At 65.3% G+C, this 227854-nt stretch carries 218 protein-coding genes and 8 pseudogenes (1 of these 226 cut by a window edge); 122 read left to right on the top strand and 104 right to left on the bottom strand.

Annotated features, from left to right (window positions below; all coding sequences use genetic code 11):
• Positions 1-1321, top strand: partial view of an ATP-binding protein gene (locus AB4Y67_RS01130; protein WP_441403981.1) — the 3' portion only. 143 nt of this gene lie to the left of the window's left edge; only the last 1321 of its 1464 coding nucleotides appear in the window; the start codon falls outside the window, past its left edge; it ends in the stop codon at positions 1319-1321.
• Here AB4Y67_RS01130 and AB4Y67_RS01125 read toward each other — a convergent pair.
• Both AB4Y67_RS01125 and AB4Y67_RS01120 read right to left on the bottom strand, forming a co-directional pair.
• Positions 1242-1979 (bottom strand): response regulator transcription factor, encoded by a 738-nt coding sequence (locus AB4Y67_RS01125; protein ID WP_441403980.1) that lies wholly within the window; start codon positions 1977-1979, stop codon positions 1242-1244. The genes AB4Y67_RS01130 and AB4Y67_RS01125 overlap by 80 nt on opposite strands.
• Before the next feature lie 81 nt (positions 1980-2060).
• On the bottom strand, positions 2061-2327 hold the full coding sequence (locus AB4Y67_RS01120; protein ID WP_441403979.1) for a hypothetical protein: 267 nt from the start codon (positions 2325-2327) through the stop codon (positions 2061-2063).
• 249 nt (positions 2328-2576) lie between these two features.
• Between AB4Y67_RS01120 and AB4Y67_RS01115 the strand changes: the two genes are divergently transcribed.
• Positions 2577-2879 (top strand): DUF4193 domain-containing protein, encoded by a 303-nt coding sequence (locus tag AB4Y67_RS01115; RefSeq protein WP_346926970.1) that lies wholly within the window; start codon positions 2577-2579, stop codon positions 2877-2879.
• A 19-nt stretch (positions 2880-2898) separates the two neighbouring features.
• Here AB4Y67_RS01115 and AB4Y67_RS01110 read toward each other — a convergent pair whose 3' ends face one another.
• The 3 genes from AB4Y67_RS01110 to AB4Y67_RS01100 all read right to left on the bottom strand — a co-directional run bounded on the left by AB4Y67_RS01110 (position 2899) and on the right by AB4Y67_RS01100 (position 4527).
• Positions 2899-3030 (bottom strand): hypothetical protein, encoded by a 132-nt coding sequence (locus AB4Y67_RS01110; protein WP_441403978.1) that lies wholly within the window; start codon positions 3028-3030, stop codon positions 2899-2901.
• Between the two features lie 128 nt (positions 3031-3158).
• Positions 3159-3506, bottom strand: a complete 348-nt coding sequence (locus AB4Y67_RS01105) for a GNAT family N-acetyltransferase (RefSeq protein ID WP_441403977.1) — start codon at positions 3504-3506, stop codon at positions 3159-3161.
• Between the two features lie 25 nt (positions 3507-3531).
• Positions 3532-4527 (bottom strand): pirin family protein, encoded by a 996-nt coding sequence (locus AB4Y67_RS01100; RefSeq protein WP_441403976.1) that lies wholly within the window; start codon positions 4525-4527, stop codon positions 3532-3534.
• A gap of 85 nt (positions 4528-4612) precedes the next feature.
• Here AB4Y67_RS01100 and AB4Y67_RS01095 point away from each other — a divergent pair, with 85 nt between their 5' ends.
• Complete coding sequence (locus AB4Y67_RS01095; RefSeq protein WP_441403975.1) at positions 4613-5284, top strand: alpha/beta hydrolase family protein; 672 nt, start codon at positions 4613-4615, stop codon at positions 5282-5284.
• A gap of 30 nt (positions 5285-5314) precedes the next feature.
• Here AB4Y67_RS01095 and AB4Y67_RS01090 read toward each other — a convergent pair whose 3' ends face one another.
• The gene (locus AB4Y67_RS01090; protein WP_441403974.1) at positions 5315-6598 is read right to left on the bottom strand and encodes a class I SAM-dependent methyltransferase; all 1284 of its coding nucleotides are present in this window, start codon (positions 6596-6598) and stop codon (positions 5315-5317) included.
• Between the two features lie 165 nt (positions 6599-6763).
• Here AB4Y67_RS01090 and AB4Y67_RS01085 point away from each other — a divergent pair, with 165 nt between their 5' ends.
• Both AB4Y67_RS01085 and AB4Y67_RS01080 read left to right on the top strand, forming a co-directional pair.
• The gene (locus AB4Y67_RS01085) at positions 6764-7120 is read left to right on the top strand and encodes a hypothetical protein (RefSeq protein ID WP_441403973.1); all 357 of its coding nucleotides are present in this window, start codon (positions 6764-6766) and stop codon (positions 7118-7120) included.
• Between the two features lie 41 nt (positions 7121-7161).
• Positions 7162-8049: an amidohydrolase family protein gene (locus AB4Y67_RS01080; RefSeq protein WP_441404312.1), complete on the top strand. Its 888-nt coding sequence runs from the start codon at positions 7162-7164 to the stop codon at positions 8047-8049.
• 10 nt (positions 8050-8059) lie between these two features.
• Here the strand turns inward: AB4Y67_RS01080 and ligD (AB4Y67_RS01075) are convergent, their stop codons facing one another.
• A complete protein-coding gene (gene ligD / locus AB4Y67_RS01075; protein ID WP_441403972.1) occupies positions 8060-9082 on the bottom strand; it encodes a non-homologous end-joining DNA ligase in 1023 nt (340 codons plus the stop codon).
• A 90-nt stretch (positions 9083-9172) separates the two neighbouring features.
• On the opposite strand from ligD (AB4Y67_RS01075), the gene AB4Y67_RS01070 reads away from it, so the two are divergent.
• On the top strand, positions 9173-10495 hold the full coding sequence (locus AB4Y67_RS01070; protein WP_441403971.1) for a nicotinate phosphoribosyltransferase: 1323 nt from the start codon (positions 9173-9175) through the stop codon (positions 10493-10495).
• Here AB4Y67_RS01070 and AB4Y67_RS01065 read toward each other — a convergent pair.
• From AB4Y67_RS01065 to hrpB, 3 genes are all read right to left on the bottom strand, one after another.
• Positions 10486-10782 carry a hypothetical protein gene (locus AB4Y67_RS01065; protein ID WP_441403970.1) on the bottom strand — a complete coding sequence of 99 codons (297 nt, stop codon included), beginning with the start codon at positions 10780-10782 and terminating at the stop codon, positions 10486-10488. The genes AB4Y67_RS01070 and AB4Y67_RS01065 overlap by 10 nt on opposite strands.
• Complete coding sequence (locus AB4Y67_RS01060) at positions 10779-11051, bottom strand: hypothetical protein (protein ID WP_441403969.1); 273 nt, start codon at positions 11049-11051, stop codon at positions 10779-10781. The genes AB4Y67_RS01065 and AB4Y67_RS01060 overlap by 4 nt, the downstream gene beginning before the upstream one ends.
• Positions 11052-11155: 104 nt before the next feature.
• On the bottom strand, positions 11156-13828 hold the full coding sequence (gene hrpB / locus AB4Y67_RS01055) for an ATP-dependent helicase HrpB (protein WP_441403968.1): 2673 nt from the start codon (positions 13826-13828) through the stop codon (positions 11156-11158).
• Between the two features lie 101 nt (positions 13829-13929).
• Here hrpB and AB4Y67_RS01050 point away from each other — a divergent pair, with 101 nt between their 5' ends.
• Positions 13930-15444: a CYTH and CHAD domain-containing protein gene (locus AB4Y67_RS01050; RefSeq protein ID WP_441403967.1), complete on the top strand. Its 1515-nt coding sequence runs from the start codon at positions 13930-13932 to the stop codon at positions 15442-15444.
• A 67-nt stretch (positions 15445-15511) separates the two neighbouring features.
• On the opposite strand, the gene AB4Y67_RS01045 is transcribed toward AB4Y67_RS01050, so the two are convergent.
• Positions 15512-15991, bottom strand: a complete 480-nt coding sequence (locus tag AB4Y67_RS01045) for a universal stress protein (protein ID WP_441403966.1) — start codon at positions 15989-15991, stop codon at positions 15512-15514.
• Positions 15992-16188: 197 nt separating this feature from the next.
• Here AB4Y67_RS01045 and AB4Y67_RS01040 point away from each other — a divergent pair, with 197 nt between their 5' ends.
• From AB4Y67_RS01040 to AB4Y67_RS01030, 3 genes are all read left to right on the top strand, one after another.
• On the top strand, positions 16189-16575 hold the full coding sequence (locus tag AB4Y67_RS01040; RefSeq protein ID WP_441403965.1) for a hypothetical protein: 387 nt from the start codon (positions 16189-16191) through the stop codon (positions 16573-16575).
• 49 nt (positions 16576-16624) lie between these two features.
• Positions 16625-17131, top strand: a complete 507-nt coding sequence (locus AB4Y67_RS01035; protein ID WP_441403964.1) for a hypothetical protein — start codon at positions 16625-16627, stop codon at positions 17129-17131.
• A gap of 160 nt (positions 17132-17291) precedes the next feature.
• Complete coding sequence (locus AB4Y67_RS01030; protein WP_441403963.1) at positions 17292-17639, top strand: hypothetical protein; 348 nt, start codon at positions 17292-17294, stop codon at positions 17637-17639.
• A 97-nt stretch (positions 17640-17736) separates the two neighbouring features.
• Here the strand turns inward: AB4Y67_RS01030 and AB4Y67_RS01025 are convergent, their stop codons facing one another.
• The 4 genes from AB4Y67_RS01025 to AB4Y67_RS01010 form a co-directional block, all read right to left on the bottom strand.
• Positions 17737-19134 (bottom strand): DUF222 domain-containing protein, encoded by a 1398-nt coding sequence (locus tag AB4Y67_RS01025; protein ID WP_441403962.1) that lies wholly within the window; start codon positions 19132-19134, stop codon positions 17737-17739.
• A gap of 130 nt (positions 19135-19264) precedes the next feature.
• Positions 19265-19519, bottom strand: coding sequence for a hypothetical protein (locus AB4Y67_RS01020; protein WP_441403961.1), 255 nt, complete (start codon positions 19517-19519; stop codon positions 19265-19267).
• A 122-nt stretch (positions 19520-19641) separates the two neighbouring features.
• The gene (locus tag AB4Y67_RS01015; protein ID WP_441403960.1) at positions 19642-20655 is read right to left on the bottom strand and encodes an isopenicillin N synthase family dioxygenase; all 1014 of its coding nucleotides are present in this window, start codon (positions 20653-20655) and stop codon (positions 19642-19644) included.
• A 117-nt stretch (positions 20656-20772) separates the two neighbouring features.
• The gene (locus tag AB4Y67_RS01010) at positions 20773-21483 is read right to left on the bottom strand and encodes a DUF2306 domain-containing protein (protein WP_441403959.1); all 711 of its coding nucleotides are present in this window, start codon (positions 21481-21483) and stop codon (positions 20773-20775) included.
• A gap of 105 nt (positions 21484-21588) precedes the next feature.
• Here AB4Y67_RS01010 and AB4Y67_RS01005 point away from each other — a divergent pair, with 105 nt between their 5' ends.
• Both AB4Y67_RS01005 and AB4Y67_RS01000 read left to right on the top strand, forming a co-directional pair.
• Entirely contained in the window at positions 21589-22356 is a 768-nt protein-coding gene (locus AB4Y67_RS01005; RefSeq protein ID WP_441403958.1) for a TetR/AcrR family transcriptional regulator, read from the top strand.
• A gap of 42 nt (positions 22357-22398) precedes the next feature.
• Complete coding sequence (locus AB4Y67_RS01000; protein ID WP_441403957.1) at positions 22399-23376, top strand: dienelactone hydrolase family protein; 978 nt, start codon at positions 22399-22401, stop codon at positions 23374-23376.
• A gap of 84 nt (positions 23377-23460) precedes the next feature.
• Here AB4Y67_RS01000 and AB4Y67_RS00995 read toward each other — a convergent pair whose 3' ends face one another.
• Together AB4Y67_RS00995 and AB4Y67_RS00990 are read right to left on the bottom strand one after the other, a co-directional pair.
• Complete coding sequence (locus AB4Y67_RS00995; RefSeq protein WP_441403956.1) at positions 23461-24477, bottom strand: hypothetical protein; 1017 nt, start codon at positions 24475-24477, stop codon at positions 23461-23463.
• A 61-nt stretch (positions 24478-24538) separates the two neighbouring features.
• The gene (locus AB4Y67_RS00990) at positions 24539-24841 is read right to left on the bottom strand and encodes a DUF4193 domain-containing protein (RefSeq protein WP_441403955.1); all 303 of its coding nucleotides are present in this window, start codon (positions 24839-24841) and stop codon (positions 24539-24541) included.
• Between the two features lie 460 nt (positions 24842-25301).
• Between AB4Y67_RS00990 and AB4Y67_RS00985 the strand changes: the two genes are divergently transcribed.
• Genes AB4Y67_RS00985 through AB4Y67_RS00975 form a run of 3 tightly spaced genes read left to right on the top strand, consistent with a single transcriptional unit; the run spans position 25302 to position 27072 of the window.
• On the top strand, positions 25302-25628 hold the full coding sequence (locus AB4Y67_RS00985) for an ArsR/SmtB family transcription factor (RefSeq protein ID WP_441403954.1): 327 nt from the start codon (positions 25302-25304) through the stop codon (positions 25626-25628).
• Positions 25625-26380, top strand: coding sequence for a cation transporter (locus AB4Y67_RS00980; protein ID WP_441403953.1), 756 nt, complete (start codon positions 25625-25627; stop codon positions 26378-26380). The genes AB4Y67_RS00985 and AB4Y67_RS00980 overlap by 4 nt, the downstream gene beginning before the upstream one ends.
• A complete protein-coding gene (locus AB4Y67_RS00975) occupies positions 26377-27072 on the top strand; it encodes a DsbA family protein (RefSeq protein WP_441403952.1) in 696 nt (231 codons plus the stop codon). The genes AB4Y67_RS00980 and AB4Y67_RS00975 overlap by 4 nt, the downstream gene beginning before the upstream one ends.
• A 6-nt stretch (positions 27073-27078) precedes the next feature.
• On the opposite strand, the gene ribA is transcribed toward AB4Y67_RS00975, so the two are convergent.
• The 4 genes from ribA to AB4Y67_RS00955 form a co-directional block, all read right to left on the bottom strand.
• A complete protein-coding gene (gene ribA, locus AB4Y67_RS00970) occupies positions 27079-28986 on the bottom strand; it encodes a GTP cyclohydrolase II RibA (protein WP_441403951.1) in 1908 nt (635 codons plus the stop codon).
• 187 nt (positions 28987-29173) lie between these two features.
• Positions 29174-30640 (bottom strand): cardiolipin synthase, encoded by a 1467-nt coding sequence (cls, locus tag AB4Y67_RS00965; RefSeq protein ID WP_441403950.1) that lies wholly within the window; start codon positions 30638-30640, stop codon positions 29174-29176.
• Between the two features lie 31 nt (positions 30641-30671).
• On the bottom strand, positions 30672-31058 hold the full coding sequence (locus AB4Y67_RS00960; RefSeq protein ID WP_441403949.1) for an SHOCT domain-containing protein: 387 nt from the start codon (positions 31056-31058) through the stop codon (positions 30672-30674).
• A gap of 136 nt (positions 31059-31194) precedes the next feature.
• Positions 31195-33723 carry a LuxR C-terminal-related transcriptional regulator gene (locus tag AB4Y67_RS00955; protein ID WP_441403948.1) on the bottom strand — a complete coding sequence of 843 codons (2529 nt, stop codon included), beginning with the start codon at positions 33721-33723 and terminating at the stop codon, positions 31195-31197.
• Between the two features lie 248 nt (positions 33724-33971).
• Between AB4Y67_RS00955 and AB4Y67_RS00950 the strand changes: the two genes are divergently transcribed.
• The 4 genes from AB4Y67_RS00950 (at position 33972) to AB4Y67_RS00935 (ending at position 37098) form a co-directional block, all read left to right on the top strand.
• Positions 33972-34535, top strand: coding sequence for a potassium channel family protein (locus AB4Y67_RS00950; protein ID WP_441403947.1), 564 nt, complete (start codon positions 33972-33974; stop codon positions 34533-34535).
• Between the two features lie 344 nt (positions 34536-34879).
• Positions 34880-35308, top strand: a complete 429-nt coding sequence (locus AB4Y67_RS00945; RefSeq protein ID WP_441403946.1) for a DUF6325 family protein — start codon at positions 34880-34882, stop codon at positions 35306-35308.
• Between the two features lie 29 nt (positions 35309-35337).
• On the top strand, positions 35338-35559 hold the full coding sequence (locus tag AB4Y67_RS00940) for an SHOCT domain-containing protein (protein ID WP_441403945.1): 222 nt from the start codon (positions 35338-35340) through the stop codon (positions 35557-35559).
• A 111-nt stretch (positions 35560-35670) separates the two neighbouring features.
• Positions 35671-37098: a hypothetical protein gene (locus AB4Y67_RS00935; protein WP_441403944.1), complete on the top strand. Its 1428-nt coding sequence runs from the start codon at positions 35671-35673 to the stop codon at positions 37096-37098.
• 252 nt (positions 37099-37350) lie between these two features.
• Here AB4Y67_RS00935 and AB4Y67_RS00930 read toward each other — a convergent pair whose 3' ends face one another.
• From AB4Y67_RS00930 to AB4Y67_RS00920, 3 genes are all read right to left on the bottom strand, one after another.
• Positions 37351-37830 (bottom strand): DUF6325 family protein, encoded by a 480-nt coding sequence (locus tag AB4Y67_RS00930; RefSeq protein WP_441403943.1) that lies wholly within the window; start codon positions 37828-37830, stop codon positions 37351-37353.
• A 197-nt stretch (positions 37831-38027) separates the two neighbouring features.
• On the bottom strand, positions 38028-38858 hold the full coding sequence (locus tag AB4Y67_RS00925) for a class II glutamine amidotransferase (RefSeq protein ID WP_441403942.1): 831 nt from the start codon (positions 38856-38858) through the stop codon (positions 38028-38030).
• Between the two features lie 99 nt (positions 38859-38957).
• Positions 38958-39335, bottom strand: coding sequence for a PLDc N-terminal domain-containing protein (locus AB4Y67_RS00920; RefSeq protein ID WP_441403941.1), 378 nt, complete (start codon positions 39333-39335; stop codon positions 38958-38960).
• A 528-nt stretch (positions 39336-39863) separates the two neighbouring features.
• Between AB4Y67_RS00920 and AB4Y67_RS00915 the strand changes: the two genes are divergently transcribed.
• The 4 genes from AB4Y67_RS00915 to AB4Y67_RS00900 all read left to right on the top strand — a co-directional run bounded on the left by AB4Y67_RS00915 (position 39864) and on the right by AB4Y67_RS00900 (position 42602).
• Positions 39864-40178 (top strand): hypothetical protein, encoded by a 315-nt coding sequence (locus tag AB4Y67_RS00915; protein WP_441403940.1) that lies wholly within the window; start codon positions 39864-39866, stop codon positions 40176-40178.
• A 93-nt stretch (positions 40179-40271) separates the two neighbouring features.
• Positions 40272-40658 carry an SHOCT domain-containing protein gene (locus tag AB4Y67_RS00910; RefSeq protein WP_441403939.1) on the top strand — a complete coding sequence of 129 codons (387 nt, stop codon included), beginning with the start codon at positions 40272-40274 and terminating at the stop codon, positions 40656-40658.
• Positions 40659-40742: 84 nt separating this feature from the next.
• The gene (locus AB4Y67_RS00905; protein WP_441403938.1) at positions 40743-41897 is read left to right on the top strand and encodes an AI-2E family transporter; all 1155 of its coding nucleotides are present in this window, start codon (positions 40743-40745) and stop codon (positions 41895-41897) included.
• A gap of 39 nt (positions 41898-41936) precedes the next feature.
• Entirely contained in the window at positions 41937-42602 is a 666-nt protein-coding gene (locus AB4Y67_RS00900) for a GAP family protein (protein ID WP_441403937.1), read from the top strand.
• 54 nt (positions 42603-42656) lie between these two features.
• Here the strand turns inward: AB4Y67_RS00900 and AB4Y67_RS00895 are convergent, their stop codons facing one another.
• From AB4Y67_RS00895 to AB4Y67_RS00875, 5 genes are all read right to left on the bottom strand, one after another.
• Positions 42657-43043, bottom strand: coding sequence for an SHOCT domain-containing protein (locus tag AB4Y67_RS00895; RefSeq protein WP_441403936.1), 387 nt, complete (start codon positions 43041-43043; stop codon positions 42657-42659).
• Between the two features lie 170 nt (positions 43044-43213).
• Positions 43214-44809 carry an MFS transporter gene (locus tag AB4Y67_RS00890; RefSeq protein ID WP_441403935.1) on the bottom strand — a complete coding sequence of 532 codons (1596 nt, stop codon included), beginning with the start codon at positions 44807-44809 and terminating at the stop codon, positions 43214-43216.
• 100 nt (positions 44810-44909) lie between these two features.
• Positions 44910-46631 carry a SulP family inorganic anion transporter gene (locus AB4Y67_RS00885; RefSeq protein WP_441403934.1) on the bottom strand — a complete coding sequence of 574 codons (1722 nt, stop codon included), beginning with the start codon at positions 46629-46631 and terminating at the stop codon, positions 44910-44912.
• A 23-nt stretch (positions 46632-46654) separates the two neighbouring features.
• Complete coding sequence (locus tag AB4Y67_RS00880) at positions 46655-47788, bottom strand: hypothetical protein (RefSeq protein WP_441403933.1); 1134 nt, start codon at positions 47786-47788, stop codon at positions 46655-46657.
• Positions 47789-48235: 447 nt separating this feature from the next.
• The gene (locus AB4Y67_RS00875; RefSeq protein WP_441403932.1) at positions 48236-49186 is read right to left on the bottom strand and encodes a LysR substrate-binding domain-containing protein; all 951 of its coding nucleotides are present in this window, start codon (positions 49184-49186) and stop codon (positions 48236-48238) included.
• Positions 49187-49346: 160 nt separating this feature from the next.
• On the opposite strand from AB4Y67_RS00875, the gene AB4Y67_RS00870 reads away from it, so the two are divergent.
• Complete coding sequence (locus AB4Y67_RS00870) at positions 49347-50648, top strand: glucarate dehydratase family protein (protein WP_441403931.1); 1302 nt, start codon at positions 49347-49349, stop codon at positions 50646-50648.
• The gene (locus AB4Y67_RS00865) at positions 50645-51652 is read left to right on the top strand and encodes a 2-hydroxyacid dehydrogenase (protein ID WP_441403930.1); all 1008 of its coding nucleotides are present in this window, start codon (positions 50645-50647) and stop codon (positions 51650-51652) included. Before AB4Y67_RS00870 ends, AB4Y67_RS00865 begins: the two co-directional genes overlap by 4 nt.
• Positions 51653-51703: 51 nt before the next feature.
• Here the strand turns inward: AB4Y67_RS00865 and AB4Y67_RS00860 are convergent, their stop codons facing one another.
• From AB4Y67_RS00860 to AB4Y67_RS00835, 6 genes are read right to left on the bottom strand one after another with little or no spacing between them, the layout of a single operon-like run.
• Positions 51704-52435 carry a sulfite exporter TauE/SafE family protein gene (locus AB4Y67_RS00860; RefSeq protein WP_441403929.1) on the bottom strand — a complete coding sequence of 244 codons (732 nt, stop codon included), beginning with the start codon at positions 52433-52435 and terminating at the stop codon, positions 51704-51706.
• Positions 52432-53457: an ABC transporter ATP-binding protein gene (locus AB4Y67_RS00855; RefSeq protein ID WP_441403928.1), complete on the bottom strand. Its 1026-nt coding sequence runs from the start codon at positions 53455-53457 to the stop codon at positions 52432-52434. The genes AB4Y67_RS00860 and AB4Y67_RS00855 overlap by 4 nt, the downstream gene beginning before the upstream one ends.
• Positions 53450-54577 carry an ABC transporter ATP-binding protein gene (locus AB4Y67_RS00850; protein ID WP_441403927.1) on the bottom strand — a complete coding sequence of 376 codons (1128 nt, stop codon included), beginning with the start codon at positions 54575-54577 and terminating at the stop codon, positions 53450-53452. Before AB4Y67_RS00850 ends, AB4Y67_RS00855 begins: the two co-directional genes overlap by 8 nt.
• Entirely contained in the window at positions 54574-55572 is a 999-nt protein-coding gene (locus AB4Y67_RS00845; protein WP_441403926.1) for an ABC transporter permease, read from the bottom strand. Before AB4Y67_RS00845 ends, AB4Y67_RS00850 begins: the two co-directional genes overlap by 4 nt.
• 8 nt (positions 55573-55580) lie before the next feature.
• Positions 55581-56510 (bottom strand): ABC transporter permease, encoded by a 930-nt coding sequence (locus AB4Y67_RS00840; RefSeq protein ID WP_441403925.1) that lies wholly within the window; start codon positions 56508-56510, stop codon positions 55581-55583.
• Between the two features lie 28 nt (positions 56511-56538).
• Positions 56539-58101, bottom strand: coding sequence for an ABC transporter substrate-binding protein (locus AB4Y67_RS00835; RefSeq protein WP_441403924.1), 1563 nt, complete (start codon positions 58099-58101; stop codon positions 56539-56541).
• A gap of 298 nt (positions 58102-58399) precedes the next feature.
• Between AB4Y67_RS00835 and AB4Y67_RS00830 the strand changes: the two genes are divergently transcribed.
• The 3 genes from AB4Y67_RS00830 to AB4Y67_RS00820 all read left to right on the top strand — a co-directional run bounded on the left by AB4Y67_RS00830 (position 58400) and on the right by AB4Y67_RS00820 (position 60746).
• On the top strand, positions 58400-59347 hold the full coding sequence (locus tag AB4Y67_RS00830) for a 2-hydroxyacid dehydrogenase (protein WP_441403923.1): 948 nt from the start codon (positions 58400-58402) through the stop codon (positions 59345-59347).
• A gap of 88 nt (positions 59348-59435) precedes the next feature.
• Positions 59436-59831, top strand: a complete 396-nt coding sequence (locus AB4Y67_RS00825; protein WP_441403922.1) for a universal stress protein — start codon at positions 59436-59438, stop codon at positions 59829-59831.
• Positions 59832-59906: 75 nt separating this feature from the next.
• Complete coding sequence (locus tag AB4Y67_RS00820; RefSeq protein WP_441403921.1) at positions 59907-60746, top strand: IclR family transcriptional regulator; 840 nt, start codon at positions 59907-59909, stop codon at positions 60744-60746.
• A 72-nt stretch (positions 60747-60818) separates the two neighbouring features.
• Here AB4Y67_RS00820 and AB4Y67_RS00815 read toward each other — a convergent pair whose 3' ends face one another.
• Genes AB4Y67_RS00815 through AB4Y67_RS00800 form a run of 4 tightly spaced genes read right to left on the bottom strand, consistent with a single transcriptional unit; the run spans position 60819 to position 64354 of the window.
• Positions 60819-61223, bottom strand: coding sequence for a universal stress protein (locus tag AB4Y67_RS00815; protein ID WP_441403920.1), 405 nt, complete (start codon positions 61221-61223; stop codon positions 60819-60821).
• A complete protein-coding gene (locus AB4Y67_RS00810; protein ID WP_441403919.1) occupies positions 61220-62752 on the bottom strand; it encodes a tripartite tricarboxylate transporter permease in 1533 nt (510 codons plus the stop codon). The genes AB4Y67_RS00815 and AB4Y67_RS00810 overlap by 4 nt, the downstream gene beginning before the upstream one ends.
• Before the next feature lie 10 nt (positions 62753-62762).
• Positions 62763-63347 (bottom strand): tripartite tricarboxylate transporter TctB family protein, encoded by a 585-nt coding sequence (locus AB4Y67_RS00805; RefSeq protein ID WP_441403918.1) that lies wholly within the window; start codon positions 63345-63347, stop codon positions 62763-62765.
• A gap of 5 nt (positions 63348-63352) precedes the next feature.
• Complete coding sequence (locus AB4Y67_RS00800; protein ID WP_441403917.1) at positions 63353-64354, bottom strand: Bug family tripartite tricarboxylate transporter substrate binding protein; 1002 nt, start codon at positions 64352-64354, stop codon at positions 63353-63355.
• Positions 64355-64494: 140 nt separating this feature from the next.
• On the opposite strand from AB4Y67_RS00800, the gene AB4Y67_RS00795 reads away from it, so the two are divergent.
• The 8 genes from AB4Y67_RS00795 to AB4Y67_RS00760 all read left to right on the top strand — a co-directional run bounded on the left by AB4Y67_RS00795 (position 64495) and on the right by AB4Y67_RS00760 (position 73745).
• Positions 64495-65379, top strand: coding sequence for a LysR family transcriptional regulator (locus tag AB4Y67_RS00795; RefSeq protein ID WP_441403916.1), 885 nt, complete (start codon positions 64495-64497; stop codon positions 65377-65379).
• A 131-nt stretch (positions 65380-65510) separates the two neighbouring features.
• The gene (gene kdgD, locus AB4Y67_RS00790; protein WP_441403915.1) at positions 65511-66425 is read left to right on the top strand and encodes a 5-dehydro-4-deoxyglucarate dehydratase; all 915 of its coding nucleotides are present in this window, start codon (positions 65511-65513) and stop codon (positions 66423-66425) included.
• 9 nt (positions 66426-66434) lie between these two features.
• Positions 66435-68054, top strand: a complete 1620-nt coding sequence (locus AB4Y67_RS00785; protein WP_441403914.1) for an aldehyde dehydrogenase (NADP(+)) — start codon at positions 66435-66437, stop codon at positions 68052-68054.
• Complete coding sequence (locus tag AB4Y67_RS00780; protein ID WP_441403913.1) at positions 68051-69379, top strand: enolase C-terminal domain-like protein; 1329 nt, start codon at positions 68051-68053, stop codon at positions 69377-69379. The genes AB4Y67_RS00785 and AB4Y67_RS00780 overlap by 4 nt, the downstream gene beginning before the upstream one ends.
• Before the next feature lie 132 nt (positions 69380-69511).
• Positions 69512-70432, top strand: a complete 921-nt coding sequence (locus tag AB4Y67_RS00775) for an AEC family transporter (protein WP_441404311.1) — start codon at positions 69512-69514, stop codon at positions 70430-70432.
• 97 nt (positions 70433-70529) lie between these two features.
• Positions 70530-71657: an L-talarate/galactarate dehydratase gene (locus AB4Y67_RS00770; protein ID WP_441403912.1), complete on the top strand. Its 1128-nt coding sequence runs from the start codon at positions 70530-70532 to the stop codon at positions 71655-71657.
• Positions 71658-71666: 9 nt separating this feature from the next.
• A complete protein-coding gene (locus tag AB4Y67_RS00765; RefSeq protein WP_441403911.1) occupies positions 71667-72380 on the top strand; it encodes a FadR/GntR family transcriptional regulator in 714 nt (237 codons plus the stop codon).
• 12 nt (positions 72381-72392) lie between these two features.
• Positions 72393-73745 carry an MFS transporter gene (locus tag AB4Y67_RS00760; protein WP_441403910.1) on the top strand — a complete coding sequence of 451 codons (1353 nt, stop codon included), beginning with the start codon at positions 72393-72395 and terminating at the stop codon, positions 73743-73745.
• Here AB4Y67_RS00760 and AB4Y67_RS00755 read toward each other — a convergent pair.
• Entirely contained in the window at positions 73732-74592 is an 861-nt protein-coding gene (locus AB4Y67_RS00755; protein ID WP_441403909.1) for an SDR family oxidoreductase, read from the bottom strand. The genes AB4Y67_RS00760 and AB4Y67_RS00755 overlap by 14 nt on opposite strands.
• Positions 74593-74695: 103 nt before the next feature.
• Between AB4Y67_RS00755 and AB4Y67_RS00750 the strand changes: the two genes are divergently transcribed.
• A complete protein-coding gene (locus AB4Y67_RS00750) occupies positions 74696-75106 on the top strand; it encodes a winged helix-turn-helix transcriptional regulator (protein WP_441403908.1) in 411 nt (136 codons plus the stop codon).
• A complete protein-coding gene (locus tag AB4Y67_RS00745) occupies positions 75103-76017 on the top strand; it encodes an MBL fold metallo-hydrolase (protein ID WP_441403907.1) in 915 nt (304 codons plus the stop codon). The genes AB4Y67_RS00750 and AB4Y67_RS00745 overlap by 4 nt, the downstream gene beginning before the upstream one ends.
• On the opposite strand, the gene AB4Y67_RS00740 is transcribed toward AB4Y67_RS00745, so the two are convergent.
• Positions 75998-77218 (bottom strand): alanine racemase, encoded by a 1221-nt coding sequence (locus AB4Y67_RS00740; protein WP_441403906.1) that lies wholly within the window; start codon positions 77216-77218, stop codon positions 75998-76000. The two genes, AB4Y67_RS00745 and AB4Y67_RS00740, sit on opposite strands and share 20 nt — an antisense overlap.
• Positions 77219-77464: 246 nt before the next feature.
• On the opposite strand from AB4Y67_RS00740, the gene AB4Y67_RS00735 reads away from it, so the two are divergent.
• The 5 genes from AB4Y67_RS00735 to AB4Y67_RS00715 all read left to right on the top strand — a co-directional run bounded on the left by AB4Y67_RS00735 (position 77465) and on the right by AB4Y67_RS00715 (position 80456).
• Positions 77465-78106: a hypothetical protein gene (locus AB4Y67_RS00735; protein ID WP_441403905.1), complete on the top strand. Its 642-nt coding sequence runs from the start codon at positions 77465-77467 to the stop codon at positions 78104-78106.
• Positions 78103-78582, top strand: coding sequence for an NUDIX domain-containing protein (locus tag AB4Y67_RS00730; RefSeq protein ID WP_441403904.1), 480 nt, complete (start codon positions 78103-78105; stop codon positions 78580-78582). Before AB4Y67_RS00735 ends, AB4Y67_RS00730 begins: the two co-directional genes overlap by 4 nt.
• 113 nt (positions 78583-78695) lie before the next feature.
• Entirely contained in the window at positions 78696-79022 is a 327-nt protein-coding gene (locus tag AB4Y67_RS00725) for a GYD domain-containing protein (protein WP_441403903.1), read from the top strand.
• Between the two features lie 29 nt (positions 79023-79051).
• Positions 79052-79576, top strand: coding sequence for a hypothetical protein (locus tag AB4Y67_RS00720; RefSeq protein WP_441403902.1), 525 nt, complete (start codon positions 79052-79054; stop codon positions 79574-79576).
• A gap of 25 nt (positions 79577-79601) precedes the next feature.
• Positions 79602-80456, top strand: coding sequence for a dTMP kinase (locus AB4Y67_RS00715; RefSeq protein ID WP_441403901.1), 855 nt, complete (start codon positions 79602-79604; stop codon positions 80454-80456).
• Here the strand turns inward: AB4Y67_RS00715 and AB4Y67_RS00710 are convergent.
• From AB4Y67_RS00710 to AB4Y67_RS00700, 3 genes are all read right to left on the bottom strand, one after another.
• Positions 80350-81537 carry a TerC family protein gene (locus tag AB4Y67_RS00710; protein WP_441403900.1) on the bottom strand — a complete coding sequence of 396 codons (1188 nt, stop codon included), beginning with the start codon at positions 81535-81537 and terminating at the stop codon, positions 80350-80352. The genes AB4Y67_RS00715 and AB4Y67_RS00710 overlap by 107 nt on opposite strands.
• A gap of 72 nt (positions 81538-81609) precedes the next feature.
• Positions 81610-82650, bottom strand: a complete 1041-nt coding sequence (locus tag AB4Y67_RS00705; RefSeq protein ID WP_441403899.1) for a hemolysin family protein — start codon at positions 82648-82650, stop codon at positions 81610-81612.
• The gene (locus AB4Y67_RS00700) at positions 82643-84004 is read right to left on the bottom strand and encodes a hemolysin family protein (RefSeq protein ID WP_441403898.1); all 1362 of its coding nucleotides are present in this window, start codon (positions 84002-84004) and stop codon (positions 82643-82645) included. The genes AB4Y67_RS00705 and AB4Y67_RS00700 overlap by 8 nt, the downstream gene beginning before the upstream one ends.
• A 451-nt stretch (positions 84005-84455) precedes the next feature.
• On the opposite strand from AB4Y67_RS00700, the gene AB4Y67_RS00695 reads away from it, so the two are divergent.
• The 4 genes from AB4Y67_RS00695 (at position 84456) to AB4Y67_RS00680 (ending at position 88864) form a co-directional block, all read left to right on the top strand.
• A complete protein-coding gene (locus AB4Y67_RS00695) occupies positions 84456-85451 on the top strand; it encodes a M20/M25/M40 family metallo-hydrolase (protein ID WP_441403897.1) in 996 nt (331 codons plus the stop codon).
• A gap of 81 nt (positions 85452-85532) precedes the next feature.
• Positions 85533-85826: a hypothetical protein gene (locus AB4Y67_RS00690; RefSeq protein WP_441403896.1), complete on the top strand. Its 294-nt coding sequence runs from the start codon at positions 85533-85535 to the stop codon at positions 85824-85826.
• 64 nt (positions 85827-85890) lie between these two features.
• Positions 85891-87573 (top strand): alkaline phosphatase D family protein, encoded by a 1683-nt coding sequence (locus tag AB4Y67_RS00685; protein WP_441403895.1) that lies wholly within the window; start codon positions 85891-85893, stop codon positions 87571-87573.
• A 13-nt stretch (positions 87574-87586) separates the two neighbouring features.
• Entirely contained in the window at positions 87587-88864 is a 1278-nt protein-coding gene (locus AB4Y67_RS00680) for an LssY C-terminal domain-containing protein (RefSeq protein WP_441403894.1), read from the top strand.
• A gap of 20 nt (positions 88865-88884) precedes the next feature.
• Here the strand turns inward: AB4Y67_RS00680 and AB4Y67_RS00675 are convergent, their stop codons facing one another.
• From AB4Y67_RS00675 to AB4Y67_RS00635, 9 genes are all read right to left on the bottom strand, one after another.
• Positions 88885-90420, bottom strand: a complete 1536-nt coding sequence (locus AB4Y67_RS00675) for a rhamnulokinase (RefSeq protein WP_441403893.1) — start codon at positions 90418-90420, stop codon at positions 88885-88887.
• Positions 90417-92453 (bottom strand): bifunctional aldolase/short-chain dehydrogenase, encoded by a 2037-nt coding sequence (locus tag AB4Y67_RS00670; protein ID WP_441403892.1) that lies wholly within the window; start codon positions 92451-92453, stop codon positions 90417-90419. The genes AB4Y67_RS00675 and AB4Y67_RS00670 overlap by 4 nt, the downstream gene beginning before the upstream one ends.
• A 4-nt stretch (positions 92454-92457) precedes the next feature.
• Complete coding sequence (gene rhaI, locus AB4Y67_RS00665; protein WP_441403891.1) at positions 92458-93624, bottom strand: L-rhamnose isomerase; 1167 nt, start codon at positions 93622-93624, stop codon at positions 92458-92460.
• 1 nt (position 93625) lies between these two features.
• Positions 93626-94003 (bottom strand): L-rhamnose mutarotase, encoded by a 378-nt coding sequence (locus tag AB4Y67_RS00660; protein ID WP_441403890.1) that lies wholly within the window; start codon positions 94001-94003, stop codon positions 93626-93628.
• The gene (locus AB4Y67_RS00655; RefSeq protein WP_441403889.1) at positions 94000-95448 is read right to left on the bottom strand and encodes an arabinose isomerase; all 1449 of its coding nucleotides are present in this window, start codon (positions 95446-95448) and stop codon (positions 94000-94002) included. Before AB4Y67_RS00655 ends, AB4Y67_RS00660 begins: the two co-directional genes overlap by 4 nt.
• A gap of 152 nt (positions 95449-95600) precedes the next feature.
• Positions 95601-96662: a rhamnose ABC transporter substrate-binding protein gene (rhaS, locus tag AB4Y67_RS00650; RefSeq protein ID WP_441403888.1), complete on the bottom strand. Its 1062-nt coding sequence runs from the start codon at positions 96660-96662 to the stop codon at positions 95601-95603.
• 77 nt (positions 96663-96739) lie between these two features.
• Complete coding sequence (locus AB4Y67_RS00645) at positions 96740-97822, bottom strand: ABC transporter permease (protein WP_441403887.1); 1083 nt, start codon at positions 97820-97822, stop codon at positions 96740-96742.
• Positions 97815-98861: an ABC transporter permease gene (locus AB4Y67_RS00640; protein WP_441403886.1), complete on the bottom strand. Its 1047-nt coding sequence runs from the start codon at positions 98859-98861 to the stop codon at positions 97815-97817. Before AB4Y67_RS00640 ends, AB4Y67_RS00645 begins: the two co-directional genes overlap by 8 nt.
• On the bottom strand, positions 98858-100402 hold the full coding sequence (locus AB4Y67_RS00635) for a sugar ABC transporter ATP-binding protein (RefSeq protein WP_441403885.1): 1545 nt from the start codon (positions 100400-100402) through the stop codon (positions 98858-98860). Before AB4Y67_RS00635 ends, AB4Y67_RS00640 begins: the two co-directional genes overlap by 4 nt.
• A gap of 244 nt (positions 100403-100646) precedes the next feature.
• Between AB4Y67_RS00635 and AB4Y67_RS00630 the strand changes: the two genes are divergently transcribed.
• Complete coding sequence (locus AB4Y67_RS00630) at positions 100647-101657, top strand: LacI family DNA-binding transcriptional regulator (RefSeq protein WP_441403884.1); 1011 nt, start codon at positions 100647-100649, stop codon at positions 101655-101657.
• A 63-nt stretch (positions 101658-101720) separates the two neighbouring features.
• Here the strand turns inward: AB4Y67_RS00630 and AB4Y67_RS00625 are convergent, their stop codons facing one another.
• The 4 genes from AB4Y67_RS00625 to ggt form a co-directional block, all read right to left on the bottom strand.
• On the bottom strand, positions 101721-102458 hold the full coding sequence (locus AB4Y67_RS00625) for a VOC family protein (RefSeq protein ID WP_441403883.1): 738 nt from the start codon (positions 102456-102458) through the stop codon (positions 101721-101723).
• A gap of 95 nt (positions 102459-102553) precedes the next feature.
• Complete coding sequence (locus AB4Y67_RS00620) at positions 102554-104017, bottom strand: protein adenylyltransferase SelO (RefSeq protein ID WP_441403882.1); 1464 nt, start codon at positions 104015-104017, stop codon at positions 102554-102556.
• Positions 104018-104051: 34 nt separating this feature from the next.
• The gene (locus AB4Y67_RS00615) at positions 104052-104354 is read right to left on the bottom strand and encodes a hypothetical protein (protein ID WP_441403881.1); all 303 of its coding nucleotides are present in this window, start codon (positions 104352-104354) and stop codon (positions 104052-104054) included.
• 102 nt (positions 104355-104456) lie between these two features.
• Positions 104457-106298 (bottom strand): gamma-glutamyltransferase, encoded by a 1842-nt coding sequence (gene ggt, locus AB4Y67_RS00610; RefSeq protein WP_441403880.1) that lies wholly within the window; start codon positions 106296-106298, stop codon positions 104457-104459.
• Between the two features lie 206 nt (positions 106299-106504).
• On the opposite strand from ggt, the gene AB4Y67_RS00605 reads away from it, so the two are divergent.
• Positions 106505-106852, top strand: coding sequence for a carboxymuconolactone decarboxylase (locus tag AB4Y67_RS00605; RefSeq protein WP_441403879.1), 348 nt, complete (start codon positions 106505-106507; stop codon positions 106850-106852).
• A gap of 90 nt (positions 106853-106942) precedes the next feature.
• On the opposite strand, the gene AB4Y67_RS00600 is transcribed toward AB4Y67_RS00605, so the two are convergent.
• The 5 genes from AB4Y67_RS00600 to AB4Y67_RS00580 form a co-directional block, all read right to left on the bottom strand.
• Positions 106943-107335, bottom strand: a complete 393-nt coding sequence (locus AB4Y67_RS00600; protein ID WP_441403878.1) for a hypothetical protein — start codon at positions 107333-107335, stop codon at positions 106943-106945.
• 47 nt (positions 107336-107382) lie between these two features.
• Complete coding sequence (locus AB4Y67_RS00595) at positions 107383-107790, bottom strand: cupredoxin domain-containing protein (RefSeq protein WP_441403877.1); 408 nt, start codon at positions 107788-107790, stop codon at positions 107383-107385.
• A 359-nt stretch (positions 107791-108149) separates the two neighbouring features.
• Positions 108150-108530: a VOC family protein gene (locus AB4Y67_RS00590; RefSeq protein WP_441403876.1), complete on the bottom strand. Its 381-nt coding sequence runs from the start codon at positions 108528-108530 to the stop codon at positions 108150-108152.
• Between the two features lie 92 nt (positions 108531-108622).
• On the bottom strand, positions 108623-109888 hold the full coding sequence (locus AB4Y67_RS00585; RefSeq protein WP_441404310.1) for an MFS transporter: 1266 nt from the start codon (positions 109886-109888) through the stop codon (positions 108623-108625).
• Positions 109889-109994: 106 nt separating this feature from the next.
• Positions 109995-110585: a ferritin gene (locus tag AB4Y67_RS00580; RefSeq protein WP_441403875.1), complete on the bottom strand. Its 591-nt coding sequence runs from the start codon at positions 110583-110585 to the stop codon at positions 109995-109997.
• A 425-nt stretch (positions 110586-111010) separates the two neighbouring features.
• On the opposite strand from AB4Y67_RS00580, the gene AB4Y67_RS00575 reads away from it, so the two are divergent.
• The 7 genes from AB4Y67_RS00575 to AB4Y67_RS00545 all read left to right on the top strand — a co-directional run bounded on the left by AB4Y67_RS00575 (position 111011) and on the right by AB4Y67_RS00545 (position 118940).
• Positions 111011-112180: a serine hydrolase domain-containing protein gene (locus tag AB4Y67_RS00575; RefSeq protein WP_441403874.1), complete on the top strand. Its 1170-nt coding sequence runs from the start codon at positions 111011-111013 to the stop codon at positions 112178-112180.
• Between the two features lie 36 nt (positions 112181-112216).
• Positions 112217-112639: a nuclear transport factor 2 family protein gene (locus AB4Y67_RS00570; protein WP_441403873.1), complete on the top strand. Its 423-nt coding sequence runs from the start codon at positions 112217-112219 to the stop codon at positions 112637-112639.
• A gap of 12 nt (positions 112640-112651) precedes the next feature.
• Entirely contained in the window at positions 112652-113782 is a 1131-nt protein-coding gene (locus AB4Y67_RS00565; RefSeq protein ID WP_441403872.1) for a serine hydrolase domain-containing protein, read from the top strand.
• Positions 113783-113940: 158 nt separating this feature from the next.
• Positions 113941-114825, top strand: a complete 885-nt coding sequence (locus AB4Y67_RS00560) for a LysR family transcriptional regulator (RefSeq protein WP_441403871.1) — start codon at positions 113941-113943, stop codon at positions 114823-114825.
• A 199-nt stretch (positions 114826-115024) separates the two neighbouring features.
• Positions 115025-116122 (top strand): tartrate dehydrogenase, encoded by a 1098-nt coding sequence (locus AB4Y67_RS00555; RefSeq protein ID WP_441403870.1) that lies wholly within the window; start codon positions 115025-115027, stop codon positions 116120-116122.
• 147 nt (positions 116123-116269) lie between these two features.
• Positions 116270-117778 carry a C4-dicarboxylate transporter DctA gene (gene dctA / locus AB4Y67_RS00550; protein WP_441403869.1) on the top strand — a complete coding sequence of 503 codons (1509 nt, stop codon included), beginning with the start codon at positions 116270-116272 and terminating at the stop codon, positions 117776-117778.
• A 1-nt stretch (position 117779) separates the two neighbouring features.
• Positions 117780-118940 carry a glycerate kinase gene (locus AB4Y67_RS00545; protein ID WP_441403868.1) on the top strand — a complete coding sequence of 387 codons (1161 nt, stop codon included), beginning with the start codon at positions 117780-117782 and terminating at the stop codon, positions 118938-118940.
• Positions 118941-119015: 75 nt separating this feature from the next.
• Here AB4Y67_RS00545 and AB4Y67_RS00540 read toward each other — a convergent pair whose 3' ends face one another.
• Together AB4Y67_RS00540 and AB4Y67_RS00535 are read right to left on the bottom strand one after the other, a co-directional pair.
• The gene (locus AB4Y67_RS00540; RefSeq protein WP_441403867.1) at positions 119016-119954 is read right to left on the bottom strand and encodes a 5'-3' exonuclease; all 939 of its coding nucleotides are present in this window, start codon (positions 119952-119954) and stop codon (positions 119016-119018) included.
• A 98-nt stretch (positions 119955-120052) separates the two neighbouring features.
• A complete protein-coding gene (locus tag AB4Y67_RS00535) occupies positions 120053-120919 on the bottom strand; it encodes an MIP/aquaporin family protein (RefSeq protein WP_441403866.1) in 867 nt (288 codons plus the stop codon).
• Positions 120920-121126: 207 nt separating this feature from the next.
• Here AB4Y67_RS00535 and AB4Y67_RS00530 point away from each other — a divergent pair, with 207 nt between their 5' ends.
• The gene (locus AB4Y67_RS00530) at positions 121127-121897 is read left to right on the top strand and encodes a potassium channel family protein (RefSeq protein ID WP_441403865.1); all 771 of its coding nucleotides are present in this window, start codon (positions 121127-121129) and stop codon (positions 121895-121897) included.
• 237 nt (positions 121898-122134) lie between these two features.
• A complete protein-coding gene (locus AB4Y67_RS00525) occupies positions 122135-123571 on the top strand; it encodes a DUF2252 domain-containing protein (protein WP_441403864.1) in 1437 nt (478 codons plus the stop codon).
• A 12-nt stretch (positions 123572-123583) separates the two neighbouring features.
• Here AB4Y67_RS00525 and AB4Y67_RS00520 read toward each other — a convergent pair whose 3' ends face one another.
• Entirely contained in the window at positions 123584-123718 is a 135-nt protein-coding gene (locus AB4Y67_RS00520; RefSeq protein WP_441403863.1) for a hypothetical protein, read from the bottom strand.
• A 61-nt stretch (positions 123719-123779) separates the two neighbouring features.
• Here AB4Y67_RS00520 and AB4Y67_RS00515 point away from each other — a divergent pair, with 61 nt between their 5' ends.
• Complete coding sequence (locus AB4Y67_RS00515) at positions 123780-123923, top strand: hypothetical protein (protein ID WP_441403862.1); 144 nt, start codon at positions 123780-123782, stop codon at positions 123921-123923.
• 174 nt (positions 123924-124097) lie between these two features.
• Here AB4Y67_RS00515 and AB4Y67_RS00510 read toward each other — a convergent pair whose 3' ends face one another.
• Positions 124098-124754, bottom strand: coding sequence for a TetR/AcrR family transcriptional regulator (locus AB4Y67_RS00510; protein ID WP_441403861.1), 657 nt, complete (start codon positions 124752-124754; stop codon positions 124098-124100).
• Between the two features lie 113 nt (positions 124755-124867).
• On the opposite strand from AB4Y67_RS00510, the gene AB4Y67_RS00505 reads away from it, so the two are divergent.
• From AB4Y67_RS00505 to AB4Y67_RS00460, 10 genes are all read left to right on the top strand, one after another.
• The gene (locus tag AB4Y67_RS00505) at positions 124868-125281 is read left to right on the top strand and encodes a carboxymuconolactone decarboxylase family protein (protein ID WP_441403860.1); all 414 of its coding nucleotides are present in this window, start codon (positions 124868-124870) and stop codon (positions 125279-125281) included.
• A gap of 105 nt (positions 125282-125386) precedes the next feature.
• The gene (locus AB4Y67_RS00500) at positions 125387-126178 is read left to right on the top strand and encodes an NAD(P)-binding domain-containing protein (RefSeq protein ID WP_441403859.1); all 792 of its coding nucleotides are present in this window, start codon (positions 125387-125389) and stop codon (positions 126176-126178) included.
• Positions 126179-126352: 174 nt separating this feature from the next.
• Entirely contained in the window at positions 126353-127045 is a 693-nt protein-coding gene (locus AB4Y67_RS00495; RefSeq protein ID WP_441403858.1) for an alpha/beta hydrolase, read from the top strand.
• A 163-nt stretch (positions 127046-127208) separates the two neighbouring features.
• Positions 127209-127850, top strand: a complete 642-nt coding sequence (locus AB4Y67_RS00490) for an NADPH-dependent F420 reductase (protein WP_441403857.1) — start codon at positions 127209-127211, stop codon at positions 127848-127850.
• Positions 127851-128107: 257 nt separating this feature from the next.
• Positions 128108-129274: a cytochrome P450 gene (locus AB4Y67_RS00485; RefSeq protein WP_441403856.1), complete on the top strand. Its 1167-nt coding sequence runs from the start codon at positions 128108-128110 to the stop codon at positions 129272-129274.
• Positions 129275-130519, top strand: a complete 1245-nt coding sequence (gene ligD, locus AB4Y67_RS00480; protein ID WP_441403855.1) for a non-homologous end-joining DNA ligase — start codon at positions 129275-129277, stop codon at positions 130517-130519.
• Positions 130520-130546: 27 nt separating this feature from the next.
• On the top strand, positions 130547-131095 hold the full coding sequence (locus tag AB4Y67_RS00475) for a TOPRIM nucleotidyl transferase/hydrolase domain-containing protein (protein ID WP_441403854.1): 549 nt from the start codon (positions 130547-130549) through the stop codon (positions 131093-131095).
• Positions 131096-131217: 122 nt separating this feature from the next.
• Positions 131218-131544, top strand: coding sequence for a DUF1905 domain-containing protein (locus AB4Y67_RS00470; RefSeq protein ID WP_441403853.1), 327 nt, complete (start codon positions 131218-131220; stop codon positions 131542-131544).
• Positions 131545-131685: 141 nt separating this feature from the next.
• Complete coding sequence (locus AB4Y67_RS00465; RefSeq protein ID WP_441403852.1) at positions 131686-132564, top strand: glycerophosphodiester phosphodiesterase family protein; 879 nt, start codon at positions 131686-131688, stop codon at positions 132562-132564.
• A gap of 140 nt (positions 132565-132704) precedes the next feature.
• A complete protein-coding gene (locus tag AB4Y67_RS00460) occupies positions 132705-133232 on the top strand; it encodes a DUF427 domain-containing protein (RefSeq protein ID WP_441403851.1) in 528 nt (175 codons plus the stop codon).
• Positions 133233-133320: 88 nt separating this feature from the next.
• On the opposite strand, the gene AB4Y67_RS00455 is transcribed toward AB4Y67_RS00460, so the two are convergent.
• The 3 genes from AB4Y67_RS00455 to AB4Y67_RS00445 form a co-directional block, all read right to left on the bottom strand.
• Positions 133321-134097: a type 1 glutamine amidotransferase domain-containing protein gene (locus tag AB4Y67_RS00455; RefSeq protein ID WP_441403850.1), complete on the bottom strand. Its 777-nt coding sequence runs from the start codon at positions 134095-134097 to the stop codon at positions 133321-133323.
• A 282-nt stretch (positions 134098-134379) separates the two neighbouring features.
• A complete protein-coding gene (locus tag AB4Y67_RS00450; protein WP_441403849.1) occupies positions 134380-134859 on the bottom strand; it encodes a GNAT family N-acetyltransferase in 480 nt (159 codons plus the stop codon).
• Between the two features lie 121 nt (positions 134860-134980).
• Complete coding sequence (locus AB4Y67_RS00445; RefSeq protein ID WP_441403848.1) at positions 134981-135409, bottom strand: DUF7144 family membrane protein; 429 nt, start codon at positions 135407-135409, stop codon at positions 134981-134983.
• A 402-nt stretch (positions 135410-135811) separates the two neighbouring features.
• Between AB4Y67_RS00445 and AB4Y67_RS00440 the strand changes: the two are divergent.
• Together AB4Y67_RS00440 and AB4Y67_RS00435 are read left to right on the top strand one after the other, a co-directional pair.
• Positions 135812-136189, top strand: a pseudogene (locus tag AB4Y67_RS00440) (DUF427 domain-containing protein).
• Positions 136190-136401: 212 nt separating this feature from the next.
• Entirely contained in the window at positions 136402-137085 is a 684-nt protein-coding gene (locus AB4Y67_RS00435; RefSeq protein ID WP_441403847.1) for a DedA family protein, read from the top strand.
• Positions 137086-137137: 52 nt separating this feature from the next.
• Here the strand turns inward: AB4Y67_RS00435 and AB4Y67_RS00430 are convergent, their stop codons facing one another.
• Together AB4Y67_RS00430 and AB4Y67_RS00425 are read right to left on the bottom strand one after the other, a co-directional pair.
• On the bottom strand, positions 137138-137926 hold the full coding sequence (locus tag AB4Y67_RS00430) for an SDR family oxidoreductase (RefSeq protein WP_441403846.1): 789 nt from the start codon (positions 137924-137926) through the stop codon (positions 137138-137140).
• Entirely contained in the window at positions 137923-138804 is an 882-nt protein-coding gene (locus tag AB4Y67_RS00425; RefSeq protein WP_441403845.1) for a helix-turn-helix transcriptional regulator, read from the bottom strand. Before AB4Y67_RS00425 ends, AB4Y67_RS00430 begins: the two co-directional genes overlap by 4 nt.
• Positions 138805-138906: 102 nt before the next feature.
• Between AB4Y67_RS00425 and AB4Y67_RS00420 the strand changes: the two genes are divergently transcribed.
• The 6 genes and pseudogenes from AB4Y67_RS00420 (at position 138907) to AB4Y67_RS00395 (ending at position 143445) form a co-directional block, all read left to right on the top strand.
• Positions 138907-140358 (top strand): MFS transporter, encoded by a 1452-nt coding sequence (locus AB4Y67_RS00420; protein ID WP_441403844.1) that lies wholly within the window; start codon positions 138907-138909, stop codon positions 140356-140358.
• Between the two features lie 243 nt (positions 140359-140601).
• Positions 140602-141485 (top strand): annotated as a pseudogene (locus AB4Y67_RS00415) (aldo/keto reductase).
• 20 nt (positions 141486-141505) lie between these two features.
• Positions 141506-142522, top strand: coding sequence for an aldo/keto reductase (locus AB4Y67_RS00410; RefSeq protein ID WP_441403843.1), 1017 nt, complete (start codon positions 141506-141508; stop codon positions 142520-142522).
• Positions 142519-142665 carry a hypothetical protein gene (locus tag AB4Y67_RS00405; protein WP_441403842.1) on the top strand — a complete coding sequence of 49 codons (147 nt, stop codon included), beginning with the start codon at positions 142519-142521 and terminating at the stop codon, positions 142663-142665. Before AB4Y67_RS00410 ends, AB4Y67_RS00405 begins: the two co-directional genes overlap by 4 nt.
• A 37-nt stretch (positions 142666-142702) precedes the next feature.
• Positions 142703-143035: a carboxymuconolactone decarboxylase family protein gene (locus AB4Y67_RS00400; RefSeq protein WP_441403841.1), complete on the top strand. Its 333-nt coding sequence runs from the start codon at positions 142703-142705 to the stop codon at positions 143033-143035.
• Between the two features lie 8 nt (positions 143036-143043).
• Positions 143044-143445: a (R)-mandelonitrile lyase gene (locus AB4Y67_RS00395; RefSeq protein WP_441403840.1), complete on the top strand. Its 402-nt coding sequence runs from the start codon at positions 143044-143046 to the stop codon at positions 143443-143445.
• A 221-nt stretch (positions 143446-143666) separates the two neighbouring features.
• Here AB4Y67_RS00395 and AB4Y67_RS00390 read toward each other — a convergent pair whose 3' ends face one another.
• The 4 genes from AB4Y67_RS00390 to AB4Y67_RS00375 all read right to left on the bottom strand — a co-directional run bounded on the left by AB4Y67_RS00390 (position 143667) and on the right by AB4Y67_RS00375 (position 148484).
• Positions 143667-144746 (bottom strand): tartrate dehydrogenase, encoded by a 1080-nt coding sequence (locus AB4Y67_RS00390; protein WP_441403839.1) that lies wholly within the window; start codon positions 144744-144746, stop codon positions 143667-143669.
• A 34-nt stretch (positions 144747-144780) separates the two neighbouring features.
• The gene (locus tag AB4Y67_RS00385; protein WP_441403838.1) at positions 144781-145728 is read right to left on the bottom strand and encodes a phosphoglycerate dehydrogenase; all 948 of its coding nucleotides are present in this window, start codon (positions 145726-145728) and stop codon (positions 144781-144783) included.
• A 119-nt stretch (positions 145729-145847) separates the two neighbouring features.
• Positions 145848-147224: a cation:dicarboxylate symporter family transporter gene (locus tag AB4Y67_RS00380; protein WP_441403837.1), complete on the bottom strand. Its 1377-nt coding sequence runs from the start codon at positions 147222-147224 to the stop codon at positions 145848-145850.
• Between the two features lie 93 nt (positions 147225-147317).
• Positions 147318-148484 (bottom strand): mandelate racemase/muconate lactonizing enzyme family protein, encoded by a 1167-nt coding sequence (locus tag AB4Y67_RS00375; protein ID WP_441403836.1) that lies wholly within the window; start codon positions 148482-148484, stop codon positions 147318-147320.
• Positions 148485-148719: 235 nt separating this feature from the next.
• Here AB4Y67_RS00375 and AB4Y67_RS00370 point away from each other — a divergent pair, with 235 nt between their 5' ends.
• Together AB4Y67_RS00370 and AB4Y67_RS00365 are read left to right on the top strand one after the other, a co-directional pair.
• Positions 148720-149421 carry a GntR family transcriptional regulator gene (locus AB4Y67_RS00370; protein ID WP_441403835.1) on the top strand — a complete coding sequence of 234 codons (702 nt, stop codon included), beginning with the start codon at positions 148720-148722 and terminating at the stop codon, positions 149419-149421.
• A 769-nt stretch (positions 149422-150190) separates the two neighbouring features.
• Complete coding sequence (locus tag AB4Y67_RS00365) at positions 150191-150769, top strand: GNAT family N-acetyltransferase (RefSeq protein WP_441403834.1); 579 nt, start codon at positions 150191-150193, stop codon at positions 150767-150769.
• Between the two features lie 603 nt (positions 150770-151372).
• Here the strand turns inward: AB4Y67_RS00365 and AB4Y67_RS00360 are convergent.
• Positions 151373-151624, bottom strand: coding sequence for a DNA gyrase subunit A (locus tag AB4Y67_RS00360; RefSeq protein WP_441403833.1), 252 nt, complete (start codon positions 151622-151624; stop codon positions 151373-151375).
• Positions 151625-152000: 376 nt separating this feature from the next.
• Here AB4Y67_RS00360 and AB4Y67_RS00355 point away from each other — a divergent pair, with 376 nt between their 5' ends.
• From AB4Y67_RS00355 to AB4Y67_RS00330, 6 genes are all read left to right on the top strand, one after another.
• Entirely contained in the window at positions 152001-152849 is an 849-nt protein-coding gene (locus AB4Y67_RS00355; RefSeq protein WP_441403832.1) for an alkene reductase, read from the top strand.
• A 9-nt stretch (positions 152850-152858) separates the two neighbouring features.
• A complete protein-coding gene (locus tag AB4Y67_RS00350) occupies positions 152859-153077 on the top strand; it encodes a hypothetical protein (RefSeq protein WP_441403831.1) in 219 nt (72 codons plus the stop codon).
• A gap of 58 nt (positions 153078-153135) precedes the next feature.
• The gene (locus AB4Y67_RS00345) at positions 153136-153849 is read left to right on the top strand and encodes an SDR family oxidoreductase (RefSeq protein ID WP_441403830.1); all 714 of its coding nucleotides are present in this window, start codon (positions 153136-153138) and stop codon (positions 153847-153849) included.
• 177 nt (positions 153850-154026) lie between these two features.
• Positions 154027-155025, top strand: a complete 999-nt coding sequence (locus AB4Y67_RS00340; RefSeq protein ID WP_441403829.1) for an NADP-dependent oxidoreductase — start codon at positions 154027-154029, stop codon at positions 155023-155025.
• Between the two features lie 48 nt (positions 155026-155073).
• Positions 155074-155940, top strand: a complete 867-nt coding sequence (locus tag AB4Y67_RS00335; protein ID WP_441403828.1) for an alpha/beta fold hydrolase — start codon at positions 155074-155076, stop codon at positions 155938-155940.
• A gap of 702 nt (positions 155941-156642) precedes the next feature.
• Positions 156643-157245: a TetR/AcrR family transcriptional regulator gene (locus tag AB4Y67_RS00330; protein ID WP_441403827.1), complete on the top strand. Its 603-nt coding sequence runs from the start codon at positions 156643-156645 to the stop codon at positions 157243-157245.
• Between the two features lie 358 nt (positions 157246-157603).
• On the opposite strand, the gene AB4Y67_RS00325 is transcribed toward AB4Y67_RS00330, so the two are convergent.
• The 7 genes and pseudogenes from AB4Y67_RS00325 to AB4Y67_RS00295 form a co-directional block, all read right to left on the bottom strand.
• On the bottom strand, positions 157604-158335 hold the full coding sequence (locus AB4Y67_RS00325; protein WP_441403826.1) for a lytic transglycosylase domain-containing protein: 732 nt from the start codon (positions 158333-158335) through the stop codon (positions 157604-157606).
• Between the two features lie 476 nt (positions 158336-158811).
• Positions 158812-160158, bottom strand: coding sequence for a dipeptidase (locus AB4Y67_RS00320; protein ID WP_441403825.1), 1347 nt, complete (start codon positions 160156-160158; stop codon positions 158812-158814).
• 3 nt (positions 160159-160161) lie between these two features.
• Positions 160162-160608, bottom strand: coding sequence for a hypothetical protein (locus AB4Y67_RS00315; RefSeq protein WP_441403824.1), 447 nt, complete (start codon positions 160606-160608; stop codon positions 160162-160164).
• Positions 160605-162047, bottom strand: coding sequence for an APC family permease (locus AB4Y67_RS00310; protein ID WP_441403823.1), 1443 nt, complete (start codon positions 162045-162047; stop codon positions 160605-160607). The genes AB4Y67_RS00315 and AB4Y67_RS00310 overlap by 4 nt, the downstream gene beginning before the upstream one ends.
• A 255-nt stretch (positions 162048-162302) precedes the next feature.
• Complete coding sequence (locus AB4Y67_RS00305; protein WP_441403822.1) at positions 162303-163442, bottom strand: M24 family metallopeptidase; 1140 nt, start codon at positions 163440-163442, stop codon at positions 162303-162305.
• A gap of 139 nt (positions 163443-163581) precedes the next feature.
• Positions 163582-163761 (bottom strand): annotated as a pseudogene (locus AB4Y67_RS00300) (4a-hydroxytetrahydrobiopterin dehydratase); the annotation flags it as partial.
• A 312-nt stretch (positions 163762-164073) separates the two neighbouring features.
• Positions 164074-164412, bottom strand: coding sequence for a YnfA family protein (locus tag AB4Y67_RS00295; protein ID WP_441403821.1), 339 nt, complete (start codon positions 164410-164412; stop codon positions 164074-164076).
• A 378-nt stretch (positions 164413-164790) separates the two neighbouring features.
• Here AB4Y67_RS00295 and AB4Y67_RS00290 point away from each other — a divergent pair, with 378 nt between their 5' ends.
• A complete protein-coding gene (locus AB4Y67_RS00290; RefSeq protein WP_441403820.1) occupies positions 164791-165123 on the top strand; it encodes a DUF7793 family protein in 333 nt (110 codons plus the stop codon).
• A gap of 269 nt (positions 165124-165392) precedes the next feature.
• Here AB4Y67_RS00290 and AB4Y67_RS00285 read toward each other — a convergent pair whose 3' ends face one another.
• Positions 165393-165644 carry a DUF1272 domain-containing protein gene (locus tag AB4Y67_RS00285; RefSeq protein WP_441403819.1) on the bottom strand — a complete coding sequence of 84 codons (252 nt, stop codon included), beginning with the start codon at positions 165642-165644 and terminating at the stop codon, positions 165393-165395.
• A gap of 289 nt (positions 165645-165933) precedes the next feature.
• On the opposite strand from AB4Y67_RS00285, the gene AB4Y67_RS00280 reads away from it, so the two are divergent.
• The 8 genes and pseudogenes from AB4Y67_RS00280 to AB4Y67_RS00245 all read left to right on the top strand — a co-directional run bounded on the left by AB4Y67_RS00280 (position 165934) and on the right by AB4Y67_RS00245 (position 172747).
• On the top strand, positions 165934-166497 hold the full coding sequence (locus tag AB4Y67_RS00280; protein ID WP_441403818.1) for a dihydrofolate reductase family protein: 564 nt from the start codon (positions 165934-165936) through the stop codon (positions 166495-166497).
• A 218-nt stretch (positions 166498-166715) separates the two neighbouring features.
• Positions 166716-167408: an MSMEG_4193 family putative phosphomutase gene (locus tag AB4Y67_RS00275; protein WP_441403817.1), complete on the top strand. Its 693-nt coding sequence runs from the start codon at positions 166716-166718 to the stop codon at positions 167406-167408.
• A gap of 24 nt (positions 167409-167432) precedes the next feature.
• Positions 167433-167987, top strand: coding sequence for a DUF3090 domain-containing protein (locus tag AB4Y67_RS00270; RefSeq protein ID WP_441403816.1), 555 nt, complete (start codon positions 167433-167435; stop codon positions 167985-167987).
• On the top strand, positions 167987-168754 hold the full coding sequence (locus tag AB4Y67_RS00265; RefSeq protein ID WP_441403815.1) for an SCO1664 family protein: 768 nt from the start codon (positions 167987-167989) through the stop codon (positions 168752-168754). The genes AB4Y67_RS00270 and AB4Y67_RS00265 overlap by 1 nt, the downstream gene beginning before the upstream one ends.
• A 159-nt stretch (positions 168755-168913) precedes the next feature.
• A complete protein-coding gene (locus tag AB4Y67_RS00260) occupies positions 168914-170725 on the top strand; it encodes a putative bifunctional diguanylate cyclase/phosphodiesterase (RefSeq protein WP_441403814.1) in 1812 nt (603 codons plus the stop codon).
• A gap of 395 nt (positions 170726-171120) precedes the next feature.
• Positions 171121-171339, top strand: coding sequence for a three-helix bundle dimerization domain-containing protein (locus tag AB4Y67_RS00255; RefSeq protein ID WP_441403813.1), 219 nt, complete (start codon positions 171121-171123; stop codon positions 171337-171339).
• 335 nt (positions 171340-171674) lie between these two features.
• A complete protein-coding gene (locus AB4Y67_RS00250) occupies positions 171675-171992 on the top strand; it encodes a hypothetical protein (protein ID WP_441403812.1) in 318 nt (105 codons plus the stop codon).
• 99 nt (positions 171993-172091) lie between these two features.
• Positions 172092-172747: pseudogene (locus tag AB4Y67_RS00245) on the top strand (Type 1 glutamine amidotransferase-like domain-containing protein).
• Positions 172748-172844: 97 nt separating this feature from the next.
• Here the strand turns inward: AB4Y67_RS00245 and AB4Y67_RS00240 are convergent.
• Positions 172845-173876: an NADPH:quinone reductase gene (locus tag AB4Y67_RS00240; protein ID WP_441403811.1), complete on the bottom strand. Its 1032-nt coding sequence runs from the start codon at positions 173874-173876 to the stop codon at positions 172845-172847.
• A 63-nt stretch (positions 173877-173939) separates the two neighbouring features.
• On the opposite strand from AB4Y67_RS00240, the gene AB4Y67_RS00235 reads away from it, so the two are divergent.
• From AB4Y67_RS00235 to AB4Y67_RS00215, 5 genes are all read left to right on the top strand, one after another.
• Complete coding sequence (locus tag AB4Y67_RS00235; RefSeq protein WP_441403810.1) at positions 173940-174758, top strand: hypothetical protein; 819 nt, start codon at positions 173940-173942, stop codon at positions 174756-174758.
• Positions 174759-174782: 24 nt separating this feature from the next.
• Positions 174783-175169: a VOC family protein gene (locus AB4Y67_RS00230; protein ID WP_441403809.1), complete on the top strand. Its 387-nt coding sequence runs from the start codon at positions 174783-174785 to the stop codon at positions 175167-175169.
• A 244-nt stretch (positions 175170-175413) separates the two neighbouring features.
• Positions 175414-176013 (top strand): M20/M25/M40 family metallo-hydrolase, encoded by a 600-nt coding sequence (locus tag AB4Y67_RS00225; RefSeq protein ID WP_441404309.1) that lies wholly within the window; start codon positions 175414-175416, stop codon positions 176011-176013.
• Positions 176014-176318: 305 nt separating this feature from the next.
• On the top strand, positions 176319-177569 hold the full coding sequence (locus AB4Y67_RS00220; protein ID WP_441403808.1) for an alkaline phosphatase family protein: 1251 nt from the start codon (positions 176319-176321) through the stop codon (positions 177567-177569).
• 391 nt (positions 177570-177960) lie between these two features.
• Positions 177961-178089, top strand: coding sequence for a helix-turn-helix domain-containing protein (locus tag AB4Y67_RS00215; protein ID WP_441403807.1), 129 nt, complete (start codon positions 177961-177963; stop codon positions 178087-178089).
• Positions 178090-178550: 461 nt separating this feature from the next.
• On the opposite strand, the pseudogene AB4Y67_RS00210 reads toward AB4Y67_RS00215, so the two are convergent.
• The 5 genes and pseudogenes from AB4Y67_RS00210 to AB4Y67_RS00190 form a co-directional block, all read right to left on the bottom strand.
• Positions 178551-178736, bottom strand: a pseudogene (locus tag AB4Y67_RS00210) (IS3 family transposase); the annotation flags it as partial.
• A gap of 168 nt (positions 178737-178904) precedes the next feature.
• Positions 178905-179714: pseudogene (locus tag AB4Y67_RS00205) on the bottom strand (AAA family ATPase); the annotation flags it as partial.
• Positions 179714-181099: a Mu transposase C-terminal domain-containing protein gene (locus AB4Y67_RS00200; RefSeq protein WP_441403806.1), complete on the bottom strand. Its 1386-nt coding sequence runs from the start codon at positions 181097-181099 to the stop codon at positions 179714-179716. The gene AB4Y67_RS00200 and the pseudogene AB4Y67_RS00205, both read right to left, overlap by 1 nt.
• A gap of 7 nt (positions 181100-181106) precedes the next feature.
• Positions 181107-181742: a recombinase family protein gene (locus AB4Y67_RS00195; protein WP_441403805.1), complete on the bottom strand. Its 636-nt coding sequence runs from the start codon at positions 181740-181742 to the stop codon at positions 181107-181109.
• 228 nt (positions 181743-181970) lie between these two features.
• A complete protein-coding gene (locus AB4Y67_RS00190; protein ID WP_441403804.1) occupies positions 181971-182360 on the bottom strand; it encodes a winged helix-turn-helix transcriptional regulator in 390 nt (129 codons plus the stop codon).
• A 101-nt stretch (positions 182361-182461) separates the two neighbouring features.
• Here AB4Y67_RS00190 and AB4Y67_RS00185 point away from each other — a divergent pair, with 101 nt between their 5' ends.
• Together AB4Y67_RS00185 and AB4Y67_RS00180 are read left to right on the top strand one after the other, a co-directional pair.
• The gene (locus AB4Y67_RS00185; RefSeq protein WP_441403803.1) at positions 182462-183328 is read left to right on the top strand and encodes an SDR family oxidoreductase; all 867 of its coding nucleotides are present in this window, start codon (positions 182462-182464) and stop codon (positions 183326-183328) included.
• Position 183329: 1 nt separating this feature from the next.
• Complete coding sequence (locus AB4Y67_RS00180) at positions 183330-183956, top strand: NAD(P)-dependent oxidoreductase (RefSeq protein ID WP_441403802.1); 627 nt, start codon at positions 183330-183332, stop codon at positions 183954-183956.
• Positions 183957-184261: 305 nt separating this feature from the next.
• Here the strand turns inward: AB4Y67_RS00180 and AB4Y67_RS00175 are convergent, their stop codons facing one another.
• Both AB4Y67_RS00175 and AB4Y67_RS00170 read right to left on the bottom strand, forming a co-directional pair.
• On the bottom strand, positions 184262-185251 hold the full coding sequence (locus tag AB4Y67_RS00175; RefSeq protein WP_441403801.1) for a zinc-binding dehydrogenase: 990 nt from the start codon (positions 185249-185251) through the stop codon (positions 184262-184264).
• Entirely contained in the window at positions 185244-185837 is a 594-nt protein-coding gene (locus AB4Y67_RS00170) for a TetR/AcrR family transcriptional regulator (protein ID WP_441403800.1), read from the bottom strand. The genes AB4Y67_RS00175 and AB4Y67_RS00170 overlap by 8 nt, the downstream gene beginning before the upstream one ends.
• Before the next feature lie 104 nt (positions 185838-185941).
• On the opposite strand from AB4Y67_RS00170, the gene AB4Y67_RS00165 reads away from it, so the two are divergent.
• The 9 genes and pseudogenes from AB4Y67_RS00165 (at position 185942) to AB4Y67_RS00125 (ending at position 194944) form a co-directional block, all read left to right on the top strand.
• The gene (locus AB4Y67_RS00165) at positions 185942-186331 is read left to right on the top strand and encodes an MmcQ/YjbR family DNA-binding protein (RefSeq protein WP_441403799.1); all 390 of its coding nucleotides are present in this window, start codon (positions 185942-185944) and stop codon (positions 186329-186331) included.
• Positions 186328-186687, top strand: a complete 360-nt coding sequence (locus AB4Y67_RS00160; RefSeq protein ID WP_441403798.1) for an MmcQ/YjbR family DNA-binding protein — start codon at positions 186328-186330, stop codon at positions 186685-186687. The genes AB4Y67_RS00165 and AB4Y67_RS00160 overlap by 4 nt, the downstream gene beginning before the upstream one ends.
• The gene (locus AB4Y67_RS00155) at positions 186684-188006 is read left to right on the top strand and encodes a replication-associated recombination protein A (protein WP_441403797.1); all 1323 of its coding nucleotides are present in this window, start codon (positions 186684-186686) and stop codon (positions 188004-188006) included. Before AB4Y67_RS00160 ends, AB4Y67_RS00155 begins: the two co-directional genes overlap by 4 nt.
• Positions 187975-189456, top strand: a pseudogene (locus AB4Y67_RS00150) (carboxylesterase family protein). Before AB4Y67_RS00155 ends, AB4Y67_RS00150 begins: the two are co-directional and overlap by 32 nt.
• 173 nt (positions 189457-189629) lie before the next feature.
• Positions 189630-190286, top strand: coding sequence for an EAL domain-containing protein (locus AB4Y67_RS00145; protein WP_441403796.1), 657 nt, complete (start codon positions 189630-189632; stop codon positions 190284-190286).
• A gap of 264 nt (positions 190287-190550) precedes the next feature.
• Positions 190551-190925, top strand: a complete 375-nt coding sequence (locus tag AB4Y67_RS00140) for a DUF7793 family protein (RefSeq protein ID WP_441403795.1) — start codon at positions 190551-190553, stop codon at positions 190923-190925.
• On the top strand, positions 190918-192510 hold the full coding sequence (locus AB4Y67_RS00135) for a putative bifunctional diguanylate cyclase/phosphodiesterase (RefSeq protein WP_441403794.1): 1593 nt from the start codon (positions 190918-190920) through the stop codon (positions 192508-192510). The genes AB4Y67_RS00140 and AB4Y67_RS00135 overlap by 8 nt, the downstream gene beginning before the upstream one ends.
• Positions 192511-192519: 9 nt before the next feature.
• Complete coding sequence (locus AB4Y67_RS00130) at positions 192520-193326, top strand: class I SAM-dependent methyltransferase (RefSeq protein ID WP_441403793.1); 807 nt, start codon at positions 192520-192522, stop codon at positions 193324-193326.
• Positions 193327-193987: 661 nt separating this feature from the next.
• Positions 193988-194944, top strand: a complete 957-nt coding sequence (locus tag AB4Y67_RS00125; protein ID WP_441403792.1) for an aminoglycoside phosphotransferase family protein — start codon at positions 193988-193990, stop codon at positions 194942-194944.
• Positions 194945-194963: 19 nt separating this feature from the next.
• Here AB4Y67_RS00125 and AB4Y67_RS00120 read toward each other — a convergent pair whose 3' ends face one another.
• Positions 194964-195983, bottom strand: coding sequence for a hypothetical protein (locus AB4Y67_RS00120; RefSeq protein WP_441403791.1), 1020 nt, complete (start codon positions 195981-195983; stop codon positions 194964-194966).
• Positions 195984-196431: 448 nt separating this feature from the next.
• Between AB4Y67_RS00120 and AB4Y67_RS00115 the strand changes: the two genes are divergently transcribed.
• The 4 genes from AB4Y67_RS00115 to AB4Y67_RS00100 all read left to right on the top strand — a co-directional run bounded on the left by AB4Y67_RS00115 (position 196432) and on the right by AB4Y67_RS00100 (position 199354).
• Complete coding sequence (locus AB4Y67_RS00115; RefSeq protein WP_441403790.1) at positions 196432-196761, top strand: hypothetical protein; 330 nt, start codon at positions 196432-196434, stop codon at positions 196759-196761.
• 422 nt (positions 196762-197183) lie between these two features.
• Positions 197184-197960, top strand: a complete 777-nt coding sequence (locus tag AB4Y67_RS00110; protein ID WP_441403789.1) for a hypothetical protein — start codon at positions 197184-197186, stop codon at positions 197958-197960.
• 24 nt (positions 197961-197984) lie between these two features.
• A complete protein-coding gene (locus tag AB4Y67_RS00105; RefSeq protein ID WP_441403788.1) occupies positions 197985-198668 on the top strand; it encodes a sortase domain-containing protein in 684 nt (227 codons plus the stop codon).
• Positions 198669-198961: 293 nt separating this feature from the next.
• Entirely contained in the window at positions 198962-199354 is a 393-nt protein-coding gene (locus tag AB4Y67_RS00100) for a hypothetical protein (RefSeq protein ID WP_441403787.1), read from the top strand.
• Positions 199355-199428: 74 nt separating this feature from the next.
• Here the strand turns inward: AB4Y67_RS00100 and AB4Y67_RS00095 are convergent, their stop codons facing one another.
• From AB4Y67_RS00095 to AB4Y67_RS00080, 4 genes are read right to left on the bottom strand one after another with little or no spacing between them, the layout of a single operon-like run.
• Positions 199429-201351 (bottom strand): DUF2264 domain-containing protein, encoded by a 1923-nt coding sequence (locus AB4Y67_RS00095; RefSeq protein ID WP_441403786.1) that lies wholly within the window; start codon positions 201349-201351, stop codon positions 199429-199431.
• Positions 201352-201357: 6 nt separating this feature from the next.
• Entirely contained in the window at positions 201358-202089 is a 732-nt protein-coding gene (locus AB4Y67_RS00090; protein ID WP_441403785.1) for a ThuA domain-containing protein, read from the bottom strand.
• Complete coding sequence (locus AB4Y67_RS00085) at positions 202086-203237, bottom strand: substrate-binding domain-containing protein (protein WP_441403784.1); 1152 nt, start codon at positions 203235-203237, stop codon at positions 202086-202088. The genes AB4Y67_RS00090 and AB4Y67_RS00085 overlap by 4 nt, the downstream gene beginning before the upstream one ends.
• On the bottom strand, positions 203234-205270 hold the full coding sequence (locus tag AB4Y67_RS00080) for a heparinase (protein WP_441403783.1): 2037 nt from the start codon (positions 205268-205270) through the stop codon (positions 203234-203236). Before AB4Y67_RS00080 ends, AB4Y67_RS00085 begins: the two co-directional genes overlap by 4 nt.
• Before the next feature lie 162 nt (positions 205271-205432).
• On the opposite strand from AB4Y67_RS00080, the gene AB4Y67_RS00075 reads away from it, so the two are divergent.
• The 6 genes from AB4Y67_RS00075 to AB4Y67_RS00050 all read left to right on the top strand — a co-directional run bounded on the left by AB4Y67_RS00075 (position 205433) and on the right by AB4Y67_RS00050 (position 212271).
• Entirely contained in the window at positions 205433-206446 is a 1014-nt protein-coding gene (locus tag AB4Y67_RS00075; protein ID WP_441403782.1) for a hydroxyacid dehydrogenase, read from the top strand.
• A 56-nt stretch (positions 206447-206502) separates the two neighbouring features.
• Positions 206503-207783 carry an ABC transporter substrate-binding protein gene (locus tag AB4Y67_RS00070; RefSeq protein WP_441403781.1) on the top strand — a complete coding sequence of 427 codons (1281 nt, stop codon included), beginning with the start codon at positions 206503-206505 and terminating at the stop codon, positions 207781-207783.
• A gap of 129 nt (positions 207784-207912) precedes the next feature.
• Positions 207913-208839: a carbohydrate ABC transporter permease gene (locus AB4Y67_RS00065; protein WP_441403780.1), complete on the top strand. Its 927-nt coding sequence runs from the start codon at positions 207913-207915 to the stop codon at positions 208837-208839.
• A complete protein-coding gene (locus tag AB4Y67_RS00060; protein WP_441403779.1) occupies positions 208839-209768 on the top strand; it encodes a carbohydrate ABC transporter permease in 930 nt (309 codons plus the stop codon). Before AB4Y67_RS00065 ends, AB4Y67_RS00060 begins: the two co-directional genes overlap by 1 nt.
• Complete coding sequence (locus AB4Y67_RS00055) at positions 209765-210463, top strand: hypothetical protein (protein WP_441403778.1); 699 nt, start codon at positions 209765-209767, stop codon at positions 210461-210463. Before AB4Y67_RS00060 ends, AB4Y67_RS00055 begins: the two co-directional genes overlap by 4 nt.
• A gap of 56 nt (positions 210464-210519) precedes the next feature.
• Positions 210520-212271, top strand: a complete 1752-nt coding sequence (locus AB4Y67_RS00050; protein WP_441403777.1) for a glycoside hydrolase family 35 protein — start codon at positions 210520-210522, stop codon at positions 212269-212271.
• A 1151-nt stretch (positions 212272-213422) separates the two neighbouring features.
• On the opposite strand, the gene AB4Y67_RS00045 is transcribed toward AB4Y67_RS00050, so the two are convergent.
• Positions 213423-215402: an Ig-like domain-containing protein gene (locus tag AB4Y67_RS00045; protein ID WP_441403776.1), complete on the bottom strand. Its 1980-nt coding sequence runs from the start codon at positions 215400-215402 to the stop codon at positions 213423-213425.
• A 1677-nt stretch (positions 215403-217079) separates the two neighbouring features.
• Between AB4Y67_RS00045 and AB4Y67_RS00040 the strand changes: the two are divergent.
• Positions 217080-217354: pseudogene (locus AB4Y67_RS00040) on the top strand (copper chaperone).
• 324 nt (positions 217355-217678) lie between these two features.
• The gene (locus tag AB4Y67_RS00035) at positions 217679-218911 is read left to right on the top strand and encodes an amidohydrolase (protein WP_441403775.1); all 1233 of its coding nucleotides are present in this window, start codon (positions 217679-217681) and stop codon (positions 218909-218911) included.
• Positions 218912-219234: 323 nt separating this feature from the next.
• On the opposite strand, the gene AB4Y67_RS00030 is transcribed toward AB4Y67_RS00035, so the two are convergent.
• The 6 genes from AB4Y67_RS00030 to AB4Y67_RS00005 all read right to left on the bottom strand — a co-directional run bounded on the left by AB4Y67_RS00030 (position 219235) and on the right by AB4Y67_RS00005 (position 227566).
• A complete protein-coding gene (locus AB4Y67_RS00030) occupies positions 219235-220137 on the bottom strand; it encodes a metallophosphoesterase family protein (protein WP_441403774.1) in 903 nt (300 codons plus the stop codon).
• 3235 nt (positions 220138-223372) lie between these two features.
• Positions 223373-224161, bottom strand: a complete 789-nt coding sequence (locus AB4Y67_RS00025) for a TM2 domain-containing protein (RefSeq protein WP_441403773.1) — start codon at positions 224159-224161, stop codon at positions 223373-223375.
• A gap of 80 nt (positions 224162-224241) precedes the next feature.
• The gene (locus tag AB4Y67_RS00020; RefSeq protein ID WP_441404308.1) at positions 224242-224841 is read right to left on the bottom strand and encodes an SRPBCC family protein; all 600 of its coding nucleotides are present in this window, start codon (positions 224839-224841) and stop codon (positions 224242-224244) included.
• 7 nt (positions 224842-224848) lie between these two features.
• A complete protein-coding gene (locus AB4Y67_RS00015) occupies positions 224849-225235 on the bottom strand; it encodes a hypothetical protein (RefSeq protein ID WP_441403772.1) in 387 nt (128 codons plus the stop codon).
• A gap of 94 nt (positions 225236-225329) precedes the next feature.
• Entirely contained in the window at positions 225330-225776 is a 447-nt protein-coding gene (locus AB4Y67_RS00010) for a hypothetical protein (protein ID WP_441403771.1), read from the bottom strand.
• Positions 225777-226732: 956 nt separating this feature from the next.
• Complete coding sequence (locus AB4Y67_RS00005) at positions 226733-227566, bottom strand: response regulator (protein WP_441403770.1); 834 nt, start codon at positions 227564-227566, stop codon at positions 226733-226735.
• Positions 227567-227854 lie beyond the last annotated feature (288 nt).

Below are 227854 nucleotides of genomic sequence, written 5' to 3'. Positions count from 1 at the left end.
GCAGAGCACCCTTACGGCCGCGATCGACACGTCTTCCCTTCGGAGGGCACAAAACGTGATCGTTGAGCTGGCTGACCATGAACTGGACGATGCGGCCGAATATATCCGGCTGACGGGCTACGCCGGCCAGTACGTCCAAATCATCGACTCTTCCGGGCAGGTGGCTGCCGCCTCCGATCCCAAGGCCGCCCAAGTGCCCCTGACCGGGCTGCGTCCCCCGCCGGGGCAGACCCAGGCACAGGATGTCTCCAGCCTTCCGAACATCGGCAACAACGATGACTTCCATGTGGTCGCAGCCGGTGTAGTGGTCGCTAAAGCGCCCTATACAGTGGTGGTGGCCTCCTCGGTGCAGGTCCAGTCCGACACTGTGGTCACCGTGGCCTGGTTTTTGCTGGCGGCTACGCCTCTCTTGCTGGCCATCGTTGCCGTATCCGTGTGGCTGCTGGTGGGCCGTTCGCTGAAGCAGGTCGAAAGGATCCGGGGCCAGGTTGCCCGGATCAACGCCGACCACCTCGACGGCCGCGTCGACGTTCCGCGCACCGACGACGAACTCGAGGCACTGGCCCTGACCATGAACATGATGCTGGAGAGGCTGCAGGCATCGGACCGCGAACAGCGCCGCTTCGTCTCTGACGCCAGCCACGAGCTGCGCAGCCCGCTGGCCACCTTGAGTGCCGGCGTCGAGATCGCCGCAGCGGATCCGTCCGGCGCGATGTGGACCGAAATGAAGGACGTTCTTGCCGGCGAGACCGACCGCATGCGCTATCTGGTGGAAGACCTGCTCACCCTCGCCAAGGCGAACGACGGGGGGCTGGCGATAGAGGATGCCGAGGTGGACCTGGATGACGTTGTTGACCAGGAAATCCGGAGGCTGCGCGCGGAGAGCCGGCATCAGGTTTCCGCCGACCTCACCCCGGTCCGGATCCGGGGCGACGCCCGGCGCATCGGCCAGGTCCTGCGGAACGTCCTCGACAACGCCGAGCGGCACGCGCTGTCCCGGATCCGCGTCGTCCTGCGCACCACGGACGCCGGCGCCGTCATCACGGTCGACAACGACGGCGTCCCCGTACCCGAGGCGGAGCGCACCCGGATTTTTGAGCGCTTCGTCCGGCTCGACGAGAGCAGGTCCCGTGAAGGCGGTGGAAGCGGCCTGGGCCTGGCGATCGCTGCCGGGATCATGACCGCCCACCAGGGCACCATCCGGGCAGCCGAAGGCCCCGACGGTGAATGCCGTTTCGAAATTACTTTTTCCGTGCTCGAGCGGGAGGCTCCGGAGGCGGGGGCGGAGCTTGCACCGGCTCAGGAAGCTGGTCGGAGCTGAGCTGGTAACCCATCCCCCGCACGGTAGACAGGCTGCGGACACCGAAGGGGGCGTCGATTTTGCGCCGCAGGTAACCGATGTAGACCTCAACGACGTTGTCCCCGCCCTCGAAGGCCGAATCCCAGACGTTGTCGAGGATCTCCGCCTTCGACACAACCTCGTCGTGCCGGCGCATCAGATAGTGGAGCAGTCCGAACTCCCGGGCAGTCAGCGGGATATCCGATGCGCCGCGCCGGACGCGCCGGGTGACCGGGTCGATCGACAGGGTCCCCAGAGTCAGCACCACGGGCCGCTCCGGGGCCCCGCGTCGGATCAGGGCGCGGATCCGGGCCACGAGCACCAGGAAACTGAAGGGTTTGGTCAGGTAGTCGTCGGCACCCAGGTCAAAGGCGTCCGTCTGGTCGTATTCGCCGTCCTTCGCCGTGAGCATCAGCACCGGGGTCCAGATTCCGCGGCGGCGGAGCTCCTTGAGCACGTCGTAACCGTTCATGAGCGGCAACATCAGGTCCAGCAGGATGGCATCGTAGGCGGATTCGCTGGCGGACGACAGGCCGGTGACGCCGTCGTGGGCCACGTCCACCACGAACCCTTCATTCACGAGTCCGCGGCGGACGGTGTCGGCGAGGTGCCGTTCATCCTCCACCATCAAAATCCTCATCGCAGGACTCCTCTCCTCAGACACAGTATGCGCCTCCGGCGCCTCGGTGGGGCGCCGGCAGGAGAGTGCGCCGGGAGGGGCCTAAACGTTCCCGGTGTTCCGCGAAACCTGGGCAGGAGGACCGAACAACCAGCCGGAGACGTCGCTGCGCAGGACAAAGTGTGGTCCCCCGGTGGAACTAACGCTGCCGGTGGGAACGTAGTACCCGCGTCCCGCCCCCGGGCCTCCGGCTGCACGGTCCAGGGCCTCCGTCAGGTGTCTGGGCAGATGCCCCGCGGGGCCGAGGGCCCGCAGGCCGTCCATTTCTTCCGGCGTGAGCCGTCCGAGTACTGCAGCGATATCGGCCATGATGGATCCCTTCCGGCGGACGGTGACTAAGGGTCCAGCTTAGGATCACGCCGTGAACGGCACATTAACTCCGCGCGACGATTATCGAACGGGTGCCGGGGCGGGGCCCGGCCGCTGCTTTTCTCTCCAACCGCGCCGGTGTCATGAGGGTCACTTCCCACAGTCCCCTTACACCCAGCAAATTAACGGGTGGATGCTGTACCGTTCAATCCCGGGAAACCCAGACCAACGGAATCGAGAATCAACCAGGTGGCAACCGACTATGACGAAGTCCGATCCGACGTTGCGGAATCACGCAACGCCTCGCTAGAGGCCCTTCGCTCCGCGAACGCGCCGGACGCCCGCAGCGTCACCCGTGAGCTTGACGAGGCTGACACGTCCGAAGGCGTGGAACTGCCGGGCGCCGACCTGTCCGGCGAGGAACTGACGGTCACCGTCATTCCGCAGAAGGAAGACGAGTTCACGTGCTACTCGTGCTTCCTGGTCCGGCACCGCTCGCAGCTGGCGCGTGAGAAGGCCGGCCACGCGTACTGCGCCGACTGCATGAGCTAGCAGCCGGCCGGCTGAACATTTACAACTCCTCATCGACGGCCCCGGTACCGGCAGGACCGGTGCCGGGGCCGTCGGCGTCGTGGGACGAACCCGGCAGCGCCCGCCACACCGTGAGCGCCGACGACGGCTCGGCCTTCAACGTGGACGTCAAGGGAAACGGCGGTTCAGCTACTTTTACCGCACCAACGCAGCCCGCAGCATAAACCTTCCACGGCATTTACCACCCGCAAATCCACGGCACACTGACGGTGAAATAAGCGTCAGAGTCCTACTGCAGGCTCAGCGCCGGGCGCGTTGCGCCAACGCGCTGTTGAGGACACCGAGCAATGCCGGTGTGACGGCCCGGACACTGGCCGCGTACTGCGTGTGGCTTTCAAGGTACTTCTTGATGTAGGGGCACACGGGGACAATCTTCAGGCCGGCGGCGGCTGTGTCCTCGAGTGCGTGCGCCGCGAGCCGGCCGGCGAACCCTTGGCCGCCGAACGCCTCCTCAATGACCGTGTGGTAGAAAATCCGGTGGGTTCCGCCGTCGTCGATGTAGGCCGCCTGGCCGATGACCGTGTCGCCGTCAAGAACCTCGTAGCGCAGCCGGTCGGGGTTGTTGCGGATCGTGATGGTGGTTAACACATTTCTCGTTTCTTAGTGGGAGGGATCATTCGCGGGGGCGAAGCCGGGCGTTCGGGAGCGCAGGCGCCGGCAGCGGCGCCGGTTCCCCAGGCGGGAACTCACCGAAGCGCGGCCGCGCGTCGTCCGTCCCGGCGGCTGGCACATCCTCGGCGCCGATTTCCGCCTGCCATTGGGTCCGGTAGTCGACGATTTCCTCATGGCTGCGTCCCACGAAGTTCCACCACATGACGATCTTCTCGCCCAAGGGTTCGCCTCCGATCAGGAGTAGGCGCACGGGCTCGACGCCGGCTGCCAGGGCCACTGACGTGCGCCCCGGCGGCAGATAGGCCAGGTGGTCCCGCGCCACCGGGCGGCCATCGACTTCGAGGGTTCCTGTGTCAACCAGCAGTCCGTGCTCAAAGGTCGGATCCGTGACGAGGTCCAGCGTGGCGCCCGCTTCGAGCAGGACCTCGGCGCCGAGCAGCGGCGTGTGGGTGGCGACCGGCGAGGAGGCGCCGGCCAGGGATCCCAGGAAAACGCGCAGGGTCCAGCCCGGCCCCGTCCGCGGCTCGGGGCGGAAGTGCTCAAAGGTCGGCTCCATGTGGCGTGCCCGGTCCGGCAGCGCCACCCATAACTGCGCACCGTGCAGCACGTCGGTCTCCGGCGTGGAAAATTCGGAGTGGCTGATGCCGCGCCCGGCGGTCATCAGGTTCACTTCGCCGGGCCGCACGGCCGCGTGGAAGCCGGCCGAGTCCCGGTGCTCGATCTCCCCGGTGAAGAGCCAGCTGACCGTCTGCAGTCCGGTGTGCGGGTGCCTCGGCACGTGCATGCCACCGGACTCACCGATCCGGTCCGGGCCATAGTGGTCCAGGAAACACCAGGCGCCGATGAGGCTCCGCTGGCGCTGTGGCAGGGTCCTTCTGACGTCCATCGCCCGCGGCCCGCCCAGCGGGACCTGGCGGGGAACCAGGATTTCGACGCCGGAGCCGTCGTCCTCCGTTTCGCAAAGGATCTCCTGAGGGGCCACCTCGGTATTGCTCATGGTACCAGCCTAGCTGTATCGCCCGCGGCCGCGCGTGACCGTTTCCCGCAGCATCCGCACGCACTGCAGGCGTCATGATGGACTCATGAGCATCCCCGAGTCGCCCGTCACGATCGCCGTCGGCGAATCCACCGTATCGGGCGTCTATGCCCGCCCCGAGAAGCCGTCCGCCACGCTGGTGGTCGCCCACGGTGCCGGAGCCGGTATGGAACACCCGTTCCTGGCCGGATTCACCCGCGCCGTCAACGAATTGGGCGTCGCAACGCTCCGCTTCAACTTCCCCTACCGGGAGGCGGGCCGGAAATTCCCCGACAGGCCCCCCGCCGCCATAGCGGCGTGGCGCGCGGCCATGGCGGAGGCCACGGCCCGGTCCGGGGGCGAGCCGCTGTGGGCCGCGGGAAAATCCTTTGGCGGACGCATGGCCTCCATGGCGGTCGTCGAGGGGATGCCCGCGGCAGGACTCATCTACCTCGGCTACCCGCTCCATCCCCCGGGCAAACCGGAGAAGCTCCGCGACGAACACCTCTACGGGCTGACGCTGCCCATGCTCTTCCTGCAGGGCACCCGCGATCCGTTCGCGACGCCCGAGCTGCTGGAGTCCGTGGTGGCCCGGATCGGCCCCACGGCAACGCTGGAGTGGCGCGACGGCGGCGGTCACACTTTCGACGTCGCCGGAACCAAGCGCACCGCGGACGAAGTTGGCGCCTCGCTGGCCGGGTCAGCGGCCGCCTTCATCGCAGCGCACGGTCCCGGCTGAGGCCTCCGCGGAGTCAGTCCCCGCACCGCGTCAGGTCCAGCTGGTCCGGCGCAGCGGCGGTTCGGCCCCGCCGCGCCGCTGCACCAGGATCTGGTTGACACCGGTCATGCCGGATTCGAAGCCCAGGGCGCTGGCGGCCATGTAGAGCCGCCAGACCCGGGCCCGCCCTTCCCCGGCCAGTTCCACGGCTTCGCTCCAGTGTTCCTCGAGGTTCCGCACCCAGGCCCGGAGGGTGAGTGCGTAGTGCCGGCGCAGGGCCTCGACGTCGAGCACTTCCAGCCCGCCGGCCTCGAGCGCACCGACCATCTCCGCGAGGCCGAGCATCTCGCCGTCGGGGAACACATAGCGCGGAATGAACGAGTCCGGATCCGGCGCGGTGGGTCCCGCGTTCCAGGAAATGGCGTGGTTGAGCAGCCGGCCGCCTGGCCGGAGCAGCCCGTACAGCTTGGCAACGTAGGCGGGCATCTGTTCCCGGCCCACATGCTCGGACATGCCGATGGAACTGATCGCATCGAACGGCCCGTCGTCGACGTCGCGGTAGTCCTGGACGCGGATGGACACCCGATCCGTCAGGCCCGCGTCTGCCACCCGCTTTCCCGCCAGGGCCGCCTGTTCACCGGAGAGCGTTACGCCCACGACCTCGACCCCATAGTTGTGGGCCGCGTGCAGGGCGAGGCTCCCCCAGCCGCATCCGACGTCTAGCACCCGCATGCCCGGCTGAAGGCCCAGCTTCCGGCAGACCAGATCGATTTTGGCGTCCTGCGCCGCTTCCAGCCCGGTCTGTTCGTCCTCCCACACAGCACAGGAGTAGACCATGGACGGGCCAAGCACCAGTGCGTAGAAGTCGTTGCCGACGTCGTAGTGGTGGGAGATGGCCGCGGCGTCCCGCTTCCGCGTGTGCCGCCGGCCTGTGCGGACGAGCTTTGCCTCCTCCGGCGGCGGTGCCGGGTTGGGTCCCAGGGCGCCCAGCAGGGCGGCGTTCCTGAGGATTGTGGCGAGTTCACGCGCGGTGGGCCGGCGGAACGGTCCAGGTTCGGCGAACTTTCCGGCGGAACTGAGGGCGGCGAAGCTGGCGAAGACATCGCCCGGAGCATCGATGTCCCCGGCAACGTAGGCGCGGCTGAGGCCCAGCTGGCCAGGCGACCACAACATCCGGCGTAATGCCCGACGCGACCGGAACTCGATCACCGGCGCGTCTGCAGGACCGGCCTCCGTGCCGTCCCAGGCCCTAATCCGCAGCGGGACGCCATCGGTGCCCAGCACGATGGCGAGCACTTCAGCCAGCCGCGGCGCCGCCCCGGTCTGTTTCGTCATGATCATGGCCTCTCTTCCGGTGCGATAGTCCGGTTCCCAATCTATTTCGACGTCCGGCAGGAAAATAGGGGCCGTATGGCCCTGACGTAGCTCCGTTCCCGGTTCCGGGGGTCCGGGGCCTAGGACTCTGGCGCTGCCCCGGACCGGACGCCTATCGTCGTAGCCATGACTGAAACACTTTCGTCTCTCGCGGAGACGTTCAAAAACGTGGGTGTATCCCGGGCCTATGGACCGGCCGTCACAGTGGACGGGGAGGAACTGATTCCGGTGGCCCTGGTGTCCTTTGGGTTTGGCGGAGGTGGAAACTCCGACGCCGGAAGCGCCGCTCTCGGCGACGGCCAGGACACCGCGGCCGGCGGCGGGGGCGGGGGCTTCGTGCTCCCGCTGGGTGTCTACTGCCGCAACCCCGGCGGGCACGTGACGTTCCGGCCCAACACCATCGCGCTGCTGGCAGGACTGGCACCACTGGTTTGCGCCGTCGGGTACACCGTGCGGGGAATCCTCCGCGCCCGGCGGCGGTAGGATTCTCTGACGACGACGTCGAAGGAGGCCAGGTGGAAACGATGCGGGACACTGACGTACCGCAGTGGTGGGCAGGGCTTGGGCTTCCAGGGCTGATCGACATCCACACTCATTTCCTTCCGGAACGGATGCTGCAGCGGGTGTGGGCGCACTTCGATGAGTCCGGTCCGCTGATCGGCCGGCCGTGGCCGATCACCTACCGCTCGGACGAGGCCAGCCGGCTGGCCCAGCTGCGCCGGCTGGGGTTGCGGCATTTCACGGCACTGACCTACGCGCACCGCCCGGGCATGGCGGCGGACCTCACCGACTTCGCCCTCGGTCTGGCTGCCGCAGAACCGGACTGTGTCCCGAGCGCGACGTTCTACCCCGAAGAGGGTGTCCTGGACCAGGTGCGGTCGGCGTTGGACCGCGGCGCGCGGGTGTTCAAGATCCACGCGCAGGTGGGCGGATTCGATCTGCGCGAGCCGATCCTCGACCCGGTGTGGGGGCTGCTGGCCGAAACCGGCGTTCCCGTTGTGGTCCATGTCGGCAGCGGGCCGGTGCCGCGGCCTGGCTTCACCGGCCCGGACAAACTCGAAGGCGTGATGCGCCGCCATCCTCAGCTGACCGCCGTCGTCGCCCACCTGGGGGCACCCGAGTACGCCGAGTTCCTGGACCTGGCGGACCGGTACCCCCGCGTCCACCTGGATACCACGATGGTCTTCACGGACTTCTTCGAGGCCGCCGCGCCCTTCCCCCCTGAGCTTCTGGCACGGCTGGCCGGGATGCCGGAACGGATTGTGCTCGGCAGCGACTTCCCGAACATTCCCTACCCCTACGCCCACCAACTGGAGGCCCTGGAACGCCTGAGGGACAAGGAGCCACGCCTCGACGACGACTGGCTGCGCACGGTCTGCTGGTTCAACGGCCAGCGACTCCTGGACGTTTAGTCCCGGGGAGCTAGTCCTTGTTCTTTGCCCGGCTGGGCTGCACGCGCATCGGTTCGCCCGGCATCTTCGGGAAGTCCGGCGGGAAGGGCATTTCTCCCAGCCCGGCTGCCTGATCCCGCTCCCACCACCCGAGCAGGACGTCGATCGTGCCCGGAGTGGCATGCATGGCGGCCCACGGGTCGCCCGTGTCCCGGAGCCGCTTGGGCACCGAGACGATCGTGAAGTCCTTTGGGGTGACGTGCTCCAGTTCCTCCCAGCCGATCGGGCAGGAGACAGTGGCACCGGGCAGGGCGCGCGGGCTGTAGGCCCCGGCTATGGTGCGGTCGCGGTTCGCCTGGTTGAAGTCGACGAAGATCCTGGCACCCCGTTCCTCCTTCCACCAGGCGGTGGTGACTTTCTCCGGCATCCGCCGCTCGAGTTCGCGGGCGGCGGCGATCACGGCATGCCGCACGTCGAGGAACTCGCGGGTGGGTTCGATCGGCGAGTACACATGCAGCCCCCGGTTGCCGGAGGTCTTGATGAAGGACTCCAGTCCGGCCTCGGACAGCACGGACCGCAGTTCCTGCGCCGCCGGGATCGCGTCCTCGAACCCGGTGCCGGGCTGCGGGTCCAGGTCGATCCGGAGCTGGTCGGGGTTGTCCGGGTTGCCGGCCCGCGACGCCCAGGGATGGAAGACCACAGTGTTCATCTGCACCGCCCAGACCGCCGCGGCGACGTCGTCGATCACAAGCTGGGGATGTGAGCGGCCGCTGGGGTAAACCACCATGACCGAGCGCACAAAGTCCGGGGCGCCCTTGGGCGGGTTTTTCGAGAAGAACTGCTCGCCGTCGACGTCGCCGCCGAACCGCTGGAGCGTCACGGGACGGTCGCCGTTTGCCGCCAGGAAAGCATCCCCGACGTCGACGAGGTACCGGGCAAGGTCCAGCTTGGTGAGCCCGAGCTGCGGCCACAGGACCCTGCCGGGGCTGGAGATCCTCATTTCCCGGTCTCCGCTGGGGCTGCTGACAGTGACAGTCGCTTCTTCCTTGGCCATGGGGACAAGGTACTCCCAGTCCCGAGGCAAACTGAATAGGCAGGCGGGCGGCGTCGCGCCCACCGGCCGCCATGGAGCCTAGGGTTAATCATGGACACCACGCCGCTCTGGGACGGCCCCGTTACGTCCCTCTACACCGACCACTACGAACTGACCATGCTGCAGGCGGCCCTGCATTCCGGGGCTTCCGGGCGGAAAACAGTGTTCGAGGCGTTCGCCCGCGGACTGCCGGAAGGACGGCGGTACGGGATCGTGGCCGGAACCGGCCGGCTGCTGGAAGGCATTGCCTCGTTCCGCTTCGGAGCGCCGGAGCTCGAGTTCCTGGACCGGACCGGCGTCGTAAATGGCGAGACGCTGGCCCGCCTCGCGGACTTCCGGTTCTCCGGCGACGTCTGGGGCTATCCGGAGGGTGAGGCATACTTCCCCTACTCCCCCGTCCTGATCGTGGAATCCACCTTCGCCGAAGCCTGCATCCTGGAGACCTTTGTGCTGTCCGTCCTCAACCACGACAGTGCCATCGCCTCGGCAGCGTCCCGGATGGTCAGCGCGGCCGGCGGCCGGCCGTGCATTGAAATGGGTTCACGCCGGGCCCAGGAGGAGGCTGCCGCGGCGGCCGCCCGGGCCGCCGTCATTGCCGGCTTCGAAGCAACCTCGAACCTGGAAGCCGGCCGGCGTTTCGGACTCCGGACGGTCGGCACGGCGGCGCATTCCTTCACGCTCCTGCACGACACCGAACGCGAGGCGTTCCGGGCGCAGCTGGACTCGCTGGGTCCCGGGACCACGTTGCTGGTGGACACGTACGACGTCGAGGCGGCGGTCCGGACCGCCGTCGGACTCGCCGGGGACAAGCTGGGCGCGGTGCGGCTCGATTCCGGTGACCTGGTGGCACAGGCCCGGCGGGTCCGCGAGCTGCTGGACAGTCTGGGCAATGTCCACACCAAGATCGTCGTCACGTCCGATCTCGACGAATACTCCGTCGCTGCCCTCCGGGCCGCCCCGGCCGACGCATACGGAATCGGCACGGCGCTGGTCACGGGCTCCGGCGCCCCCACTGCAGGCATGGTCTACAAACTGGTCAGCCGCACCAACGACGCCGGCGAGTTCATTGCGGTGGCCAAGAGCTCCAAGGACAAGATCAACATCGGCGGCCGGAAGTATGCGGGGCGCAGGCTCGACGGATCGGGCACAGCCACGCATGAAGTCCTGGGCGTTGGCCACCCGCCGGCGGAGGAACCCAACGGCAGGCCGCTGCTGCGGCAGTTCATCCGGGACGGAGAACTCCTGCCGGGCTGGACCGGGCCGGCGGCCGTGGCGAGGGCCAGTCGCCGGCACGCTGAGACCATGGCCGAGCTGCCCTCCGTTGTGAACCGGCTGCAGCGGGGCGGCCCCGCCATCCCGACCGTCTATGCGTGAGGCAGCCGCCGCGCCCGCCGAAACCCCGCCGGCAGGACTGCAGGGCCCGGGGTGTCATTGCGGCGTTCCAGTTCGTCGGTGACGAGCTGCAACAGCCTTCCAGCCGACTCCGACAAGTCCCTGCCTTTGTCCGGTGAGGCCAGCTCGACGCACTGCAGCAGCGCCGAGCGGAGCCGCACCAGCTGCGAGGAGGGCACCAGGGGCCACCGGCGGAAGGAATCGAAAATCAGCTCCGCCCCGTGGCCATGTGCGAGGGAACCGTACCCGACAGCCACCTCGGGCCTCATGCGGCACGCACCCGGCCGGCCTTGCCGGCTCCGAGCAGATGGCTCCCCTGCCAGCCCGAAGCGCGAATTATGGCCACGGCTTCAGGGTCAGCGGCGGTCAGCTTCCGCAGATCCACCACTGTGTCGAGGCCGTACCCGAAGGAGCCGGCCCGGCGGGCGACGGCGATCAGGCTTGTGACGTTGCGAACGGTGAGTTTGCCTTGCGGTGACACGAGTGCAGATTCGGAACTGAGATCGACAGCGACGGTGATGTCGAGTTTGCTGGTCATAATAAATATCCCCTGTGAAGCATGAACGGCCGACTTCCTGACCGCCTCTAGGATACCCAAAACGCCGTGAGCCACGTCACAATCACGTAACAGCGGCCCATGCCTCAGCCCCTGCTCTTGGTACGGGCGGTCGCCGGCGCCGTCCAGGGATCCTCCGGCCAAGGATGCCGCGGATACCGGCCCCGCATCTCGGCGCGGACCTGGGAGTAGGGTCCGGACCAGAATGAAGCCAGGTCATCCGTCACGGCCAGGGGCCGCCTGGCGGGCGAGAGCAGGTGGAACAGCACCGGCACCCGGCCGCCCACCAGCCGCGGCGTCCGGTCCCAGCCGAAGCATTCCTGCAGCTTGACGGCCACTACCGGGCGCCCGCCGTCGTCGCCCACCCCGGGGTAGTCGATTTTCACCCAGGAGCCGCTCGGCACTTCAAGCCGTTCCGGCACCAGGTCCCCGAGCCGGGCGGCGTCGGGCCACGGCAGGAGGCGCCGCAGAGGCTCGCCCAGGTCGATGCCGCTCGTGGCAGCGCCGCCGGCCAGCGCCTGAAGTTCAGGCTCCAGCCACTCGTCGAGCCGGGCCAGCAGCGCCGGCTCGGACACATCCGGCCATGGGTCCCCGAGCTCCCGGCGCACCAGCGCAAGACGGCGGCGCAAGGCGTCCGCCGCCGTCGACCATCCAATGCTCTCCAGCCCCTCCTTCGCCAGGGCCCGGGCTACCGCCGCACGGCCCTCCGCGGATGAGGGGCGCACCGGAGTGGAGGAAAGTACGATCGCGCCCAGCCGGCGTTCGTTCCGGGCAGTGACCCGGCCCTGGCTGAATTGGGCTTCCATGGTGTCGCCCAGGAGATGCCGCGCGGCGGCCTCGGCCGTGTCCGCCGTCAGCGGCGCGGCGGAACGAATGACGGCGCCGGTACCGGCCGCATCGCGCCCCTGGGCCCGGGTGACTTCGGCGACGGCAAGCCATTCGTACCCGGACAACGAACTTCCGGCAGGCAGCCCGGCCCGCGTCCCGGAGGTGAGCAGGTACCGTTCCGGCCCGTCGCCGGGGACCCTGCGCGCGACGCGGTCCGGGAAAGCGAGGGCGACGACGTAACCGACCGCTTCCGCGGCGCTCACGGCAGTCGCGGGAGGGGGCGCGACGCCGGACCGCTCCTGGCGCGAGATCGCCTCCATCCGCCGGACGTCCTCCGTCCAGCGCCGGGACGCCGGAACCTTGCCCGTGCGCAGGGCGGCCAGGAGGCGCGGAAGGTCGGCGCCGGGGGCTCGCTGGTCCCCGGCGACCAGGGCGACGGCTTCCGCGGCAGCGCGGTTCCCCACGGCGGCGGCTCCGTCCAGAAGTGCCCGGGCCAGCCGGGGATCGGCGGGAACCCCGGCCAGCGCCTTGCCGAGATGCGTGGCGGTACCGTCCRCACCTACCGCGCCGAGTTCCCGCAGCACTTCCACGGCCTCGTCCATCGCGGCCCGCGGCGGGGCGTCAGGCAGCGACAGCCCCCGGCCGCCGGGCGACCCCCAGCAGGCCAGGACCAGGGCGGCGCCGGTGAGGTCCGCGACGACGATCTCCGGGGTCTGGTGGGCCGGTGCGGCACCGTAGGTCTTCTGGTCGTAGCAGCGGACCACCCGGCCTGGCCCCTGGCGGGCAGCCCGCCCGGCGCGCTGCTCTGCGGACGCCCGGGAGCAGGACACGTTCACTAACCCTGACATTCCGCGGCTCGCGTCCCGCCGGGGCTCGCGGGACAGTCCGGAGTCGATGACCAGCCGTACTCCCGGGACGGTCAGGGAGGATTCGGCCAGCGACGTCGCCACGATGATCCGCGGGTTCCCGCCGGGCTCCCGCCCGGAGACGGCGCGGTCCTGCTCTGCGGGGCCAACCTGCCCGTGCAGCTCCAGGATCTCAGCGCGCGACCGGCCGCGGAGGCGGCCAGCGACATAGGACACTTCCCACGCCCCCGGGACGAACACCAGGGCATCCACGTCCCGGCCGGTCGCCAGCGCTTCGGCGTGCGAAGCAGCGGCCGTGTCCGCCACGTGGTCGAGGAAGGCACGCGTCACTCCGCGTTCATCCAGCCGGGGCACTGCCGCGGGCAGCCATTCGACCTCAAGCGGGTACAGCGCGGACGGACAGTCGACGACGGGCGCCGGCCCGCCGCCGTCGTCTCCCGCTGCGTCGCCGGGTTCCCCGGCGTCGCCAATCAGGGCGGCGAAGCGCGGCGCGTCCAGCGTGGCAGACATGGCGACGAGGGTGAGATCGCCGCGCAGCTGGCGGACCTCGGTGAGCATGCCTAGCAGCAGGTCGGTCTCGAGGCCGCGTTCGTGCACCTCGTCGAGGATGACGGCGGTGGCTGTTTCCAGCCCCGGATCCGCGAGCAGGCGGTTCAGCAGGATGCCGGGGGTGACAAATTCGATCAGGGTGCCCGGCCCGGCCTGGCGTTCGCCGCGGACCGTGTACCCCACGCGGTCCCCCAGCCGGCTGCCGTCCAGCGCCGCGAGACGCCGGGCGGCCGACCGCGCGGCAACCCGTCGCGGCTGGGTGACAATGATGCGCGGTGCGCCCGTCCGCCCCGGCTGCGGGGCCGCGCCCAGGGCGAGGTTGGCGAGCACCGGCGGAACGAGAGTTGTCTTGCCCGTGCCCGGCGGCGCCTGGACCACGGCGGTTGCGGATGGTGCGCCGGCCCGGAGCGCGTCGGCCAGCTCGCCGAGCGAGTGCGCGAACGCCAGGCCGGCCCCGATGACCGCCAGATCGAAGGGCGCTGGAGCAGGGGGCAACGGAACGGCCGGAGAAGTCACGCTTCCATTGTCCCTACAAAGCCGGGGCCTCGGACCCTTCCGCGGCTGATGCGGGACTTTCGGCTCATGCGGCCCCAGCTCCAGGGGGCCTACGCTTGGCCATGACCGACTCCGAGATGCTCGAAGTGGAGCGAAAATACGACGTCGGCGAGGACGACAAGCTGCCGGTCCTGGAGTCGTTGCCGGGGGTGGACCGGGTGGGCTCGCCCGAGGAAGAGGCGCTCGACGCCTTCTACTTCGATACCGCCGGCCTGGCCCTGGCTACCCGCGGGATCACGTTGCGCCGGCGGACAGGTGGCCACGACGCCGGATGGCACCTGAAACTCCCCGTGGCGGTTGGGGAACGCCAGGAGTTCACGGGGCGGTTGGGCAAAGACCCGGACTCCGTGCCCCGGAGGCTGCGGCAACTAGTCCAGGTCCATACGAGGGATCAGGACGTGATTCCGGTTGCGCGGCTGAAGACCCGGCGGACCACCCAGCGACTCTTTGCGTCCGATGGAACGGCTCTGGCCGACTTCTGCGACGACCGGGTGGATTCCCAGACCCTGCTGGAGCCGGAGGCACGCACCGCCTGGCGGGAATGGGAAATAGAACTCATCGACGGCCCCAGGAAGTTGCTCAAAGGCGCCGATACACTGCTCGCTGAAACTGGACACCATCCGTCGGCACTGCCGTCCAAACTCGCCCGAGGCTTGGGCGGACAGTATCCTCCGGGCGACAAAGCGGCACCCGGGCCGGAGCCGGAGGGGCCGGCGTCGGCGGTGCTGCTTTCCTACCTGAACCAGCAGGTCGCAGCGCTGAAGAGGCATGACCCCGGGGTCCGGGAGGCTGCGCCGGACTCCGTCCATCAGCTCCGGGTGTCAGCGCGGAGGATCCGGTCCGCACTGGCCACCTTCCGGAAACTTGCCGACCCCGAGGTCACTCGGTCGCTGCGCTCGGAACTTCGATGGCTGGCCGGCGCCGTGGGTGAAGCCCGGGACAACGAGGTGATGCGGGCCCGGCTGCTGGACCTGATCGGCGCCGAACCGCCGGACCTGTTGATGGGTCCGGTAGTGCAGCAGATCGAGGAGCACTTCGAGGCCGCAGCCCACGGCGCCCGCGCAAAGGGCCTTGCTGCACTCAGGAGTGCCCGCTACTTCCGCCTTCTCGATGCGCTGGATGCCTTCCTCAGGGAACCGCCCCTGACCGACATTGCCGGGAAGGACGCGCTGCAGACGGTGGGCCGGCTCCTGGCGAAGGAGCGCAAAAGCCTGAAACGGGAAGTACATACCCTCGACGCCGCTTTCGCGAGTCCGGCCACGGATGCCGCACTCCATGAGGTCCGAAAGAGCGCCAAGCGGCTGCGTTATGCGGCCGAAGCCGCGGTCCCGATTTTCGGGAAGCGGGCAACCACGCTCGCACGGTCCGCGGAAGAGATCCAGGAGAGCCTGGGCGATCACCATGACAGCGTGGTCACCCGGGACCGGCTGCGCGAGCTGGCGGCCAATCATCGCGGAAAGGCTGCTTTCACCTACGGCCGGCTGCATGCCCTGGAGCAAGTRGCCGGCGAGGAATCCCGCGAGCAATTCTTCCGGACATGGAGTACGTCACCGCCCGAGCCGTTCCACTGGAAATAGGCGGCCGCCGGGCGCCCGGATTTCGTCCACGACGCCGGACGGCGGCGCGCCCGCCTCGGCCTGGCCGTCACGGGTCCAGGGCGGGAATGACCAGGACTGGCCTGGACTGCAGGCTGGCCAGCTCCGCGCTGACCGATCCCTCCAGCATCCGCTCCATGGCAGCGAGCCGGCCAGGGCGGTCTCCGCCGACGATCAGCACTGACGCGTCGGTGCTCTCCGCCAGCCGGCCCAGCGCCGGGGCAACCGCGCCGTTCAGCACCCTGAACGACCAGTCCTCCCCCGGCGGTCCCAGGATGGCTTGGAGTCCTTCGCGGACACGGCCGGAGGGGAAGTCCGTTTCGCTGCTGACGGCCGGATCGAGGGAGGAACTTGTCCTGGAGTCCGCGGGTTCCCATTCAGTGAGATAGCTGGCAGGGTCCACGAACGCACAAATCAGGTGTGCGCCCAGCCGGGCAGCCAAACTGGTGCCCGCGCGGATCACGTGTCCGGACGGTTCCCACGCAACGCCCAGCACCACCGGGCCGGCCGGCCACTCGCCGCCGGCCACGGGCCGGCGATTGTAGCGGGAGGAACCCATCAGAGGAGGCCTGCGCCCCTGGTTGCCAGCACGTCCATGGGGTCAGGATAGCCAGCGACCGGAGTCGGCCGCATCAGGTTCCCCGAAATTCGCGGGTGGTACTGCTATTTTTGCGGCAACGGCTGCGCCGCAGCAGCCCCGGCAGTTCCATGGAAGATGAGTTCCTGATGGCCTTAGACCAACTTTCCGCACTACTGGCATGCGTCATCCTGGCCGGCTTGGCGATTTTCCAGGCCGCCCTCGCGGCAGGGGCACCGCTGGGGAGGTTGGCCTGGGGCGGAGGACACACAGTCCTTCCGAAGAAGCTGAGGGTTGCCAGCGCTGTGTCCATCGCCCTGTACGCTCTTTTCGCCTACACAGCACTGGCCAAGGCCGTGTTGGCGCCACCGCTCATCAACGGCACCGTCACCGGCGTCGCCGCGTGGGTCCTCACGGCATACTTCGGACTCGGCATCGTCATGAACGGGATCTCCCGCAGCAAACCGGAGCGACTCGTTATGACGCCTACTGTCCTGGTACTTACGGCCCTTTATCTCATCCTCTCGCTCAATTGACGGCGCTTTCCCTCCGGCCAAGCTGCCCGGTGGTGGTAGTTTTTTGCGCGTGGATCATGGGGGAAATCTTCCGAAGCGACGCGCGGTCCTTGCCGCGGGTGTCGGCTCTGCGGTGCTGACCGCGTATTCGCTAGCCGGCGCCTGCCAGAGCCTTGTGTGGAATCCGCTGGCGGCAGTCCCCGGCGCCACTCTTGGCGAAATCTATGCAGCCATGGACGCCGCCGGCGAGACCCTGGGCGCGCCGCGTGTGATCGCCTGGAGTGCGGTCGGGGTGGCCTTGGCAGTTGTCGGCCTGATCGGCACGATCCTTGAACGAGCCCCGCGCGCGCGTCACGTGGTCGCCGGTTATCTGGCATTGCTGGTCCTCGCGGCCCCGTCCCACATGTTCGTGGCGTTTACGGGCGGGATGGGAATTGCTGATGCGTTTGCCACGTCGGGCGGCGATCATGCCCCGTGGGGCGGAATGCTGTATCTGGCAAGCGGACTCGCGTTGTTGGCCCTCCTGGCGCTGGCACTCTTGCGACCTGCCGGGTGGCGGGAGAAGCTCCGTGCCTGAGGCTCTGGCGGCCGGTCCCGGGCACCCCGCCCGCCGCCGTCGCCTCCGGTTCCGGGAGCTCCTGCCGGTGTGCGGCATCCTGTTGGCTTCCGGGGTGTCGGGTTGCGCATCCAGCACCTCCGGGGGCGGGGCGCCGCCTTGTTTCCCGCCGGCATTTTCCGTGGCACCGTCGAGCGCGAAACCGGGCGACCGGGTCACGGTGACGGCGCCGGACGCCGCCTGCAACCCGCGCTATGGCCAGGACGCCCGGATCCAGGTGACCATGACCGACGCCACAGGCGTGGAAGTGTTGACCGCGACCGCCCCGATGAACGACGCCGGCAGCTTCAGCTACGGTTTTGACGTACCGGCCGGGACCGCCGCCGGCGAGGCAGCCATAACAGCGATGCCCTTCAACATCGATTGGTGCGATGACACCGGCAGGAACAACCGGGTTGCCGGTGCGGCCGTCACCCTTGAAAGGGTGTCCTGCGTGCTACCCACGAAGCCGTTGACCATCACGCGGTAGGTTCAGTCGGTCGGGGTGCGTGGAACTGACACCTGCCATCGCCGGGACGCTCGGGAGTGCCGCCCAGACGCAAGCTGGAAAGTATCACCCGACGTCTCTACGCGGCCACGGGATGTCGCTTGGCGGCAAGTTTACGGGTCTTGGCTTGGTGTCTCAGTGTGCGGCGGTGGTTGCTGGTTTCGGCGATCGGACCAACTGCCTGCCCGGCAGACGGAGCAGTTCTGGTGCGGGGTGGACCGGTGCGCCGTGGAGGGGCCAGTTTTGTCTCCGGTAACGGTGGCGCAGCGGACTGATAGGTGTGGCCGGTGGGCGTCTGGATCTCGAGTGTGTGCCGGGGTCCCGGCCGGTGTCGGACCTTCCAGCCGGAGGCTTCCTTGGTGTGGTTGCAGGCTTCGCAGAGCCCGGCGCCGTTGGCGCCGGGAGCAGTGTAGAGCCGGCGAAGCCAGACGCTAAGGTCACGGTCGTCGTCGGCGGTGTCCGTGGCCTTGTCCGTTCCCTCTGCTCGTGCCCGGCCGGCGCCTATTCCTGCCACGCCGCCGCCTGGTCCGGTTCCGTGCTTTGGGTCCTGGCGGGCGCCGGCCGATTTTCCTCCACGTTTGAGTAGTTCCCGGGCCCAGCCGGCGGGGACGATCCCGTAGCCCGGGAGGCGGGCGGGTTCGATGTCGCCCTGGAACAGGGTGCGGTCGGTCACGACGAGCTGGATCTCGATCCCGGTGATCCCGCCGGGAGTGCCGGTGGTTCGCTCAACAAGGGAGTCCGCCATGAGCTGGCCGCGGGTCCGGGGGTCCCCGGCGGAACGCAGGGAGTCGGCGTGCCGGGTCAGGGCCGCGTGCATCGCGACACCGGCCGAGACGGGGAGCAGGGCGGTGAAGTAGCACATGGTGTCCGGGGCCGGGCGGATGCTGACGTGCCGTTCGGTGGCGGCGTGGCTGGAACGCTGGGTGACCGTGCGTGGGTCCCGCCGGTAGGCTGCCGCCCTGGCCGCGGCGATGATGGCCCGGTCCCCGGCGCCGTCGAACGTCCCGGCGTCGGCGACCAGCTCCTCGTCCACCCCGGCACGGTCGGCGCCGGACAGGCAGGCAGTCTCGCGCACCAGAATCGTCGCGCGCCATTCGTTGAGCTTTCCTTTATCCAGCGCGGCAAGAGTGCGAGGCATCTCCGTAACAAGCGCCTTGGCCAACCCCAGGAGCCTGCTGCCCTTGGCCGGGGATTCCCGCCGGGCCAGGGCGACCTGCGCGCCCACCCCGGCCCCGAGCTCGGCCGCGGGCATCCCGGCGTCGGACTGTTCACGACGCTGGAGCAGATCGAAGGCGACGGACAGGCGGGCCTGCGACGCGGCCGCGGCGGACTTCGCGTCCTCGAGTTCCCGGATTTGGTTGATCAGCCCGACACTGTCTCGTGCGGGCCGGACAGCGGCCAGCGCCCGGACCACATCCGCGACCGTCGCCGTGCCAGCTGCTGCCGAAGCCTCGTCGGGCCCAAGATTGCCGTCCATGGAATCAGGCTATCGGTCACCTGCGACAATTTTCGGCCGTCCGCACGCCCTCAAATTTCCTGCTGGTCGCTGGCTGTTGGGACCCTTGGGGCGCCGCTCCATGCGTCTTGAATCACTCACCTGAACGGGACTATGTGGGAGGCCGGGAGCGAAGCCGCCAAGCAAGGATCAGCAGCACCAGGCCAGCCGGGACAAGGCCCAACGACACGTAGACGAACGTCCGTTCAACGAGTGTTGGGGCCACGATCTGGCTGAACAGTTCCGAACCCACGGCAGGATCCACATCCAGGCCAAGGTCTTCGAGGTGCATGTACCGGGCAAAGGACACTGCACGCACGGCAAAGGCGACCGCTATGCCGATGGCAATCAGGACGATTCCCAGCATGAACCTTATCTGGCTGCGGTTGAACAAGCTTTCCCCCAGAGGACCTCGACCAGCGCTGACACCCGGAGTCTAACTGCCCTCGCCGCCTGATCCCCCGCGCAGCGTACCCGCGGCCGGGCGGCTCAGCTGTTCTGCAGGTCCGAGTGGTGTTCTGCGACCACATTGGGGTGGGCCCGGAGCCGGTAGCGGAGGGCATTGTCTCCATAGGTTTCAAGGATCGGGCTGTTCGTCGGATCGACGGACAGCCCGCGGGCCTTGGCCTGGAACTCCGGGCTCACGGCAAGCTGCGGCATGGTCGCATCCAGCGCCGGGTTGAAGAAGAACGGAAGGGAAACCCGGTCAGTGCCGCGCAAAGGCGAGATCACCCGGTGCAGCGTCGCTTTGAGGTAGCCGTTCGTTGCCAGTTCGAGCATTTCGCCGATATTGACCACGAAAGTTCCCGGCACCTGGGGGGCGTCGATCCATTGCCCCTGGTACTCAACCTGGAGTCCACCCTTCCCCGGCTCCACGAGCAGCAGTGTCAGGACCCCGCCGTCGCGGTGAGAACCAACGCCCTGTTTGGGCTCCGGGTTGGACTCCCCCGGATACCGAACAATCTTGAGCAGCGGGAAGGCCCGTGCGGCGAAGGCCGCATCAAAGGTGTCTTCCGGCGCGCCCAGGGAGACCGCCAGTGCCCGCAGGAGCGTCAGCGAGATGGTACTCAGCCGTTCGGTCCATTCGGAGACAATCTCCCGCATTTCGGGCAGGGCGTCCGGCCACAGATTGGGTCCTTCCAGACGCCAGTAGTCAGCGACGCCGGGACCCGGCTCCACGGCCGAACGTTCGACGCCGATGTCGATCTGTTCGCGCCAGTCAACTGCACCGTCCGTGAGCTCGCCGCCGACCCTGGTGTAACCACGGAACTGCGGGCTGTGCACGTTCTCCACCGCGAGCTTTTGCTTTTCGGGCAGCTCAAAGAAGCGTCGGGACACATCGAGCATGGAATCCGTCAGCTCCTGCGGGATCCCGTGACCGGACAGGTAGAGGAACCCCACCTCGTGCATGGCGTCGCGCAGGTCGTTCCGGAACCGCGTGGCTTCCTCCGGGCCGGCACTCAGGCGGGAGAAGTCCAGGACGGGCAATGATTCGAGTGGCAATCTATTAGTCCTTTTCAATGAACTTGGCAAGTCGGGGACCGTAATAGCTTCAATGTTACGGACCTGGCCGCGCCGGACGGCATTCTTATGTCGAATTAAGACATTCCACCCCTGTGTTCACCGCGCGATCCCGGCAACAGTCCAGACGGACCTGCCGGCCGGACGGTGCGTCCGGGCCGAGCGCCGGGAGCGTCGACGAATGACATACTCGGCCACCGCGAGGTTGATCACCCAGGACGCTGCCATCAGCAGGGCCCGGACCACCTCGCCCGGCACGCCCACGAGGAGCAACCAGCCGGAGATAACAAGGGCCTGGGTTCCGGCGCCGACGCCAATGGCATAGCCGCGCGTCATCCACTCGCCGTGCCGGACGAGATCCCGGCGCCGGATCGCGACGATCCCGAGGATGAGGCTGACGAGCATTGCCGAGCCAAAGAACAGCCGGATGGGGACGTCGGTGGTTCCATCCGGGAGCGCGTAGAACGCCGACATCCAAAGGCCGGAGAGCGCTGCGAGCAGGCCGGCGGGGATGAGGACACTTCCGGCGATGCGGTGCCAGCTGTTCCTGCCCCTCAGGCCGGGCAGGAACTGGAATGCGCCAAGCAGGCTGTAGATGGTGACGCTGACAATGTGGACCACCACGGGGACAGGCGAGGCAAAGAACCGTGCGTTCTGCGGCGTGATGGCAGCCCCCCCGGTCAACTCCGTCAGCCGCGCCGCCCCGGCAATCACTGGAATGAGGCTCAGGAGAATCAAGGCTGCCGGCACTGGCCACTGCGGCCCGGGACGCCTGATGGCCTGGAGGGCGACACTGGGTTTTGTTGTCATGGCCGGGTCCTCAATTCTGTGGGTGTACGGCGTACACTAATGGGAATCACGGTAGGTGTACGGGGTACACTTGTCAAGAGCGGACCGCTAGGGAAAGGTTGTCGGATGACTCAGCAGCTGGAGGCCACCCGCCGCACTCCCCTGAACCGGGACCGGGTGCTGCGGGCCGCCGTTGCACTCGCTGATGAAGTGGGCTTTGAGTCGCTCAGCATGCGCAGGCTCGCCGAAGAGCTGGGCGTGGTGCCAATGGCGCTCTACAAGCACGTAGCAAACAAAGAAGAACTTCTTGACGGGATGGTCGCCACCCTCATCGGCGAGATCGATCCCCCGGTGCCCGATGCGGATTGGAAGAGCGCCGTCCGGTTGCGGGTACTCTCGGCGAGGCGGGCGCTGCAGCGGCACCCGTGGGCCCGTCAGGCAGTTGAATCCCGCACCAACAAGACGCCTGCCGTCCTTGACTACATGGAATCATTCACGGGCATGTTCCTGGCCGGCGGCTTCTCGGCTGACCTTACGCACCATGTGATGCATGCCATCGGCGGCCGCATGTGGGGCTTCACCCAGGAACTGTTCGACGACCCGGCGGGAACGACGGCGGAGTCCCCGGCAGAGGTGTCGCCGGAAGCCCAGGCGGCGATGTTCCAGCAGATGGCCGCGCGGTATCCGAACATCGTGGCGATCGCCACCTCGACGCCCCACGACGAGGGTTCGGTCGTCGGGCACGGCTGCGACGACCAGTTTGAGTTCGAATTTGCCCTTGATCTGCTCCTGGACGGCTTTGAGCGGCTGCACGTGCAGGGCTGGTCCTCGATGCGGGCGAAGCGTGACCGCGTCAAGGCCGCAGACCAGCAAGGCGCGCCCTTGCCTGAATAGGGACTTCGGAGGAGGATGTGCGCACACTCCAGGAGGCCCCTCATGAACACGCTTGGCAAGTTCGAGAAGTACCTGATCGAGGAATTCTTCGACGATTTCCGCGCCGGTGCCATGAGCCAGCGCACCTTCACGCGCCGGGTGGCCTTTATCACCGGCAGCATGGCCGGGGCGTCGGCCGCGATGTTGCTGGTGGGCTGCACACCCGAGGAAGTCCCGCGCAGCACCGATCCCATGCCCACACCTGGCACCCCGTCGTCGGCCGCGGGAAACGGCGCCGCTTCCGCCGGCCCGGTGGCGGGGGCCAAGAGCCCCCTCTCTGTTCCTGAGGGCACCCCGGGCATCGCGACGGAAACGGTGAGATTCCCGGCCGGCGGAACAGACGTCAGTGCCTACCTCGCCCGGCCGGAATCGGGCGCACCCGGCCCGGCAGTCCTGATCTGCCACGAGAACCGCGGGCTGACCCCGCACATCGAGGATGTGGCACGCCGCTTTGCCAAGGCCGGCTACGCGGCCCTGGCGCTGGACCTGCTGAGCAGGGAAGGTGGCACGGCCACGATGGACCGCGACGCCGTCCCCGGAGCACTGACGGCAGCCGGCGCCCAACGCCATGTCGCGGACTTCTCCACTGCTTTCGACTACCTGCAGTCCAAGGACTACGTCGACAGCGACCGGATCGCCATGACCGGATACTGCTTCGGCGGGGGCATCACCTGGCAGGCCGCGACGGAGCTTACCGGCCTGAAGGCGACCGCGGCGTTTTACGGGCCCTCCCCCGATCTGGAAAAGGTTCCAGCGATCAAGCCGGCGGTCTTCGGCGTCTACGCCGAACTGGATCAACGGATCACCGGTGCCCTGCCCGCGCTGCGGGATGCCTTGGCCGCCACGGACGTCCGCCACCAGCTCACGGTCTATCCCGGCGTCGACCATGCGTTCCACAACGACACCGGACCGCGTTACGTCGAGGCCCAGGCCACCGCGGCCTGGAACGACACGCTGGCCTGGTTCGCCCGGTACGTCTGAGCATGCTCTGGCGGCACGCTGACGTCGACGGGGAGCCGAAGCGGCGGTTCCGGCTCACGGCACCGGACGCAGCGGGCGTACTGGCTAAGGGTGCGCTCCGTTTCCGTACCACTGCAGGACCCGCAGCGCCCTCAGGGTGTTCCAGCGGCTCGGCCGGCCGTCACCGTCTTCCAGCTCGAAGTGGATTTTCCCGGGATGCGTGTTTTCCAGCGGCCAGGCGCCGTTCGGCAGTCGCTTGGACCGGAGCAGCTCGATTGCCTCGGCCAACCGCGGGTCGGGCGGACCACCTGCGGACCGGAAGTATTCCAGGGCGCGGAGCACGTCGTAGTGCCAGCGGGTGGGAAAGGTGAACTCCAGCCAGGCCGGGTCAATTACTTCACCCGTGCTCTTGCGCCGAAACAGCCCGCGTTCGAGCAGATACTCCTCGCCCCGCCGCCGGGCAGCGATGGATTCCGCGGAGCCGCCGGTTGCCTGCTCGTGCGCCAGCAGCCCCTCCAGCACGTTGATCGTCGTCGCGACCGATGAAACCACTGCGCCATACTCTGCCCAGCAGTTCCACCCGCCGTCGTTGAGCTGCTCACTGACAAGCCGGGCAACCACGCCGTCGACCTCCTGGCCGAAGTAGGCTCCCAGCCCAACGGTCATGCCGTTGATGCAAGGCTCGACTTCGCCGCTGAAATAGGGCTGCCCGCCCTCCTCCCAACGACAGTTGTCGCGCACCAGCGCCACGGTCCGGCGCATCTGGTCGCTCGCCGGGTCGACGCCGAAGTCACGCAACTGCAGGAGGCTGTACGTGGTGGCCGTCCAGGGCTGGCTCCCGTCGTCGGGCGCGTCGTGCCCACCGGCTTCCGCCTGGCCGTCCGGGACGCCGGCCTCCGCTGAAGGTCCGGCGTCTGGATCGCCGCCTCGCCCGGGGAAATACGCGCCCTGCGCCCACTGACCGTCCTCACCGCGCAACGCCAGCAGGCGGGCGCCCCAGCCTTCGGTGGCCACCCTCGCTCGCTCGGCGGTAACGACGTCGGCCGGGGCGCCGGCGAGGTCCCGCAGCACCTGCCATCGAACGGAAGGATCAGAATCCAGCAGCCAGTCCAGTACGGTCATGCCGCGATTGTAGTGCCCGCGGCCAGTCGGTCACAGACCCAGTCCGGCCTGCGGGAACGAACTAGCCTTCGCAGTCAATACAGTAGGCGTGACCGTTCTTCTCGCGCGCTATCTGCGAGCGGTGCCGGACCAGGAAACAGGAGTAACAGGTAAATTCGTCGTTCGCTTGCGGGATGACCTGGACGGTCAGCTCCTCGGCAACAATTTCCCCGCCCGGGACCATCGCACCGTCCAGCGAATCCGCCTCATCCAACTCACGCACCACACTGCGGGCGTCGGGGGCGTTCGCAGACTGCAGGGCCTCGAGGGACCTCTCCTGCGATTCCTTGACGTCGGAACGAACTTCATCGTAATCGGTTGCCACGGGGGTGATTCTCTCTTCTTCGGATTGCTCGGATAGGTATTCAACAGACAGGACTGCTCCAGTATTCCCTCCCCGCGATGAACTTCCGGTCAGGACCCTGCGTGGGACCGCCCTCCGGTCCACCGTGACACCCCATTTATTTGTACAATCGATAGAGTTAAGCTTCGATTGGCAGAGTTTCTTGGGGGAAATTATGAACAAAGCGCAAAGGCGCGCGCATGTGGAGCCGCCTTGCCGGGAGTGCGGCTCGAGGGTCATTCCGATCTGGAAGGACGAACGCCCAATTGCTTCCAGCCAGCCCGACTGGCGGGTGACTGCCCGGCAATGCAGCCGCCAGGCGTGCCGCTTCAACAATTCCGGGAATTGGCCCGGACCCTGACACGCCGGCGGGCAGCGTCACCGCAAGCTCAACGCTCGGCGCACAATTGCCTGAATACATCCACGGCTGTACTTTTGGTGCATGGAATCCCTCACGCACGCGCCGGTGCTGGCGCGGTTCGGCTACGCCGTGTCCGACCCGACCCGGGCACGGATTCTGCTCGCCCTAGCCCAGGGCCCGGCCTATCCTTCAGACCTCGCCGATTCCCTCGAAGTCTCCCGGCAGAGCATGTCCAACCATCTGACCTGCCTGCGGGGCTGCGGCCTGGTGGTTGCGGTTCCGGATGGCCGGCGGAACCGGTACGAGCTGGCCGACGCGCGGCTGGGCCACGCCATCGGCGACCTGCTCGGCGTCGTCCTCGCCGTTGACCCCGCCTGCTGCGCACCCGACGGGACGTGCCTGGCATGACGGCGCTTCGGCTGGAGCCGAAGCCGGCCCGGCACGCCGTCCTGAGCCGGCGCATCCGGCTGTTCGCCGCTGCGACCATCAGCTACAACGTCATTGAAGCCGCCGCCGCCCTCTGGGCCGGCGGAATCGCCGACTCCTCCGCACTCATCGGCTTCGGCCTGGATTCGGTGATCGAGGTGGCGTCCGCCGTTGCCCTGTCGTGGCAGTTCTCCGCCAAGGATCCGGAACACCGCGAACACCTCACCCTCCGGATCATCGCGATCTCCTTCTTCGCCCTCGCCGCCTTTGTCACCGTCGACTCTGTTACCTCACTGGTCGGCGGCGGTGAGGCCAGGCATTCGACGCCGGGCATCATCATTGCGGCGGTCAGCCTCGCCATTATGCCCGTGCTGTCCTGGCTGCAGCGGCGGGCCGGCCGGGAGCTCGGCTCACGGACGGCCGTGGCCGACTCCAAACAGACCCTGCTCTGCACTTACCTCTCCGGGGTGCTGCTGCTCGGCCTCGTGCTGAACAGCACGCTGGGCTGGTGGTGGGCGGACGCCGGCGCGGCGCTGGTCATTGCCGCGATCGCAGTCCGCGAAGGCATCAACGCATGGAAGGGCGATGCCTGCTGTGCCGTGCCCCATCCGTTGGATGCAGCGGAGCCGGACGACGACGGCGACTGCTGCGGCGACTGCGCTCCCCCTGCCGCACCCTCACTTCCGAACGAACCCGACACCCACCGCGACCACGAAAGCAGTCCGCACAGATGACACAGACCACGCTAGAACCCAACCCGGCCCCGAGTGACCCAGCGAAAAAGGTGCGCCTGGTTCTCTGGATCCTGATGGGGGTAGTCGTCGCGGCCGGCCTTCTCTGGTACGCGGTCTTCTCCTTGAACAAGCCTGCCCCGGCGGCCCCGCAGCCGGCGGCCAATGCTCAGCTGGTCCGCGAGGACAGCCACCGGCTGACCTCACCCGCCGTCGAGAAGGCCCAGTTGGTCGAGTTCCTGGACTTCGAATGCGAATCCTGCCGCGCTGCCCATCCGCTCGTCGAGGAACTGAAGGAGGAGTACGGCGACCGCATCACCTTCGTGAACCGCTACTTCCCCCTCCCCGGCCACCGGAACTCGGGGACTGCCGCTTTGGCCGTTGAAGCGTCCGCGCAGCAGGGCAAGTACCGGGAGATGACAGCGAAGCTGTTCGAAACCCAGACCGAGTGGGGCGGAAAGCAGGATTCCCAGGCACCCGTGGTCCGCGGCTACGCGGAGGAACTGGGACTGGACCTGGCCAGGTATGACGCCGCAGTGGCAGATGAAAAGACCAGGGAACGTATCCGGAAGGATGTCGTGGACGGGACAGCACTGGGGGTCAAGGGCACGCCCACGTTCTTCCTGAACGGTAAGAAGCTGGTGCTGAACACGGAGGCTGAGTTCCGCCAGATGCTCACCGACGCCGCCCGGTAGGCGCTGTTAGAACGCGGGAACCGTGAACCCGACACCGAGCAGGCCGCGGCCCGCCTGTTCCAGGATCGGATCCCTGCTCAGGGTGGGATGGCTGAGCAAAACGTTCACGTCGCGCTGGATCCGCTGAAGGGGATGCGAAAGCCGCTGGGCACTCCCTCCTGATCCCGTCATCACAAGACGGACCGCCTCCGCGGACGCTTCCCCGCTGAGCGCGAGGGACAGCCGATACTGGGCGCGCTGCTCGTCCATCAGCATTGAAGGCCGACGTTTGTGCGAGGCAGAGACAACCCGGACAGCTTCTTCCCAGTGCAGCCTCGCGGTGACCACCAGCCCGTAAGCCTGCGCGAAGCGGGCCTGCGCGAGCGGCGAATCCGCCTGGCGGCCCTCCAACGTGTTCTTTACCTTGCGCACCCGCATCTGCTGCCGGAACAGATCGACGGCGTGTTCGGCAGCACCCAGGGCGGCGGAGGGTGCCACCAGGTTCAGCAGCGCGGCCATGGGGGTATGGATGATGGGATCACGGTGGATAAGGCTCCCGGGGTTGTCCGCCGCGCCGAGAAGAGCCCAGTCCAGCGTTCGGCGCTCCGGGACAAACAACTTCTCCGCCCGGATGTCATTACTGCCCGTCCCCCTCAGTCCGGCGGTGTGCCAGACGTCCAGCGCTTCGACGTCGGAAATCGGGACAAGGCACTGCAATCGCGTTTCGTTGTGCTGCGCAGCCAGCAGGGCCCACCCGGAATGCATCACGCCTGAGGCGAAGCTCCACGTACCCGAAATGGCGTAACCGCCCGGGATTTTCTCCGCCACCCCCACCGGGGCCCCGGTGGCAGCCGCCAGGGGAATTGGCCCGTCCGCGAAGACTTCATCCTGGACCTCCTGCGGCCAACGTGCCAGCATCCAGACGTGCTCGATCAGGTGCCCAACGGTCCAGGCGGTGGAGGCGCAGCCCCGGGCAAGCCGGCGGACGACCTCCGCGTACGTTTCCACACCCATGCCATATCCGCCGACAGCCTTCGGAGAAAGCAGGTGGAAGGCCCCGGCGTCCCTCAGCTCCGCCATGGTGGATTCGGGAATTCGGCGAATGTGCTCCGTTTCCTCGGCCCGCCCCCTCAGCCGGGCCGTGAGCGCGTCAATCCGGCCGAGCATGTCGTCATGGGTGGGGACGGCGGCGGCGGGCGCCGCACTGCCCATGGCCGGTGCGGCGGCCAGGGGCTCGCCGGTGCCGGCTTCGGGCCGGGACCCGACGGCGTCCGGGAGGTCGAGGGTGTGGGCGGTATGGTCGCGTTTCGCAGTCAGGTAACGGTGATTGGCCTGGGACAAGTGCACTCCGGTGGGGAGCTGCACAGTGACGTCGATGCCGAGGCCCGTGAGCTGGGCCGCCTTGTCCGGATTGTTGCTGAGCAGGCGGACACTCGTGACGCCGAGGGCGCCAAGCATTTGTGCTGCGGCGGCGTATTCCCGCTCGTCCTCGCCATGGCCGAGGGCAAGGTTCGCCTCGTACGTGTCCAGTCCGGCGTCCTGGAGGGCATAGGCGTCGAGTTTGGCGTAGAGGCCGATGCCGCGGCCCTCCTGGCGGAGGTAGAGCAGGAACCCTCCGGCGGCGGCTATCTGCTCAACGGCCTCCCGCAACTGTGGTCCGCAATCGCAGCGCTCGCTGCCGAACACGTCGCCGGTGAGGCATTCGCTGTGGAGGCGGACCAGTGGCGCCTGCCCCTCCGTGGCATGATGCAACAGCGTTTGCTCCCATTCGCCCAATGCGAGCAATAGGTGCTCCTTGCCGTCGGCCAGGCCGCGGAACGTCAATACTTCGGCGGTGGCGGCATAGCCGTCCGGAAAGCGGAGCGGAACAGTCACCTGGCTGCGCACTGTTGCCGGGGCGGCGCCAAGCGCCGGCGCGACGGTCCATACGGTCACGACAGGTCCAGCAGGGGCAAGGGCATGTTCATCCAATCGCACAAGTACTTGAAGATTCAAGTTAAAAGTTAGTGGCAGGATGTGTGCGTTGCAAGTGATGTGACGCGGTCAAAGCGTATGTGCCGCGCGGCGGGTTGGCGGCATGGCAGGCGGCTTGCATGGCCTCGCCGTCGGGCTTGCCAATACCCTATTGCAGGGATGCAGTCAGGCGTGCCAGGTTGTCGAACACTTTTTGGGACACTGGCCGGCGGAGCCAGTCCTCGAGTTGCAGCTCCAGGCTGTTGGCCCGGTACTGGTCTTCGACCTCACGAATCGAGTCCACAAAACCGCGCCCATGCACCAGTACGGAGACTTCCATGTTGAGGCTGAAGGACCGGACATCCATGTTGCTGGACCCAATCACCGCCACCTCCTCATCGATGGTGAAGTGCTTCGAGTGCAGTACCTGCGGGGCCCGGTACAAGTAGATCCTGACGCCGGCGCGGAGCAGCGCCTCGTAGTAGGAACGCTGCGCGTGGTACACCAAGCTCTGGTCACCGACCTCGGACACAAAGAGATCGACGCGGAGGCCCCGCGCTGCGGCCGTGACAATAGCCATCAGGATGGATTCGTCCGGCACAAAGTAGGGACTCGTGATGCTGACACGGCGTTCGGCTTTGTGGATGAGCGTGGTGTAAAGCTTCAGGTTGTTGTCGTTGTCAAAGCTGGGACCGCTGGGCAGGACCTGCGCATCTACGAGCACAGAACCCTGGCTGTGGACGATCGAACCGTACTCCAGCGGCAGGATGATGTCCGTTTCGCTGTACCAGTCCGTCGCGAACACCGCATCCAGCTCGCGGACAGCTGGCCCTTCGAGGCGCATCATCAGCTCGTGCCACCTGAGCCCGCGTTTCAGGTTGCTCTTCTTGTTGTAGCTGGCGTCGATCAGGTTCTGGGATCCGGTGAATCCAACGCGGCCATCGACGACGACGATCTTCCGGTGATTGCGCAGGTCCGGCCGCTGCCACTCGCCCCGCCACGGCCGCACGGGCAGCATCGGGTGGTATTCCGCCCCCACGTCCTGAAGGTACTTGATGGTTTCCTTCCGGGCCGGGAACATGAGGCCCGCCAAGTGATCAGAGAGCACCCGCACGTCAACGCCGCGTTCCCGGGCCCGGGCCAGCGCCTGTAAAAACGGTTCCGTGGTCGGATCGAGGGCAAGAATGTAGAACTCAACGTGTACATAGCTGACCGCCTCGTCGATCTCCGCGATCATGGCATCGAAGGTGCCGTTGTAGTCGGGCAGGAGCTCTGCGCTGTTGCCCGAAACCATGGGCAGCGCCCCCAGGTTGCTGTTCAACGTCACTGCCGAATGCAACCACGCCGGCCAGTCATGTCCGTTGCTGATGAGCGGGCTCCCCTTCGTCCGCGCCAGGACCAGTTCATTGACCTCACGTTGCTTGTCGCGGCGGACTTTGGGCAGTTTCGCGTACCCCACAAAGAAAAATGCGATGGCACCGAGTAACGGTATGAAAATAATGGCGAGCACCCAGGCGATTGCCGAGGAAGGGCGTCGATTCACCGACACAAGGACAGCCGCGACGGCCACGAGGAAGATATGGACCGCCAGCAGGAGTGCAGCGACAGCCTCGGGATCCTGGAAGAATCCGCGCACGGTTACCTAAGGCCCTTCGACGCTGCACACGTCAGACCAGCACCCGGCTCTTGATTCTTTCAAACTCGTCTGCGTTGATGGTTCCTGCGTCCAGGAGCGCCTTGGCCCGGGAAATCTCCTCGCTGGGGCTCGCGGCGGCCAGGGTGCGGATGTAGGGATCGGCGTCGTCCTGGTCCCGCCGGGCCCGCTTCACGGAACGCTCGGCCATCCCGTCACCGCGGGCAGCCAGATACACGAGCAGTGTCACGAAGGGCAGGAAGCAGAGGAACAAGATCCAGACGGCCTTCCACCAGCCGCTCAGGCCGTGATCGCGAAAGAGGTCGCCGATGATCGCGAATATCCCAAACAGGTAGGCAACGAAGACACTCGCGGTGAAGAACCACCAGAAGATGTCCCAAAAGTTCTCCCAGAAACTCATCTGGCTGCCCTGCTTTCCACTATTGCGGCGCCGCTAGCGGACGCGGCTGCGGGTACGACCATTGTTGGCGTCAAACCAGGCCTGGTCCTCATCCGCTGCGGGTGAAATCCTGACGGTCCTCCCCGACCGGTCAAGTTCAGACGATTCCGCGTTCGGCGGCCGTCTTGAGGGCATCGCGCCGACCGGCTGCGCCGAGTTTGCGGTAGATGGACCGCTCATGCGTCTTGACGGTATTGACGGAAATGTACAAGGCATCGGCGATCTCGGCCGCGGTCATCACTGAGCGCATGTAGGCCAGGACTTCACGCTCGCGGTCTGTAAGGGTCCAATAGGAGCGGGTGCGCAGGTGCGGCTGACCTTCAGCGTGGCGTGCCATCCGGGCCGCGATGAACGATTCATGGCTGGTACCCCATACCGCGTGCCGAATCAGCAGGTCCGCCAGTTCGTCCCTCCTCTCGGTGAAGGGGCGCAGGACTGACTGGGGTTCGGCCCGAAAAACCGCGTGTTCTATCCGCTCATGGACTTGGGCCTCATCCCCGGCCTCTTGCGCCAGCAGGGCCTCGGTCAGACTCATACTGGTGTCCAGGTAACGGTTTCGGTGCCGATCAGTCAGCGCCTTAGCGCAGAGCTCGGCGACGCCGGCTTCCCCTCCACGACGCAGGAGTTCTGCCAGGAGCACGTCCACCAAGGGGGCATGCCCGCCCGCCCCCAAAGGGGCGACCATCGTCAACGCGCCATCCAGGTCCCCGTTGGCTTCAGCAATCTTTGCCCTGGCGATGGTGTGGAAATCCGCCCAGGACATTCCATAAAGTCCTTGGTCGTGGACCGCCTCCAAGGCCGCGCTGGATTCGGCAAGATGGGTTTGATCGCCAGTGGCGCAGTCGACCAGGACCTTGTAGACGATGCTGAGGGGGCCGATGGGGAATAACTTGCTGCCAAGGCGCTGGGCCTTTGCGAGATGGGCCCTGGCACCGTTCAACTCGTCTCTCCAGTAGCAGGCGATTCCCCATGCCAGCCAGGCTGCCGCCATTTGATCCTGCGCACCCGGCCCCAACCCGTCAGCCCGCTCAAACGCCTGCGTCGCCAAATCGACCGCCGTCTCAAGGTCGCCGCCTACCGCGAATGCCAGCGCGAGGTCTGCTGTGGAGCCAACTTCCAACACCCCCCACTGGTTGGCCGCGCCTTCGGCCAGCTGGAGAAGTACTCCCGCTTGGTCCCCGATGCGGTGCATCCTGAACTCGGCTTGGGCCAGAAGGAACAGGCCTGACGAGGTGGCGGGACGCACCTCCACGGCCTCGTCGGCACGCGACCGGCCGTCGGCGGCCGGGGTGTGCACATCAGGCCTTGCGCTCGCAGGAAACGGCTGCAAGAGGGCCCGGCACTTGTCGAACTTCCGTCGGCGCACATCATCCAGGACCGAGGTGCGCGACAGCGCACGCTGGGCGAGTTCGGTGGCAGCACCCCCATCACCGTCAAGGGCCCGGCAGACGGAAAGGACAATGAGGATCTCGGGATCTTCGTTCCACGGGGCCGGCATGTCCCGGCACACTTGCTCGAGGGCGTGGGCGCCGCTGCACAGCAAGAACTGGAGCCAGTGCTCTCCGAGAGAAGCGACAGCCTGCTTTGGCGCATTGCCCTGCAGGGCATGGGTCACGCACTCACACACGTCGCTGTCCTGGAAATAGCGCGCCGCTGTCCGGTGGAGGCGTTCGGCGAGAAGCGGGTCCCTCCGCTCCAATATTCGACGGCACTGGGCTGCGAACAGGGGGTGCCAACGGTATGTGGATTCCCCGGCGTGGAGTTCGTACTCTTCAATAAAGAGCCCATCGCGCAGGCATGCCTCGAGCAACATGCCGCCGTCGGGCAGGCCATGAAGCTCGACGGCGAGCCGGCGGCCAAGCCAGTCGCAGGTGGTGGCGCGAAGGACGAAGTCCGCCAGTGGCGAATCCAGCTGGTCAAGGACTTCCTCCGCGATGTAATCAGAGAGTGGTACGTGCACGGGCACGATATCCGCCATCACGCCGGGCACATTGCCCCCTTGAGAGGGCGTGCTGAGACCGGCGTGGACAGCAACCGGCCATCCGCCAGTCAGTTGCCAGAGCGGCCCGGCGTCGAAGTCCGCCTCGTGTCCGAGCAGGGTGGCGAGATCGGCGATTTCGCCCCGTGTGAACGCGAGTTCGGCGGCACCTATCTCGCCAAGGCCTTCGCCGTACCGTAGCCGCTCCAACTGGATCGAGGGATGCCCCCGCCCGGCAAGGACAAGCCGCAGGGCGGGCGGGGCCGAGGAAGCGAGCACACCGACCACTCCGCTGGCCAGTTCCGGCCCGGCCAGATGGAGGTCGTCAATGACTAGGACAATCGGCTCCGTGAGTTGCTCCAGAGCCGTCAGCAGCAGGTCATAGGAAGCAGCGCGGTCCGGGGCGAGGCCCTGGTCAAGCGCCATCAGGACATCATTGCCGGGCAGGGAAACCTGTCCGGCAGCAGCCTGAACCGCCCCGACCACACCGTGAAAGAGCCGTGCCGGCTGGGTATCGAAACGGTCCAGAGACAGCCAGGCGCACTGGAGATCGCTTTTCCGGACCCAATCGCCCAAGAGGGTCGATTTGCCGTAGCCGGCCGGGGCTGCGACCAGCGTCAGCCGGTGAGCATCAGTTGCCGCCGTCAAAGCGTTTTCAAGACGCGGGCGCTCTAGTGGGCCCAAGCCGCGCAGAGGAGGCCGGAATTTGAATTGGGGACCAGAAGCCCACTCGGAATTTTGCGGCTCTCCCACGTAATTGATGGTAGGCAAGTGCAAGGGCGTGCAATAGGGTCCTATGGTCCTAGTCCTTGCACTCCTGCGCAAAACACTTTGGCCATTAAATACCGTTCCCGCAGCCCCCCGCCCGGGAATTTCTGCGCGGGGTAACATCAGTCATGGCCACTAGGAAGGGCAGCCGCAAGCCTCCGGTTTTTGTCCGTCAACTGGACCGGACCACGAGGTGGCACGTCTTTTTGGTCGCAGCGCTCCGGCTCGCTGCGTTCCTCGCACTGCTCGTCCTCCTCTACACCACTGTCCCCATCGGTGGTTTCGACGAGGACAATCCTTCGGCGGCATGGATCCGCCTGCTGGCAATTCTGCTCGTATTCTTAAGCGCTTTGGCGCTGCAATTGCGAATGATCATTGCGGCAGAGGTACCCCAGGTCCGTGCGGCCGAAGCCGTCGTCGAGACGGTCCTGATGTTCCTGTTTCTCTTTGCATTCCTTTACACCTCGATGTCCACCACGGACCCTTTGGCGTTTACCGAGCCCCTGAGCAGGATGGACGCCCTCTACTTCACCACCGTCACGTTCGCCACCGTCGGATTTGGGGACATCACCCCCGTGAGCCAGCTCGCGCGGGCAGTCGTCACAGTACAGATGATTGCCGGCCTGGGTGCACTCGTCCTGGTCGCCAAGGTTGCCTTCTTCGCGGCGGGCCGGCGGCTGAGCCATCCCTGAACCGTGGCCTTGGCCGCGCGGCCCACAATGCACGCTCCCCCGTCTGCGCGGTCCTGCACTTTGGCCACGCGCGGACGCTCACCCGAAAGGGGTGATTATGCTTCGCCGGAACCCTCGGCGCGGACAACTTCCGTGGAAAGGCCCGGGGATGGACGTGCAGGCGCCCGCCACTCCCTCCAAAAACGTGCCTGCGGGGAGGCGCGCAGATCAATGCGCCGACCACCTGTAGTTCCTCCGCCGGACAACAGATCACCCCGGGCGGGTGGGGCCGGGCGGATGGGGCCAGAGAACAATAGGGATTGTCACGACTGAAGGACTGCACGACGCGCGGACAGGAGTTCCAGATGAAAATCGGCCCCTTGGAAGTGATCATCTGTGCGTTTCCGAAACCGGCCATCGACGCAAGCGTGGTCAAGGCGTTCAGCGAAACGGTCAAATCGGGAGCTATTGCACTCGCGGATCTGGTCCTGGTCAGCAGAGATCGGGCAGGCGTTGTGCACGTCCGCGACCTGCACGACGGTCTGCCCGCAGCCTGGTCCGGAATGATCCTTGATTCACGGCCCATGACGCTTCTTAGCGACGCCGACATCTCAATCGCGGCGGAGACAATCGGAAACAGCCAGATGGCGCTGGTCGCCGTCGTGGAACACCGCTGGGCGCACCGATTGTCAGAGGAAGTGCGGCGCTCGGGCGGTGTAACGGCCCTGCAGGCCAGGATCCCCGACGAAGAAGCAGTCCTGGCGCTTGAAGCCGACGGTGTGACAACAATTTGACCGGGACCCACCCACAGAAGGAACCTCTCATGCCATTTGCCAGAGCCGGGAGGCCAGGGCTGCTCGGAACCGTTGCCCGGGCGGCCGCGCGCCAAGGCACTCCGGCCAGGGATGCTCCACCACCGGCTGCTCCCACACCGGGAAGCGGAAGAGAACTCGCGGACCAGCTGTCGCGCCTCGCCGAGTTGCGCAGCGCCGGAATGCTCACCGAGGCCGAATTCACCGCGGCGAAATCCCGGCTACTGATGTGACGCCAGCCCTGCGGCGCCAGGCACCCTAAACCGAACCCAGACGTTGGAGGTGGTTACCGTGAAGCGATCGAGCAATCCAGCCGCTGTTCACACACTGAAGGCCGGACTGCCATGACACTCCACGATGGCGCCAACAGCGCCGGCAGCCCGGAGCAGGCAGAAATCCTCAGGCTGCGCGCCGAAGTTGCCCGCCTTCAGCTCGAAAAGGACCGTGCAAGCGAGGCTGCCCTGAAGCCGCCGGGCCGCGGATCGGGGTTAGCCCGCCGGATTATCGCCGTCGTCCTGGTGGTCCTGACCGCCATTCTGGCCTTCGCCACCGTGCCGGCCCTGTACCTGCGCAGCGAAGTGCTCGACACTGACCGCTACGTGGCCACCGTCGCGCCATTGGCCTCGGATCCTGCCATTCAGGCGGAGATCTCCAACAAGGTCACCACCCAGATCACCGAAGCAGTCGACATCGAAGGCATCACCCGCGACGCGATGACCGAACTGAGCAAAGTCGCACCCCGCGTCGCCGCCGTAATCTCCGGGCTGGCACCAGCCATTGCTGAGCAGACCAAGTCGCTGATCCACACTGCCGTGTCCAGATTCGTCGCCAGTCCGCAGTTCCAGGATCTCTGGACCCAGGTCAACCGGGTAGCGCATCAGGGAATCGTTAACTTGGCTACCGGAAACACGGGCGGAACCGTGACGATCGACGAGAGCGGCACAGTCTCAATCTCCACGAAGGAAATCATCGCCCGGGTGAAGACACTCCTTGTCGAGCAAGGCGTGGACATCGCGGCGAGAATTCCGGAAGTCAACGCACAGATCACGCTGCTCCAGTCCCCCGAACTCGTCAGGGCAACGGATGCCATCAGAACCCTGGACCGGACCGCCCCCATCCTGGCGTGGATGACGGTGCTGAGCGCCATCGGAGCCATCGCGGTGGCGCCACGCGGCTGGAGGCGGCGTACGACGAGCCGTGTCGGGTTGGGGATAGCGATAGCCATGGCTCTCCTGGCCCTCGCGCTCACCATCGGCCTGGACATCTTCCTCGGCTCAATCCCGTCTGCCACCGTCTCCCCCGCGGCGGCCCAAAGCCTCGTGGATACCCTCCTGGTGCCGCTCCGGACCGGCGTGCGGTTTGTCTTCGTTGTAGGTTTGCTGATGGCCATCGCCGCTTTCCTGACCGGCCATTCGCGCCCGGCCGAGTCCGTCCGGCAAGGACTGGCACGGGCCGGCGACTACGTGACCGGCAAGGTGGGGGCCGGGCAGCCCAGGCCTTGGCAGCACTGGTTGGCCCGTTACCGCCGGATCCTGGAGGCCGCCGTCATCGGCGTCGCCATTCTCGTTCTCATCCTCTGGCAGTATCCGACGGCGGCCGTCGCCATCTGGACGGCCGTCCTAGCCGGACTGGCGATCCTCGTGATCGAGTTGCTGTGCCGGCCTGCCGTCGCCGCTGAACATGCCGGAGCGCCTGTGCCGGGCAGCCCGTCCAGTGTGCCTGTGACGGCCGCGCCCCCTGAGGTATCGAATCCGACGCTCCCCCTGCCCTAAGCCGGAAATCACAAGGCACAGGTGCGCATGACCCCATCAGGTCATGCGCACCTGTGCGTGCCGTTAGCCGGCTCGGTTGGTTTCAATCGGATGCGTCAGTCGCGGCGATCGCGGCGGTCGTCGCGGCGGTCACCGCGGTCGTCCCTTCGGTCTTCACGGCGGTCGCCGCGTCGGTTAATCCCGTGGGCGACCACAATGGCCCCGCCTACGGCGGCGGCGGTCCTGCGCCTGCGTCGTGCTGCCAGTGGCATGTCAGGCTCCTTCCCTTATTCCTTCGGGCGTTTGGGCTTCGGCGTCGGCGTCGGCCTGGAAGGCGGCGATGACGGCCTGGGTCGGGATCCGGCCGCTGGCCACGAGTTGGCCGCCGGCCTTGCGGACGGCCGCGCCGAACGGGGCAGCCCACTGGTTCTCCCAGACGAGGACGGCGGCGGAGTGGCCGGGCGCGATCGTCTCGGCCAGGTCCATGACGTCCTGTTCAGAGAGCACCATGGCCAGTTCGGCCTCGGCCATGCGCACCTCGCCGAGCTGGCTCTCGTCGAGGTCGGAGATCTCCGCCGTTTCGAGTGTGCCGTCCTCGGTCTTCCTCAGGAAAACCATGTCGAGGACCCTGATGAGCTCACGCTTGACCAAGTCGTCCAGGAACGGGGCGATCTGGCCTTCACCGAAGTTGGGCCCGGGAAACTCCACGACGAGCCAGTCAACCGGCCCCAGTTCATCCAATGAATCAGCCATGCTGATAACCTCCGTTTTCTGATTGGGTTCAGCGCGGCCCGACGGACCGCCGCATTCCCATCCTGTGCTCCCGGTGCGGCGTGGCGCCTCATCCGCACCGAGTGACCTCATGCACGGGTCTGGTGCTCCACTTCTCCGGCAACGGAAGGCGTTCTGCGGGGGGCCGCCCTCAGGTGATGTCTTTTGCTGCCGCTGCGTTAGGGAGCTGTGGGCGCAAACGGGTACAGTTCCTGACCTCCGCCGTGCACAACGACGCACGTGGCTTCCGGTATCTCCTGCCATGCCCCGCGGAGATCCCCCAGCGGTTCGGACACCACCAACCGCGCATCGTCCGCGAGCTCGTGGAGTATGGGGTTGTCCGGGTACTGGGCGCGGAGCGTTGCGATGTCGGCGCTGTGGAAAAGTGACCGGGAGTTGCGCTCGCTGGAGTAGCGGAACGCCCAGGTGGTGTCGCCGTCGGTAGTTGCTACGGTCATCTGGATCGGATGCTCGATGCCGTGGCGCCGACCGGCGTCTTCGATGAATCCCACCGCCTCAGCGACTGCCGCGCGGGGGTCCCGTTCCAGGCCGAAGGTCAGGGCGAGGTAGAAGAACATTTCCGAGTCGGTTGATCCTTCGATCTCCGGGTAGAGGCTGGGCTCGACGGCCATGGCCAAATCACGCTTCACTTTAGGAAATTCCGCGAGGACCCCGTTGTGCATCCAGAGCCACTGCCCGTGGCGGAACGGGTGGCAGTTCGTCTGCTGAACGGCTGTGCCGGTCGTGGCACGGATATGTGCGAACACGCGGCCGGACGAGGCATGCCCTGCGAGCTCGCGCAGGTTGCGGTCGTGCCAGGCAGGCTCCGTGCTGTGGAACACCCCGGGAACCGGCGCGGCACCGTACCAGCCGACGCCGAACCCGTCACCATTGGTGGTCTCGACTCCCATCTTTGCGTGTTTGCTCTGCATGACGAGGGAGTTGGCGGGTTTGTAGAGGAGGTCATCCAATCGCACGGGCGACCCTGAATACGCTAGCCAACGGCACATGTCGTCTCCTTCAGATCGGGGGCGGATTTCCAGCACGATTCCACCACCGGCAAGAAGCTGGCGCATCACCTCCCGCGGGTGAATCGTCCGCGGCAGCTCCTACTGGCCAAGCACGCGTTGTTTCAGCGCGGCGAACTCCTGGGCCGTCAAGGCGCCGTCGTCCATCAAGGTCTTGGCCTGGGCGATCTGCTCGGCCGGGTTGGTTCCGGCCGTTCGACGGACATAATCGTCAAAATCCTCCTTCGACACATCGTTCCGCGCGGCCTGCCGTAGCGACATGGACTGCCCGAAGGCAATCAAATACGCAAGGCCGCCGAGGACCGGGAGGATTAAGAGGACAAGCACCCAGACTGCCTTGCTCCACCCGGGGCGCGTGGAGTCAGAGAAAATGTCTTTGACGATGAGAAATAGCACCACCAAGTACGAAACATAAAGCAGAAACGAAATCATCAGCCAAAAGAATTCCCAGAATGTCATGCCAGTTCCTTTCAGCCGGAGTGGTTCACGGCCGACCCGCATCGTTATCGAGCGGACGTGGACACGCTATGAGTTTCGGGAATGCCACCGGTTTCAGCAGCTCCTTGGCGCGCATGCCCGCATCTTCCCACAAATGGCCGTGCTCCGGACAGCCCCTGCGACGCGCTAAAGCCGGTCGCCGCGGCCTGCGCTGCGTCCCTCGCATAACGCCGTATCACCCCCGGCGGGTGAGGCGCACCCCCGGATCCGGGCCAACGATGGTCTTATCTGGCGGTGATTGGGCTGCCAGCCGAATGCCCATCCCGGAGGGGGCCTCCCATGTCGATGCCACGACGAGTCCTGGCTTGGTTGTTACCGCTCGGCGCAACCCTCGTGCTGCTGGCAGGCTGCACCACGGCCACGCCGCCGGCGAACACATCCAGTCCAACAGCCAGCACATCAAGCCCAACCGCCAGCACACCAAGCCCAACCGCCAGCACACCAAGCCCGACCGCCAGCACACCAAGCCCGAAGCCAAGCGTCTCGCCCGTGTGCGCAGCCGCCGACGCCTTTGCGGAGGCGCTGACAGGTTTCAAGAACACCCTCAAGCCTGGTGCCACGTTGGAGCAGATCAACTCGGCACTGGATCAGGTGGAGAAGACCTACGACGATCTCCTCAGCACGGCAGGGTCCGCGGCCCAAGCACGGGTGGACGCCGTCAGGTCGGCTGAAGAACAGCTCGCTTCCGCCGTCAACGATATTCCCGACGACGCCACGCTCACCTCAGCCATCGACTCCCTGCGGGACGAGGTGGCAACCGTCCAGGCCGCTTTGAGTGACCTCGCCAGCGAGGTTCGGTGCTAGGTTGCACAATGCTCCAGACCGGCAGTTGACCTCAATCTGAACCGAGGCTGCGTTCACGGACAATGCCACATCAATGGAAAGTAGGGAAACCAAATGAGTTTCTGGGAGAACTTCTGGGACATCTTCTGGTGGTTTTTCGTCGTGTACGCATTCTTCGCCTTCCTGTATGCGTTGTTCATCGTCATTGCCGACCTCTTTCGCGACAAGGATTTGAGCGGCTGGTGGAAGGCCGTCTGGATCGTCCTCCTGGCGTTCCTGCCCTTCCTGACGCTGCTGGTCTACATGGTGGCCCGCGGCAAGGGCCTGGCCCAGCGGTCCATGGAACGGTCCCGCCGGGACCAGGAGGAAGCCGATTCCTATATCCGCAGCGTCGCCAGCGCGAGCCCCACCGAGGAAATCGCCAAAGCCAAGGCCCTCATGGACGCGGGAACCATCACTCCTGAGGAGTTCCAAAGGATCAAAGCCAGGGTCACAAGCTGACCCGGACCGGGGGTGCCACCCGGCCCCTACTCAGCGGGCCGCGGCGTCCCTAGACTGATTCCAAGGCGAACGAAGGAGGGCTCAATGGGCCCGGATCCAGCGGATTCATCTCCACGCCCTGTCCTCCCCCGCTCAGCGATCATCCTGCTCACTTTGGCATGTGCGGCTGTCGTGGCTTTCGGTCTGGCAGCCACGCGAGGGATTTTCACCCCCGTGTTCTTTGCATTCGTTCTTACCCTCTGCGTGCATCCCCTGCGGCGCTGGATGCAGGCAAGAGGAATTTCCCGGGGCATAGCCACAGGAACGACCATTGCAGCGGTCTTCGGTTTGCTGGCCGCATTCGCTGGAGTGCTGGTTGCCTCACTCGCCCAGTTTTCCGCGCTGCTGCCGCAATATGCTCCCCAGATGGCCCAGCTCGGCGCTTACATCGCGGGAATGCTGGAATCTTTAGGTTTCGGCCCCGAGCAAGCCCAGGCGGTTTTGGACGGGTTCACTCCCGGCCGCATCCTCGGCTTCCTCGGCGGCCTCCTGGGCAACGTCGCGGGCTTGGTGGGCAGCCTCGTGATCATCCTGACGATGCTCATCCTCATGGCCGTGGATGGCTCGCGCATACCGGCGCTCCTGACGCAGCTGAACTTCCACCGGCCGGCGCTGGTCTCCGCGTTCAATGGTTTCGGAACCGGCGTGCGCCGTTATATGGTCGCCACTACTATCCTCGGAATCGCCCAGGGGATGTTCAACTGGCTGGTCCTGGTCATCCTGCAGGTTCCCGGCGCCCTGCTCTGGGGGTTGTTGTCCTTCATCTGCAGCTTTATCCCCAACATTGGATACTTCATTGCGATTATCCCGCCACTGTTCCTTGGATTCCTCACCGGTGGCTGGCCGACCGTCTGGGCGATCATCATCATCTACGGCGGGATCAACAGCGTCGTTCAGTCCATCATCCAACCCAAGTATGTGGGCAACGCGGTGTCGCTCAGCGAGACTCTGACATTTGTATCCGTCCTCTTCTGGGCCGTAGTCCTTGGACCTGTTGGCGCCGTCCTCGCCGTCCCCCTGACGCTCTTTGTCCGCGCCCTACTGCTCGATTCAGACCCGTCCATCTCATGGTGGCGGCCGTTGACGGGCGACAAGAAGGACCTCGAACAGCTCCTCAAGGAAGAAGACGCCGCGATCCGCGCCCGCCGCGGACGTCAGCGACCAGGCCGCCCAGACCCCGGCAGCACCCCGAAGGCGTGACATGCCCTCGGGTTCTTGCACTGGCCAGGTGACTTCCAAGTGCTGAGCGTGGTCACCAGCCTGGCACTGTTTGCCCTCGCGGGGGCGATCAGCACCGTGCCCGTGAGCATCACCATCATGATCCTGCTCTCCCCCGCTCCGCGGCGTGGTGCTCTGCCCTTCCTCATCGGCAGTGTTGCCGGATCGATCGTGGTTGTCGGCCTGTCGGCTGTCGGGCTGCAATTCCTGCCCGGCCGGCCGACACTGAGACAGGACGAATTGCTGGCACAGATTGGCCTGGTGGTCGGCGTCTTGCTCATCGGCTACGCCATCTACCTTTTCTGGCACAGAAGCCAGACGGACAGTGCCGTCGTCGGAAAACTCCAAACGAAGTTCCAATCCGCGCGCCCGTGGGAATTCGTGGTCCTGGGCCTTGGCCTGAACCTGCGCCCCAAGGCGATCCTGCTGGCCGTCGCGGCCGGTGCGGTGATCAGCGTGCGGGAACCGACGTTGTTCGTGGGAGCCGTACTGGTCCTCGCCTACGCCGTCGTCACCCAGTCAGCTGTCGTTGTGCCTATCGCCGTATGGCTGCGCTCCCCGGAGCGGGCCGAAGTGCCCCTGACGGCCATCTACGCCTGGATGGAGCGGAACGGACGCATGCTTGCGGCGATCGCAACCCTGGCTATCGGGGTATTCATTGTCGGCTACACGCTCCTGCAGCTTTGAACACGCCAAAAGCGCCCCTGCGATCACAGTCGCCGGGGCGCTCCTGGTCACGTGTCAGACCAGCACGCTGCTCTTGATCTTCTCGAACTCGTCGGGGCTGATGGTGCCGGAGTCCAAGAGAGCCTTGGCTTTGGCAATCTCCTCGGTTGGACTCGCGGTGGCGACTTGGCGGATGTACGCGTCCGAGGCCTCCTGGTCTTTCCGGGCCCGTTCCCCGGCCCGTTCTACCATGCCCTTGCCGCGGGCAATCAGGTACACCAGCACGCTCAAGAAGGGCACAAACGCCAGAAATACGATCCAGATGGCTTTCAACCATCCGTTCAGCTCGTGGTCCCGAAAAATGTCACCGATGATGACGAATAGTGCGTAGAGGAAGGCAATGAATGCGTACACACAAAGGAACCACCAGAATATGTTCCAAAAGTTTTCCCAGAAACTCATGTGGCTCCCTGCTTTCAGTTGATGCGGCTCGAATTGAAACTAAGTGCAGGTCCGGATAATCGCCTGGCTGCCTGACCAGTGGCAGGTAAGAACATCTTCGGCTTCGGGACCGGGTCATTTCCTCATCCGCTGCGGGTGAAATCCCGGATGGGAAATGACCGCTGCACCGTTCAACCCAGGATCGCCCCTTCGCCGGTCCCGGAGGGTTTGGGGTCGGGAAGCCTCTTCATCCGGAAGGACGTGAACAGCCCGGCCAGGCCGGCCAGAAGCGGAACCGCCAAGGCGATCTGGAGGGCCAGTGGCCGCGCTTCCGTGTTGATCCGGATGATTTCGTTCTGGATGTCCTCCGGCTGGCCGGCGAGCTGTTCCTGAAGTTGCGCGTCGCTCATCACCTGGGCGTCTTCTTCCAGTACCGTCGCGACCTGCTGCTGTTGGTCGGGTGCGAGGACCGTGCTGGAATTGGACATGCCGATGAAGATGGTCGAGAGCGATGCGAGCATGATCCCGCCGGCGAACGCGAGCCCGAAGGACAGGCCGAACGATCCTGCGGCCGAGTTCACGCTGGCAGCCTCGCTGACCCGCTCATCCGAGATCGGAGACAAGGTGTAGTTGTTGAGCTGGGACACCAGCAGCCCCAGACCGCATCCTGCAATAACGAGCGGCACCAGAAGCCACCAACCGGAGTCCGCACGCGGCACGATCGGAACCAGAACGAGCAGGCCCACAATCAAGAGCAGGAAGCCCCAAAGGATCAGATTTGCCGGCCTGCGCGCCCCTGCCCGCTTTCCGGCGATCATTGCGACGGCGAACATGGTCAGCGAGAGGGGCGCGATCGACAACCCTGCCTGCATGGCGTTGTATCCGAGCACCATCTGCAGGTAGATGGGAAGCACGATCATGGTTCCGCCGAGGGCGATCTGCTGAAGCATCTGTCCTGTGGCGCCGAAGCGGAAGGCTTTCGACTGGAACAGGTCCGGGTCCACCAGGGTGGCTTTGTCGAGGCGCTTGCGCCTGAGGAGCCAGTAGATCAGGCCCCCCAGTCCGACCGCACCCACCGCCAGAAGGGCGCCCACCGCTTCGCCGCCTTCCTGCCACACCAGGATGCCAAGCACAATGCCGCCCATCCCCACAATGGAGAGGACCGAACCGACCAGGTCCAAGGACCGTGATCCCACAAACGGAACATCGTGAACCAGTTTGATGCCGAACAGCACCACCGCAATGATGACGGCCTCAAGCATAAAGGCGACGCGCCACGACAGGAACGTGGTGATGAACCCGCCGAGCAGGGGCCCCACGGCCGCAGCAATCGCAGCCGAGGCGCCCACCAGGGCATAGACCCGTTTCTGCGCCGCCCCCTCGAAATTTCCGTGGATGAGGGACTGCATGGCGGGCAGCAGGAGCGAGGCTCCGAGACCGCCGATCACCGCCCAGAAAATGATGATGGGGAGGAGGCTCTGAGCCAACGTCATGGCGATGGCACCAATGGCGTAGCAGACAAGGCCAATCACGTACGCGCGTTTGCGCCCGATCAGATCCCCAATTTTGCCGCCGATCAGGATGAAGGCGGCAGAGACCAGCGCCTCAAGGGCGATCGCTGACTGGAGGCCGCTGACTGTCGACCCGATGTCCCTCACCACAGCGGAGATGGAGACGTTCATAATCGATGTGTCGACGACGAGCACGAACATTGCCATCGCCAGCAGCAGTGCGAGCCTGCCGTTGAATGGCTCCGCCTGGGTGCCGCCGCCCTTGGGCGGGTTCATACGTGATCGCCTCCGGGTTTCGTAGGACGTGCTAGCCCAAAGCTAGCCGTCCGTCGGGGCGGGGCAATCATTCCCCGCGGGTGAGCTTCCGGCCAGGCCGCTAACCCGGCTCATCGCCAAGGCCCTTCCCGGCGGCGGCTTGTTCGGCCTGAACGGCCCGGAAGATGTTTCCGTGGATGTTGTCTTCCCCGAGGCGCTCGATCACGCCGTCCCTGGCCAGAGTGGCCCGGACCGTGGGTTTCAGCCGGGCCAAGCGCAGGGTGACGCCGGCCTCCCGGGCGAGGTCCACGATGTCTGCCATCTTCGCGGCGCCCTGGGAGTCGACAAAGTTGATTCCCGCGCAGTCCAGCACAATGCCTGTCAGGTCCGGTGTCGAGTGGATCGTCTCGCGCAGACGGTCCTCCAGCGCGTCCGCGGTGGCGAAGAAGAGGCCGCCGTCGAACCGGATCACAGCCACTCCGGGGATCACTTCGTCGCCGGGGTTCTCATCCACCTCGCGGAAGACCTGTGTGCCCCGTTCCCGTCCCAAGGACGGCATCTCCGGGTGGGTGGCTACACCGACGAGCCAGATGAGCGAGAGCCCGATCCCGATGATGACGCCCGCGAGGACACCGAAAATCAGGGTGCCAACAATGGCCGCGACAGCAATCCAGAAATCAAACCTTTGGACGCGGGCCAGCCGCCGCATCTCCGGCAAGTTCATCATGCCCATCACAACGGCTTCGATGATCAGCGCCGCCAGCACCGGTTTGGGCAGGATCGAGAACAGCGGCGCCAGGAACAGCAGTGTCAGCAGGACAGTGGCACCGGATGTGAGGGAGGCCAGGCCCGTCTTCGCCCCGGAGTGGTCGTTGAGCGAGCTCGCCGAGAGGCTCGTAGAGACCGGCATCCCCTTGAACAATCCCGCGGCCATGTTGGCGAATGACTGGGCAACGGACTCCTGGTTGATGTCGATCTGGTAGCGGTGCTTGGCGGCGAACGCCCGCGCGTCGCCCGCAGTCTGGGAAAAGCCGATCAGGACCAGCGCCACCGCCGCGACCGCAACGGTTCCTGCGTTGTCCCACATCAGCTGCCCGTCCGGGATCTCTGGCGAAGGCAACCCGCTCGGCACGTCACCCACCAACGCCACGCCCTTGGCCCCGAGATCGAACACGGCCGCCGCCAGCAGCCCGCCCACCACCAGGACCAGGGCGCCGGGGACTCTGGGAGCGACCGCCTTCAGCCCGAAGACGACGGCCAGCGCGATGACACCCACCAGCACGGTGGTCTGGTGCGCCTCGCCCAGGGTCCCGAGCCACGACCGGAGTTCCTGGATCGGGTTGGAGCCGGTGACCTCGGTCCCGGTCAGTTTCGGGAGCTCCCCGATGACGACGTCGATCGCCGCGCCGAAGAGGAACCCGGTGACCACGGCCCGCGAGAGGAACTGGGCGATCCAGCCCATCTTCGCGACGGCCAGTAGCAGGAACAGGATGCCGGAGGCCAGGGTGATCCCCGCAACGAACGAGGCCACGTCCTGCTCGCTGGTAATGCCGGCAGCGAGCACGGCGCTCGCGGCCACCGCCGCCAGGCCGGAGCTGGGTCCCATCGAGATCTGCCGGCAGGAGCCGAGGACTCCGTACACGATCGCGCCCGCCGCGGCCGCGTAGAGGCCGTTCTGCAGCGGGATCCCCGCGATACCGGCATAGCCCAGGTTCTTCGGAACGATCAGGGCCGCGACAGTCACCCCGGCGATCAGGTCGCCCCGCAACCAGGCACGGTCGTAGGAACGGAGCTGGCCCACGATAGGCACCACTGCGCGGCGGCTCCGCTGCGATTTCTTCATGCCCAGTCCTACTCGTCGGTTCATCAGGCTTCGCTAGACTGCCCGTCCACTCCGGTGACAGCCGGCTGGCTTGCGCTGTCGGTGCGCTGGACAGGCGGGCGGCCCGGCGGGCTCCCGGCGAGCTGGTCGGCGTCGACGGCGGCCAGGTTTCGGATCAGGACGATCAGCCAGGCAAAGACCAGCGAGGCGGCAATGAGCTCCACCGCGGTGAGGTTGTAATAGGCGAACGGGAAGTACATCAGGACGGCGAAGGCGATGACCGCCAGGAACACCAGCCCCAGCACGTTGAAAGTTGCCGGGATCGAGGGAACCAGCGTGCGCATGCGGACAATCAGGGTTCCGAATACCACCACCATGCCGGACGCTGCCGCCGTGTGCAGCCAGAACTGCTCATCGACCGGGAACAGCCCCACGCAAGCGAGGAGCACTCCGATGAGGATGATGCCGCCTTCCAGCTGGCGCACCCGGCGTCGCGCGGACGCGGTGCCCGCCGTCGCGTCGAGGGTCCTCGTGGCATATCCGGCCAGGGTTGTCACCACGACGCCGGCGACGATCAGCGTGACGTTGAACGCCACCCCGGAGGCGTCCGAGCTCATGCCAAGGGCACTAAGGTTTTCCTGCCACCACTGCGGGTCTTCCGCGGTGAGCATGCTCGTCAGAACCCCGGTGACGAGGAAAACGGCGAGGAGCGCGGCGAGCCGGTAGGCGTTCATAGTGACTGCCGAGAGGTACGCGATGTATGCACTGACCGCTCCGGTGACCCCGACGAGGATCGCTGCTGCCAGCGGGTACAGGACTGCGCCCACGAAGGCCCGCTGGAAGATCGAGAACAGCGCCAGCCAGCCGAGCAGGAAGATGCAGGCATGCGCCAGTGCAAGTGCGGCGACGTCGATGATGTCGCGTGTCCGGCCGCCGCCGATGGCGTGCGGCGCTTCGGGCCCCCGGCCTTGCCGGGATCCGATCACCACCGCTGCAGCACCGAGGACCGCTGTCCCGAGCGCAGCGATGTCCCCCACGGAACCCCGTCCGGACAACGCAACAGGCTCGCGCCCCACCAGCAGGAACGCGATCGCTCCGAGGACGAGAAAGCCTGCACTGCCGATGACGAGCGCCCGCGATTCGGAGGTGACTGCAGCGCGTTTCTTCAGGGCCAACATCGCTCACTCGCTTCCCCGGGGCCGTCACGGCCATGGACTGCCGCCGGCACCGGCAACCTGCCTGCCAGCCACCCAGCGGCACAACAGCCGAGCATTTTCTCCGGTTCCGGCGTAACCCCACGCTATGACTTCCCTGTCCCTGTGCCGTCACCCGGAAAGGATGAACCCTCTGGATTAAACCGTCAGATATCTCTCCCCGTTCGTGCCTGAAAGGTGTTGAATAGTAGAAGGCTCGCGCCCCTGCCGAACGCTGCGAGGCGGTGGGCCGAACACGTTCACTTACCGGGCTTCTGGCCCGGTGTTAGACGGGGCCGGCGACGCTTGAGAGCCCTCTGAGACCGGGGTTCTCTCCCCCAGTCGTCGTCGGCCCCTTGGCCTTCCAGTTTCAGGCCACGGCCGGGCCAGGTATGGGACGTCGCCGAGGCGGCCAGGCCTACGTGGAGGCGTTCAGACCCGCTGGGCACTCACATGCGCGGCCGGGGCGTCCAGTCCTGTGGAGTCAATGAGTTCCAGCATCCGCCTTACTGCAGGATTCGCTGTTTGTTCGTTCCAGGCGAGTTCCAGGTCGACCCGGTTGAGCTCCCGTATCCCGTGGCTTCCACTGATCTCGTGAAACTCCACACCGGGGGGCGACGACGCCATAGCTGAGGCGGGGACGAGGGTCACACCCAGGCCCGCTTGAACGAACGCGAGAAGGGCCGGAATCTGGCTTGCATACTGCGTGATGTTGGCGTGGGCGCCCGCGCTGGCAAACAGCCGCAGCACCAGGTCATGAAAGTACCGGGCCTCCTTCGTCGAGTACATCAGCAGCGGCAGCCGGTCCAGCATGACCAGGGGCAGCGGCGCGTTCATGTCCGGCAGGCTCCCCAGAATCGAACTGCCCGACGGGATCGCGACAACCAGCCGGTCTGTCATGATGGGCCGGGAAACGATCCCTGGCCGGGCGACCACGGGACGGAGCAGCCCGACGTCGACGTTTCCCTTGACCAGCCCGTCCATCTGATCGGTCGATACGAGTTCCCTCAAAACGAACGAGACTCCGGGCATGATCTCCGCGGCTCGCTTGAGCAGTTGGGGCAGGGCGCTCTGGCCGGCGATGGCGGTGTACGCGACCGTTATGGAGCCGGCGTCGCCGGAGGAGACGCGCCGGACATCCAGATCAGTTTTGATGCACAGGTCAAGGATTTGCCTCGCCCTGGGCAGCAGCATCACGCCGGCAGGGGTCAGTTCAACCTTTCTGCTGGTGCGGCCGAAGAGTTGAGTGCCCAACTGCTTCTCCAGCATCTGGATCTGCCGGCTCAAGGGAGGCTGTGTCATGTTCAGTCGGACTGCGGCCGCACCGAAGTGCAGCTCTTCGGCGACGGCCACAAACGCTTCAAGCTGGGGCAAGGAAAACATCAATACCTTTCGTGGATTATTGAGTGCATTCTATGGCTTGGACTTGTATCGGTTGGAACTATTATGTTCGTTCCAGCAGCGGAAGCGGAAGCCACTAGTGGCGGTGACATCGCACGGCACCGGATCGGTCCGCTGACCTACGCCAAAGGAGCACACCGCAGTGAACCCCGTGAATGAGCAGGCAGAACACTTGGACCAGGTCACCATCACGAGCGCCACCATCACGCCCGTGGCCTTCAAGGACCCGCCGTTGCTGAACACCGTGGGGGTACACGAGCCCTACGCCCTCCGGGCCATCGTGGAGGTCCACACGGACTCCGGCATCAGCGGGATCGGCGAGACCTATGGCGACGCCGGCCATCTGGCACGCCTTGGAGCCGCGGCTGCCGCCCTGCCCGGCACGGACGTGTTCAATATCAACGAACTTCGAAGCCGCATCGCCGCGGCACTGCAGCACGACAGTGTGCAGGGCGGGCACGGCATGAGTGGCATGGTGACCGGGTCCAGCACTACCGACCGCGTCCTGTCAGCCTTCGACGTGGCTGCCCTTGACATCCAGGGCAAGCTTTTGGGCCGCCCCATCAGCGATCTTCTCGGCGGCGCTGTCCGCGACGCCGTGCAGTTCAGCGGATACCTGTTCTACAAGTGGGCCGGACACCCCGGCCAGGACGACGACCGCTGGGGTCCCGCGGTAGACCCCGCAGGAATCGTGCGGCAGGCCCGCAAGATGGTGGACGAGTACGGGTTCTCGGCCTTGAAGCTTAAAGGCGGCGTCTTCCCGCCCGAAGAAGAAGTGGCCGCCGTCAAGGCGCTGCGCGCCGAGTTCCCCGGAATGCCGCTCAGGATTGATCCCAACGGGGCCTGGACCGTGGAGACGTCCATCCGGGTGGGCAAAGAACTGAATGGCATCCTGGAGTACCTGGAAGATCCCACCCCGGGCATCGAAGGGATGGCCGCGGTCCGTCGCGAAGTCGGGATGCCGCTGGCGACCAACATGTGTGTGGTGAGTTTCGCTGACGTGGCCCCCGCCGTCGCTGCGGGCGCGGTGGATGTCATCCTCTCGGACCACCATTTCTGGGGAGGCCTCCGGCGGTCACAGTCCCTGGCCGGCATCACCGGGACCTTCGGCCTGGGCCTGTCCATGCACTCGAACTCCCACCTCGGCATCAGCCTCGCCGCGATGGTCCACCTGGCCGCGGCAACGCCCAACCTGGACTATGCCTGCGACACCCACTGGCCGTGGAAGGACCCGGAAGAGGACGTCATCGCTGCCGGGACCTTCGCCTTCAGCAACGGGGCCGTCCAGGTCCCCACGGGACCCGGCTTGGGAATCGAGCTGGACCGTGACGCGTTGGAGCGCCTCCACCGGCAGTATCTGGAATGCGGGCTCACGAGCAGGGACGACACCGGATACATGAAGCGTCTGCACCCGTCCTACGAGCTGCAGAGTCCACGGTGGTGAGCGCACCCGAGTCTTCACGCAAGAGCCTGAGAATCGTGGTCACCGATCCCATCATCAGCCGTTTCGAGGAGCAGCTGCGTCACGACGGCGCGGCGCACCACTGGGACATGGCGGCGGTGTGGCCGGCCGACCGCCAGCTGCAGGCACTGGCGAGTGCCGACGTCGTGGTCTGTTCGTCGTTGAGTCCGGATCAGGCGGCCGCCGCCGGCCGCGTGAAACTCGTGCACGTCACCGGCGCCGGCTACGACAAGATCCCGTTGCGGGACCTCGCACGGGAAGCCGTGGTGGCCAACACGTTCCACCACGCGCGGCCCATTGCCGAACACGTCCTGATGGTCACCTTGATGCTGTCCCGCAACGTCCTGGCCGCTGACCGTGCGGTCCGCGAAGGCAGCTGGCGGACCATCGCCACCGACCCCGCCGTGCCGTTCCATCCGACCCTGGGGGGCATGACCATGGGCCTGGTGGGCATGGGCTCCATCGGCTCCGAGGTGGCGCGGATCGCCGGCCTGCTGGGCATGGACGTGCGGGCTGTCCGCAAGAATCCTGAGGCGCGCGTCGCGGATGGGGTCGCCCTGAGTTGGGTGGGGGGCATCCACCAGCTCCAGGAGCTGCTGGCGGCCTCCGACGTCGTGGTGGTCACCGTGCCACTGGACGCTTCGACGGAGGGAATGATCGGGGCACCGGAACTCGCGGCGATGAAGTCATCTGCCCTCCTTATCAACGTTGCGCGGGGAGCAGTCGTCAATCAACAGGCACTGTTCGATGCCCTGCAGTCACGGAGCATCGCCGGCGCAGGAATCGACGTGTGGTGGGGCACCCCCGCCGACGGTGTGGTGCCCCCGGCGAAACTCCCGTTTGCCGCCTTGGACAACACCGTCCTTACCCCGCACCACTCCGGTCATGCGCGGGTCACGTTCGAACGCCGGGCGGCGGACATCGCTGCCAACATCGGACGGCTGGCGGACGGCCGGCAGCTGCTGAATGCCGTGCCACGGACGTAAGTACCGTCCGGCCCGTCCGCCCTGTAGACGTCGGGGGCAGACGGGCGACGGTCAGCGCTGCAAGGCAGCCAGGGCCAGCTGGCAGATCAACAGGAGGCTGCCCAGCGCAGAGGCGCCCAGCGCCAGCATCTTCAGCCTTGCGGAGTCCAGGAAGCGGTTGACGAAGCGCGAAGCAACGTAGCCGCCGACCACGGCCGGCACCATCCACAGCGCGAACGTGAGAATCTCGGCTGTCACGGCGCCGGCCACTCCCAGTGAGGCCAGGGAGATTGCTGAACCCACCATAAAGAACGCGCTCATCGTCCCCCGCAAGCGGGGTCCCTGATGGCCCTGCCAAACCAAGGCCATGGGCGGTCCCCCGATGGACGTTGCCGTGCCCATGACGCCCGAGGCTGCGCCGGCTGCAACAAGGTTCCGTCGGGCCGGCCCGGGTGACCACCCCCTGACGGCCAGCACCAGGCCGCTGAGCACCACGACGACCACCGCCCACGCCAGTCCTTCCTTGGACAGCGTGGCCACGAGCCAGGCCCCCAGGAGACTTCCGGGGATCCTGCCCACCAGGGCCCACCCGGCACCCCGGAGATCCAGGTGGTGGCGCTCGCGGATCGTCACGAGGATCGTCACGAGCAGGGCCAGCAGAATGAGTGTGGCGGGCAACAGTGCAGGATCCACCATGGCCACCACCGGCGCCGCAAGCATGCCCATGCCAAAGCCCGTCGACGCCTGCAGGCAGGCGGCCAGGAAGATCACCGCGGCGATGACTGCATACTCCGTGCCTGTCACCCGGCGATGGCTGCCGCGCCTGTGAGGCCTCTGAGGGATTCCAGCGGAAAGTGGCATTCAGCGACGTGCAGCGCGCCGCCGGGGGCAGTCGTAAGCTGCGGCTCCGGTGCCACTTCGGCGCAGACGTCCTGGGCTTTCCAGCACCGGGTCCGGAAACGGCAGCCCGACGGCGGGTCCAGCGGAGACGGCAGCTCACCCTTGAGCACGATGCGGTCCCGCTTCGCCCCCGTGACATCGAGTTTCGGTGACGCCGACATCAACGCCGCCGTATACGGGTGCTGCGGATGGTCGAAGACTTCATCGGTGTTACCTGTCTCGATGATTCTTCCCAGGTACATGACGGCGACGCGGTCGGCCACGTGCCGCACGACGGACAGGTCATGGGAAATGAAGATGTACGAGACTCCGAGTTCCTTCTGGAGGTCATTGAGCAGGTTGAGGACCTGCGCCTGGACGGAAAGATCCAGCGCGGAGACCGGCTCATCCAGGATGATGACGTCCGGGTTGAGGGCCAGCGCGCGGGCGATGCCGATCCGTTGCCGCTGGCCGCCGGAAAACTCCTGCGGGGATTTGCGGGCGTCCGATGGCCGCAGGCCCACAAGGTGCAGCAGCTCGCGTACGCGGGCTTCACGCTCCCGCGACGACGGGTAGAGGGTCCGGTGGGTGGCCCAAGGCTCCGAAATGATGTCCCCGGCACTCATCCGCGCGTTCAAGGAGGCAAACGGGTCTTGGAAGACCATCTGGACCCGCCGCCGCCAGCTCAACAGCTCCTTCCCGCGGAGTCCAAACGGGTTCGTTCCTTCGAACGTCACAGTCCCCTCATCCGGGGTTTCCAGCATCATGAGGGTTCGTGCCAGGGTGGATTTTCCGCAGCCAGACTCCCCCACCAGGCCCAGTGTCTCCCCCCGGCCGACCGTGAGGCTGATGCCGTCGAGGGCCTTGAGACGGGTGTTGCCGCTGGCACTCTTGGCGACGTGGAACGTTTTGCACAAGCCATCGATCTTCAGAAGCGGCTCAGACATTGTTGATCTCCTTGCTGAAGTGGCATGCTGCAACCCGGCCCGGCCTCCGCGGCTGGGTCCCGGCGTCGGCGGCGGCTGCATCGGTGTCAGTGTCGTTGTCGGCGTTCGGGCCGACGGCGGGGCCGTTCAGCGGGCCGGCGGTGTCGCCATGCACCGGCAGCAGCCGGGGACGCTCGGACCGGCAGACGTCCTGCACAAGGGGACACCGCGACTGGTAGACGCAGCCGGACGGTATGTCATGTAGTTCAGGGGGGCTTCCGGGGATGGAGCTCAAGTGGGCGCCGCGTTCGACGTGTACCGGCACTGATTCGAGCAGCCCCTTGGTGTAAGGGTGCCGCGGGTCGCTGAAGACCTCGGACACCGGCCCGCTCTCCACCACGTTGCCCGCATACATCACGGCCACAGTGTCCGCTTCCTCCGCAACAACGGCCAGGTCGTGGGTGATCAGCACGACGGCCATCTGACCCTCCACCCGGAGCTTGCGCAGGAGCTGCATGATCTGGGCCTGGACGGTGACGTCCAGGGCCGTGGTGGGCTCGTCCGCAATCAGCAGCCGCGGATTGAGGGCTACGGCCATAGCGATCAGGATGCGCTGCCGCATGCCACCGGAGAACTGGTGCGGGTAGGAGTTGACCCGGGACTCGGGTTCGGGAATTCCCACCCGCTTCATCAGCTCGATCGCCTGGACTTTGGCCTCTTTGGCGCTGAGTCCCTGATGGATCCTGAAAGCCTCGCCGAGCTGTGTTCCCACGGTGTAGACAGGGTTGAGGGCGGTCAGCGCGTCCTGGAACACGATCCCCAGCTCGGGGCCGGCGAACTTGAGCCGTTCCTTCGGCGTCAGGGCCGCCAGGTCTGTGCCGTTGAGGACGATCTCTCCGCCTGCCAGGTCACAGACCGGGTCCATGATTCCTGCCAGGGCCTTTGCCGTCATGGACTTTCCGCAGCCGGATTCTCCCAGCAGGGCGAGGGTTTCGCCGGCCCGGGCCTCGAATCCGACGCCGTTGACGGCCCGGACGGTTCCGCGGTGCGTCCGGATGTCCACCGCGAGGTCCCGGACATTGAGGACAACATCGTGCGCCCGGGACTGTCCGGCGGGCACAGTTTGGGTAGCGGTCTTCACGGCGTTGCCTCCTTGACGGGAATGCGGACAATCAGGCGCTTGCGGGGAAGGGCCAGGCGCCAGCGCTGGGCCGGGTCGGTCGCGATCCGCAGCCACGCTGCCAGGATGTTGGCGGCGATGGTGGTGATCACAATCGCGACGCCGGGAAAGATCGAAAGCCACCATGCGGTCTGCAGGTACTGCCTGCCCTGGGACACCATGAGGCCCCAGCTGACGTCCGGCGGCTGGATCCCGATGCCGAGGAAGCTCAGGGACGACTCGGCCAGCATCACGTAGCAGAATTCGAGCGTGGCCAGCGTGAGGAGCGTCGGCAGCACGACCGGGATGACGTGGCGTCCGATGATGGCGTTCGGCCTGGCCCCAAACGTCCGCGCGGCGTCGACAAACGTCCTGCTCTGCAGTTCGGCCGATTCGGCCCGTGCCGTGCGCAGGTAGATGGGAATGCGGGTCAGTGCCAGGATCAGCACGATGTTTCCGGCGCTGGGGCTGAACACGTAAAGCACCACGACGGCCAGCAGCAGCGACGGGAAGCTCATGATGACGTCGGCTATCCGCATCGAGATGTTTTCACGCCTGCCGCGGTGATAGCCGGCCCAGACGCCCCACAGGGAGCCGATCACCAGCGCCACGGCCACCGCGGGCAGTGCTACGGAGAGTGTGGTGCGGCTGGCCACGACGAGCCGCGCCAGCATGCTTCGGCCCAGCGAATCGCTGCCCAGGAAATACTCCCAGCCGTGGGCCAGGGAAAAAGGTGCCTTGTTGGCGAAGAGGAGGTTCTGCTTGGTCGCCAGGTCACCCATCAGCGCAGGGCCGATGAGGGCGGTCAGGCCAACGACGACCAGGACCAGCGCTGACACTGTGGCAAACCGGTCCTTCAACAGCAGCCGGAACAGGCTGAGGCTTCTGTCCTGCTTTCCGTCCTGTTTTCCGTCCTGCGGTGAATCCGCCGCCGGCAGCTGATCAGATGCCGCGGGCTCAGTCAATGAACTGTTCATGGCTACTCCTAGGCCTTAGCCGTCACTGGACGGACGCGTGCATCCAGCAGCGCGTAGCCCATGTCAATCAGGATGTTCAACGCAAAGATCGCCACAGCGGTCAGCAGCACTGCCGCCTGCAGCACCGCGAAGTCGCGTTGCAGGATGGAATCGATCATGAGCTTCCCGATGCCGGGCCAACCGAAGATGGTTTCGACCACCACCGCTCCGTTGACCAGGCCGACGGCCAGGTCGCCCGCCACCGTCAATGCCGGTGCCGCCGCGTTGCGCAGCGCGTGATGCGTGACCACCCTCAGCTCGCCGGCACCACGGCTGCGTGCCAGCTTGATGTACGGCTCCGACAGTGCCGAGACCATGGATCCCCGGACAATCTGGACCAGCACACCGAATGGCCTGAGCAGCAGCGTCGCGATGGGCAGGACCCAGGCGCCGGCCCCCGACACGCCGGATGTCGGGAGCCAGCCCAGGGTGATGGCGAAGATCCAGATACCCACGATGGCGAGCCAGAAGTCGGGTATCGAGGCGGCAGCCATGGAGACAAAACTTGAGATGCGGTCGGCCAGGCCGTTCGGCTTCAGGGCTGCCCAGCAACCCACCACCAGCGCCAGCAGAACAGCCAGCACCATGGTGGTGGCCGCCAGCTGCAGGGTGGCCGGGAATGCACGCAGCGCCATGGCGGCAGCGTCCTGGCCGGTCCTCAGGGACTGGCCGAAGTCCAGCTGGAGCACACCGCCGAAGTAGTCCGCCATCTGCACCAACAGGGGCTGGTCAAGGCCGTTGCGCGCCGTGAAGTCGTCCCTCATCTGCTGTGTTGCATTGAGCGGCAGATACAGGGCGGCCGGGTTGCCGGTCATTCTGGCGAGTGCGAAGACACCGACGATAACCACCACCAGCGGCAGCGCACTGGAGACTATCCTCTTTCTCAAGTAGATCAGCATGGCTGTCCTTCTTTCCTGGCGTGCCGGGCTACTTTGCCGGGGTCATTTCCGCGACCCGGAGCTCATCGCCGCTGGAAGAGTTGGGCGTGTAGTTCACGGACTTGGCCTTGCCGATGATGCCGGTCTGGTGCGAGATGTGGGCGAACTGCACCACCTTGTCGTTCTGGTAGCCAAAGATCTGTTCGAAGTCCTTCTTGCGCTCGTCGCCCGACGCCGCGTCCGCCTTCTTGATCATGGCGTCGAACTCGGGAGTGCCGAAGTAGCTTTGCGCGCCGTTGGAGAGCATGTACTGGTCAACGGTGAAGGCTGCGTCCCCTGCCTGGTTGCCGTGCTGCACCATGACGGCGGGCGCGCCTTCGTCGTTGGCGAACGGGCGGGTCTGGTAGGTCAGCTGCTGGCTGGTTTCAAGCATTTTCAGCTTCACGTTCAGGCCTGCCTGGCTCAGCTGCTCCTGCAGGACCTGGGCCAGTTCGGTGATCTTCGGGAACTGCGCGTTGCGCACGATGAGGGAGACCTGCGCGCCGGTGTCGACGCCGGCAGCCTTGGCCTCCGCAACCAGGGACTTGGCCTTGTCGAGGTCGAAGGGCCAGGCCTTGAGTGCAGAATCGTGCCCAACGATGCCTTCCGGAACCAACTGGGCCGCGACCTTGTGCTTGCCCTGGTAGAGGGAGTTCACGATTCCCTCCTTGTCGATGGCAAAGTTCACGGCCTGACGGACACGGATATCGTTCAGCGGCGCTTTGGTGCCGTCGAGCCGGAGGGCGACAGTTTCATTGTTCGGGTAGTCGACTGCCAGGTCCCCGATACTGTCATCGGGGCCCAAGCCCATCGCCAGGTCGGCTTCGCCGCTGGTGATCATCGCGGCGCGCACCGAGCTCTCGGAACGCCACTGGTATTCGGCTTTGGCGTAGGCGGGCTTCTTGCCCCAGTAGCCGTCCCAACTGCTCAGCGTGATCTTCTGGCCGGCGTCCCACTTCTCGATCTTGTAGGGGCCGGTACCAATGGGTTCCCGGACTTTCGCGGTGGTGCTCGTGGTGGTCGGGATGACTTCCAGGAACGAAAGGCGCAGGGGCAGAATCGGGTCAGGTTCGGCGGTGGTCACCGTCAGCGTCGTTGCGTCGACTGCCTGGACCTTCAGGTCGGCATCACCAAAAACGTAGCCTTCGACGTTGCAGCCGAGCTTCGAGTTGACGGCCCGGTCGATCGTGAAGGCCGCCGCTTCCGCGTTGAAGGGAGTTCCGTCCTGGAATTTCACGCCTTCGCGGAGCTTGATCGTCCACTCCGTATCGGAGGTCGCTTTCCATTCCGTGGCCAGCAGCGGTTCCAGTTCGCCCGTTGTGGGATTCCGCTCGATGAGCGGCTCGGTGACATTCGAGCGCACCACGACGCCTGTGGAGGTGAGGTTGGATTCGCAGGCTTCCAAGGTGGGCGGCTCCTGGGCCAGGACCACCCGGAGGTTTCCGCCGGCCGCAGAAGAGCCGGAGTCAGAGTTGGCAACAGAGCAACCACTCAGCAGCAGCAAAGCGCCGGTGGCGACGGCCGGCCATTTCAGGGCCGCCGTCCGGGACTGGGGCATTGAAGAAGACATCATTGGATTCCTCGGGGTTCGGGGCGGATGGGCCTCAGGACATTCGATACGCGTCTACGTATGGAGCTCGGGTCTGTGGCTGAACTCAAAGTAATGGGCCGACCGGAAGGGAACAAGGGATGTGAACCCGGCCGGATCCACCCGCAACCGGGAAATGCCCAACCCTGACGGTGTGAGCGGCGCCACCGGCGGGTGTGATCCGCGTCATTCCGGCCCAAAAGGCGGATCAATGCTTCGAGGGCATTGATCGATACAACTTCGAAGTTGGACGCGTATTGATAGGGAAACCTATGGTGCAGGTATGAACAACGTAGCCGTCCTCCAGGTAGGACCCCTGATGCCCTCTGTACAGGACGCGGTCGTCGTCGATTACGGCGCAGTCCGGCTCCCGGACGACCCGGCGGAGCAGACAGCCTTTCTCCGGCGCCGCGGTGGTGACTTCGACGTCGCGGTTACCTCTGGAAAAGTCGGCGTTGGCACGGAACTTATGCGGGCGCTGCCCGCACTGCGGGCTGTTGTGAACTTCGGCGTGGGGTATGACGCCACCGACGTCAACCAGGCGCGGGAACGCGGCATCGCCGTGAGCAACACTCCGGAGGTTCTCAACGACTGYGTAGCCGACACTGCCCTGGCTTTGTACCTAGACGTGCTGCGGCGCACCAGCGCCGCAGACCGTTACGTGCGCCGGGGGCAGTGGGCGGCAGCCGGAAACTTCCCGCTGGCCACAAAGGCCAGCGGAAAACGGGTCGGCATCCTCGGACTGGGCCGGATCGGCACGGTCATCGCCCGCCGGCTGGAGGGCTTTGACTGCACGATCAGCTATCACAACAGGCGGCCGGTGCCGGGGAGCCCCTATGAATACCGCGCCTCRCCGGCAGATCTGGCACTCCATTCGGATGTCCTGATCATTGCGGCTGCCGGCGGTCCCGAGTCGGTCAAGCTTGTGGGACCGGAGGTCATCGAAGCACTCGGGCCGTCCGGCTATCTCATCAACGTCGCCCGGGGGTCCGTAGTGGACCAGGACGCTCTGGTAGCTGCCCTTCTGACCGGACGGTTGGCGGGCGCGGGCCTGGACGTCTTCACGGACGAACCCAAGGTACCGCAGGACTTGTTGGGCCTGGACAACGTTGTTCTCCTCCCCCACTTGGGCAGCGGAACGCACGAGACCCGCGCCGCAATGGCCGAGCTGACGCTGGCGAACCTGCTGCAGTTTGCCGAGTCCGGCACGCTGGTGACACCTGTATGCTGAGCGCCCCGCAGCACGCGGCACCCTTAAAAGCAGCCGCCATTGACCTATTCGCGAGCACGACATCCGAACTTTGGAAGGGGACCGGACAATGAGCATTGCGGTCGGCTATGTTTCGACGAAAGAGGGCCAAGCGGCGCTGGAGGAGGCAATCGCGGAGGCGGCACGCCGGCAGACCACCCTGGAGATCCTGTGGCCGGCGGCTGCCCATGAGAGCGAGACGTACCCCGCTGAGGTGTCCGCAGCCCTGGCCCTCGCCTCAGGCGAGGGTGTCTCAGCGCGCGTGCGGACCACGGGAAGTGAGGACGACCCTGCCGACGTCCTGATCGACGCCTCTTTCGAGGACGAGGTCGACCTGGTGGTCATCGGCGTCCGACGTCGTTCACCCTTGGGAAAATTGTTCCTGGGGAGCACGGCACAGAGGGTCATCCTCGAAGCCGGCTGTCCCGTGACGGCCGTCAAACCCGAGGTCGGGGCCCGCTCCTGATCCGCGCCGCCGGTTGACAGACTGCGGTATGCACTGCCCGCTGCCGTGGCAGCGGGCAGTGCATACTAGGACGAATTGGACACTTCGACATCGGAGGCGTTGCGCGTGGACCCGGACCTTGTCATTCCACTTGCCCAGGGCGGCGGGGTCCGGGAAGTGAAGTCAGCGGCCCGCACGCTGGATGTGCTGGAGGCCCTGGCTTCCCGCGGCAACGCACCGGTCACCATCCGGGAACTCTGTGAGGCACTGAACGCCCCGCGCAGCAGCATGTACGCCCTGTTGCGAACCCTTACGGACATGGGGTGGGTTCGTACTGACGCCACCCGGTCGCAGTACAGCATCGGCATCCGCGCCCTGTTGGCAGGGACTACATATCTGGACACCGATCCCCTCCTGCGGGTCGTCCAACCCCATGTCGAGGAACTCAGCAGACGGATCGGAGAAACGGTCCATTACGGCCGACTGGACGGGGCAGACATCGTGTACCTCGCCACGCACGAATCCACGACCCACGACAGGAAATACAGCCGCGTCGACCGACGCCTGCCTGCGTACGCGACGTCCCTGGGCAAAGCGGTGCTGATGCACTGCCGGCCCGAGGACCTGGGCGGCCACGTGCCTGCCGTGTTGACTCCCCTGACTCCGACGACGATCGTCAGCCTTCAGGCGCTCCACGCCGATCTTGAGGCCAGCCGAAGGCGGGGTTTTTCCATTGACGATGAAGAAAACACGCCGGGCCTGCGCTGCTTCGGCATCGGCATCGAGTCGGGCCGGCCCGTGACTGATGCGATGAGCATTTCAGTTCCCCTGGACCGCCTGGACCCCGGCCGTGAAAACGAGTTGCTGGGGGCACTGCGAGCGACAGCCTCGCTGACATCCAAGGTCATTCAAGGACTCGGCGGGCTGCTGGACTAAGCGGGGCCGGGGCAAGCGGGGCGGAGGCTTTGCCTCCGCCCGGCTGCCCCGACGCCCGCCTGCCCGTGCCTGTTAGAAGTGTGCTCCGTCCGGCTTCACAGCGAGCACGGGCCTGTCCGCCTGCATCAGGATGCGCTGCGCGTGGCTTCCGAGAATGAACTTGCCCACCTGCGAGCGGTGGCGCAGGCCGATCACGATCAGGGAGGCGTTGACTTCGCGGGCAAAATCGAGGAATTCGTCCGCCAAATCATTGTGGTAGGGAGGTTGCTTGATGGTGGCTGTGACGCCGGCGTTCGCGGCACGGCGGGCGGCCGCTTCGAGAGTGTCTTGCGGCGCCACCGACTTGTCCACCAGGGCACCTTCACGAGCGGAGTTGACGATCACCAGGTCCTCGTTCCGGAGCTGCGCCTCCGCTATGCCCGCGGTCAGGGCAGCCTCCCCCGCCGGCGTGGGGACGAAACCGACAATGATGCTCATACCTTCTCCTTGATGTTTTCAGGTGCGGGCGCTCCGGAGATGGAGTGCTTGCGCTTGGCCAGGATCGTGCGGATGCCCGGAAGGACGGCCACCAGAACGAAAGCGATGAGAAGCGTTGCCGAGATCGGGCGGCTGAAGAACCCTGTCGGGTCCCCGCCGAAGACCAGCAGCGAACGGCGCAGGGAGCTTTCCAGCAGGGAGCCGAGGACGAAGGCCAGGACCAGTGGTCCCGGTTCGAACCCGAATTTCTTCATCAGGTAGCCGACGATGCCGAAGACCACGACCAGGGTGACGTCGAACATGCTGTTATTGATGGTGTACGCACCGAGCAGGGTGATCAGGGCGGTGACGGGTGCCAGGATCGCAGCGCGGACGCGGAGGATCTTCACGAAGAGCCCGACGAGCGGCAGGCTCATGATCAGCAGCAGGATGTTGCCGATGTACATGGAGTTCACCACGCCCCAGAACAGGTCCGGGTGCTCTTCGACGAGCTGTGGGCCCGGTGTCACGCCCTGGATCAGGAGTGCACCGAACATGAGCGCCATGGTGGCGTTTGCCGGGATCCCGAGCGTGAGCAGCGGGATGAACGACGACGTCGCCGCAGCGTTGTTGGCCGTTTCCGGCCCGGCGACGCCCTCGGGCGCACCCTTGCCGAACCGCTCCGGCTGCTTGGCCCGCTTCTTCTCCATGGCGTAGGAAGCCATCGAGGCGATCGTCGCCCCGCCGCCGGGGAGGATTCCGAGGAAGAAGCCAAGGACCGAGCCCCGGCCGATCGAACCGGAGGCCTGTTTCAGGTCCGTGCGGGAGGGCCAGACGTTGGTCACCTTGGACGGCGCCTTAGCGGCGCGGTGGCGTTCCTCGAGGTTGTACAGGATTTCGCCGAGGCCGAAGACGCCCATGGCGATCGGCACGAAGTCGATCCCGTCGGCCAGCTCCAGGCTGCCGAAGGTGAAGCGGCTCTCCCCGGTGAAAATGTCGCGGCCCACCGTGGCGAGCAACAGGCCGAGCGCCGCGGCGATCAAAGCCTTGGTCTTGGACCCGCTGCTAATGGTTGCCACGAGGAGGATCCCGAGCAGCGCCAGGGCCGAGTATTCGGCCGGGCCGAAGTCGAGTGCGAAGCTGGCCACGACCGGCGCAAGGAAGGTGAGGCCGATGATGGAAGCGGTTCCGCCGATGAACGATCCGATGGAGGCCAGGCCGAGCGCGGTGCCGGCCTTGCCTTGTTTGGCCATTTGGTAGCCGTCAAAGACGGTGACCACCGACGATGCCTCGCCGGGCAGTTTCAGCAGCACGGACGTGATGGTGCCGCCGTACTGTGCCCCGTAGAAGATGCCGGCCAGCATGATGATGGCGGTGACGGGTTCCACGTTGTAGGTAAGTGGGAGCAGGATGGCGATGGTTGCCGCGGGCCCCAGTCCGGGCAGCACACCGATCAACATGCCGATGACGACGCCGATCAGGCAGTACAGGAGGTTGGTCGGCTCCAGGACAACGGCGAATCCGTTGATCACGGGATTCAGAAAATCCACGGGGGTTCTCCTAGAAGAGGTGGGGAATGGAGGTGTTGAGCGCCAGCACGAAGATGCCGTAGAACGCCGCCACCACGAGGGTGCTGACCAGCAGCGTCGAGCGCCAGGTTTCACCGCCGAGGAACCGCATCCAGATGACGCACAGGACGAGGGCGGGCAGCTCGAAGCCGATGACCGGCATCAGCGCGACCATGGCGGCGAGGGTGACGAGACCGGTTACGGGGGCCATGGACAGGCGGGTGAATTTCTCCGCATCCCGGTTGTGGCGCCCGACGACGAGCTGGAAGAGTCCGAGGACCACCATGACGCAGCTGATCATGAAGGGCCACAGCCCGGGCTGCGGTGCTGCCGGAGTGCCCAGACCCATCACCACCGACAGCACGAGCGCGCCGATGCCGACGCCAAGGACCACCAGCGAGGAAGCCGCGTTGGCGAGGGGGCCGGCGGCAGGCGGTTTCTCGTCTTCCCATTGGGCGGCGAGTTGCTCGGGCGTGAAATCCTCCGAAGGGTCAACGGAGAGTACCGGGGCGTCCCCGCCGGAGGAAGCAGCTGATTGGCTGCCCCCTCCGGCGGACACTGGGTGGGTTGATGTCACTGGAATCACTTGGTTCCGTTGAGGCTGATGCTGTACTTCTCCACCAGGGACTTGTACTTCGCAGCGTAGTCCTTCCACTGCGTGACGACTTCCTCGCCGGAGATCTCCTTCGGGGTCAGGAGATTCTGCTCATTGAACGACTTGTAGGCATCGGACTTGAACGTCTCCTGCAACGCGGCGAGCAGCTTGTCCTTGACGTTCTGCGGAGTGCCCTTCGGTGCAGCGACCGCGCGGTACTGGGCCACGGGAACGTCGTAGCCCGATTCCTTGGCGGTGGGCGTGTCCGGCAGGAAGGAGTTGCGCTCCTCGGAGAAGACCAGCAGCGGGGTCACTTTGCCGGCCTTGATCTGCGGCATCGCCTCCCCGAGCTGCACCGTTGCCAGTTCGACCTGGTTTCCCAGGACGGCCGTCAGGGCCGGCTTGCCGCTGTCGAAGGGCACGTCCGTTCCCTGCACGTTTGCCTGCTTGAACAGCACCTTCTGGGCCAGCTGGCTGCCGGTCCCCACGCCGGTGGTGCCGAAAGTGATGTTTCGGCCCGCCCCGGTCACATCCTTGATGGACTTGAACCCGGATTGCCCGCTGGCCACGAGCACGTAGTCGTCCTGCGACAACCCGGCGATAACGTCGAAGTCGTCAATGTTTACGGCCTCGTCCGCTGTTACGGCCAGCGGGGTGATGGTGATCAAGGAGGCGTTGAGCAAGACCAAGTTCTGGCCATCGGCCGGCTTGCCCGCCACTTCCTTGCTGGCCAGCGCACCGTTGGCGCCGGGCTTGTTCACCACGGGCATCGGCGCCCCGAGGGTCTTGGTGGCGCCTTCCGAGATCGCCCGGGCAATGAGGTCGGTGCTGCCACCCGGCGCCTGGCCAACGGTGAAGTTGACGGGCCCATTGGGGTATTTGGTGGAGTCGGTACTGCCGCCTGCGACGTTGCCGCAGGCAGTCATTGCCAGCAGCGCGACGGCGGATGCCGCACCGAGGACGGCACGGCGCGAAGGGAAGTGCATCATTGGAACTCCTCGTTGGTGGTCGGGGCCGGGCCCCGGAAAGCATGTGAACCGCATCACTCAGGTTCGCTGAATCGAGTGTAGGGAGCGCTATGATGCATGTCTAAGCCCAAATATGCATCGAGTGATACCCGGAAGGCATTATGTTTACCTTTGACCAGCTGGCCGGATTCATCGCAGTGGCTGAGGAGCTTCACTTCGGCCGCGCGGCGGAACGCCTGAACATGACCCAGCCGCCGCTGAGCCGGCAGATCCAGAAGCTGGAGCGGAGCGTCGGTGCCGAACTCCTCGAACGCGACAACCGGAAGGTTCAGCTGACCCACGCCGGCGTGGCCTTCCTCGACGAGGCCAGGCGCCTGCTGGCGCTCGCCGAACGTGCCCCTTTGACCGCGCGGCGCATCGCCTCGGGCCGCTCGGGGCTGCTGCGCATCGGGTTCACCGCCGCCAGCGGCCTCAGCATCCTGGGCCCCCTGCTGGAGGAAATCTCCACCAGACTGCCCGACGTCGACATCGACCTCCAGGAACTGGTGTCCGGCGAGCAGGTCCAGGCACTGCAGACCGGGGAACTGGATCTGGGATTGGCTAGGCCACCCTTCGACGGCGAAATCTTCGATTCCCACCTGCTGTACCGCGAGTCCCTTGTGCTCGCCGTCCCGTCCGGCCACCGGCTGGCCGGCCTGGGCCGGGAGATCGACAACGACGAACTCAAAGACGAGCCGCTCATCATGCACTCACCGCAGCAGGCCCGGTACTTCTACGACCTCGTGGTCCGTACTTTTCCCATCCAGCATGGAAACGTCGTCCATACCGTCAGCCAGATCCTCACCATGGTTGCGCTGGTTGCGGCCAAGCGCGGAGTCGCCTTCGTGCCGCACTCCGCCACGGCCTTGGGGATCCAGGCTGTTGAGTTCCTGCCGCTGAGCGGAAGCCAGGGGGAACCCGTGGAACTTCATGCCATCTGGAACCGCAAGGTGACGAACCCCGCCCTGGGTCGCCTGCTCACGGAACTTGAGTATCAAATGGACTAATCGCACAAGCGATGCACGCAGGGTATCAATACATACAAAAATGAACTTAGACAGGCATGGCAGCCGAGCCTACGCTGAAGGGGAACTACACCCACTTGCGCCGATCACGGCGCCCATCCGGAGGAAACATCGTGGCAAAATACACACCCCAGGAACTGGCCAACGCCCTCAAGGAGGGCCTGCTCTCCTTCCCCGTCACGTCGTTCGATGCGCAGTTGCAGTTCGACGAGGAGAACTACCGCAAGCACCTGGCCTGGCAGGCCAGTTTCCCCGTTGCGGGACTGTTCGCTGCAGGCGGTACCGGCGAGGGCTTCTCCCTGACGCCGGCCGAATCCGAGCGCGTGGTCCGCGCCGCCGTCGACGAGGTCGGCGCGCTTGTTCCGGTGCTGGCCTCGGCGGGCGGCTCCACCGCCCAGGCCATCGAGAACGCGCAGGCCGCCGAAGCCGCGGGCGCGGACGGCCTCCTACTCCTCCCGCCCTACCTGACGGAGGCGGACCAGGGCGGACTGATCGAGCACGTCAGCGCCATCTGCAGCGCCACCTCGCTGGGTGTCATCATCTACAACCGTGCCAACGCGATCTACAAGGACACCACGGTCGCCACCCTGGCGGACCGCCACGAAAACCTCATCGGGTTCAAGGACGGCGTGGGCGACCTGGAACACGACGCCCGCGTCTACGCCAAGCTCGGCGACCGCCTGTTCTACCTCGGCGGTCTCCCCACGGCGGAAACGTTCGCCCTCCCGCTCCTGCAGCTGGGCATGAGCACCTACTCCAGCGCGATGTACAACTTCGTCCCGCAGTTCGCCCTGGACTTCTACCAGGACGTCCGCAACAACGACCGGGTTGCCGTGAACAAGAAGCTCAACGACTTCGTCATCCCGTACCTGGACATCCGGGACCGGGTCAAGGGCTACTCCGTCTCCATCGTCAAGGGCGGGCTCGACGCGATTGGCCGCTCCGCCGGCGGCGTCCGGCCCCCGCTGCAGAACCTCGCCCCGCAGGATCTTGCGGACCTCACTGCCCTCATCGCAAAAGTTTCCTAGGAGGAACCTGTGACCCTTACCGGACACTCCCTGATCGCCGGCCGTCCCGTCCCCGGCGACGGCAAAACCACTTTCGGCGTCAACCCCGCGAGCAACCAGCGCCTCGAACCGGAGTACACGCTGCTTACGGAGGAACAACTCGCGACGGCGACCTTGGCCGCCGCGGCCGCCTTTGAATCCTTCAGCACGCTCGATCCCGAGACGCACGCCGGGTTCCTGGATGCCATCGCCAGCAACATCGAGGCAATCGGCGACGAGCTGATCATTCGGGCCGGCCAGGAGACCGGCCTGCCCGCGGCCCGGCTGCAGGGCGAGCGTGCGCGCACCACCGGCCAGTTGCGGCTTTTCGCGAACGTCGTGCGGCACGGAGATTTCCGCGGCGTCCGGATCGACCCGGCGCTGCCGGACCGCGCTCCCCTGCCCCGCGCCGACATCCGCCAGCGCCAGATCCCGCTGGGACCCGTCGCTGTCTTCGGCGCCAGCAACTTCCCGCTCGCCTTCTCGACGGCGGGCGGAGACACCGCCTCCGCGCTTGCCGCAGGCTGTCCCGTGGTCTTCAAGGCCCACAACGCCCACCCGGGCACAGGGGAACTCGTCGGGCAGGCAATCGCCAAGGCAGTGACGGACTTCGGCCTCCACCCCGGCGTGTTCTCGCTGGTCTACGGCCCCGGCAGCAGCATTGGCCAGGCCCTCGTGGCGGATCCTGCGATCAAAGCAGTGGGATTCACGGGCTCGCAGTCCGCCGGCATCGCCCTGATGCGCACCGCGGCCGCACGGCCGGAACCGATTCCGGTGTATGCGGAAATGTCCTCGCTCAACCCGGTGTTCGTCTTCCCCGGCGCCCTCGCCGGCAACGCCGAAGACATCAGCGCACTGGCACAGCAGTATGTTGCCGCCGTCACCGGCAGCTCCGGCCAGTTGTGCACCTCCCCCGGACTCCTCTTCGCCCCCGCTGGCGAGGCCGGAGACAAACTGGCTGCCGCCGTCGGGCGGGCAGTATCCGCCTGTGCCGGCCAGACCATGCTGACCGCAGGCATCGCCGGATCCTGGAACGACGGCGCCGACGCACTCGGCTCTGCCGACAACGTGACCGTCGTCGGACGGGGTTCCGCCGGTGCCACCGAAAACGCGCCGGCACCGACGATTTTCGGCACCGGAATCGCCCACTTCATCAGCAACCACGTGCTGCATGCGGAAATCTTTGGTGCAGCGAGCCTCGTCATCCGGTATTCCACCGCCGAGGAGCTGATCGACGCGGCCCGCAGCATGGAGGGCCAGCTCACCGCGTCCCTGCAGCTGACCGAAGCGGACTATCCAACGGCGGCGCGGCTTCTTCCGGCACTGGAACAGAAAGTCGGCCGCATCATCGTCAACGGCTGGCCCACAGGCGTGGAGGTCGGGCATGCCATGGTCCACGGCGGCCCCTTCCCCGCCACGTCGGACACCCGCACCACCTCCGTCGGCACCCTGGCCATCAACCGCTTCCTGCGGCCCGTCGCGTACCAGAACCTGCCGCAGGAACTGCTCCCTGCGGCCCTTCGGGACGGCAATCCGTGGCGGCTGAACCGCAGGATCGACGGCGTCGTTGAAGATGCCGCGGCAACAGCGAAAGCAGAGGTCAACGCGTGACCACGCAGCCCACCATTGCCCATGTTGAAGTGGTCCCGGTCGCCGGGCACGACAGCATGCTGATGAACCTCAGCGGCGCGCACGGCCCGTTCTTTACCCGCAACATCGTGATCGTGACGGACTCGGACGGCCGCACAGGACTCGGTGAAGTACCCGGCGGGGAAAAGATCCGCAGCACCATCGAGGAAGCCGGCAAGCTGATCAACGGGCAGCCGGTGGCGCGGTACCGCTCCCTGCTGCGCGGGATTTCGGCAGAGTTCGCGGACCGCGACGCCGGCGGCCGGGGCCTCCAGACCTTCGACCTGCGCACCACCGTCCACGCCGTCACCGCCGTCGAATCGGCACTCCTGGACCTGCACGGCCAGTTCCTCGGCGTCCCCGTCGCGGAACTCCTGGGCGACGGGCAGCAGCGGAGTTCGGTGCCGATGCTCGGATACCTCTTCTTCGTTGGCGACCACGAGCGGACGGACCTTCCGTACCTCGTGGAGGCAGCGCCGTCGGACCGGTGGGAAGCGCTGCGCCGCCAGGAGGCCATGACCCCCGACGCCGTTGTGGCCCTGGCCGAAGCCGCGCAGGAGCGCTATGGCTTCAGCGACTTCAAGCTCAAGGGCGGCGTGCTCTCCGGCGACGCCGAAGTTGATGTCGTCACGGCTTTGGCCAAGCGCTTCCCGGAGGCCCGGATCACCCTCGACCCCAACGGCGGCTGGCTCCTGGAGGAGGCCATCCGGCTGGGCAAGCGGATGCAGGGTGTTGTGGCGTACGCCGAGGACCCCTGCGGCGCCGAGGGCCGGTTCTCCGGCCGCGAGGTGATGGCGGAGTTCCGCCGGGCCACCGGGCTCAGGACGGCGACCAACATGATTGCGACGGACTGGCGGGAAATGTCCCATGCGATCCGGAGCAACGCCGTCGACATTCCGCTGGCGGACCCGCATTTCTGGACCATGCACGGCTCCGTCCGCGTGGCGCAGATGTGCCACGAATTCGGCCTGACCTGGGGCTCGCACTCGAACAACCACTTCGATATTTCCCTCGCCATGTTCACCCACACCGGAGCGGCCGCTCCGGGTGAGATCACGGCGCTCGACACGCACTGGATCTGGCAGGACGGCCAGGGACTGACCAAGCAACCGCTGCAGATCCGGGACGGCGCCATCGACGTGCCGGTTGCCCCGGGCCTTGGCATCGAGCTGGACCGCGACGCCCTCGCCAAGGCACACCAGCTGTACCTCGAACACGGGCTCGATGCCCGCGACGACAGCATCGGCATGCAGTACTACGTCGACGGCTGGGCCTTCGACCCGAAGCGGCCCTGCCTCGTCCGCTAGGCAGCGTCCGGTAGGCAGCATCCTTTCCCCATCCTTCCGCACGGCCCGCCCTCCCTCAATCATGGGGAGAGGGCCGTGCGGAATCCCACCCTGGCCGGGTCCCGGCCCGCAGCTACCTTTGAAGGGCCTATTTTGGGCGGCGTTGTCTCCGGAATCCTGATCGTCTCCGCCGTCATCGCCGTCGGCTATTTCGCCGCCCGGCTGCGGGTCCTGGGACCCGAGGTCCAGGGTGCCCTCACCCGCACAGCCTTCTACGTCACCAACCCGGCGCTGCTGTTCACCGTCGTGGCCGGCAGCGACATCCGCGCCGCGCTCGGTACGGACGCCCCGCTGGCGCTGCTTTCCGCGGCGGCCGTGGGGCTTCTCTATTGCCTGCTCAGCTTCCTGTTCTTCCGGCGGCCCGTCGCCGAAACCGCCGTCGGCGCCATGGCCAGCAGCTACGCAAACGCCAACAACATCGGCATCCCCGTGTCGCTCTACGCCGTGGGGACGGCCCAGCACGTGGCCCCGGTGCTGCTGGTGCAGATCCTGGTCATGGCCCCGTTCTACCTCACCGTCCTGGGACTGGCCGGAGGCGCCAGGATCTCATGGAAAAAGCTGCTGATCCAGCCCATCGCGAATCCGATGATCATCGCCTCCGGACTGGGCGCCGCCGTGGCCCTGACCGGGTGGAGCCCTCCGGAGCTCCTGCAGAAACCCATCGACATGCTGGCCGGCGGGGCTGTTCCCATGGTCCTGCTCGCCTTTGGCCTCTCACTGGCCGGCAGGGCGCCGCTGCAAAAGGGGGACGACCGGACTGAGACGCTGGTCGCCACCGCCCTGAAAATTGCCGGAATGCCGCTCATCGTCTGGGCGCTGGGCCGCTTCGTGTTCGGGCTGGAGGGCCAGCACCTGCTCGCCAGCGTCATCATGGCGGCCCTGCCGACCGCCCAGAATGTCTTCCTCTTCGCCTCCCCCTACGGCCGCGGCGTCACGATGGCCCGCGACGTGATCCTCTGCACCACCGTCCTCAGTGTCGGCGCGCTGCTGGTTGTCGCGTGGCTGCTGGACTGACTGTCCGTCAAGAGCCACTTGTTATACAAGCTTACAACTTGTACTATAAGTATCTGTCGGGCGTCGCAGCCCGGCAATCACTTTCCAGGGAGAATCCATGACCAGCGTTGATCTGATCCGCCACGTAAAGCTGTCCACCGCGAGGCTGCCGCTCGCCGTTCCCATCAGCGACGCGAAGGTGTTCACCGGGCGCCAGAAGCCCATGACCGAGGTGGTCTTCCTCTTCGCCGAAATCACCACCGAGCAGGGCCACAGCGGCATCGGCTTCAGCTACTCCAAGCGCGCCGGCGGCCCGGCCCAGTACGCCCATGCGCGGGAAGTCGCCGAAGGCATCATCGGCGAGGACCCGAACGACATCGGCAAGCTTTACACCAAACTGCTCTGGGCGGGCGCCTCCGTGGGCCGCTCCGGCGTCGCCACCCAGGCACTCGCCGCCATCGACATCGCCCTCTACGACCTCAAGTCCAAGCGCGCCGGACTGCCGCTGGCCAAATTCCTCGGCTCCTACCGGGACTCCGTGCAGACCTACAACACCTCCGGCGGTTTCCTGAACGCCTCCCTCGACGAGGTCAAGGCACGCGCCAGCGTCCTCCTGGACGAGGGAATCGGCGGCATCAAGATCAAGGTGGGCCTGCCGGACACGGCCGAGGACCTCCGCCGGGTTGCCGGCATCCGTGAACACATCGGCTGGGACGTCCCGCTTATGGTGGACGCCAACCAGCAGTGGGACCGCGCCACCGCCTTGCGGATGGGCCGCCAGCTGGAGGAATTCAACCTCGTCTGGATCGAAGAGCCCCTCGACGCCTACGACTTTGAAGGCCACGCGCACCTCGCCCAGATCCTCGACACCCCCATCGCCACGGGAGAAATGCTGGCGTCCGTCGCCGAACACAAGGGCCTCATCACTGCCAACGGCTGCGACATCATCCAGCCCGACGCGCCGCGCGTCGGCGGCATCACGCAGTTCCTCCGGCTCGCAGCCCTCGCGGACGAGCGCGGCCTCGGCCTGGCGCCGCACTTTGCCATGGAAATCCACCTCCACCTCGCCGCGGCCTACCCGCGCGAACCATGGGTGGAGCACTTCGACTGGCTGGACCCGCTCTTCAACGAACGCCTCGAAACCAAGAAAGGCCGCATGCTGGTCCCGGACCGCCCCGGCCTGGGCATTACGCTCAGCGACCAGGCGCGGGCCTGGACGACGGAGTCGGTGGCATTCGGCAAGTAACCTAGACCCATGAGCCGGAACCTGACCGCGGACCTCGCCGCCGATCTTCGCATGCGTATTGTTGACGGCGTCATCCAGCCGGGCGACAAACTCCCCAGCGAAAACACCCTGATCGGCGAATTCGGAGTCAGCCGGACAGTGGTCCGTTCCGCGCTCACCCGTCTGCAGGCGGAAGGACTCGTCGAAACTGAACGGGGGCGGGGCAGCTTCGCGCTGACTCCTCCCCCGTCGGACGCGCAGCCGGCCCCCGGGAGCCGGCCTGTGGCCAGTATGGAAGACCGCGAAAAGCTGCTTGAGTTCCGCATCGGCGTCGAATCCGAGGCCGCTGCCCTGGCGGCCCGGAACCACTCGGAACGCCAACTGCAGGCGGTCCGGACGGCGCTGGAAGARTTCACCGCCAGCGGCGCCCACCCGGCGCACGCCATGAAATCGGACTACGAATTCCACCGGGCCATCGCCGCGGCCACCGGCAACCCGTTCTATTCCGACTGCCTGGCCTCGCTGGGACAGACGATGATCGCGATGCCCCGGACCCGCCTCATGACCGGCGGGGAGCACTATGTGCGGGAGCATTTCGAGCAGGTGGTGCTGGAACACGGGTCCATCTACGCCGCCATCGCGGAAGGCGACGGACCGTCGTCGTCGGCCGCCATGCGGAACCACCTGGCAAACTCCCGACGCCGGCTCCGCGCGCCCGCGTCCGGCCGCCGGGACGAAAACTAAGGACCCCTCCGCATGCAGTCTGTCGACACCGCCGTCACGGACGTGGCGACCGCCACGAAGAAGTTCTTTAAACGCGTGCTGCCCATTCTGCTGGTCATGCTCGTCTGCAACCAGCTCAACCGGTCCAACATCGGCTACGCCCAGGCACAGCTGGAAGCCGACGTGGGCATCGGTGCCGCGGCCTACGGCCTCGGTGCCGGACTATTCTTCATCGCCTATGCCATCTTCGAGCTGCCCAGCAACGTCATGATGGAAAAGTACGGTGCAAAGATCTGGTTGTCCCGGATCATGGTCAGCTGGGGCATCGTCGCGTTCCTGATGGCATTCGTGCAGGACGAGGCGATGTTCTACGCACTCCGCTTCCTTCTGGGCGCCGCCGAGGCGGGCTTCTTCCCCGCCGTCATCTTCTACTTCGCCCGCTGGGTCCCGGCCGGCCAGCGCGGCAAGGCTACGGCAATCTTCATCGCCGGGTCCTCCGTCGCCGCGGCCATCTCGGGGCCGATCGCCGGGCTGCTGCTCAGTCTGCACAACGTCCTGGGCCTGCGTGGCTGGCAGTGGCTGTTCGGGTTTGAGGGTTTGCTCTCCGTGGTGGTCGGGGCCGTTGTGTTCTTCCTGCTCGACGCTAAGGTCCAGGACGCCAAGTGGCTCAGTGACGGTGAAAAGTCAGCCCTGGGCGCTGCCATCGCGGAAGAGGACGCCCGGCACGCCGGCGTGGAGCCAGGACGGCTGAACCGCTGGAAGATGCTCCTGAATCCGCAAATCCTGCTGCTGTGCGGCATCTACTTCGCCATCCAGCTCTCCGTCTACGCCAACACCTTCTGGCTCCCCAGCATCATCAGGCGGATCCCGGGAACCACTGACCTCAGTGTGGGATTCCTGTCCGCCGTTCCATGGGTCTGCGCCATAGTCGCCATGTACTTTGCCGCAAGGTGGCAGGACAAAGCGAAATCCAGGCGGCCCCTGCTGGCCGTTGCCCTGCTGGTCGCCGCGGCCGGAACGCTCGCTGCCGCCATCGCCACCCCGGCCCTCGCGTTGGTCTTCCTGTCCGTCGCAGCGATGGGCTTCAAGAGTGCGACTCCCCTGTTTTGGACCATCCCCCAGTCGGGCCTGCATCCTCTGGTCCTCGCGCCGGCCATCGCCATCATCAACTCGCTGGGAAACCTGGGCGGGTTCGTGGCCCCCTTAGGTTTCGGCATCATCAAGGAACAGACAGGAAGCGTGGTGCCCGGGCTCTTCGCCCTCGCGGCGGCGTCCACCCTTGCCGCCGGACTCGTCTGTTTCGTGAAGGAACGCCGGACCGAAAGGGGCCCGGGGGCCCAGCGCGGGGCCGGGCGAATGGCTCAGGAAGCCGTCACCGTCGCGTAGCGGCCAGCACGGCCTCCCGCAGGGACGTTGTGGGCCGGCCGATGAGCCGGCTCAGGTCACCGCTGGTCACCAGCAGCTCGCCGCGGGCGATGCCACGGTCGCTGTCCGCGAGGATGGCCGCGTACGCCTCCGGCAGCCCCACCCCCACGAGCACCTCCGCGTACTGCTCCTCGGGAAGATCCTGGTACGTCACCGGCTGCCCGGCGGCGGAGCTGACTTCCTCAGCCAGCTCGCGCAGGGTGAAGGGAACGTCGCCGCCCAACTCGTACACCGTTCCGGCCTGGCCTTCGAGGAGCAGAACCGACGCGGCGGCGCGGGCGTAGTCGGCGCGGGTGGCGGCACTGACGCGTCCCTCACCGGCGCTCCCGAGCACGGCTCCGTGCTGGACGTAGCTGCCCAGCTGATCGGTGTAGTTCTCCAGGTACCAGCCGTTGCGGAGAAGTGTGAACGGCACGCCGGACTCTTCCAGGGCCAACTCGGTGGCCTCATGCTCAGCCGCCAGCTGCAGGCCGGTGCTGCCGGCATTGGCGATGCTGGTGTAGGCGATCAGCCCAACGCCGGCATCCTTGGCGGCCGCGATGGCGTTCCGGTGCTGCTCCAGCCGCCGGCCGACCTCGCTGCCGGAGATCAGGAGCACCTTTTCGGCGCCGGCAAATGCCTGGCGCAGCGAATCCGGGTCGCTGTAGTCGACCTTCTTGACCTGGACGCCCCGGTCGGCGAGGTCCGCGACTTTGGCTATGTCCCGGCCCGCGGCAACGATGTGCCCCGCAGGAACGTTCTGATCGAGGAGGGCTTCAACAACAAGGCGTCCGAGCTGTCCGGTGGCGCCGGTGATAACAATGGTCATGATGGTCCTTTTCACCAGGGGGAATGGCTGACACCCATAGCAACGGCACCGGATCGGCAAAGCTTCCCGGAAGAGAGTACGCACCTTAAAGTAAGGTACTGGTATGGAAGTAAGTACAGGGCCGGGCACGTCCGCCATCGATGGCGCGGACGGGATCTTTCCCGCCGGTTGTCCCAGCCGGACGGTCCTCGATCATGTCTCCAGCAAATGGGGCGTGCTGATCCTGGTCGCGCTGTGGAACGGCCCTCAGCGCTGGAGCGAACTGCGGCGCCGAGCTGAGGGCATCAGCGAGAAGATGCTCGCCCAAACGCTCAGGACGCTGGAGGGGGACGGCTTTCTCCGCCGCGATGCCCAGGCGGTCATTCCGCCCAGGGTCGACTACAGCCTCACCGACCGCGGCCGCGGGCTTGTTGGCGTCCTGCTCCCCCTGGTGACCTGGATCGCCGATCATGCGGGCGAAATCGTCGACGGCCAAGGCACCGCGGGCGCCGTGAACGGAAAACCGGCGCCGTGACCGGCCTCGATCTCGACGTGCGCTGGTACGCGGGGACGCGGTCCCGCGGAAGCAGTGCGGCGCCGCCGATCCAGGTGCACATGGCCGCGCCCCACACGGTGCTGCTCCGGCAGAGCTTCGCGAGCAATTTCGAGGCACCTTTCCTCTACCTGCTGTTCGGCGAGGATCGCGCCTTCCTCCTTGATTCAGGCGCGACGCCGGAAGCCACCGAATTTCCGCTCCGGGCCACAGTCGACACGCTCATTGAGGACTGGCTGCGCGGCCACCCCAAGGACAGTTACGAACTCGTCGTAGCCCACTCACACGCCCACGGGGACCATGTCGCCGCGGACGGACAGTTCACCGGCAGGCCCCACACGCGGGTCGTGGGACACTCAGCCGGCGAGGTAGCGGCGTTCTTCGGAATCGACAACTGGCCCCACGGCACGGCCCGAATGGACCTTGGCGGACGGGTGCTCGAGGTGATCGCGACGCCGGGGCACCATCCTTCCGCCGTCGCCGTCTACGACGAGGCCACAGGAATGCTGCTCACCGGCGACACGGTCTACCCTGGCCGGCTCTACGTGCAGGACTTTCCGGCGTTCCAGGATTCGCTGCGCAGGCTCTGCGATTTCAGCGCTTCGCACCCGGTCAGTGTGGTGCTCGGCGCCCACATCGAAATGCCGGCCCGGCCGTTCAGGGATTTTCCGCTCGGCTCGACCTGGCACCCCGGGGAAGCGCCGCTCCCCCTGACGGCCGGGGACCTGGAGTCGGTTCGGGATGCGGCCGCCCGGGTCGCCGGCCGCCCCGGGGCGCACCGGTTCGCCAACTTCATCATCTGGAACGGGCCTTGCCGGCGGGAGTCCGCGGTCCAGGCCGTCAGGCTCGTTCTGTTTAGAGCAATTGGCCTGTTCAGGGCCTTTGACCGGTAGCGCTCCCCGAGGCCAGGGACGAACGGTGGAAGTCCGTGTTCCACACATCAATGGGTCGCCCGCTGCCGTCGGTGACGACGTATTCGGGCCAGCGGTCGAAGGCCGAGCAGGGGTGGGAGATCCCGAAGTCGACCATATCCGTGACGTCCAGCCCGCTCGCCCCGGTGAGGACTGCGTGATGGTCGTAAAGATTGCGCACGACGGCGGCCGCCCCGGCCTTGGGGGCGCCGTCCGCGGTGCGGGCTGACAGGAAGAGCGGCAGTCCGGCGTCGTAGGGCAGGTCCCGCTTACCGGCACCGACCACGGCCATTCCCTCCTCCGGGACGGAGAGGACAACGGTCCGGACCGACAGTGCGGGAACGAGGCCCGGTACCGGACTGACGGCCGCGTAGGTGCCGTGATCGTGGGTGACGTAGCAGCCGGACCGGAGGATCCTCCGGGTCCCGGGGACCAGGCGGTCATCGGGAAGGTGTTCCACCATGCGGTCCGGGAACGCGGACCCGCCCATGGAGTAGATCGGGGCGGGAATCTCAAAGTATCGTGCGGCTGCCACGAACACGTCCCGCACCAGCCGGCAGTGCCGGTCGACGGCTTCAATCGTGGACTCCGCCCTGGTGTTGGGCACCACTCCCTCGTACCCGGCAACGCCGGCGAGCCGGAGGCCGGGCGTCCCGTGGACCAGCTCGGCCAGGCGAAGGGCGTCGCCCAGGCTCCGGGCTCCGGTGCGGCCGCCCGGTGTTCCGACGTCGACCAGTACCTCAAGGCTGACGGCAGCTCCAGCGAACACCCGGGCCGCCGCGTCAATGCCGGGAGCCGAATCGACGAAGCAGCGGATTTCCCGTCCGGAATCTTGTTCCAGCCATGAGCGGAGGCGCATCAGGCCGTGCCGATCGACCACTTCATTGGCGATGAGGACGTGCCGGTGTCCCCAGTCCAGTGCCAAACCGGCCTGGTCCACGGTGGCCACGGTGACGCCGACGGCGCCGGACGCCACCTGGCGCGCGATGATCGGTGCGGACATCGTTGTCTTGACGTGCGGGGCAAGGTCCACGCCCCGCTGCCGGCACCAGGACGCCATCACCCGGATGTTGTTGTCGAGGGCATCGATATCGAGCCTCAGCTGCGGGTATGCCGGGGCGGTAAGGCTCCCTGCCGCCGCGTCCCTATCAGGTCCGTTCTGGTGCTGGATCGGGCTGCTCACGAGGCTCCTTTTGTGGTGACGGGACTGGTCCGCCGGCCGAAGGATGCGGCAGCGGGAGTCCGATGCGGGCGTTGCGTTGATTGTGTCATGCGCCTTTCCGCGTCGAACCGGCGGGCACACCGCAGGGCGTCCGGATTCCGCCGCCCGGTGGATGGTTGCCCGGGTGGATAATGGCCCAGGTGGATAATGGCACCGTCGGATAGTGGCACTGGAACCAACGGCCGGCAGGGACGGGAGGGAGACCGGATGCAGTCTGCTCCGCGGATGACGGTGGAGGTGCCGGTGCTCGCCATCGGCTCCGGCTCCTCCGACTACCAGGAACTGGGTGGCCGCGTCGACGGGCTGCGCAGGCAACAGGGCCTCCACTTAACCCTGCTGCACGTCGGCGTCCTGGCAGACTTCGCCCAGGACGTCGCGGACTGGACCAAGGGCATCACGACTGCCGCGGAGGCGGCCAGCGCGACGGTTGCCTGGCTGGAGGGACTGCCGGCGCTGGGAGGTTTCACCGCGAGCTCCGGGAGGCTGGTCCTGCTCGGCGGCGGGCGCGTAAGCGGCCTGGAAGTGGATGTGCCGCAACATGTGCGTGACTACCAGGTCTCCCTGGTGACGGCGCTGCACGAGCTGTTGGACGAGCTGCTGGTGGACAATGTGGACGACTTCATCCTCGGCTCGCGGGCCCTCGGATTTCGGTATCCGCGCTGGACACCGCATATTGCCGTGGGCCGGCCCAAGACACGGGAGCGCGGACCGTGGGAGATTGAGCCGCTGGCTCTCCAGTTCGGGGAGTCTCGGATCAGGAACCGACAGTTCCTCCCGGCCGCCGGTGCCGGAGCCGGCGACGGAGGGGACCATGCCCCCGGGCCGCCCGGAGGCGGTGGCACGCAATGACGGTCAGGAGCGCAGGTATCCTGCTCTACCGCCGGGGCGCCGGAGCGGACGTGGAGGTGTGGATAGCCCATATGGGCGGGCCATTCTGGGCGCGCAAGGATGCCCGCGCCTGGTCGATTCCCAAAGGCGAATACCTCGACGACGAGGACCCCCTGGCCGCGGCGCGGCGCGAGTTCGCCGAAGAAATGGGAACCCCCGCACCGTCCGTCGAGTACCTCCAGCTGGGCGCCTTCCGGCAACCCTCGGGAAAGGTCATCACGGTCTTCACTGCAGAGGCCGGCTTCTATGCTCCCGAGCAGATCGTGAGCAACACCTTTGCCTTGGAGTGGCCGAAGGGATCCGGCGTGGTCCGGAACTACCCAGAGGTGGACGGCGCCAAGTGGGCCGGAGAGCCCGAGGCCCGCACCAAGCTGGTCAAGGGCCAACTGCCGATCCTCGACGCCCTTAAGGACTACTTGGCCGGCGCCGCTCAGTGACCGGCGCTGTTCCCGCCCGGCTCCCGGGTGGGCCCGCCGGGCATTGCTGGCCCGGCGGCTGACTGCCATCCTTGGGTAATCCGCACTCCCGGACGCGAAAGAAGGGAAAGACGATGCCGCTCTACCTGTCGAAGTTCAGCTACACCCCTGAGACCTGGGCCAGGATGATCAGCAACCCGGAGGACCGCGGGAAGGCCGCCCAGGCCTACATCGAATCAGTGGGAGGAAAACTCCACGGCTTCTGGTACGCCTTCGGCAGCCACGACGGCTACAACCTCTGGGAGGCCCCCAACAACGTCTCCATGGCCGCGGTGGCGCTGGCAATCTGCGGTGGCGGTGCCCTGAGCTCAATGGAGACAACGGTGCTGTTGACCGTCGACGAAACGCTCGAAGCCCTGCGTATGGCCGGGGACGTCGGGTACCGGGCTCCCGGCGCCTGACGGCCCCGCCCAGCACAAGGAGGCCTTCGATGGATACGACCGAACCGACCGGGCGCCCGGAGCCGACCGCCAGCCAGCGCGCGGCAAGCCTCAAGGAGCGCGTCTACATCAGCTTCACCAGCCTGGCCGTGGTGCTGGCGCTGCGGAGCCACGCAGACGAGACGACACCCGCCGCGGCAGCCGCCACGCTGACGATCGTCGTCGTCGGTTCCCTGCTGGGCATCTTCGTCGCCGACCTGCTGAGCCACCTGACGGTCCATGCGCAGCTTCCCAGCGGCCCGGAGATGCAGCACATGGTCGCCGTCTGCACGGGGTCACTCACCGTCCTGGTGACTCCGCTCCTGCTCCTCACTGCGGCCGGCCTCGGCCTTTGGTCCACGGCCGTGGCCCTTCAATGGGCCATCGTGGTCCTCGTTGTCACGCTCTTCGTCATCGGCTACCTGGCGATCCGCCGGCTCGAGCTGCCGTTCCACCACAAAGCCGTGATTGTGTGCGCCGAAGTAGTGTTGAGCCTTTTGGTCATCGGTCTCGAGCTGCTGGCCCACAACCTCTGAGGGGATCAACCGGCGTGTTCATTCGTTGGGTCAGGTAGCCCCCACCACGCAACACCTGAAGGAGCCTGCTTTTTTGCTGATCGTACTCACGGGAATTGACGGCTCGGGAAAGACGACGGCGGCCGAGGCGACCGTCGCGGCCGCCCGCCAGGCGGGGACCGAAGCCCGGCTCTTCCGCAACTACGCCGGCCGCCGCAGGATGTCCCTGCTCGGCGCCAGGCTCGGCGTGCAACTGCCACCACGGGCCGCGGATGTCATTGAAAGTGCAGTGCGCACCTTCAATGTCCTGAATTCCCACCGCCGGGCCCGGAAATTCCACACCCTGGTGGTCATGGACCGGCATCTCCACTGCCAGCTTGCGCTCCGCGGGATGCACGGACTTCCGCGGGGACGCTTCATTCCCTGGCTCATCCGGACGCTCCCTGCGCCGGACCTGGTCATCTACCTGGACATTGAACCCCGCGAGGCACACGCAAGAATCCTCGCACGGGCCACCGACGCGGAACGGCTTGAGGACCTGGTGTCGCTGCGCGACGCCTATCGATCCCTGCCAGAATTTTCCGGGTTCACCCACATCCCTGCGGGCGGGTCGACCGGCGAGGTCCTCTCCCTGGTGCAAGCCGCCATCTCGGGCGCCGGCAGACAGCGGAAGGAATGCGGCACGGCCGGCCCGCGCCGGCCGTGCCCGCGTCCTCCGGATCGGCGACGGGCTGGTCCGCGCCTGCCGATCCTGCATCCTGCGGGCCCGCATCCTCCGGCGCCGTGCCCGGTGCCTAGCGGGCCAGATACTCCTCGTGCTGGCGGTGCGCTTCCGCGACCAGCTCCCGGATCTTGTCGATGTCCTTGGCCTTGTCCCGGTACTTCAGGTCCATGGTCATGATCTGGGCTTCCTCCGCGGTCAGCATCCGGTAGATGCGCTCGCGTTCAGTCGCGTCAGCGGTGTATTCGAGGTCGAGGTAGTTGACGGCGTGCCGCCGCGCATTGTTGATCGACGTCTGTGCCTTGCCGGCCTTGCTCAACAGCGAGGCCACGACGGTGATCACAAGCACTCCGATGATGACGGTGAGGGACAGCCCGGTGCTGATCTCGACGACGGGAACCGGCTCGCCGTCGTTAATGAATGGCAGGTTGTTCTCGTGCAGGGCGTGGAGCACCAGCTTGACGCCGATGAAGGCAAGGATGGCCGCCAGGCCGTACGCAAGGTAGATGAKGCGGTCCAGGAGCCCGTCGATCAGGAAGTAGAGCTGACGCAGGCCCATCAGGGAGAACGCCGTGGCGGTGAAGACGATATACACGTTCTGGGTCAGCCCGAAAATGGCCGGGATGGAGTCGAGGGCGAAGAGAATGTCGGTCCCGCCGATCGCCACCATCACCAGCAGCATCGGCGTGAGCGCCCGCTTGCCGTCCTGGATGGTGAAGAGCTTGTCCCCGTCGTAGCGATCCGTGGTGTGGAAGAGCTTCCTGGCAATCCTGATGATGAAGTTGTCGGCATGTTCGTCGCCGTGGGCATTCGGCCGGAGCAGGTTGCCCGCGGTGATCAGCAGGATCAGGCCGAAGATGTAGAACACCCACGCGAAGGAATTGATCAGCGCGGCTCCGAGGAAGATGAACCCGGTGCGGGCGATCAGCGAGAAGACGATGCCGAAGAGCAGCACCTTCTGCTGGTCCTCGCGGGGCACGCGGAAGCTCGCAATGATAATCAGGAAGACAAACAGGTTGTCGACGGAGAGAGCTTTCTCCGTGATGTAGCCCGCGAAATATTCCGACCCCATCGCGGTGCCACCGAAGATCCACACCAGGATGCCGAAGACCACGGCCAGGCCCACGTAGAGGCTGGACCACGCGGCAGCCTCCTTCAGCGTGGGCACATGTGCTTTGCGGATGTGGAAGAAGTAGTCGAAGGCCAGCAGGGCCAGGATGACGACGATGGTGGCTGCCCAGATGAGGGGTGAAACTGTCATGTCTGCTCAACTTCCGTAAAGGGACTGGCCCGTGGGCCCAGCGCTGTCCGGTGTTCAGATGGTCTTAGGTATCTAGGCACTGGTGGCATCCTGGACCTCACCCACGAGTTCCTCGATGATGTCCTCGAGGAACAGCACACCTGTGGTCACGCCGTGGGCATCGAAGACCCGGGCAACATGCGCCCCGGTGCGGCGCATCACGGCCAGGGCGTCTTCGAGTTCGCTGCCGCTGAATGCGGAGGCGAGCTTGCGGATCCGCTTGGCGGGAACCGCCTCGTTGAACGCCGCCGGCGTCGTTAGGTCCATAACGTCTTTCAGGTGCAGGTAGCCCGTGGGGGCGCCGTCGTCGTTGGTGAGGATGTACCGGGAGTAGCCATGTTCGGCGACTGCCCGCTGGATGTCGGCCGGGGTGGCAGCTGACGGCAGCAGGACCATGGAGCGAATCGGCACCGCCACATCGGCCACCGTCTTGGCGGTGAATTCGAAAGCCGCGGTCAGGGTGCCGCTGGTGTCCGTCAGCATCCCGTCGCGGGTGGATTGCTCCACAATGTTTGCGACCTCGTCGAGGGTGTAGGCGCTCGTGGCCTCGTCCTTCGGCTCGACCTTGAAGAGGCGAAGGATCGAGTTGGCAATGCCGTTCAGCGTCCAGATGACGGGGTTGAAGACACGGGCCACCACCACCAGCGGCGGGGCCAGGATGAGCGCCGCCCGGGTCGGGACGGAGAAGGAGATGTTCTTCGGCACCATTTCGCCAAAGACCACGTGCAGGAACGTCACGAGGAGCAAGGCCACGATAAATGCAACGATACTGATCGTCTCGGCGGACAGCGAGGTCAGTCCCAGGGGGATTTCCAGCAGGTGGTGGATCGCCGGTTCCGAGACGTTGAGGATGACCAGGGAACAGACCGTGATGCCCAGTTGGCTGGTGGCCAGCATGAGGGTGGCGTGTTCCATCGCCCAGAGGGTGGTCTTGGCGGCCTTGCTGCCGGCCTCGGCTTTGGGTTCGATTTGCGAACGCCGGGCCGAGATGACGGCGAATTCGGCGCCGACGAAGAACGCATTCACTGCCAGCAGGACAACGAGCCAGAGGATTCCTGGCAGATATTCACTCATGGGTCAGCTCCTGCGTGAGGTTGTCGATGATCCGGTCATGCGCGCTCCGGGGCGGCTCCGTGGACTCGTCCGGCGTAAAGCGAAGACGCTCGACGTGCGTGCCCGCCACACGTTCCACCCGCAGCGTTCCGCCGTCGATGGCTACTGCATCACCGAGTTCGGGGATCCGGTCCAGCCGGTCGGTAACGAAACCGGCCATGGTGTCGTACTCCTCGCCGTCCGGGACGGCGATGCCTGTCCGGTCCAGGAGTTCGTCCGGCCGGAGGGCTGCATCGAACGTCACGGACCGGCCGGTCCGCACGACGCCGGTCCTGGCCCGGTCGTGCTCGTCTTCCAACTCCCCCACGATTTCCTCGACAAGATCCTCGAGCGTGACGATGCCGGCCGTGCCGCCATGCTCGTCCGAGACAATTGCCACCTGCAGGCCCTGCCTGCGGAGCAGCCCCAGGAGGGTGTCGACCCCCATGGACTCGGGCACCCGCAGCGGCTCGATCATAAGATCGGCTGCCTGCACGCCCGCCCGGTCGTTGAGGGCCACCGCAAAGGCCTGCTTGACGTGCAGCACACCAAGCACGTCGTCCCGGTCCCGCCCGATCACCGGGAACCGCGAGTAACCGGTGGCGGTTGCCAGGCTGACGATATGTTCCGCGGTCTCGTCGGCTCCGATCGTCGCCATCCGCACCCGCGGCGTCATTACATCCGCTGCGCTGTGGTCGGAGAACCGCAGGGTCCGGTGCAGCAGGGCGGCGTGGTCGAGGTCGAGGACGCCTTCCACCGCCGAGCGGCGCACCAGGGAACTCAATTCCTCGGCGCTGCGCGCTCCGGAGAGTTCTTCCTTGGGTTCAATGCCGAATGACCTGATGATGGAATTGGCAGTGTTGTTGAACAGGACAATCACAGGCTTGAAGACCGTCGTGAACAGCGTCTGGAACGGGACGACGACTTTGGCGGTGGCCAGCGGAAGCGCGAGGGCGAAGTTCTTTGGAACCAGTTCGCCGATCACCATGGAGAAGACCGTGGCGATGAAGATACCCGCGACGGCGCCCACTCCGGGGACGAACGCTTCGGGGAGCCCTGCTGCCGTCAAGGGCCCGCTGAGCATCTTGCTGATGGCCGGCTCGAAGGTGTAGCCGGTGAGCAGCGTGGTCAACGTGATGCCGAGCTGCGCGCCGGAAAGGTGCGTCGACGTGATCTTGAGCGCCTTGATGGTGGGGGCGAGCCGTTTCTCCCCGCGCGCCTGGCGCGTTTCAAGATCGTTGCGGTCCAGGTTGACGAGGGCAAACTCGGAGGCAACGAACAAACCGGTGCCAACCGTAAGGAGGAGGCCGACGCCGATCAGAATCCATTCATACATTCGGGCGCCCCTCTCCTGCGTTGGCCGGGAATCCGGTCAGGAAGTCGAGGGGCGAGGGCATATGTGAAGGAGGGTCATCCATAGTGCACGCCAGTCTATCCGGACTGGCGGTGGCCCGGGGGGGGTCCGTCCGCCGCAGGCGAACCTTTCGTCTGGTCTCCCTTGGCACCCGATTCGCACAGCACTTTCACAGCTAACCGCTATTGAAGATACAGCGGGATCCACGAGAATGAATGCAACTGATAGTGCGATCCGTGGACTCAATGACGGCCGCGGACCTGCTCAGCATCAGTCGCGAGCGTCCTGACCTTTCGGCCTGAAACCGACCAACGACGGGTTTCCCAGCATGTTGACTCTGCGCAGGCATGTACTTCCTTCGATCCTGGCCGTGTTGCTGCTGTCTGCGACGGCCTGCACTTCCGAGAACGCGGCCGGCTCCCCGCCTGACGTAGTGACCACCGGCCCGGGGACCTCCGCGGCCCCTCGATCCACGAGCCCCAGCGCCCAGGCTCCGCGGCTGGAGCCTGTGGGCGGGGTGGACGCGCGGTCGGTACTGGAAGATTTCAAGGGCCGGGGCATGATGGGTCACCTTGAGGCGCTGCAGCGGATCGCCGATGACAACGGCGGGAACCGCGCGGCGGGCACGTCCGGCTATGAGGCATCCGGCCGGTATGTCGAGGAGCAGCTGCGCGCCGCCGGATACTCCCCGGTCCGGCAGACGTTCACGTACCGCGGTGACCGCAAGAAGCAGGTGGAGACTTTCAACATCCTGGCCGAGACCGGCGGCAGTGCCGATCACACCGTGGTGGTGGGCGCGCATCTGGACTCCGTGCCAGAGGGGCCGGGAATCAACGACAACGGCAGCGGCGTCGCGGCCATCCTCGAGACGGCAAAGTGGATGAAGGAGAAAGGGATCACTCCGGTGAACCGGGTGGTGTTCGCGTTCTGGGGCGCCGAGGAGAATGACCTCGACGGATCCCGGCATTACGTTAACGAGTTGAGCAAGGCCGGGAAGGAGCAGACTGCGGCCTACCTGAACGTGGATATGGCCGCCTCGCCGAACGGTGTACGGTCCTTCCACGACGGCGACGGGTCCGATTCCGGACCTGCCGGGCCCAAAGGCTCCGACGGGATTGAGGCCGTCTACGAGCGCTACTTCAAGGAGAACTCGCTTCCGGCGGAAACAACGCCCTTTGTCGACGGCGACTCCGATTACGACCCGTTCCTCAGGGCAGGCATTCCCGGTGGCGGGCTGTTCACCGGCGAGGTGAAGAAAAAGACCCAAGCCCAGGTGCAGGCCTACGGCGGGGAGGCCGGCAAGGTCCTCGATTCGTGCTACCACAAGGCCTGCGACACCACAAGGAACATCAAAGCGGACCTATTCAAGGAAATGTCCGGCGCCATGGCCTACGCCACCGCCACCTACGCCCTGGCGGCCCCGGGCTGACCGCTGGACCCGCGGACCTGAAGTTCGCTGGAGACCAGATGCAGCCGCTGCGGCACGTCCGGACTGCCGAGACGTTCCAGAATGAATTTGCCGGCCTGGACGCCGGAGCCTGCCGATTTCATCCGGTCCCTGCAGGTGCGCGACGCGCCGGTGGCCCAGGGCAAGCAGGTGCGCCGTCGCGGCTCGCGGGCGCCGGCTTCGTCGTCGTTGACGACGACGTCGACCCCCGGCAGGGCGGGACCGCGGGTTCCTGCGAGGACGACGGGAACGGCGGCCGCCGCGGTTTCGATCCCGGCGGACTCCGTGGTGGTTCCGGCCGAAACGATCCATTATGGGGCAAGCCTCACCCCGGGCACTGTCGCTGAGCCGGTCTAAGCTGCAGCGGATCATTTCCGCAAGGCCATGGCCGGACCCGGGGCCGAGCAGGTACAACTGAGTCATGACGACCACTCCCCTGCTGCTCGGCCCCATGATGCGGTACGTGGATGAGACCTCGGCGAGTGTCTGGGTGGAGACCCGGTCTGCTGCCCGGGTCTCCATCCGTGCCGGCGGCAGGCAGTGGGAGGCCGGCACTTTCGCAGTTCACGGCCACCACTACGCGCTGGTGGAGCTGGACGGGCTGGAGCCTGGAACGGTGACGCCGTACCTCCTCGACATCAACGGAACCCAGGCCTGGCCCGAACCCGGGCAGGGGTTTCCGCCGTCCATGGTCGCGACGCTGGCAACCGGCAAGCCGCTCCGGATGGCCTACGGCTCCTGCCGGACCAGCGTCCCGCACGATAAGTCCGGAAACCGGACCCACGGCGTCGACTCACTGCGCGCCTACGCACTGGAAATGGCCTCCGGCGGCGACCTGCCGTGGCCGGATCTGGTGGCCTTCCTCGGCGACCAGGTGTACGCCGACCTGACCAGCGACCAGATGCAGGAATTCATCCGTGCCCGGCGCGACATCGAGGCGCCTCCCGGCGAGGAGCTCAAGGACTACGAGGAATACGCCCACCTCTACTATCTGGCCTGGTCCGACCCCGCCAACCGGTGGCTGCTGTCCACCCTGCCCAGCGCCATGATCTTCGATGACCACGACATCCGCGATGACTGGAACACCTCGCTCAGCTGGAAGAAGGAGATGGAAGCCACCTCCTGGTGGCATGAACGGATTGTCGCGGGGCTCGCCTCGTACTGGGTGTACCAGCACCTGGGGAATCTTTCACCGCAAGAGCGCGACGAGGATGCCATCTGGCAGCAGATCGCCGCGCACGAGGGCCCGGACGAGATCGATGTCAGCGCAGCCCTGGACAGTTTCGCGGACCGGGCAGATCAGGACCCGGGATCGTACCGGTGGAGCTACTGCCGGGACTTCGGAGACACTCGGCTGATCGTGGTGGATTCCCGGGCGGCCCGGGACCTGACACCAGACCACCGCGCCCTCGTCGACAAGGCGGAAATGGCTTGGCTCGACGGCCGGATGCGCGGCGGATTCCGCCACCTGCTGGTGGCAACGTCGTTGCCTTTCCTGCTGCCGATGGGCCTGCATTACGTCGAGTCCTGGAACGAGGCAATTTCCCAAGGTGCATGGGGAACCCGTGCCGCCCGGGCCGGCGAAACGCTGCGCCAGGCGGTGGACCTGGAACACTGGGGGGCCTTCCAGAACAGTTTCCGGGAGGTCGCGGCCATGGTGACAGAGGTCGCCGACGGCCAGCGAGGCCCCGCCCCGGAAACCATCGCCTTCCTCTCCGGGGACGTCCACTACTCCTATGTTTCGGAGGTGGAGCGGACCTCCGGCAGCCGGATCGTGCAGGCCGTTTGCTCCCCCATCCGCAATCCGCTGCCGCGGCTGATGAGGTCCTTCGCGGCCGTTATGTCGTACGGCCTGGCCACGCCGGTCGGCGCCCTGGTGGCCCGCTCTGCCAAGGTCCCGGACCCTCCGTTCCGCTGGTCCGGCGTGAAGGGGCCATGGTTCGACAACAACCTGGCCTGCCTGGAGGTGGCTCCCGAGGGGCTGAAACTGTGGTGGCAGAGCGGCGTCGTGAACGGCGGAGACCAGCTGCATCCCGGGCTGAAACGCGTCGCCTCTGTCACCTTGGCGCCGCGGGGCACCGGGGCCGACGGCGGACACCTGTGAAAGATCCACACCCGTGAAAGAGCAGGGCAGCGGCCTACTGCCGGGCAACGCCGATACCGTGCTGGACCGGGCACTGTTTGTGTTCAGTGGTTTGGCCGCCGTCTGGCTCGCCACCTTGCTACTGGAAGAGAGCCTGCGGCCGGGCATGGCCTGGTTCGCGGTAGTGTTCTGGGCCGCCCTGGCGTACTTGGTGCTGCCACGTGTTCACCGGATCCTGACCAGGATTTATCTCCCGGATTACTTCATTGGCCGGGCCCGGACCAGCGACGGCCTGCTGGGTGACCCGGTCAACATCGCCTTGCTCGGCAGCGAGGATCAGGTCCACGCCGCCATGCGCCGGGCGGGCTGGACCCAGGCCGACGACGTCGATCTGGCGAGCAGCCGGCGGATCATCGTGTCTACCCTGACCCGGCGAAGCTACGAGGAGGCGCCGGTCAGTCCGCTGTTCATCTTTGGCCGCCAGCAGGACTTTGCCTATCAGCAGGAGGTCGACGGGAGCCCGGGCAAACGCCATCACGTCCGCTTCTGGCAATGCCCGCCCGGGTGGGTGCTGCCGGGCGGCGTCCGGGTCGACTGGCTTGCCGCCGGCACGTACGACCGTGCCGTAGGGTTGTCGCTGTTCACTCTGCAGATCACGCACAAGATCGGGGAGAACACCGACGACGAAAGAGACCACGTCCTGGCCGCCCTGAGGAAGGCCGCACCCGGGGCCGAGGTCACGGTCATCCGGGATTTTTCCACCGGATACCATGCACGTAATGGAGGCGGTGACACGATTTCCACCGACGGGGACCTGCCGGTGGTCGACCTCGCGTCCGTGGCCGCGCCGGCAGGGCCTCCCCGCGGGCCGGAGCGCAGCCGCGCCAGGCGGCCAGCCCCTACCTTGTTCGGCGGGGTTCTCGTCTTTTTTCGCGGAGTCGCCGCGCTAGTCCTCGCGGCCTCGCTGCTGGCCGGTGTCAATCCCGCCATCGAAGCAGGACAGGCCGGCCCGTCGACGGCCGGTGCAACCGCACTAGCGGTGTTCGGCATCGGAGAGATCCTCCTGGCCTGGGGCGTTTTGCGAGGCGGAAACCTCGCCAGGGTCGCGGCCATGCTTCTCAGCGCCGCCGCCATCATTGCCCAGGCCGCCAGCGTCCTCAACGGCGGCCCGGCAGTCGACTTCGGGACCAACCTTCTGGGCCTCTCGCTGGACATCCTCCTCATCATCGCCCTCTCCAGTCAGCATTCCCGCGCCTACGCCAGGAATTCCAGACAGGGCAGGGTCCCGCGCAGTCGAGTCACCGCCGCGTGAACGCCAGGTCAAACCACAGGTCACACCCGGGGACTCGGGTCTGTCGACCGTAGCGGCCCGTTTGTCGCCGCGGCCGGCTCGTATCGCTGCAGCGCCGTGCCTCCGGCCACGATCTTCCTCAGTTCGGCGAGCCCGCCTGACAGTTCGCCGGCGGCGCGGGCCTGAACCAGCACGTTCCCGAGGGCGGTCGCCTCAACCGGCCCGGCGATCACGGGCTTGCCGGTGGCGTTGGCGGTCAGCTGGGATAGGAGCCGGTTTTGCGAGCCGCCGCCCACCACGTGCACGACGTCGACGGCCCGGCCGGCGAGGCGTTCGGCGTCGCTGATGGTCCGGGCGTAGCCGTCGGCGAGGCTGTCCAGGATGCAGCGGACGATCGCCGCGGGCTCGTCCGGCAGGATGGCGCCCGACGAGCCCGCCGCGGCGCGGATCCTTGCGGGCATGTTGCCGGGCGCGGTGAAGGCCGGGTCATCGGCGTCGATCAGGGGTCCGCCGTCCGGCAGCGCCGCGGCTCCGTCGAGCAGTTCGGCAAGGGAAAACGTGGGGCCGTTCGCGGCCCAGGTGCGCTGGCATTCGCTGAGCAGCCAGAGCCCGCCGACGTTGCGCAGGTAGCGGATGGTGCCGTCGACGCCGCGTTCGTTGGTGAAGTTCGCCAGGCGGCTGGCCTCCGTGAGGACGGGATGCTGGAGCTCCACCCCCACCAGGGACCAGGTGCCGGACGAGATGTAGGCAAAGTCCTCGGTCTCCGCGGGGACCGCGGCGACGGCCGACGCGGTGTCGTGCGAGCCGACGGCGACCACACTGGTCCCTGCCGCAAGACCGGTCTGCCCGGCAATGGCAGGGAGCAGCGTGCCGACGGTTTCCCCGGGCTGGACCAGCGGCGGGAACAGATCCAGGGGCAGCCCCAGTGCGGTCAGGAATTCCGTGGCCCACTCCCCTGCCACGGCGTCGAACAGACCCGTGGTAGACGCGTTCGTTGCCTCGGTGCGGCGCCGGCCGGTCAGGAGGAAGGCGATCAGGTCCGGAATGAGCAGTGTCTGGACGCCGTCTAGGTCCGCTTCGCTCGCGAGCTGGTAGATGGTGTTGAATTCCAGGAACTGCAGCCCGGTTGTCGCGTACAGGCGTTGCGGGTCGAGACGCCCGTGGACTCCCGCCACCGCACCGCGGCTCCGGCCGTCCCGGTAGCTGAAGGGCTGCGCCACGAGCTCGCCGGCGGCGTTCACCCGTCCGTAGTCCACGGCCCAGGTGTCGATTCCGATGCTGGCGATCGTTTCCCCGTGCGCCGCCGCGCTGGCGGCCGCGGCCCCCAGCCCGGTGAGCACTTCGGCGAACAGCGCGGTGAAGTCCCAGCGCAGGCCGCCGTCAGAGTCCTGCACTCCGTTGGGGAACCGGTGGACAGTTTCCAGGCTCACCTCCGGGGTCCCGGCGTCACGGGAGATCCTGCCCAGAATCACCCGTCCGGAGGAGGCACCGATATCGACGGCGGCGAACACGCTGCCTCCAGCCACCGTCCCGGCCCCGGCCGGGACGGTGGCTGGAGGTGGTTCCTGCCCCGTCATCGAAGGAAGGCGGTGGCGACGCCGGCGTCCACCGGAATGTGCAGTCCGGTGGTGTGCGACAGTTCGCTGCCGGTGAGGACGGCGACGGCGTTGGCGACGTTTTCCGGGAGGACCTCCCGTTTGAGCAGGGTGCGCTGGGCGTAGTACTTCCCCAGGTCCTGCTCTTCGACGCCGTAAACGGCGGCGCGTTTGGCGCCCCAGCCGCCGGCGAAGATCCCGGAGCCGCGGACGACGCCGTCGGGGTTGATGCCGTTGACCCGGATGCCGTACTCGCCCAGTTCCGCCGCGAGCAGCCGGACCTGGTGGGCCTGGTCGGCCTTCGTGGCGGAGTAGGCGATGTTGTTCGGACCGGCGAACACGGAGTTCTTGGAGGAAATGTAGACGATGTCTCCGCCCATGCCCTGGTCGATCAGGACCTTCGCCGCGGCCTTGGACACCAGGAACGAGCCCTTGGCCATGACGTTGTGCTGAAGGTCCCAGTCCTGCTCCGTGGTTTCCAGCAGGGGTTTGGAGATGGAGAGCCCGGCGTTGTTGACCACCAGGTCCAGGCCGCCGAAGGCAAGGACGGCGGCGCTCACCGCGGCCACGACCTGGGCCTCGTCCGTGACATCGGCCTGGATCCCGACGGCGACGTCGGAACCGCCAAGCTCGGCCGCGACGGCTTGCGCGTTCTCAAGGTTCAGGTCCACGATGACGACGCAGGCGCCTTCGGCCGCTAGGCGCGTGGCGATGGCCTTGCCGATGCCCGACGCTGCCCCGGTCACCAGGGCGATGCGGGTGGCATGGGTCTTGGGTTTGGGCATCCGGGCGAGCTTGGCTTCCTCCAGGGCCCAGTATTCGATCCGGAATTTCTCGTATTCCTCGATCGGGGCGTAGCTGGAGATGGCTTCGGCTCCGCGCATGACGTTGATCGCGTTGAGGTAGTACTCGCCGGCGACCCGGGCGGTCTGCTTGTCCTTGCCGTAGGAGAACATGCCCACCCCCGGGATCAGGACTATGGCGGGGTCCGCGCCGCGCAGGGCAGGTGAGTCTGCGTCGGCGTGCCGGTCGTAGTACGCCTGGTAGTCCTCGCGGTAGGCGGCATGGAGTTCCTTGAGCCGGGCGATGGAATCCTCGACGGACGCGTCCCCCGGCAGGTCCAGGACCAGGGGCTTGACCTTGGTGCGCAGGAAGTGGTCCGGGCAGGAGGTGCCCAGCCCGCCCAGGCGCGGATGTTCGGCGCCCTCGAGGAAGTCCAGCACCGAGGCGTCATCGCTGAAATGCCCGACAGCAGGCTTGTCGCTGGACGCCAGCCCGCGGATCACCGGCGCCAGCGCGGCGGCCTTCGCCCGGCGTTCCGCCTCCGGCAGGGCGCTGTAGCCGGGCAGTTTCGGTCCGAAAGGTTCGGGCCGGCCGTGTTCGGCGATGTACTTTTCGGCCTGTTCGATGATCCACAGGGAGTTCGTTTCGGCTTCTTCGCTGGTGGCGCCCCAGGCGGTGGTGCCGTGGCCGCCCAGGATGGTGCCGACGGCCTGCGGGTTGGCGTCCTTGATTGCGGCGATGTCCAAGCCCAGCTGGAAACCGGGGCGGCGCCATGGAACCCAGGCCACCTTTTCGCCGAAGATCTGCTTGGTGAGGGCTTCGCCGTCGGCCGCCGTGGCGATTGCGATGCCCGCGTCCGGGTGGAGGTGGTCCACGTGGGCTGCGTCCACCAGCCCGTGCATCGCGGTGTCGATGGAGGGGGCTGCGCCGCCCTTGCCGAACAGGCAGTAATCGAACGCGGCCACCATCTCGTCTTCGTGCTCGACGCCGGGGTACACGTCTTTCAGGGCCTGCAGCCGGTCCAGTCGCAGCACGGCCAGGCCATCGGCCTTCAGTGTGCCGAGGTCCCCGCCGGAACCTTTGACCCACAGGAGCTGGACGTCTTCCCCGGTCACCGGGTCCTTGCCGGTGCCCTTGGCGGAGGTGTTGCCACCGGCGAAATTGGTGTTCCCCTTGTCGGCGCCGAGGCGGTTGGAGCGGGCAATCAGCTGGTCAACAGTTGGATTGGTCATGGTCTTAGGCTCCCCATCCGGCCTGGTGGCCGCCTTGGCGCCCGGCATTGATTTTCTCCTGGTATCCGCTGGCGGCGAAGGCCGCCATTGGATCGGCCGGCAGGCCCCGTGCTTCGCGCCATTGCGCCAGGCCGGGTCGGACATCGGTGTAGAAGGCGTCCATCAGCACCGCGTTGGCGGCGAGGACATCCCCCGCGTTCTGGGCCGCGTCAAGGGCGGCGGTGTCGACCAGGAGGGCCCGGGCCGTCATCTCCTGGACATTGAGCACGGAGCGGATCTGGCCGGGGATCTTGCCCTCGATGTTGTGGCACTGGTCCAGCATGAACGCCACCCCGGCGGCCGGTTCTAGACCGCCGCCGCGGACCACTTCCGTCATGATCCGGAACAGCTGGAACGGGTCCGCGGCTCCCACAATCAGGTCATCATCGGCATAGAAGCGTGAGTTGAAGTCGAAGGACCCGAGCTTCCCGAGGCGCAGGAGCTGCGCGACGATGAACTCGATGTTGGTCCCCGGCGCGTGGTGTCCGGTGTCGAGGCAGACCTTGGCCTTCTCGCCCAGTGCGGCGCAGTGCACGTAAGAGGTGCCCCAGTCCGGAACGTCGGTGTGGTAGAAAGCCGGTTCGAAGAATTTGTACTCCAGCACCATCCGCTGGTCGTCGCCGAGCCGGTCGTAGACCTTGCGCAGGGATTCGGCCAGCCAGTCCTGGCGGGAGCGCATATTGCCCTGCCCCGGGTAGTTGGTCCCGTCGGCCAGCCAGATTTTCAGGTCCTGCGAGCCGGTCATGTTCATGACTTCAAGGCACTCGTACATGTGGTCCACGGCCTTTTGGCGCACGGCCGGATCGCTGTGCGTGAGGCTGCCGAACTTGTAGTCGTCGTCCTGGAAGGTGTTGCTGTTGATCGTCCCGAGCCTGACGCCGAGACCGTCCGCGTATTTCGCGAGTGCCGCGTAGTCGTCTACCTTGTCCCACGGAATGTGCAGGGCCACCGAAGGGGCCAGCCCCGTCAGGGCGTTGACCTGGGCGGCGTCGGCAAGCTTTTCCTCGATGGTGCGGGGCGTTCCCGGGGTGGCGAACACTTTGAACCGGGTGCCGGAGTTGCCGAAGGCCCAGGAGGGCAATTCGATGCTTTGGTGTTCGAGCGTGGTCAGAACGGCGGTGGGGATAGACACGTCAGTCTCCTAGGGACTTGGACTGGGTGAGGGCGGACGTGGCGGCAGCCAGCTGGTCCTCGAGGTTGAATACTTCGGTCAATTGGAGGAATCCCGCATCCGGGGTTCCGTGCAGGTCTTCGAAGAAGCCGGACATTTCGGCCTGCCAGCGGGCGTTGACGTCCGTGGCTGCCATCCGGGCCTGGGCCCCCTCGAGGTTCTCGGTTTCGAAGTAGCCGATCAGCAGCCCGTCGGGGCGGAGGAAAAGGGAATAGTTGTTCCAGCCTGAAGCTTTCAGGGCCTGGAGCATGTCCGGCCACACGGCGGCGTGGCGGCGGGTGTATTCGGGGATAAGTCCGGGTTTCACCTGGAGCTGGAAGCAGACTCGTTGCATGCTCATGAGAGCACCACGTGCCGGTGTTCGATGCCGAGCAGCGAGGCGGCCGCCTTGATGTCCGCCGCGCGGTGTCCGACGCAGAGCGCCCAGTGGTGGCCGATGCCGGTCTGGCTCCAGTGGTCCACCCAGAGTCCCGGGTCACCGCCGAAATCCACCCGCGAGGTGGTGTTGCCGATCGCCAGGAGCGGGCCTGGCACCACTTCGCCCTCGGAGGTCACAAAGACGTAGCTGCCGTCCGGGTCCTGGCCGAGACCGAACGTGGTGACCGGGCCGGAACGGACGTCGAATTCCACCGAGACGCCCCAGCCGCGTTTGCCGTGGAAGACGCCGAGCCCGCGCAGCAGGGGTTCCTGCGCCGACACGGCCAGGTGGGCGGGGCCGTCGTGGCCCATTTCCACCACGTTGTCGAAGAAGTTCAGGGCCTGGATTTCGGTGAACGAACCGCCGGCACCGATCGCCTGCGCGGCGAGCATGGCGATGGAGGTCCGCAGTTCGAACTCGCCCGCCATCGGGATTCCCCGGGCCGTGAGGATGGAGGACCCCAGGATCATCCCTGCGCCGAGCCGTTCGTGCTGTTCGCCGGCGAGGCCGCGGTGGTAGTAGGCCACGGAGTCGAGATCGAAGTCCTCCACGAGCCGGTCGAGGCCGACGGAAACCTTGGCGCCCCAGGCGAAGTCGTCGTCGTTGACGGAGTCGTCGAGGACAAACAGGACCCGGGCCAGGTCGAGGCGCTCAGCGACCTCAGAGGAGGACACCTCGTTCACGCGCTCCCGGAGGTCGTCGAATTCCAGGACTTCCACGTGGGAGCCGAAGGTCGTGGAGACGCTGGTGAGGTCGGTGGCGACGTCGAGCATGCCCGGGTACAGGTGGCCCATGAGCCCGTGCCGGGCGTTGCGAAGCCTGGCGCGGACGCCGGCCGCGTGCACCCACCCGGTGATGCGGTCCCAGGCGGATTCCTGCTTGAGGTGTCCGGAGACGGAGCGGAACTCGATTCCGGCCCGGCGGAAGACGTTGGCGACCTCGGGGACCGGGCACTGCCCGCAGTAGGCGAGCCATTTGCCGGTGTCGAAGTTGGCGTGGTCCATGGCCTCGGTGGGCTGCAGGTCGATCACGAGGACCGGGGTCTTGGCGCGCTGGGCGATCGGCAGCACCATCGACGAGGTCAGGTAGGTGGTCAGGAAGATGACGATGAGGTCGCAGTCGGCGACCCGCAGCTTTTCGCCGGCCGCGGCGGCTTCCTGGGCGTCGGAGATGAAGCCGGTGTCAACGACGTCGGCGTCGAGCTCCTCGAAGCGGGCCGTGACGTAGCGGACGGATTCCTGCAGCTGCGGCAGCAGCTCCGGGAACTGGGGCCAGTAGGCGCCGAGGCCGCCGGAGACCAATCCGATGCGAGTGGGCCGGCGGCGGTGCGGTTTCAGCAGCCGGTCAGCCGGTTGTTTCTGGTTCATTGTGGGGCCTTCCGGCATGGAAAAGGAACTCGTGGGGCTCAGTGCGGTGGTGGCGCCGGGCAGGCTGTTGCCAGCCTGCCCGGCGGCCCAGCGCGGGTGACTCAGTGCGTTCGACTCAGTGCGGGCAGCTCAGGAGCAGCGGCCCGGACTGCTCAGAAGTTGTACTTGTCGATGTTCTCGGCATTGAAGACCGTCGGCGGCCCAACAATCACGAGGCCGCCCTTTTCGACCTTCCGTTCGCCCAGCTCGCCGGCGGTGAAGGTGTCCCCTTCGGCGCCGGTGATCTTGCCGTCCGCAAGCGCCTTGCCCGCGAAGGCCGCAACGTAGCCCAGCTGGGCCGGATCCCAGAGGGCAAATTCCTTCACGGTTCCGTCCTTGACGAAGGGGCGCATTTCATTGGGCAGGCCCAATCCGGTGAGTGCGACTTTGCCCTTGTACTCGGAGGTTGAGAGGTACCGGGCGGTGGCCGCGATGCCGACGGTGGTCGGCGAGATGATGCCCTTCAGGTTCGGATGGGCCTGCATGAGGCCCTGGGCTTCCTGGAAGGACTTGGTGTCGTTGTCGTCACCGTAGACCTTGGCCACGAGTTTGATGTCCTTGTAGGCGGGATTGGAAGCCAGTTCCTCCTCCATGAACTTGATCCATTCGTTCTGGTTGGTGGCGTTGGCCGTGGCCGAGAGGATGGCGATTTCGCCGCTGCCGCCGATCTGCTGGGAAATCAGCTTGGTCTGGATCAGCGCCACCTCCTTGGCCACGACCTGGCTGATGAAGATGTCGCGGCAATCCGGGTTGGCGTCCGAGTCGAACGCTACGATTTTGGCGCCGGCGGTACGGGCCTCGCCGAGGGCCGTGCAGACGGCGTCGGGGTCGTTCGCGGCGATCGTGATGACCTTGGTTCCGGCCTGCGTCTCGGCATTGATGAAGGACACCTGGCTGGAGGCGGACGCCTCGAGCGGTCCGACCACCTGGGAGGAGGCGAAGCCGGCTTCCGTGGCACCCTTCTTGCCGCCGCCCAGGACAACGTCGGTGTAGGGGTTGTTGAGCTGCTTGGGGATGAAGGTGATCTTCAGGTCCCCGCCCGCGGCGGGGCTGCTGCCTCCGGCAGATCCCGAGCCGCTGTTGCAGGCGGTCAGGGCTAGCGCGGCGGCGGCAGCGATGGCCACCATGCCCGCCAAACGGCCGGTCTGGCCTGTGCTCTTGCGGTTCAACATCATTGTTCTTCCTTTTCCTTCGTGCGGTCGGAACAGCCGGTCCGGTCTGGACGCGGCAGCTTTGGTGCGGTGGGCAGGTTTCAGGTGGTGCTGCCGGTGAAACTTCGGCGGACGCGCCTGGTGTGGCGCCATTGTTTGATCGCGGAACCGACGCTTGGCGCCACCACGGAGACGATCAGCAAAAGCCCCGTCACGGTGATGAGGACGACGTCGGATACGCGGGCCAGGCGGAGGGCGTAGTTGAGGGACCCGATCAGCAGGACACCGGCAATGACGCCCGGGATGGACCCCTTCCCGCCGAAGATCGAGACGCCGCCGAGGAGGACTGCGGCGATGACGGCCAGCTCCAGGCCGGACGCGTTGTCGCTGCGGGCGCTGGTGTAGCGCAGCGTCCAGTAGATTCCGGCCAGGGCCGAGACGGCACCGGATGCGACGTAGAGCCAGAACTTGCTGCGGGCCACCTCGATGCCCACAAAGCTGGCGGCCTCCTTGCTGTAGCCGATGGCGAACAGCCCGCGGCCGAAGGGCGTGAAGTGCAGGAGGACCCCGAAGAAGGCAATGATGAGCACGACGCCGATCATGACGGTGGGGATGCCCGTGCCGCCAAGCTTGGAGGTGAAGAAGGCCGTCAGCGCTTTCGGGAAGTTGGCCACTGCGTTGTCGCCGATGATGACGAGGGCCAGGCCGCGGAAGAGGGCCAGGGTGCCGATCGTGACTGCCAGCGAGGGCAGTCCGAGGACCGCGATCAGGAAGCCGTTGAACATACCGGCCGCGATGCCGGCCAGCAGGCTGATTGTCAGCACCAGCCAGATGTCCATGCCGCCTGCCCAGAGCACGCCCATCAGGGCGCTGGTCAGCCCCGCAATGCTCGCGACGGACAGGTCGATCTCGCCGGTGATAATGATCAGGGTCATCGGCATGGCGATCAGCAACACCGGAATCACGTCCAGCAGCAGGAATCCGGTGGTGACCGGTGAGGCGAAACGCGGGATGGTGACGGCGGCGTAGATGAGGAACGCAATCAGGGCGTAGACGGTGATGGCGTCCCGGCCGGCGAGGATCCGCGCCGCTCCGGTTTTGCCCTTGGGCTCGGAGGCCAGCGGCTTGGTGTTGTCAGCCACGGTGGCCGGAGCCGTGCCGGGTTTCGACGTGGTTTCAGACATTGCGCGCCTCGCTTATCCGCAGTTTCTTGGCTGTGCGCAGGCTTGCCACGCGGTCGATGATGATGGCCGTGAGAATCAGCACGCCGACGATTGCCTGCTGCCAGAACTTGTCGACCCGCAGGGCGGTCAGGGAACTGGTGATCGTGGTCAGAAGCAGGGCGCCGAGCGCCGCTCCGGTGACCGATCCGCTGCCGCCGAAGATGGCCACTCCCCCGACGACGGCGGCGGCCACCACGGTCAGTTCCATGCCGGTGCCGGTGGTGGCGCCGACGGAGTTGAAGCGGCTGGCGTAGAGCACACCGGCCAGTCCGGCCAGGGCTCCGTTGGCCAGAAAGGCGAGGAAAACCCGCTTTGACACCTTGATGCCGAAGGCGGTGGCCGCATCCGGATCTGAACCGATGGCGTACAGGTCCCGGCCCGGACGGGTGCCGGCCATGTAGACCGCCACCGCGGCGACCACCAGGATGGCCACCAGCGTGATGATGGGGAACCCCAGCACGGTGTCCACGGAGAGCGCACCGAAGGCATCCGGCCGGTCACCGGCAAAGTACTGCTTGCCGCCGGCCCACGCGTTGTTCAGGCCGCGGAACACGTAGAGCGTGCCGAGCGTGATGACGAGGGCAGGCACCTTGGCCGCTGTCACCAGGAGGCCGTTGATCGCCCCGAGCAGTGCGCCGAAGGCCATGCCGATCACGAACACCGCGAAAATCGGAATATCGGGCATCGCGGCGAAGATGGAGCCGGTGCCGAAGGCGACCAGCCCCAGCATGGAGCCGACGGACAGGTCGATGTTCCGGGTGATGATCAGCAGGGTCTGCCCGGCGGCCAGGATCATTACGATGGTGGCGTTCAGCAGGAGGTCCTTGACGCCCTGGGGCGTGAGGAACAGTGGGTTGATCAGGTAGGTGACGAGCACCAGCAGCGCCAGTGCGATGATGACGGGCAGTTCCCGCAGCCGCAGCACGGAGGCTACGGCGCCCCGGGCACTGCCGGCGGGCGCCGTCGTCGCCGGCTTCTTGTGGTCCAGAGCTGAGCTCACGGGGTTCCTCCTGCGGACGACGTGGCGGCGTGCATAACTGACTCGGGGTTCGCGCCGGCGCGGTCGAGTTCGGCGGTGATGCGCCCCTCGCGCATCACCAGGACCCGGTCCGCCATCCCCAGGACTTCGGGCAGTTCGGAGGAGATCATGAGGATGGCGATCCCCCGCCCTGCAAGGTCGGAGATGAGCCGGTGGACCTCGCTTTTGGTGCCGACGTCGATGCCTCGGGTGGGTTCGTCGATGATCAGGAGCCGCGGGTCGGTGGCGAGCCACTTGGCCAGCACCACCTTCTGCTGGTTTCCGCCGGAGAGGGTGGAGACCGCGTGCTCCTGCGACCCGGCTTTGACCTGGAGCCGTTTGCTCCACTCCTGGGCTGCACGGCGCTCCGCGGCGCCGTTGATCAGTCCCGCCGTCGCCAACTTGTTGCGCAGCGTGAGTGTGACGTTGCGGGCCACGGAGAGGTTCATGACCAGTCCCTGCTTGCGGCGGTCCTCGGGGACGAACCCCATGCCCGCGGTGATGGCCGCCTGCGGATCGCGTGGTTTGAGTCTGCTTCCCTTGAAGCTGATCTCACCGGTGTCGTAGGGGTCGATGCCGAAGACGGCGCGTGCCACTTCCGTGCGGCCGGCGCCCACGAGGCCTGCCAGTGCCACTATCTCGCCGGCGCGGACTTCGAAGCTGATGTCGCGGAAGACCCCTGCCCGGCTGAGTCCGTCGACTTTCAGGACGGTATCCCCGATTTCGGCAACCGTCTTGGGGAACAGCGCCTCGATGTCACGGCCCACCATCTCGCGGACGATCTCCGCGACGGTGACGTCGGCGGTCCCGTGGGTGGCAATGTACCGGCCGTCCCGCATGACGGTGATCCGGTTACACAGAGCGAAGACCTCGTCGAAGCGGTGCGAGATGAAGAGGATGCCGGTTCCCTTGTCCCGGAGGCTGCGGGCGACGGCGAAGAGGCGCTCGACTTCAACACCGCTCAGGGCAGCAGTCGGCTCATCCATGACGAGCACTTTGGCGTCGAGCGAGATGGCCTTGGCGATTTCAATGATCTGCTGGTCCGCGATGGAGAGGCCCTCGGCAATCCGCGTCGGATCGATGGGGACGCCGAGCCGCTCGAAGAGCTTGGCCGCCTCCCTGACCATGGTTGCCTTGCTGATCAGGCCGAACCGGCCCTTGGGCTGGCGGCCGACGAAGATGTTCTCTGCGACGCTGAGGTCCGGAAAGAGCGTTGGCTCCTGGTAGATGACGGAGATTCCGGCGGCCTTGCTGTCGCCGACGTTGCGGAACTGGACGCTCTCGCCGCTGATTCTGAAGTCGCCCGAATCCGGGTGGTGCAAGCCGGCGAGGATCTTGACCAGGGTGGACTTGCCGGCGCCGTTTTCGCCGACCAGTGCGTGAATTTCGCCCGCCCGGATTTCAACGGTGCCGTCGGCCAGGGCGACCACCGGGCCGAAGGTTTTGGCCGCGTGGGAAAGGGAAAGTACTGGCCCCGTTCCGTCCTCCGTGGGACCGGACCGGGAACTGTCTGTCTGCTGCATCTAATAACCGCACCTTTGGGGCTGAGTGAACTTCATAATGAATCGTTTCAGAGCTGCTGTGATTTGAATCATAGGAGCACCGCGGCCCGCCCGTCAAGAGATGTCAGAATCTCACGGGAGGACTTTTTGATTCGTTTCATTGAAAGGGTTCAAAACAGGCCCCGGACGGGTATCCTGAGGGCACCAACAGGTACGTCCCGCTCGCCCTCCCCCGGCAGCGACGTGCGCATTCAGGAGCTCAGGAATGAATTCAGCCAGCGTCAAGGACGTCGCGGCACTGGCCGGCGTCTCCGTCGGGACGGTCTCCAATGTGCTGAACCGCCCGGAAAAGGTGTCCACGGAAGTCACAACACGGGTGCAGGCAGCAATCGACAAGCTTGGCTTCGTGCGCAACGACGCCGCCCGCCAGCTCCGCGCCGGCATGAGCCACAGCGTCGGCCTGGTGGTGCTGGATGCCGCAAACCCCTTCTTCACGGAACTGGCCAGAGGAGCGGAGGACCGGGCCGCCGCCGAGCATTTCACCGTGCTGGTGGGGAACAGCAGTGACGACGCGGGGCGGGAGGCGGCCTACCTTGACCTCTTTGAACAGCAGCGCGTCCGCGGCGTGCTGATCTCCCCCGTGGGCAACGTGATCCCCCGGCTCGAACAGCTGCGCCGGCGGGGCATCCCCACCGTTCTGGTGGACCGGCAGGCGGACAACGCAAGTTTCTCCTCCGTCGCCGTGGACGACCTGGCCGGCGGAGAGATGGCCGTCGAGCATCTGCTGTCCGTGGGCCGGCGTCGGATCGCATTCGTGGGCGGCCCGGAGAGTATCCGCCAGGTGGCCGACCGGCTGTCCGGGGCCCGGAAGGCCATGCAGGCGGCACCCGATGCCAGCCTGGAAGTAATCGAAACGGAGTCGCTGACAGTGCTGTCCGGCCGTGCCGCCGGTGAAGCCATCCGTCGGCGGCCGGCTGGAGAACGGCCCGATGCGATCTTCGCGGCCAACGATCTGCTCGCCGTGGGTGTCCTGCAGGGCCTGATGCTGATGGGCGGTGTGCAGGTACCGCAGGAAATTGCGCTGATCGGCTACGACGATATCGAGTTTGCCGCGGCCGCTGTGGTCCCGCTGTCATCGATCCGGCAGCCCAGTGCCCTGATTGGTTCGACAGCCCTGGAGCTGCTGCTCCGGGAGGCCGGCCCGGAAGCAGGTTTCGTCCCACGCCAGGTCGTTTTTCCGCCCGAACTGGTGGTCCGGGCGTCCACGCTGAGCTGACGGCGCGGGGCTGGACCCCGGGGCCTTACCGCCCGGAGGCGCGTCTAGGGTCGGGACTCTGCGTCAGCGCGGGGCCAGGACGCAGAACTCGTTGTCTTCTGGGTCCGCGAGGCAGACCCATGGCACATCGCCCTGGCCGACGTCGGCATCAGTGGCACCCAGTGCGCGCAGCCGGGCCACCTCTGCCGCCTGGTAGTCGCCAGGGTAGGGCATCAGGTCGAGGTGGACGCGGCCCCACACGGACTTCGCAGCCGGCGTGCGAATGAACTCGAGATAGGGCCCCACGCCCTTGGCCGACCCCAGCCTCGAATGGTCGTCGGTCACCTCGTGCAGGGTCCAGTCCATCGCCTCGCCCCAGAACCGGGCCATGGCCCGCGGATCCGCACAGTGGACCACTACCGCGGCGATCGGTCCGGTGTCCCGGTAGATTGAGCGGGGCTCCAGCACGCGGAACAGGTTCCCCTCCGGGTCGGCCAGTACCGTCCATGGTGTATCCCTCTGGCCCGTGCCTGCGGGTGTCGCACCGAGCTTTAGCAGGTGCGCGACCAGCTCCGCCTGATGGGCTGCAGAGGTGGTGGCGAGGTCGAGGTGCGCGCGGTACCTCACAGTCTCTGGGTCCGGGACAGTGACGACATCGACGCAGACGGCGACGGGGTCCGGCCACACGAAGCCCACGGGTTCAACATTGGTCACACCGGGTCCCTCGCTGGAGACACCCCAGCCGAGCGCCTCCGCCCAAAACCGGCCGAGCGTGGAGTCATCCCGAGCCTTGAAATTCACCTGAACAAGTCGCAGCGCCATACCGCCCGACCCTATACCCTTCCGACAGCGCGGCAGGCCTGCACCTCGTCCGGCGCCTCGGCATGCATGGGATGAAGCCTGACGCCGGCAGGCTTCTAGGTTCCGCAGAACGTCCGGTAAGGGCCGAAATCCTTCGGCGCGGCAGCGGCGTAGCGCTCCAGCTCCGGCCGCTCGTCGTAGGGGTTGGTCACGGCCTCGAGGAGACGCATGAACGGATCCAGGTCGCCCGCCGTAGCGGCATCGAGGGCCTCCTCGACGAGGTGGTTCCGCGGGATGTAGGCGGGGTTGACCCGGTCCATGGCGTCGGCGTCGGGACCCAGGGCGCTCCAGCGCACGGCCCAAGCGTCGAAAGCGGCCGGGTCGGTAAACAGGCTCCGCACGCGGGCGGAGCGGCCGCGGGCCGCCTCGGCCAGGCTCCGGAAGAACGTTGTGTGGTCCGCTTGGCCCGCCTGCAGAAGGCTGAGCAGCTCGTCCACGAGGGCCGAGGCGACGCCGTCGTCGACGTCGCCGGGCAGGCCGATTTTGGCCTGCAGCCCGGCCGACCAGGCCGCGCTGTACTGCCGGCGGAACGTCGCGAGCGAGTCCTGCGCCAGGGCGACCGCCTGCTCCTGCTCCTCGTGGAAGAGGGGCAGGAGCGCCTCGGCAAGGCGGGTGAGGTTCCATTCCGCCACCAGCGGCTGGTTGCGGTAGGCGTAGCGCCCGGTCTCGTCTATCGAGCTGTAGACCGCGGCCGGGTCGAAGGCGTCCAGGAAGGCGCAGGGTCCGTAGTCGATGGTTTCGCCGGAAATCGTCATGTTGTCGGTGTTCATGACCCCGTGGACGAAGCCCACCAGCATCCACCGGGCCACCAGCGAGGCCTGGGCACCTATCACCGCCTGGAGCAGCGCGACGTAAGGGTTTCCGGCCTCCGCCGCGGCGGGGAAGTGACGGTCGATCGCATGATCGGCAAGGCGGCGCAGGAGGCCGGTGTCGTCCGTGGCGCGGGCGTACTGGAAGCTGCCGACGCGCAGATGGCTGCTGGCGACGCGTGTAAGCACCGCTCCGGGCAGCATGGTCTCGCGGAGCACGGGACGCCCGGTTGCCACGACGGCAAGGGACCGGGTGGTGGGGATGCCCATGGCGTGCATCGCTTCGCTCACGATGAACTCGCGGAGCATCGGGCCGACGGCGGCAAGGCCGTCACCGCCGCGGGCGAAGGGCGTTCGCCCCGAGCCTTTGAGGTGGATATCGCGGAGATGGCCCTCCTCGTCGGTGATTTCACCGAGGAGAAGCGCACGCCCGTCACCGAGGCGGGGGGCCAACCAGCCGAACTGGTGCCCGGCATAGGCCTGTGCCACGGGGGTGGCACCGCCGGGGACAAGGTTCCCCGTCAGCAGAAGCAAGCCGTCCGCACCCTGCAGATAAGCGGGATCAAGGCCCAGCTCGGCGGCCAGCGGCTCATTGAGCACCAAAAGCCGCGGGTCCGGAACCTGCTCCGCCTGCCAGGGAATGGCCATTTCGGCGAGGTCCCGGGCAAATAGTCCGTTCAGAGTGACGGTGGAGGGAGCCGCGGCAGTCATACCACCAGACTATCCCCCGGCGCCTTCGCCGGGTTCAGGGTGCGGGCACCTGCTCGACGGCGACCGTCTCGATGATCCTGGTTGACGGCTCGCCGACCAGCGCCGGCGCCGTCACCCCGGTTTTCCAGGTGTCGTTCTGCAGCCGGCCCAGGAAGTCCACGGCGGCCGCCTGCGTGTCGAAATCCATCTCCAGCATCACGTAATCCTCCTGGTCCAGGGGGCGCGAGATCCGGTACGACCGCACCCCCGAGCCGGCGCGGTTCAGTGGGTCGCTGTCGAAGGCCCTCCTCCACATGTCGAAGTCCCGGACCTGGTGTTCGATCTGCAGGGTAATCATGTGGCCACTCCTGTCGACAGTGCTGGAAGCCCAACTGTAGGCCTGAAAGGGCCCTCTAGGTAAGGAGACGGGCCGGAGTGATTTGCAGTGGCCGCACAGGGCTCACCGCGACGGTTGAACTACCATTGCCGAGCCGCCTCCGCGCCGCACAGGTTCAGCCGCGGCGATCATGCGCCCGCCGGGCAGGAACTCGATTGCCGTCGCCGCGCCGATCTCTGCCGCCGAGGTAAACGCGTCACCCGACGGAGTGAGCTCATGACCGTACCGTGCAAGCTTCTTCCCATAGGCCGCGATGAACTCCGGCTCGGCCGTTACCTTCGCGGTGTTCCGTTGGGATGCACGCGGTGCGGCGATGGCGTCAGGGATGCTCATCCCCAGGTCCACCCTGTTCAGGATTGTCTGCAGGACGGTGGTGATGATCGTCGAGCCGCCGGGTGAGCCGAGCGCGAGGTACGGATCGCCGTCCTTCAGGATGATGGTGGGCGACATCGAAGACCGGGGGCGCTTCCCCGGCTCGATCCGGTTCGGGTCGGCCGGGTCGTACACGGTGGAGAAGTCGGTCAGTTCGTTGTTGAGCAGGAACCCGCGGCCGGGCACCACAATGCCGGATCCGCCGGTCTGCTCGATCGTGAGCGTGTATTCCACCACGTTCCCCCACCGGTCCGCCACCGTCAGGTTGGTGGTCGAAATATTCTCCGTGTCCTTCTCATCGGCGAGCGCGGCCGGCTTTGCCGGGCACGCGCCGTCGTACGTGGACACATCTCCCGGAGCCACCGGCTTCGTGGCCGCCTTCGCGGGATCGATCGCACACGCGCGTTCCTTCCCGAACAGCGGATCCGTGAGTTCCCCGGTGGGGACATCGACGAACGCCGGGTCGCCCACGTACTTGGCGCGGTCCGCGAAGGCGAGGGCGCTCGCCTCCAGATAGTGGTGCAGGGCGCCCGGCGTGGACATCTCGGACAGGTTGACCGTGTCCAGTATTTTCAGCGACTCGCCGACGGTGGTGCCGCCGCTGCTCGACGGTGCCATCCCGTACACGTCCAGTCCGCGGTACTCAACATGCGTGGGTGCCTGGTCCAGGGCGCTGTAGGCGGCGAGGTCCTTCGTCGTCATATGGCCGGGCGGAACAGGCAGCGTCGTGGTGGTTGACTTGGGCGGAGCCTGGACAGCGGCCACGATCTCCTCCGCGAGCGGGCCGCGGTAGAAGCCCCGTGTGCCCTCCTCTGCGAGCAGCCAGTAGGTTTCGGCAAGATCGGAGTTCCGGAAGACACTGCCGACGGCGGGCGCGTCGCCGCCCGGGAGGAACAGGCTGCTCGTCGACGTGAAGGCCTCGAAGCGAAGCTTGTTGTCGAGGGTCTGCTGACGGAAGGTTTCGTCCACCACGAAGCCGCGGGTCGCGACGTCAATGGCGGGTTCGAGGGCGTCCCGGAGGTCCAGGGTCCCCCATCGGTCGAGGGCGCGGGCCCACGTGGCCGGCGTGCCCGGGACGCCCACCGAGACTCCGCTCGTGACGAGCTCGGGCGTGAAGGGGTAGGGCTTGCCCGTGCCGGGGTCAATGAAGGCGTCCTTCGGCATGGCTTTGGGGGCGGTTTCCCGGCCGTCGATGGTGCCGACCTTGCCGTTTCTTGCGTTGTAGAAGACAAAGTAGCCACCTCCGCCGATCCCGGCGCTGTACGGCTCTGTCACCCCCAGCGTCGCGGCGGCGGCGACGGCGGCATCCGCCGCGTTGCCTCCGTCGCGGAGGATCCTGATCGCCGCTGCCGATGCCTCCGGGTCCACAGTGCTCACCGCGCCGCCGTAGCCGGTGGCGGTCGGGGCCTTGTCAGTCTTCTGCGAATCTGCGACGGCGGGACTGGCGACGGCCGGGCTGGCGACGGCGCCGCCCGTCATGCTCATGGCAAGAACTGCCATGAGGGCAGCCAGTTGGCGTTTCATGGATGGCATGGTCGCTCCCGAGTCAGCGTGGTGCGGGTTGTTGGCGGTGGGGCAACACTACTCCGCCGTGTTGGGCCACTCAATGGATGATCGGCTCATCCGCTCCGGATGATGCCGCCTGCCGCCCGGGCGCGCTACGTTGCAACCGGTGGCGGCGATGATCGTTCCTCGCGCCACTTTGCCCACACCCGCCGCGACCAGATGGAGACATAATCATGGCCGAAGAAGAAACCCCCGTCCTCGACGCCCTCGCCGAGATCACCGCCGTATCACTCGACCGCTGCAACCTCGAGGACCGCGAGATCATGCTGGCCCGGATCGCGGCGCTCGTGGCAGTCGACGCCCCGCCCGCCTCCTACCTGCTCAACGCCGGCACCGCGAGCGACGTCGGCATCACCCTGGAGGACGTCCAGGGCATCCTCATCGCGGTGGCTCCCGTCGTCGGCACACCCAGGGTCGTGGCGGCGGCCGGCAACCTCACACAGGCACTGGGCTTCGCAGTAGCAGTGATCGAGGCGGAACTCGACGCCGAACTTGAGGCCGAGTCCGAGACCACGGGCTGACCCGCCCTGGCGACGACGGACACCGGCAGGCGTGTGCCATCCCTTGTCGGTCTTTCAGGGTGTCCGAGAGGTCAGGGCGGACGCCGGGTCTTACGTCCGTTGCCGGGCCCTTCCGGCCCTGACGAAGCCGATGCCGGCGAGGATGGCGCCGGCGGCCTCGGCGACTGCGCTAAGAGACTTCTCGAAGAACCAGACCGGTTCGTACATGGCTGGGAACGGGCCGAATGCCGGGATGTTCACATAACGGTAAACAACAACGGCAGCAAAAGCGCTCAGGGAAACGATCAGCGCGGCGCCGTAAGCGGTCCGGCTTCCACGCAGAAGCACGTAGAGGGCTGCCAGGACCGCTGCGGCTGCCTCGATCAGGAACAGGTTCCCCTGGCCAATTCCGGCAGGATTCCCGGCCTGATAGCCGGGGGCGAGATGGATATGGACGCCGGCATCAATGAAAAGGGCGAGGGAGGTGCATACCCGCAGGGCCATATCGCTTCTTCGCACACCCGCGACAGCGCCCGAATGGCTTCGGACGCTCACTTGACCGTCAGCGTCCCGTGCATGTTCGGGTGGTAAGTGCAATGGAATTCATAGGTCCCGGGCTGGGAGGGGGCCGTAAAGGTGGCAGTGCCCCCGCCTTTGACCTCCACGTCAAACGCCTGGCCCTGGTCCGCGGTCACGGTATGTTCCGCAGTGTCCTGGTTAGTCACCGTCACCGTAGCGCCGGGGGACACCGTGAGCGGATTCCCAAAGGCAAAGTCCTTGATGGTGATGGCTGCCGCTGCGGAACCTGGCATCCCCTGGGTCGTCGAGGGCATCGTGGAGGACGATTCCATCGGCATACTTGCGGAGGCGGAGGCGGAGGCGGTGCCTGCCGACGTCGACGTCGGGGCAGGCGACCCGCCGGAGGCGCAACCGGCCAGCCCGGTCAAGAGCGCTGCCAAAAAGAGCGAAGTCCTTACTTTCCCAGTATTCATAGCGTGCCGTCCTCGGTCCCGGCGGATAAACGTTGGATGAGATTCCCCTGACTACCATTCTGCTCCTGGCCGCTACCAAATGACACCCGGAATCCCTAAAGGGCCTTGGCCCGGAGAGAGCATTCTCCTGCTGCCGCCGGCCGTCGTGGCCCTCTGGCGACCGGGAACTACTGGGCGGCGGACCGCCTCACTTCTGGGAGGTTCCGGGCCCTTGTCCCCCGCCTCGAGCTCGGCGATGAGGGCGGTGAGGGCAGCGGCGCGGTCGCGGCAGTCAGGAGCGCAACCCGGGGTAGGCTGACCCCGGGGCCGGGTAGGTACCAGGGCTGCTAGCGCTGGAAGATATTGAGGATGTTGCCCTCGGTGTCAAGGAACCAGGCGGCTTTGCCCACCGGGGTGGTCGCTATCCCGTTCTCAGTCTTCAGGCCCGGGAAGTCGTACTCCTCGAACACAACGCCGCGGCCGCGCAGGTCCGCCACCTCGGCGTCGATGTCGGCGGTTCCCCAGCCCAACTGGGTGTTTTTTGCGGTGCCCGCATTGTCGGTCGCGTAGAGCAGGAAGGAAGTTCCCTTCCCGCAGCGGTAGATGAGATTCTCCTCATCCATGGAGTCGTCGGCGGGCTCCAGGCCCAGGACGTCACGGTAGAAAGCCTTCGCCCGGGCGATGTCCTTGGCGGGGAGGACTGCGGTGATTTCGAGATCCTTCAACATGACTGTTTCTCCCTATGGATCAGCATTGATCAGGTTCCTGGATGCCACCCAGCTTCCATCCACACTAAATCGTAGGCTCGGGGCCGGGAGAGTCAAGACTGCGCGGAATCCGCCGCCGTCGAGGCGCTGGCCAGGTCCGCCCGGGGGTGCTGCCGCCGGCTCGCCAGCAGGAAGGGCACCGCGATCAGCTCGATGATGCCGCCAATCGCCACTGAGGCGGGGTACCCGTACACGTCGGCCGCCCGGCCGAGCACCGGCTGTACCACCACTCCGCCGCTTGATCCCATGAGCGAGTCGAAGCTGAGCACTGTTGCCCGCTGCTTCGAGGGGATCATGTCGTTCAGGTAAGCCTGCCGCACTGGTGTGCCCGCCGAGGCGACCAGTGCCCAGAGCGCCAGCAGCGCCAGCGCCACCCAAAATTCCCGTGTGAACCCCAGCACCACGAGCAGCAGTGCGCTCACCGCGCTGCTCAGGATCAACACGGTGGTGCGCTTGCGGACGAGGCTCCGCAGGCGGGGTGCCAGCCAGCCGCCAAGCACCTGGGCGCCGGCCACCAGGGCCGCCGCCAGGCCCGCCACGGAGTAGGCCCGGGGGTCGCCATAGAGTTCCAGCAAGTAGGGCTGGAGGGCGTAGAAGACATAGATCCCGACGCCGGAACTGAACGGCGCCGCCAGCATCACATACCGCACTGGCGGGTGCTTCAATCCGTTCTCGATCGAGGCATTGAGTACGGCACGGGTTGCCTGAAGGGGATGAGTTGAGCGCTCGGGGGTGAATCCGACGTCGCGCATCAGCCAGAAGGCGACGGCGAACATGACCAGCAGCACCCCAACCCGCAGCAGGAACGGCACGCCGAGGTTGGTGGCCTGCGCGATCACACCGCCGGCCACCGAGCCGGCGAGCATCGCCACACCGGAGACCATCAGACCCCGGCCGAGCACCGTCTCCAGCCCGCCCTCGTACCCCGAAAAGCGCAATGCGTCGACCAGCCACGCCTCCACCGCCCCCGAGAAGAACGTGAATCCCAGCCCCAGCAAGACCGACACCACCGCCCACGCCCAGAAGGGCGCGGAGAGCTGCCACAGCAGGTAGTAGAGGTAGGTCGCTGCGGCCAGTGTTGCGGTGCCGAGCAGGAACGAAACGCGGCGGCCCCACCCGTCGGCAACCACTCCGGTGGGCACCTCGAACAGGACCATACCGGCCGTGAAGAAGGCATTCGCGGCAAAAGCCTCAAGATTGCTGAGCCCGGCGTCGAGCAGGAACAGCGTGTTGATCCCCCAGATGAACGAGGCCGCAAGGGTATTGCCCAGCGTCAATGTCAGGTAGATGCGCTGGATCTTTCGGGCGGCGGCGTTCATCACTTCGCCGTCCCCGCCGGGGCGAGGAGGGAGCACCAGCCCATTCTCGTCTCCACCGCCCGCCCGCGCCAGAGCAGGAAGTCCTCACGCGGGAGCAGCGGCGGCCCTAGAGCGAACCGCCGGCCACCTCCGGCGTGCCGGTGTCCTCCGGAGGGCCGCCATGGGCGCCTCCGTGACCGTGGTGACCCCCGCGCCCCGCTCCCCCAGCCCGGCCGGCGTCGCCCACGCGCTCCCGGGCCAGGAAGGTCTCGACGTCGAACAGGTTGTCCGCCCGGCGGGCGACGTTGAGCAGCGTCGACATTGATGCCACCTCCTCGACCTGCTCCTTGAGGAACCAGAGCATGAACTGTTCTCCCAGGGGGTCGTTCTCCGCCCGGGCCGCGGCGAACAGTTCCTTGATGCGGTCCGTGACCTCAACCTCCTGGGCGAGGGCAAGGACCAGGGGTTCCTCCGCCGAAGAGAAGTCGTTCCGGACCGGATCGATGCCGGGGATGGTGATCTTAATGCCGCGGTCCAGGCTGTACCGGACCATCATCATGGCGTGGTTCCGTTCCTCCAGCGACTGGCGGTAGAAGTGCTTGGCGAGCTGGGGAAGGTCCTGCCCGTCGAACCAGGCGGCGATGGCGATGTACTGCTGCGACGCTGCGAACTCATTGCCGACCTGGCGGGTCAGCAGCTCGTTGAAGTTTGGGCTCATGGTGCTCTCCTCGAGTCGGTGTTCAAGGGTGCGGACCTGGGGCGCCAAGGTTATGCCGGGCCGGGGGCTGCCGGAGGCCCTGTAACGACACTCCTCCGCTTCGGTTCTCCGCGTCAAGATGATGCTTTTCACCTAAAGATGCGACCGGCGGATGGCAAGGGCAGGCCATGAGGACCGGTCCCGGATCCAGTGCTCAATGACGGATGGCCGGATGTCTCAGAGCCCGCGGCGGCCGTTTTCCTCGATGACGGTCTTTAGCTGGCCTCTGCGGGACATGGCCGGCAGGGGCGGCCCGTCCAAACACTCGACCCGCGCGGCCGCCACACCTAGACTGAAAGGGCTGGGACTACGGCGCCGGACGGACTCTGGCCGGGGACGGCGCGGCTGCGGCCCGCTCCTTGTCCGCACCGGCACACGGCGGTGTCATGCGATCCACAACCAGTGTCCTGGCGGGCGCAGCCGCGGCCCTGATGCTGACTCTCAGCGCGTGCACGGGAGAAATCCCGGCCCCGCCTCCTTCATTTGGTGCAACGCCCGCACCCACCGAGTCGCTCGACTTCACGATGCGCTCATTCATGAATCAGGGCGCCGTCGCCGTCGTTGCCGAGGTGAGATGGCCGGGTGGCACGTGGTCCAGGGCCTACGGCGTCCGGGATCTGGAAGCCGGGCAGCCCGCGACGACGGGCGACCGCGTCTCGGTGGCCAGCGTTACCAAGTCCATGACCGCCGTCGCCGTGCTGAGACTTGTTGACGACGGCCTCATCGGGCTCGACGACCCGGTCAACGGCCTGTTGGACAGTTTCGCGACGGTCCTCCGACCTCCCGGCCCCATCACCGTCCGGCAACTGCTCGCCCACACCTCCGGCATGCCATCGTTTCAGGAGGCGAGCGAGAAGAGCATCGACGACGTAGCCCGGGCTTTCAGCGAAGACATGAGCACACAACGAGGGCTGGAGCTCACAGCGACACTGCCCTGGGAAGCGAAAGACGTGGGTTCGTTCCGCTACTCCGACTCGAACTACCTCGCGCTGGGGCAGCTGATGGAGAAGCTCCGGGGGAAGCCCTTTGCGCAGGTGCTCCGCGACGACGTGATCAACCGGCTTGGCCTAGAGGACACGTCCATCGACCAGGCCGTGCGCGGGGAACCCGACATGATCCATGGCTACATCACTTTGCGCGGTGAACGCCTCGACGTCACGCAGCCGCCGGCCGACCTCGGCTCACCGGCGTTCGGCGCCATCTCCACCATGCACGACGTCAACGACTTCTTCGAAGCGCTCTTCCGGGGCGACATGGTGTCGGACACCGCGGTCAAGGAAATGACCACGACCGGCAGCTTCCCCTACTACGGCCTGGGGCTCTGGAAATGGCACCAGGGCTGCACGGAAGATCACCGGTACGGCGGGCATGGCGCCTTTCCGTCTTACCGCACAACCGCAATCAGCAGCACCGACGGGCAGCAGCAAGCCACCATGACGCTGGTCCCTCCTCCGATTCCCACATCCCTCGAGGACCCTGCGTCGGAGGACAAACTCAGGTTGTGGGACGGCCAAATGGCCTCCGCACTCCAGGAAACCCTGGACCGGCTCTGCTGATCTGGCAATGAGTACATCGACGAGGGGAGAAAAGAGATGAGTCATGTGGTGGACCGGCTTGTGTCCGCGATGAACGCCCATGATCTTGAAGCCGCAGCAGCGCTCTTCCATGAGGAATACCGCAGCGAACAACCCGCCCATCCCGGCAGGGCCTTCACGGGGAGGGCGCAAATGCATGCGAACTGGGCGGCGATGTTCGCCGGGATTCCCGACTTCCATGCGGAGACGGTCAGCACCATCGACGCGGGGAACACCACCTGGAGCGAATGGTCGTGGACCGGTCACCGCACCGATGGGAAGCCGTTCCACAACCGGGGAGTGACAATCTTCGAGATAGCTGACGGCCTGATTGTGGCCGGCAGGCTCTACATGGAAGATGTCGAACGGAATGGGGGCGGCATCGAGGACGCGGTGGAGGCCCGGTCGGGCCGCCGGCCCCGCCGTCCCGGAGAGAAGTGATGAGGACGACCCATGGTGGCTGACGGCACCACCCCGGGACCGCCGGGCGAAAGTGTCGCTGCGGGCAGGCCACCCCGCGGCCTGGCGTCGGCCGTCACCACGATGATGGGCCGGGGCGGGGTCCCGGGCCTCTCCCTGGCCGTAACCGACCGCGGCGGCGTGCTTCTCGCCGCCGGTTACGGTTGCGCCGACCTGGCAGCGTATACGACGGCGACCGCGTCGACGTCGTACTTGTGGTTTTCGATGTCCAAGATCGTGACCGCGACGGCGGCGCTCCGGCTCGTTGACGAGGGCCGCCTCGACCTGGACGCCCCGGCCGGCAACTACGTCGATTACCTCCGGGCGCCAGGGACAACGACGCCGAGCGTGGGCCAGTTGCTCAACCACACCGCCGGTTTCGGCAACCCGCTGCCGATTCGCTGGGTCCACCCGGCCGACGCGGATCCGCCCGACCCCGGGGCCCTGCTCCGCCGCCTGGTGGGCGGGCGCCGCGCCTACCGCTACCCGGCGGGGCAGGAAGCCAGGTACTCCAACGTCGGCTACCTTGCCGCCGGACAGGTGATCGCCGCCGCGTCGGGGATGCCCTTCGAGGACTACGTCCGCACCTCAGTCCTGCGGGCTGCGGGCATGGAACACACCGGGTTCCGCTATCAGGCCGGCGCGGCCAAGGCGACCGGGTACGTCAAGGCGCCCAGGATCGCGGACCCCCTGCTGCGCGGCTTGCTGCCCCGCGGGATCGCAGGAGAGCGCCGCGGGCCATACCTGTCGCTGAACCCTTTCTACGTGGACGGCCCCGCCTACGGCGGCCTGGTGGGCGACGTTCTGGATTCGGCCAGATTCCTTCGCATGCACCTTCGCGACGGCGAGATCGACGGCGTCCGGGTTCTCTCCCCTGAGTCGGCGCGCCGCATGCGCATCATCGACCAGGCGGGCAAGCCGTTCGACCACGGAACCGGCTGGTTTCGACAGCCCACCCAGCCTTCAGGGCAGTGGGTGGAGCACTTCGGCGCCGGCGCGGGCTTCTGGAACGTCATGCGCCTCTACCCGGAGCGGGGTCTCGGCGTCGTTGTTATGAGCAACAGCACGCGCATGCTCGACTTCGAACCCCTCTTCGCTCTCCTGGCAGCCGCGTCCTGGCCGTAGCAGCCGTGGCCGCCTGGCCGGCGGTCCGGCCGGAAGCGCCGGCATCCCGCCCTGATAGGAATAAGCTATAAGCGCTCCAGCGCAGCAGCTTCCGTTCCCGCAGGAATGGAACTTCGACCGCGCCGGAAGCACATGGACCGGACCGGCAAGGAGCAGGCATGGACACGCGAAAGCTGAAGTATTTCCTGGCCGTCGTTGATCACGACGGATTCAACCGCGCAGCAGAACATCTGCTAATTGCCCAGCCTTCCCTCTCCCAGACCATCGCGGGCCTGGAGAAGGATCTCGGCGTGCCGCTCTTCCACCGCATCGGCCGCCGTGCGGTCCTCAGCGAAGCCGGCAAGGAACTCATCGGACCGGCTCGACTGGTCATGCGCGACCTCGACGCGGCGCAGTCCGCGGTCCAGGCACTGAAGGGGGTGCGCAGCGGACGGCTGGACATCATCACCATGCCCTCCCCCGGAATCGAACCGCTGACATCGATGATCGCAGCCTTCACCAAACTGCATCCCTCGGTGCGCCTCAACGTCAGCGCCGCGTTCACTCCGGAGGAAGCCATCGAATCCGTGCGCACCGGCAGCACAGAGATTGGCGTTGCCGGATCACCCAACCCCATCCGGGTCCCGGGCGTCCAGGTCTTGGAACTGGAGCGCCAGCCGCTGATCCTCATCGTCAACCCCCACGCGGATGCGTTCGGCACAGCGACGGCCATCCAGCGCGAGGATCTGGGCGGGCACCGGCTGATTGCCAGCCAGCGCGGCTCCCTGATGCGTTGGCTGGTCGACGATGCCTTGGCCCGCGGCGTCAGCACCGAAATCGTCGTGGAGGTCGCGCACCGGACCTCGATCCTGCCGCTGGTTCTGGCCGGCGTCGGGCACGCGGTGATGCCGTCCTCCTGGGCGCCGTTGGCGCACAAATCCGGACTGCGGACCCTGCTCATCGAACCGGTCTCCAATCTGCATGTCGCCATCCTGAGCCGGAAGGAAGACCTGACGCCGGCAGCCCGCGCCTTCCTCGACGTCGCAGCCCTGCACGCCACGTAACCGAGTGTCGATTGCTCCGGTAACGCCCTTTTGACTGTCCCAACGGGCACCGTCTCAGCAGTCGATGGAATGGGATCAATAGGCTGGGCCTATTTGCCGTATCGAATCTTGGTCTTGGACGGCACATGGCGCCGGATCGTCTACTTGAAGAGGACAAGCAGTGTGACGCTGCTAACACACTCAACGAGGAGGTAGGCACATGAGCGCCACCCAGAAATTCAGCATCGCATCCATCCCCGCAGACGGAGTCGGCAAGGAAGTAGTCTCGGCAGGCCGCCGCGTCTTGGACGCCCTCGCGGAAAACTCCGGCGGCAAGTTCGCCTTCGAATGGACCGAGTTCCCCTGGGGCTGCGGCTACTTCGAAAAGACCGGCCAGATGATGGACCCGGCAGGACTTGAGAAACTCAAGGACTTCGACGCCATCTACTTCGGCGCCGTCGGCTGGGAAAACGTCCCGGACCACATCAGCCTCTGGGGGCTGCGCCTGAACATCACGCAGAACTTCGACCAGTGGGCCAACATCCGCCCCGTGAAGTTCCTTCCCGGCATCCAGTCACCGCTGCGCAAGGCCGACCACACCGAACTCGATTGGATAGTTGTCCGAGAAAACAGCGAGGGCGAATACGCAGGTCTCGGCGGACGCAACCTCAGCGGCCGCGGCCCGGGCAACGAGGTCGCCCTGCAGACCGCGCTGTTCACGGAAAAGGGCTGCGAGCGCATCATGCGCTTCGCCTTCGACCTGGCCCGGACGCGCACGGTGAAGAAGGTCTCCTCGGTCACCAAGTCCAACGCGCAGCAGTACGGCATGGTGCTCTGGGACGAAACCTTCCAGCGCGTGGCCTTGGACTACCCGGACGTGGCCACCGAGAGCGTCCTGGTTGATGCGATGAGCGCCAAGTTCATCCTGCACCCCGAGGACCTCTCGGTAGTGGTCGCCTCGAACCTCAACGCCGACATCCTCTCGGACCTCGGCTCGGCCCTGGCCGGAAGCCTCGGCCTGGCCGCCAGCGCGAACCTGAACCCGGAGCGACGCTTCCCGTCCATGTTCGAACCGGTCCACGGCTCCGCCCCGGACATTGCCGGCAAGGGCATCAGCAACCCCATCGGCGCGATCGCCAGCGCCGCCCTGATGCTGGACCACTTCGGCCTGCACACCGAGGCCCGCCTCGTCGAAGCGGCCATCGAGCAGACCACAGCCGCCGGATACCTGACCCGCGACGTCGGCGGGGAAGCGAACACCGACGACGTCACCGAAGCCATCATCGCGGCGCTGGCCCGCAGCCTGGCCGCCGTCTAGCGCTAACACTCGACCGGCCGGCCGAGCCGGCGGTCAGTACAAAGCCCGGAGTGGACGGCGGTGCACCAAAAACCGCCGCCGTTCACTCCGTCACGCTCTCCTTCATCAAGCACCACTCCAGCGACATTCCACAACGAGGTAGGAATCATGGAACACATCACCACCGCCGGCCCGGCCAGCCCGGCCCAGCCGGGGCCAGCCAAGAAGCAGTCAGGCGGGAACGCAGCCCCCAAGACATGCTGGTACCGGCAGCTGTACTTCTGGGTACTGACCGCCATAGTCTGCGGCATCCTCGTCGGCTGGCTCGCACCGGCCGTCGGCATTGCCATGGAACCCATCGGCACCACCTTCGTCAATTCGATGAAGATGCTCATCGGCCCGATCGTGTTCCTGACCATCGTCGGCGGCATTGCCAGCGTCGCGGACCTGAAGAAGGTCGGCATGACCGGCCTGAAAGCCTTGACCTACTTCCAGGTCGGCACCATCTTTGCCATGGTCTTCGGCCTGGTCGCGATCAACCTCTTCCGGCTGGGCGACGGAGTGAACGCCGACGCGGACTCGATCCAGACGTCCGCTTCAGCCGCCAAGCTCATCGATGCCGGGCAGAACCAGGAATGGTGGCAGTTCCTCACCCACATCATCCCCAACAGCATCGCGGGACCCTTCGTTGAAGGAGACATCCTCCAGATCATCTTCATCGCGGTGGTCTTCGGCATCGCCCTGAACGCCATGGGCAAGGTCGGAGCCCCCGTCCTGGACGGCGTGCAGCGCCTGACCGGGGTCATGTTCAAGATCCTTGGCTTCATCATGAAGGCCGCCCCGATCGGCGCCTTCGGTGCGATGGCCTACGCAGTGGGCAAATTCGGCGTCTCCTCACTGACCAGCATGGGCGGACTGATTGCCCTCTTCTACGTCACCTCCATCCTCTTCGTCGTCATTGTTCTCGGCTCGGTTATGGCCTTCCTGAAGCTGAACATCTTCACGATGATTCGCCACCTCAAAGAGGAGTACATGCTCATCCTGGGCACCTCCACCGCAGAACCGGCCCTCCCTGGTCTCATGCGCAAGCTGGAGCACGCCGGCGTGAAGAAGGAAACCGTGGGACTCGTCGTCCCCACCGGCTACAGCTTCAACCTCGACGGCGCAGCCATCTACCTCTCCCTGGCCGCCCTCTATATCGCCCAGGCCACCAACACAGACCTGACCATCGGCCAGCAGCTCGGCCTGCTCGCCGTCATGCTGCTGACCTCCAAAGGCGCGGCGGGCGTCGCCGGCGGCGGCTTCATCGCGCTGACGGCCACCCTGACCACCCTTGGTACCATCCCGGCCGCGGGCATCATGCTCATCTTCGGAATCGACAAGTTCATGTCCGAGTGCCGGGCCCTGGTCAATTTCACCGGCAACGCTGTCGCCACGTTGTTCATCGCCTGGTGGGACCGCACCCTGGACGCGGACCGCGCCCGCCGCGTCTTCGCCGGCGAAACCGTTGAGCCCATGCCGGGCGCGGAGCAGACGCAGCCCGACGGCGCCACGGACCTCGACGATGAATTGAGCGAAATCAGCTGCAACGGGCCCGAGGAGGCCGGCCCCCGGCACGCGGGACCCGCTGATTCCCCCGCGAAGGACCGCACCCCTGCCTACTCGGAGACCGTCTGACATGCACAACGCCACCGCCCCGAGAACCGTCCGCGCCCTCATCGCACCCGACAAGTTCAAAGGCAGCCTCACCGCCGGCGAAGTAGCGGATGCCCTGGCCGCCGGGCTCCGCTCGGCAGCCAGCTCCACCGGCACGGCCGGAGCGGTCCACTGCGAACTGCTCCCTTTGGCAGACGGAGGCGACGGCAGTGTTGACGCCGCCGTCGCCTCCGGCTTCAGCAGGCGCAGCCACACCGTCGCCGGACCCACCGGCCAGCACGTCCCGGCCAGCATCGCGTTCAACGGCGTCACCGCCGTCGTCGAGGTCGCCAACACCTGCGGTCTCGCGCTCCTGCCGGACGGACAGCTGGCGCCGCTGGACGCCTCAAGCCGAGGCTTCGGCGAAGCAATCCTGTTCGCACTCAGCCTCAACCCGGCCCGGATAGTACTGGCCCTGGGCGGCAGCGCCAGCACGGACGGCGGCATGGGGATGCTCGCCGCCCTCGGCTATGGGTTCCGCGCCGCCGACGGCCGGCAGCTGTACGGCAGCGGCAGGGAACTTGCCCAAATCTCCACCGTCCATGGGTCCCCGCTTCCTAAACTGGCCGGCACTGACCTCATCGTCGCGAGCGATGTCCACAACACGTTGCTCGGCCCCCAGGGCGCGCCCGCGGTCTTTGGACCCCAGAAGGGCGCCGGACCCGGCGACATCGCAGCCCTGGACCAAGGCTTGGGCTATTTGGTTGCCAAGATGACGGCAGCAGGGTTTCCCAACGCGGCGGCTCTCGCCGGGCACCCAGGAGCCGGAAGCGCCGGAGGCATCGGCTACGCCTGCCTGCTGCTGGGCGCGCAGCAGGTCTCCGGCGCCGACTACTTCCTGGACCTGTTGGACTTCAACACCCGCAAGGACAACTGCGACGTCGTCATCACCGGCGAGGGCAGGATCGACGAACAGACGCTGGCCGGGAAGCTGCCCGCCGCCGTCGCACGCCGGTCCGGTCAACGCCCGATCATCGCCGTTGCGGGCCGCTCCCTGCTCCCCCCGGATCGGTGGTCCGATCTGGACCTGACGCGGGTCTACACCCTGGCCGATTACACCGACCAGGATTCCGCCAAGGACCCTGGGCTTTCCGCCGCCCTACTTCGCCGGATCGGACGCGACATCGGAACCAGCCTCCTGTAGCTTCACCGGCGGCAGAAGCGCCCGTCCGGGGGGGGGGTAACACGGGCGGGCGCCTCAACAGTGGCGCCGGCGCGCTCATTGCAGCCGGTCGAGAGCCTCGAGGAGCCGTCCGACCGAGCCGCCAAGGTTCCACTCGGTCGCGAGACGCTCCAGTTCGGCACGCGCATCGCCCGCGACAGGCCGCAGCTGCGCGCCCGCCTCCTCAAGCGTGGGCAGTTCGAGGTCACGGACGACATTCACGACGGCGGGCGCCACCGCAAGGTAGTCGGCGGCCGCTGCGAGCTTCGACCGCACGGACGCGGACAGCCCACTTCCGGGATCGGCCGCCGCCGCGAGCAGCCCGTCGAGGGTGCCGTATTCGCCAAGCAGCGACGCGGCGGTCTTTTCACCGACGCCGGCGACGCCCGGCAGTCCGTCGGAAGAGTCGCCGCGGAGGGTCGCGAAGTCGGCGTACTGCCCGGGCAGCACACGGTACTTGCCCACGACCACCGCGTCGGTGAGGACCTCGAGGTTTCTCATGCCGCGCGCCGTGTAGATCACCCGCACCTGCCTGGCGTCGTCGACGATCTGGAAGAGGTCGCGGTCCCCCGTCACGACGTCGACGGGAAGCCCGGCGTGGCTGGCGTAGGTGCCGACGACGTCGTCGGCCTCATGCTCGGCAGCCCCCACGACGGCGATGCCGGCGAGGTCGAGCACCTGCCGGATCAGCGGAATCTGCACCTGAAGCGCGTCGGGCACGACCTCCACATCGGGGGCACCCGCCACCACCTCGGCAACCCGGTGCGACTTGTAGCTCGGGATTAGGTCCACGCGCCACTGCGGACGCCAGTCATCGTCCCAGCACGCCACGAGATGCGTCGCCTCGTAGTCGGTGGTGAGGCGGGCGATCATGTCGAGCAGCCCGCGGACGGCGTTCACGGGCGTGCCGTCGGCGCGGCGAATCGTGTCGGGAACGCCGTAGAAGGCACGGAAGTACAGCGACGCGGTGTCGAGCAATATCAGACGTGGGGCCATGACTGATCCTGACACGGCGGTGCCTGTTCGCGCTGGACCGTCCCTTCCGTGTTGTCATCGGCGGTCAAGAGGGACGAACGCGCCCGTCCAGCCGGCCGCTATGCGTCCTTTTCCTGGGCGGCCTCGGTGAACAGGGCTCCCTGTGCAGCTTCGGAACCCGACGTCCCGCCCCCTGCGCCGCGCAGAATGAAGGCGATTCCGACGGCGGCCGCTGCGCCGGCCAGTGGCCCGGCGACATACACCCAGTAGTGGCTGAAATTTCCGCCTACAAGATCGGGCCCGAAAGTCCGTGCCGGGTTCATCGATGTGCCGGAGATGGGACTGCCCCACAGCCCTGCCAGGGCGATGTAGCCGCCTACCGCGAACGCCCCGAGCAGTCCGATGTTCTGGGCCCCGGACGCGGTTCCGAGGATGACGCTTACCAGCGCCAGCGTCAGCAGCGCCTCCATCCAGAACGCGGCGACCGCCGGGTAGTCGGCGGCCGGGTAGTTCGAACCGAAGGTGGCGGAGACGCCGATGACGGCCTGCAGCAGCAGACAGGCGAGCGTCGCGCCGAGGAGCTGAACGACGATGTAGCCCGGCACCCGGCGCCACGGGAAGTCACCGCGGAGCGCGAACGCAAGGCTGACCGCGGGGTTCAAATGGGCACCCGAGACCTTGCCCATGAACAGGATGATCCCCATCACCATCAAGCCTGGAGCCACCACAGCCGACGTGCGGCTGATGACGCCGGGGAAGGCCTGGCTCATCATGCCACCCCCGGCAGCCACGATGACAAGCAGAAATGTGCCGTACAGCTCCGAGAACAGGCGCCGCCATTCCTGGCGTGGATCATCGAAATCCTGGATTCGTAGCAGGAGGTTCTGCTCGACAGTTCCCAGCTCGCTGGCGAGGTTTCGCTCATGCACGTGGGCTTCACGCGCACTCTTGCGTCCGTTTCCGTCCTTGCCCTGCTTTTCCGCCATGGCCTTCGCCTCCGCCGGTGCTGGCTTCGTGACCTGCCGTGCCCTCCGCGGGCCGGCACCCCGAGAAGCCCAATGTACCGCTGCCGGCGGTCTGCTGTCATCGCAGTTCCCCTTTCTGTTCGGGGAAGGTAGCGCTGGCGTCCCCCGAAAGGATCTGGCCGGCCGGTTCCTGAGGACATCCGGGAAACAAAGTCCTACGATTCAGCCATGAAGCAAGAGACGTGGAAGAAGTATTCCGAGTGGCCCCTCGTCGGTGCGGCATTTCTTTTCCTGGCGGCGTATTCCATTCTGATCATTGCGGAACCGCCCGCCCCCTATGCGGACGCTCTGGTCATTGTCATCTGGTCAACATGGGCTGCCTTCGGAGTCGACTACGTCGTGAAATTGCTCCTGGCGCCCCGGCCTGGTCGATGGTTCATCTGCCACCCTTTGGAGTTGCTGATGGTGGTGCTTCCGGTGATGCGTCCATTACGGCTCCTGCGGCCCTTCACGTTGCGTCAAGTCATGGACCGGGCACCGGGCACTGCCATCAGATCGCGCGTCCTGGCCTACGTCATTGCCTCCGCCGTCATTCTTGTCTACACCGTGGCCCTGAGCGTCCTCAGCTTCGAAAAGAGCGCCGCGAACGCGAATATCACCACGATGGGTGATTCCCTGTGGTGGGCGGTGGTCACGATCACAACGATCGGTTACGGCGACTTTTATCCCGTCACTGTGCCGGGCCGTTGGGCTGCCGCCGCGCTGATGATCGGCGGGTTTGTAGTCTTGAGCATGGTTACCGCGACTGTGTCTTCCTGGCTGGTTGAAAGTGTCACCGCCGCAACCAATGCGCGGACGAAAGCGGGCGAATTCGCAAGGAGCGAGGAGCTCGCCCGGCTCACGGCGCAGATCGAGAGGCTCCATCACCGGCTGGCCCTCGGCCCGGAGGAAACAGGCAGTGGCCCCACGGAACTCAAGCCACGCCAGGAACCAGGTTAGGGGCTGCAATGTTGGCAGCCGGGCGGGCGGCGCGTCGGCAAAGAGCGGTGCGCCAGCAGTGCGTTGACGATTTAGCGCCGCAGGGCCACAATCGCATTGTGACGGCGGTCAAGATACGTGACTACGCAGCCATTTTGATGAGCACGGAGCCAAGGCGCCTTTGCGCGCTCAGCCTGGACCGGCGTCGGGCACTTAGTGCCGGCGGCGGTTCCTGAGGTAAGTGGGAGGTCGCCGATCATGGCCGAAACCAAAGTCAAGCACCCGAGCGTCGAAAAACGTCGCGCAAAGGGTAAAGGGTCCCGGGAGAAGACGCCCGTCTCCAGCCACGCAGGCTGGACTCCCGCCCCCGACCGCCCGGATCCGGTCGCGTTGCTTGAGGAACAGAACCTCACCCGGGAACAGGACCTGGTACCGGTGCGTCACGGCCGGATGCTGGTTTCACCGTTCACGTTTTACCGTGGTGCGGCCAAGATCATGGCCGCCGATCTGAAAGACACCCCGAGGGCCGGCCTCGTGTCCCAGCTGTGCGGGGACGCCCACCTTTCCAACTTTGGGGTCTTCGCGTCGCCAGAGCGGAATTTGTTGTTCGACCTGAACGACTTCGACGAGACCCTCCCGGGCCCGTTCGAGTATGACGTCAAGCGGATGGCCGCGAGTTTCACGATTGCGGCGCGGAACAACGCGTTCACCAAGGAAGAAACGCGCGAGGCGACTCTCACCGGGGTTCGGGCGTACCGCGAGGCCATGACGGAGTTCGCGCAGATGGGCACCCTGGACATCTGGTATGCCCGCCTGTCCGAGGAGCAACTGATGGAAACCCTCGGGCTGGCCGTGGCAAGCCAAAAGGGCAAGGCCCTCAAGAAGGCCGCCGCGGGCATGGAAAAGACGGCGCGACAGAACGTCGCAAAGGCCCACACCCGTGACAGCCTGCAGGCGCTCTCCAAGCTCGCCGAGCGCGTGGATGGGAAGTACCGCATCGTCAGTCAGCCGCCGATCGTCATCCCGGTCCGGGATCTGGGTGAGTCATACGGCATGTCTGGCGATGAACTTCAGCGGGTGATTCGTTCGCAGCTTCGTTCCTACCGGGCCACACTGCCAGATGACCGGCGTATCCTGCTTGAACGCTTCGAAGTCATCGACGTGGCCCGCAAGGTGGTGGGCGTCGGCAGCGTCGGCACCCGGGCGTTTATCGCCTTGCTCCAGGGGCGCGATGACCAGGATCCGTTGTTCCTGCAGGTCAAGGAGGCCACGAGATCAGTGCTCGAGGACCATTTGCCGAAGAGCCGCTTCAAGCAGCCTGGCGAGCGTGTGGTGCAAGGGCAGCGGATGATGCAGGCCGCGAGCGACATCTTCCTGGGGTGGACCAAAGGGGCGCAGGAAAACCGGTACCTGTACTGGCGCCAGCTGCGTGACATGAAGGGGTCAGCCATTGTGGAAGCGATGAAGCCCCTCGGCATGAACTTCTATGCCAACGCATGCGGGTGGACGCTGGCGCGTGCCCACGCCCGGTCGGGCGACCCGGTTGCTATCGCTTCCTACCTCGGCAAGAGCGACAAGTTCGACCGATCCATCACCGATTTTTCCGAGCGTTACGCCGACCAGAACGAAAAGGATTACGAGGCCTTCGCCGACGCGGTTCGTACGGGCCGACTGGAGGCAACCGACACCATTTAGGCCTCCACGAGGTCAGGGGCCGGGCGGGAGCGGCGGGGCGTGGTCATCCCTTTTGGCCACCTTTTCCGGGCACTGTGCGGCAATTGCGCGCCGCCCCCTGCCCAGGACGACGACGGCGGCCAGACCGGAGGCTGCGAGGAGTGCCACGCCCCAAGCCGTCAGCATTGCGCCAAGGCGGGCGACCGACTGCCCGGCCAGTGCCTGCACCGTGAGCAGTGCAACGCAGCTGGGCAACCTCCTCGCCGGGTTCGCCCCGATGGTCGCCGCGATGCTCCTGACCACCGGTCCGATGGGCTGGCTGCCGGTGCGATTTTTGGGGCCGCTGCCGCCGGCATCGCGGCCATTGCGGTGATCCGGATGCCCGAGACCGCGAAGATTCCGACGGAGTCGCTCGGTGGCCCACGGGCGACTGCCGTGACCAGCCGGCCAAACCCGGATGAGCTCCTCCAGCCTGCCCACACACTGGCCGACTAGGGGAAAGCGGCTGACGGCACTGTTCGTAAGCAGCGGCCCGGAGCTGAGCCGCTCACTCCGGGCCGCTGCTCCGCTGGGCTGCAAAGGCGGGTAGCAGGGTGGTGACGAGCCGCTTGCCAAAACCGTCGTCCATGGGCGCGCCGCTCAGGAAGAATCGGTAGTAGATGGGGCCAAGCAGGAGATCGGTGACCATTTCCGGGTCGAGGTCGGCCCGGAGTTCTCCCCTGGCAATGCCGTGGGCAACCAAGGCGCCCACGTCAGCCAGCCGGTGGCTGACCACCCGCTCCCGGTAGACCCTCGCGAGTTCGGGATCGGCGGCTACCTCCGACACCAGGCCCTTCATGATCCGGCCCATCACGGTGGAGCTCATGAGCTCTACCGTCCTGTCCACAAGTTTCGTCAGCTCAGTGCCCGCATCCTCAGCGTAGGGCCGCGTGCTGACGTCGCCGACCATGTCCAGCAGGACAGCCAGGGCCAGATCATTCCTGGACCGGTAGCGGCGATAGATCGTTGTCTTGGCTACTCCGGCCCGCGCGGCAACACCTTCCACCGTCAGGCTGCCGAATGCGGCCTCCCCCAGTAACTCGCGCGTGGCGTCGAGGATCAACCGCTCGGACCGGGCGCGGCGCCCCGCATGCCCGGACCCTGCGGGCTGCTTCACCGCTGCCAGGTCTGCCGGCGACCCGCCGGCCCCCTTAGAGAAATTCATTTCCTAAACCTACCTTCCGCAGACAGCTCCTTCGGTGATAATCTAGTTACGCAACGTAGCGTTTCGCCAATACCAGCGAGATGCGTGACGGACTAGCCAAAAGGAAGACCGAGATGACCACAGATCGCTACCAGCGCGGGCTCGACCGCATGATGGAGCTCGTCTCCACCGAACACACCAACACTTTCGACCACGCCAAACTCGTGGAGTCCTACCAGAGCCTGGACGCGGACCTGTCCGACTACATCGTCTCTTTCGCTTTCGGGGACATCTACTCCCGGGACAGCCTCACCCAGCAGGAGCAGACGATGGTGACCATCTCCACGCTGGTCGCTCTGGGCACCGAGCCACAGCTGAAGCTGCACATCAACACCGGCTTCAACGTGGGCCTGACAAAAGAGAAGATCGTCGGCGCCCTGATCCACTGCATCCCCTACATCGGGTTCCCCCGCGTCCTGAACGCTCTGACCCTCGTCAAGGCCGTCATGGCCGAGAGGGGCCTCACCCCGGCGTCATCCACGGACTGAGACAGGTCCTGCACCCCGCCGGCCGCGCGGCACCCGCCGGCAGCACGCCTGCCGCGCCGGGGAATTCCCAGCCATACCCTCCCCGCTCACAGCAAAGGAAAGCTCATGCATTTAGTAATTGGCCTCGGCCCCATCGGCGGAAACATCGGCGCACGCCTCGCCGAGCTGGGTCAAGGGGTCTACGGCTACGACTTCAACCAGGACCGCATCCGCGAGTGGTCAGAGGAGAACAAGTCAGCCGCCGGCAGCGACCTGGCAGCTGTTGACTGGCCGTCAATCGACAGCGTGCACATTGCCGTGAGATTGGCGGACCAGGTCTCCTCAGTGCTCGCGGCCCTCCAGGCCCATACCGACAAGCCGCTGACAGTCTTTGTCCACACGACCCTCGCCCCGGAGGATGCCCGCAGGATCCTCCCCTCGGCCCCCGGCGCCTGGCGGGCGTTCGAGGCCCCCGTCTCGGGCGGCCCCCACGGTGCACGCCATGGCTCGATGACCGTCTTCCTCGCCGGACCGGCCGCCACGCCGGCAGAGGACAAGCTACTGGCCGACATTGCCGGCAGCGTTTTCCGGATGGCGTCCTACGGCCAGCCCGCCCTTGTGAAGCTTTTCAACAATGCCCTGGCCACCTACAACCTGGCCGCCACCGCCCGGATGCTCAATCTGGCGGCGGATCACGGAGTGCCGGCCCGGGACCTCCTGGAAGTTGTCGGCGTGTCCACCGGCCAGAGCTGGATGAGCGACAACTTGTCCGACGTCCAGTACGACCTGCTCCTCAAGGACGTGGGACTGCTCCGGGGCGAACTCGGCTCACTGCCCACCGCCAAACTCGACGGCGACGTCGAACACGCGATCCTTCGCGCACGCTCCCTTCTGAGCCCTGATTCCCCAAACCAATAACCGCGAAACGGACGCGGCGGCGACAGCGAAATCCAAGGTAGTACCATCCACCGGCGCCAGCGTGCTCCTTTCCCGGACGCAAGCTGCTGAACATTGTCGCGGGAATACCCCATCTCTCCTGATTGTTGAAGATTCAATAAAGCACGTTGTGCCCACTACCAATCAGGAGCCTCCATGAGCATTCCCGAAGCACCCGGCGCCGCAGGCACTCCACCCGTCTGCCCGCCACCCGCAGTGGCCACGGCCGGGTCCTCCGACCCGGCGGCGCCACTCGTGATCCTGCTGCACGGCCGCGGTTCCAGCGAACGCGAAATCATCGCCCTCGCCGACCACCTCCCGGCCGGCCCGGCCTACGCCGCAGTTCGGGCGCCGATAGCGGAGGGCGGAGGCTATGCCTGGTTCGCCAACCGCGGCATCGGCCGCCCGGTTGCGGAATCGCTGGCCACCTCCATGGCCTGGTTCCGCACCTGGCTCGACACCGCCGCCCCCGCGGGCCGGCCCGTAACACTGGTCGGATTCAGCGGGGGTGCAGCATTCGCCGGCGGGCTGATACTTGACGATCCGCAGCGCTACTCCGGAGCGGCCATTTTGTATGGCACCCTCCCGTTCGACGCCGGGGTCCCCGTCACGCCGGACCGGCTGGCCGGCCTTCCGGTCTTCGTCGCCCAGGGCGACCAGGACACAGTGATCCCCCCGGAACTGCTGGCCCGCACCTGGCAATACCTGCAGACGGAATCTGCCGCCCGCACCCACACCCGCCGCGACCCCGGAGGGCACCGCATTACGGAACAGACGCTGGGCGAACTCGGGGACTGGATCCACGAAACCTCGCCCTTCCCTGAAGCCGCCGGGACCCTCCACCCCTGAGCCCCTGGGCCAACGCCAACAGCTTCCGGAAGCCCTTCCGCCAAAATACTTGACGCTTCAACTTTTCAGGAGTACGTTAGTTGTAGCTTCAACTAACGCTCCCTCAGTAGAACAGAATCTGATGAAAACCCTCCTGGCCCGCATTTTCGGAAAGAAGACCCCCATGACGAACCTCACCATCATCGGCAACGGCAACATGGCCCGCGGCATCGCAACCCGTGCCCTCGCCGGCGGCCAGACCGTCGAGATCCTCGGACAGGACGCCGCCAAGGCGCAGGAACTGGCCGCCGAGCTCGGCGCCGGCGTCACCTTCGGCACCACGGTTGACGCTCCTCAGGGCGACATCGTGGTCCTGGCCGTCCCGTTCGACGCCGCGAAGTCCATTGTCAGGGCCTATGGCGATGCTTTGGCCGGCAAGACCGTCGTGGACATCACCAACCCGGTGAACTTCGAGACGTTCGATTCCTTGGTTGTTGAGCCCGGGAACTCCGCCGCCGAGGAAATTGCGCAGCTTGCCCCCGCCGGAGCCCACGTGGTCAAGGCCTTCAACACGACCTTCGCCGGCACCCTGGTGGCCGGCCAGTCAGGCGGACAGCCGCTGGACGTCTTCATCGCCGGTGACAATGCAGCAGCCAACGCTGCTGTCAGCACCTTCGTCGGCGCAGGCGGAATGCGCCCCCTGGTGGTCGGTCCGCTCAAGCGCGCTCGCGAGCTGGAAGGCTTCCAGTTCGTCCTCATGACCATGCAGGCCAACCCGGAGTTCGCCGACTTCAACTGGGACACAGGACTCCAGGTCACCAAGTAGCAGTAACCGGCTGCTGGCAGCAGCCGGAACCAAGAGCACGACGGCGGGAAGTTTCCCGTCGTCGTGCTCTATCGTTTGCCGCTGGCGAGCCCCTCCCTCCGTGCGGGATGCTGCCAATGGAGCGCAAAGCCGCCGCACTTCCCTACTGACAGGCTAAGCAGGCGTCGGATAAAATCGGGGTCCCACGGTCCATCAACCCGACGCCCCGACGGTACGGCCAGACCGACAGATCGCCGGGCTGAGCAGAGAGGCCAGCCATGGACTTCGTCCCCGCCACCGGGCAACCGCTGGATCCGTTTCCCCAGTACGAGCGGATGAGGGAATCCACACCAGTCTTTCTCGACGAGCAATCGGGAAGTTGGCATGTTTTCCGTTACGACGACGTGCAGCGGGTGCTGTCCGAGCACGCCAGTTTTTCCTCGCGAATGGGCGGCGACGAGTCGTCCGAGGCCGGTCACTTGTTCGCGTCGAGCCTGATCACGACAGACCCGCCGCGGCACCGGCAGCTACGCTCGCTGGTCACCCAGGCCTTCACGCCGAAAGCTGTGGATGCACTTGCTCCCCGCATCTCGGAGCTCACGGCCGCGCTTCTTGAGGAGATCACTTCCCGCGGAACCGCGGACCTGATCGGGGCGCTGGCGTACCCGCTGCCGGTCATCGTGATCTCGGAACTGATGGGGATTCCCGCGGAGGACCGTGACCGCTTCAAGCGGTGGTCCGATGTGATCGTGAGCCAGACGCGGACCGGCGCGGCGACTGAGGACCACCAGGCCGCGAACCAGGAGATGACCGAGTACTTCCTGGACCTGATCGAACAGCGGCGGAGACGGCCAGGCGATGATTTGATCAGCAACCTGCTTGCCGCCGAGATTGACGGGCAGAGGCTGAACGTGGGTGAACTGCTGGGCTTCTGCGCCCTGCTGCTCGTCGCGGGCAATGAGACAACCACCAACCTGATCGGCAACGCGGTTCTTTGCTTCACCGAAGTGCCCGGCACCATTGATCGGTTGTTGCAGGAGCCGGCGTTGCTTCCCCAGGCCATAGAAGAAGTGCTCCGCTTTCGCTCCCCCGTCCAGTCCATGTACCGGGTGACCGTTGCTGACACCATCCTGGGCGACGTCCAGATCCCGGCCGGCGCCCCGGTGGTGGCCTGGATCGGCTCCGCGAACCGAGACGAGCGGCAGTTCGAGCGGCCCGCCCAGTTCGACGTCGACCGCGGCCAGATCCGGCAACTGGCGTTCGGCCACGGCATTCACTTCTGCCTTGGTGCCCCGCTGGCACGGCTCGAGGCACGGATCGCGCTGGAGGCCACCCTGACCCGGCTGCCCGGGCTGACCCTCGCCCCGGGTGCCCGGCTGGAACGGATGGACAGCACCATCGTCTACGGAGTGAAGTCGCTTCCGGTCAGCTGGAACGCGGCCTGAATGAACCCGTCGAAGACGCCGGCCGAGATCCTTAGTATTGCCGGCGCCGAGGTGAGTATCTCCAGTCCGGACAAGATGGTGTTCCCCGAGCCCGGGCTGACGAAGCTCGATGTGGTCCGCTACTACCTCACCGTCGCTGATGGTGCGCTGCACGGCGCCGGCGGACGGCCCATGGTGCTCAAGCGCTTCCCGAAAGGGATCGACGCCGAGCCGTTCTTCCAAAAGCGTGTACCGGAAAACCATCCCGGCTTCGTCGACACGGCGACGCTGCACTATGCGTCGGGGACTTCAGCCGAGGAGGCCGTCATCCGGGATGCTGCGGGCTTGGCATGGGTCGTGAATCTGGGATGCCTGGACCTCAACCCGCACCCCGTGCGCGCCGAAGATCTCGAGCACCCTGACGAGCTCCGGGTCGACCTCGACCCGATGCCGGGGGTCGACTGGAAGCAAATCGTCGACGTCGCCTATGTCGCACGGGAGGTGCTCAACGACGTCGGACTGGTGGGGTGGCCCAAAACGAGCGGCTCACGGGGACTCCACATCCTGGTGCGCATCGCGCCCCGGTGGTCGTACCGCGATGTGCGGCTCGCCGCCGAGACCCTCGCCCGGGAGGTCGAAAACCGGGCTCCGGGCCTCGCCACCGCGCGGTGGTGGAAGGAGGAACGCGGGGAGAGTGTGTTCGTCGACTTCAACCAGAACGCCAAAGACCGCACCGTGGCATCGGCGTATTCGATCCGGTCCCTGCCCGACGCCCGGGTCTCGACTCCGCTCACCTGGGCCGAGGTCACCTCCACCCGGCCGGAACAATTCACCGTACTCACGGTTCCCGAGCGGTTCGCCGACGTCGGCGACCCCCACTCCGGCATTGACGACGCGGCCGGTTCGCTCGACGGCCTGCTCGGTTTGGCTGCCGAGCTCGGCCCCGCCGAGAAGCCGCCGCGCAGCGGCGACGGCGCGGGCCGCCGGCAGTCGGTGATGCCGCTGGTCGAGGTGGCACGCACCAAGACCAAGCCCGAGGCGATTGCGGCGCTCGACGAATGGAAGACCACGCATGCGGGCCTCGTCCCTGCCCTGCATCCGGCCGACATACTCGTCGACGGAATGCGCGGATCGAGTTCCCTCTGGTACCGGGTGCGGGTGAACCTGCAGCACGTCCCCGAAAATCAACGTCCGCCTCTGGAAGACCTCATCGCTGACTACAACCCCTGGGCGGGCAAGGAGTGGCCGGGGCGCACCGGGCCCTGACACCACCGCGTCCGACATACTGGTTACATGCAGGCTACGACGGTGTTGGTCGAGGGCGAGAGTGACCGGCTGGCGGTCGAGACGCTGGCTATTCGCCGTGGCTTTGACCTGACAGCCTTGCGGGTGTCGGTCGTGCCGATGGGAGGTGCGACCAGCGTCGTCCGGTTCCTCGACCGCTACGGCCCGAATGGCGCAGACCACCGGTTGCTCGGCCTGTGCGATGAGGGCGAATCCCGTGGCATCGCCCGCGCGCTCGGTCGTGCAGGTATCGGGCCCGGTCCGCTGGCTGAGCTTGGGTTCCATGTCTGTCGGGCCGATCTAGAGGACGAACTCATCCGCTGCCTGGGGATCGACGCTGTGCTCAACGTCATCGCGGCTCAAGGCGAGCTCGCGTCGTTTCGGCTCCTGCAACGCCAGCCGTCACTGCGGGAGCGGCCTGTAACGGAGCAGTTGCAACGGTTCTTCGGAGGACGCAGCGGCAACAAGGTCCGGTACGCCCCGTTGCTGGTCGACGCACTGCCGGCCGGGCATGCGCCTCCGCCGCTCGCCCGGCTCGTTGCATCATTGGTCGTGTGATCGCCCGGCTCGGCTCCGGAAAATGGCCTGCCGCTCCATCCTTGACCTGCCCGAGGTCAGCGGCCGGCGCCCACCGGAAGGGGCATTGATAACGCGGCGTCCGGCCACTACCGTTACGTGACGTGGACGTGACTTTCAGCGCGGATGTGTTCGAATGGCGTGGCCCCGCGCCCTTCTACTGGGTGTCGCCGCCCGCGGACGTATGTGACTACCTGCGGGCGGAGGCAGCGGCCGTCACCTACGGGTGGGGAGCCATCCCGGTGTGCGTGCGGATCGGCGGCACCGTATGGGAGACCTCGCTGCTGCCGCGCAACGGTGGGTACGTCCTGCCGGTAAAAAAGGCGGTCCGCGCACAGGAACATTTCGGCGGTGGCGACACCGTGTCGGTGGCCATGAGCGTGGCTCCCCGCGGGGGTCGTGCCGCCAATGGCACCGGCCCAACCGTGTGAGGCACCGGCGGAAAGCACCAAGACCTGATCCCTGACAGTTCACCTGCTGGCCATGGGCAGTTCGATGCGGGTGCACAAAGTTTCGAGAGCCTAGGTGGGCGTGACCGGCACTTGCCGGTTCGGAACAGGAAGAGGTTTTACATGCGTCGCACAGAACGCGTGCTCGGGATCGTCACGGGGTTGGCAGTGGCCGCCCTAAGTGCCTTCACCGCACCGGCCGCGCAGGCCGCCCAGAGCATGGCACAGGGCAACGGGCCTCATTCCACCGTCCAGGTCATCGCCCACCGGGGATCCAGTGGCGCAGCCCCCGAAAACACCCTCGCAGCCGTTGAACTCGCGCTGCAGCAGGACGCCGACGTGGTCGAGAACGACATCCAGCGCACCGCCGACGGCGCCCTTGTGATCGTTCACGACACGACTTTGGCCCGCACCACCGACGTCGAGACTGTCTTTCCCGACCGGGCACCGTGGAACGTCCGCGACTTCACCCTCGCCGAGATCAAGAAGCTCGACGCCGGCTCGTGGTTCGCGCCCGAGTTCGCCGGCCAGCGCGTGCCGACGCTCGCGGAGTGGGCGCACGCCGTCGGCCGTCAAACCGGCATGCTGCTGGAGGTCAAGTCGCCCGAGCTCTACCCGGGCATTGAGATCGATGTCGACAGGGAACTGCGAGCCCTTCCCGAATTCACCCAAGCCCTGCGGCACGGCCGGGTAATGATGCAGTCCTTCAACCACGAGTGGCTGCGCGCCTATGATGCTTTAGCGGTCGACGTGCCGGTCGGTCTGCTCTTCGCCGGTGGCCCGCCGTCCGAGGCGCAACTCGCCGACGCCGCCACCTGGGCGCAGGCTGCCAACCCGGCACTCGGCGACATCACGCAAAACACCGTCGCGATGATCCATAGCTACGGCCTGAAGACGTACACCTGGACCGTGAACGGCGGCCAGGACATGCGCCGCGCCATTAATTGGGGCGTCGACGGGGTCATCACCAACTACCCACAGGTGCTGCGCGACATCCTCTAGACTCGGCGCCGACACTTGCGGCTTAACAAGTCCGGTGCCGGCTTCGAGGAAGGCTCCGTCCGTTTCGGACGGAGCCTTCCTTGGCACTTCCTCCCCCGCGTTCGCGGTGCCCTTCCAGCGGAGGATGACACCATGGGGACATGACTCCTGCTCCAGGCGTATCCGGCTTCTTTCGGCGTCCCCAGCCCATCAAACCCAAGGCGGGTCAGGAATCGGTGTGGGACTACCCGCGGCCGCCAAGGGTCGAGCCGCGATCCGAACGGGTCATCGTGCGGCTGGGCGGGCAGATGATTGCCGACACCACCGAGGCAGTGCGCGTCCTGGAGACGAGTCATCCGCCTGTCTACTACTTGCCATTGAGTGCATTCCCTCCCGGTGTACTCGTCCCGGTCGAGGGCACCAGCTTCTGCGAGTTCAAGGGAGAAGCGCAGTACTTCGACGTCGTTGCCGGCGGAGTCGTTGTTCCCCGTGCCGGGTGGACTTATCCAAATCCGGCGCCGGGGTTCGAGTCGCTCAGTAGCCGGGTGGCCCTCTACCCGCGTCACATGGACTCCTGCGAGGTCGACGGCGAGCTGGTGACTTTCCAGGACGGTGACTTCTACGGCGGTTGGATCACCGGGCAGGTCGTTGGTCCGTTCAAGGGCGGCCCGGGCACGGCCGGGTGGTGAGCACACCGCCCTAGCGCCGGCAAGACTGGCACGTCCTCCGGCTGGCGGCCGCCCCGTCGCCGGGGCGGCCGCCAAGTTCAGTGCGCTGTTAGTGCTCCGCTTCTGCGGCAGCCTTCTTGGCGTTTTTCTCGGCGTCCTTCTCGGCCCGCAGAGTCTCTGTCTCGTGCTGTTCCTCGGCTTTTTCCTGGCGGATGACCGCTGCGAAGAGCTTCTCCATCTCCTTGGCCACGCCGGCGGCTGAGGCCGGGTTCTGACCGGTCACCAGCCGGTCGTCGACCACAACCTTTTCCTCGAAGACACCAGCGGAGACGTGGGTGGCGCCTTGTTCCTCGAGCCGGTCTGCCAAAAAGAACGGGATGACCTTGTCCTTCCCCGCGGCAACTTCCTCGTCGTTGGTGAAGGCGGCGACCTTCCGGCCCTCGACCAGGCGAAGCCCGTTCTCCAGTTCCACGTTCAGCAGGCCGGCCGGTCCGTGGCAGACCGCGCCCACCAAGCCGCCGGCGTTGTAGACGCTCGCCACCAGATGCTGCAAGCCTTCACTGTCGGGGAAGTCCCACATGGTGCCGTGCCCGCCCACGAGATAGACGGCGTCGTACTGGTCGGGATCAACGACGTCGACGCGGGCAGTGTTGTAGAGACCTGCGCGCGTGGTCTCGTCCTCTGTGAAGGCGACCTGGAGAGGATCTTCCGAGTCCACCTCGTCGCGCGGGGGCTGGCCGCCCTGGATGGACGCGAAGTCGACGAAATGCCCGGAATCCTTGAAGACCTTCCAGGGATGGGCAGCCTCGGCCACGTTGTAGCCGGTCTTCTCCCCTGTATCGCCGATCTCGGAAACGCTGGTCAGTACCATGAGGATCTTCTTCATGAAATGCTCCTTTCGTCCGACTTCCACCCTACGCCCAGCCCAATTTCCCGACTGGATGCTGCCGTGGCCTTCGGCCGTCGCACCCCTGGCGCGCTCCTGCTTGCAGCTCTTCTGCGGCGGCCGACCATATCCGTGCCGGCGCCGGAAGAGGCGTTCCGACGGTTACGCGAATTTGCCGGGGCGAACCATCAGACTCTGCACGACACGGCAACGCACGTCATCAACCGCACGCTCAGTCTGTAGCCGGCCTGTAGCCCGGCGGCATGGGCGAATGGCCCGCCGTCAGAGCTCGCGATAGTAGTACAACATGGGGTCCGTCTGATTGGGTTCGGTGTTGCTGAACCCGCGTACTTCATAGAACCGGCGTGCGTCGGTGTCCTCGCCGTCGACGTTTATTTCCATTAGCTCGCCGCCCCGGTCTCGAACCAAGTCGCACGCTGCATCCAAAAGTGCGCTGCCCAGGCGACGGCCGCGCAGGCCTGGACGAACGTAGAGCTCGTCGAGGATCGCGACCGGACCTGGGTACCAGACGTTGGGCCGGAAACTAAGCACGGCAAGACCGCCCGCTGGCTCGCCGATGAGCAGCCCGACCACGTCGTCCCCCGCCAAGAGCAGTCCCAGCCGCGCTCGAAGCTCGTCCGGGTCCGGCGTCGGAGTCGAAAACTCGCTGTTGAAAGCATGAAGCAACCGGGCAACGGCAGCGGCGTCGGCCGGCGTCGCCCGCCGCGGCCTCTGGACGCTGGCCGAATCGTCGGGGGTCATGGCTTCATCATGAGGAGCAGGCGAGGCGAAGTCCACCATGACCGCGCACAATCGGTGGACCCCCGCCTGCCGGTTTCCCGTTGACTCCTGGTTCGAGAGGAATCCTGTTTGCGTTTCCGGTTTAGGAGTTTGGCGGGGTTTCTCCGGTCCGTAGCTCGTCGCCGTGGGCGATGACCGCGTAGATGATCAGCACGTCGATGGCGATGACGATCAGGGACCACCATGGCTGCGCCGGAATGAGCATCAGTTGGACGACCGCACTGACGCCCGCAACGACGACAGCAACGATTCGGGCCCACGTTGCACCGGAGAAGAGCGCGACCGCGGTGAGGATCAAAAGCACCCCAAGGGCCACGTTCCACCAGCCCCACCCCTTGGCATCGAAGAGGAAAAGAGCGTTAGGCGTGGACAAATAGTAGCTGTCGGGCCCTGTGAGCGCGACGAGGCCTTGAAGGCCGCTGAAAACGCCATTGATTATCAATATGACTCCGGCGAAACGGACCCAACCGGTCCAGCCAGTCGAAGCGACAGGATGATGGGCAGTACTCATTTTGCCGACCTCTTTCCGTTGAATGCTCTGTCGTCGGCCTCAGGGTCGGCGCAGTCGTGTCGTGAAGCCCGTACCGATTCCGGTTATGTTCCTCGCAGTCCGGGCCGGTCAACCTAGATCCGAAGGTCCTCCGCTACTCCATCCTGCGCCTCGGTGAAATGCGGCACCTCATCCGCGACGGGGGATCTCAGACCAAGATACTGATCCAGCAGGCCCATCGTTCACCATTGCGTAGCAGGAGGAACGAGCTGCCGCCGAGCACGGCGGTGACAAAGCTGGCTGCAATTGCGACGAAAGGTCCCCGTCGCAGGAATGGTTCCTCAATAACGTCACGGCGCAGGTGGGACCGTTTGGTTCCGGCCATCACGGTGGCATCCCAGCGGAAGATGACACCATGGGGACATGACTCCTGCTCCAGGCGTATCCGGCTTATTCCGGCGTCCCCAGCCCATCAACCCCAAGGCCGGTCAAGAATCGGTGTGGGACTACCCGCGGCCGCCAAGAGTCGAGCCGCGATCCGAACGGGTTCAAGGGAGAAGCGCACTACTTCGACGTCGTTGCCGGCGGAGTCGTCCTTCCCCGTGCCGGGTGGACCTACCCGGCACCCGCCCGCGGTTTTGAGGCACTCAGTACCCGAGTGGCCCTCTACCCCGGTCACAGGACTCTTGCGAGGTCAACGGTGAGCGGGTTTCCGCGCAAGATGGCGACTTCTATGGCGGTTGGACCACCGGGCAGATCGTTGGTCCGTTCAAGGGTGGCCCGGGCACGGCCGGGTGGTGAGCACAGCGCTCTTGCGCCTGGCGCCGCAGGCCTGAAAAGCAGTGCCGCCGTCTGGCCCGGCCGGGGCCGCCGCGGGCTCTTGACGCGGCCCGGGCCACGAGGGTAGACAAAGGCCATGCTGGTGTCGCGGGGCCAGGACCGCAAATCAAACGCGGGCGGCGCGGGGACCGTCATTGTGACCCAGGGCGGAGCAGCGGAGTGAGGTGTGAGCGATGACCGGATTAGCTGCCCTCCGCTTCGCGGCGCTCGGCTGGGCAGGCTTCGTCGCCGCGGAAGCGGGGATTGCGGACGATTGGGGGTATTACTTCGGGGTCTTCGTGATTGTGCTGGCCCAGTGCGCCGGTGTCCCGCTTCCCGCCGTGGCCGTACTGCTTGGGGCCTACGCCTCGGCTCGCCACGGCGATCTGAACCTCGTTGCCGTTATCGCGGTCGGCAGCCTCGGCGCCATGCTCGGGAGCACCATTGGCTACATACTTGGGCGCGTGGGAGGCCGTCCGTTGATGCTGCGACTTGCGCAGCGCTTCCACGCAGACGAGAACCGCATCGTCCAACTGGAGTCGTTCTTCGACCGGCACGGCGGCTCGGCATTGTTCTTCGGCCGCTGGGTCATTGTCGTCCGGCTCTGGGGCGCCATTGCCGCGGGGGCCGCCAAGATGCCGTGGCCCAAGTTCCTGCTGTGGACCATCACAGGGTGCATTGCCTGGGTCGCCAGCCTCAGCGTTCTCGCCTATCTGGCCGGGGCGGTTGCCCATGCGATCGGTGACGCCCTCGACATCGGCGGCTGGGTGCTGGTCCCCATCCTGGCGCTTGGCCTAGTGTTTGTCTGGCGCCGGCGCAGACGCCGGAAGCTCAAGTCAGCGGAAGGGGCAGGGGACGGCGTGCCCGACGCCGACTGAAGGCCGGGGCTTCATTGTCCCGCCGGGATCAACGCCGGCCCCGCCCTGAACGCTAGTCCCCGGCGTTGAGGCGTCCTGCTGTGATGGTGGCGAGGTCGTCACGGAACAGTTCGGGCTCGCTCTCCGTGGGGAGGTCCACAAGGTCTTCGGCCGCGTCGAGGGATTCCCCTGAGTCTGGAGTGAGGGCGGCGAAGACGGTGGTGAGCTCGTCTTGTTCCGGTCCCAAGTCAGCAATGAGTTCGAGAGTTTTGTGGTTGGCGGCGTCAATGTCAAGGCTGTCGATGAGGACCCGGGCGATTTGGTCCCGGGCGATGACACCGTCAGCGGGTGAGCCGGACTGTCGCCCGTCGCCCTGGAGCATAACGATCTTTCGCTGGTCGGGCTGGTTGTAATCGAACCACCCGGGGCGCACGATCGTGTACGGATTGCCGCTGGCGCGGATGAGCCGCTCGCTGCGCAGCTTCCACTGGGCGTAAGCGACGCCGGGCCGGGTGGTGCCGATGGCGGTCATAAGGGCAATCCGCGCCTGGCGGGGGCCCAGAGCGCGGAGGACGTTCGCGACGCCGGTGTAGTCGTTGTCGCGCACGTCCCGTTCACTAGTGGTGGTTCCATGGGTGAATACGATCGCGTCGACTCCCTCGACGGCCGGGCCGAGGGTTTCGGGACGGGTCAGCTCCCCGATCACCAGGTCCACGCCTTCTGGGAGAATGCCGGCGGCGCGGGCCTGGTCGCGCACGAGCGCCCGCACCGTGTAGCCCTGTTGCAGCGCCGCGGCCACGGCGTAGCGGCCGATGCTTCCGGTGGCACCGACAATCAGAACAGTGGAGGGACGGCGGCTCATTTCTTCTCCTTGACTGTGGCCCTTGTCGTTTCACCCTGGGTGGCGGCCCAACTGGCCAGGACTTTCAGCGCGTCCTCGGAGGGTGTGCCGGGATCTGCTGTGTACACATTGATACGCAGTCCCGGGTCTGCGGGGAGTTCCAACGCTTCAAAGCTCAAGTCCAGATCCCCGACGATCGGGTGGTGGAGCCGTTTGCGGCCGGCACGGTGATACTTCACGTCGTGCCGGGCCCACCGGGCGCGGAACTCCTCGCTTCGGGTTGAGAGTTCACCGATCAGGTCAGTGAGGTCCTTGTCGTACGGGTTCTTCCCGGCTGTGGACCGCAGGACRGCGACGATGTCATCCGCCGCCCGTTCCCAATCGGCGAAGAACTCCCGCGCTTTCGGGTTCAGGAAGGTGAACCGTGCACTGTTCGGCGGAGTGGTCTGTTCGGCCATCAAGTCCAGATACAGGGCACGGCCCAATTCGTTGGCAGCGAGGACATCACCGCGGTCGTTGCGGACCCAGGCCGGCGCCGTCGTGATCGCCTCGATGACGCGTTGCACACTCGGCCGCACTGTCTGCGGACTGCGCTTGCGCCGCACCCGTGGGGAGGCTGTGGCCGCGCGGGCCAGGTCAAAAAGGTGGGCCGTTTCGGCGTCGTCAAGCTTCAGGGCCCGCCCGAGGGCTTCGAGGACGCTGTCCGAGGCGCCGGAGAGGTTTCCCCGCTCCAGCCGGATGTAGTAGTCGATGCTCATTCCGGCGAGCATGGCGACTTCCTCGCGTCGCAGCCCGGCAACGCGCCGGTTGCCTCCATAGACCGGCAGGCCGGCTTCATCCGGGGTGATCCTTGCGCGGCGGGAGGTCAGGAATTTCCGCACGTCGTCGCTGTGTGTCATGGCTTCCACGCTACCCGCGGCCGCTGGCGCGAGGGAGGCACTGCCATTACCCGGAACGGCTGTGACTCCCAGCCCGTGCGGAATCGGGGTTGCATTGAAAGCATGAAACCTGAACCCACAACCGCTCCCCACCCGGCAGCGATCTTGGCGATCATCCTCGTCAGCTACTTCATGATCCTGCTGGACAACTCGGTCATCTTCACCGCCCTGCCGAGCCTGCAGGCTGACCTGCGGCTGAGCACCGGTGAGCTGTCCTGGGTTCAGGATGCGTACACGCTGGTCTTTGGCGGCCTGCTGCTCCTCGGCGCCCGGGCAGGAGACCTTCTCGGACGCCGGCGGGTCTTCGTCGTCGGGCTGGTGGTGTTTTCTATCGCGTCCCTGCTGATCGGGCTGGCACCGGCTGGCTGGTGGGCGATCGCCGGCCGCGCCGTCCAGGGTATCGGGGCGGCGATCGTGGCACCCGCCTCACTGTCCCTGCTTACCGCGAGCTTCCCGGAAGGCCGTGAGCGAAACCGGGCGGTGGCGTTGTACGGCGCTACCGCAGGGATCGGCGCCAGCCTCGGTCTGGTTATCGGCGGGGCGCTGGCCCACTGGATCTCCTGGCGGGCCGGGTTCTTCGTCAACGTACCCATTGGCGCCGCGATGATCGCACTCGCACCCCGGTTCCTCCCGGAAACAGGCCGGGCCACCGGCCGCTTCGACGTGTTCGGCGCGCTCAGCGCGACACTGGGCGTCGGCGCCCTCGTGTTCGGGATCATCAACACCGTCGATGCGGGATGGACTTCCCCGGTGACGGTCACGGCCGTCAGCGCCGGCGTCGTGCTCCTGGCCATGTTCGTGCTGATCGAGCGCCGCGTGGCCCAGCCGATCCTGCCGTTGCGGCTGTTCGCGAGCCGCCGCCGCACCGGCGCCTATGTTGCGCGCTTCCTGTACCTGGGCGCGATGATCGCATTCTTTTTCTTCACCACCCAGTTCCTGCAGGAAGTACTGGGCTTCGACCCCCTGCAGGCCGGTCTGGGATTCCTGCCCATGACCGCAGTCAACTTCGCTGTTGCAATGAGTATCCCGAAGCTCATGGGGAAAATGCCGGGTTCAATTCCGCTCGTGACCGGCATCCTGGTCACACTCGCCGGGATGTTCTGGCTCAGCCGTGTCGGCGTCGACTCCGGCTATCTGGCCGGTGTGGCCCTGCCGATGGTCCTCATTGGCGCGGGCCAGGGCCTCGCGTTTGCGCCACTGACCTCGTTCGGCATCGTCGGCGCCCCTGCGGCCGACGCCGGAGCGGCGTCGGGACTGGTCAACACCTTCCACCAGGTCGGCACCTGCCTTGGGCTTGGCATCGCGGTCGCGGCGGCAGCGACCGTCCCGACGGCGGGTTCCGCAGTCGCGTACCTGGCCGCGCAGGTCAGCGCCGCGCTCACCACCGGCAGCATCCTCCTGCTCCTGGCGCTGGCAGTCGCCGCGGCGCTCATCCTGCCCGCAGAATTGGCCGGGCGCCGTAAACGGACGTTGCCCGCGGCGCGGCCCGTGGAACTGGCCGAGATCGCCAGCTGAACCACCAAACCCGAAGGGGGCCCTGTCAGTACCCTGATCGGCCGTGACTCCCACGAAGTACGTGACCGGAGTTGACTGGAATATATCCGACAACCAAGTAAGGAATTTCACCATGCGAGCAACACTGATGTACGGCGCCGGCGACGTGCGCGTCGAAACCGTTCCGGCCGGCTACCAGGCCATGGCCCGCCGCGAAGCGCTCAAAGTGCTCGTCCGCCCGTAAGCGAAGGAACAGGACAAACCATGAACATCACACTCAACAACGGGGTCATCATGCCCGCTATCGGGCTCGGCGTCTTCCAAAGCGCTCCCGAACTGACAACCGCCGCCGTCGAGGCCGCGCTGGCCACCGGCTACCGGCACATCGACACCGCAGCCGCCTACGGCAACGAGCGGGAAGTCGGGCAGGGGATCCGCACCTCCGGCCTTGACCGTGCCGAGGTGTTCATCGAGACCAAGGTCTGGGTCAGTGACTACGGCTACGACCAGACACTGCGTGCCTGGGATAAGGCGACGGGCAAACTCCGCGTCGACTATCTGGACCTGCTCATCCTGCACCAGCCCGCCCCCGACCGGTTCGAAAAGACCATCGCTGCCTATAAGGCGCTGGAGGCGCTGCTTGCTGACGGACGGGTGCGGGCGATCGGTGTCAGCAACTTCATGCCGCACACCACCTGCAGCAGCTGCTCGACGCGACCGACGTCGTCCCGGCCGTAAACCAGATCGAACTACACCCGTACTTCACCCAGCCCGACGTCCAGGCCGCCGATGCCCGGAACGGGATCCTTACCCAGGCCTGGTCACCGATCGGCGGGATCACCTTTTACCCAGGGTGGGGTGAGGAGCGGCGCAACGTCATGGAAGACCCCACAATCGCCGCCATCGCGCAGGCCCACGGGAAGAGTCCCGCGCAGGTCATGCTCCGCTGGCACCTGCAGCTCGGACGCTCAGCCATACCGAAATCCACGAATCCGGCACGCATCGCCGAAAACTTCGACGTGTTCACCTTCGAACTCAGTGCCGGCGAACTCGCCGCCATCGACGCGCTCGACACCGGAATGCGCAACGGCCCGGACCCGGACCAGGCCCGCGAAGAGCGCTTCGCCATGGTCATCCCCGAAGCCTAAGACAGAGACAAGGAATCATCATGGAATACCGTCCCCTCGGCCGCACCGGTGTGCAGGTCAGTCCCTTGTGCCTGGGCGCGATGATGTTCGGCCCCTGGGGCAACAAGGACACCGCCGATTCCGTCCGCATCATCCACCATGCCCTCGACGCGGGCATCAACTTCATCGACACTGCCGACGTCTACTCCGGCGGGGCGTCCGAGGAAATCGTCGGGCAGGCACTGGAAGGCCGGCGCGATGACGTGTTCCTCGCGACTAAGTTCTTCATGCCCATGAGCGAAGACCCCAACCAGCGCGGCGGATCCCGCCGCTGGATCATCCGCGAAGTCGAAAACTCCCTCCGCCGCCTGAACACGGACTACATCGACCTCTACCAGGTCCACCGGCCCAGCCCGGACACCGACGTCGAGGAGACGCTCGGTGCCCTCACCGACCTCGTCCGCCAAGGCAAGGTCCGCTACATCGGTTCGTCGTCGTACTCGGGATCCCAGATTGTGGAGGCCCAATGGGCCTCCCGGGAACGCAACCTGGAGCGGTTCGTCACCGAGCAGCCGCCCTACTCGGTCCTGGTCCGCGGCATCGAGGAAGACATCCTCCCGACAGTGCAACGCCACGGCATGGGGACCCTCACCTACAGCCCGCTCAGCGGCGGGTGGCTCTCAGGGCGCTGGCGCAAAGACTCGGCGTCCGCACCCACGTCGTCAGCCCGCCCGAGCGCGCGGTTCGATATGACAAGTCCGGCCAACCAGCGAAAACTCGACATCGTCGAAGACCTCGCCCAGCTCGCCGAACAAACCGGGCTGACGCTCATCGAACTGGCCATCGCGTTCGTGATCCACCACCCGGGCGTCACGGCAGCGATCGTGGGACCGCGCACCATGGAACAGCTCGAGTCGTACCTGCCCGCAGCGGACATCAGGCTGGGTGCCGACGTGCTGGACCGCATCGACCAACTCGTCGCCCCCGGCGTGACCGTCAACCCCGACGACAACAGCTACGGCGCGCACGAGCTCACGCCCCAGGCACGACGGCGGTGACCGACGTGACCGCCACGGCCCCGAAGTTGCTCCACACCGCGTGGTGCCAGGCGATGGTTTCCGGGGACCTGACGCTGCGCTCCTGGTTCGAACCCCGCGGAGACGGCTGGGTCATCACACGCACCGTGGCATCCACCTGGTAAGTCCCACTTCGGAGTCCAAATTGAAAGAAGGATCATCATGAATGACCAACCCAAGCAGCTCGGAGGTGGCCGAAAAATGTTCGGCGACTTCGCACCGAAACTCGCCGAGCTCACCGACGATGTGCTTTTCGAGGACGTCTGGAACCGGCCAGAACTCAGCGCCCGCGATCGCAGCCTCATCACCGTGGCCGTACTCACCGCCGGCGGGAACACCGGCCAGCTGGGCTTCCACCTCGGCCGCGCCCTCGAAAACGGCGTAACCCAGGAGGAGCTCATCGAAGCCATCACCCATGTCACCCTCTACGCCGGCTGGCCCAAGGGCATGTCGGCAATGGGCGTCGCCAAGCAACTCTTCACGGACAACGGCTAAGGAAAATCATGAACATCGAACCTTCAGCGCCGACCACGAAGAACCCGGCGGCCCAATTCGCCGGCGACGTGTGGCTTGACCCGATCGCACTACCCCACGAGAGCGACCAGACGATGGTCGTCGCGACCGTCCGCTTCGCCCCCGGAGCCCGCACCGCCTGGCACTCCCACGAGCACGGCCAGTACCTGCGCGTCACCCAAGGTGTGGGCCGATTTGGTACCCGGGACGGAGGGATCATCGAAGTCCACCCCGGCCAGACGCTTTACACCCCGCCCGGTGAGGAGCATTGGCACGCGGCCGCGCCCGGCTGCTTCATGGAACACATTGCCATGCTCCAAAACGGTGAAGACCCGTCCAAGACCACGACTTGGAACGAGCACATCACAGACGAGGAGTACAACGGCCGCTAGGAGCCGGATCACCGGCCCAAGCCGTGGAGGGGGCTTGTCCCCTCGACGTTCAGGCACCAGCCGCGGCCCAGCATCATCGACGGTTCCGGTGCGGAGGATTTGGCCGTGCTGGCGGATCTGGACAGTCGCTCCGATAAGCCGGCGCCAATTGACGTACTGGCGGAGCATGATCCGCTCTCCGACGGCAACTGCCTGCCGGTTGTTGGGTGCGGTTGATGGGGTCATGGTGCGGTCAGGGCAGATGCCACTGCTTTGCCCAGTTCTTCTGTGGTGGCGTTGCCGCCCATGTCGGGTGTGAGGGCTTTTTGCCCGTGGGCGAGCACGGTTTCCATGGCGGTGGTGATGGCTGCCGCGGCTTCGGGTTCTCCCAGGTGTTCGAGCATCATGGCCGCGCACCAGATTTGCCCGATGGGGTTGGCGATGCCCTTGCCGGCGATGTCCGGGGCGGAGCCGTGGACGGGTTCGAAGAGGCTGGGGAATTTGCGTTCGGGGTTGATGTTGCCGCTGGGGGCAATGCCGATGGTTCCGGTGCAGGCCGGTCCGAGGTCGGAGAGGATATCGCCGAAGAGGTTGCTGGCGACGACGACGTCGAACCAGTCGGGGTGCATGACAAAGTTAGCGGCCAGGATGTCGATGTGGTACTTGTCCACGTTGATCCCTGGGTAGGCGGCGGCCATGGCCTGCACCCGCTCATCCCAGTAGGGCATGGTGATGGAGATGCCGTTGCTCTTCGTGGCGGAGGTCAGGTGCTTCTTGGGCCGGCTTTGCGCCAGTTCGAAGGCGTATTTGAGGATCCGGTCCACGCCGGTGCGGGTCATGACGGTTTCCTGGAGCACCGTTTCGCGGTCGGTGCCTTCGAAGATCTTCCCGCCGATGCTGGAGTATTCGCCTTCGGTGTTTTCGCGCACGACGTAGAAGTCGACGTCGCCCGGGACCCTGCCAATCAGAGGGCTGGACACGCCGGGCAGGAGTTTGGCCGGTCGGAGGCTGACGTACTGGTCGAAGTGGCGGCGGAACTGCAGGAGACTGCCCCACAGCGATACGTGGTCGGGGACGACGTCGGGCCATCCGACGGCGCCGAAGAAGATGGAATCGAACTGGTTCAGTTCCTCGAACCATCCGTCTGGCAGCATTTTTCCGTGCCGGGTGTAGTAATCGGCCGAGGCGTAGTCGAAGTGTTCGTAGGTGAGGTTCAGGTCGAAGGCTGAGGCTGCAGCGTCCAAAACGCGCAGCCCTTCGGGCACGACTTCGGCGCCGATTCCGTCGCCGGGAATGACTGCGATGCGGTGGGGTTTCGACATGAGGATCCTTCTTCGTCTTTATCGGGTGTTCGTATTAGCGGTCGACCGGGTGTGCCGGTTCGCGGTCTTCCAGGACGTCGATGACAGCGTGCGCGGCGGCCAGTCCGGCCCGTGTCCGGGCTTCGGCTGTCTGGCCGGCGAGGTGGGAGGTGATGAGCACGTTGTCCAGGCCCCGAAGAGGGCTGTCGCCGGGCAGGGGTTCGCTCTCAAGCACGTCCAGCGCGGCGCCGGCAATGGTGCCGTCGGAAAGTGCCTTTGCCAGGGCCTCTTCATCAATGAGTGAGCCGCGGGCCGTGTTGATGAGGACGGCGGTGTGTTTCATTGCGTGCAGCCGGGGCGCGTCGATGAGTTTGCCGATGCCCTGGCCTCCACGAGTGTGCAGGGAAAGGTAGTCAGCATCGCGGATGACGGTGTCGAGATCGGTGAACTGTACCGCGCTGTTATGGCGGTCGGGGTGGGCAGTGCTGACCAGGACGGTCATGCCGACGGCGACGCCCAGGCTTGCGGTGGCGCGTCCGCTGGGGCCGTAGCCGATGATGCCCAGGGCTGAACCGCGCAGTTCGTGGCCGGCTTCCCGGGGCCAGCGGCCTTGGCGTACCGCGGTTGTGACCTCCAAGAGGCGGCGTGCGGCCACGATGATCAGTCCGATGGTCAGTTCGGCCACGGAGTGGTGGTTTGTTCCGGGGGCGTTGCAGACCCTGATTCCTTGTGCGGCCGCGGCCTGGACGTCGATGGAGTCGTACCCCACGCCGCTGCGGGCGATGACTTGCAGGGAGGCAGCGCCGGTGAGCATGCCGGCCGTGACTGGCTCGCTGGCGAGGATCGCGCCGGATATGCCGTCGAACAACGAGCGACGTTCCTCAGGGGTCCGTGGCCCGCGGGATGGTGAGTAGACCGGTTCCAGACCGCGTTCGCGCAGGAGCTGGTCAACGGTATCTCCCGGGTGGAGGTAGTCGGTGGTGATCAGGATGCGTGGGGCCATGGTGCGGGTGGCTTCCTATTTTTGTTTGGTGCGGATGAGCTGCCGTCAACGGGCGGGGGTTATGGTTTGCGCGGCTCGGGGCCGCCGCGGTGTGCGCGGCGGCCCTGCCGGGTGCGGTGTTAGTGGACGTCGACCTTGTCCGCTTCCACAACGGTCGGTGGCTTTGATTCGATTTCGTTTTTCTTCTGGCCTGAGGCGTGCAGGGCGTTGCGGGCCTGTTCGGGATCGTAGTCCTTTTCCCATTTGCCGACGACGACGGCTGCCATCACGTTGCCAAGGACGTTGATGAACACCCGGCCTTCGTTCAGGAGCCGGTCGATGCCTACGATGAGGGCGAGGGCTGCCAGYGGGATGCCGCCGACTGAGCTCAGGGTGCTGGCCAGGACGATGAACGCGCCGCCGGCGATTCCCGCCGTGCCTTTGCTGGTGAGCATCATGACGCCGACCATGACGAGCTGCTGTTCCCAGGAGAGGTCCATGCCGACGGCCTGGGCCAGGAAGACTGAGGCCATGGTCAGGTAGACGGCGGACCCGTCGAGATTGAAGGAGAACCCGGACGGGATCACGATGCCTACTGTGGACTTGCCGACGCCCATGGCTTCGAGCTTCTTGATCAGCTGCGGGAGGACCGCTTCGCTCGAGCAGGTGCTCAGCGCAATCAGCAGCTCGGCCTTGAAGTAGCGCATCACAGTGAAGATGTTCAGTCCGCAGGCACGGGCGATGGTGCCCAGGACCACGAGGACGTAGAGGATGCAGGTCGCGGTGAACAGCAGGACGAGGTAACCCAATTGCTGAAGGCTGGCTGTTCCGTAGTTGGCCACCACGGCCGCGAGTGCGCCGAAAGTTCCGATGGGGGCAAGGCGCATGACCCAGTTGACGATCTTGAAGATGACCACGGACAGGGCCTGGATGCCCTTGGTGAGGAAGGCGCCGGATTCTCCGGAGACGTTCATGGCGGCACCGAACACGATGGAGACCATCAGCGCGGCGATGATGGTGTGGCCGGTCAGGGCGCCAAACAGCGATTCGGGAATGATGTTGTTGACGAACTCGAGGCCATCGAAGCCCTTATTAGCGGCCGCTGGCACCTTGCTGGCGTCCAGCTTGTCCGGGTCGATGTTCATACCTTCGCCGGGGCGGAAGACGTTGGCGACGATCAGGCCGATCAGCATCGAAACCAACGACAGGGCGATGAAGTAGCCCAGTGCCTTGACGCCGATGCGGCCGGCTTTGCGCAGGCTGTCCATCGAGGCGATGCCCAGGGACACCACGCAGAAAACCACAGGGATCACGATCATTTTCACCAGGGCGATGAACCAGTCGCTGAGCGGGGTGAGCTGTTTGCCGACTTCCGGCAGGAGAAAGCCGACGGCTATGCCCAGGACGGCACCCAGGACGACTTGGAACCAAAGTTCGCGCAGCAGCCGGCCGAACCGGGATCGTTGCTTCGGGGGGTGGACGGAATGTTGCGGGTTCTGCATGGTGTGGGACGACATCTTGGGTGCTCCTTTGCACGGCAGACAGAGAAAATTGGGGAGGTGCGGTCCCGGGCAGTGATGCTGCCCGGGACCGGGGCACTACCGGATTGGTCAGTTGTGCAGTGCGCGCAGGACCTTGTAGAACTCGGCCTTCCCTTCGAGCCCGATGCCCGGCAGATCGCCCGGGGCCACGCGGCTGTTGACGATGACGGCATCGTCGGTGAAGCCGCCGGTGGGCTGGAACTCGCCCGGGTAGGACTCGTTGCCGCCGAGCTTGAGGGCGGCGGCGATGTGCAGGGAGAACTGGTGCCCGCCGTGGGGGATGCAACGACGTGAGGACCAGCCGTGCTGGGACAGCATGTCCTGGATCCGGCGGTATTCGGTCAGGCCGTAGCTGAGGGCAGGGTCGACCTGGATGAAGTCGCGGTCCGGGCGCATCCCGCCGTAGCGGACCAGGTTGCGGGCGTCCTGGAGCGAGAACAGGTTCTCTCCGGTCGCGATCGGGTTCTTGTAGTGCTCGGAGAGGGTGGCGTTCAGGGCGTAGTCCAGCGGGTCGCCGACTTCCTCGTACCAGAACAGCCCGTACTGGTCGATGGCCTTGCCGTAAGCCAGCGCGGTCTCCAGGTCGAACTTGCCGTTGACGTCCACCATCAGGCGGGAGCCGTCGCCGTCGAGGACCTCGATCACGGCTTCGATGCGGCGGAGGTCCTCGGCGAGGTCGGCGCCGCCGATCTTCATTTTGACCACGTTGTAGCCTTTGGCGAGGAACCCGCGCATTTCGTTCTGCAGGTCCACCAGGCTCTTGCCGGGTGCGTAGTAGCCGCCGGCTGCGTAAACGAAGACGTCCTCGTCCGGGTTTCCGTCGCCGTAGTGATCTGAGATCCACCGGTACAGCGGCACACCGGCGATCTTGGCGGCCAGGTCGTGCAGGGCCATGTCGGCGACGCCGACGGCAACCGAACGCTCACCGTGGCCGCCGGGCTTCTCGTTGGACATCATCAGGTCCCATGCCTTCTCCGGCGAGAGCTGGCCGTCCGCATCAAGAAGGTCTTCGGACGGGGCATCCATGATGCGCGGCAGAATGCGGTCTGTCAGGATGCCCGTGGCGTTGTAGCGGCCGTTGGAGTTGAAGCCATAGCCAACCAGAGGCTTTCCATCGACGAACACGTCACTGACGAGGGCGATGATCGTGCAGTCCATCTTGGTGAAGTCAATGAACGCGTTCCGGATCGAGGAACTGATGGGAATGGTGCCGACGTGGGCGGAAACGATTTTCATCTTTGAATCTCTCCTAAGTCAATATCTTATTTCTTATAAGATTGGGCTTTGAGGGTTAGCCGAGCTATTGATGGGCGCGATACCCCCCGAGCGAATATCTTATAAGAACTTGGCTTCAAGRCTAGCTCGACAGTAACGGGAGGCACAAGCCCCTCCGAGGATTTCTTATAAGATGTTTCCGGACTACACTGAAGTGACGGGGGCCAGCACCCCAGTGACAGAACCGGAGCGGCGCATGAGCACGACGAACGTTTTTTCCAGCAAGGGCAGTCTGGCGTACAACGAACTCCGCCAGCTGATCCTCTCCGGCGGCCTTGCCCCGGGCTCCCGCATCTCCCAGTACGAACTGGCGGAGAACATGCAGATGAGCATCACTCCCCTGCGTGAAGCGATCCGGCGGCTCTCAAGCGAGGGGTTGATCATCATGGACACGCACCGGGATTCCAGGGTGGCCACCATGAGCGCCTCCGAAGCACGAGAACTCCTCGAAGTCCGCCTCTCACTCGAACCATCAGCAACGGAACTGGCAGCCTCCCGCCGGACTGACGCTGATATCGCCGCGATGCGCGCAGCAGCCGGGAAGCTGCTCCCCATCACACGAGTTTGGGGCGAGGACGCGATCACAGTGCATCGGGAATTCCACCGGGCCGTCTACGCTGCCTCGCACAACACCGTCTTGATCAAGCTCCTGGATGACTTGTGGGACAAGTCCGACCGATACCGCCGCATTGGCCTCGAGCTCCCTTCCGGGGATGAGCCCCGCACGATCGATCTGAACCAGCACCACCAGATCCTCGAGCTCGTCATCGCCGGCGACGGCGCAGGCGCCGCCGACCTCGCCCGCACCCACATCGCCAACAGCCTCACAGCCTCAGTAACCGGAGCCCTGGAGGAACGCGAGAACCTCCAGCCAGTAACTCTGGAGGAAACCGCCTAGTATCCGCCGAATTCCCTCCGGTCGTCAGGAACCGGCCGCTGCCGGCTCTTGTCCTGCACCGGCTTTCAGCCCGGGCATCTACGGGACCGACGGTGCGGAACTCACGCCCTAGCGCGCTCTTCATCGCGACAGCACGGTCATTGATGAGTTCAAGGTCGTCCACACCAGCCGTATGCCGTGCCTATTCAACCGGGCGCCCTACGTATGAGCACAGCGCTTTGACTCATCCACGCGCGAGCCGTCGAGTGCCCGCACGATTTCCGAGATCGTGAACCCCTGGTCGCGCAGGTGTGCGGCGTAGGCAATTTCCGTCCGATCGACCACCCCGGGCCGTTCGCTTCGTTGCCTTGGCCGGCGGCAACGGTACGGACGTTGCCGGCCGACGACGTCGGCTCCCAAGCTGGGTCATTGGTGATGCGACGTGGCCCCGCTCTCGCGATCCGTCGGATTTTGGCTGGCGGTTTCGCGAGCTTCCGCGCCAAGCGGACACGACGTCAACACTTCGGACAGAACACCTCCGGGTATTGCTTATGCAAGTTGTGCGGCGGCGTAACGGCCCCGCTTGCCTTGACGACTTCCGCCCATAGCGTGTTTATGGCCGAAGGAGCTTCCGACGGCCAGAGCGTCGCGCCAGCGACTCGGTTCGGCACGCAAACATGAAATCAGTGACTAAGGCGCGGGGATCGCCAACATGGCGCTCGTTGAACGACGGCAATTCGACGGCCCGGATCGACGTGACGTACCTTCCCCTCGGTGCGAGAATGTCTGCATGCCCACCTTCCTGGAGACTGAACGCCTCCTGCTCCGGCAGTTCACCCGCGATGATGCCGAGCTACTCGTGGAACTGGACAGCGATCCGCGCGTTATGCGGTACATCACCGGCGGTATCCCCACCTCCCGGGCCGAGATAGAAGGCGACTACCTCCCGGCATTCCTCGACTACTACCAGCGCTTTCCCGGCTACGGGTTATGGGCCGCACTCGAGAAGACGACCGGGGAATTCCTGGGCTGGTTCCACTTCCGGCCTGGCCCCGATGACCCACAAGATCAGCCGGAACTGGGATACCGGCTGCGCCACGCGGCCTGGGGAAAGGGACACGCGACGGAGGGATCGCGGGCGCTGATCGCGAAGGGGTTCGCCGAGTTCGGCGTGCAACGAATCGTCGCATCGACAATGGCAGTCAACACGGCATCCCGAAGGGTGATGGAGAAATCCGGGATGCGCCTCGTGCGGGCTTTCATCGCCGACTGGCCGGTATCCGTTCCGGGCGATGAGCACGGCGACGTCGAGTACGCGATCACCCGGGATGAATGGGAGGCTGACAATTCCCTCCTTCGTCCCCAGTGACCCGGCAGGTATCAGGCGGCCCGACCTAAGGCGCCGCAGCGAGGTCCGCGATTGACTCTGAGGGAACTCAACCCGGCTAGGCCAGCGCAAAATGCACAGCGGCGAGGCCGAGATGTCGGGCACGACCTCGGGCCGGCCCGTAGGCCGTGAGCTCCTGCCCTGGATGCCCGCTCCGCCCAGTCCTGACAACCACACCGGCGGTCGGCGCCAGGACAGCCGAACGGGTCGTCACCGAAGTCGTCCGCAAGAACTTCCCCACCGCCGGGTTCATAGATTCGCTGCCCCTTGGCCGGAGAACTCGATTCCAAGCTGGTTCCGGATAGCGTCGGCAACGCCCATGGTCCGGATTGATTCGGCGAGCGGCCGCCTTGGCGAGGTCAGCCAGGGTGGGCTCGGTCGCCGGTCCAATTTGCTTCTCCGTCACGATCACCCCGCGTGGTTCGCCCGTCCTCCATCAGGTGCAGCCCGTGGATCCCCACTTCGTCGATGCGAGGGCCCGACGGCCTCCCCTCGGTCACCTCCACTTCGGCGATCACGCGAGCCCACCAGCTCCGGTGTCCGGCGGCGCTCCCAACTGCCGCCTCCACACCGGCCAGTGTCAGCTCACCGGTCAGCATCATCCCAATAGGACCGCCTCCGCTGGTCCCGGGTGAATCTTCCGGCCTGCATGTCGAGGACTGCCCGGCTGCCATGTTCTCCCACGCCCAACAGTTGACCTACGCGACGGATTGCTTCGTCCACGTCCTCGGAATCGTCAATCACCTGGAAGACCTCGTCGCGCCGATCCATCGCCTGCACCAGAGCCTCGACGATCATCAACTGCTGCTCCCTCATCTGCCGCTCATGATCATCCATGCCGCGATTCTTGCACGACCGGCAGTCTTTGCGGCATTTCCGACCAGTTTGGGCATCCTTGGCCGGGCATCACGGGTCGCGCGCCGCCGGTTCAGGCAGCCAGCGTCGCCCAGATGAGCCCGGCAGTGCATACGACCGCCCACTGTCGCCGCGACGAGGGCCCAAGAGGTGGTGCGAATTCGCTCGGACATCCGCTGATCGAGTCTGGCACTCGTTTTGTCCTCCTGGTTCTCCTGGGAATATAGTCTGAGCGTACTCAGTTATGAGTGTAATCACTAACGTAATGGGCGCGGCGGCAAGTCTTAGCGTCCACGGGGCCGAACTTCGGCTGGATGGCGGTGATGCTCTGATACATCTAACGCATAAGGACTAACCCATGACCCTTTCCTCACTATGGCAACCACTGACACTTGGCCGCCTTGCCTTATCCCATCGACTGGCACTGGCACCCATGACCCGGAGCCGCTCCAACCCGGATGGTACGCCGGGTGACTTGGCGGCCGAGTACTACGGGCAGCGCTCCTCATTGGGGTTGATCATTACCGAGGGCACGCAGCCGTCGGCAGACGGGCAGGGCTATGCAAACACGCCGGGGATTTACACTCCCGAGCATGTCGAGGGCTGGCGAAGCGTCACCGAAGCAGTTCACGCCCGGGGTGCGGCGGTGTTCATCCAGCTCATGCATGTGGGCCGCATGTCCCACCCGGACAACACTCCTCACCACCGTCAGCCCGTGGCGCCTTCCGCAATCTCGGCAGATCAGGATATTTTCACGCCCACCGGACCCCAGAAGACGCCGACACCGCGAGAGCTGACCACGGAGGATATCCAGACCACCGTGGCTGACTTCCGACTCGCGGCAGCTTCGGCCATTGCAGCCGGCGCCGACGGAGTTGAAATTCATGGGGCCAACGGTTATCTCCTGCACCAATTCCTCTCCCCTAGCGCAAACCACCGCACCGACGCATATGGCGGATCAATAGGAAACCGGTCGAGGTTCGTGATCGAACTCGCCCACGCCCTGGCCGATGAAATCGGCGCAGACAGGGTGGGTATCCGCCTCTCCCCCGCCATGCCATTAGGTGGAATCAACGAGGGCGACACCGAGAGTGTGCGCGCTCAGTACCGGCACGTGGTAGGCAAGCTCGCGACCCTGAACCTGGCGTATCTGCACCTTCACCATGTAGGCGACGACGAACTGCTCCGCTCCCTCAGGGATATATAGCCTACGGCGGTGCTCGTGGTCCGCTATGGACGCAACCGCGGGCAGATAGCCGACGACGTCGCGGCCGGCCTTGCGGACGTTGCCCCACTGGGCCGTTATGCGCTGGCCAATCCCGACATCGTTGAGCGCCTGCGTTCAAACGCCCGCCCTAACGAGGTGGACCCCAGCACACTCTACGGCGGCGGGGCAGCCGGATACACCGACCACCCGGCCCTTGCCCACGCCTAATCCCGCACCATCCACGCCGACCGGCGCGGATGGAAATCAGCACAAGAAAGTTCGTGAAATGCACTCACTCAATGGAGCAGTCGTCCTCGTCACCGGCGCAAACGGCGGCATCGGAACCCACTTCGTCCACGGCGCCCTCGCACGCGGCGCCAGGAAGGTTTACGCCACCGCCCGGACCCCGCGCACCTGGGAGGACGAGCGCGTCGTCCCGCTCACCCTCGACATCACAGACCCGGACTCAATACGGGCTGCAGTCGATGCTGCTGGCGACGTCACAGTGTTGATCAACAACGCCGGAGCCAGCGTTGCAACCCCAGGCATCCTTACCCACACCGACGCGGAAATCCGGACCAATGTCGAGACGAACTTCCTCGGCCCCCTATTCGTCGCCCGCGCCTTCGCACCGATCCTGTCTGCGAAGGCCAAATCCGTAATCATCGACATCCACTCCGCAATGAGCTGGTACGCCGTCGGTGGCATTTACAGTGCCACCAAGGCCGCCCTTTGGTCGGCCACCAACTCGCTACGCCTGGAGCTCGCCCCCGAAGGGGTTCACGTGGTGGGCGTCCATGTCGGCTACGTTGACACGGCGATGGCTGCGCATGCCACCGACCCCAAGGTAGACCCGGCTGATCTGGTCACCACAGTATTGGATGCCGTCGAAGCCGGTGAGTACGAGGTTCTCGCCGACGAGACGTCTGTGCAGCTCAAGGCTGGACTCAGCGCCCCCATCGAGGCGCTCTACCCCCAACTTGCACTCAGCAAGTCCTAGACAGCGGCAGCGSCGTGGCGATGAATCCAGCTCATCACCACGGCGCTTTCCGTTACCGCTTGACAATTAACTGAGTTTAGTCATAATTGATTGTAGTCACTTTATCGAGACATCGCCCCCACGGCGAAGTTGCTGGTACCAACTACAAGAACATCCACCCAGAAGGAGCATCGCGGCATGCGGGCATTCGTTATCAACAAGTACAAGGACCCGCTGAGCGAAGCCGAGGTTGCTGAACCCACCGTCGCCGAACGGGACGTGCTCGTGCAGGTGCAAGCTGCCGGCCTGAACCAGCTGGACGAGAAGATCCGCCTGGGTGAGTTCAAACAGATCCTTCCCTACAAGCTCCAGCTGGTCCTCGGCAACGACCTAGCCGGCACCGTGCTGCGCGTCGGGGAAGGAGTGAAGGGGTTCAAGCCCGGCGATGAGGTCTACGCTCGTCCCAACGAGGACCGCATCGGCACATTTGCTGAACGTATTGCCGTCGCAGAGGAGGACCTTGCGCTCAAGCCCGTATCGGCCAGCATGGAGGAAGCCGGTTCGCTGCCACTGGTGGCTCTTACCGCATGGCAGGCCCTCGTCGAGCAGGGCAATGTGCAGCCAGGGCAGAAAGTTCTCATTCATGCCGGTGCAGGCGGAGTCGGTTCTATCGCCATCCAGCTGGCCAAGCATCTCGGCGCGACCGTTGCAACCACCGCCAGCAGCTCTAACGCCGGGTTCGTGCGGGACCTCGGCGCTGACATCGTTATCGACTATCGCACCCAGGACTTCGAGCAGCTTCTGAGCGGATACGATCTGGTGCTGGATAGCCTCGGAGGGCAAACCCTGCACAAATCACTCCGCATCCTCAAGCCCGGCGGGAAGGCGATTGGGATCGCCGGCCCGCCCGATCCGGTATTCGCCCGCAAAGCAGGCCTCAACCCCGTGCTGCGCCTGGCGATCACCGGGCTGAGCAGCAAGATTCGGAGGCAAGCCAGGAAGCTCGACGTCAGCTATGAGTTTCTCTTCATGCGTGCCAGCGGCGACCAACTACGTCAGATCAGCGCCCTAGTTGACGCCGGCGTACTGCGCCCCATCGTAGGGAAGGTCTTCACCTTCGGCCAGGCTCCAGAGGCACTCCAATCCCTGGCCGCAGGGGGCTTTCGGGGCAAAGCAGTGCTCACCGCCACCAGCTGACCCGCCGATAGCCACTATTCACGCAGAGAATCCAGGAGAACAGCCGTCATGGGCAACACCGACGCCCCCAACGAATCAGTCGTCACCTCGTACGCGAAGGCACCTGCCAGCACTGTAACCGCCGGAGGTGTCAGATACGCCTATCGCGAGCTTGGGCCGAAGGGCGGCATCCCCGTCGTGTTCTTCGTGCACCTGGCAGCCACCCTTGATAACTGGGACCCCCGTATCATCGACCCCATCGCCAAGAACCGCCACGTCATTACCTTCGACCAGCCCGGTGTCGGCGCTTCCACAGGACAAGTTCCCAACAGTATCGAAGCAATGGCCGACGACGCCTACACCTTCATCAATGCCCTCGGATTCGACAAGATAGATGTTTTCTCCTTCTCACTGGGCGGCATGGTCGCCCAGGATCTAACCATCAAACATCCCAATCTCGTCCGCAAGCTCGTGCTGACCGGAACCGGTCCGCGAGGAGGCAAAGACATCGACAAGGTCGTCGGCACCACCTACTGGGATATCCTCCGGGCAACCCTGACCCGGTCCGACCCCAAGGAATTCCTGTTCTTCAACCGCAACACCACCGGCAAACCCTCTGCGAAAGCCTTCATCAAACGCCTTGAGGAGCGAACTGAGAACCGTGACAAGCCAATCAGCCCCCGCGCATTTCAGACGCAGCTAAAGGCAATCCAGAAGTTCGGCCGCTCGGCCCCGTCTGACCTGTCCACCCTCAGTCAACCCACGCTCATCGCCAATGGCGACAACGACCGCATGGTGCCCTYGGCGCTCTCCGAAGAGCTGCATCACCGCATCGAGGGATCCGAATTGATCATCTACCCCGACTCCGGCCACGGTGGTATCTTCCAGTACCACACCCAGTTCGCACCCGCCGTCGCCGAATTCCTCGCCCCCTGACCACCACGCCCGCGATATGAAGGCATCAAAGGGGCGGCTCACCACCAACCACCGGACCGCACCTGGAACAGCACTTCACGTCCTCAGTCCTGTCATGGGTGCGCCGCGAGCAGTCCCGACAAACCGACATGGACTACTGGAAAGGCCCGCAACCACCGGGGTGGAGACCACCATCCCTGCGGACCGGAAGATCGACGGCATGGCGGAAGTCACCTTCCAATCGGCGCTTTCGCCGCTCAAGGGGCGCAAGCAGACCGCCTTGGCGTATAAGGACGAGGTCAACGCATTCCGCCGCACCCTCCTCTACGCCGGTCCGCCGAAAACTTCGCACTGGTATGACGTCACGTCCCCGGCAGAGACTGTCGGCGCTCGCGCGATCATTTACCTCCGCCGCCGCCCCGGTGTCCGCCCGACCGATTTCCGGCGGCTCGTGAAGAAGGGAATTGTTCCTGCCCTGGCTGACACTGGGATGCTGAAGGAATTGCGCACTCAGTCATTCATGCCATGGATTGAGAAGATGTGGGACACCCCAACGTCGCCCACGACAACCCGGCGGACCAACGCATCAATCATCCTGGGATTTGCCGACTCGGCAGCCTGCGCGGCCTTCAGCGGCAGCACTACTGTCTGGGAGGGCCCGGTCTGCGCAGCTTCGATATACTCATTATTGAGTCCAGTCAGTTTACGTCCAGAGGAAACCACATGCCTGTCACATCCCAGCCGATCGGACGGCGCGAGCGGAACAAGCAGGAGAAGCTGGACCGCATCACAGCCGCAGCCAGTGAGCTGTTCGCCGAATACGGGGTCGAGGACGTCACCACCCAGCAGATTGCCGACAAAGCCGACATCGGCACCGGAACCCTTTTCCTCTACGCCAAAACCAAGGGAGAACTCCTCCTCCTCGTTCAGAACGCCCACTACGCCGAAGCTCTCGAGCGGGGCCGGGCGGATGCTCAAACCATCCAGGATGCTCTGGGTGCGGTGATGGCCGTAGTGCGGCCCATCGTGGAGTGCAACCGAACCCAGATCGACAACGGACGCTTCTATCTGCGGGAAATGGTCTTCGGCGACCCTACGGAGCCACACCACAGCGCAGCTCTATCCATCGTTGCGCAGACCGAGGAGGCCATTGCCGCCATACTGGGCCGGGAAGAACTGGCCGGCGCGGGTGATGCCGCGACGACGGCGCGCATCGTCTCGGCGATCATGTTTGTCAGCATGGCGGCAAGTGTGAACGCTGGATTGGGAATTGAGGCACTGGTGCAGGACATCAGGACACAAATCAAACTGCTGATGCCCCGCTGACGCGGCCGCAAAATCGATCTGGACGCAGCCACTCGTTACGTTTGCGGTCGAGCGCACAATGCGCACCCATATTTGCCGTTCCAGAGCGCCGCAGACCATGTCGAAGGGATGCGGCCCTAACTGGGAGTCATTCTTCGATGGCGGGACTTTTCAGGAGACCGGCGGACTCTGTGACTTCATCGAGTGTGCTTTGGCTGAGATGAATTGTCGGATCCATGTGGCGGTCTCTGGATGGTCGAGATGCAGGCCGTGACGTGCGCCGCGAACCCGCACGAGGGTGGAGCAGCGGATGTGTTGATGGTCTCGTGGATCCACCGGCCCCCTGGCATTCACTGCCATGGGCCTTCAGCCCGTGGACTCATTCGGCGGTGCCCGTCTTCACGGCGTAGGCGGTGGCTTGGGTCCGCACCTGGCGAATGTAGGGATCGGACTGGTTGTAGGAGTAGATGGCGTCGGTCCATCCTTGGGCGGTTGAGAGGTCACGGCCGTGGGCGCATAGATAGGTCGCCGCGCTGAGGGCGGCGTCGTCGATGTTGAACGGGTCCGCTGTTCCGTCCCCGTTCCCGTCCCGGCCGACAAGCTGCCAGGTAGTGGGAATGAACTGCATGGGTCCGACGGCGTGGTCCCAGCGGGAGTCGCCGTCCAGGGCACCCGCGTCCGTGTCGGCGATGGCGGCGAATCCGTTGCCATCGAGGCTCGGGCCCACAATTGGGCCACTCGCCTGCCCTGCGGCGTTGACGCTGCCTCCGCCGTAAGTTCCGTGCGCTGATTCGACCGAGCCGACAGCTGCCACGGTGTTCCAGCCAATCCCGCACATCGGAGCGGAATCGTTGGCCGTGGCGGCCGCAGCAACATAGGCCCGGAGCGCGCGGGCCGGAATCCCGGTCTGCGCGGCAGCCCCGATGAGCCACTGGGCATCCGGGCTTGGCGTTACGTTCACGGCGGTGGTGATGCCGGTGGACAGCATTTCAAGTTTCGCCCCCGCTCGCGGGGGTGCAGAAAGAGCCCCGTAGGCGTCTGCGCCGGGCTGCCTGGTTACCCAGAACGAGAATGCGGTGATGACGCACACCGCGAACAGGCTGACAACCATAAGGCGTTTTAGACGGAGCACTGACTAATCAAACCATCCCAGCTCCCAGACCGAGTGCCGAACCGGTCCACGTCGGATCAAGAAGGCCGTCGGGTCGGTCTCGGATGCTTTGGCATAAGCCACGCAGGAGGCAGCTCCCCACGGCACATCGCCTCCCAAATCCAGCGTCATGTAGCAGACGCCGCAGGCAGGTCCAGAGGGCGCGAGACCAGGTTGCGAAGACCTATGACGATCTGGTCAAGGCGAGTCAGGACGTCGCGAGAGACGGGGTGGACGCCATTCAAGCGGCAGAAAACAAGTCGATCGGGCCGTCAAGGACGTTCCCGACGATGCCACGCTGACCCAGGCGGTCAACTCCCTGCGGGACGAAGCAGCCAACGTCCAGGCCGCGGTCAGCGACCTGCAAACGGCGGCCAAGTGCTAAATCTCGGAAGTTGGTCCGTCATGGCTGGTGAGGCACGGGCGGCCTGGCGCGGCTAGCCGGGCGTGGTTGCGTAGTGCTTCAGGAACAATGCCAGGGACTCGGCCAAGGCGCTGATCTCACTGGGCTCCACGCTTTCGTTCGGTGCGTGAATGAGGGCGAGGGGTTCCTCGACCCCTAGCAGGATGATCTCCGCATCCGGGTAGGTGTCGGCGAAGACGTTGCAGAGCGGGATAGATCCCCCTTGCCCCAGGGTTGCCATGGGCCGCCCATAGGCTTCCGACATCGCGGCGCTGATCGCTTCGAAGGCCGGGCCGCCGACTTCCGCCTGGAACGGCGATCCGATGGCCTCGAGGTCCACCGTGACGTGGACACCCCAGGGCGCTGCAGCCCGGAGATGGGTGACCAGGGCCGTGTGGGCGTCCGCTGCGGCCGTGCCGGGCGGGACACGCAGGTTCAGGCGCGCCGATGCCCGGGGCACGATCGACGCCGTCGAGCCGGTCACCGCCGGGCAGTCAATGCCGAGCACGGTGATGGCCGGCCGCGCCCAGAGCATGTCGGACACGCTGCCGTCTCCCAACAATGAGACGCCCTCGAGCACACCGGCGTCGTCGCGGAACTGCTCGGGCGGATAGGGCGCGCCGGTCCAGGTCTGGGCGTTGTCCAATCCGCTGACGGTTGTGTTGCCGTGCTTGTCCCGCAACGATCCCAGCATGGAGATCAGCGCGGCCAGCGCGTCCGGGGCTGCCCCGCCGAACATGCCGGAGTGGAGTTCGGATGCCATCGCCTCCACCGTCACGACCACATTGACCATTCCGCGCAGGGTCACGGTCGCCGCGGGGTGTCCCACGGCGGCGTTACCGGTGTCGCAGACCAGGATGCTGTCGGCCCGGAGCAGATCAGGGTGACTCTCGACGAAGGCCTCAAGTCCCCCGGTCCCCTGTTCCTCCGACCCCTCCACGACCAGCTTCAGGTTCACCGGCACGTCGTCGCCAAGCGCCCTGAGTGCAATCAGGTGGGCAAGTATGTTGCCCTTGCAGTCGGCGGAGCCGCGCCCGTACCAGCGGCCGCCCACTTCCGTGAGTTCGAAGGGCGGGGTCCGCCATGCTGCATCGTCGAGGGGCGGCTGAACGTCGTAGTGCGCGTAGAGGAGCACTGTCGGCGCGTCGGGATCGGGTCCCGGTCTCGAGCCGACGACGGCGTCTGAGCCGTCCGGTGTCCGCTCAAGGCGGGCATCCGAAAAGCCGAGCTCGGCGAATTTTTCGAGTACCCAGTGCGCCGCCCTTGCGCACTCCTCCGGGGGAAACTGCCGCGGGTCCGCCACAGAGCGGATGGCCACAAATTCGGCGAGCTCCCCCTGCGCCGGACGCATCAGATCGGCAATGCGGGAGCGTATGTCCACGGCTCACCCACCGCCCGACGTGTAGGTATTAAGGCCGTCGATGAACTGCTGGAAGTCAGCCAGCTTGTCCGGGCAATAGATCTTGATAATCGCGAGCTCGCCTCTGGCGACGCGGTCGCTCGCGATCACCGGCCTGTTTCCGGGCCCGGTTGCGCCGTTCGTCAGCTGGCTGTGGAAGATGGCCTGGCTCAACGCGTCGTTCGGGTTCGCGCAGACCGCGCCGCCGTCGTCGCCAAGCACCCGGGCAATCTGTTCGCGCGATGGGGCCGTTCCCCCGGCGGCATTGATCTCCGCGATCAGCTGGTCGGCCTTCGCCAGGGACTGCTGAGTCTCCCTCGCCGACCTGAAGTTCAGCAGGGCGACAACGGCGAATATCACGAGCAAGATCATGGAGACGATGTAAACGACCGAGCGGCCGCGCTTGGTGGAGGACTCCATATGGGTGCTCATGACTCCGGCACTCCCTTCTGCGCCGCGTCGTCAGGCAGCTTCCACGACGGTTTGCGGAACCTGTAGAAGAGGAACGGCACGAGCAGGCCAAGCCCCAGCGCGCCGCCGCCGACAATCAGGAAATAGACAATCGGATCGCCGTTGCCGAACTGCGACGGCGGGACGAACCCGACGAGCAGAGCGGCCAGGGATGCGGCAAACCCGACGCCGCACAGCCCGATCAGCATCGGCGCGCGGTAGCCGCGCGGGTGGTCCGGATCGTTGCGGCGGAGCCGGACGGCTGCCACGAACATCAGCAGGTACATGATCAGGTAGACCTGCGTGGTGATCACCGAGAAGATCCAGTACGCGCTGGAGACATCCGGGATCAGTGCGTAGCCGAGCGCGATCACGGTGGTGACAAGCCCTTGGACCACCAGGAGGTTCTGCTGAATGCCGTTCTTGTTCAGCTTTTGCAGGAACGGCGGGAGGTAGCCTTCCTCACGTGAGATCAGCAGCAGGCCCTTGGACGGACCGGCCAGCCAGGTCAGCATGCCGCCGAGGGAGGCAGCGACCAGCATGATTCCAAGGATCGGCGTGAGGGCTTGCAGGCTGAAAGACGCCAGCACTGCGTCGAAGGCCTGCATGACGCCCGCAGTGAGGGAGAGCTCCTCAGCCGGGACGATCCAGCTGATCGCCAAAGCCGGAAGGATGAAGATCAGGAGTACGAGTCCCATGGCCAGGAACATCGACTTCGGGTACTCCTTGGCCGGGTCCTTCAGCGAGGATACATGCACCGCATTCATTTCCATGCCGCTGTAGGACAGGAAGTTGTTCACGATCAGCACCAGACTGGCCAGCCCGGCCCATTCGGGGAGGAAGTTGGCCGCGGTCATCGGGGCGGCCGACTCGTTGCCCTGACCGAGGAACATGACGCCCAGGAAAACGAGTAGCGCGCCCGGGATCAGGGTCCCGATGATCAAACCTCCGCTGGCCAGGCCGGCCACACCCTTCGTGCCCCGGGAGGAGACATACACGCCGGCCCAGTAGAACACCACAATCACCAGCGCGGTCCAGACACCGTTGCTGGCCAGGTCCGGGTTGAACACATAGGCGAGCGTGCTCGCGACGAAACCCAGCAGAGTCGGGTAGTAGAAAATAGTCATCGCGAACTGGCACCAAACCGCCAGGAAACCCATGGGCTTGGAAATGCCCGTCGCGACCCACTTGTAGATACCGCCCTTCCACCCGGACGCCAGCTCGGCGGACACGAGAGAGGTGGGCAGCAGGAAGACGATGGCGGGAACCACGTACAGGAAGACGGAAGCGAGTCCGTAGACGGCCATGGTCGGGGCGGCTCGAAGGCTGGCCACCGAACTGGTGGTCATCAGCGCAAGGGCCACCCAGGAGATCCACACGGCGGTGGGCACTTTCGGGCGGGCCATAGTCTGATCGCTCACGGCAACCACATCCCGGGGCGCTCCGCGGTGGCAGCCACAGGCCAGACGGGGCTCACCCGCCTGGGGCATGTAGTCAACGGCTTGAACATGCCACTACCCCCTTATCGCACAGTGTGCTCGGTGTCTACAGCATGGACCTAGGAATTAGCCGCGAATAGTATCCATCTCCTCTTATTGACCGGCCGCCGCGGTGCTATTCTGGCCGCCCTCGGAGGCGCTTCCAGAGCAGGTCGGCGATCAGGCCAGTCGGGCAAACTACTGGACGATTCTCATCTCGCGCGAGGTCTGGTTGAGTCGCCGTCCGCCGTCGGGAACGACCGTCACAATGTCCTCGATCCGTACGCCGAACCTGCCCGGCAGGTAGATACCGGGCTCGATCGAGAAGCACATGCCGGGGTGGAGGATCTGGGTTTCGCCCTCGACCATGTACGGTGGCTCGTGAGTGGTCAGTCCGATTCCGTGCCCGACGCGGTGAATAAAGTAGTCGCCGTAGCCGGCTTCAGTGATCACCGCCCGGGACACGCGGTCAATCTCCTGGCACTCGACGCCCGGCCGCACGGCCTCGAACCCGGCCTGCTGTGCGAGTCTGACGACGTCGTGAACCTCGCGCTCCTCGGCGGTAGGTTCACCGACGTGCACGGTCCGCGTCGTGTCTGATCCGTAGCCGTGCTTGAGGCCGCCGAAGTCGAGCACCACCATGTCGCCGTCCTCGATGATCCGCGGGCCGATCTCGTGGTGAGGGTTGGCGCCGTTCGGGCCCGAGCCGACAACGGTGAAGTCCACCTGCGAATGACCGAATTGGCGAAGCAGGGCGGCGAGATCAGAGCCGACGTCGGTCTCGCTGCGCCCAGCGAACCGCACAGTGACGATCTCCTCGTACGCCTGGTCTGCGGCGGCGCCGGCCGCCGCCAGCCGCTCGATCTCATCGTCATCCTTGATCGCCCGAAGCATCGGCAGGGCGGTTGTCATCGAAACGTAGGACGACTTGGGCAGTCGATCCTGCAGGCCGAGGAGGTGCATGGCCCAAGCCGAGTCAGAGACGGCATAGCGTCCCGCGCCGGCCATCAGCGTCGCAGATTCCGTGTAGGGGTCGCTCCCGTCGGTCCAGTCGGTGATCCGCAGAATCGAGGCGCCGGCGGCCGCTTCCGCGTCGGGCCGCTCGAGCTTCGGAACGAAGATGGCAGGCTCCGCGTCGACGGGGATCACGAGCATGGTTATGCGTTCAGTGATGGCCACGGGTGCATACCCGGTCAGGTACAGGAGGTCCGGTCCGGGAGTGACCAGGATGCCGTCGAGCCCGGCATCCTGGGCGGCGTTGGCTGCTCGCCGCAACCGCTCAGCGAAGTCATCCGCGGTGAACGGAGCCGGCTCGGAAAGGCTGCGATGATCACTCATGGTTCGCATTTTCGTGCGCCGGGCAGCACTGGTCAACCCATCGCCCGGACGGCCTCTCCAGTAGCTCTGCATCACCCGTCGCAGGGACCGAGCAACAACGGACCGGCGGACCGGCGCCGCCGGTCAACCGCACTGGCTTTTAGTCCTTCTTCGCAGCGGACACGTCGATGCATACGATTCCCTGGTTGCCGTCCTGTTCGGCAAGCACGGTGAGCGAGGGCGCATTGCTGGCATCGACGACGGTCCCGCCCGCGGCGAGGGCGGCGGCGATCCGTTGTTCAGCCACCTCGGGCGCCACATATACCTCGATGTGGAACCGCTGACGCGAGGTCTCGTGCTAGTCGGCGTCCCCGAACCACAGGCACGGTACCCGTCCCGTGGCGTCCCGGATTGCGTCCGCAAGGTCGACTCCGCCAAAGCGATCGACGCGCGGCTCAACGACCTCGTTCCGAGCTCATAAGAAAGATCCTCGTCTGCACCGCCGCGAGCGAAGTCCAGTTCCGGCAGCTGTTCGTCGACGCCGCGCGTTAGCATCGGCTCAGACATCGCACCCGCTCCCCTGGCATAAAGCGCACCGGTCGGCCGTGCAGCCCATGCCAGTACGGCACGGCGGGGCGGCAGCTCCTCGAATTCAGCCGGCGTTCCGCGGCGCGAACATGATGATGGCGACTCCCGCAAGGCAAACGACGGAACCAGCGACATCCCACCGATCGGGGCGGAAACCGTCAAAAACCATGCCCCAGGCAAGAGACCCGGCCACAAACACTCCACCGTAAGCCGCGAGGATGCGGCCAAAATGCGCGTCAGGCTGAAGCGTGGCAACAAATCCATAAATACCCAGTGCGATGACCCCCAACCCTGCCCACCACCACGACTTGCCCTCCCGCACGGCCTGCCAGACCAGCCAGGCCCCACCAATCTCGGCAGCAGCGGCAAGTATAAAAAGTAGTACGGATTTTGCGATCGTCATGGATCCATCATCGCCTGCCCGTCCCTGCCTCAGCCGACCAGCAGCTTTATGTGGCGAGACTACCCGGCACGTGGAAGCGACGTAGTCAGTGTTGTCCGGGAACATCCCCGCGGAGTCGAACTGCAACCCACAAGCCACAGCACCCGCATATGTAGCAAGGTTCCGACCCTTGAGCGTGGCGCCAATGGTCCCGTGCACAATCCCATGCGGATTGGTTCGGCCGAACATCGCCGACACGTCGGCAACTAATGGCCCGGATAGGTCAATCAAGTCGCTGACCGCGGCGCGGGGCGACACGACTGGAGAAGTCCAGGGACTAGGATCTACGAAATGATTCAAGGCCGAATTGCTGCCGCCGGCGGGAAGAATTCTCTCTGCGTGGTCGCAGGGATAGTGGTAAGCGTCTGGCGGCCTGGTTCCTTTGTGGATGTCGACGACGCCCGGGACGCCATGCTTGCTGTGGAGCGCATCAGCGGTGGGACTCCGATGCCAATGCTCTCGCACATGACCGACGTTGAGTTCAGCGCAGCGGCTCGATATGCCTTCGCGCAAAGTACGGGTGTCCTGGCTATCGCCGTCCTTGGGTCCAGCGCTGTTGACCGGGTCATGGCCGCCGGCACCAGCCGTCAAACCACCTACCCACACCGATTTTTCCTGTCCGAGGAGGCCGCCAAAGCCTGGTTGACCGGGATCGCCAGAGGCGGCGAGTAGGCAGCCGGGCCACAGTGTTTCATCCGCGTCTTAGCGGGACAGCCAGCGAGGGGCGCCAGCCACCTAACGCACGACGGCGGCCCTCACCGTTCGGCGAGGGCCGCCGTCGTAGTTGAGTGCGGGTGGGGGTGGAAGCGTTAGCGGACGAGCGTTCTGCGGAGGCCCCTCATGAAGACCACAACCTTAATCAAGTTGTTCCTCACGAACAAGACCCTTTGAAACAGGGTATGAACGATTGCGCCAGCTTCCTCTTTCGAATTAGAAGGCCCCTAATACCCGACGACCTTTTTGAGGCAATCCGGAGATACAACCCTTTTAGTGCCGGCTGGGTTGTTGGCCAGGGCGGCAACAGGCCGGATGGGGCGACGCTGAAGATCTCCCCCGCAGTTTGGACAAGACCGATGCGGGAAGCGTTCGACGCAGGCCGGACACCAGGTGCACTCAAACGTGCAAATGTAGGCCTCGTCAGAGGGAGAAATATCGCGGTCGCAGCATTCGCAATTTGGGCGGATCTCAAGCATCCAGCAACTCTACCTCTGGGAAACCGCCTTGGATGAGGGCTCGGCTTTGAGCCCACGCAGCATCTTGAGGAATATCAAACCACTGGTTTGCAGACGACCGTATTCGGCGTGGGGTCCGTTCGGGGGGGATCCTCCACCGGGAAGCTCGGTTGAAAAGCGGACCGAAGCTATGGCATCCAGATCCAGGGCAGTTAAGGTGGCTCCATGAGGGACAGGAAGCTGCCGATCGTATGCGGGACGACAGCGTTCAATGACGCCCTCCACCACCACGAGACGGAAGGCTGGCGCCGTGCGGAAACTGATCTACGGCATGAATCTGACCCTGGACGGCTACATCGCCGCGGCCGGCGACGACATCGGCTGGGGCGGGCCGAGCTCCGAATTGTTCCAGTGGTGGCTCGACCAGGAACGGGCTAGCGGCCTGTCGCTGTATGGCCGCAAGCTCTGGGAGACCATGAGCTCCTACTGGCCCACCGGCGACCAGCAGCCCAACGCCACCCCGGCGGAGATCGAGTTCGCGCGGAACTGGCGGGACACACCAAAGATTGTGTTCTCCTCGACGATCGACAAGGTCGACTGGAACACCCGTCTGGTCACCGGCGACGCGATCACCGAGATCACCCGGCTCAAGGCCGAGGACGGCGGCCCGATGAGCATCGGCGGCGCAACGCTCGCCGCGGCTGCCATGCGGGCCGGGCTGATCGACGAATACGCCCTGGCCACCCATCCGGTCCTGGTGGGCGGCGGCACCCCGTTCTTCACCTCGCTGGACAACTGGGTGAACCTGAACCTGGTGGAGACGCGGACGTTTCCCGACGGCGTTACCCTGACCAGGTACGAGACGAGGCACTGAGGGCAATCCCTCCGCGCGGCCGGCCTTCCTCCTGAACCGTTCGACGGCGGACGACAGTCCCGCAGCTCTAGGTATCGGGGTATGTCCACCCCCGCCGGATTGCCAGTTTCAGAAGTCGTCTACACCAAGGGTTCCGCCAGTACTTTATCTGCCTGCTCGGCGCGTGGCCCTGTACGGTTCATTGCGCCATCGACCCACCGGGTGGTTAGGCTGTGTGGATGGCGACAGTTATTCTCGTGCGGCACGGCCGCACCACAGCCAATGCCACTGGTCTCCTGGCCGGTCGGGCCGTCGGCGTCAGCCTGGACGAGGTCGGGCGCGACCAGGCGGCTGTGACCGGAGACCGGATCGCTGCCGTGCCCGTAGTCGGGGTGGTGTCGAGCCCTCTTGAGCGTTGTCAGCAGACCGCCCAGCTCATCCTCGATCGCCAGGCTGGCACGCCGTACGCGCCGGTCGATCCGGCTCTTACCGAATGCGATTACGGCCAATGGCAGGGCCGCACGCTCAGTGATCTCGCGACCGAGGATTTGTGGCCCGCTGTGCAGTCGCAACCGTCCGCCGTCGTCTTTCCCGGCGGTGAATCCATGGCAGCAATGCAGGCTCGGTCGGTCGCAGCGATTCGACGCCACGATGCAGCCTTCGAGGCCGAATACGGGCCAGGGGCAGTGTGGGTGGCAGTGAGCCACGGTGACATCATCAAGTCAATCCTGGCCGACGCGTTCGGCATGCACCTTGACCTGTTCCAGCGCATTAACGTGGGCCCCGCCTCCGTATCGATCGTGCGCTACGGCGCTAGCCGGCCGATCGTTTACGCGACCAACACCGACGCGGGTGATCTGTCGTGGCTGTCGAACGGCCTCCACTCTGGCGATGCGCCGGTGGGCGGCGGTGCAGGGCAAAAGCTGCCATGAACCTCGTGCGCCTAGAATATTGACATGCCTACACGTGTACACGAGTTTGCCTGGCCCGATCGGGTCGTCGTTGGCACCATTGGCCGTCCGGGGGCGCGTACGTTTTACCTGCAGGTGCGAGCAGGGACGCAGATCGTGAGTATCGCACTGGAAAAGCAGCAGTCCGCTCTGCTCGCGGAGAAGGTCGACGAAATTCTCGACCAACTCGGCACCGTCGAGGGCAACCCCTTCAGCGTTCCCACGAGTACTCCCATTGAACTAGTCGACAATGACCCGCTCGAGGCCGTCCAGGAGCAGTTCCGCACCGGCGCCATGACCCTGGGGTGGGACCCAACCACTGCCCAGGTCGTCATCGAGGCCCACCCCATTACCGATGTCGATGCCGATGACAACGACGAATCGCTGGACGAGCACGGCGCTAACGAGCCAGAAATGCTGCTGGTGCGAATGCCGGTCGGCACCGCCCGCGCATTCGCCAAGCGCACCCGTGAGATCGTGGGCGCAGGGCGTCCCACGTGCCCGCTCTGCGGTAACCCCATGGACGCCGACGGGCACATCTGCACCTTTCCCGAGGTCTGATGCCCGTGCCGGACCTCGTGACCGCCGAGCTGATGCTCACCGGCCGCATCACGACGGCGTCAAACGCTACATTTCTGGGCAGTATCGGCGACGTGGTGGTCGTCTATAAACCGATTGCAGGGGAAAGCCCGCTGTGGGATTTTCCCCGCGGCACCCTGGCTCACCGGGAGGTGGCCGCCTACCTGGTTTCGCAGGCCTTTGGCTGGGACGTTGTGCCGCACACCTGGCTGCGCGGGGGTCCGTTGGGCGAAGGAATGGTGCAGCTCTGGCAAGAGCAAGACCCCGCCCAAGTCGCCGTGAACCTGGTCGCGACGGACCAGGTGCCGGAAACTGGGTGGAAACACGTTCTGGAGGGACGAGATGAGAACGGACGGATGGTCGCCCTCATTCACGAAGACTCGCCAGCGCTGAGACGAATGGCAGTGTTCGACATGGTCGTCAACAACGCCGACCGCAAAGGCGACCACATTCTTGCCATGACCGACGGACACCGGCACGGCGTAGACCACGGGCTCACCTTTCACCGTGACCACAAGCTGCGCACGGTGCTGTGGGGATGGCTGGGAGACGCTCTGACCGCCGAGGAACGCGACGGCATTGATCGTGTCAGTGAAGGACTGCACGGTGGACTGGGCCGAGCCTTGGCGGACCTGCTCAGCGCCGAAGAAATCGCATCCCTCGCCGCGCGCTGCGCCCGGTTGCGTCTGGCAGGGCGTTTTCCGGCTCCGAGCGGCGGGATGCCGGCGGTGCCATGGCCGCTGTTCTAACGTAATTGCGGCAAAGGGCTTCGCAGGCTGCACGTACTCGCCCTGCCGGTGACGACGGGAACCACTTTTCCTTATCAGGAAAGTGCCTAATCGAGAGTTGACTTGCAATTTTTGTCCATTGTTCAGGTCTTGTTTGTCTGGATCACGTATCAAGGGTCGGTGAGCATTGATCCCGGTATTCCCGGTCGGGCGCCGCGCCCGTCATCCCGCACCCTAGCCGAGCTCGGTTCCATTGCAGTGGTTTTTTCCGGGGATTCGCCGTCCATTGAGATCGAGGCTCTTTTCCGTGCGGACCGGGGACTCCGCGCCGTCGTGATCGACGTGCACGGCACCCTCTGCCTGTTGACGCGTGATCAGGTCGATGACCGCATGACCGGTCGGCTGGGTTACGGGCGGGCTCTGAATACTCGGGTCAAGGCCGCCGCCCTGCTGCCGAAGAACCGTTTCATAGTCGAACCCTCCATGGATCTCCGGACCGCTGCGGCCGTCATCCTGGGCAGGCCTGAGGAAACGCGCTATGAAGATCTGTTGGTCCCGTCGGCGAGAGGACCTCGGATCGTGCCCGTCTCGGAAGTTTTCGAGGGCCTGTCAGAGGCTTTCGAGCAGGACGCGCTCCATGACCCGCTCACCGGGCTGGCGAACCGCCGGCTCCTGGACGAACACGGCCCCGCACTGGTCGGTGCCGCGGGATCGTCGTCGGTGGCTGTCCTTTATATTGATCTCGATGACTTCAAGATCATCAACGACACGTTTGGTCACCGTATCGGCGACGCGGTGCTCTCCGCCTTTGCGGCCAGACTCCAAACGTGCACGAGGCCCGCAGATCTTACCGCCAGGATTGGCGGCGATGAATTCGCCGTGCTGCTGGTCGACGTCGATGAATCCACTGCCCGCGCAATCGCCGCACGCTTCCTGGAAACGCTCGAAAATCCTTTCACCCATGATGGGCACGAGCTCCATCTCTCGGCGACGCTCGGCCTGGCCATGGCCGCGGACGTCGACGGCGAGAACCCAGCTGCGCGGCTGGAGTACCTGCTCCGCCACGCAGACACGGCCATGCTTCAAGCCAAACACGATGGCAAACGCCGCCTGGGCCGGATCGACCCCTGCCGTCCTCCCACCCGGTTCGCCCGCCAGGCGCTGATCCGCCGTCGCCTGCCCCACGCCCTCGCAACCTCAGGGCTAACGCTCGTCTATCAACCACTGATGGATATTGCTACCGGCGCTTGTGGGGGCGCTGAGGCCTTGCTGCGATGGGAAGACCCCGACCTGGGCCGCGTGGGTCCCGACGAATTCATCCATGTGGCCGAGCACACCGGCGAAATCCACGCGATCGGCCGCTGGGTAATCGATCAGGCCTGCGCCCAGGCCCGCCGGTGGTCGGACGCCGGCACCCCCAGGGCAATCTCGGTGAACATCTCCCCCGTCCAGCTAAGCTCCGGGACCCTGGTCCCGGATCTTCTCGCGGCTCTGCGGCGTTACGGGCTGCCGGCTTCCCTGTTAAACATTGAAATCACCGAGACCGCCGCCGTCGCGGACCTCCGATCGGCTGCTGCGCAGCTGCGCGAATTGACCGACGTCGGGATCGGTGTCGCCCTCGATGACTACGGAACGGCATATTCGTCCCTCGCCATGCTCCGCGACCTTCCGCTCACCTGCCTCAAGCTCGACAAATCCTTCATCGACACCATCGACTCCGACCCCGTCTCTGCCATCCTTGTCTCCGGCGTCATCGCCCCGGCCAAGGCCCTGGGCCTCACCACCACCGCCGAGGGCGTGGAACGACAAACCCAACTGGCCATCCTGCAGGAGCTCGGCTGCGACACCGCCCAGGGCTACCTCATCTCACGCCCGCTCCCGGCGGACCAACTCGACGCCGTCCTGCGGGCTATGCAAGCGAATGCTGCATGTAAGCCCACCTCCGAGCAGCCAGTTCCCATCCGCGCTGCATTCGCCAACAGCAGGGTTTAGCGCCTTCCTCGGACCGGAGAGGATCACGGCTGCCCGAACAGCCGTTCAGCCCGCGCACCCTCAGACCACGACCTCTCCAGCCACAACGGCGGGCGGACGCTTGGCGCCTACTGGGGTCGCCCATGGAATTTCTGCCTGGCACCGAGGCACGGGTACCCGGAGCGACTCTGGGAGACCGCGGTAGAGCCGGCCACCTCGCTGCACGTGGGGGCGCCGCCGACAATTCCACCGTGATATTAACCGAGCGATCAAACTTCCGTACCGAGATCCCGGGTGCGAGTGCCCCGTTCCGGCAGCGCACGTCGACGACTGGCCGGCGCGGGCCCGGCCAAGGCGACCTCGGACGGCAGCTGGTTTCGTTGACCGCAGCCCAGTCCGCGGCTGACACTGGACAGATGAGCGATGGAGAAAGCGAATCAACCATCCGCAAGGTTGTCGAGCGCCTGGCCGCAAGGTTTCCCGGTGCTCCCAACACTCGTATCGAGGGCGTCGTTCGGGAAGAATTTCAATCGCTGGCTTCAGGGCGGATCAGGATCTACATTCCGACCCTGGTCGAGAACGCCGCCAGGGACCGGCTTCATCGAGAGTTCGCCAGCGCGCCCAGCATTGATTGACCGTCCCCCGGAGCTCGTCCGGAACTGTCCCGGACGTTCTCCTGCGGAGCATCCAGCCTGACTTCGGCAAGAAGAACCGCGGGCCCCTCTCTACCGATCACCGCTCCAGGGCTGTCGCAGAGGTGGCTGGCGAACTCGTCAGAAGAGCCCGGTAAACACCCGGTTGGCGGCGGCAGCGCCCCGGAACGCAAGGTTCAAACTAGGCGCCGGTTATCCCGGATACCCACCCAGAGAGTTCGACAGATCCTCCCTGTAGCTGGCACCAAAAAGTCCCGTCCCGCAGCCCGGCTGGCCGAAACCACCCAAATGTCACGCACGTCTGAAAGGATTCGCCCATGACAACTCACCGCATCGAAGACTTCATCAGCTCACTCATCACGCCCGGACTCTCCGAAAAGATCCGTGGCCAGCTCGCCGCCGCAGAAATTGTCGTCGCCGGGGAGGCCAAAGCGTCCGAATTCCACAGCGTGCAGTCCTGGCCGTCCGGCGCCTCCCGGTACCACCTGGTGTATAACGATGCCTCGGCTGTTCTCTTCCGCGACGGCATCCTGTTCGGCGTCGCAAAGTTCGACCGGAAGCTGCTCTCGAAGAAGAACCCCGCCAAGAGGTTCCGTCTCCCACTGCCCGCCGGCGTTGCCGAAGACGGCCTATAGGCACGCAGTGTGCTTACCGGATCTGTCGGTGAGTTCCAGCCCGTTCCCGCCTCGTCAGGCACATCCACCATCCACGCGCGAACTTTTGGGGGCACATTTTTGAAGCTATTGCTTACATCAGGCGGCGTGACGAACCCGAGCATCCACTCGGCGCTCGTGCAGCTTCTCGGCAAGCCGATCGCCGAATGCCACGCCCTGGTCGTCCCAACCGCCCAGTGGGGTCACCCTATGTGCGGACCGGCATCGGTGCGGGGCCTCCTGGCCGCCGACCACGACTCCCGTCACTTGGCCGGCCTGGGCTGGGCGTCGCTCGGCGTTCTCGAGCTCACCGCGCTGCCCACCATCGGCACGGACCGCTGGGTCCCCTGGCTTCGGGAGGCCGACGTGCTCTTGGTCGACGGCGGCGACGCGACGTACCTGTCCCATTGGATGCGGGAGTCCGGGCTGGCCGAGCTGCTGCCGTCACTTCCCGACACAGTGTGGGTGGGGGTGAGTGCCGGAAGCATGGTGATGACGCCCCGGATCGGGGAATACTTCGTCGAGTGGCCGTCCGCTCCGGACGATCGCACCCTGGGGGTAGTGGACTTTTCGATCTTCCCGGCGCTTTCCCGGGGAACTCCCTGGCCCACGCAGAGCGGTGGGCCGCCGACATAGGCGTCCCTGCCTACGCCATCGACGAACAGACAGCCATCAAGGTCGTGGACGGCTCCGTCGAGGTGGTCTCGGAAGGACAATGGAGGAAGTTCGGGTCATAGCCGCCCGGCATTCGTGACGAAGCGTTGTTGAAAGTGGCCTCGACGCGCCGGGGTTGTACGGCGTGACTGCCCCCGCGAGGCTCCCGAGCGTTATCGGCTAGCTCGCTGACACATCGATCAGCACCTTGCCGATGACGCTCTCTTCCACCGCCGTGTGGGCCGCAGACGTGTCAGCCAGGGCAAAGCGATGCAGCGGCAGACCTGCGGCTTCCCCGACCGGAAGGGCACCGTCGGCGATGGCCGCATTGATGTCCTCGGCGGCGTCATGTACCGCAGCCATGCCAACGGTGTAGAGCAGCACGAACTGGTAGCGGACGTTGAGGCTGAAGTGCCTGCGCACGTCCAGGGTCACCCGATCGCCGCCGTTGTTGGCGTAGACCGCGATGGAGCCGCGGTTGCGGATTACTGCCAGGTCGAGTTCCGCGTTCTGCGCGGGCGCCACCTCCACGATTTGGTCGACTCCCTCGGGAGCGATCCTACGGATCTCCGCGGCGGCGTGGCTTTCCCGGTAATTGATGACGTGATCGGCGCCGGCGGCCGTTGCCAGCGCTGCCTTCGCCGGTCCGCTCACGGTCGTGATCACGACGGCGCCGGCCCACTTGGCGAGCTGAATCGCCGCATGGCCCACGGCGCCGGCCCCTCCGGAAACAAGAACTACCTTGCCGTCCAAGGCTCCCGGGCGCAGCCGCCGCGGGCCGTCCTCGGCGATGGTCAGGGCCCTGTGGGCGGTGATCGCGGGAACGCCCAGGCTTGCACCGAGGTCGAACCCGGCCATCTTCGGCAACGGGAAGACCCGCTCGGCAGGCAGGACGGTGAACTCCTGGGCTGTCCCGCCGTCGGCGCGCTGGTAGGCCGCCAAGGCCACCCAGACCCTGTCACCGACGTGGAGATGCTCGACGCCGGGTCCGACGGCGTCCACGGTTCCGGCGCCGTCTTGGTTCGGCACGACCTCCGCGAAGGGCAAGGGCTCGCCCGGTCTGGCGCCGCGGCGTGACTTCCAATCGGTGGGGTTTACCGCAGAGACCATGATCCGCACGCGGACCTCCCCGCGCCCAGGGTCGCGGCTCTCGCGGTCGACGAGTTCGAGAACAGACGGATCACCCGTGGCACGGTACACGATTGCTTTCATACTCAGACCTAACGCCGGCCCGGACCGAAAATTCCCGCCGTGTCGCGATAAACTGGACCGATCATGATCGGTGCCCCGCTCCGTCTTCTGGTCTGGTTGGTCGTCCTAGCTACCCTCCTCCTCTCGGCCTGCGCGCCGACGATCAGACTCGATGAGGCCACCACGGATCCACCGGTCCAGTCCTCCTCGGCTCCGCCGGCCGCACGCGATGACGTCCCCGCTTCTTACGGGCCCCTGTCCCCCACCCCGACGCCCGTTCCCACGCAGCCTCCGGTGCCCCAGGCGTTCGCCCTCAACCTCTTCCAGGAGGGGGACTTCGTGCCGCAGTACACCTTTGAGTGGTGTGTGGCGGCGAGCATCCAGATGATGCACAACCTCATCGACGACACCGGGGCCGGCACGTGGACCGACCGCGTCCAGCAGGGGGAACTCTGGGAAATGGCCCGGGCACGGTCGTTCAACTCGTTCAACGGTGCAAACCCCCTGGGTTGGGCGGAAGTGCTGACCGCCGTCGGGATGGGGCCGTACGCCGTCGTGAGCGTCGCCGACTATGAGCAGGCGCTGCAGACCGCGGCGCGCGCCATTGCCGACACGGGCCGGCCGGTCGGGCTGGTCATGTGGCACGGCCGCCACGTATGGGTGATGAGCGGCTTCGAGTCTCTCGGTGACCCCGGCCAGTTCCCGGTGTTCCCGGTCACCGGCATCCGTGTCCAGGATCCGCTCTACCCGTTCGGCGACGACAAGTGGGGACCGTCCCCCGCGCCCAACGCCCTGCTCACCCCCGAACAGCTGGCGACGCAGTTCGTCGTCCGCGAGCCGCGACGCTGGAGCAGCGATATGCCGGCCGGCTACATGCTGGTGCTGCCGATCGCCAACGCCTGATCAGCCCCACCCGAGGAGGTCACCATGACGGTCACTTTCAACCACACCATCGTCTACGCAACGGACAAGCGCCATTCGGCGGAGTTCCTCGCCAACGTGCTCGGACTGCCGACACCCCAGGCCATGTGGTCTTTCATGACCGTGCCCCTCGACCACGGAGTGGCCCTCGATTTCGCCACGGCAGGCCGGCCTATCTCACCGCAGCACTACGCATTCCTGGTCAGCGAGGAGGACTTTGACGGAATCTTCGCAAGGATTCAGGCCCAGGGCATCCCCTACTGGGCAGACCCGGGACGGTCTCGCCCGCAGCAGATCAACCACAACGACGGCGGACGCGGCGTCTATTTCGCGGATCCTGACGGACATTTTCTCGAAGCGATCACGCGTCCGTACGGATCGGGGGCTGCATGAAAGGAGGCACCGTGGACGCGACCGAAGCGCTGCAGCACTACGAGTCAATCCGCACGGATCAGGAGGACTTCTACAAGGACCTCCACCAAAACCCCGAGCTCTCACACCAGGAACACCGCACCGCCGCCAACGTGGTGCGCAGCATGAGTTCCTACGGCTTCCAACGGAGAACGGGATCGGAGGAACAGGAGTCGCTGTGGTGCTGCACAACGGCAGCGGGCCAACGGTCTTGCTTCGCGCGGACATGGACGCGCTGCCCCTGCAGGAACGGACCGGCGCAGACTACGCAAGCACGGTCATAGCGCAGGACCAGGGTGGGGACCATGTGCCCGTCATGCACGCCTGCGGACACGACATCCACGTCGCATGCCTGCTGGGTGCCTCCAGACTGCTTGCCGACCATCAGGACCAGTGGCGCGGCACGCTCCTGGCCCTATTCCAGCCGGCCGAGGAGGCCAGCGACGGGGCCCGCGGGATGCTCGCCGATGCTCTCCTGGACCGTATCCCGGCGCCCGACGTCGCCCTCCCCCAGCACGTGCTGCCCGACGTGGCGGGCCACGTCTCCACCCTGTCCGGCCCGGTCCAGCAGGACGACCCGATTCGAAGCCCAGGGTGGGCAAATTGCGCACACCCTCCTTATCCCTTGCAGGGACAACCGAATACGTCAGAAATGGCTGAGACATACGCCATCCGACGGGCGCCACCCGCGTCCGGTGTCAAACGCCGCTGGCTCTCCTTCCAGCCAGTTGCTGCCATGGATACATCCGGGAAGTTTTGCGACAATCAGCGGAAGCGTTTCTGCTTGCCATTCGGACTTATCAGTGAGGTTTTGCGGCACAGGTGAAATCCCCCCAGTCAACAGCACGCATAGGCAAGGACCTCACTTGGTCGCGCCCTTCACCGGATGACCGTTCCAGTTCCTTGGAACGATGACTTGGGCTTTGTCTTTTCGATCTCCCGCTGGCCCAGCACAGTCACAATGTCAGCCAGATCCGCCGTACTCCGGCCCAGCCTGGTGAGGTCGTAACCTGCATAAATAAGCAAACCAGAATTGCCGCGCGAGTCCTTTCGCTGAGCTTGGTCGGACGCGGATTCGCTGCCTCGCGGAGTATCCTGAACGTCTCCTCATGGGAAAGACAGGTTTGCGCCATGATCACCACCACCAGGCCCATCATCTTCGTGGTTTCGGCGCAGTCGAGGAGTTCTCGCTTCTCACGTTTAGTCCAGCGATTCTCAGGGCAATCCGGAGGGACACCGCGAAAGCCGGAACCGATGAGCCGGAATGTCGGAGCGTTCCCGGGCCTGACCCGCGCGGCACGACCCGCGGCGCTGCTTCTGGCTGGTGTCCTCGCCATGGCCGCCACAGGGTGTGAGCCCTCGCCGCCGGCGGCCGGAGCATCGGCGGGCCCGAGCGAGAAAGCGTCCCAGTCCCCACAGGCGTCTGGGAAGCCCGGTCACGTCTTCGTGATCAACCTGGAGAACAAGAATTACGACGAAGTCTGGGGCGCCGGCTCGGCGGCCGCGTACTTGTCGAAGACCCTGCGCGCACAGGGCGTGCTGCTCTCCCGGTATTACGGGACAGACCACAATTCCCTCCCCAACTATCTGGCGCAGATTTCCGGGCAAGGCTCGAACACCATGACACGCCTCGATTGCCCGGTATATGCCAGGTTCAAACAAACCGGAACATCCGAGCCGGGCCAGGTGATGGGTACTGGCTGCGTGTACCCGGCCTCGGTTCCCACCCTTGCAGGCCAACTCAGTTCCGCCGGCAAGACCTGGAAAGGCTACATGGAAGACATGGGAGCTCCCTGCCAGCATCCCGAACCCGCCTCCAAAGACGATCACCACAGAGCCAAGGTCGGCGACCAGTACGCCACGCGCCACAACCCGTTCGTGTATTTTGAGGAAGTCACATCGTCCCCGGACTGCCAGAACAACATTGTGGACTACACCCATTTAGCTGATGACCTGAGGTCCGTGGACACGACACCGAACCTTTCCTACATCACACCCAACCTGTGCAACGACGGCCACGACACCCCCTGCGTCGACGGGAGCCCGGGCGGTCTCGAAAGTGCCGACAGTTGGCTGCAGCAGCAAGTCCCGGCCATCCTGGCCTCCCCGGCCTTCAAACAGGACGGGGTGCTGGTGATCACCTTCGACGAAACCGAAGCCAGAATCTCCGCTCCGTCGGGGGTCCCCGGAGGCACTGCGGGCGGCCGGATCGGCGCGCTGGTGATCTCGCCGTTTACCAATGGGGCAACGACGTCGGACAAGATGTACAACCACTACAGCCTGCTCGCCAGCATCGAGGACATCTTTTCGTTACCGCGACTTGGATACGCGGGGGCTCCCGGCCTGAACACCTTCGGACCTGACGTCTTCAACGCGGGGTAACTGCCGGCGACGCTGAAACCCTCCCCGCACTTCCGTTCCCCATCCGGGGCCCTTCGACCAACAAACCTTCTCCCCTGGCGGGCCTGAGCTAGTCGTTTCGGAGAAGACACCCACTGATGAGCAAACCCGGGCACAGAAATACTCGACACAACCACCTCCGCGACGGCCGCTGAAATTTCCTCGCGTTATTTCTTCAGGCTCCGGAAGGTTCCAATCGGCACGTCGTCGTGCGAGCCTCAGCCCTGCGACGGACAGCACTGGACCCCACAGCCGGCCGCGCCAGCGGACGCCCGATCCGCTGCTGTTGCTGTTGCTGTTGCTGTTGCTGTTGCTGTTGCGAAAGGCAAAAGGATCGGCCGGCCCAGCGTGATCGATCCAGCGAAGCTTGCCTATGCCATACACTTTCGCGACGAGCTCCGAGATCGCCAAAGCCACGGGTATCACCCGCTCCAGCCTCTACCGTTACCTCCTGCTCTGTCCGCCGGAGGCGCTGGCCGCCGAGACCCAGCCAACCGCATAAAAGCCCCGAATTTTGGTGGCGGTTCATTTTAGGCGCGACTTCGACACAATGATGGTTAGTACGAATTCAAACAAGACGATACCCAAGGAGATGGCATGAAGTTTAGATTCGACGTAGGTGATCGCGTTGATCGGCTCGACTACCACGGGCCGCTTGGAGCGGCTGGCACAGTCGTCTGTCGGGAAGACTCCTATGGCTTCCGCTCTTACGAGGTGGCCTGGGATGAAAGCCCCACTATGTCCAAAGAAATCGAAAGTGTGCTCGTTCCACTCACTGAGTCGCTTCCAACCTGGCCATCTGCAGATCAGCATTTCCCACCCCGCAAAGCACCGCGCCTCGCTATACACGAGCCGCCCCACGTTGAAGAGTCGCCATGACCGCGCGGAACGTACATCCATCGCCGCCGGCCAACCCTTCCCCACAGTCGCCGGGACTGCTCCGGCTTTTGTTGACTCGGGATCTTAGGCCGCAAAGAGCCCGGTCCGGTTGCTTGATTCATATTCGATCGGCGTAAGTTTTCCCAGCCGTCTTTGCCGTCGCCGGCGGTGGTACGTCCTTTCGAACCAGGTGGTGATAGCCCGGCAGAGCTCCTGGCGGGTGAGCCATCTCTGGCGGTCTAGGACGCTTTTCTGCAGCAGCGAGAAGCCGGCCGCCCCCTGTCTTCGCACCCCCAAACGGCGCTGTGACTCCTCTGGCAGCTGAAATGACAAGCGGTGTGGACCCGGAGTTTTCAACCCGGATTGGCCGAGATGTCGGCGGCAACCTGTGGACTTCGGAGCTTTTTGGCGGTGTTTTGTTGGCGCTCTTTGTCGTTGGTTGCCGATGACGAGGGTGCTGGTGGCTGCTTCGATGACGTCGTCGGTAATGGTTTCGAGTTGGTTGATCTTCAGTACGCGGGTGATCTGGGGGAAGAGCCGCTCGAGGAGCCGGAAGTTTCCGCGGGTGATTCGTTCGATCGCGGCGATTGCCTGGGCGTCGGTGAAGTCGTCCGGGTCGAGTGATCGGCCGAGTCGTTTCCAGTGCCGATCGAGGACGAACAAGAGCTCGTCGCGACCGAGTGCCCTGTAGCGGTGGGAAAAGCCGAGACGGCTGTAGAGCTGAGGGTAATGGCGGAATCGTTGATCGATGCCGGGCATGCCGATGAGGATGATTCCGAGGTGGGTGCGGTCGTGGTTGTCGCGGAGGATTTCCAGTGCGGTTGGGGTGAGGCGTTCGGCTTCGTCGATGATGAGCAGTTCGACCAGTTTGGTGATGCCGTTCATGATGCGAGGGGTTGTTGGGTCGTTTCGGTGGAGGTGGCCATCGATGCAGGATGCGATCCGGACCTGGGAGCGGTGGATTTCTGCCATAAGTTCTCGGGGGCGGCAGAGTACTTCCGGGGTGTAGAAGACGGCGCGGGATCTGTTTGCCAGTGAGAAGTGCTTGGCATCTTCCTCTGCGTCGCGGGACCGCCACTCTGTTATGTAGGGTCCCAGGGCATCCCAGTTTGCGTAGCGCCGGGCGGAGTAGGTTTTACCGACGCCGGCGTCGCCATGGCAGATGCCTATGGTGCGTTCCTTTCGCACGGCGTTGGCGAACTCGGTGAAACGCCGGTGTTCTTTGGTCACGATGAATGGTTGGTCCATCATTCGTCCTCTTCGTAAGTGCGAAGCCGCGGCCGGCGGCGCGCTGGTTCAGCGGTTCGGGGTTGTTCGCGGGCAGCAACGATCGGGATTAGGTCGTTGATGGTGCGGCGCAGTTCGCGCCGACGTGCGCGGCGTGCGGCTTCGACGTCCCGCAAACTCAGCCGGAGATTCGGGTGGTCCTCGTCGATGGCGGTGCAGATGAAGGTGCCATGGTCGTAGACGCGTATCTCGGAGATGTCGCGGGGGTCGTAGCGGATGGTGATGGTGCGCCCGACGAATGGTGCCAGGGTGGGCGAGAGATAGCGCTGGCCTTGGAAATGGATGCCATCGCGTTGCACGACGCGGTTCTTCGGGACGGTGAGGAGGAGCCCGTCGAGTTCTTCGAGGGTGTCGGGCATGCGTGGAAGCCAGCCGTCAGCAACCCAGGCGTCCCGAGGTGATATGCCGAGTTCGCTGTGTGTCCGGTCGTTGTACGTGGTGATGAATGCCCCAATCTCGCGGTCGAGTGCGGGCAGGTCGAGCGCGGGCTGTGGTGTGCGGGTTCCGGGTCCCATGCGTCCTGGCAGCGCGGCGAGCACTTCGGTGTTGATCGTTCGAAAGAAACGCTCGATCTTGCCGCGGCCTTGAGGCCGGCCGACGGTGGAGTGGATGGTTCGGATGTGCAGCGCGACGGCGGTGCGTTCAAGGTGGTGGCTGGTGAAGTCAGAACCGTGATCGACGTGCAGGATGTCGGGCAGTCCGCACGTCACCCAGGACGGATTCTGTTTTCGCCAGATCGCCTGCCGCAGTGCGAGTGCTGTATTCAGGGCTGAGGGTGCGCCGGTAAAGACGGTGTATCCGCAGATTGCCCGGGAATAGTCGTCCATCACGGCGGTCAGCCAGGGACGGTCCGGTTTACCGTTTGCCCCGATGATGAGGATGTCGAGCTCGGTGTGGTCTGCCTGCCATATCTGGTTCGGCCGTTCCGCCCGCCGGCGGTACACGAGTTCGTGCCGATCACGGTATGAGGCCGGCCCCTCAAGAGCGAGGGTGACGAGCCCGGGGTCTAGGGCTGTAACGATGTCCCGGACGGTTGAATGGCCTGGTGCTGGGGCGTTTCTTTGTCGGGCGTCGGCGACGGCGAGCCGGTGCAGTGTCGCAAGGCTCGGGCGCGGCTTTGTTAGAGCGAGCCGTTCGATGAACGCCACGGTCTCCGCTGCCGTGTGGCGCGTGCCGGCATCGACGCGGGGCCGCGGGTCCAGCGCTGCGATCCCGCCTTCCTGGAACAACCCGTGCCAGCGCTCAAGAGTGCGCAGGCTGACCTTCGTTTCCCGGGCCAGCTCCGCGAGTGGGATCTCATCTTCGACGTGCAGTCGAAGGATCCGCCACCGCTCCGCGCCGTCCATGCCCCGGCTACATCTTGGTGCTCTCGCGGGTGGCGAGGGCCTGTTGGTGACGGTAAAGAGTTGCCCGGCTCCACCCGACGAGCCGGGCTGCTTCTTCGGCGGTGCGGCCCTTGGCCCGCGCGTCGGTCACGATCCGAAGCTTGTCGGCTATCACGACCGGATCGGAGAGTGGCCGACCGAACCGGGTTCCGCCCTGCCGCGCCGCGGCAATGTCCGCGTTCACGCGTTCGACGATCAGCTCCCGCTCGTACTCGGCCAGAGTCGCAAGCATGTTCAGCATCAGACGGCCCGACGTTGTGGTGGGATCAATACCGTCCGAAATGGATCTCAGGTACACACCGCGTTCCCGCAGCAGGTTCACCGTGTTCAACACATCGATCAAGGACCGGCCGAGCCGGTCCACCCGCCACACGACGACCGTGTCACCCGGCTCCACATACGCGAGGAGTTTCTTCATCCCCGGACGCTCAACGGCTGCCTTGCTTCCGGACGTGACGTCAGCGAAAACATCACGCTTCTGCACCCCGGCATCGACAAGCGCGTCGAGCTGCAGCTTCGCGTCCTGGCCCGACGTACTCACACGCGTATACCCAAGATGTCTCACCCGGTCATTGTGCCTCAGAAACCCCCGGCCAGCACCCATCTGAGACGATCGGCGGTGAGACATCTTTCCAAGACACGGGCCGGCCCGGTACGACGCCGATTCCTTAGGTACTCCAAGACACGAAGGCCGTGTCTCGAAAAACTGTAGTTTTTCGAGACGTGATCTGCCTCCCACTCTGTCGGGAAGCTCGAGGAAGTCACAAACCCGGTCCTGCAGGACACCGTCACCACTCTGGGGTGGGCGCGGAATTACATCGCCCACTTCGGGTCAGGTTGCCGTGGAGCCTTGCCCGTTGATGATGTCATCTGCGTTCTGGATGGCCCAGGCGGCGAGAGGAACGAGCAGCGTGCTCAGCTCGTGGCCGAGGTCGGTCAGGCTGTAGTCCACGCGCGCGGGGATGGTGGCCTGGGCGTGTCGGCGGACAAGGCCGTCTCGCTCGAGGGTCTTTAGTGTCTGTGCCAGCATCTTCTCGCTGATGCCGTCAGCACGCCGGCGGAGGGCACTCCAGCGTTGCTCGCCCTCGGATAGGGCGATCAGCAGAAGAAGGCCCCACTTGCTGGTGACGTGTTCCAGTACTGTCCGGCTGGGGCAGCCCGCCAGAAAGACGCCGTCGGTGAAGATCGCAGGGAAGCTCACTGAGGAGGTACTAACTGTCATATATGCACCTTACCTCAAAGTGCGTACTAACTATTGGGAAGTTAATCCTGAATGGGGTGGTTGTGAGCAATGACAACGTAAGAACCTCGAAAGGAAACACCGTGACTATCGTCATCACCGGCGCGACCGGCAAGCTCGGCCGCCACGTTCTTCAGGCACTGCTGGAGAGCAACGTTCCCGCAGCCGAGATCGTCGCCGCAGGCCGCTCCATCGAGAAGCTTGAGGACTTCGCCGCCCAGGACGTGCGCGTCACGGCGATGGATTACGACGACCCGGCCTCCGTGGCCGCGGCCCTCGCCGGCGCCAGCAAGGTCTTGTTGATTGCCAGCTCCGAGGTGGRCAAGGATCGCCCTGGGCAGCACCGCACTGTGATCGAGGCCGCGAAGGCGGAGGGTGTCGAGCTGCTTGCGTACACGAGCAACGCGAACGCCGACACCAATGCGACGGTGCTGGGGAAGGACCACAAGGCGACCGAGGCGATCCTCGCTGACGCCGGAGTTCCCTACGCCCTCCTGCGCAACGGCTACTACTTCGAGAACTGGACCGACCAGCTTCAGGGAACCCTCGCGCAGGGCGCACTCGTGGGCAGCGGCGGTGATGGTCGGGTCAATGCTGCGACCCGTCGGGACTTCGCAGAGGCCGCCGTGGCCGTCCTGCTCGGCGAGGACCAAGCGGGCAAGGTCTACGAGCTCGGCGGCGACGTCGCGTTCACACTGACCGACTTCGCTGCGGAGATCACGGCCGTCACCGGCACCACCGTCGTTTACAACGACCTCCCCGCCGCGGAGTACGTAGCCTTGCTGACGTCCTTCGGCATCCCGGAGGCCTTCGCCGGGATCCTCGCGGGCTCGGATCAGGGACTCGCCCGCGGTGACCTCCTGGTCAAGGGCGATGACCTCCGCACGCTCATCGGACGACCGACCACCACCCCCGCCGAGGCCGTGCGCTCGGCCGTCAACGGCTCGTAGCGTGAACATCACGATCATCGGCGCCTCCGCCGGAGTCGGACCCGAGACAGTGCACGCCGCGCTGGCCCGCGGACACAGGGTGACCACCCTGTCGCGGTCGGTCTACGCACTGCCGGCCAGTGAGCACCTGACCGTCGTCCAGGGCACCGCCACGTCAGTAGAGCACGTCCGCCAGGCAACCGTCGATGCGGACGCCGTCCTCGTCACCCTCGGCACCAAGAAACTCGGTGCGACGACGCTGTTCAGCGACACGGCGTCCGCACTCGTCGAGGCGATGGCAGGGCGAAAGGAACCGATGATCGTGGTGTCCGGGTTCGGAACTGGCGACAGCGCACAGCTCCAGAATCCGGTCACCCGGATCTTCATGAAGGCTCTGCTTGGCCGGATGTACGCCGACAAGGCGCGGATGGAGGACATCCTCACCGCCACGAGCCTGCAGTGGGAGATCGTACGACCGGGCACCCTGTCCAACACCGGCACCGTCACCACGACGACCGGAATCACCTCATTCCGCAAAGGAATGAAAGTACCGGGGATCAGCCGGAAGAACCTCGCCGCCTTCTTGGTCGACGAGGCGGAAGAACGGCGCTACCCGCACCAGTTCGTCCTCCCCACCGTCCGCCCCTAGCGACCGACATCTCAGCGGCGGCGCACCGGCCGGCCGGACGCGAGGAACGTGAGGGGGCGGCGATCGTCGCCCCCTCACGAAGCCGCCGCCAGCATCCTCGACATCCGAGACTAGCGCCGCACACCGATCGCAGAACGCCGCCAGTTAACGGATCACCTCCACATCGATGGCCACTCGTTGGAAGAGCTGCCCTGCCGCGAGTTCGTACCGCCACTAACTCGTCGGCGTGGAGTGGGTCACGCCCGTGATGCTGAGTGTGGCGAGACCCAGGGATCTCTAGGGGGCTGATGTCATGGTTGTAGGGCTCAGGCCAGGACGATGACGTGTTTGCCGGGCTGGCCACCGCTCGTGAGTGCGCGGTGGGCCGCTGCGACACCCTCGAGCCCTTGATGGGTGCTGGCGATGGTGATGTGGAGTGTCCCTGCTTCGATCGCCCTTAGGTATTGATTGAGCGCGGTCGTAGGGAGGTCTCGCGCGGTGCCGGCGTAGCTGGTGAGGCGGACGCCGGTGGGGATGCTGAACGGTGAAAAGTTGGGGATGGTCCACTGCCCGTTGAGTGCTCCGACGAAGCAGACGGTGCCGCCTAGGCGGACGAGGGACATTGTGGAGGGGAGTGCGGTGGCGCCAACGAATTCGAGCGCCGCATCCAGCCCCTTTGGAGCGAGTCTTCGGACGGTGTCAGTGAGCGTGGCGTCGTCGAGGATGGAGTGGTCTGCACCGACGTGTTTGAGGAGGTCGAAGCTGTCGGGTTTGCGGGTTGTGGCGATAACGGTGGCACCGAGTTGGTGCGCGATGGCGATCGCTGTCAGGCCGACGGTGGAGGTCCCGCCGTGAACGAGGATGCTCTGCCCCTGTCGCAATTGCAGCGCGGTGGTGAGTGAGCCGTGCGCGGTCTGCACCATCTCGGGCAGGGCGCCGAGGATGTCCCACGGCAGCGAGGTCTCGAAAGGGATCACGTTCACAGCATCGACGAGCGTGTATTCGGCATAGCTGCCATCGATGGAGCGGCCGAGACCGCCCATCATCGTTGCGACCTTCTGCCCCGGTTTGAGGTCGACACCGTCTCCGACAGCGTCGATCACACCGACAGCTTCTATGCCCAGGATGCGGGGGAAGGTGAAGTCGGCGTCGGATTCGCCCTCGAGGCTGGTGGCCTCGGACTCGTTGATCCCGAACGCCATCACCCGGATGCGGACCCACCCAGGTCGCACCTCGGGGATCGGCACGTCGCTGACGGTGAGGCCGTCGATGTCGACGGGGCCGCTCAGGCGAATGGCACGCATCGTCTCAGGCATGGTTTTGCTCCTTCTTGTGGAACGGGTGATCGTCAGCGGGCAGTGCGACGAGAGCTTGGTAGGCCTGGCGCACCGTCTCGTCGTCGAGCTGACTGTCGGGGTGGATGACGCGGTGACTCCACCAGCCCCACAGCAGGGCATTGATGGCAAGGGCTGTGCGATCCGGGACTACGCGGTGGAGCATTGCGAGTGATTCCGCCTCGACCATGCGGAGGACGTCTTCCACGTCTTGGTTGCGGGCCCCGTAATGGCGTATTTCCTCGTAGAGGCGGATGTCGAGCAGGCTCGGGCTCGTTTCACCGATAGTCGCCGCGACGAGYGCCTCGACGACGTCTGCGCTGGTGCGCGCGGCCCGCAGTGGTGCTGCGTAACGGGGTTCGAGTTCGCTGCGGGTCGTGTCGAGGGCGCTCACGATGAGGCCCTCGAGGCTGGGGAAATAGTAGGTCATCGAGCCCAACGGCACCCCGGCGTGCGAGGCGATACGCCGATACGACACCGCTTGGATTCCGTCGGCCCTAATCACCTCGAGCGTCGCCTGCAGAATGCGGGACCTTCGTCCCGGGTCGTTCGGTTTACCCTTCCTCACGTGCTCCCCTTCACTGTAGAAAAAAGTATGTACGGCTGTACACACACTAGGATACGCTTGTTCCTGCCAGTCATGTTCATAGCAGTAATTTCAGGAGGGGCACCTTGGACGGTGACACGATCCAGCAGCACGCCCGCGACCGCGTTGAGGAGCTGCCAGGGGCTGAACTTGAGTACCCTTTCGGGCCCGACTGGGAGGTATTCAAAGTCCGCGGCAAGGTCTTCATGCTGATGACAGACACCACCGGGGAACCGATCGTCATCGTTAAGGCCGACCCGGAAGACAGCAAATCACTTCGCGAGAACCACAAGGACATTACGCCGGGTTACCACATGCACAAGAAACACTGGATCACCTTGAATCCAGGCGGAAACCTGCAAAAGGCGCTCGTCGAAGACCTCGTCACCGAGTCCTACCTGCTGGTGGTCGAGAATCTTCCTCGCGCCAAGCGCCCCGTCGATCCCGAGATCTTCGGCGACCGGAGGGGTCTGTGACACTTTCGGGCGAGCAGTTACAGCAGCATGCCCGCGATACCGCGGCATCTCTCCATTACGTCACCAACGGACGCCCGTTCACCGCGCACCTGGAAGTGTGGAAGGTGCATGAGAAGGTTTTCCTCATCGTCACTGACGATGATCCGAGGATGCAGATCATCACCGTGAAGGCCGATCCCCTCCACGGGGACGCGCTCCGCCGCAACTTCGACACGATCACCAGTGGTCGCTACTTTAACAAGCAACATTGGATCACTATCGGAGCCGGCGACGGGATCACCACTGAGCTGATCGGAGAGTTGGTGCACGATTCCTATGACCTCGCTGGCGACCTCTACCGGAAGCGGCTGTCGTGAGTGAGACGCCGTCGTTATTCGAGATAGACGACTCCTCGCGGCCTTTGGCTGACCGGCTCCGTCCGCGCAACCTGCAGGAGGTCGTCGGGCAAGACCATGTCCTTGGTGCGGACGCGCCTATCGGGCGAATGGTCAACTCGCAGCGGCTGATTTCGATGGTCTTATGGGGACCGCCCGGGTGCGGGAAGACCACTATCGCAAGGCTCCTCGCCGAGGAGACCAACCTTGCATTCGAACAGCTCTCCGCCACTTTCTCCGGCGTCGCGGACCTTCGCAAGGTGTTTGCGCTTGCGCAGCGTCGGCGTGAAATCGGCCAGGGAACGCTGCTGTTCGTCGACGAGATTCACCGCTTCAACCGCGCCCAACAAGACTCGTTCCTGCCCTACGTCGAAGACGGCACTGTTGTCCTCGTCGGCGCGACCACCGAGAACCCCAGCTTCGAACTCAACGGCGCACTGCTGTCCCGCTGCCAAGTTTTCGTTCTGAGGCGCCTCGACGACGCCGCGCTTAGCACTCTCATCACTCGCGCGGAAGCACTCATCGGCCGCCCGCTTCCGCTGACCGAAGAGGCACACGTAGCGCTGACGGCGATGGCCGACGGTGACGGCCGGTACCTGCTGAACATGATCGAGCAGGTGCAGGCCCTGCCCGCACCCGTCGACCCGGCCGCCCTCGCCGCGGCCGTGCAGAAACGGGCACCGCTGTACGACAAATCCCAGGAAGGCCACTACAACCTCATCTCCGCACTCCACAAATCGATGCGCGGTTCCGACCCCGACGCAGCCCTGTACTGGTTGGCGCGAATGCTCGACGGCGGTGAAGACCCCCTGTTCATCGCCCGCCRCATCACCCGATTCGCCACCGAAGACATCGGCATGGCCGACCCAAACGCCGTCCAACAAGCCCTCGCGGCATGGGACGTCTACGAACGCCTGGGCTCACCCGAGGGAGAACTCGCAATCGCCCAGGCCGTCATCTACCTGGCAACCGCACCGAAGTCGATCGGCGTGTACCGCGGCTTCAACAAGGCGCACGCCGCTGCCAAACGCACCGGCTCGCTCATGCCGCCTTCACACATCCTCAACGCCCCGACCCGACTCATGAAAGACCTCGGCTACGGCAAGGGCTACCAGTACGACCCGGACACGGAGACCGGATTCTCCGGCGCAAACTACTTCCCCGATGGCCTGCCCCGGGAGACGTTCTACGAACCCACCACACTGGGGTACGAGCGAGCCATCACCGAACGATTACACCACTGGAATCAGCTCCGGGACTCGTCCGCCAGTGACTCAACCCCCGAATCCGACGCCGACTAGATCACCTTTGAAAGGAAATCCCCTCATGACAAACCCTTCCCCGACACACACTGTGCGTTCCTGGCTCGGCGTCCCCTTCGCCACCGCGGATCGCTTCCACAGCCCCGTGTTGCTGCCCTTCAACCCTGACGCGCCCTACGACCAGAAGGGACCCGCCCCCCTCCAGGCAGGCGCCCCCACATGGCTGGAGGCCGACAACGGATTCAGCGAAGACTGCCTCAACCTCAACGTCTGGGCACCCGAAGACACCACCGAGGAACCTCTCCCCGTCATCGTCTACATCTACGGCGGCGGATTCGAGATGGGAGCGAACACCCAGACCACCTCAAACGCCTCCGGCCTCGCCGCAACCGGCCGCGCCGTCGGCGTCTCGCTGAACTACCGACTCGGCCCCTTCGGCTGGCTCTCCCTCTCCCACTACGGCGGAGCACTATAAGACGCCACGAACCTCGCCATCCAGGACATCATCACCGCCCTCCAGTGGGTGCGAGAGAACATCGCCCGCTTCGGCGGCGACCCGAACAATGTCACCGTCACCGGTCACAGCGCCGGCGCCTACTCGGCGACCGCGCTCCTCGCAGCCCCCGCAGCAGACGGCCTTTACCACCACATCGCCGCATTCTCCGGTGGAGCGTCCCGCATCGTCCCAGCCTGGTGGGCGGAAGAACTCGCCCTCGCGTTCCTCACCGAACTCGGAATCCAGGACGACCCCGAACAGATCCTCACCCTCGACGCCCAGCAACTCGCTGATACCTTCATCAAGGTCAGCCCGCGCGAGTTCGGGCAGCGGCAAAGCATTGACAACACCACGACCAGCATCGTCGACGACCATACCCAGCCCGGCGGCGTCCTCACCGCACACCCCATGCGTGCCATCGAGGCCGGGAGGCGCACCGATATCGACATCATCTTCAGCAGCACCACACACGAAGTCGACTGGTACGTCATCAACGACCCCGGGTTCGATCCCGGCAGCGTCGACAACATCGTCGACGTGTTCGCGTCGAAAGGCCGCATCCCACGCAGTCGCGCCCGTGCCATCGTCGCTGAATACGACACCGACGGGCGCACCCCCGCTCAGGTGCGCGCGGCGCTGTACACCGACTACTCCTTCACCCTGCCAGCCAACCGGGCGGCACTCGCACACGCAGCAGCCGGCGGCACCGCATACCGACTCAGCATCGGCTCGGCCGAAGGCGCCCACGCGGTGCACGGCACCGAGATGTACGGCATCGTCGGTCAACAACGCCCAGACCAAAGCGCAGAGCAAGCCACCCGCGACACTTTCGTCCGCGACACCCTCCTCACCCTCGCCGAAGGCACCACCAACTCACTATGGGACGCCGTCACCACCCAACCGACTACCCGCGGTATCGGTGATCAGCCGACCGATCCAACCACACATGCCCTGAACGTGCTGCGCATCTTCGAGGGGATCGAACGCACGTAAGCGCCACTGCCGGTTAGGTGCCAGGACACTGAAGACGACGTGGCCAAGGCTGCCCCAAGGCCTCAACATCTAACGATCACGACATCGATCGATCACAGAACACCGCCACAAAGCGATCCACTCCACAGCAACCGTCGTAGCATACTGTGGACGCAACCGGAGAGAGGACCCCCATGGCATGCGACGGCTGCACGACATCTTCAAAACTCGACTTCGATTTCAGCATGGCCTTCCAACCCATCTATGACGCCGTTGCCGATCGCGTATGGGGCTACGAGGCGCTGGTCCGAGGCTTGTCGGGCGAGAGTGCTTTTGAGGTCCTGTCAAAGGTCTCACCGGAACAGAAGTACCGCTTCGACCAGGACTGCCGCGTCAAGGCAATAGAGCTGGCAGCGCGCCTTTTTCCTCCAGACGAGAATCTAAAGCTGTCGATCAACTTCATGCCGAACGCGGTCTACGAACCGGCCGCATGCCTTCGTGCGACACTGCTTGCAGCCGCGCGCTGCAGCTTTCCGACGTCGTCCATCATGTTCGAGTTCACGGAGAATGAGGAGGTCTCGGACACCGCTCACCTCACGAACATCATCACCGAATATCGCAGGCATGGCTTCACCACCGCCATCGACGACTTCGGTGCCGGTCATGCGGGCCTGGGGCTCCTCGTCGACTTCCAGCCGGACCTGATCAAGATCGACATGAAGCTCATCCGCGGAATCGACACCAGCCCGGCCCGTCAGGCCGTCGTTGCCGGCATCCTCGGCATCGCCAAGAAGCTCAACATCACGGTGCTGGCAGAAGGGTCGAGACTGAGGCGGAGTTCCTGGTTTTGAAGGCAAACGGCATCCGCCTGTTCCAAGGATATTGGTTTGCTAAGCCAGCATTCGAGGAGCTTCCGCAGGTACATTCCGGTCCTGCCCTGGACATCACCGCGGTCGCTTAGCATTCAGCGAATTCCTCCAGAGGAGCACGTAAGCTCTCCGCCGGCCTGGTCGTAGGGCAGCGCCCGCGTCGGTCCCCGGCAGCGTTTGGGAATCCGGGCGGTATCTTTGAAGAGTCGTCGAACGGTTCGGCGCGGGCTCTGGGAGGACGAATACGTGGCACCGCTAATCGCGGACGGCGGCAAGTCAAGCATTGAATTGCGCGAGGACGGTTTTGTGCATCTGAGCTGGCAGCCGGGCGCCCACATCCAGGTTGAGGACGCCCACGCGGCGATGGCGAAAGTAAATGAGGTCTGCCAGCAGCAGCAGCGTCCCATGCTCGTTGACATGGCGGCAGTCGCTTCCGTCAGCAGGGAGGCCAGGGGCGTATGGTCCATCCCCTGCAGCGCTTCGCGAATTGCCCTGCTGGGCAAGTCTCCTGTCGACCGGGTGCTTGCGAACTTTTTTCTTGGGGTGCACATTCCGCCATGCCCGACACGCTTCTTTACCTCCCGCAGCGAGGCCCTGGACTGGCTGAACGCTGATGGATGAATCCCCGGATTCCTCCCCTGAAGTGACTACGGGAGGGCCCTCCCTCGTCGAATCAGGCAGCCGCGCCGGGGACCCGCGCCTGCAACAGCTGGTTGACGGCATCGTCCGGCTGGCAGCCGGCGAACTGGATGCGCGGATTGAGCCCTCAGAGCGCAGGGATGAGATTGATGCGGTCATCACTGGCGTGAACCTGCTGGGGGAAGAGCTCGGGCATATTTACAGGGATCTCGAGGAAAGAGTCGCGGCCCGAACCGCGATGCTGCGGCGAACGCAGGTCGAGCTGGAGCAGATGGCCAAGACGGACGCCCTGACGGGCCTCGCGAACAGGACACTGCTGAAGGAGCGGATCCGGGAAGCGCTCCACGCTTGCACACCCGGGCCGACCGCTCCGGCCGTGGTGTTCCTGGATCTTGATTCGTTCAAGGTCATCAACGACACCTTGGGTCACAGCGCCGGCGATGCGGCACTGGTGGAAGTGGCCAGCCGTCTGCGTTCGGCCGTCAGGGAAACCGATACGGTGGCACGTCTGGGCGGTGATGAGTTCGCCATCCTCATCAGCGAGGCAACACACGAAGAGATCCTTCAAATTGCAAACCGTGCTTCAGAGTCCCTGCGGGACAGCGTGCGTATCGGGACAGAAACGGTGTGGGCCATGGCCAGCATGGGAGTGTGTATCGGTGCGCCCGGATATCCGGCCGAAGCACTGATGCGCGACGCCGACATTGCCATGTATCAAGCCAAGGCGCGGGGCCGCAACAACGTTCAGCTCTTCCACCCGGACATGCTCGAGGCCGTTCGTGAACGGTCGCGCACAACCGCTGAACTGGGTTACGCAGTAGCCCGTGGAGAGCTGGCACTGTTGTATCAGCCGGTGGTCGACATGGCTTCCGGCGAGGTCGTGGGCATGGAAGCGCTGCTGCGCTGGAACCATCCGGTCCGAGGGACCATCACGCCTGATAGCTTCATCGGGATCGCAGAGGAAACGGGTCTCATTCATGAGCTGGGCCGGTGGGTGCTGCATGAAGGCATCGGGCAACTCAGCCACTGGAGACAGGCCGCCCCCGACCTTACGGACTTTTGCCTGCACATCAATCTTTCTGCAACTGAACTGCTGCGGAGCGGGCTGCTGGAGGATGTCAGAAACACCTTGGCCGCCCACAAGATCGAACCGCAGCGCTTGGTGCTGGAGATCACCGAGACCGTCCTGATGACCATGGGCACCGGGGAGCAACAGGTCCTGATGAAGTTGCGTCAGCTCGGCGTCGGGCTGCAAATCGATGACTTCGGTACGGGTTATTCATCCATCAGCTACCTCGGATCGCTTCCCGCAGAGACAGTCAAGGTCGACCAGTCCTTGATCAGGAACATGGGCCCGGATGCCCAGCAGCAGAGATTCGTGTCCGCCGTACTGCAGTTGATTTCCGCTGCAGGGCTGAACGCCATCGTGGAGGGAATCGAAACCGCCGACCAAGCCGAACAGCTACGCGCCATGGGCTGCCTCTACGGGCAGGGCTACTACTTCGCCCGCCCGCTGCCGGCCGTGGAAGCAATGGCCTATCTGCGCAGCTCTGCGCCGCGTCGGTAAGGTTGGGATATGTCGACTCTTTGGGACCGGATGCAGCTTGTTCCCTCAGTGGTGCGCCTTGCTTCACGGGCGCCAAAGGACCCTGACGCAGCTTGGGAACGTTACTGGCGCGGAGTCCGCTCCACCGGACGCACCGGAGACGTGCTGTGGGACTCCGGTTCCCCGGCTGAGCGCGCACAGTACGCTGAGCAGCTCCTAGCCCACTTCGATCCCACTCTCCCGGTCGTGGATGTTGGCTGCGGCAATGGGACCCACACCCGTTGGCTTGCCGGGCTATTTCCGAGCCTGCTCGGCGTGGATGTGTCAGCCGGTGCAGTCGACCGGGCCCGACAGGAGAGTGAAGACGTCCCCAACGCTGAATTTGCAGTTCTGGACGCTGCCGCCGCTGACGCTGGGGAGCTCCTCCTGGAGCGGCTGGGGCCGGCCAACGTCTTTGTCCGGGGAGTGTTCCACGTCCTGAAACCGAACAGACGGACAGCGTTGGCGGCGAACCTGCACACCGTCGTCGGGAACAGAGGCAGCCTCTTTCTGGCCGAGACCAACTTCCGCGGCAACAGCCTCGGATACTTGGCAGAACTCGGAGCCACCCGCGCAAACATGCCCAGCCAACTGCAGCGCGCCCTGGAAAACCTTCCACGGCCCGGGCATTTCGGGCCGCAAGAACGCGCCCGCGAATTCCCGGCCCCGAACTGGCGGTTGATCGTCGACGGCCCGGTAGAAATCGAAGTGGTCCCCATGAACCGTGCCGGTAACCCTCAACAGGTTCCCGGGTACTTTGCCATCCTGGCAGGCGGGGCCGCGCACCCGGCAGGCTGAGGCTACCCAGAGGAGCGGGGCATGAATCAAACACTCGCCCCTACTGCGCGGGGTTCGATATTTTTGCTCATCGCAGCTGTTCTGGGGGGCCGATCAAGCCTTCGCGCATGGGACCGAAGGCCTCGACGGCGATGAATGCAAACAGCTATGACCAGGGGACGCCTATGTAGTCACAAGCTGAAGCCGGATGAAACCAGGGTCCAGAGGGGAACAACCGCTGCGGCGATACCGAGCACGGCCATGAGGCATCGAAGAACGACTATTTTCCGCTCAGGACGAATCGTGGCACTCGCTGCTAGCAATGCAGCGAATAGCCCAATAATGACAACTGTTCCCCAAACTGCCGGACTCAAGCGGGCATCCGGAGCGCAGCTGGCCGGCGCAGGGTAGATTGCCGGGCAGATTGTCGGCAATTGTTGGGCGGTCCAAGTGAGCCACAGGGATGCACCGGCCACGAATGCCGCGCCCACGGTTCTGTGCCAGACGGGACGGGACTCAGGGACGGCCGTAAGTGACATGAATTCACCGTACCCTCCTTGCGTGGGAGCTGGCAGGCTCGATGTCCGCCAAATCCGATGCGGCGAGGGAGAGCGGTTTGAAGCCTGGCCTGTTTGGGAAACCTCCACTGGGACAGTCGCGCAAAGCAGCTAACGTAACCAGCATGGCTATGCACGACGATGAGTTGCACATTGACGAGCAACTCGCTCGTCGGCTGATCATCGACCAGTTTCCGGAATGGCGCCTTGAGCGTTTCCGTCGCATGACAACAGACGGCACGGTGAACGCCATCTTTCGAATCGGCGCCGACCTTACGGCACGATTCCCGCTGCGCTCCGCCAATCCAACGGATATGAGGGCGGAGCTCGCCCGGGAAGCCGCGGCAATGCGCGAGTTGTCCGAATATTGTCCGGTCGCCACACCGTCGCCCGTGGCCTTGGGCGATCCCGGTTTCGGCTATCCCTTGCCGTGGACCCTTCAGACCTGGATCCACGGGACTGTAGCAACACCCCACCACTTAGCGCACTCCGAAATGTTTGCCCATGACCTCGTGGACCTCATACGCTCGCTCCGCGCCGCCGACACGAAGGGACGCCACTTCGCCGGCTCCGGGCGTGGTGGAGACCTTCATGATTCCGACGCATGGATGGAAGTCTGCTTCCGGGAAAGTGACGGACTACTTCCGGTCAATCGGCTCCGCGCACTCTGGGCGGAATTCCGGAGCTTGCCCAAGGTTGCCTCCGATGCGATGACGCACGGTGATTTGATTCCCGGCAATCTCCTTGTCGAGGACGACCGATTGGTTGGCGTGCTGGATGGCGGGGGTTTCGCTCCAGCTGACCCGTCACTCGATCTTGTCGCCGCATGGCACATGCTCGATGACGAGAGGAGGTCAGTCCTCCGCAGTGAGCTGGCATGCGGTGACGTTGAGTGGTGGCGCGGAGCCGCGTGGGCATTCCAGCAGGCGATGGGCCTGGTGTGGTACTACCGGGAGACGAACCCAGGAATGAGCACGCTCGGGCAGACCACCCTGACGCGCATCCTCAATGACCCAGCACTTTCGGCGCCTATTTCAGCTCGCCCAGGTGCCCGTCAGTCGGTCGCTCACGGGGACGACTGACCGTCTTGGGCTCCAAGGTCTAGTGGCGTCGATATTGAGCGGCGAACACATTCTCCATGAGGGCGCCGAACATCTCGGTTATGTAGACGGCGACACTGGCATGCTGCGCAATCAGATCAGCACCGTCGCCGAGTGCCGCACGGGCTGGGTCCAGCGCTGGTGTGGCTGGGTCAGCGGCGGCGGCACGCAATAACTCCAGCCGCTGCAGACCGGAGGTATAGCCGAGTTCGAATAGCGTCCAGTGGAAAAGGTGCATCAGGGCGGTATCACTGTCGAAGCCGTCGTGATCGGGCATCGATGCTTCTTCCTCCGCGGTGAGGTCAAATTCGCGGTGAAGTGCCAGGCCGAAGTCCGTGAAGAGTAGTCTGCCCTCTCGAACGAGGATGTTTCCCGGGTGCACGTCAAAGTGCTGGAATCCCTGGCTGTTCATCCATGCTGTGGCTTCAAGAAGTTGGTCGACCACATCGGGGAAGACGGTCGCCCCGGTGCCCTCAGCTACACTCCTGCGCACCCAGGCGCCCAGCGTCTCGGGTACGTACTCAAGGAAGAACACCATGCTTTTGGATGCGGACTTCATCGCGGCAAGTTTGCTCTGCATTTGAGGCCAATGCGGACCCCACTGGCTGGGAGAATCATCGCCGTCGAACTCGCTCAGGTCCGCCTCACACTTCAGGTCCAACACACGCCAGTTGAGCAGCAGCGGGAAGAAATCCACGGTTCCTGCCTTAACCCACGTGGAGGTTGCTTGATGTGCTGCCAACTCTCGCCCGACCGCGTGGGTAGGGCTTCCTATGCCGTAGTGGGAGACAAAGGGAAGCTGAAGCCGGCTTGTGGTGGCGGTCGGATCAGCTTCTTCGACGCCCGTCAGTGGGAGCTGCTTCAGGAACGCAGTCCGATCACCGATCCGGACCTTCTTGGTTGTTCCCCCGATACCAACGCCTACCGGCTCAGCAGCATCGAGAAGCATCTGCACGCCGGCATCATCGAGCCCGGCAAGCAAAGTGGAAATGCTATGGGCTTCCTCTAAACGCGCCGTCATCACTACACCCTACGGCCCGGTGCTTGCCGCCCACGCCCTCGGGTCAATCCTTCGGGCTGTGTCGGAGCACCAGCGAGAAATCCGGAAAGCTCCGCCAGTACGCCGGTTCCTGAACGGGCAGCCTCGGGCGCGTAAGGGGAAGCTCGACCGTGCACAATTGACAGCTCGCTTCCGAATGAGACCGGAACGGTACCCATCGACGGGTTTTCTAGGCGCTGCAGGTGATAGGTCGTATCATCACAACCAGGACAGGATCGACAAACCAGCCCCGCCTCGTTTGGGTGACTTGTTAGGAGCTCACATGCCCAGGAGACCGTACAACTGGCAACCGGGCTTTGTGGCCGGCAGGGGCTCTGTTCTTCTGAGCGGAGCTGGCTGCAGCCTGAACTTCGCTGAGGTTTACCCCTTTGGTTTGTGGGTTCAGATGAGCGTCAGGTTTAAGGGCCCGTTGACACTTGAGCAGCAGCGGGACATCGGTCGCCAGGTCGGCGCCTATCTGCGGAATTCTCCGGCCGAGGGCCCTCAACTAGCTGTAGATCAAGATAGCTCCGGGCGTTCGACGGCGGAAATTGTCACGCATGAGGGGCACAACAACTTCTGGACCATGTCATTTTGGGTTGATCACGACGTCGCCGCAGGAGTGTTGTCGGTGGTGTTCACCTGGCCGGATCAGGATATCGAAAGGACGTTCTCAGTCACGGGCGACGACGTCGCTTCCGCCCCGGGTGCTGCGACAGAGCTCTGGAAGACATCATCGGTGGAGTACACCACCTTCTGAGCAGGGGGATTTAGCCGCTAGGACTGCTGCGGTGAGCCAGATAAGTCCCCGGTGTCCCTGCTCATTCGATGAAACTAGTGCAATCGAATACATGTGATCACCAGCCCCATCTTCCGCCCAGGTTTTGGCTTCCGACGAAGTCGCATCTGTTAGGTCGTAGATGCTGACCGAGTAGCAGGGCCCGGGCTCCTCAAGAAAGTACACGCGGAAAGCGCCCTGGTGTTGCTCCCAACGGCTGTCTCGTTCGTCGGACTTTTCGACGTGCATGCAGGTGATCTTACGCATGCCGGACGGCGGCGCCCTGCCAAATATGTGTGCCCGGTCACGCATAAACCCATCCTTGTCCGGTCCTGTTCCGAAGTACCAGTGGCCCCGTTCCGGGGCGCCAGCATCCCACGCTCGTGTATGAGGAGATCTATTCAATGAAGAAGACACTTCGCGTTCTGGCTGTCCCCACCCTGGCTTTGGCCGCCCTGGCTGTTTCCGGCTCCCCTGCCATGGCCCATGACGGATCAAACCACTATCAGTCGACCCTGGGCCAGCTCAACGGCAGTGCCGGCTCCGGCACCGTCACCGTTGACGTCACCGGCAACCAGGCCCACGTTGTCCTGAAAGTCGCCGGCATGCCTGCGACCTTCATGGACGCACCTTACCCGCACGTCCAGCACATCCACGGCGGAGCCCAGGGCATCTGCCCGGCCCCCTCTGCCGACAAGGACGGCGACCAGGTCATCTCGACCACCGAAGGCGGACCCTCCTACGGCGAAATCGTCACCACGCTGTCCACCAGCGGCGACACAAGCCCGGCGGCCGGCCTGGATCTGAAGGTCGGCGGCCAGGGGGCCGCGTACACCGTGGACCGGACGTTTGAACTGAACGCCGAAACGAAAGCAGCCCTGGAAGCCGGCACCGCAGTGGTCGTCGTCCACGGCCTTGATCCCGCGACCCTCAGCGCGGCAGGTCAGGCCGCCAAGAGCGACCTTGCCCCGACTCTCCCGCTGGCCGCGACCTCCCCCGCCCTTTGCGGGACCCTGAAGGTCGGGCAGATGAACATGCCGGTCGGCGGCGCCGACACCGGAGTCACGGAGGAAACCGGCACCGACACGGGCGCCCTCGCTGCCGGCGGCGGCCTCGCCCTGATCGCCCTCGCCGGCGGGGCCTACGTTGTCCGTCGTCGCACCGCCGGTGCAGCGGCCTAAGCACCCGCTGATCCGATCACTACCGTGAGAATCAAGAATCCAGGCCACCACGGCGGCGTCCTGGCCGCCGTGGTGGCCGGGATTCTGCTCTTGCTGCCCCTGGCCGGCTGCGCCAACGCTCCGAATGGGCCTGCTCCAACTGCTTCGGTCCCAGCTACGGGAGCATCGAGCGCCCCCGCGGCTCCGTCCCCGGCCACGGCCGCGCCACCATCCGGTCCCCCGGTGGCTCCGGCCACCGCGCAGCTTCCGGTGATGGCCGCGTCGGCGCCGGTCAGCTTGAGCATTCCCTCGATCGGGCTCCGGACGGACCTCCTCCATCAGGGGCTGCGCGAGAACGGTTCCCTGGATGTACCTCCCACCGCCGCCGGCGCGCCTGCCAGCTGGTACAACGGCTCCCCCGCCCCCGGGGAACGCGGGCCGGCGGTGATGCTTGGCCACGTGAACGCGCTCGGCGGCGCTAAGGGTGTCTTCGCGGACCTGCGCAAACTCACCCCGGGCTCCGAAATCAACGTTTCCCGAACCGACGGCAGCATCGCCGTGTTCACCGTTGACCGCGGCGCCGTCTACAGCAAGAACGAGTTCCCCACCCTCGAGGTCTACGGCAACACCGACGGCGCCGAACTCCGGCTCATCACGTGCGACGGCTACGACCCCGCCACCGGCCTGTTCGACGATAACTACGTCATCTACGCAAAACTCAAAGTTTGAACCACAGAATCCCGCTCCTCCTGGAAGCGGCTACTCGCGCGAATGGACTGGACATGACACACCGAAAGCAAGCCCTGGCTGCCTTGGCTGCCACGGCTCTACTCCTCTCCGGTTGCGGGGCAGCCTCCGGATCCTTGGGGCCGGGAAACTCCGCAGCCGTTCCCCCGCCGTCTTCAGCTGCCAACGAATCAGGGCACGCCGGCGGGCACGCTCACGGGTCCTCCTCATCCCCGGGCGCGCCCCAAGCCCAAGGTCCCAGCGACGCTGCCCTGATGGTGTGCGGGGACCAGCCGATGGACAGACTCACCTCCATCCTGGATCTCGATTCAAAACCGCACACGGTCAACGACTGGGCCGACAGCACCTTCACCTGCACGTACCATCTCAAAGAGGGTTCCTTGGAAATCTCCGTCAGGGAGGCAAAGGATCAGGCGTCGGCACTGACGTACTTTGACGCAATGCAGGCCCTGGCAAAGGACGCCCAACCCATCAAAGGCCTCGCCAACCTCGGGTTCCCGGCCTACGAAACCGCCGCCGGGTCAGCCGTATTCCAGAAGGGCAGCTTCGTCCTTGAGGTGGATGCCACCGACCTGCCGGCCACCTTGGGACCGGAGAGCATCAGCCGCAGAGCCCTGGCCTACCAGCTTTCCACCACCATCCTGGCCTGCTGGATCGAACATCACTGACACACCCGTTCCGGCACACCAGCACGGGGCCGAGGTTAAAGTCTTTCGGTATCGAACCGATGCCTGCCGTGCCGTCAGCACTCCAACTGCAGGGCCGCCCATATCGAGGCAATATCCACGGCTGTCCCGTCGGCAAATTCAAACCTTCCTGACGTCAGGAAACTGGTGCCGTTCAGGTCCGCGCGCGCGTCCTCCCCGCCAAGTCCGACGAGGGCGGCGTAGTCACCGTCCGCTGCAGCTCCGGAGGTGCCGATCCAGGGGATCGTCAGGTGCTCCCCCATCGGGTGCGGGGCTTTCCTGTCCCAGGTGCCGGCGTCGCCAAGGGTCCCGCCCCAAGGGAGGGCGCGGACTTCGCTGACGAGCCCCGACGCCGCATCCACTGGCCAGCCACCTATCCGCAGTGCCGCGGGCCTGCCCGGGGAGGTGCCCCGGACCCGGACCAGCCTCAGTTCCACGGCACCGCGCGTCAGCGAGACCACGGTGACTTCCGGTCCCGGCGTCGGGGTCCCCTTGGCACCGCTGCCGTGGTCCGGGCCGCCATCGGGGTCTGGCTCGATCCAGTTGACGGTGGCCCGGGAGGCGCCCATCTGCACGCCCCCGAGGTCTTCCTGGCCCAAGGACTCAAAACCGGTGCGGTGCGTCAGCCGGCCCAGGGCGTTGACCATCACGACGGCGTTGTCCAGGGATTCCGGTTCAACGTCCGGGAATGTGTGCGTGGAGTATCCCAGCCGGGCGTAAAGCGGGGAATCGGCGATCGCGGCTCCGGCCTTGGCGTGGTCGGTGCCGTGGTTGCGGATCCGGACGACGCCGTCGGCCGCTGTTCCGTCCACCTGCCAGCCTGGGGCCGCGATAAGCCGTTGGGTGTCACCGGCTTCCACCGGCAACGGTTCCTCGACGGCGGTCCACACCCGGTGGTCTGCCGGCAGGGCCAGTCCCAGGAAGCCCTTGGCGGCCCAGTAGGGAGATCCCGCACCGGAGTAGGACTGTTTCATGCCGACAAACTCGCCGTGCCAGCCGATGGAGAGCAGTCCGTCGTCGGTGACCGCTCCCTGCCGGACGAAATAGGCCAGCATGCCCGACGCCGCGCGCCGTCCCAGCCCCGGGGCCAACCGGGTGTGGCCCGAGAGTTCGCCCGCCCAGAATGGCGCCGCGGCGGCGAAGCGGTAGATCAGGCTGCGGCCCTGGATCAGCGGAGCCCCGTTCCCCCCGACGAGGTAGGCGGTGTCGTCGAGGAAGTCGGCGAGACGTTCGCCGTCGAGGGCTTTGCGGGCCTTGACCCGCGGATCCGTCGGGGCCATCAGCGCCCAGAGCTGCGGGTAGACCTGGAAGGCCCAGCCCACGTAGTGGTCGTAGGCGCGCTCGGGGCCGTCGGCGAACCAGCCGCGGCCGCGGTAGAGCGAATCGTGGATGGCCAGGCCGGCGTCGATGTCCTCGTCCGAGGAACGCCCGCCGATACTCGCAAGGAAGGTCTCCACCACAATCTGGAACCAGACCCAGTTGATGGGCGGGTACTCCTCGCCGATCACGGTTTCGAACCACGCAATGAGCTGCTCTTGGACCCGATGCGGGAGTTTGTCCCACAGCACGTCCCGGGTTAGCGCCAGCCCGACGGCGAGGGAAGCCGCTTCCACCTTTGCTTGGTCCAATTCGCCCGGCGTGGGCCAGCGGTCCGGGTTCGCCGGGTTGGTGCCGGCGTCGAGGCCCTGCGCGTACCACTCGGCGATCCAGCCCGTGCCCTGCGGGTCGCCGGCGATCCGGAAGGACGCCAGCAGGAAGGTCCTGGCAAAGGCCTCCAGCGAGTCGCTGCGCGGGCCGTACGCGCTGTTGGCGCCGGGCAGGTGGATGTTGGCGTGGTCCGCGGTGCCGTAGCGGTGGGCCGAGCGGAGCAGGTGGTCGGCGTAGCCGCTCCAGTGTTCCCGCGTCAGGCCGGTGTGCGGCGAGAGTCCGCGGTCCAGGGCCGGCAGGATCAAAGCAGAGGGAGTCGTTGTGGAAGACATTGTGTCCTAAGGGGTCAAGAGGCTTTCTGCTGCGAGCCAAGTGATGGCGCGCAGCAGAATTTCGCGGTGTTCGGGCGATTGGAAGGAGGCGGGGTCGTGGCCCAGCGCGTCGTAGAACGTCCGTCCCGGACGCCGGTCCTGGGACCACATGACGGGGTGCTCACGATCCCCGTGGGTGTGGGTCGCGTGGACGGTGATGGTGGGTGCTGTTTGCAGGTAGCTGTAACGCTCGTCCAGCAGCTCAAAGTCCACGATGCCTTCCATCAGGGCACCGCTCCCGGGAACGACGTGGATTGTCGCGGGTCCGTAGTCGGGATGCATGGATGTTCCGCGGACCCAGCGGCCGCCCAGAGCTTCCGCCCATGCAGGGGAATCGAGGAAGCTGGTGGAGCTGGCGTGGCTCGCGAGCAGCGGCCGGCCGTCCGCCAGCCAGCGCCGCAGCCCGGCGGCGGCCTCAGGGGTCCCGGGCGATGGGCGGTCATCGCGCGGAAGACCAATGTTCACCACCAAAAGGTCCGGCAGGCCCGCGTCGGCTGGTCCGTCCGGCGCCAGTCCCGGTGCTGCCATGCCTGCCAATGCGGCATCGACATCCTCGGCCAGCTCGACGCTGAACCCCGCCTCCTCCAGGAGGCCCGTCAGGGCCGCGGACGTCCCGGCGAACGGGTGCCAGGGGTCAGCGTACCGGCCCACGCCGCTCAGGAGCAGTGCCCGCGGAGCCGCCGGCTGGCCCGCCGTCACACGGATCCCTGGAGCACGCCCGACGCCGGGACCCGCGGCGCACCGATGGATGACTCCCGCAGGATCAGCTCCGGGTTCAGTTCGATCCGGTGCACCGGCCGCATGCGTCCTTCCGCGAGGCGCGCAGCCATGAGTTGGACGGCCACCTTGCCCACGTACTGCTTGGGCGGGCGGACGGCCGAGATGGCAGGCTCGGCAAGGTAGGCCACTTCGTCGTCGTATCCTACGATCGCCATGTCGCCCGGAACCTGGAGTCCCTTGTCCACGCAATGCTGCACAAAAGCCACCGCCTGGGTGTCCGAATGGACCAGCATGGCCGTGGTCCCCGTCTTTTTGCAGAGCTCCAGGACGTGGTCGAAGTGTGCGGCCCGGTCGCCGTTGGCCAGCTTGGCCGAGTCCTCCTGGACGGAGGCCTCCACCGGGATCTTTAGGGCGGCCATGGCCTGCCGCCAGCCGCGCACCACGTGCGGGCTTGTGGGGCTGGCGGAATCGGTCAGGCAGCCGATCTGCCGGTGGCCCTCCTGCCAGAGATGCCGGACCGCCATGCCGGCGCCGAACGCGTGGTCCGTGGCAACCCATTCGAGGCGGTGCGCCGGGTTTTCCACGGGCGAGCGCCGTTCGGCCAGCACCACCGGTATGGGCAGTGCGTTGAGCCAGCGGAGCAGCTCCTGCCCGTTTTCGCCGGTCATGTCCGGGGCGACGATCAGGCCGTCGATGTTCTGGGTGTCGAGCAGGGCCTGGACGTGCCGCCGGTTGTCGGCCGCGTCATAAGCCGAGCCGCGGACCAGGATCCGCATGTTCTGCACCTCGGCCTCAGCCCTGGCGCCGCTGATGGCCTGCGGCCAGTAATAGTCCAGGGACGGCACAACCATGCCGATGGAATAGCTGTGCTGCGGCGTCCGGCCCGCCGTCGCCGACCGGTCCAGCGGGCTGGGCAGCGTGGCGCCCCCATGGACCCGCGACACCAGGCCCTCATCGGCCAACAGGTTGACGTCCCGCCGGATGGTCAGCTCGCTGACGCCAAGCTTCACGGCAATGCCGCGGACCGTGATGGCTCCATGGGCACGCAGTTCCTCCATCAGCCGCTCGCGGCGCTGGAGCGAGAACAGGGATCTCCCGGAACCTTCGGATGGTTGGTCGGGGCTCATGGTGTTGCCTCCAATTTCAGGGTAAAGGTGCCGGCTGGGCGGTGTTCTTCGGGCAGGCGGAAGCGCAGGCGGGTCAGCCTTGCGCCCCACACCTCGAACAGCAGGGGGTCATCCAGCAGCCATTCATCCACCAGTACGACGGCGGCGCCCGGCTCCCAGCGCAGGCGGACTCCCCTGCCGTTCCCGGCTGTGGGGATGCCGTCCGGCAGGACGGTTGCTGAGCCGTCATCACCGAGGTGGACGGTGCCGGCCGCGATGTAGGTGATGTCGACGTCGGGCGTTGCCCTGTCCGGCACCTCCGGAAGATTCCAGCGGTCGGCGACGGCCACCCGCCGGGCTTTCCGGTCGAGCGAGGACGTCCGGATCCACTGCTCCGGCCGCAGTCCGTACGCTGCTCCGAGGGCCAGCTTGAGTGTTGGGTTGTCAGGTGTGGGCGTCTGCAGGACGTCCGCCGCGAAGTCCTTCCCGGTGCCCTGCTCCAGGCCGAACGGTGCGGGAACGCTGTGCCAGGCGCTTTGCATGGCACGGATCTCATACCGGTCCGGGCTGAAAGTCTTCGCCGTGTAGGTGGGCTGGCCGGCGTCGACCAGCAGCGGAACGCCGTCGACGGCAACCACCAGGGAGCCGACATCGCGGTGGTTGTGGTGCTCCCCGTTATGCCCGCCCTTCGCGGCGAGCAGCAGGCCCCGGTCCGTGCCGGCCGCTTCCCGGGCGACCATGATCTGCACCGACGGAAGGTAGGTGAACGGCGCCAGCGGCGCGGGCCCGCCTTCCTCGGCTTCGCGCGTTTCCGTCCCGCGTTCTTCGGTCCCGCTCAGGAGCGCTTGCAGCACCCGGCCCAGTCCCGCCGTCGCCTCAGGCTGACCGGAGACGAAAGCCGCTGCGTGTCCTGCGGCGTCACTGTCATCCAGGCGCAGCGCCCATCGGCGCAGCATGTCCCACGGCAGACCGCTGGCTGCCCGGGCCGGACCGTCGGCAACGTTGAGGAACCAGTTTCCGCCCACATGCATCCCGTGCGGAAAAGCAACGAGCTGGCGGACTACGGGGAGATCGGCGCCGAGCGCACCGGCGGTTGCTTCCTCCAGCAGGGCGAGGCCCTCCAGCGCCCTGCCGGCCCCGTTCCACCAGTAGGCGAAGCCCTCATCAATGGCACCGTCCGCGGGCAGGGAAGCAAGGAAACGGTCCAGGCCCTCGATGCAGCGGGCAACGGTGGCTGCCTGGAGTTGGGGATCGTCCACCAGGAACAGCGCTGCCGCAATCAGGTTTGTGTGGATCCACGGGTTCCAGTTGTGGACGTCCCCGTCCAGCCCGAGCCAGTGCCAGTCCATCCGTTCGAGGAAGGGAATGATGACGCGTTCCTGGGTTTCCTGCCGGATCCTCCGGCGCAGGCCGGGCGTCCGGGCGTCCAGGGAGCCGCCCAGCACGAAATCCGTCCACGCCAGCTGGGCAGCGACTTCGCCGGCTCCGAGGTCCAGGTAGGGCCGGGACTTGTCCGGCACCACCTCGCCGCTGCGGCTGAAGACGTCGTCGTGCGCGGCCCAGCTCCAGGAGCTCTGTTCGCAGAGCAGGAACACGCCGTCGACGACCTCGTCCAGCCAGTCGACGGCGTCCGCGCCGCCGATGGAGGCGCTGCGGTGGCCCGCCCCACCGCCGCCCTCGGCACCTATTCCCCCGTCCCGTCCGGCGAGCAGGGCCATCACTACCGCACGCGACAGGCGCTGCTGCCGCGCTCCCACCAGCCCTTCGTAGGCGGTGCGGTTGCCGTCCCGGAAGTAGCGGGCGTAGTGCGAAACCAGGGGCTGCGGCCAGGCTTGCCCACGCTCCGTCCGCGCCTGGGCGGCCAGGCCGGCGGAGGCAGCCTCGCTGACGCCAAGCCAGGCGGCATCGCCAATCGGACGGATGCGGAGCCCGGACAGCCCGCCTGCCAGCAGGTCTGCGAGGCCGGAAGGAGTGGCGTTCACCCCCCAGGCCGAGGCGAGCGGGCGGGCGCCCGGAGTCGGGACCGACGCGCCGCTGGCAGGTGGTGCATTCATTGAAGACTCTTCTCGAATGTTCGAGTTAGATCGTTATAGATCGATACTGAACGAGGTGAATGATTTGTCTTGTTCATGAGTATCTACTGATTGTTAGATGTGATGCAAGACATGAAATCGCCCGTGAGGGCAACACCAAGAAACCGGAACGGAGGATCCCTGATGTCAGCCAAACCCAAGGCGCTGCTGGTCATGAATAGCGGAACCTTTGCAGATCAATTTGATTCCACCCGCCTGCAGCGGCTCGCCGGACTCGTTGACCTGGGTGAACAGCCGTGGACGGATTCGCTGGATTCCCCGGACCTCGCCGCACAGCTGGCAGACGTGGAAATCCTGCTCACCAGCTGGGGAGTTCCGCTGCTCACTTCCGAACGGCTCGACCGGATGCCCAAACTGCGTGCGGTCTTCCACTGCGCCGGCACGGTCCGCAGCTTCGTCAGCGACGACCTGTGGGAACGCGGCATCCTGGTTACCAACGGCGCGGACGCAAACGCCATCCCCGTCGCCGAGTTCACCTTCGCCTCCATCGTCCTTGCGGGCAAAAAGGCCCACGTCCTGGCTAACGATGCCCGCACGCACCGGGAAGACTGGAGCTACAGCACGCAGCGTGGCGAACTCGGCAACATCGGGCGCGTCATCGGCGTGATCGGTTTCTCCCGGATCGGCACCAAGGTGGTCCAGCTCGTCCAGCAACTCCAGGACGTCACCGTCCTCGTGAGCGATCCGCACGCCGACCCCCTCGCCGTCGAGGCAGCCGGCGGACGGCTCGTTCCGCTGGCGGAACTCCTTCCGGCCTCGGACATCGTGACGGTCCACGCACCCGCGCTGCCCGAAACCCGGCACATGATCGGGGCTCCTGAGCTTCGGGCCATGAAGGACCACTCAACCCTCATCAATACGGCCCGCGGATCGCTGGTGGACACCAGGGCGCTCGAGGTTGAGTGCGCCACCGGCCGGATCCACGCCCTGCTCGATGTCACGGAACCCGAGCCGCTGCCGCGTGACTCCGTGCTCTATGACCTCCCCAACGTGGTCATCACCCCGCACATCGCCGGCTCCCTGGGAACGGAAACCCGGAGGATGTCCGACGCGGCGCTGGATGACCTTGAACGGTACCTGACCGGTCAGGAACTCCTCGCCCAGGTGGTCCACGAAGACCTTTCACTCAGCGCCTGACCCCCACCAAAACGCCGCGCATGCGGCAGACTTAACACTCACCTTAGGAGAACGCAATGAAGCGCACAACCCTCGCCGCGATTGCCCTGGCCGTAACGGCCGGGCTTGGCATGACCGGTTGCGCAGGAGCCGCCGGACCGGCGGAGCCGCAGGCCCAAAACGGCAAGACCCGCCTGACAGTATCCGTGTGGAACTACCAAGGCACCCCGGAGTTCAAGGCCCTGTTCGATGCCTACGAAGCTGCCAACCCGACTGTTGACATCGAACCGGTGGACATCCTGGCCGATGACTACCCGCAGAAGGTCACCACCATGCTGGCCAGCGGCGACACCACCGACGTCCTCACCATGAAGAACGTGATCGACTACTCCCGCTATGCCAACAACGGCCAACTGCAGGAGATCAACAGCGTGGTGGACAAGGTGGGCAAGGACAACCTGGCCGGCATTGACGCCTTCGACATGGCCGGCAAGTACTTCGCGGCCCCGTACCGCCAGGACTTCTGGCTCCTGTATTACAACAAGGACCTCTTCAAGGCCGCCGGCATCGAAGAACCCAAGGACCTGACCTGGGAGAAGTACACCGAGATCGCCAAGAAGCTCACCACAGAAGCAGGCGGCAAGAAGGTCTACGGCACCTACCAGCACGTCTGGCGCTCAGTGATCCAAGCCATCGCAGCTGCACAGAACGGGGCCGACCAGAACAGCGGTGAGTACGGCTCCTTCGAGGACCAGTACAACACCGCCCTTGACCTGCAGAAGTCCGGCGCCACCTTGGACTTCGGCACGGCCAAGAGCCAGAAGACCAGTTACCGCACCATGTTCGAGACCGGCCAGGCAGCCATGATGCCCATGGGCACCTGGTACACGGCCGGCATCCTGCAGGCCAAAAAGGATGGTAAGACCACCGTCAACTGGGGCCTGGCTCCCCTGCCGCAGAAGGAATCCAACGGCAAGGTCACAACGTTCGGCTCCCCCACGGCTTTCGCCGTGAACAAGAACGCAACCCACTCCGATGAAGCCAAGAAGTTCATCGAATGGGCAGCCGGAGTAGAAGGCGCCAAGGCCATCTCCAAGATCGGTGTTGTCCCGGCACTGCAGAACGAGTCCGTCGCGGCTGAGTACTTCAAGCTGGAAGGCCTGCCCACCGACGAGCTCTCCAAGAAGGCCTTCACGCCGGACAAGACCGCTCTGGAAATGCCCGTCAGCGACAAGTCTGCTGCCACGGACAAGATCCTCAACCAGGAGCACGACCTCATCATGGTCGGCGAGCGCTCCGTCACCGATGGCATCGCTGAGATGGGCAAGCGCGTCACGAGCGAAGTCCTCGGCAAGTAGGGGTGCCAGCCAAGTAAGAGCGGCACTCTCCCGGTCCGGTGCTGCGTCCTTGGACGCAGCACCGGAACCGGACCTGAGCTCTCCTGATCCTGAAATGGAGGAACGCCCCCGCCCCGGGGAGCGGTCATCATGACTACAGAAACAATCACCCAGGCGCCTGCCCCCGTGCTCAGCCGCGGCAACAGGAAGCAAGCCAGGCGCAATACACTGATCGGCTGGTCGTTCATCCTTCCGAACTTCCTTGGCTTCCTGGCCTTCACCCTCATTCCAGTTGTGGCCGCTTTCGCGCTCTCCTTCATGGAATGGAGCTCATTCAGCGCCCCCAAATGGGTTGGCCTGGCCAACTTTGAACGCATGCTCGCCAGCGACTCCTTCTGGATCGCCCTGCGGAACACCGTTGTCTACGCGCTCGGCCACGTCCCACTCACCATGGCCCTCGCCCTCATCCTGGCGATGCTACTGAACCGCAAGCTCAAGGGCATCGGCTTTTTCCGGGTAGCCATTTTCTTCCCTTACATCACTTCCCTGGTGGCGGTCGCCGTCGTCTGGAACATGCTCTTCAGCCCTGACAGCGGCCCCATCAACCAGTTCCTGGGTGCCATCGGCATCGCCAACCCACCGGGCTGGACCTCCAGTTCTGATTGGGCCATGCCGGCCGTCATCATCACCAGTGTGTGGCGCGACATGGGCTACTACATGGTCCTGTACCTGGCCGGCCTGCAGGCCATCCCCACGGAATTGTACGAAGCCGCTGAAGTTGATGGCGCGAGTGCCTGGCAGCGCTTCTGGAATGTCACCATCCCGTCCCTGCGACCCACCACCTTCTTTGTAGTCGTGATGCTGACAGTATCCAGCTTCAAGGTGTTCGACCTGATCGTGGTCATGACCAACGGTGGCCCCGGCCGCTCCACCACGGTGCTGTCCCAGCTGATCTACCAGGAGGGCATCGGCGAGGGGAAGTTCGGCTACTCCTCGGCCATTTCGCTGGTCCTGTTCATGATCGTGCTGACGGTCACCGTCCTGCAGTTCAAGATCCAACAGCGGAGGGAACGCTGATGACCAACGTGGCCGAAGACCTCAAAGCAGAGGCACCCTTCTTGGGATCCAGCGCGCCAACCGCAGAAGACCGCCGTCGTACTGACCGCAAACGTTCCCCGCGCGAGCAGAAGAAGCGGACCGCGAACATCGTGATCTACGGCGTTCTGGTAGTGCTGGTGGTGGCGCTCCTGGTGCCCTTCATCTGGATGCTGTCCTCCTCGCTAAAAGTGAACAACCAGGTCCTCACGGTCCCCATCCAGTGGATCCCGAGCGAGTTCGTGTGGAGCAACTACACGGACATCTGGACCCGCATCCCGATGATGGGCTACCTGCAGAACTCCCTCTACCTTGCTGTGATCATCACCTGCCTGCAGGTCCTCACCGGGTCCATCGCAGCCTACGGCTTTTCGAAGGTCCGGTTCCCGGGCAGGGACGTGCTGTTCCTGGCCTACATCGGCACCATTGCGGTTCCGTGGCAGGCGTACATGGTGCCGCAGTACATCATGATGCAGCAACTAGGGCTCACCAACAGCTTCAACGCCCTCATCCTGCTCCAGGCCTTCGGCGCGTTCGGTGTGTTCCTGATGCGCCAGTACTACATGACCATCCCGGACGAACTCTGCGAGGCCGCCCGCATCGACGGCCTCAGCGAATACGGCATTTGGGCCCGGGTGATCCTGCCCCTGTCCAAGCCCGCCCTTGCCAGTCTGGCGCTGCTGACCTTCGTCAACACGTGGAACGATTACATGGGCCCGTTCATCTACCTCACGTCCAACCGTCTCTGGACCGTTCAGCTGGGCCTTCGTTCCTTCGTGGGACAGTTCGACGCCGAATACGCCATGATCATGACCGGTTCCGTCATATCGGTGATCCCGATCCTGATCATCTTTTTGGTGGGCCAGCGCTACTTCATCCAGGGCATCGCGACGAGCGGCATGAAAGGGTGACCTCCTTGGCAGGGCAGAAACCGCGCCGCTGGGCCGGGCCGGGGTTCGAAACCTTCGGGAGCATCTTCGGGTTCGTCTACACGTTCCTCGCCGGGAACGTGATGCTGGCCCTGGCCAACGCCCCGCTGGCGTTATGCCTCTCCCTCGTGGCTGATCCCATCGGCGCGTGGCCGTTCTTCCTGGCGCTCTCGGTGACGGTGCCGCCGTCGCTCGCCGGCCTGTTCGCTGCCTTTAAGGCACTGGACGACGACGGCGGCGCGGTCAAGCCGTTTGCTTCCTTCCTCCGGGGTTATGTGCGCAGCTTCCGGCGCACGGCGCCGCTGGGGCTGGCAGCGGTCGCGCTGCTGCTCTTCCTCGGCGTTGACCTCGTCGCCGTCCAGTCGATGCCGGCGGCAGCGGCGCTTGTCCCGGTCATCGTGGTGGCCGCGGCTGCCACGGTGACCGTGGCCGTACTGGTCACTGCCGGCGTCGTACTTCTCCCCGGCGCCCGGCTCAAGAGCCTGGCGAAGGCATCGCTCTACCTGTGCGTCCAGCGCTGGTACCTGAGTCTCGCCATGCTGCTGCTGCTCGGCATCATTGCCTCGGCCGCGCTGCTCCAGCCGGTGCTGGGTATGGCTCTGGCGCCTGCGCCGCTCCTGTTTGTGGTCTGGAGCAACGCCGCCTTCGCGTTCCATGCCGTCCTGCGCCAGGACTGACAGCAGTCCCTGCCCAGGCCGCCCCCAAGTCCACCCTGCGAATTCCCAAGGAACCCATGGATACCTTTGCCATCGGCGATCACGACTACCTGCTGAACGACGAGCCTTTCCGGATCCTCTCCGGCGCCATCCACTATTTCCGGGTACATCCGGACCTGTGGGAGGACCGAATCATGAAGGCGCGGCTGATGGGACTAAACACCATCGAGACCTACGTGCCGTGGAACGAGCACTCCCCCACGCCGGGGACATTCAGCGCTGAGGGGCGGCTGGACCTGGGCCGCTTCCTGGACCTGGTGGACGCTGCGGGAATGCGGGCTATCGTCCGGCCGGGACCGTATATCTGCGCAGAATGGGATAACGGGGGGCTGCCGGCGTGGCTGTTCAGCGACCCCACCGTGGGCGTCCGCAGCAGCGAGCCGGGCTACCTCGCCGCCGTCGGCTCCTACTTCGGTTCCCTGCTGCCCATCGTGGTGGAGCGGCAGGTCACGCGCGGCGGGCCCGTCATCCTGCTGCAGATCGAAAACGAATACGGCGCGTATGGCAAGGACAAGGCATACCTGCAGTACTTGGTGGACCTGGTAAATCGGCACGGCGTGGACATCCCGCTGTTCACCTGCGACCAGCCCATCGGCACCATGATCGAGGACGGGTCCCTGCCCGAACTTCACAAAACCGGCACGTTTGGTTCACGTTCCCTTGAGCGCCTGGCCTTCCTGCGCGAGCGGCAACCGGCGGGCCCGCTGATGTGCGCCGAGTTCTGGAACGGCTGGTTCGACAACTGGGGCACCCACCACCACACCACCGACGCCGCCGCTTCCGCCGCCGAACTCGATGCGCTTCTGACTGCTGGGGCTTCGGTGAATATCTATATGTTCCACGGGGGCACGAACTTTGGCTTCACCAACGGCGCCAACGACAAAGGCATCTACGAACCCACCATCACGTCCTACGACTACGACGCGCCCCTGAGCGAGGACGGCCATCCCACGGAAAAGTACTTCGCCTTCCGGGACGTCATCGCCAAACACTTCCCCGTACCCGATGACCGGCCCGCACTCCGACCCCGGCGGGGAACCTCCAGCCTGACCCTTGAGACCTCCATACCGTTGCTGGAAGCCGTGGAAATGCTGGGGCACTCGGCCACGGTCCCCGGTACGGTGCCTTCCTTTGACAGCACCGGGCACTACCGCGGGTTCTGCATTTATGAGAAAACCATTGACCACGGCGGCGTACTGACCGTCGCTGAAGTCCGGGACCGCGCGCAATTCTTCCTCAACGACGCCGCCGTAGGCGTACTCAGCCGTGAATTTGGAGAACGCGCTGTTACCATCCCGGGACCCGGCCGGCTTCGGATACTCGTGGAAGACCAGGGACGCGTCAACTACGGCCAGCGCATCGGGGAAGCCAAAGGGCTGCTCGGACCCGTCAGCCTGAACGGCAACGAACTCCTGCACTGGCAAATCACACCGCTGGATTTCGGGAACCTGGAGCTCCTCGCGGGACTTGCCAAACCACTATCACCGGAGGCAGGGGTCCCAGGGCCTTCGGTCTCTTTCGGAGGCTTCGAAGCCGACGGTCCTGAGGACAGGTACCTGCGGCTGGATGGCTGGACCAAGGGCAACGCCTTCATCAACGGGTTCAACCTCGGACGGTACTGGAGCCGCGGACCCCAGTACACGCTCTTCGTGCCCGGACCACTGATCCGGAATGGATACAACGAACTGGCAGTCTTGGAACTTCATGGCAGCATCAGTCCCGTGGCGCGATTTGTTGCCGCGCCCGACCTCGGCCCGGATGGAAAATAGATGAGCCAGTCCGGCCAAGGCAGGAGAGCACACCGGCCGTGAAAGGCAGCGCTTGCCGAGCCGGGGTCATGCTGCCATCGAACAGGCTCATCACCGCGATGACGGCCCCGATGGCTGTCCCCCAAACTGCCGCGGACTGCATTTTCCAGAAACTTTGCGAGACCGGCGTGCGGGTTGGGGTCCTCTTCGGAACCAGGCTGGAGAATCGCGTCCGAACAGGAATACGGGGCGCAAACGGCAACAGGAACGCTTCGCGACGGATGGCAGAGAGAACGGCGTCGGCGTGCACGCTGCCGTAAAGAGCTTCGGAAGCGTGCACGTTCGGCAGCTCGCGGCCCGCAAATTTGGCCTCGGCCACCACGACGATGAGGTATGTGGACGGACCCTGCACCGCTGGGTATGCGAACTGCCCGTTGGCCTTCCCCCTGGCGCCGGTAAACGCCGCGGTCACCCCACCGGACGGTACGCGGTACGCCGTCGTCAGCCACTCCCCCACAACCGAATTGGTCTACCCGGGACGCCACACACCCGGAACATCAGATCAGAGCCGAGAGTGTGGACACTTTCCACACGAAAGAAGACTGTAATGCCCCTGAACAGGGAAAACACGTGCCCGAGATCGGACTCGAAACGGGTTCCGGCCCTTGAATATCCGCCACTGCCCCGCAAACATCGCCAATCCGGCCCAGTCCTGCCGATATACGACCCGATCCGAAGCCCAGGGTGTGCACATTGTGCACACCCTCCTTCTTGCCCACTTCGCCACCCCCAACCACGCTGCTCAAACGGCCGTCCAGGCGGGGCAGTTGTGTCGTGCGCGCGATTTCGCTCCGATATGAAGAGTCGGACTCCGGAGCAGGACCGGCCCCCCGAACAAGCACCGCACAAGGGTGCGGCTCTCATGCTGGAAGTCGACGAACAGCATGGCGGCGGGTTCCTCCTTCCGAATATCTCATGGAGCGGCGAACAGCACCCTGCATGACCAACCAACAGGCCGACCCTTCACGAGGTGAGCCCGCAACAGCAACAGCGCAACGGAACAGACTGCAACGTCCGCTTTTCCCTAGCAAAGGGGTGCTCGACTGGCGGGCGGGCGGCAACTGATAGCGGACCTTGTGTCTGGGAGAGAACATGTGGGGTGTCGAGAGGTGTTAGGGCGTGCCGGCGGCCCTGTGGAGGAACGCGGCCATCGCATCCCGGTTCACGGGCTGCAGCGCCCGATAGGTGCGGGTCCCATTGGATTCGGTCCAGCCGGAACTGATGCCCYGCGCAGCSAGCCAGGACATCTCCTTGTAGAACAGCTGGTCCGTGCTCACATCCGCGAACGGCGACACCGCCGGCGGCGTGTACGTGGGAGATCCGGCGAACCGGTACAGGAACGCGGCCATCGCATCCCGGTTCACGGGCTGCAGCGCCCGATAGGWGCGGGTCCCATTGGATTCGGTCCAGCCGGAACTGATGCCCCGCGCAGCGAGCCAGGACATCTCCTTGTAGAACAGCTGGTCCGTGCTCACATCCGCGAACGGCGACACCGCCGGCGGCGTATACGGCGCCGGGGTGATCTTGAAGGTGGTGGCCCATTCGGTGGTCGCACCAGCCTGCAGGACGTAGCCGTCGGTGGCGCGCGCGGTGACCGTGACGGTCCCGGTGCCCGGGTACGAGCCGGCGGCCTTGACCGTCCCGCCGACCAGGTATTCCACGCCCTCAGCTGTGGGGATCGTGTAGGTGTCGTCCTTCGTGCCGTCCATATCCGCGAACACCACAGCACCTGGAGTGACGCCCGCGGAAGCAGTGGTGAAGGTCCAGGTCCGGTCCGACGCCAACGGGTTACCGGCAGCATCCTTCACACCAGTGGAGCCGCCCTTGATCGTCGCCGTGTACGTCGTACCCGCCGCCAGATCCGCCGTCGGGTTCAACGACGCAGCGTTGTTGGCGCTGTTGTACGACACAGCGGCCGGCACCGCCGTCGACGCGGTCGTCAACGTGAATGTGCCCGACGTAACGGTCGACGCATCCATCGCCTCCGAAAAGGTCCCCGTCACATTCGCCGAAACCGCCACACCCGTTGCGCCAGCCGACGGCGACGTGGCCGTCACCGTCGGGGCCGTGGTATCGCCCCCACCACCGCCGGGGCCAGGCTCATAAAAGTTCCAGTACCGGTTTGTGGCGTTCACATCGGCGAGCAGCAACACACCGCTGTTGGCCGTGCCCCACGCCGTACTGTTGAGGTTCTGTTTCGTCGACGTCACGTTGTGCACATACTGGTCGGCGTCCACGATACGAGCCGTCTTCGTGGTCGTGAAGTTGATGTTGTCCAGCGGCGTGGACTTCTCGTAGATCGCACCCCCCGAGCTGGTGCAGACACCGGCATTCGTCGTGCCGCTCGGCTTCGGATAGGTGGCGAAGGTGCGCAGCCTCTGCGTACCCTCATCAATGAGGACGAGGACTCGGTTCGGGCACTCCGACACGGTCGCGATCGTGTTCACGGACCACGTCGAACCATTGAATGACAGCAGCTGGATCAGCGGCTCAGAGGCCGACGTAAACGACGTCTTAATAGCGGCGAAGACCCGGCCACCGGAGGAGTCCAGCCACTTCAAGTTCATGTGGTCATCACCGCTGCGCTGCCCCTGCACCGCCGCTTCCGGAGTGCTCCAGGAGGTGTTGGACGCTCCATCGACGTGGTAGCTCCAATACATGCCATCGGTGGCGTCACCGACCTGCCGGCTCCACAGCACACCCATCTTCCCGTCGAACGCGATCAAAGCCGAGGTGTCATCCACAGACACGTTGCTCAATGACGCAGGATGCTGGAACGGCGTCCCCCACGTCACGCCGGCCGCGTTGGTGACGTTCATAAAGATCTTGTTTCCCTGCTGCCACGTGGCCCATACCCGGCCAGTCGAGTCCTTGTCGATGGTAAGGGTCTCAACGCGCTGATTGTTGATCTGTTCTGAACTCAGCAGCGTGTACGTCTTGGAACTCGGGTTGTAGCTGTAGCGCCGCATGGTCGTCGGGAAGTTCGGCTCAGCCGGCAGACCGTCGTTGACGAACCGATAGCTCGCCACGTACAGCGTCGCGCCGTCCCACAGCACGTCATGATGAGTGTTCGCCCGCGTGTCCGTCGCCACGCCCGTATCAACCCACGACCCCGTTGCACCGTTGTAACGGAAGATATGAAAAACCGAGCTGGCAGCGTCCCACAAGTTCCCCCACCAGGCCCCGTCATTGAACCACAACGCACTCGTTGCCCGCTTTGAACCTGTCGGCGTCCCCGTCCCCGAATGCGACAGACCCTCGTCTCCCACGTCACCTGGAGCCGCCGACGCCGCAACCGGTACCACCAGACAACCCAGCGCAAGCAGGAGCGCTACCAGCAGTGCTGACAGCAGTGCTTGGAGCAGATTCCGCGACCCGCGTAGACGAGGACCAGCCGAGAGGGCACCTCCGCGCCTTACGCCAAGCCAGGACCGTCCAACCGCATGCGCATTATGGTTGCTCATGTCTTCATCCTTCCGACATCCAATCTGGGAAACCTTGATGGTGCCGATCCACCGCGCCCCTTGCCAGTCCAGCAGGTGATGGCTTTCCGTAGCCGGGACCACCTCAGGTCGTGAGCGGGCTGCGGCCCGCGCAAGTCGCTGGCGGGCGTGAACGCCGAGATCGGATCCTGCACGGCCCAGTCCTCGGGGGTTGCTCCTACTGCTCTAGTCGCGCCCCCCGGTGTTCGGGTACGCGGCGCCAGAGCCACTGGCTCACGCACGCCGTAACCCGGGGCACATATTTTGGAACTAATGCGGATTTCGGGCTCTTCGCAGCCCACAGGTTTCAAGCATTGGGGGCCGAGCAACTGATTAAAGCCGCCCACCCGGCGGAGGACTTCACGCCGAAAGCACATGTTTGCGCCAATTACTTTCCTGACTTCGGACGCCGCCTTGGGCAGACCGCTGCGGCTGTAGCCCGATCCGGCCGAGCTCGCCACCGAAATGGGCCGGGCGGACATATGCCCACTCCGGTTCAACGCGCCCGCCCCGGTGTTACGCGCTGCGGAAAGTCCCACGGCGCCCCCAATCTTTCCCTGCGTCACGCCATCCACCTAGGACGTCGCCCATACGGCACCTCATTACGGTCGGCACAACAATGACCTCTTGGGGGACCAGCCTTTGGGCTCGAACCGAATGAATCTTACTGACGCCCTCGGTGACGAGAAGCGTAAGCTCGGAGAAACAAATTGAAAGCTGGGTGAGATTAGACAAATGCATCCTTACTTCATGACAATTACGGAAGATTAGACGCTGTCGCGCTTATCGAAGCGCGGTACTATGGCTTGTCGGCCATATTCTGATACATGGCCCCAGCTCTCTAAGCCATTCCCCGTGCCGTAGAGACTATGGTCGACCCCAATTGGTGTCACGAGTAGGCCATACTTGCTTTCCCGGCTGGGTCCACTCGGTAAGTACCGGGTTATTGGATCCTTCGTCCCCATGCGTGGTTCTGGCCAGCTGAGTCGACGGTCGGGCTGTTGTCGGTGTATTAGCGATGGTGCGACATCGGGTCTCGTTGAATGGCAGCAACTAAACACCCATTCCCGATCTGCCATGTCTACTTTGGTTAGGCTGTTAGCGCGACCTCGGCTTTCTCGCCCGTTCCATAAACGTTAGTGACGGGGTTACAGGGTTGCGGATCGCTTTCGAGTTTCGCAACTGCCTTGAATCGATCGAACTTTGGTCTCAAGTTCCGCGTTCTTTGGAACGTCTCTAAACCGGCGGCTGCCCATCAACTGTCACCTGCCAGGAAACGTCAGCCTGATGAAATGCCGTATTCCCATGGACTTCATCCTGCACCGCATGCGCAGCGGATACCGCGGTGCGCTGCGCGTGGGAGTTGAGCACGGGGCGTCGTGCGTCGCTGCTGTTGGGCGCTGATGGTGGCGCCGTTTGCGACCGGTGGGATGAGCATCGGCTGGATGGCGGGTTGGGGTTTCATCGCCGGCGAGAAGACGCTCCCGTGGAAGCGAATTACCAACCGCTCAGTTGCGGTGGCCCTGACTGTTATCGCGCAAGAGACCCTTCTATGGTGGTAAGTCAAGCTATAAGTGTCTGGAGTTGGCGGAAGATCTGCCTGGCGATGAACCACTTAAGGCAGCGGCGGATTTCCGTGGGCTCCTCCCTTCTGCGGCGCGTCGCTCGATGTAGGCACGGGTGTCGGGGTCTGTGAGGCTTCTGGTCCGGTCGATGACGTCCAGTGGCCGGGCCTCGCAGACGGCAAATCGCTCCATCTCGAGCAGGCGCGTCAGCCTTGTGGGCCAGACTCGCGGGCTCCTGACGTTTCTTACCGGGTTTATGCTGGGTTTGCCGGTTGCGCCCGGATCTCTGAGGCGCCTGGAACCTATGAGAGCGTGATACGCATGAACAGTTCAGACACTGTCGTGGCGGGCCTTGATTCGGAGCTCGGCTGGGTCCGGGAAATGTACACCCACCTGCACCGGCATCCCGAACTAAGCCTCAAGGAACATCAGACCTCCCAGCTGGTCCAAGAGAAACTCACCGCTTTCGGCTACAAAGTCACACGCATCGGCGGTACAGGTGTCGTCGGCGTCCTCACGAACGGGACTGGCCCGACAGTCCTGGCACGGGCCGACATGGATGCCCTGCCTGTCACGGAGGCCACCGGCCTGCCCTACTCCTCGGAGGTGGACGGGGTCATGCACGCGTGCGGGCACGACGTCCACGTAAGTACCTTGCTCGGCGCCGCCAAACTCATGGCGGACAACCGCGGGGCCTGGTCCGGGACCTACATCGCGCTGTTCCAGCCAGCGGAGGAGGTCGGCGCGGGGTCCAAGGCAATGGTCGACGACGGACTGATCACCAAAGTGCCGCGGCCCGACGTCGCCCTGGCCCAACACGTGATGCCCTTTGCTGCGGGAACCCTGGCCACCACGGCCGGGCCGGTCCTCTCCGCCGGAGATTCGCTCAAGATCACCGTGCATGGCATGGGCGCACACGGCTCCATGCCGCACATGTCAGTGGACCCGGTGGTGCTGGCCTCATCAATCGTTCTGCGGCTGCAGACGGTCGTCTCACGGGAGACCAAGCCGGGCGACTTCGCCGTCGTCACCGTCGGGGCCCTCAACGCCGGCACGACATCAAACATCATCCCTGACCGTGCCACGCTCCGGCTGAACATCCGCACCTACGACAACCAGGTCCGGTCCGCGGTGCTCGGCTCGATCGAGCGGATCGTGAAAGGCGAGTGCGTCGCCGCCGGATCACCACAGGAACCCGAGTTCGAGTACTACGACCAGTTCCCGCTGACCAGCAACGACAAATCCGTGACAGATCAGGTCACCGAAGCCTTCACCGCGCACTTCGGGGCCGACACCGTAAGCCGTGCCACGCCGCAAACCGCGTCGGAAGACTTCAGCCGCATTCCGGACGCCTTCGGCGTGCCATACACTTTCTGGCTCCTGGGCGGGGTGGACCCGGACACCTACCAGGCCGCTGTCGCCAAGGGGACCGTTTCACGGGACATTCCGGCGAACCACTCCCCCTTATTCGCCCCCGTGATCGAGCCGACGCTGTCCGTGGGCATCCAGACCCATGTCGTCGCCGCAATGACCTACCTCACCAAAGATGCCTAGATCATGGGCACTGTCCAGTCCTCAACCAAAACCGAAACCCAGTGGAAGCCCAACGATGCGTGGCTGATCGGCATTGTCCTGGCCGTCATCAACTTCCGGAACTTCTCGTGGGCTTTGTCGGCGCGGATCTTGCCGTTGGGGGCCGCGATCCATTCCTCGATCTTCGGCAGGAACGCATCGGTTACCCGGCCCCGGTATCGGCGCCCGGGAAAAAGCAGACGGGACCAGCACTGCCTGCCTGCACAGTGGTAACTACGCCTCTGAGGACGGTGGCCGCCCGGTCGCTTAGTATGGTGCCCCTGAGGGCTTGGCGGTGGCCTTTACTACGGTGCGGAACGCGTGCCTGCGTCCGTGCCCGACCCCGACGTGGGAACGAAGTTCCAGTCGAAAGACCCGTTGTCTCGGAGTGTCATCCGAAGGAACCCGTGGGTGTCGCTGAACCGCTTCACGATGTACGACGGACTGCTGGTGAAGGGGCGCAGATCGATACCTCCCGTGGAAACCTGGAACGCGGTCATTCCGTCACTGACGCACTCGTCGGCGTTGTTCACCGGACATGAGCGTTCGTAGTTGTGTTGTGACCCTGACAGGGTCAGACGGACCCGGTGCTTCCACATCACGTCGATCCACGGCTTGTGGTCAGAGGCCCGGTCATGCTCCCTCGTGTTCGACGTGAAGTACGGTTCGTGGTGCACGACTGCCAGGTGCTTACCCGCCGCTTTAGCAGCAGCGAGGTCGTTGTCCAGCCACGTCGTTAGCGCCTGAGCCTGCGAGGGGTTGTACCGCCAGTGCGCGGACGACAGGAACGCGAAGTGCCAGTTCCCGAAGTCCTTCGAGTACGGTTCCCCGTTCCTGATGAACCCACGCTGTTGGTTGATCGCAGCCTTCGCCGTAGATCCCGGGCATTGGCCATTCATGAAGTTGCCGAGGTCTTCGTTGCGGCCGGGTTTCCAGTCGTGGTTGGGTGCGGACACCCAGTACAACTTGGGCTTCGTGCCACCCCACAGCGGCGTCCAGTAATTCACGTAGTCAGCGCAGGACGCGGTGTCGTATTGGAAGTCCCCGAGCCCTAGGAACGCGTCAATCTCGTTGTTCTGCACGAGCCGGGTGATCGCCGCACCGTTCCGACCGGACGGGCTATCAGGCGCGTAGTTCCTGACGCCGTTCATGTCACCGACAGCAGCGATCCGAACATCAGTGATCCGACCGCCGATGGAGAGGGACACGGCCCAAAGGCAAGTGACGCCTAAGAGGAACGCGGAAACCCCAGCGATAACACGGTTGCGGCGCATGGGGGCCTCCCTTCGTTGGGGGTGCGGTGTGTACCACTTCGGGCATATCGGGGGGTCCGCCCTGTATGTCCGTTTTTCGAGTGTAGAACAACCCCGGACGCTGTTTACCTCGCCATGCCTCCGGCCCGGTAACCGAATCACTTGGTAAGGACCACGGCGATGACGTCATCAAGGCAGCGATTGCGGCTGGCCGGCCTCCGGAATCCACTTGAATGCGGAGTGTTCGCTTTGTACGGCCGCCGTTCTTCCGCCATACGGCACCGAAATCAACAAAAGAATGGCTTTTGTTCTCTACATGGACCTGGGTTTGCGGCTGGTCCAAAGTTTTCGCTCCGACCCCTGTTCATGCAGGACTACTGGGGCAAGGCAGCAAGTCATGTTGTACGCGGCCCTAGCCACCATGAACTGGTGAACGCGAAAACCCAACGGAAGGACGAACAAGGATGAACACCCAGCAGAGGCCGCACAAGGCGGTACGCGGTCCGCCGCAGTCGGCCACTCCCCCAGCCGTCCCTCGTCATTCCGGTAGGGCCGGAAGGGTTCCCTGATCCCTTACCGCAGCCACCCAAAGATATCGGAGGATGTCCTCGATTGCATGTCGGGTGTTCAACCGTCCGAGGCACTGAAGTTGGCTGATTTCGGCGAGCTGTTCTGCTCATTTGGACGAAATCTGCTGTGGGCCGCCATCCTCGGCTTTGYCGATGTGCCGGGTCTCATGGTCGCTTCGGTTTGGCTAGGTCACCGGCGGCTGCAGCGCAAGAAACAGCAGGGAACAACAACGACGGGACAACGAGGACTGGGCCAAGCGCCGTCAGGGAGGTGTGTCGCCAAATACGACAGCTTCCCTCTCCGTGCACACCCGGGGACCTCTAACCGTTCCGCACAGAAATTCCTCAGGCGATCCACACGGAGGACACAGTCGGCGAGCCCACCATTGTTCCAACGGGAGTAGCTGCGAACGCGACGGCGACCGCGACTTACCGGAGCGTCGGTGGCGAGCGGCAAGACCTTTAGCCGAAAGAGGACCGGCACTTATGCCGACTATAGATGTGAGGCTCAATGATCACTTTGCGCAAGCACCTACTCCCTCCAGTCCTCCAGACAGGTTGCTGTCGACGGAAGCCTGTACCACTGAAATCGCGGCCTCCAYGTCCGGCGGCATGACCAGTAGATCCGCCGGTTCAAGCCCCGAACAGTGAGGTGCCCCCGATGTCACCAAAACGCGAACCACGCTTCTGGAACCGTGAACACGCTCCCTTAATCATGCTCGGCGTCGGATGAAATGTTCCATCCCTGACAATTCATGAAGTACCTGCAAGAGAGGAACAATGGAAATGAATACTTCGAATCAGTGTCCCGTTGCTGGCTGCGGTGAGACAGGCGTGAAGTTGTCGCCTGATCACGACCCGTTTGAACTAATTACCTTTGACCGGCTAGCGGCTCGAACGATGGAACTTGCCTGTTCGCTTCATAGTGAAATCCTGTGGGAGCGATATAGGAAGGAAGTAAGTGCAGCCATGATGAGTGCCTCCCGACGTCGAACTGCTGCTGCGCCTGCTGATTCCGTGGCAACGGTTTCCTGGCGTCTGAACTCCCACAATGACCCCACATCAAAAGCAATCGCGTCCCTACTGGCACTGGGAGAGAGCGATGAATACTCGTTACCACTGGAGCAGTGAAACTGAGACACACGGCCGGCGGAGAAGTGTGGGGACAACCAAATTCCAAGGGTCCCGGCGTAGACCAAGCTGGACACATCGCCAGCCTTTAGTCGCCGGGATACTGCTTTTGCCGATGCCGACCGCACGGGCGGAGGGTTTGAGACCATCTCCTTGCTTGATCGAGGCCAGAAAACGGATACCTGCTGGAGACGTCGAACTCAAATACATATCGAATCACCTTGAAATAGGTGTTGCTTAGATCGACAGAATCCCCGGGGCTAAACAGCACATCCAAGTCCATGACCGGGCCCCCATCGGATACGCCCTCGTATCCTCGTACGACCAAGACCTTACCGCCCGGAAGAATGCCCCTGGTTGCTCTTGGAGTGTCGTCGGAGCAGACGTTCACGGACCAGGGACTCGCCGCTGCCGACCGGGCACACCTCGGGCTCAAGGAAGCGCTAGCCGCTTGACCGTCAACAAGACGTATCAAGTCATGCGCTTACCTGGCAACGTCGCCATGAACAGTCATGACATCAAGAAATGCAAACCAGCAAAGGCAGCACCGCTCCCCCAGCCAGCGTCCAGTCATGCAGCTGGCGGCACCCCGGGCCATGAACGAGTAAACAGCGCCACCGCTGCCCGAACCACGAGAAAAAGCCACCGGCCACAGCAACGGCACACCAACAAAAATAGGCCCCGGAGGGGCCCATAAGTGAACAGTTTGTGCACACTCAGAGGCCCTCAGGCCCCCTGAACAGAGAAAACACGTGCCCGAGGTGGGACTCGAACCGGGTTCCGACCATTGAATATCCGCCACTCCCCCGCAAACCTTGCCAATCCGGCCCAGTCCGGCCGATATACGACCCGATCCGAAGCCCAGGGTGTGCACAATGTGCACACCCTCTTTTCTGCCACGTCGGCGATCCCAACCGGGCTGTCAATACGGCCGCCCGGACGGGATGCGATTTCGCTCCAACATGCCTAGTGTGGTTCCGGAACCGGACCAGCCCCCAATGAGCACCGCAATACGGGGCGGCCCCATGCTGGAAATCGACGAACAGCATGGCGGCGGGTCCCTCCTCTCCGATCGTCTCATGGGGACACGGACAGCGACCTCCACGACCAACCGACGGGTCGGCCTCCAGGAAGTGAGCACACACCACGAACGACGTAGCGGAGCCCTCCGCCACGCCTGGCGACCCCAACTCACATTGCGGAACCCCGCCCCACATGCCGTCGGCATGGTCAACGTCCTTTCACGAGCACTCGCTCGTTATGTCAAATAGTCAACAAAACCGAGGGCAGTTCCAGTACCCGATGCAGGAGCCGCTGAAGGGGGTTGTCACGTTCCAGCGCCTCTTCGCACCCCCTTGGGTGATATTCCCGGGCGGCCCGTGGCGTTGTTGGACCAACTGCCGGCCGTCGCCGCGGAAGCCGCGCGGGTGAGCCGTGCAAGGCAAGTCGTCTGCCCCCGTGTCAAGATCAACGCGGCACAGGCCGTGCCGCTACCCAGGGAGCCGGTACTCCTCGGCCGTGAGGTGCCAAATGGTGCCGGTAGTGCTGACTATCAGCGTGTAGGTTCCCGGCTGCAGGGCGATGCCGGTCGCCCCGGCTCCGGCCTTGATCCGGGCAAGAATGGTGATGGCCGGTCCTTTCGCAGGCTGGAGGTAGGCCACGGCCGGGCCGGTGAAGGTGTACTCGATGTGAAGTTTGCCGGTGACGGTCACGACCGGCCCCGGGGGCTTGGTGCCGGAGGCCTCCGCGACGGTGACCCACTCTTTGACCGGTGGCGGCGGGGCCGGGTTCAGCAGCTCGTTCACCGCGGTGACGGTAGCGGTGATTGTCCCGGCGACAGGTTCCCCGGTGATGTAGGTCACCGCAGCCACGAGGGCGGCGGCCACGGCAATCGATGCCAGCCGCAGGCCGCGGCGCTGGGAATTGGTCCCGGCCAATGGCATGGACGCACCGTCGGCGGCGTATTCTTTGGTGATCCGGAACAGGTCAATGATCCACCAGATGCCGGCACCGCCGAGTGTCAGCAGCTTCAGGGTGCCGGTGACGGGCCGGCGGAGGTAGAACCGGTCGGCGCCGGTGAAGCCCAGGAACAACGCCAGCAGCCACGCGGTGCGGAGGGAACGAAGCGGCGGGACGTCGCCTTCGAAGAACAGCCCGTTCTGCCCGGGCAGGGGCACATCCTGATTTCCGGGCAGCCCGAATGGGATGTCCACGGTCTTTCGGGCCGGCCTGCGCAGGGCTGACGGGAGTCCCTGCCCGGGGTTCAGGGTGGGGTCCATGCGTCCCTACGGTTTCGCACACAGAGCCGTGCGTTCGACGTGAGGCTGCTTTGCGAAGTCATGATGCCTATGAAGCAGTCCTACATCGAACCGGAGGATTTTGACCGGTCCGATTGCAGACGCAGAGGTTGAGGCAGACGCTTGTCGTGGGGTAAGAACGTTCTCGACCAAGGCAGAGTGTCGCGGGCACTCGGCGGGTCTGAGCGTACGTCCGATACGTCCCGTGTTCGGCCGGATGAAGCGTTCATCCTGGCTTCGTGTCTGCTGAGCAGTTCGGAGCGTTTCTTGACGGCGTTGACGTACTCGGCGAAAGCCGGCTCAATATCGGGCAGGGTCTTCGAAAGCATGCCCAGGAGTGGGCCGGCAAAATCCTGTCTGACGTGCAAAAGCGTTTTTTCACCGTGGGACGTGAGCGTGAACGTGCACACGCCCTTGAGCAGGCCCAGGGCCAGGCGTCCGGTCCAGGTCATCGCTTCGCCCGGTATTTGCCGGACGCGTAGACGGTATGTACGGTTCCCGCCGGGCCGGCTCCGGACTCGAATCGTGGCCCCGTTGCGCAGTCCGCCGGAGATGTGGGTAATGCCGGAGTCCCAGACGGTATAGTTGCCGCCGTCGGTGATGATCTCCCATACCGTGGATTTCCGGGCACTGATCAGTGTCTTGGCCTCACAGGATCTCATGGCGCGCTCAGACCAGTACTTTGCCCTTGATCCTGTCAAACTCATCAGCACTGATAGTTCCAGAGTCCAGAAGAGCCCTGGCTTTGGCGATCTCCTCGCTTGGACTCGCTGCAGCGACCCCGCGGATGTACGCATCCGAGGCCTCCCGATGCTTTAGCGCCCGTTCCATGGACCTCTCAGTCATGCCTTTACCGCGGGCAATCAAGTACACCAGCAGGCTCAGAAAGGGCACGAATGCCAGGAAGATAACCCAGATGGCCTTCCACCAGCCGCTGAGCTTGTCGTCACGGAACAGGTCCCCAACGACGGCGAACAACGCCCAGAGCAAGGCGAAGAACGCATACACACAAAAAAACCACCAGAAAATGTTCCAAAAGTTTTCCCAGAAACTCATGTTGACTTCCCTGCTTTCAATTGGAGCGGCATTCGGCGCCAAGGCAGCCGGGCGCGTGAAATGGGCCTACCGCAGGTGAACAAAATCGCGGAACCTAGCACTTGGCCACGGTCCGCAAATCGCTGACCGCGGCCTGGACGTTGGTTGCTTCATCCCGCAGTGAGCCGACCGCCTGGGCCAGAGTGGCATCATCAGGAACATCCTTGACGGCCCGATCGAAGTTCTTTTCAGCCGCTTGAACGGCGTCCACTTCGTCTCTCGAGACGTCCTGACTGGCCTTGATCAGATCGTCGTAGGTCTTCGCGACCTGGTCTCGCGCCGAACGGATCTGCTCCACCGTTGCACCGGGCTTCAGGGTCTGCTTGAAGTTTGTCAGGGCCGCGGCATAGGCACTGGCAGCAGCGCACGCCTGCGAAACATTCTCTTGCGCCCGAGCGCTACTGACACTCGCCCCGGGACTGGAGGGGCTGCAGCCCGTGAGCAACGCGACGGATGCCGCGATTGCGATCGATCCTGCAAGGATCGGGTGCGGTCTCGACATTGGAGGCTCCGATCCGAAATGGGTTGCCGCAGGAGGCTCTGCCACCGGCGAGTACGACCATTCTCGGGCCGCACCAGGGGCCCGGACCTCATCCGGTGATGATGATTCCCGACGCGAATACCAGAGATCCGATGGCGGGCCGCCACCCTGAAACACCACCCCCGGAGACTCCAGCGTCCGGCACCCGGTACACCGCGGCTTCCGAAGACAACGCCCTGTCAGGCGACCGCCAGGCCAGGTTCCTTAGTCAATTTACGGAATTTTTCACCACGAACCGGCTCTGGTTCGAGCCAACAGAACGGACCCCGGATTACACGGGACAGATGTGCGCTAACCGGCACCCGAGCTGCGGTGACACGGCAGAACACAGCAGCAGCTAAAAACGTCTGACACCGATCATGCCGACCGGTAATCTGGTAGTGGTCCGGCAGCCGGCCACCGTGTTCTGTAGACAAGATAGCGTCTATGAACAGCAAACTTGATGTCCCGTCGCCGTGGACCTGGGTCCGGCACCATCACCATCACCCCGGCGGGGAAACTTAATCTCCGCAACGTCCACCGACTTCTTCCGGTCGTACGCCGCGCGGCATCACTCGCTCAGGACTTCAGTATCACCGTTGACCTGAGGGAACTGGTCGGAGCCGATCCGCGGGCCGTGCAACTACTAGTGATTACCTGTCCGCTGGATCTCCGGTTCCTCGGGCCGGACACTCATGACATCGTTCAGTCCAAACCCGGCAAACACCCGCTTCAAGGCACCCGGCGCACCGCTCACTGGCAAGGGGCGGCATGACCGTCCACTCCGAATACTGTGCAGGCAGGCCCAGAACGCCGCGCCAGCGGGCGCCTGCAATCCGGGTCAGGGTAAACCCGCCGACGCTTCTGAGTGCCGGACCCGGCAACGCCGTTGGCGGGGTCCGAGTTTCCGGCAGCGGGAGGGTTGCCGGCCGGGCGGCCTAGATCGCGGTCAGTGCGTCGGCGAGCCGACGCGCATCCCTTGCCCGCTCCTCATCTGTTGGCGGCGCTGTCCCGGCCTCGCTGACGCAGTTCAGCAGTGCTGCCGTGACCTCCGCGATAAGGTCCGGGAAGGGGCTTGACCTGTATGAATGGTTGTCCGAGGGATTCAGCGCATTGATGATGAATACGGCGGCCTGCGACCGGCGCGTCATGCCGAGTTTCCTCAATACGGCCGAGGTCATGGTCTTCACGGTCTTCTCTGCTACAAACAGCTCCCGGCTGATCTGGCGGTTGGTCAGCCCTTTCGTCAACCCGACGGCGACATTCATTTCCTGCCTCGTCAAGGTCAGCAGTAGCTCACCCTCGGGGTTGCGGCCCCGGAGCCGGGGGGCAGTAAGCGCGGGCAGGAATCGGCCGCTGTATGCCGTGTGCCCTGCCAGGGCGCGGCGGATGAGCCTGAGCAGTTCGCTGTTGTCGTCCTGCTTGGACAGGCGGCCCCACGCACCGGCCAGAATGGAGTCGATCAGCACCCCTTCGTCGCTCTCCCCGGTCATCATCACGCACCGGATGCCCGGGTCCGCCGCCGCAATATCCCGGCACACCCCGGCCCCGGAACCATCGTTGAGATCATCATCAACAATGACCAACTCGGGGCGAAGGGCACGGATCTGGCGCCGTGCTTTGCGCGCGGACGCGGACTCCCCGGCGATGCTCAGGCCCTCGGACTCCAAAAGCTGGCGCAGGCCCCGCCGCACTACCTCGTGGTCGTCCAGCAGATACACGCCCCGGCCCGTCAAGGGTCGATGCGGGTGGAATTCCACATCAGGGGTCATTTTCCAACACGTTCCTTCGTCTTGAGACCGAAAAACGTTGCTGGATGATCCCCCCGGTCACCCGCCAGCGCGCATTACGCGCACACTGGCCATCCTGTGCTCCCTAGGCTAAGCCCCGTATAGCCTCCTGCCAACAGGTCGCGTTGACTCATAAAAAACCTCCGCGTAGCCGGATACGTTGCCTCATGGGAAAAGCTCCGGGACGTTGGCCGCGGACATCCTTGAGGGATGGGATTGACGATGGGTGAGCGCAAGGCGGTGACGAAGCACCTGGCCGAGTCCTACCGG

The organism is Arthrobacter sp. YAF17, from assembly GCF_052113365.1.
Taxonomy (GTDB): domain Bacteria; phylum Actinomycetota; class Actinomycetes; order Actinomycetales; family Micrococcaceae; genus Arthrobacter.
This window is presented reverse-complemented; position numbering and strand designations above follow the sequence as displayed.

Coding starts and splice junctions, on each gene's coding strand:
- AB4Y67_RS00340 (WP_441403829.1), top strand. CDS start 154,027: ATGCGGGCATTCGTTATCAACAAGTACAAGGACCCGCTGAGCGAAGCC.
- AB4Y67_RS00265 (WP_441403815.1), top strand. CDS start 167,987: ATGCCCGTGCCGGACCTCGTGACCGCCGAGCTGATGCTCACCGGCCGC.
- AB4Y67_RS00685 (WP_441403895.1), top strand. CDS start 85,891: ATGACGACCACTCCCCTGCTGCTCGGCCCCATGATGCGGTACGTGGAT.
- AB4Y67_RS00590 (WP_441403876.1), bottom strand. CDS start 108,530: ATGTTGAAGGATCTCGAAATCACCGCAGTCCTCCCCGCCAAGGACATC.
- rhaS (WP_441403888.1), bottom strand. CDS start 96,662: ATGATGTTGAACCGCAAGAGCACAGGCCAGACCGGCCGTTTGGCGGGC.
- AB4Y67_RS00430 (WP_441403846.1), bottom strand. CDS start 137,926: ATGAGCCGCCGTCCCTCCACTGTTCTGATTGTCGGTGCCACCGGAAGC.
- AB4Y67_RS00315 (WP_441403824.1), bottom strand. CDS start 160,608: ATGAGCACCCATATGGAGTCCTCCACCAAGCGCGGCCGCTCGGTCGTT.
- AB4Y67_RS01080 (WP_441404312.1), top strand. CDS start 7,162: ATGCGGGACACTGACGTACCGCAGTGGTGGGCAGGGCTTGGGCTTCCA.
- AB4Y67_RS00305 (WP_441403822.1), bottom strand. CDS start 163,442: ATGAGTGATCATCGCAGCCTTTCCGAGCCGGCTCCGTTCACCGCGGAT.
- AB4Y67_RS00750 (WP_441403908.1), top strand. CDS start 74,696: ATGGAAGTAAGTACAGGGCCGGGCACGTCCGCCATCGATGGCGCGGAC.
- AB4Y67_RS00825 (WP_441403922.1), top strand. CDS start 59,436: ATGAGCATTGCGGTCGGCTATGTTTCGACGAAAGAGGGCCAAGCGGCG.
- AB4Y67_RS00100 (WP_441403787.1), top strand. CDS start 198,962: ATGGACAGACTCACCTCCATCCTGGATCTCGATTCAAAACCGCACACG.
- AB4Y67_RS00570 (WP_441403873.1), top strand. CDS start 112,217: ATGAGTCATGTGGTGGACCGGCTTGTGTCCGCGATGAACGCCCATGAT.
- AB4Y67_RS00935 (WP_441403944.1), top strand. CDS start 35,671: ATGACACTCCACGATGGCGCCAACAGCGCCGGCAGCCCGGAGCAGGCA.
- AB4Y67_RS00325 (WP_441403826.1), bottom strand. CDS start 158,335: ATGGTTGTCAGCCTGTTCGCGGTGTGCGTCATCACCGCATTCTCGTTC.
- AB4Y67_RS00445 (WP_441403848.1), bottom strand. CDS start 135,409: ATGAGTACTGCCCATCATCCTGTCGCTTCGACTGGCTGGACCGGTTGG.
- AB4Y67_RS00110 (WP_441403789.1), top strand. CDS start 197,184: ATGAAGAAGACACTTCGCGTTCTGGCTGTCCCCACCCTGGCTTTGGCC.
- AB4Y67_RS00895 (WP_441403936.1), bottom strand. CDS start 43,043: ATGAGTTTCTGGGAAAACTTTTGGAACATATTCTGGTGGTTCCTTTGT.
- AB4Y67_RS00330 (WP_441403827.1), top strand. CDS start 156,643: ATGCCTGTCACATCCCAGCCGATCGGACGGCGCGAGCGGAACAAGCAG.
- AB4Y67_RS00800 (WP_441403917.1), bottom strand. CDS start 64,354: ATGATGCACTTCCCTTCGCGCCGTGCCGTCCTCGGTGCGGCATCCGCC.
- AB4Y67_RS00250 (WP_441403812.1), top strand. CDS start 171,675: ATGACAACTCACCGCATCGAAGACTTCATCAGCTCACTCATCACGCCC.
- AB4Y67_RS00960 (WP_441403949.1), bottom strand. CDS start 31,058: ATGAGTTTCTGGGAGAACTTTTGGGACATCTTCTGGTGGTTCTTCACC.
- AB4Y67_RS01095 (WP_441403975.1), top strand. CDS start 4,613: ATGAGCATCCCCGAGTCGCCCGTCACGATCGCCGTCGGCGAATCCACC.
- AB4Y67_RS00485 (WP_441403856.1), top strand. CDS start 128,108: ATGGACTTCGTCCCCGCCACCGGGCAACCGCTGGATCCGTTTCCCCAG.
- AB4Y67_RS00145 (WP_441403796.1), top strand. CDS start 189,630: ATGGCATGCGACGGCTGCACGACATCTTCAAAACTCGACTTCGATTTC.
- AB4Y67_RS00275 (WP_441403817.1), top strand. CDS start 166,716: ATGGCGACAGTTATTCTCGTGCGGCACGGCCGCACCACAGCCAATGCC.
- AB4Y67_RS00835 (WP_441403924.1), bottom strand. CDS start 58,101: ATGATGTCTTCTTCAATGCCCCAGTCCCGGACGGCGGCCCTGAAATGG.
- AB4Y67_RS00065 (WP_441403780.1), top strand. CDS start 207,913: ATGACTACAGAAACAATCACCCAGGCGCCTGCCCCCGTGCTCAGCCGC.
- AB4Y67_RS00200 (WP_441403806.1), bottom strand. CDS start 181,099: ATGGACGGCGCGGAGCGGTGGCGGATCCTTCGACTGCACGTCGAAGAT.
- AB4Y67_RS01120 (WP_441403979.1), bottom strand. CDS start 2,327: ATGGCCGATATCGCTGCAGTACTCGGACGGCTCACGCCGGAAGAAATG.
- AB4Y67_RS01065 (WP_441403970.1), bottom strand. CDS start 10,782: ATGAGGCCCGAGGTGGCTGTCGGGTACGGTTCCCTCGCACATGGCCAC.
- AB4Y67_RS00285 (WP_441403819.1), bottom strand. CDS start 165,644: ATGCTTGAGATCCGCCCAAATTGCGAATGCTGCGACCGCGATATTTCT.
- AB4Y67_RS00585 (WP_441404310.1), bottom strand. CDS start 109,888: ATGAACGCCGCCGCCCGAAAGATCCAGCGCATCTACCTGACATTGACG.
- AB4Y67_RS01100 (WP_441403976.1), bottom strand. CDS start 4,527: ATGAGCAATACCGAGGTGGCCCCTCAGGAGATCCTTTGCGAAACGGAG.
- AB4Y67_RS00930 (WP_441403943.1), bottom strand. CDS start 37,830: ATGGCTGATTCATTGGATGAACTGGGGCCGGTTGACTGGCTCGTCGTG.
- AB4Y67_RS00495 (WP_441403858.1), top strand. CDS start 126,353: ATGAGCATTCCCGAAGCACCCGGCGCCGCAGGCACTCCACCCGTCTGC.
- AB4Y67_RS00560 (WP_441403871.1), top strand. CDS start 113,941: ATGGACACGCGAAAGCTGAAGTATTTCCTGGCCGTCGTTGATCACGAC.
- AB4Y67_RS01020 (WP_441403961.1), bottom strand. CDS start 19,519: ATGCTGGGAATCGTCCTGATTGCCATCGGCATAGCGGTCGCCTTTGCC.
- AB4Y67_RS00420 (WP_441403844.1), top strand. CDS start 138,907: ATGAAACCTGAACCCACAACCGCTCCCCACCCGGCAGCGATCTTGGCG.
- AB4Y67_RS00435 (WP_441403847.1), top strand. CDS start 136,402: ATGACCGGATTAGCTGCCCTCCGCTTCGCGGCGCTCGGCTGGGCAGGC.
- AB4Y67_RS01090 (WP_441403974.1), bottom strand. CDS start 6,598: ATGACGAAACAGACCGGGGCGGCGCCGCGGCTGGCTGAAGTGCTCGCC.
- AB4Y67_RS00135 (WP_441403794.1), top strand. CDS start 190,918: ATGGATGAATCCCCGGATTCCTCCCCTGAAGTGACTACGGGAGGGCCC.
- AB4Y67_RS00400 (WP_441403841.1), top strand. CDS start 142,703: ATGAATGACCAACCCAAGCAGCTCGGAGGTGGCCGAAAAATGTTCGGC.
- AB4Y67_RS00270 (WP_441403816.1), top strand. CDS start 167,433: ATGCCTACACGTGTACACGAGTTTGCCTGGCCCGATCGGGTCGTCGTT.
- AB4Y67_RS00705 (WP_441403899.1), bottom strand. CDS start 82,650: ATGAGTGAATATCTGCCAGGAATCCTCTGGCTCGTTGTCCTGCTGGCA.
- AB4Y67_RS00660 (WP_441403890.1), bottom strand. CDS start 94,003: ATGAGCATGCAACGAGTCTGCTTCCAGCTCCAGGTGAAACCCGGACTT.
- AB4Y67_RS00195 (WP_441403805.1), bottom strand. CDS start 181,742: ATGGGTGCTGGCCGGGGGTTTCTGAGGCACAATGACCGGGTGAGACAT.
- AB4Y67_RS00510 (WP_441403861.1), bottom strand. CDS start 124,754: ATGAATTTCTCTAAGGGGGCCGGCGGGTCGCCGGCAGACCTGGCAGCG.
- AB4Y67_RS00645 (WP_441403887.1), bottom strand. CDS start 97,822: ATGTCTGAAACCACGTCGAAACCCGGCACGGCTCCGGCCACCGTGGCT.
- ggt (WP_441403880.1), bottom strand. CDS start 106,298: ATGCCATCCATGAAACGCCAACTGGCTGCCCTCATGGCAGTTCTTGCC.
- AB4Y67_RS01010 (WP_441403959.1), bottom strand. CDS start 21,483: ATGACAACAAAACCCAGTGTCGCCCTCCAGGCCATCAGGCGTCCCGGG.
- AB4Y67_RS00080 (WP_441403783.1), bottom strand. CDS start 205,270: ATGAATGCACCACCTGCCAGCGGCGCGTCGGTCCCGACTCCGGGCGCC.
- AB4Y67_RS00215 (WP_441403807.1), top strand. CDS start 177,961: ATGCCATACACTTTCGCGACGAGCTCCGAGATCGCCAAAGCCACGGGT.
- AB4Y67_RS00910 (WP_441403939.1), top strand. CDS start 40,272: ATGAGTTTCTGGGAGAACTTCTGGGACATCTTCTGGTGGTTTTTCGTC.
- AB4Y67_RS00980 (WP_441403953.1), top strand. CDS start 25,625: ATGACGGCGCTTCGGCTGGAGCCGAAGCCGGCCCGGCACGCCGTCCTG.
- AB4Y67_RS00690 (WP_441403896.1), top strand. CDS start 85,533: ATGAATTTGCCGGCCTGGACGCCGGAGCCTGCCGATTTCATCCGGTCC.
- AB4Y67_RS01040 (WP_441403965.1), top strand. CDS start 16,189: ATGGCCTTAGACCAACTTTCCGCACTACTGGCATGCGTCATCCTGGCC.
- AB4Y67_RS00085 (WP_441403784.1), bottom strand. CDS start 203,237: ATGAGCCCCGACCAACCATCCGAAGGTTCCGGGAGATCCCTGTTCTCG.
- AB4Y67_RS00455 (WP_441403850.1), bottom strand. CDS start 134,097: ATGAAGAAGATCCTCATGGTACTGACCAGCGTTTCCGAGATCGGCGAT.
- AB4Y67_RS00670 (WP_441403892.1), bottom strand. CDS start 92,453: ATGACCAATCCAACTGTTGACCAGCTGATTGCCCGCTCCAACCGCCTC.
- AB4Y67_RS00925 (WP_441403942.1), bottom strand. CDS start 38,858: ATGTGCCGTTGGCTAGCGTATTCAGGGTCGCCCGTGCGATTGGATGAC.
- AB4Y67_RS00035 (WP_441403775.1), top strand. CDS start 217,679: ATGAACAGTTCAGACACTGTCGTGGCGGGCCTTGATTCGGAGCTCGGC.
- AB4Y67_RS00605 (WP_441403879.1), top strand. CDS start 106,505: ATGGCCGAAGAAGAAACCCCCGTCCTCGACGCCCTCGCCGAGATCACC.
- AB4Y67_RS00875 (WP_441403932.1), bottom strand. CDS start 49,186: ATGTTTTCCTTGCCCCAGCTTGAAGCGTTTGTGGCCGTCGCCGAAGAG.
- AB4Y67_RS00385 (WP_441403838.1), bottom strand. CDS start 145,728: ATGGCCCCACGCATCCTGATCACCACCGACTACCTCCACCCGGGAGAT.
- AB4Y67_RS00940 (WP_441403945.1), top strand. CDS start 35,338: ATGCCATTTGCCAGAGCCGGGAGGCCAGGGCTGCTCGGAACCGTTGCC.
- AB4Y67_RS00230 (WP_441403809.1), top strand. CDS start 174,783: ATGACGGTCACTTTCAACCACACCATCGTCTACGCAACGGACAAGCGC.
- AB4Y67_RS00770 (WP_441403912.1), top strand. CDS start 70,530: ATGACCAGCGTTGATCTGATCCGCCACGTAAAGCTGTCCACCGCGAGG.
- AB4Y67_RS00295 (WP_441403821.1), bottom strand. CDS start 164,412: ATGACGATCGCAAAATCCGTACTACTTTTTATACTTGCCGCTGCTGCC.
- AB4Y67_RS00530 (WP_441403865.1), top strand. CDS start 121,127: ATGAAGCAAGAGACGTGGAAGAAGTATTCCGAGTGGCCCCTCGTCGGT.
- AB4Y67_RS00885 (WP_441403934.1), bottom strand. CDS start 46,631: ATGAAGAAATCGCAGCGGAGCCGCCGCGCAGTGGTGCCTATCGTGGGC.
- AB4Y67_RS00525 (WP_441403864.1), top strand. CDS start 122,135: ATGGCCGAAACCAAAGTCAAGCACCCGAGCGTCGAAAAACGTCGCGCA.
- AB4Y67_RS00565 (WP_441403872.1), top strand. CDS start 112,652: ATGGTGGCTGACGGCACCACCCCGGGACCGCCGGGCGAAAGTGTCGCT.
- AB4Y67_RS00815 (WP_441403920.1), bottom strand. CDS start 61,223: ATGAGCATCATTGTCGGTTTCGTCCCCACGCCGGCGGGGGAGGCTGCC.
- AB4Y67_RS00655 (WP_441403889.1), bottom strand. CDS start 95,448: ATGAACCAGAAACAACCGGCTGACCGGCTGCTGAAACCGCACCGCCGC.
- AB4Y67_RS00120 (WP_441403791.1), bottom strand. CDS start 195,983: ATGACGGCGCGTTTAGAGGAAGCCCATAGCATTTCCACTTTGCTTGCC.
- AB4Y67_RS00345 (WP_441403830.1), top strand. CDS start 153,136: ATGCACTCACTCAATGGAGCAGTCGTCCTCGTCACCGGCGCAAACGGC.
- AB4Y67_RS00010 (WP_441403771.1), bottom strand. CDS start 225,776: ATGTCGAGACCGCACCCGATCCTTGCAGGATCGATCGCAATCGCGGCA.
- AB4Y67_RS00700 (WP_441403898.1), bottom strand. CDS start 84,004: ATGTATGAATGGATTCTGATCGGCGTCGGCCTCCTCCTTACGGTTGGC.
- AB4Y67_RS00735 (WP_441403905.1), top strand. CDS start 77,465: ATGCAGTCTGCTCCGCGGATGACGGTGGAGGTGCCGGTGCTCGCCATC.
- AB4Y67_RS00950 (WP_441403947.1), top strand. CDS start 33,972: ATGGCCACTAGGAAGGGCAGCCGCAAGCCTCCGGTTTTTGTCCGTCAA.
- AB4Y67_RS00720 (WP_441403902.1), top strand. CDS start 79,052: ATGGATACGACCGAACCGACCGGGCGCCCGGAGCCGACCGCCAGCCAG.
- AB4Y67_RS00755 (WP_441403909.1), bottom strand. CDS start 74,592: ATGACCATTGTTATCACCGGCGCCACCGGACAGCTCGGACGCCTTGTT.
- dctA (WP_441403869.1), top strand. CDS start 116,270: ATGGAACACATCACCACCGCCGGCCCGGCCAGCCCGGCCCAGCCGGGG.
- AB4Y67_RS00395 (WP_441403840.1), top strand. CDS start 143,044: ATGAACATCGAACCTTCAGCGCCGACCACGAAGAACCCGGCGGCCCAA.
- AB4Y67_RS00190 (WP_441403804.1), bottom strand. CDS start 182,360: ATGACAGTTAGTACCTCCTCAGTGAGCTTCCCTGCGATCTTCACCGAC.
- AB4Y67_RS00985 (WP_441403954.1), top strand. CDS start 25,302: ATGGAATCCCTCACGCACGCGCCGGTGCTGGCGCGGTTCGGCTACGCC.
- AB4Y67_RS00725 (WP_441403903.1), top strand. CDS start 78,696: ATGCCGCTCTACCTGTCGAAGTTCAGCTACACCCCTGAGACCTGGGCC.
- AB4Y67_RS00540 (WP_441403867.1), bottom strand. CDS start 119,954: ATGGCCCCACGTCTGATATTGCTCGACACCGCGTCGCTGTACTTCCGT.
- AB4Y67_RS00615 (WP_441403881.1), bottom strand. CDS start 104,354: ATGATTACCCTGCAGATCGAACACCAGGTCCGGGACTTCGACATGTGG.
- AB4Y67_RS00730 (WP_441403904.1), top strand. CDS start 78,103: ATGACGGTCAGGAGCGCAGGTATCCTGCTCTACCGCCGGGGCGCCGGA.
- AB4Y67_RS00855 (WP_441403928.1), bottom strand. CDS start 53,457: ATGTCTGAGCCGCTTCTGAAGATCGATGGCTTGTGCAAAACGTTCCAC.
- AB4Y67_RS01005 (WP_441403958.1), top strand. CDS start 21,589: ATGACTCAGCAGCTGGAGGCCACCCGCCGCACTCCCCTGAACCGGGAC.
- AB4Y67_RS00125 (WP_441403792.1), top strand. CDS start 193,988: ATGGCTATGCACGACGATGAGTTGCACATTGACGAGCAACTCGCTCGT.
- AB4Y67_RS00370 (WP_441403835.1), top strand. CDS start 148,720: ATGAGCACGACGAACGTTTTTTCCAGCAAGGGCAGTCTGGCGTACAAC.
- AB4Y67_RS00050 (WP_441403777.1), top strand. CDS start 210,520: ATGGATACCTTTGCCATCGGCGATCACGACTACCTGCTGAACGACGAG.
- AB4Y67_RS01000 (WP_441403957.1), top strand. CDS start 22,399: ATGAACACGCTTGGCAAGTTCGAGAAGTACCTGATCGAGGAATTCTTC.
- AB4Y67_RS00490 (WP_441403857.1), top strand. CDS start 127,209: ATGACGAACCTCACCATCATCGGCAACGGCAACATGGCCCGCGGCATC.
- AB4Y67_RS00880 (WP_441403933.1), bottom strand. CDS start 47,788: ATGTTGGCCCTGAAGAAACGCGCTGCAGTCACCTCCGAATCGCGGGCG.
- AB4Y67_RS00375 (WP_441403836.1), bottom strand. CDS start 148,484: ATGAAAATCGTTTCCGCCCACGTCGGCACCATTCCCATCAGTTCCTCG.
- AB4Y67_RS00630 (WP_441403884.1), top strand. CDS start 100,647: ATGAATTCAGCCAGCGTCAAGGACGTCGCGGCACTGGCCGGCGTCTCC.
- AB4Y67_RS00760 (WP_441403910.1), top strand. CDS start 72,393: ATGCAGTCTGTCGACACCGCCGTCACGGACGTGGCGACCGCCACGAAG.
- AB4Y67_RS00240 (WP_441403811.1), bottom strand. CDS start 173,876: ATGAAAGCAATCGTGTACCGTGCCACGGGTGATCCGTCTGTTCTCGAA.
- AB4Y67_RS00535 (WP_441403866.1), bottom strand. CDS start 120,919: ATGGCGGAAAAGCAGGGCAAGGACGGAAACGGACGCAAGAGTGCGCGT.
- AB4Y67_RS00475 (WP_441403854.1), top strand. CDS start 130,547: ATGCAGGCTACGACGGTGTTGGTCGAGGGCGAGAGTGACCGGCTGGCG.
- AB4Y67_RS00675 (WP_441403893.1), bottom strand. CDS start 90,420: ATGACGGGGCAGGAACCACCTCCAGCCACCGTCCCGGCCGGGGCCGGG.
- AB4Y67_RS00920 (WP_441403941.1), bottom strand. CDS start 39,335: ATGACATTCTGGGAATTCTTTTGGCTGATGATTTCGTTTCTGCTTTAT.
- AB4Y67_RS01070 (WP_441403971.1), top strand. CDS start 9,173: ATGGACACCACGCCGCTCTGGGACGGCCCCGTTACGTCCCTCTACACC.
- AB4Y67_RS00015 (WP_441403772.1), bottom strand. CDS start 225,235: ATGAGTTTCTGGGAAAACTTTTGGAACATTTTCTGGTGGTTTTTTTGT.
- AB4Y67_RS00465 (WP_441403852.1), top strand. CDS start 131,686: ATGCGTCGCACAGAACGCGTGCTCGGGATCGTCACGGGGTTGGCAGTG.
- AB4Y67_RS00365 (WP_441403834.1), top strand. CDS start 150,191: ATGCCCACCTTCCTGGAGACTGAACGCCTCCTGCTCCGGCAGTTCACC.
- AB4Y67_RS01085 (WP_441403973.1), top strand. CDS start 6,764: ATGACTGAAACACTTTCGTCTCTCGCGGAGACGTTCAAAAACGTGGGT.
- AB4Y67_RS00020 (WP_441404308.1), bottom strand. CDS start 224,841: ATGAGATCCTGTGAGGCCAAGACACTGATCAGTGCCCGGAAATCCACG.
- AB4Y67_RS00505 (WP_441403860.1), top strand. CDS start 124,868: ATGACCACAGATCGCTACCAGCGCGGGCTCGACCGCATGATGGAGCTC.
- AB4Y67_RS00355 (WP_441403832.1), top strand. CDS start 152,001: ATGACCCTTTCCTCACTATGGCAACCACTGACACTTGGCCGCCTTGCC.
- AB4Y67_RS01025 (WP_441403962.1), bottom strand. CDS start 19,134: ATGGACGGCAATCTTGGGCCCGACGAGGCTTCGGCAGCAGCTGGCACG.
- AB4Y67_RS00235 (WP_441403810.1), top strand. CDS start 173,940: ATGATCGGTGCCCCGCTCCGTCTTCTGGTCTGGTTGGTCGTCCTAGCT.
- AB4Y67_RS00545 (WP_441403868.1), top strand. CDS start 117,780: ATGCACAACGCCACCGCCCCGAGAACCGTCCGCGCCCTCATCGCACCC.
- AB4Y67_RS00635 (WP_441403885.1), bottom strand. CDS start 100,402: ATGCAGCAGACAGACAGTTCCCGGTCCGGTCCCACGGAGGACGGAACG.
- AB4Y67_RS00905 (WP_441403938.1), top strand. CDS start 40,743: ATGGGCCCGGATCCAGCGGATTCATCTCCACGCCCTGTCCTCCCCCGC.
- AB4Y67_RS00410 (WP_441403843.1), top strand. CDS start 141,506: ATGGAATACCGTCCCCTCGGCCGCACCGGTGTGCAGGTCAGTCCCTTG.
- AB4Y67_RS00580 (WP_441403875.1), bottom strand. CDS start 110,585: ATGAGCCCAAACTTCAACGAGCTGCTGACCCGCCAGGTCGGCAATGAG.
- AB4Y67_RS00175 (WP_441403801.1), bottom strand. CDS start 185,251: ATGCCTGAGACGATGCGTGCCATTCGCCTGAGCGGCCCCGTCGACATC.
- AB4Y67_RS00095 (WP_441403786.1), bottom strand. CDS start 201,351: ATGTCTTCCACAACGACTCCCTCTGCTTTGATCCTGCCGGCCCTGGAC.
- AB4Y67_RS00460 (WP_441403851.1), top strand. CDS start 132,705: ATGACTCCTGCTCCAGGCGTATCCGGCTTCTTTCGGCGTCCCCAGCCC.
- AB4Y67_RS00060 (WP_441403779.1), top strand. CDS start 208,839: ATGACCAACGTGGCCGAAGACCTCAAAGCAGAGGCACCCTTCTTGGGA.
- AB4Y67_RS00500 (WP_441403859.1), top strand. CDS start 125,387: ATGCATTTAGTAATTGGCCTCGGCCCCATCGGCGGAAACATCGGCGCA.
- AB4Y67_RS00795 (WP_441403916.1), top strand. CDS start 64,495: ATGTTTACCTTTGACCAGCTGGCCGGATTCATCGCAGTGGCTGAGGAG.
- AB4Y67_RS00625 (WP_441403883.1), bottom strand. CDS start 102,458: ATGGCGCTGCGACTTGTTCAGGTGAATTTCAAGGCTCGGGATGACTCC.
- AB4Y67_RS00225 (WP_441404309.1), top strand. CDS start 175,414: ATGGACGCGCTGCCCCTGCAGGAACGGACCGGCGCAGACTACGCAAGC.
- AB4Y67_RS00845 (WP_441403926.1), bottom strand. CDS start 55,572: ATGAACAGTTCATTGACTGAGCCCGCGGCATCTGATCAGCTGCCGGCG.
- AB4Y67_RS00945 (WP_441403946.1), top strand. CDS start 34,880: ATGAAAATCGGCCCCTTGGAAGTGATCATCTGTGCGTTTCCGAAACCG.
- AB4Y67_RS00390 (WP_441403839.1), bottom strand. CDS start 144,746: ATGTCGAAACCCCACCGCATCGCAGTCATTCCCGGCGACGGAATCGGC.
- ligD (WP_441403972.1), bottom strand. CDS start 9,082: ATGGCCAAGGAAGAAGCGACTGTCACTGTCAGCAGCCCCAGCGGAGAC.
- AB4Y67_RS00575 (WP_441403874.1), top strand. CDS start 111,011: ATGCGATCCACAACCAGTGTCCTGGCGGGCGCAGCCGCGGCCCTGATG.
- AB4Y67_RS00450 (WP_441403849.1), bottom strand. CDS start 134,859: ATGACCCCCGACGATTCGGCCAGCGTCCAGAGGCCGCGGCGGGCGACG.
- AB4Y67_RS00025 (WP_441403773.1), bottom strand. CDS start 224,161: ATGGACCCCACCCTGAACCCCGGGCAGGGACTCCCGTCAGCCCTGCGC.
- AB4Y67_RS00360 (WP_441403833.1), bottom strand. CDS start 151,624: ATGGATGATCATGAGCGGCAGATGAGGGAGCAGCAGTTGATGATCGTC.
- ligD (WP_441403855.1), top strand. CDS start 129,275: ATGAACCCGTCGAAGACGCCGGCCGAGATCCTTAGTATTGCCGGCGCC.
- AB4Y67_RS00620 (WP_441403882.1), bottom strand. CDS start 104,017: ATGACTGCCGCGGCTCCCTCCACCGTCACTCTGAACGGACTATTTGCC.
- AB4Y67_RS01060 (WP_441403969.1), bottom strand. CDS start 11,051: ATGACCAGCAAACTCGACATCACCGTCGCTGTCGATCTCAGTTCCGAA.
- AB4Y67_RS00600 (WP_441403878.1), bottom strand. CDS start 107,335: ATGGCCCTGCGGGTATGCACCTCCCTCGCCCTTTTCATTGATGCCGGC.
- AB4Y67_RS00995 (WP_441403956.1), bottom strand. CDS start 24,477: ATGACCGTACTGGACTGGCTGCTGGATTCTGATCCTTCCGTTCGATGG.
- AB4Y67_RS01125 (WP_441403980.1), bottom strand. CDS start 1,979: ATGAGGATTTTGATGGTGGAGGATGAACGGCACCTCGCCGACACCGTC.
- AB4Y67_RS00070 (WP_441403781.1), top strand. CDS start 206,503: ATGAAGCGCACAACCCTCGCCGCGATTGCCCTGGCCGTAACGGCCGGG.
- AB4Y67_RS00005 (WP_441403770.1), bottom strand. CDS start 227,566: ATGACCCCTGATGTGGAATTCCACCCGCATCGACCCTTGACGGGCCGG.
- AB4Y67_RS00975 (WP_441403952.1), top strand. CDS start 26,377: ATGACACAGACCACGCTAGAACCCAACCCGGCCCCGAGTGACCCAGCG.
- AB4Y67_RS00555 (WP_441403870.1), top strand. CDS start 115,025: ATGAGCGCCACCCAGAAATTCAGCATCGCATCCATCCCCGCAGACGGA.
- AB4Y67_RS00890 (WP_441403935.1), bottom strand. CDS start 44,809: ATGAACCCGCCCAAGGGCGGCGGCACCCAGGCGGAGCCATTCAACGGC.
- AB4Y67_RS00220 (WP_441403808.1), top strand. CDS start 176,319: ATGATCACCACCACCAGGCCCATCATCTTCGTGGTTTCGGCGCAGTCG.
- AB4Y67_RS00840 (WP_441403925.1), bottom strand. CDS start 56,510: ATGCTGATCTACTTGAGAAAGAGGATAGTCTCCAGTGCGCTGCCGCTG.
- AB4Y67_RS00075 (WP_441403782.1), top strand. CDS start 205,433: ATGTCAGCCAAACCCAAGGCGCTGCTGGTCATGAATAGCGGAACCTTT.
- AB4Y67_RS00130 (WP_441403793.1), top strand. CDS start 192,520: ATGTCGACTCTTTGGGACCGGATGCAGCTTGTTCCCTCAGTGGTGCGC.
- AB4Y67_RS00255 (WP_441403813.1), top strand. CDS start 171,121: ATGAGCGATGGAGAAAGCGAATCAACCATCCGCAAGGTTGTCGAGCGC.